A 191,555-nucleotide genomic window follows, 5' to 3' on the forward strand; every position below is an offset into this window, starting at 1 on the left:
GTCCAGCGCCTGCGCTTCGAGCACCCCGAGGTCCGCGCCGTGATCGTCACCGGCGGCCTGGCGAAGGTGTTCTGCGCGGGCGCCAACATCAGGATGCTCGCCCAGTCATCGCACTCCTGGAAGGTGAACTTCTGCAAGTTCACCAACGAGACCCGCAACGGCATCGAGGACGCGACCGCCCACTCCGGCCAGACCTACCTGGCGGCGATCAACGGCACGGCGGCCGGCGGCGGCTTCGAGCTGGCGCTGGCCTGCGACCGGATCATCCTGCTCGACGACGGCTCCACGGCCGTGTCGCTGCCGGAGGTGCCGCTGCTCGCCGTGCTGCCCGGCACCGGGGGCCTGACCCGGCTGGTCGACAAGCGCGGCGTACGCAAGGACCTGGCGGACGTGTTCGCCACCCGCAGCGAGGGCGTGCGCGGCCCGCGCGCGGTGGAATGGGGCCTGGTCGACGAGGCGGTGCCGCGCAGCAGGTTCGAGGAGACGGTCCGGCTGCGCGCCGCCGAGGCCGCCGCCCGCTCCACCCGCCCGCGCGACGTCGCCGGGATCCCGCTGACCCCGCTGGAGCGCGAGGTGAGCGCGGACGCGATCCGCTACCCGAACGTCACCGCGGACCTCGACCGGGCGAACGGGCTGGCCACCATCACGGTGTACGGCCCGCGCCAGGAGAGCGAGTCCTGGCCGCTGGCGGTCACCCGGGAGCTGGACGACCTGATCCTGCGGCTGCGCACCAACGAACTGGAACTCGGCACCTGGGTGATCAGGACCCAGGGCGACGCCGGGCGAGTGCTCGAGGCGTGGCAGGGCGACGAGTGGCCGGCCGACGAGATCCGGCACTACTTCAAGCGCACGCTCAAGCGCCTGGACGTGACCAGCCGCAGCCTGATCGCGCTGATCGAGCCGGGCAGCTGCTTCGCCGGGCCGCTGCTGGAGCTGGCGCTGGCCTGCGACCGCCAGTACATGTTCGACGAGGACGGCACCGCGATCACCCTCACCGAGGCGAACTTCGGCGCGTTCCCCATGGGCAACGGGCTGTCCCGGTTGGCCGCCCGCTTCCTCGACGACCCCGACCACCTCGCCAAGCTGCGGCAGGAGACCGGCCGCGAGCTCGACGCCACCGAGGCGGCCGAGGCGGGCCTGGTCACGTTCGCGCTCGACGACATCGACTGGGCGGACGAGGTACGCATCGCGCTGGAGGAGCGGGCCTCACTGAGCCCGGACGCGTTGACCGCGATGGAGGCCAACCTCCGCTTCGCCGGTCCCGAGACGCTGGAGACCAAGATCTTCGCCCGGCTGACCGCCTGGCAGAACTGGGTGTTCAACCGGCCCAACGCCGCGGGCCCCGAGGGCGCGCTGCGACGTTACGGCACCGGGCAGCGGCCCGCCTTCGACCGGAAGCGAGTGTGACATGTCCATCGATTACGGCGAGCGCATCCCGAACAACGTCAACCTGGCCGAGGACCGGCGGCTGCAGCGGGCGCTGGAGTCGTGGCAGCCCGGGTTCCTGCGGTGGTGGGGCGAGATGGGGCCCGCGCTGCCGACCCAGGACGTCTACCTGCGTACGGCGGTGGCGGTGGGCCGGGAGGGCTGGGCGCACTTCGACCACGTGGCGCTGCCGGACTACCGGTGGGGCATCTTCCTGGCCGAGCGCGACCCCGACCGGCGCATCGCCTTCGGGCAGCATCGGGGGCAGCCGGTCTGGCAGCAGGTGCCCGGCGAGTTCCGCGCCGAGCTGCAGCGGCTGATCGTGGTGCAGGGCGACACTGAACCGGCCAGCGTGGAGCAGCAGCGCCGGCTCGGGCTGACCGCGCCCAGCCTGTACGACCTGCGCAACCTGTTCCAGGTGAACGTCGAGGAAGGCCGGCACCTGTGGGCCATGGTCTACCTGCTGCACGCCTACTTCGGCCGCAGCGGTCGCGACGAGGCCGACGCCCTGCTGCTGCGTAACTCCGGCAGCGAGGACTCCCCGCGCATCCTGGGCGCCTTCAACGAGGAGACCCCGGACTGGCTGTCGTTCTTCATGTTCACCTACTTCACCGACCGCGACGGCAAGTACCAGCTCGGCACGCTGAAGGAGAGCGCGTTCGATCCGCTCAGCCGTACGTGTGAGTTCATGCTGAAGGAGGAGGCCCACCACATGTTCGTCGGCACCACCGGCGTGGACCGGGTGGTGGAGCGCACCGCGACGCTGATGCGCGAGCACGACAGCGACGACATCCAGAAATATGGGGGAATCCCCATTGATGTCATCCAGAAGTACATCAACTTCCACTACAGCGTCAGCCTGGACCTGTTCGGCGGCGAGACCTCCACGAACGTGGCCAACTACTACACCGCCGGGCTCAAGGGCCGCTGGCAGGAGGAACGCCGCAAGGACGACCACCTGCTCACCGAGGCGGCCACCACCGTCCAGCAGGTCGTCGACGGCCGCCTGACCGACGTGCGCCTGCCCGCGCTGACCGCGCTCAACGCCGACCTACGCGGGGAGTACATCGCCGACTGCGCCACCGGCCTGACCAGGTGGAACCGCATCCTGGACGGCGTCGCCACCCTCTACCTGCCGCACGTCGGGTTCAACCGCCAGGTCGGCGCGTTCGCCGGTCATCACGTCACCCCGGACGGCCGCCTCATCGACCGGGCGACCTGGGAGCTCGACCGCGACCGCTGGCTGCCCACCTCCGCCGACAAGGCGTACGTCCACGGTCTGATGCGGCCGGTCTACGAACCCGGCAAGATCGCCGCCTGGCTGGCCCCGCCGCGCAACGGCATCAACGGCCGGCCGCTGGACTACGAGTACGTCCACCTCTGAAACCTCAAGGGTGCGGGCCACGGAAGGCGCGAGGGGGGACCTTGCCGTCATACAACTGGCTGACCGTCACGAAGTGGAAGCCGCGCTTGGACAGCCGCTTCAGCACCTGGGGGATCGCCTGCACGGTGGTCGGCTGGATGTCATGGAAGAGGATGATCGATCCGGGCCGCGCCGGACGGACCGCGGCACGGGTCACATGCGTGCTGTTGCGGTAGAGCCAGTCGAGCGTGTCCACGTCCCACAGCACCAGCGGGTGCGGCGACTGCCTGCGGACGATGCGGTTGAACGAGCCGTACGGCGGGCGGACCAGCGTGGGGGTCACCCCGGTCGCCTTCAGGATCGCCCGGTCGGTCCTGAGCAGGTCCGCCCGCACCCCGGCGGGGGACAGTCTGGTCAGGTCGCGGTGCGACCAGCTGTGGTTCCCGATCTCGTGCCCGGCCCGCATGGCTCTGCGCACCACACCGGGGTGCATGACCACGTTCTGCCCGACGACGAAGAACGTGGCGTGCGCCCGGTAGGCGGCGAGGTACTTCAGCAACCTGTCCGTGTACGGACTCGGGCCGTCGTCGAAGGTGAGCGCCACGCACTTGACCCGGCGGCAGTCGACCGAGCCGTCCGCCGTGTAGCCGGGCAGCGCCAGCCGCTCATCCGGCCGCATGACCTGGGCCTGCGCCCGCCGGCCGAAGTCCGACAGCAGCGGCTCCACCTCGGCGCGCGGCAGCACGGCGTGCGCCTGGCCGACGGCCCCCGCCGCCACCTCACCTTCGTCGAAGGTCACGACCAGGTCGCCGCTCCTGGTGAAGGCCAGGTCGTCGAGCGTCCGGGGGTCCGTGAGCCGCGCCTGCCCGTCGATGTCCGCCAGCGCCTTCTGGGTCAGCGCCTCGAACCTGCTCATGGACGGCGGGTTGATGAGCGAGAGCGCGGGCACCACCTGCCCCTTGGCGCCGTCGTACCAGCGGGACGTCGTCGACTTCCCGTCGCCGGCGCCACCGAGCTGGTAGACGGTGAACCGGACCCCGATCACGTCACCCGAGGCGGCCAGGAAGCCGAACCCGATGTTCAGCTCGGGCGCCTTCACCTCCGACTCGCCGCAGCCGCTCTCGCGCGCCCACTCCAGGAACCCGGCCCGCCGCTCCTCGACGAGGCGGCGCAGCTCGTCCGTCAGCGGCTGCGCACCAGGCACCTGCGGGTACGTGGTCGACCAGACGCACGACTGCTCCTTGCCGCTGTCGCGAACCACCCGCAACCCGTTGATCCACGTCGGCGCGACCGTCGCGACCGGATCATCCGATCGGACGGACGCCTGCCATACCTTGGTCTCCTGTCCGGTCCCCCCGCATGATGTCGATGTCAACGTGACCACCGCCATCGCAGCCATCAACCGCCTCATGTGCACGACCCCCCGTCGTTTCCACCCCTGACCCGGTTCGACTCCTGCTTTCACCCATTTGTTCTCTGTTCGTGGAGCACGGCGTCCTGGATGGCCTACTTCGACGGTAACCCGGGTGGTCAGCTACGTTTGCCCACCATGAGTGACAATCGCATCCCGCCCCCCTTCATCGGCGACGAACGCGCCATGCTCGACAACTGGCTCGAATGGCATCGTGGGACCCTGGCCGTCAAGTGCGCCGGCCTGTCGGCGGAGCAGCTGCGCCTGCGCTCCGCGTCGCCGTCGGGCATGTCGCTGCTCGGCCTGGTCCGCCACATGGCCCACGTGGAGCGGGCGTGGTTCCGGGGCGTGCTGAACGGTGAGGTCGGCCCGAAGCTGTGGGGCAAGGACACCCACCAGGACGCCGACTTCGATGACGTCGACACCGCCTCGGTCGACGAGGCGTTCGCCACCTGGCAGGCCGAGATCGGGTACGCCCGCAAGGTGTCGGCCGGGGTCCCGCTCGACGCCGTGGGCAAGCAGCAGCGCCACGGGCAGGACTGCTCCCACCGGTGGATCCTCGTCCACATGATCGAGGAGTACGCCCGCCACAACGGCCACGCCGACCTGCTGCGCGAGCGCATCGACGGCGTGACCGGCGAATAGCGGTTACTTCACGCTGTCAAGCGTCCGATAGATCGTCTGGTCGAATTCCGCCCGGCAGCCCTCGCCCGCCAGGTCCTGCACCCACAGGCCGACGAAGGCGCCGGTGAAGCCGAACGCGCGGATCTGGCCGTCCACGAACTCGTCGGCGTGCTCGTCGGACAGGATCGTGGCGTCCAGCTCCGCCGGGATGACCTGCCAGCCGTGGCCCACGTCGTACGAGAAGCGCAGGACAGGCCCGTCGAACTCGGCCCGCAGCCCCATGCCGGAGACGGCCTCGGCTGTGCCGCACACGGTCCGCTTGCCCCTGTCGCTGCTGGTGAGCACGAGCCCGTCGGTGGTCAGGGCGAGATAGTGCCAGTTGCGGGAGTTGTAGTAGGCGGTGATCCCGGCGGCCTGGTGGACGCTGCCGGGCTCGAAACGCACGACCGTCTCCAGCGTGGACGTCACGCTGGTGACCCGCCGGGCGACCAGGCTCGGGGTGCGCAGGCCGTACGGTGACTGGCCGCCCTCGATCGTCAGCCGGTCCCCTTCCACGCGCAGCCAGTCGGGCGAGGCGGGCCGCCGCAGCGTGCTCCAGTCGGCGGCGAACGGCTCGTGCAGGCGGGAGTCCGGGTGCGGGTGCGGCGGCAGGTCGGGGGCGGGCACCTCGACGGCGGGCACGCCGCCCGCCACCCTGGGCCAGCCGTCCGTCCACTCCACCCGCTGGATCGCGGTCTCCCTGCCCAGCACGCAGGGCCCGCGCCGGGTGTAGGGCCGGGCCGCCAGGTGCGCGAGGTACCACTCGCCGCCCTGCGTCTCGACCAGGCACCCGTGCCCGGCCTTCTGCAGCTCAAGCGTGGGGTCGTGGCGGGCCGTCAGCATCGGGCCGGCCGGATCCTCCTCGTACGGCCCGGCCAGCTCGCGTGACCTGAGGACCGTGACGCCGTGCTCGTAGCCGGTGCCGCCCTCGGCCACCATCAGGTAGTACCAGCCGTCGATCCGGTACAGGTGCGGCCCCTCGGTCAACTGGCGGTTCGCCAGGATCGTCCGTGGTGCTCCGCCGGCCAGCGGCTGGAGCTCGATGCCCGCGAAGCCGTGGCCCGGACGGGAGTCGAAGACCATGTTCAGCAGCCAGGAACCGCCGTCGTCGTCGTGGAAGAGCGCGGCGTCGAACCCGCGCCCCGGCAGCCTGACCGGGTCCGACCACGGGCCGTCGATCGAGGGCGCGGTGACGAGGTAGTTGGCGATGTCCTTGAAGCCGAGGGCGTAGTTGTCCATCACCCCGTACACCAGGTGGAACAACCCGTCGTGATAGGTCAGGTCGGGCGCCCAGACGCCGCCGGAGTCGGGCACTCCGGACAGGTCGAGCAGCCGCCGCTCGGTGAGCAGGCCGCCGATGGGCCGCCAGTGGACCAGGTCACGCGAGTGGTGGACGCGCACCCCGGGGTACCACTCGAAGGTCGAGGTGGCCAGGTAGTAGTCGTCGCCGACGCGCAGGATCGACGGGTCGGGGTGGAAGCCGGGCAGGACGGGATTGCGGATCACGAGGTCTCCCATAGAAACCGGTCGCCGTGAACATACGGCTGCGTGCCGCATACGTTACATAAGACGCATATGACCTGCACTGTTGAACTTAAGAGGAAGTGCTTCTACCGTAGACAACGGTTTCTATTCAAGGAGGGCCTGGCGGTGATCGCCGTAGACTGCGAGCGTTCCGCGAGACGCCACGCTCGGCCGCACTGCTCCGCCTGAAGACCATGGAAGGCCAGCCTTGTCGCGAAGAGTGACCCCCGAGGACGGCGAGCGCGCCACCATCCGCGACGTCGCCGCCCGGGCGGGCGTGTCGGCGTCCACGGTCTCCCGGGTGATCGCCGGCGACTACCCGGTCGCCCAGTCCACCCGTGTGCGGGTGCTGCGCGCGATGCGCGAGCTCGACTACGTGCTCAACGTGCACGCCAGGGCGCTGTCCGGGGCGAGCACGAAGATGGTGGCGTTCGTGCTCGACGACGTCACCGGGCCCTCCTTCGCCTACGTCGCCAAGGGCGTGGAGCAGCAGGCCACCGCCGAGGGGCGGCTGTGCATGGTCTGCACCACGCACGGCGATCCCTCGCGCGAGCTGGCCGTCGTGGAGGCCATGCGCGAGCAGCGCGCCGACGCGGTCATCCTGGTCGGCGGCGGCTCGCTCGACGACACCTACCGCGAGCGCATGACGCACTTCGCGCACGCGCTGGACAAGGCGGGCTCCCGGCTGGTCCTGTGCGGGCGGCCGTCGCTGGGCGACGACGTGCCCACCACCGTCGTCGAGTACGACAACGAGGGCGGCGCCTACGCCATGACCAGCCACCTGCTGTCGCAGGGCCATCGGCGCATCGTCTACCTCGGCGCGGTCAGCTCGGAGGACGCCAGCACCACCAAGGTCGGCAGGGACCGGGGGTTCACCCGCGCGCACGAGGCGTACGGCGTGCCCTACGACCCCGATCTGGTCGTCCCCACCAGCTTCGACCGCGCGGCGGGCTACGAGGCGACCAAACGGCTGCTGGCCAGGGGGGCCGACTTCACGGCGGTCTTCGCGGCGACCGACATGGTGGCCGTGGGCGTGTTCGCCGCGCTGCGCGAGGCGGGGCTGCGCATTCCCGACGACGTGTCGGTGGCGGGCTACGACGACATCCCGTTCGCCGCCGACCTGGCGCCCGGTCTCACGACGGTGCACATCCCCACCGAGGAGCTGGGCCGCACCGCCGTACGCCTGGCGCTCAACCGACACGAGCCGCAGCACGTGGTGCTCGGCACGCACATCGTGGTCCGGGGGTCGGTCAAGCCGCCGTCGATGCGATAGGAGTCTATTTACTACAATCTAGGTAGGGTATGGTGGTTTTCCCCGACCACCATGAAGGATGTCCCATGCGTTCCGCCGCCGCCCTCACCTTGCTCGCCGTCTCAGGGCTCCTCCTCACGGCCTGCGGCGGCGGTCCCGCCGTCCAGGCGCAGGCCGGAGGGGCACCCGTCTACGGGGGCACGCTGACCTACCTGGAGCATCAGCCGCCGACCTGCCTCTATCTGCCCGCCGCCGGGTTCTATCCGAACGGTGGCGTCCTGAACCAGCTCACCGACAAGCTGACCTGGCAGGACCCCAAGACGCTGAAGATCGAGCCGTGGATCGCCACCAAGTGGGAGGTGAACAAGGACGCGACCGAGTACACCTTCCACCTGCGCGACGGCGTGACGTTCAGCGACGGCAGCCCGCTCGACGCGTCCGCCGTGGCGGCCAACTTCGACGTGTACGGCAAGGGCGACACCGAGCTCAAGCTGCCCCCTGCCGAGTTCGTCAACAACTACGACCGCAGCGAGGTCCTCGACCCCCTGACGGTGCGCTTCCACTTCGACAAGCCGTCGCCCGGCTTCCTCCAGGGCACCTCGGTCATCGGCGCCGGGCTGGTGTCGAAGAAGACGATCTCGCTGCCGTACGAGCAGCAGTGCCAGCTCAAGAACGTCGTCGGATCCGGCCCGTTCACCGTGGCGAACCAGGTCGTGGACAAGGAGATCGACCTGGCCGCCCGCAAGGACTACAACTGGGCGCCGGCGTCGTCGAAGCACCAGGGCCGCGCGTACCTCGACCAGATCAAGATCATCGTGACGCCCGAGGACAACGTGCGGGTGGGCGCGCTCACCTCCGGCCAGGCGGACTACGTCCGCTACGTCCAGGCTTATGACGAGAAAACCGTCAAAGACGCGAATTTCAAGATTTATGCGGAGCCGACCAGAGGCGTGAACAACGGCCTCTACCTGCGGCCCGGCAACAGCATCCTCAGCGACCTGGACGTCCGCAAGGCGCTCCAGGCCGGGACGAACGCCAAGGAGGTGGTCGACACCCTGTTCACCCCGAGCTACCCGGTCGCCACCTCGGTCCTCAGCCACCTCGCCCAGGGGTACGTCGACCTGTCCAAGGAGCTCACCTACGACCCCGCCAAGGCCAACGCGCTGCTCGACAAGGCCGGCTGGGTACGCGGCGCCGACGGCATCCGCGCCAAGGACGGCAAGCAGCTCCAGCTCGGCGTGTTCGTCTCGGGCCCGCAGCCGCTGTCCAAGCAGACCCTCGAACTCGTCGCCCAGCAGTGGACCAAGATCGGCGTGAAGCTGGAGATCCGCCCCGCCGACGCCGGCACCCAGGCCGTCGACATCAAGGACGCGGAGAAGACCGCCATCGCCCACTCGATGGTCGGCCGCGCCGACGAAGACGTGATCAAGAGCCACTTCCACAGCAAGAACCGCGACGTCATCCTGTCCAAGGACGCCAAGCTCGACCGGCTCCTGGAGGAGGAGTCGGCCCTGGCCGACAAGACCGCGCGTGACGCCAAGGTCGGCGAGATCCAGCGCTACGTGGTGGACCAGGGCTACGCGATCCCGCTGTTCGAGGAGCCGCAGGTCTACGGCGCGGCCCCCTACGTGCAGGGTGTCGCCTTCGAGGCGGTGGCCCGGCCCTCGTTCTACTCGGTCTGGCTGTCGAAGCGGTGACCCGATACGTCCTGCGGCGCGTCGGGCAGGCGGTGCTGGTGCTGTGGGCGGCCTTCACGGCCGGCTACGTGCTCCTCTGGCTGCTGCCCGGCGACTCGATCCTGATCAAGTTCCAGAACCCGGAGCTGGGGCTGTCTCCTCAGCAGATCTCCGAGATCCGCGCGTACTACGGCGGCGGCGACCCGCCGCTCGTCGGCTACCTCCACACGCTGCTCGGCTTCCTGCGGGGCGGCTTCGGCTACTCGATCGACACCGGCACGCCGGTGGTCGAGCGGCTGGCCGAGGCGCTGCCGGAGACGGCCAAGCTGGCCACGGCGGGGTTCGCGCTGGCCGTGCTGATCGCCGTGGTGATCGCCTTCGCCGCCGGCTACAGCCGGACGTCCTGGCTGCGCGGGGCGTTGCTGGCGGTGCCGTCGCTGTTCATCTCGGTGCCCGCCTTCTGGCTGGGGATCCTGCTGATCCAGGTGTTCTCCTTCCGGCTCGGGCTGGTGCCGGTGATCGGCGGCAGCCCGGCGCAGCAGCTCCTGCTGCCGGTGCTGACGCTGGCCGTGCCGATCTCGGCGCCGATCGCGCAGGTGCTGGCGCGCGGCATCGACCAGGTCTACACGCAGCCGTTCGTGCCCGTCGTGGCGGCCAAGGGCGCCTCGCGCCGGTGGATCCTGTGGCGGCACGTGGCCCGCAACGCGGTGCTGCCCGCGCTGACCGTCGCCGGCATGACGTTCGGCGAGCTCATCGCCGGGTCGGTCGTCACCGAGACGGTCTTCGGCCGCAACGGCGTCGGACGGCTGACCGAGCAGGCGGTCAACGCGCAGGACACGCCGGTGATGCTGGCCGTCGTGGTGCTCGCGAGCACCGTGTTCGTCCTCGTCAACCTGGCCGTGGACCTGCTGTTCCCGGTGCTCGACCCCCGGCTGAAGGCGGCGGCGTGAAGGTTCTCTCCTGGTTGACGGTCGCCGTCGTCGTGCTCTGGGCCGTCGTGCCCGGCCTGTTCACCGGTTACGACCCGCTGGCCGGGGTGCCGGCCGAGAAGCTGCGCCCGCCGAGCCCCGAGCACCTGTTCGGCACCGACGCCGTGGGCCGCGACCTGTTCGCCCGCGTGGTGCACGGCTCCGTCCACTCCCTGTCGGGGGCGTTCGTCGCCGTCGCCGTCGGCCTGCTCGCGGGCACGCTGCTCGGCCTGCTGGCCGGGTCGGCCGGTGGGCTGCTCGACGACGCCGTCATGCGGGTGGCCGACGTGCTGCTGTCCGTGCCCGGCCTGCTCCTGGCGCTCACGGTGATCATCCTGCTCGGTCCCGGCACGGTCCACGTGGCGATCGCGGTGGGCATCGGGTCCGTCGCCGCGTTCGCCCGGCTCTCGCGCTCGGAGGTCGTACGGGTGCGCCGGTCCGACTACGTGGAGGCCGCGTTCGGCAGCGGCGGCCGGTTCCCGGCCGTGCTCTGGCGGCACGTCCTGCCCAACTCGCTCGGCCCGGTCATCGCGCTCGCCGCCCTGCAGTTCGGGGTGGCGATCCTGGCCATCTCGACACTCGGCTTCCTCGGCTACGGCGCCGAACCGCCCACGCCCGAGTGGGGACTGCTCATCTCGGAGGGCCGCAACTATCTGGCGACCTCCTGGTGGCTGACCACGCTGCCCGGCGTGGTGGTCGTGGCCGTCGTACTGGCCGCGAGCCGGATCAGCCGGTCGATCGGAAGGGACAGGACATGAGCCTGCTGGAGGTACGCGACCTCGCGGTCTCCTACGACGCCAGGCGGGCGGTCGAGGGGATCTCCCTCACGGTCGAGCCCGGCGAGATGGTCGCGGTCGTCGGCGAGTCCGGCTCCGGCAAGACCACCACCGCCCACGCGATCATCGGCCTGCTGCCCCCGAACGCCACCCTCGACGGCGGCCAGATCCTGCTCGGCGGCACCGACCTGGCCACCTGGTCCGACCGCCGGATGGAGTCGATCAGGGGCGCCCAGATCGGCCTGATCCCGCAGGACCCGTCCAACTCCCTCAACCCGGTCAAGACCGTCGGCGCCCAGATCGGCGAGGTCCTGCGCATCCACAGACGCGGCGACCGCCGGACGATCTCCCGCCGCGTCGTGGACCTGCTCACCCGCGTCGGCCTGCCGGACCCGGAGACGCGCGCCCGGCAGTACCCGCACGAGCTGTCCGGCGGGATGCGCCAGCGGGTCCTCATCGCCATCGCGATCGCCCTGGAACCACGGCTCATCATCGCCGACGAACCGACGAGCGCCCTGGACGTCACCGTGCAGCGGCGCATCCTGGACCTCATCGACGGCCTGCGGGCCGAGTTCGGCACGGCGGTGCTCCTGGTCACCCACGACCTGGGCATCGCCGCGGACCGCTCCGACCGCCTGGTCGTCATGAAGGACGGCCGGATCGAGGAACAGGGCCCGTCGGCCCAGGTGCTGTCGGATCCGCAGGCCGCCTACACCGGGCAGCTGCTGCGCGACGCGCCCGCCCTGTCGGTGCGCGAGTTCCGGGCCGTTGCGGAGAGCGTCACGGAAGAGCCCGCGATCGTGGTCCGCGACCTGGTCAAGGAGTTCCGCGTCGGGCGGCGTCCGTTCCGCGCCGTCGACGGGGTGTCCTTCGACGTACGGCCCGGCACCACGCACGCCCTCGTGGGAGAGTCCGGATCGGGCAAGACGACCACGGCCCGCATGGTCGCCCGCTTCGCCGAGCCCACCTCCGGCACCGTGACGATCGCCGGGGCGCGAGCGGGGCGCGACTTCCGGCGCCACGTGCAGCTCGTCTACCAGAACCCCTACGGCTCGCTCGACCCCCGGCAGTCCATCGCCGCGATCGTGGCGGAGCCGCTGCGTAACTTCCGGCTCGGGGACCGCGCCGCCCGCCGTACCAGGGTGCGTGATCTGATGGAACGTGTGGCGCTCCCCGAGAGCCTGCTCGAACGCCGGCCACGAGAGCTGTCCGGCGGGCAGCGGCAGCGTGTCGCCATCGCCCGCGCGCTGGCCGTCGACCCGGCGGTGGTGGTGCTCGACGAGGCGGTCTCCGCGCTCGACGTGACCGTCCAGGCGCAGATCCTGGACCTGCTCGAAGAGCTCCAGCGCGACCTCGGCCTGACCTATCTGTTCATCTCGCACGACCTCGCGGTGGTGCGCCAGATCTCGCACACCGTTTCCGTCATGAACAAGGGACGCACAGTGGAATTCGGAACCACGCAACGGGTCTTCACCGACCCTCAGCACGACTACACCCGCGAACTCCTGGCCGCGATCCCGGAGCCGGTGCGATGAGGCTGGGATTCTTCAGCCGGCTGCTCGACGACGAGCCCGCGGGCGAGCGCTACCGGCTGGCCGCCGAGCAGATCGGGCACGCGGAGTCCTTCGGGTTCGACACGGCGTGGGTGGCGCAGCACCACTTCGACGGCGCCGAGGGCGGGCTGCCCGCGCCGCTGGTCTTCCTGGCCCACGTCGCGGCGCGTACCAGCCGGATCAGGCTCGGCACCGGCATCATCACGCTGCCGCTCGAACACCCGGTGCGGGTGGCCGAGGACACCGCCGTCCTCGACCTGCTGTCCGGCGGCCGGCTCGAAGTGGGCGTCGGCAGCGGTGGCACGCCGTCGTCGTTCGCCGCGTTCGGGAAGGAGAGCGCGCAGCGCTCGGCCATCTACGCCGAGCATCTCGCGGTGCTGGTCGACGCGTGGTCGGGACGCGATCTCGGTGGCGGCAACCGGCTCTACCCGGCGGCGCCGCGGCTGCTGGACGCCGTCTGGGAGGCCACGTTCTCGGTGAGCGGCGGCGCCAGAGCGGGCCGGGCGGGCAACGGGCTGATGCTGTCGCGCACCCAGCCACGCCCCGAGGAGCATCCCGAGGCGACGCTGGCGGAGATCCAGCGGCCCATCGTGGACGCCTACTACGCGAACCTGCCCGCGGACGCCGCCCCCCGGATCGTGGCGTCGCGGACCGCGTTCGTGGCCGACAGCCGGGCCGAGGCGCTGCGTTACGCCGAACGCGGGCTGAGCCGCGCCCGGCTCCCGTTCGAGACCTCCCGCGACCGCATCACCGCCTTCGACGTGCACGTGGGCACCCCGCAGGACGTCATCGACAGCCTCAAGGCCGATCCCACGCTCGACCGGGTCACCGACCTGGTGCTGCAGGTGCACTCGGTCGACCCGCCGCACCCGCTGATCCTCCGCTCCATCGAGCTGCTGGCCACCGAGGTCGCGCCCGCGCTCGGCTGGACACCGGCTCCCTCCACCGAAATGAGCACCACATGATCGACGTGATCGACCACCTGGCCGGGATCGAGCCGGACTCCCCGCTCGATCATCTGCGTGAGCAGCGGCCGGACGCCCGCGAGCACGCCCAGCGGGCCTTCGACGCGCTGCTCACCCCTGACGTGCCCGGCGAGGTCTCGCTGGTCGAGCGGGACGCGGTGGCGGCCTTCGTGACCGGCCTGCACCAGGATCCGCGCACCGCCCGCTTCTACGCCGACCGGCTGGCCGAGCTGGCGCCCGACCTGCTCGGCGCGGTCCGGCTGGAGATCGAGGCCGCGAGCACGACCGGTCCCTACGGCAGTTACCCCGCCGACGGGCCGCTCGCCGCCGAGAGCGACGAGGGCCTGCGCTACCGGGCGCGGGATCCCGAGGCGCTCGGGATCCGGCTGGCCGCCGCGTTCGAGCACGCGCACCTGCTCGTCTTCCGCCCGCGCGAGGCCGATCCGAAGGATCTGCGGGCGCTCGCGGACGCGGACTGGAGCGACACGGGCATCGTGACGCTCTCGCAGCTCGTCGCCTTCCTCAGCTTCCAGATCCGGGTGGTCGCGGGCCTGCGGCTGCTCGGCGCCACCCAGAAGGGAACCACCTCATGACCGGCTTCACCACGGACCAACTGGGCTGGGCGCCGTGGCTGACCCCGCTGACCGAACCCGAGCTGACCGACGCGCACCGGGAGGCCCTGGTCGACGCGGCCCGCGCCGCCTCCCCGTACTTCAGGCTGCTCGCCCGCGACCCGGAGGTCCTGCACGCGCGGACCAAGACCGACAACGACATCTTCTACAACGCCAAGGGCGGGCTGCCGCGCCCGGAGCGCGAGCTGGCGGCGACCGCCACCTCGCGCCGTAACGGGTGCGTCTTCTGCGCCTCCGTGCACGCGCGGTTCGCGGCGCACTACTCCAAGCGGCCCGACGACGTGCGACGACTGCTCGACGAGGGCGTGGCGGCGCCGCAGGACGGGCGGTGGCGGGCGATCATCGACGCGTCGGTGGCGCTCGCGGCCACACCGGTCGAGTTCGGCGCCGAGCACATCGACGCGCTGCGCGCCGCCGGGCTGGACGATCTGGCGATCAGTGACACGATTCACGCGGCGGCCTTCTTCAACTGGGCGAACCGGCTCATGCTCTCGCTAGGAGAGCCCACCAGCGACCGGAAGGCGGACCAGTGACCGATCCGAGAGCCCACCGACGACCGGAGGCAGTCCAGTGACCGATCCCCGCCTCGACCATCTCGTCTACGCCGTGCCGGACCTTCTGCGCGGCGTCGCCGAATTCGCTGAGCGCACCGGGGTCGCCCCGGCGGTCGGGGGCCGCCACCCCGGCGGCACCGCCAACTACCTGGTCGGCTTCGGCGAGACCTCCTACCTGGAGATCGTCGGCCCCGACCCGGAAGCCGACCCCGGACCTCAGCGCCCCTTCTTCGATCTGGCGACCCTCACCGAGCCGCGGCTCATCACCTGGGCCGTACAGCCCGCCGACCTCGACAAGTCCGTACGGCAGGCCCGCGAGCAGGGCTACGACCCCGGCGACGCCGAGCCGCTGTCCCGGCGCACCCCGGACGGCGCTCTGCTGGAGTGGCGGCTCACCAGACGAGACGATCCCGCGCCGGTCCGGCCGGTGCCGTTCCTCATCGACTGGGGCGGCACCACCCATCCCGCGGCGTCGGGGCTGCCCCGGCTGGGCCTGACCGCCTTCGACGCCGTCCACCCGGAGCCCGCCGCGCTCCGCCGCGACCTGAGCGCGCTGGGCGTCGAACTGGACGTCACCGAGGGCCCGGAGATCTCGTTGCGGGCGATCCTCGACACCCCGCTCGGCCCCGTGACCCTGACCTAGGCTTGCATTCCGTTGGCCTGATGGCGGGCTAGCCGCAAGAATGGCGCGATGGCTGACACTACGGAGACCGACTGGGTCTCCAGGTTCGCGGATGAGGTGATCTCCGAGGCGGAGCGTCGCGCCCCGGGCAAACCGATCGTCTGCGCCTCGGGATTGAGCCCGTCCGGGCCGATCCATCTGGGCAATCTGCGGGAGGTCACGACCCCTCACCTCGTCGCCGACGAGATCCGCCGCCGCGGCCACGACTGCGTCCACCTGCTGTCGTGGGACGACTACGACCGCTTCCGCCGGGTGCCCGCGGGCATCGACCCGTCGTGGGCCGAGCACATCGGCAAGCCCCTGACCTCGGTGCCCGCCCCTCCGGGCAGCCCGTACGCGAGCTGGGCCGAGCACTTCAAGGCGCCGATGATCGAGGCGCTGGCCGAGCTCGGCGTCGCCTACACCGGCATCAGCCAGACCGAGCAGTACACCGCCGGCACCTACCGCGAGCAGATCCTGCTCGCCATGCGCGAACGGGAGCGGATCAACGCGGTCCTGGCCCGCTACCGCACAAAGGAGGCCAAGGGGGCCAAAGAGGTCGTCGACTACTACCCCTACAAGCCCTACTGCGAGCTGTGCGAGCGGGATCTCACCACGGTCACCGCCTACGACGACGACAGCACCGAGCTGGCCTACACCTGCGAGTGCGGGTTCGGCGAGACCGTGCGCCTGGCCGAGCACGACCGCGGCAAGCTGGCGTGGAAGGTCGACTGGCCGATGCGCTGGGCGTATGAGGGCGTGGTGTTCGAGCCCTCGGGCGTCGACCATCACTCCCCCGGCTCGGCCTGGGTCGTCGGCGGGCAGATCGTGGGCGAGGTGTTCGGCGGCGAGCGGCCGATCGGCCCGATGTACGCCTTCGTCGGCATCACCGGCATGGCCAAGATGAGCAGCTCCAAGGGTGACGTGCCGACTCCGGCCGACGCCCTGGAGATCATGGAGGCGCCGGTGCTGCGCTGGCTGTACGCGCGGCGCAAGCCATCCCAATCCTTCAAGATCGCCTTCGACCAGGAGATCCAGCGGCTCTACGACGAATGGGACAGCCTCGGCCGCAAGGTCGCCACCGAGACCGCCCAGCCCGCCGAACTGGCCGCCTACGAACGGGCCGTGCGCACGTCCGAGGGCCCGCTGGCCGCCACGCCGCGCCCGGTCCCCTACCGGACCCTCGCCTCCATCGTCGACATCACCACGGGCGACGACGACCAGACGCTGCGCATCCTGCGCGACCTGGACGGCGAGCTCACCTCACTCGACGAGGCCCGCCCCCGGCTCGACCGCGCCCAGCGCTGGATCGACACCCAGGTCCCCGCCGACCAGCGCACCCGCGTACGCGAGTCCCCCGACACCGACCTCCTCGCCACCCTCGACGAGGCCGACCTCGACTCGCTCCGCCTCCTGGTCGACGGCCTCGACGAACACTGGTCACTCGACGGCCTGACCACACTGGTGTACGGCGTCCCAAAGGTGCAGGCCGGCCTAGCCCCCGATGCCAAGGCAACACCGGAACTGAAGACAGCCCAACGCACCTTCTTCGCCCTCCTCTACCGTCTCCTGGTAGGCACCGACACGGGCCCCCGCCTCCCCACTCTGCTCCTGGCAGTGGGCGCCGACCGGGTCAGGAAACTCGTGGGCGTGTGAGTGGCCAAGCCCTGAGGGCGGCCGGGGCCAAGAATGCGCACGTCTCGGCGCCCAGCCCCGTAAACCTCAGGAGCGTGCCCCTGGACAGAGGCCAGCCCCGCGCAGAGGGTGGGGCTGGCCCATGCTGGCCGTAACAGAAAAAAGTCACTTGCGGCCAGCACGCGGGGGACTGGGGCGTTCAGGAGGGAGAACTTCGACAGAGGTCTTGCGGATGTGGTCGTAGACCAGGGAGGTGCGGACGTCGGCGATGTTCCGGTGCCGGGAGACGTGGTCGAGCACGAAGTCGCGCAGGTGCCCCGTGTCGCGCACGGCCACCTGGATGATGAAGTCGTCCCCACCCGACACCACGAAGATCGCCAGCGTCTCCGGCAGCGCGGCCACGTAGTCGCGGAACCCCTCCACCGCCTCGCGGATCTTGGGATGCAGCCGCACGTGGATGAGCGCCTGCACCGGGCGGCCGATGGCGGCCAGGTTGACCTCCGCGTGGAAGCCTTCGATCACGCCGTGGCCGCGCAGTGACCGCACCCGTTCGAGGCAGGTCGAGGGCGCGATGCCGATCCGTTCGGCGAGCTCGCGGTTGGTCTGGCGGCCGTCACGCTGCAGCTCGACGACGATGGCCGTATCAAGTTCGTCCACGCCCACATGTTGCCACGAATCTCCGAATTTTCTTCGGAATCAGGCGCATCGCGTTGTTGGTTTGGCGGGAGACATGCCACCTTTCCCTCATAAGTTCGGAGGAGGAAGGACCACGGATGACCATGCTCGCTGGCTGGATCGACAGCCTCGACCATCGAACCGACCTGCCCACCCGGGAGCTCCCGGTGAAATGGGTGATGGTGATGGACCGCGACCTGCCCCGCGGTCTCCAGGCCAACGCCGCCGCCTGCCTCGCCGCGTCCGTCGGCCGTACGGTGCCCGCCATCCTCGGCTCGGGCGGCACCGACGCCGCCGGCCACCGGCACGCGGGGCTGCCGTGGATCGGCTGCACGGTGCTGGCCGCGCCCGCCGCGATCGTCAACCGGCTGCGGACCGAGGCCGCCGCCGAACCCGAACTGGTCGTCACCGACATGGCGGCCATCGCCCAGCGGACCAACGTCTACGACGAGTACTTGGCCGAACTCGCCCGGACCGAGGAGCCGCCCTACTACGCTGTCAGCCTCCTCGGCCCGCGTGCGACGGTGGAGCGCCTCACCGGACGACTCCCTTTGCTGCGCTGAATGTCCGGACATATTCATACATCAGAGAGCAATGCAAGGGCCTGTCAAGCGGCTTGCATGCGGGAAAGCGCACCTTCAGGGCATGAACAAGCCCTTCGCCGTGAGCGTCACTGTCGTCGTTCCTGCGATGAACGAGGCCGGCAATCTCCCCCACGTCTTCGCGACGCTGCCTACCTGGATCGACGAAGTAGTCCTCGTCGACGGCAACTCGATTGACAACACTGTGGCCGTGGCCAGGCAACTCCGGCCCGACCTGCGCGTCGTCGCGCAGACGGGACGCGGCAAAGGCAACGCCCTCATCGAGGGTTTCACGGCGGCCCGCGGCGACATCATCGTCATGATCGACGCCGATGGGTCGACCGACGGCGGAGAGATCTTCTCCTTCGTCAGCGCACTGGTTCAAGGCGCCGACTTCGCCAAGGGCTCCAGGTACGCCCCCGGCGGTGGCTCCGACGACATCAGCCCGCTCCGGTCGCTCGGCAACAAGGTCCTCACCGGTCTGACGAACCTGCTGTACGGCACCCGCTACACCGACCTGTGCTACGGCTACAACGCGTTCTGGGCCCACCACCTCGACGCGCTGGCACTGGACTGCGACGGTTTCGAGATCGAGACGCTGATGAACGTACGAGCCGCCCAGGCCGGACTCCGCATCCGCGAGGTGCCCAGCCACGAGCACTCCCGCATCCACGGCGAGAGCAACCTGCACGCCGTACGCGACGGCTGGCGCGTACTGAAGACGATCCTCCGCGAGCGCACCCGCGGGGCGATGGCCGCGCAGGCCCAGGTGGCGCTCGCCGAGTGAACGGTGACATTCTCGGATCATGCGTTACATAGTCATCGGAGCAGGGGCAGTCGGCGGCACCATCGGAGCACGGTTGTACCAGGGCGGGCACGAAGTCGTGCTGGTCGCGCGCGGCGCCCACTACGAGGCGCTGAAGAACGGCGGCCTGCGTTTCTTCACCCCCGACTCCAGCGAGACCCTGGACGTGCCCGTGGCCGACGGCCCCGTCCCGACGCGTGACGACGACGTGCTGATCGTGGCCACCAAGTCGCAGGACACGATCAGCGCGCTCGACCCGTGGCCCAAGCACCTGCCGGTGGTGTGCGCCCAGAACGGCGTCGACAACGAGCGGATGGTCCTGCGGAGGTTCGAGCGCGTTTACGGCATGTGCGTGTGGCTGCCCGCGACACACATCGAGCCAGGAACCGTGGCCGCCCACGGCCACCCCTACTCCGGCATGCTGCATGTCGGACGTTATCCACAGGGTGTGGATGAAGTCTCCCGGCAGCTCGTCACCGACCTCAACAAGAGCAGGCTGGCCGGGCTCGACGCGCCCGACGTCATGCGCTGGAAGTACGGCAAGCTGCTCAGCAACCTGGGCAACGCGATCGACGCGCTCTGCGGGCGCGACCCCGGCCTCGAGTCGCTGCACGAGCAGACCAGAGCCGAGGGCACGGCCGTCCTGGAGGAGGCGGGCATCTCCTACCCCACGCCGAGCGAGCAGGCGGAGGTCCGCGGCAACAAGGTGGACCCCCGGCCGATCGACGGCTTCGAACGCGGCGGCGGCTCCTCCTGGCAGAGCCTGGCCAGGTCCGCCGGCTCGATCGAGGCCGACTACCTCAACGGCGAGATCGTGCTGCTCGGCCGCGAGTACGGGATCCCGACCCCGGCCAACGAGGTGCTCCAGCGCGAGGCCAACCGCTACGCCCGCGAGAAGCTGCCGCCCCGCTCGATGCCGGTCGCCGAGCTGACCGCGCTCATCGACGAGCGTTCCGCAGCCGTATCCCGCTGAACTTCAGCGTGCTGGCCGTCACCTCGTTCCAGAACGGCCAGAGGTTGTCCAGCACGCGCAGCTGGATCCCGGCCTCCTCGTGCAGGCCCAACAGATCCGGCACCGGCTCCGCGGGGCCGAGCGGCTTCACCGGCTCCTCGGCCACGAGCGCGTGGCCGTCGTCGCCGATGACGCGGAACGGGCCGGCGGGCAGCCGGTAGGCGTACAGGCTGACGTCCATGAGCGCCTTGAGCCAGCCGTACTCGATGGCGTGCACCCGATCTCCGCAGCCCGCGCCGATGATCCGGTCGGCGTCGGCCGCGGTGGTCGCGGCTCCTTTCCAGGCCATCGCCCGTGGACAAGCCCGCGGGAACCAGTAGTCGGGACAGCGGTCGTAGCCGACCGCCCAGACGTACGGCTCACGCATCGCGGAGGTCGGCGCCACGTGCGGCACGAACAGCTCGATCGTCGGGTCTTCGGAGAAGTGCAGCACCTGGCCGGTCTCGGGTCTCATGAACGCCATGATGGCCGCAAACCCCTATGAGAACGGGGATGGCGCGGCATACTCCGCCCGCGCCTGGGCAGTGGGGACTCGCTCTGACAACAGGGAGTGAGCTGAAATGATCTTGCTGGGTCTACTCCTGGTCCTGCTCGCCGGTGGCGCCATCGCCCTGGTCGCTTCCGAAGAGACCGCCAGGTACATTCTGTTCGGCTACACGTTCGAATTCGATTCCCTCGGCATGTTCATCGCCGGTGCCGTGACCGCGGCGGTGCTGCTGCTGGGCATCTCGATGATCAGCTCCGGCTCTCGCCGGACGGCCACCCGCCGCCGCGAGGCGCGCGTGGCCCGGGCCGAGGCCTCCAGCCGGGTGGCCCGGCTGGAAGAAGAGAAGCGCGAGCTGCAGCGGAAGCTGGAGCGCGAGCACAAGGCTCAGCCCGCACCCCGGCTCGAGCGCGAGCACGAGACTCAGCCCGTGCCGCGGCTCGAGCCCCAGCCCGAGTCGGCCGACCGCCTCGTGGCCGGCGGCGTCGAGGACGGCAGGCGGCGGTAGCGGCGGGCGGCGGCAGCGCCGCTGAACGCGGCCGGCGCGAGGGTGCCAGGGGTCCTCGCGTCGGCCGATGCCAGAAATCCCGATAAAAGTGGGTGTACTGTGCGAGGCGATCTCATCATGCCTCCGGAGGTCGCATGCCCCCCACGCGTGGCCGTCCCATCGCCATCAAGCTCCTCGTCCTGCTGATCGTCCCGCTCACGTCGCTGGTCGGTCTGTGGGCGTTCGCGGCCACCCTGACCGGCGGCGACGGCCTGCGCCTGCTGGCGATCAACGAACTGGTGACGAACCTGGCCGACCCGTCCGAGCAGATCAACGTCGAGCTCCAGAGCGAGCGGCTGGCCTCCATCGAGTTCCTGGTGACCAGGCGCGGCGCCGATCAGCTCGCCAGGCAACGCGTCAGGACCGACGAGGCCGTCGCGGACTTCCGCGGGCGGGCCGCCGAGCAGGACGTCTCGTCCGGGATGGCCAACCAGCTCAGAGCCCTGTACGACCGGCTCGACCAGCTGCCCGGGATCCGGCGCCAGGTCGACGGCGCGAGCCCCACCCCGCTTGACGTGATCGACGGCTACAGCGAGATCGCCGACGCCTCCTTCCGCATGTACGACGCCATGATCCTCATGCCCGACATGGCGCTCTACCGGCAGGCGCGGGCGGTCACCATGCTCGGCGAGGCCAAGGACCTGCTGTCCAGAGAGCGGGCGCTCATCATCGTGCTCCTGGCCAGGGGCAAGGTGAGCACCCTTGAGCGCCGGGAGTTCACCGGCATGGTCGCCACCAGGCGGCTCCTCTACACCCAGGCGCTGTCCCACCTCGACCCCGGACTGCGCGGGCCGTACGAGCGGCTGATCTCCTCGCCCGCCTACCGCGAGTTCCTCGAGGCGGAGGACGCCATCACCGGCCAGGCCACCATGAACGGCCTGCCCGCAACGGCGGCCACCTGGCCCATCGACGCGAGCAACGTGTGGACGGTCGTCGAGCGCGACCAGCTGCAGGCCGTACGGGGGATCACCCAGCGCGTCACACCCGCGGCCGTCAACGTGCTGATCAAGATCGGCGTGGCGGGCGGCGTCGGCCTGATCGCCGTCATCGCCTCCATCCTGCTCTCACTCCGCTTCCGCGGCCGCCTGGTCCGCGAGCTCGCCGGGCTCCGCGACGCGGCCACCGAGCTGGCGGAGGTACGCCTGGTGGCGCTGGTCAAGCGGCTGCGCACGGACGTCGGCGCGCCGACGCCAGACGAGCTGCCCACGCTGGAGGTGAAGGCGGAGACCAGCGAGGTGCGCGACATCGTGCAGGCGTTCAACAACGTGCAGTCCACGGCCGTGGCGACCGCGCTGAGCCAGGCCAGGCTGCGGCACGGCGTCAGCCAGGTCTTCGTCAACCTGGCCAGGCGCAACCAGACCCTGCTGCACCGTCAGCTGCTGCAGCTCGACAGCATGGAACGCGGCGCCGAGGAGCCGGAGACGCTCGAAGACCTGTTCAAGCTCGACCACCTCACGACCCGCATGCGCCGGCACGCCGAGAGCCTCATCATCCTGTCCGACCAGGCGCCGGGGCGCGGCTGGCGCAACCCCGTGCCGATCCACGACGTGCTGCGCGCGGCGGTGGCCGAGGTCGAGGAGTACCCGCGGGTCGAGGTGCTGCAGCCGCCGCCCATCTCCCTGATCGGCGCGGCGGTCACCGACGTCGCTCACCTGATGGCCGAGCTGATCGAGAACGCCACCCTCTTCTCGCCGCCGCAGACCCGGGTGGACCTGCGGACGACGATCACCCCGCACGGGCTGAACGTGGAGATCGAGGACCGCGGTCTCGGCCTGACCAGGGAGGAGCTCGACGAGCTCAACACGCGGCTGGCCGAGATGCCGGAGTTCGACCTGGCGCAGAGCGATCAGCTGGGGTTGTTCGTGGTGGCCAGGCTGGCGGCCAGGAACGGGATCAAGGTCGCGCTCGGCGCCTCGCCGTACGGGGGGCTGACCGCGATCGTCAGCCTCCCCGCCGACCTGCTGGCCGACCTGCCCGTCCCCGCCTGAGCCGAGGCTTTTCAGAGCTCCAGGAACGGGTCGTCGAAGTGCGCGGTGGCGAGCACCGCGCGCTCGGCCCGCAGCCCGCCGAGCACCTCGGCACGCGTGGCGGCCGCCTTCACGGGGTCGTCGTCGTAGACGTAATGAATGCTCGGATCGGCCACTTGCGCCGGATGCAGCACCAGGTCGCCGGTCATCGCCAGCTCGCCGAGCCGGACGATCTGGTGGCCGGGGGTGTGCCCCGCCGCCAGATGGACGTGCACGCCCGGCGCGACCTCGGCGTCGCCGTCGACGACCTGTAGCTGCCCCTTGATCGGGGTGAGGATCTGATCGAGCATCGCGCCTTGGGCCGCGTCGGCCTCGGCCTGCTGCAGAACGTACCTGGCGTTCTCGAACAGCGGCCGGCCCTCGACGACCGCGCCACTGGCGTGGTCGCTGTGCAGGTGGGTGAGGATCACGGTGCCGATCTCGGCCGGATCCACTCCGGCGGCGGCCAGCTCACCGGGCAGGGTCCCGGGCACCGGCGCCCAGCTCGACGCCGGTGAGTCCGCGCCACCGATGCCGGTGTCGACGAGCGTTACCCGGCCCGCCGGATCACGCAGCAGATAGCAGTGAAAGTGCAGGATCCACGGCCCGTCCGCGAGCCCTCCCCCCGGGAACATCTCGGTGAGCGGGCGGCGGATCGTCGGTCCCATGGGACCCACGGCGTCGCAGAGAGGCGTCACCTCGACGCCGGAGATCGTACGCGGCTTGTGTGGCATCCGCCCAGACTAGGCGGCGGCGGCCACGCGCTGGCGCGGGATGTACTCGTTCTCGAGGTCCGCGGCGTAGACGGCGCGGCAGCAGTGCGCGCACCGGTACATGATCGGGCCCTCGTCGAGCTCGTTGTCACACCGCGGGCAAAGGGTGCTCGTCTTCATGGTGATCCCCCCAAGGAGTCGTGTCTCTATGAAAGCCTCATCGGATTGCAGTGGCCCTGCATCTCACTTGACAGGATGCCGGTGCGTTGATGGGCGATCTGTGTCGTCGTGCACACCTGCTGCGGTAATTCGCAGCGCTCCGTGCCGAGAAGAACATTGTTACGCCGCGCTCCGCGCGCCGAGGCGGAAGACGCGAGAACCCCCCGGGAATAGCCCAAGCGGGCTAGGTGTTGTATGGGCCGGAACGTGTGATACGTTGCCAGCGGCGTTGAGCTTCTTCTTGCTCCGCCACTTCCCCCATCGCCCCGCCCGGTGTTCTCGGGCCAGGCTCATTTCTTCACTCGCCGGCTTTTTCGGCGTTGCCCTCGAGGAGGGTTCATCATGTCTGTTCAAACCATTCCCAAACCGCGCGCCGCCGCTCCCACTCGGCAGGTCACCGGCCTGCTCGACATCCGGGAGAAAGGCGCCTTCATCCGCGCGGGGCACCTGCCCGGCCCGGATGACGCCCGCTTGCCGCCCGACCGGGTCAAGCAGTTCGGCCTGCGCCCCGGCGACCACGTCGTCGCCACCGTCGCGGGCGGCAAGCTGATCGAGATCGAGTCCGTCAACGGCACCACCGAGTGGCGGCACCGTCCGCACTTCGCCGACCTGACGCCGATCCATCCCACCGAACGCCTGCGCATCGAGACGGAGTCGCTCAGCACTCGCGTCATCGACCTGTTCGCGCCCATCGGCAAGGGTCAGCGCGGGCTCATCGTGGCCCCGCCCAAGGCCGGCAAGACCATGGTCATGCAGTCGCTCGCGGCGGCCGTCGCGCGCAACCACCCGGAGACGCACCTCATGGTCGTGCTCGTCGGGGAGCGCCCCGAAGAGGTCACGGAGATGCGCGCCTCCATCCAGGGCGAGGTCTTCTACTCGACCTTCGACCATCCCGACCGCGACCACACCGCGATCGCCGAGCTGGCCATCGAGCGCGCCAAGCGCCTCGTGGAGAACGGCCAGGACGTCGTGCTGCTGCTCGACTCGCTGACCCGGCTCGGGCGCGCGTACAACAACCTGGCACCCAGCGGTGGCCGCGTGCTCACCGGTGGCATCGACGCCACGGCTCTCTACCCGCCGAAGCGCTTCTTCGGCTCCGCGCGCAACGTGGAGGGCGGCGGCTCCCTGACGATCCTGGCCACCGTGCTGGTGGACACCGGGTCGCGCATGGACAACAGCCTGTACGAGGAGTTCAAGGGCACCGGGAACATGGAGCTGCACCTGGCCCGTGACCTGGCCGAACGCCGCCTCTTCCCGGCCGTGGACCTGGGCATATCCGGCACCCGCCGCGAGGAGATCCTGCTGCCGGCCGACGAGCGGCAGGTGGTCTGGAAGCTCCGCCGGATGCTCACCGCACTGGACCGGCAGCAGGGACTGGAACTACTGGTCGGCAAGCTCCGCGAGACACCGTCCAACGCGGCCTTCCTGCTCCAGGCCAGCGCCTGACGCGTTTCTCCACGACATACACATTCGGGCGTGACCACCCCGCCCATCTTTCCTTTGGCGCGTCAAGTGCCCAGCGGCCGTGAGAATGGGCGCATGCTGGCTGACATCGTCGAATACCTGGCCTGCCCGGTCTGTGCCCATGAAGTGCGGTTGGCGGGTGACACGCTGCGCTGCGCCGAGGGCCACGCGTTCGACGTGGCCAAGCAGGGCTACGTGAGCCTGCTGGTCGGGTCGCGGACGCCGGGGACGGCCGACAGCGCGGCGATGGTGGCGGCACGGGCCGAGTTCCTGGGGGCCGGACACTACGCTCCGCTCGCCGACGCTCTCGCCGAGAGTGTGCGGTTGCGGATACAGAGTGCCAATGGCCGGGAAGGCGACGCTTTCCGTAGGGATAGGTTCTCGGCACTGCCGGACGCGGCGGCCGAGAAGGCGTACCGTAGTGCCGCAGTGGCTCGCGAGGCGGGGGCGGCGCGGCAGGAGGCCGGCCACGCGGAGGAGCCGGTGATCGTTGATGCCGGAGCCGGGACGGGTTACTACCTGGCGACGGTGCTGAGAGCGGTGGACCGTGGCATCGGGATGGCATTCGACGTGTCCAAACACGCTGTGCGGCGGGCGGCTCGGGCGCACCCGAGGGTGGGGGCCTTCGTGGCCGATGTGTGGCGGCCGTTGCCCATCAGGGATGGGGTGGCCGACATAGTCATCGACGTGTTCGCGCCCCGCAACGGGCCCGAGTTCCGCCGCATTCTGCGGCCCGGCGGCGTGGTGGTCGTCGTGACGCCCGCTCGGGCGCATCTGAGCCCGCTCGTCCAGGAGCTCGGGTTGCTCTCCGTCGACGAGGAGAAGGAACGGCGGCTGGCCAGGAGCCTCGAAGGGTTCGAGGAGGCCGACCGGCGGACGGTCGAGTTCGACCTGGAGCTGGATCCCGGCGAGGTCGCCGGGGTGGTGGGGATGGGGCCGAGCGCGTGGCACACTGAGGCGACCGAGCTGGCCAAGCGGATTTCGAGCTATGTCTCTCGGGAAACCGCGAAAAAGCGAGAAAAAGTGGTGGCTAGGGCTGCGTTCCAACTGTCTATCTTCGAGGCGTCACCACGATCAAGAGCTGTTCCTTGACGGACATCTGGGACTCGTGTTATTGATGGGGCATTTAGTCCGAAATTCCCCCACATTCTCGGAGTATTTCCGCGAGACAGGCGCAATACTGGACGGCAACCCACGCCCGGAGGCGGGGTGAGAGAGGGAGGGGGGCGCGCCGGATGAAGGCCGAGGAACGCTGGCAGGCCAGGTTCCGGGCGTCACGCATGACGTTGCCGTCCTGGGCGCGGCTGGCCCCGAGCCGCTCCATCTACCGCTCCAACGCCACCGGCACCTGGGAGGTCTACGCCTGGGACCGTGCCAGCGGCGCCAACCGCCAGGTGACCGACAGACCCAAGGGCACCGCCCACGCCGCGATCGATCCCACCGGCCAATGGATCTACTGGTTCGCCGACACCGAGGGCGACGAGTTCGGGCTGTGGTGGCGCCAGCCGTTCACCGGCGGCCCCGACGAGCCGGTCGCCCATGACCTCGGCCCCGGCCAGCCGGGCGGGATCGCCCTGTCCACGGCGGGCGTCGCGGCGATCAGCCTGGCCAGTGAGGGTTCGTTCAGGATCCATCTGGTACGTCCCGGCGAGCCCTCCCGCCTGCTCTACGAGCACGCCGAGGCGGCCTGGGTGGCCGACATGTCCCTCGACGGCGCACTTATCGCGATAAATCATGCGGAGTACGGCGACTTCCGTCATCCGGCGCTCCGCGTCGTCCGCCCTAACGGCGAGGCCGTCGCCGAGCTCTACGACGGCCCCGACAAAGGCGTGATCGGCCTCAGGTTCGCCCCGGTGCCGGGCGATCGCCGCATGCTCGCCCTGCACGAACGCCGCCAGCGCCAGGAACCTCTGGTCTGGGACCCGGTGACCGGCGAGCAGCGCGAGATCTGGATGAAGGACTCCGGCGAACTGACCGCCGACTGGTACGACGACGGCCGCGGCCTGCTCATCACCCGCGACAATCGCGCCCGCAGCTACCTGCACCGCTACGACCTCGCGGGCGGCGGCCTGACCCTGCTCGAAACGCCGCACGGCGTGATCGACGAGGCGGGCCCACGGCCCGGCGGCAACGTCGAATATTCGTGGTCCAGCGCCTCCCGCCCGCCGGTGATCCGCTCCAGCAACGGCCAGGTCGTGCTCAACCCCAGCGGCCCCTCGGCGCCGCCGAGCGTCCCGGTCGAGGACCTCGACGTGCCCGGCCCCGGCGGCAGGATCCACGCGCTGGTCTCCCGGCCGGAGACCGGGGCCGCGCCCTACCCCACTGTGTTCCTGCTGCACGGCGGCCCGACGATGCACGACCGCGACGCCTTCTCCCCCGAGGTCGCGGCCTGGGTGGACGCCGGCTTCGCGGTGGTGCGGGTGAACTACCGAGGTTCGACCGGTTACGGCACGGCCTGGCGCGACGCGCTCCACAGCGACGTCGGCCACATCGAGCTGGCCGACGTCGCCGCCGTACGCGAGCATGTCGTCGAGCGCGGCATCGCCGACCCCACCAGGATGCTGCTGGCGGGCACCGCCTGGGGCGGCTACCTCACGCTGCTCGGCCTCGGCACCCAGCCCGAGCTGTGGACGGCCGGCATCGCGGCGGTGCCGATCGCCTGCCACCAGACCTCCTACGAGGACGAGGCCGAGAGCCTGCGCGCCTACCACCGGGCGCTGCTCGGCGGCTCGCCCGACGAGCAGCCCGAGCGCTACGCCGCCAGCTCCCCCATCACCTACGTGGACCGGGTGGAGAGCCCGGTGCTGATCCTGGCCGGCGAGAACGACAATCGGTGCCCGCTGCGGCAGATAGAGAAGTACGTGGCGAAACTGGCCGAGCATGGCCGGGAGCACGAGGTTTACGCCTACGACGCGATCCGCGGCTCCCTGGTCATGTCCGAACGGATCGCGCAAATAGCACTACAGCTTGAATTCGCCCGCAAGCACGTAAACCCACTCTGATAATCGACTTTTTGTAAAGTCGCGTTGTCAACCAGCGTGGAGAAACAGGGTCAGCGGGCCCGGAGGACGACGATCGCCAGGTCGTCCGCGCTCGGCTCAGTGGCGAAGTCGGCCGCCCCCCTGCGGATCCGCTCCGCCACCGCGCGGGCCGACAGCCCGGCGCACTCGGCGAGCAGCTTGGCCAGACCGCCGTCGTCGTCGAGCAGCCGCCCGCCCGAGCGCCGCTCCGTCACCCCGTCGGTGACGGCCAACAGCACGTCGCCGTGGTCGAGATGCAGCGTGTCGGCCTCGAACACCACCTCGTGGAAGACGCCGAGCAACGACTGCGGGGTCGTCACCGTCTCGACCACGCCGCTCGGCTTGAGGCGCAGCGCCTCCGGATGACCGGCCGACACGAGGCGTACTTCCAAACCGGTCGCCACCGGCGTGATGTCGCCGTGCAGCAGGGTGAGGAACCTGGCCCGTTCGCCCTCCTCCAGGATCGCCTGGTTGAGCCGGCCGAGCACGGCCGCCACTCCGTAGCCCTCGCGGGCGAGCAGGCGCAGGGTGTGGCGGGCCAGGCCCGTCACGGCGGCGGCCTCCGGGCCGGTGCCGCACACGTCGCCGATCGCGAACCGCCACGAGTCGTCGCCGGCCTTGAACAGGTCGTAGAAGTCGCCGCCGACCTCGTTGGCCTCGCCGGCGGGCTCGTAGACGACGCCGTAGTCGAGGCCGGGCACCTCGGGCTCGTTCGGCGGCAGCAGGCTGCGCTGGAGCGCCCGGTTGGCCGCGGCCTGCTGCGCGTAGACGCGGGCGTTGTCGGTGGCCAGCGCCGCCCGCCGGCCGATGTCCTCGGCGAACTGGATGACCTCGTCGGTGAAGCGGTCGGGCCGGCCCAGGCACATCATGCCCAGGCCCCGGCCGCGCGCGGTCAGGGGGACCGCGAGCACCTGCGAGTCGGCCAGGTGGACGGTGGAGGTGACCCGGGCGTCGGCGATCATCGCGTCCATGTCGCCGAGTTGCTCGCGCAGCCCGTCGATCCTGGCCTCGTCGGCGTGCCAGAGGTAGACCAGCCGCAGCGGGCCGACAGCGGTGTCAGAGGTGTAGACGGCGCACCAGCTCGCCAGCCGCGGCACCACGATCTGGGCGATGATGGCGGGCACCATGTCGGGGTCGAGAGTGCCCGCGAGCAGGTCACTCGCGTCAGCCAGGAACCCCAGCCAATGCGGCCCCCTGGCGCTCTCCTCCAGCCACTCGGATGCCACTTTGTCCGTGGAGCCGGGTAGCGTGAGTCTTGCCCAATGGACACGAGACTCGCCCGCGAAGGTGATGCCCCACTCCTCTACCCCCACGGACGGAGCCTTCGGGTCGCCCTGCGAGCTGCTCCGCTGTCTCAACTCCACCTGTACGGCGTCGCCGAAATGCTTCCAGATGACTTCGAACGGCTCATCTATCGCCTGTTCGGCCAGGTCAGCGGCGACCTGCTCGGCCACATGCAGCACGCTGCCGACTGCCCACGCGGTCAGGACCTCACGGGTGAACCTCATCGCAGCCGTCACAGCGGTGTCGCCGGGCGCGAACGTGGCGGCCAACACCGCATGGGGAGTACCAGTCATCGCAACGTGCCTACCACACTTCCTGTTGACTTGGGGTAATCCAAGGGACGGGACTAGGAGCTACTCATCGTGACAGACTTGTACCTACTCGCGGTGGCACCCCGGGAGTGAAGGAGGTCCCATGACAACGGCCAAGGCCGCATTGAGCTCTGAGGAGAGGACTTACACCGAGTCGGATCTCGTCCCGATCCTAGAGACCCTGTTCTCCTGGCGAGACGGCGATTTCCGCCGCCGGGTCCCCCATGCCCCGGCCGGCATCCTCAGCGAGGTGCGGCTGCTGCTCAACGAAGTGGCAGACCGTCGCGAACACCTCGCCAACGAGTTGGTGCGCGTACGCAAGGAAGTTGTCAAGGAGGGCCGGTTCGGCGAGCGGCTGACGCCAGGACCGGGAGTCGGCGCCTGGGCGGAGAGCGTCGAGTCGGTCAACATGTTGATCGATGCCCTGGTGAGCCCGGTGAGCGGCGCCGCCGACGTGATCGACGCGGTGGCCAAGGGCGACCTGTCGCGGCGGATCGATCTCGACCGCTCGGCCCGCGGCGAGGTACGCCGCCTGGGCAAGGCGATCAACGGCATGGTCGACCAGCTCGCGCTGTTCAACTCCGAGGTCACCAGGGTGGCCCGGGAGGCCGGCACCGAGGGCCGGCTGGGCGGCGGCGCCAACCTGCGCGGCATGTCCGGTAGCTGGCGCGACCTCACCGAGGCCGTCAACACGATGTCCTCCCGCGTGGCCGCGCAGGTGCGTGACATCGCGGTCGTGACCACCGCCGTGGCCAAGGGCGACCTGAGCCGCAAGGTGACGGTCGACGCCGTGGGCGAGATGTTCGAGCTGAAGAACACCGTCAACACGATGGTGGACCAGCTCTCCGGCTTCGCCGAGGAGGTCACCCGAGTCGCCCGCGAGGTCGGCACTGAAGGCCAGCTCGGCGGCCAGGCGCAGGTGACGGGCGTGTCCGGGGTCTGGAAGGACCTGACCGACAACGTCAACTTCATGGCCAACAACCTCACCAGCCAGGTACGCAGCATCGCGACCGTGGCGACGGCGGTGGCCCAGGGCAACCTGTCGAAGAAGATCACCGTCGACGCGGAGGGCGAGATCCTCCAGCTCAAGGACACCCTCAACACGATGGTCGACCAGCTCTCGTCCTTCGCCGACGAGGTGACCCGCGTGGCGCGCGAGGTCGGCACCGAGGGCAAGCTGGGCGGGCGCGCCGAGGTGAAGGGCGTGTCGGGCGTCTGGAAGGACCTCACCGACAACGTCAACTCGATGGCCTACAACCTCACCTATCAGGTACGCAACATCGCCCAGGTGACGACGGCCGTGGCCAACGGCGACCTCACCCGCAAGATCGACGTGGACGCCCAGGGCGAGATCCTGGAGCTCAAGTCCACCATGAACACGATGGTCGAGCAGCTGTCGTCGTTCGCCTCCGAGGTGACCCGGGTGGCCCGCGAGGTGGGCACCGAGGGACAGCTGGGCGGCCAGGCGCAGGTACGCGGTGTCTCCGGGGTCTGGAAGGACCTCACCGAGAACGTCAACTCGATGGCCAACAACCTGACCTCCCAGGTACGCCAGATCGCGGCGGTCTCGTCCGCGGTGGCCCAGGGCAACCTGTCGAGGAAGATCACCGTCGACGCGCAGGGGGAGATCCTCCAGCTCAAGGACACCCTCAACACGATGGTCGACCAGCTCTCGTCCTTCGCCGACGAGGTGACCCGGGTGGCCCGCGAGGTCGGCACGCAGGGTCAGCTCGGCGGCCAGGCCCGGGTGCAGGGCGTGTCGGGGGTCTGGAAGGACCTCACCGACAACGTCAACTTCATGGCCAACAACCTGACGTACCAGGTGCGCAACATCGCCGAGGTGACCACCGCGGTCGCCAACGGCGACCTCACCCGCAAGATCGACGTGGACGCCCAGGGCGAGATCCTGGCGCTCAAGACGACCATCAACCGGATGGTCGACCAGCTGTCGTCGTTCGCCTCCGAGGTGACCCGGGTCGCCCGCGAGGTGGGCTCGGAAGGCCGGCTGGGCGGCCAGGCGCGGGTCGAGGGCGTGGAGGGCACCTGGAAGCGGCTCACCGAGAGCGTCAACGAGCTGGCCGGCAACCTCACCACCCAGGTACGCGCGATCGCCACCGTGACCAGCGCCGTGGCCAGAGGCGACCTGACCCGCTCGATCGCCGTCGAGGCGCAGGGCGAGCTGGCGGAGCTGAAGGACAACATCAACTCGATGGTGGCCAACCTCCGCGAGACCACCCAGGCCAACCAGGAACAGGACTGGCTCAAGTCCAACCTGGCCCGCATCTCCCGGCTCATGCAGGGCCACCGCGACCTGTTCGAGGTGGCCAAGCTGACGATGAGCGAGCTGACGCCGCTGGTGTCGGCCCGCTACGGCGCCTTCTACGGCGTCGATCCCGAGGGCGAGCACGAGCTGCTGCTGATCGGCGGCTACGGCGTACGCCCCGACCGCGGCCCGCGTCAGCGCTTCGCGGTCGGCGAGGGCATCGTCGGCCAGGCCGCGGCCCAGGGCCGGCACATCGTCCTCGACGACGTGCCGCCGCGGTTCATCACCATCGACAGCGGCCTCAGCCAGTCGACGCCCGCGCAGATCGTCGTACTCCCGATCCTGTTCGAGAACCGCGTCCTGGGCGTGCTGGAGCTGGCCTCGTTCACCCCGTTCGGCGAGGTGCATCTCGACTTCCTGACCCAGCTCGTCGAGACCATCGGCGTCACGATGAACACCATCATCGCCAACTCGCGCACCGAGGACCTGCTGACGGAGTCGCAGCGCCTCACCCGCGAGCTGCAGGAACGCTCTGACGAGCTGCAGCGCCAGCAGGAGGAGCTGCGCAGGTCCAACGCGGAGCTGGAGGACAAGGCGGCGCTGCTGGCCAAGCAGAACCGCGCCATCGAGATCCAGAACTTCCAGATCGAGCAGGCCCGCCGCACGCTGGAGGAGCGCGCCGAGCAGCTGGCCGTGTCCTCGCGCTACAAGTCCGAGTTCCTCGCGAACATGTCCCACGAGCTGCGCACGCCGCTCAACAGCCTGCTCGTGCTGGCCAAGCTGCTGACCGAGAACGCCGAGGGCAACCTGACCTCGCAGCAGGTCGAGTTCGCCAAGACGATCCACGGCGCGGGGTCCGCGCTGCTCCAGCTGATCAACGACATGCTCGACCTGTCCAAGGTCGAGGCGGGCCGGATGGACATCCATCCGATCCAGGTGTCGCTGCCGAAGATGGTCGATCTCCTGGAGGCGGCGTTCGCGCCGCTCGCCCAGGACAAGGGGCTGGCCTTCGCGGTCGAGGTGGACAACGGCGTGCCGCAGGAGCTGCGCGCCGACGAGCAGCGGCTGCAGCAGGTGCTGCGCAACCTGCTGTCCAACGCGGTGAAGTTCACGCCGAAGGGCGAGGTGAAGCTACGGGTCACGCCCGTGCCCGCCGGGGTCGAGTTCGACGACGACACCCTGCACGGCGCCCACGACCTGCTCGCCTTCCAGGTGATCGACACCGGCATCGGCATCGCGCCCGACAAGCGCGAGGTCATCTTCGAGGCGTTCAGGCAGGCCGACGGCACCACCAGCCGCAAGTACGGCGGCACCGGACTGGGCCTGTCGATCTGCCGCAAGATCGCCCTGCTGCTCGGCGGCGAGATCCACGTCGACAGCGAGCTGGGCAAGGGGAGCACGTTCACCCTCTACCTGCCGGCCTCCTACACGGGCCCGCTGGCGGAGGTCGAGAGCGGCATCGAGCGCAGGCAACTGCTCTCCGTGCCGGTCGAGGAGCCGGCGACCGCGCTGCACGAGCCGCCGATCCCGCTCGACCTGCCGCTGCCCGAGCTGATCGAGCCGCCCGCCGAGACCAGCCAGTGGCACGGCGACGACCCGCTCAACGGCGCGAAGATCCTCATCGTCGACGACGACATCCGTAACGTGTTCGCCCTGACCAGCGTTCTCGAACGGCACGGCTCCACAGTCGTCTACGCTGAAAACGGCCGCGAAGGAATCGAGCAGCTCGAACGGAACGAGGACGTCGCTCTCGTGCTGATGGACATCATGATGCCGGAGATGGATGGCTGGGCCACCACCTCGGCCATCAGGCGCATGCCCCAGTTCGCCGATCTCCCGATCATCGCGCTGACCGCCAAGGTCATGCGGGGCGATCGCGAGAAGAGCATCGCCTCGGGCGCCTCCGACTACGTGCCCAAGCCCGTCGACGTCGACCGGCTGCTCGAACGCCTGCGCGGCTGGCTCGGCCGAGGGCGATCCACTGGCGAGTCATCAGCCGAAGGGGCGTGATCGATGCCGGATCGTGCCAAGATCCTCCTGGTCGACGACCGGGAGGAGAATCTGATCGCCCTTGAGGCCATCCTCAGCTCGCTCGACCTGGTGCCCGTACGCGCCAGGTCCGGCGAGGAGGCGCTCAAGGCACTGCTCAACACCGAGTTCGCGCTCATCCTGCTCGACGTACGGATGCCGGGCATGGACGGGTTCGAGACCGCCGCCCACATCAAGCGGCGGGAGCGGACCAGGAACATCCCGATCATCTTCCTCACCGTGGTCGACAGCGCGCCCGACTACGCCTTCCGCGGCTACGCGGCGGGCGCCGTCGACTACCTGACCAAGCCGTTCGACCCGTGGGTGCTGCGGGCCAAGGTGTCGGTCTTCACCGAGCTGTACAACATGAACAAGCGGCTGGCCGAGCAGGCTTCGATGCTGCGCGAGCGGCTGAGCGCCGAGCTGCCGCCGGGCGCGGGCGACCAGTCGGCGATCCTGCCCGAGCTGTCCCGGCGGCTGATGGCGGCGGAGGACGAGCTGGCCAGGGTACGCGAGCTGGCGCGCAAGTCGCCGGACCCGGGGGTGGCGGCCCCGCTCTCCGACCTCGCCGACCGGCTCGCCCACCTCCGCGCCGGCTTCGACGCCCTGTCGTGAATTCGCCTTGTGGATAAGAGGTCGCTCCAGATGTGGCGGTCGTCGCCGCGGCGCGCTCTGCCGTCCGTGCCGGAGCGCTGAGGCCGGGTTGTCGTCGACACGAAAGCCCTGAGGCCGGACGTTTGAGGCGCGCGCTGCCGTCCGTACGGGAACGCTGAGGCCAGGTGTTAGAGGCGCGCGCTGCCGTCCGTACGCTGACGCTGGCGCCAGCCTGCCGTCTGTACGGAAGCCGAGTCCGGCCGCCATGCCGTCCCGACGGGAGGCGCCCCTCCCGTGGATGCCGCGGTCGGTTACAGGGGCCGCTAAACCGTCCGTACGACCGGTTACGGGGGCGCTATGCCCATCCGCACGAGGGCGTTGAGGCCGGGGCGGGGCGCCATTCGCACGAGGCGCTGAGGCCGGTACGGCAATCGCACCGGCCCCTCCAGCCGCGGGGACCCGCCAGGCTGGTGCCTGGCTAGTGCCTGGCGCGCTCCAACGCGTCCCAGAAGCCGCGGCGCAGCGCGTGGCGTACCTCGTCGTGCAGCAGGAAGTCGATCGGCAGCGACGAGCCCTGCAGCAGGCGGGCCTCCAGATCGGAGGGCATCCGTGGCTTGCGCGCCAGCACGGCCTCCAGCCACAGGGCCGGAGCGTCGCGGGCCACGGACTCGCCGAAGTCGTGCCCTTCCCGGTGGGCGGCCTTGACGGCGTCGGACAGCGTGGTGGCCCCGCCCGTGGCGGCCGAGGGCTGCTGGGAGACGGGCGCGGGCTGCGGTCCGGTGTAGGCGCCGAGCTGCGAGGGCTGGTAGGTGCCGTTGGACGGCGAGTTGAACTGCCCGGTCGTCGGCGCCTGCGGCTGCTGCGGGATCGGCCCGGTCACCGGGGCGGCCGACGGCGGGTCGGGCTGGTAGTCGGAGTAGGCGGGCAGCGACGGCTGCGGCGACTGGCGGCGCCCCGCCGACGGCATAATGCCGTTGGCGTTCTGGCGCCCGGAGCCGGCGGAGTGGTTGCCCCCGCTCGACTCGGCGGGCGGCAGCTCCCGCTGCGCGTGGCCGCCGTGGCCGTTGCTGACCGGCTGGTGGTGGCCGTTGGTCACCTCGATGGCGCCGGTCATCAGGTTGACGTAGGGGCGCAGGTGAACGCCGCCCAGCTCGATGAGGTCGTCGCTCTCCTGAGTGAGCGAGCGGGCGACGGCCCAGCCGCCGTCGGTCGCGATGTGCACGACGGTCACCCTGATGCCGAGGTCCTGCGCGTCGCAGACCACCTGGGCCAGGTCCTCGTCACCGCTGACCACGACGGCGTCGCAGATGGCGCTGTTTCGGGCGAGCGTCATCAGATCGCGGTGAACCTGGGCGTCCACGCCTTCGCGCCGTCCTGGACGGATGCGCGAGAGGCGGAGCTTGAGACCGGGGATGTCGGCCAGCACGTCGTGCTCCGGCGTGCGCCGTCCTTCGACGGTCGCCTCGTACCAGTAGCACCGCAGCAGCGGCAGCCCGGTGCGTTCGCGCGAGAGGCTTGACATGAGCTGCAACAGCCCTGGATAGTCCCAGGCCACGGCTTCACGATGGCGGGTCCCATGCACGGCCATCGCGCCGTCGGCCAGCAGATAGCCAGCGTCCACGAACAGCGCGCAGCGATCCACTGACACGGCCCCTTTCCTGGTGGTCCGACCTGAGCAGACTCGTGCACCGTCAGAGCCGGACGCGGCGGCCCTGTCTCAGGGTAATGAAAGCAGGTGATCGCGCGAGGGTTAATCCCGACGATTCGCCCCTGCCCCGACCATACGCCGGTGCATTCGGGCTGACCGTACCAATATGTCGGACTTTGGTCACGACCGGGCACGAACACACACAGCGGCAATCGCGAACAGCACCACATCCTCCCGCGTAGCGATCGCCAGCGCCGGGTCATTGCCGAGTTCGGCACCGAAAGTATCGACATCGACACCGAACGTCATTCCCTTGGCGCCGTTGGACGAGCTGTCGAAAACGTTACCCGCATCACGATCGCCCCCTGCCGGAGTGAGCGCCCCCGAGCCCAGCGAGAGCCGATCCCCGCCGAGATCGGCATCGCCTTCCCAGGTCACCATCTCGATCCGCGCAGGCGAGCTCTTGCGGACCGCTCGCCCCTGCGGGATCCGCGCGCCTGATCCTGCGGAAACCGGCCCGCCCTGAGGGATGTGGGCACCCGACCCCGCGGGAACCGGGCCACCCTGAGGGATCTGAGCGGCCGACGCCCTGAGGACCGGACCGCCTGCGGGCGACCCCGTGGGAAACGGGCCTCCCCGAGGGACCCGCACGGGCGAGGCCATGGCGAACGGGCTTCCCCGAGGGACCCGGGCGGGTGAGCCTGCGGGGACCGGGCCGCCTGTTGGCGAGCTCGTGGGAACCAGGCCGCCTCGCGGCATCCGGGCGGCCGAGCCCGCGGAGACGAGGCCGCCCAGCGGGATCCGCACCTGATCGGCCTCGCCGCCGACGACGGTCGCCGTATCGAGCACGACGGCATGGCTGTACGGTCCTGCGGGATCGGTCACGATCATCACCAGGCTCCATCCGGCGTGCCGCGCGGCCCCCTCCCGCATCGGGAGGTCGGCCGCCCACCACATGCCGTCCCGCCGGGCACTCCCGACCAGCCCGGTCACGTCGGCGAACGCCTGGTACGCGAACCCCGAGGGCAGCTCACTGACCGTCACCTGCTCAGGCCTGATGGACAGGTAACGCCGACGACCCGGCGGTCGCAGGCTGATCGGCCCCGCGCTCTCCCCACCGGCCGACCAGTAGAGACCCGCCCACACGACCCGCCCGCCCGGGGGCCGCCGCAGAGTGGCGCCGCTGGAGGCGTACGTTCCCGCTACCCCGTCCTCATCGACGGCGTCCATGGGCCACAACCCACCGTCCCACCTGTCGCCCTGCCTCTCGCCCTGTCGCTGCCCGACCTCCGCACAGCCGTCGCGCCCCGCCGGGCAGCTCAGCATCGAGTTACCGATCGCCCTGACCGTCACCTTGCCGTCGGCGGCGAACCTGGCGGACGCGCCCACCTGCCGTACCCCGGCCGCGGAGTGCGCTGCGGCCCGCAGGGAGCCGGACGTGATCCGGACGGCGGGACCGGCTCCCTGAGGCGCTTGGGCGGCCACCTGGACGCGCAGGAAGACGGCGGTTTTGCGAGCCGCCTTAAGCGGCCCCCTGACGCACGTCGCGCCCTGCCTGGCCGGACGACAGCTCCAGCCGCCCCTTGTCCCAACGGGCGTGACCACGGCAACCCCGCGACCGTATCCACCTGGCGGCACGGCGCCCGCAGCCACGTCCCGGCCATGGCCGCCCAACCGACCCAGCGCGACACCCGCAGCCACACCCCCGCCGTGGACGGCCGACGACATGACACCCGCAGTCACATCCCCACCGTGGCCGCCCAGCCGCTCCAACGCGACGCCCACCGCCGCACGCCGACCGTAGGTGGCCGACGGCATGGCAGCCGCAGCCGCACCCCGGCCGTAGATGGCCGATGGCACGACGCCCGCAGCCATACCCATGCCATAACCGCGCGACCGCTCCAACGCGACGCCCCCGCCGTAGCCGCCCGGCCGCCGCAGCGCGACGCCCGCAGCCGCACCCCGGGCGTGGTGTCCTGAGGGGATCAGCGTGACGCCTGTGGGCAGGTCTACGGCGGCCTCGATTTCGCGGGTTGGGGCGTTGCCCGAGTTGCGGAGGCGTATCGCGATGATGCCGGGCCGGTCGCGGACCAGTGCGCCGAGTGCGCCGATCGTGGCGTGCAGGCGGGGTCCGTGCGGCCTCTGCCCTGGGGGCGCCGCCGGACGTTCGGGGGCCGGTCGCGTGGGATCTTCGAGCGGCCGTACAGGCGGCGGTCCGGCTGACGCGACGGGCTTGGCGACCGGCCTTCTTACCGGATCCTCGGCCGTGATCAGCGCGAACATGGCAGCGGCCGCCACTGCGGCGGCGGTACCGCTGGCGATCGCCGCCTGCGCGTATGTGGGCACCCGCCGGACCCAGCCGAGGACGCGCCTGGGCACCTGTCCACCCTCGCCGCGCACGCACACCCACCCGAGCAACACCCGCCCGACACGACCAACCAGGCGCTCGGAGACCCGCCCGACCCAACCGGCCACGTTCCCGAAGACCCGCCCTACCCAAGCAACCACGCCCCTGGACGCCCACCCGATCCCACCGACCACGTACTTGGGCCCACGCCCGATCCCACCGAGCACACGCCAGACCCAACCCAGCGGCAACCGCAGGATCCAGCCCAGCCCGTCCGAACCACAGCTCGCGGTTCTCGTCTTGGCCAGTGCCGTCGCGTACCCGGCGAAGACCGGTCCGGCGATCATCGGGCCGATGATGACGCGCAGGCCCCGGTTGACGTCGGTCAGTTCCAGCAGGACGGCGCGGCATTCGGGGCAGTCCTTCACATGTTCGTCCACCGCCTTGGACGCGCGCCTGGCCAGCCCGCCCCTGACGTAGCGGCTCATCGTGAAGAGCACCGGACGGCACGCATGACGGGTCGGAGCGGTCAGGCGGATCCGCAGGTACGCCTGGCGCAAGCCGGCGAGGGCGCGGCGGGTGAGTTCGGTCACGCCGTTGGCCGGTAGGCCGAGCAGGACAGCCACGTCGGCGAGTGGGGAGTGCTCGACCTCGGTGTGCCAGAGCACCGCTCGCCACCGCTCCGGCAGCGACAGGAACGCCTTGGCGATCAGCGACTGCTCCAGGCCGATGAGGGCCGGGTCGACGAAGGGCACATCGGGATCGAAGGTCTCGCCCGCGGGCACCGGGCAGTTCGCCACCCGCGTCCGGTCATGGACGGTGCGCCGCACCACGGTCAGCAGGTACGTCCGGAACCCGGCCTGGGGGCCGCCGCCGCGGCCGACGAGGTCGAGGATCTTGGTGAACGACTCGGCGACCACGTCCTCGACCTCGGCCTCGCCCCTGACGAGCTGGCGGGCCAGCGAGCGCGCGGCGGCTACGTGGCGCTCGTGGAGTTCGTGGTAGGCGGTGGCGTCGCCGGCTCTGACCGCGTGAAGAAGATCTGCATCGCTCAGCGACGGCGATGGCGATGGCGATGGCGATGGCGATTCACCACTCATTGTTACCTCACGATTACCTAAAGTTGCCCTCCCGAGCATTCCGCAGCCGCCGTCATGGTTAAACCGACTGGCCGTCTTTACCTTCCGACCGGACCGGCTCTCGTCCCGGCCAGGACCCTAAGCTTGGTGCCATGACAGATCGCGACAACCTGCTGGCCGAGATCAAGAAGAAGGCCGTCGTGCACGGCAAGGTCGTGCTCTCCTCGGGTCAGGAGGCCGACTTCTACCTCGACCTGCGCCGGATCACGCTCGACGGCGTGGCCGCGCCCCTGGTCGGCAGGGTGATGCTCGACCTGACCAAGGATCTGGAGTTCGACGCCGTGGGCGGGCTGACGCTGGGCGCCGACCCCGTGGCGACCGCGATGATGCACGCCGCCGCGGCGCAGGGGCGGCCGCTCGACGCGTTCGTGGTGCGCAAGGCGCAGAAGGCGCACGGCATGCAGCGCAGGATCGAGGGGCCGGAGGTCAAGGGCCGCCGGGTGCTCGCCGTCGAGGACACCTCCACGACCGGCGCCTCCCCGCTGACGGCCGTCGAGGCGCTGCGCGAGGCGGGCGCCGAGGTGGTCGCGGTGGCCACGATCGTCGAGCGGGGCGCCGCGCCCCGGATGGCCGAGGAGGGGCTCGACTACCGCTCCGCGTTCACGCTCCAGGACCTCGGACTGTGAACGCCTCCCGCGCACCGGCCTTGCCCGGCGCGCGGGCCTTGCCGTTCTCGGTCACCAGGACCGTGGCCGCGTCGGTGAGCACCACGTCGAGTTCGGGCTCGAAGTAGCTGACCTCTTCGCCCCTGCTCATGTCGCGATATTGCAGCACATCGCCGCCTGGTACGCGCACCGTGACGAGGGGGCAGGTGTCGGCCATGCACTCGATGCGGACAGTCGGCACCTGGGCGCTGGCCTGCGGCTGGGCGGCGACGTTCGCGCGCTCGGGCTGCTGCTGTCGCGTGTCGAGCGAGGTGATCAGCGCGCGACCGCCGACGACCAGGAGCGTCACCACGGCCACCGCCGCCAGGACGGCGAGCGCGAGGCGGGCGAGGCCCATCGGATCTGACCTGTGGCGTCCCACAAGGGGGAGCGTACTCGTAGGCGGGGGCGATCTCGATCATTGCCGCTCACCGTCAGGGATCAACCCACGCGGTGGTGCTTACCGTTGGGCTCCGGCACCTGCTTGGCGGCCCTGCGGGTCTTGATCACCTCGACGATGATCGGGATCACCGAGATGAACACGATGAGGAAGACCCCGGGCAGGATGTACTTGTCGATCTTGGTGGGGTCGACCTGGCCGCCGAGGAAGTGGCCGATCAGCAGCATGCTCTCGACCCACACCAGGCCGCCGATGGTGTTCCAGAGGAAGAACGTGCGGGCCGGCATCTCCAGGACGCCGGCGACCGGGTTCATGAACGTGCGGACGATCGGCACGAAGCGGGCGATGATCACCGCTCTGGCCGGACCGAACTTCACGAAGTAGTGCTCGGCCTTCTCCACATATTCTCTCTTGAACAGCCGCGAGTCCGGCTTGTCGAACAACCTCCCGCCGACCTTGGCCCCTATGAGATGCCCGAGCTGGGCGCCCGCCACCGCGCACAGCGGTGTGGCGATCAGCAGCACGGGGAAGGACAGCGGCTCGATGCCGATCCCCTTCGCCGCGGCGGCGGAGCTGAAGATGCCCGCGGCGACGAGCAGCGAGTCACCGGGCAGGAAGAACCCGACGAGCAGGCCCGTCTCGGCGAAGATGATCGCCAGGACGCCGACGGTCGCGAAGGCGCCGAGAATCGTCAGCCACCACGTCGGGTCCAGGAGGTTGGAAAGCCAGTCCACGAGGCGAGCCTACCCGGCATGAACGCTCTTGGCCGCCGCGAGTTGTCTCTACCACGCGGGGTAGCGGACCGGGATACTGGGCTGCGCGAAGCCGTACTTCTCAGGGAGATGAAGCATGCCTATAGCAACCCCAGAGGTCTATGCCGAGATGCTCGACCGCGCGAAGGCGGGCGGATTCGCCTACCCGGCGATCAACGTGACCTCTTCCCAGACGCTCAACGCCGCGCTGCGCGGGTTCGCCGAAGCCGGGAGCGATGGCATCGTCCAGGTGTCGACCGGCGGCGCGGAGTTCCTGTCCGGCGCCACGGTCAAGGACATGGTGGTGGGCGCGACGGCGCTGGCCGAGTACGCCAGGGTGGTCGCCGCCAAATACCCGGTGACGGTCGCGCTGCACACCGACCACTGCCCCAAGGACAAGCTCGACGGCTTCATGCGGCCGTTGATCGACATCTCGCTGGAGCGTGTGGCCAAGGGCCTCGACCCGCTCTTCCAGTCGCACATGTGGGACGGCTCGGCCGTACCCCTGGAGGAGAACCTGGAGATCGCCAAGGAGCTCCTCGACAAGTGCCACCGCGCCAACATCATCATGGAGATGGAGATCGGCGTCGTCGGCGGCGAGGAGGACGGCGTCGTCGGCGAGATGAACGAGAAGCTCTACACCACGCCCGAGGACGCGCTGGCCACGGCCGAGGCCGTGGGGATCGGCGAGCAGGGCCGCTTCCTGCTGGCCGCCACGTTCGGCAACGTGCACGGCGTCTACAAGCCGGGCCACGTCAAGCTGCGGCCCAGCGTGCTGAAGGACATCCAGGAGGCCGTCGGCGGCAAGTACGGCAAGGACAAACCGTTCGACCTGGTCTTCCACGGCGGTTCCGGATCGGCGATGGAGGAAATCCACGAGGCGATCTCCTACGGCGTGGTCAAGATGAACGTCGACACCGACACCCAATACGCCTTCACCAGGCCGATCGCCGATCACATGTTCCGTAACTACGACGGCGTGCTCAAGGTCGACGGCGACGTCGGCAGCAAGAAGGCGTACGACCCGCGCGCCTACGGCAAGTCGGCCGAGGCCGGGATGGCGGCCCGCATCGTCGAGGCGTGTGAGCACCTCAAATCAGCTGGGACCAAGATCTCCTAGCCACGTCGGCGGCTCGGCGGGTATGACTTGTCCTATGGATAACCTTCTCGCCGGGCCGCCCCCGACTCAACTGCCGGACCTGCCCGAGGCCAGGGAGGCGCTCGAAGCCGGCGCCAAGGCCGCCGACGTGGCAGCCCGTTTCCCCGCCTACCCGGCGGCCTGGGCCACGCTCGCGGAGGAGTACTTCGCGCAGGGCCACGCCGTCACCTCCTACGCCTTCGCGCGCACCGGCTACCACCGCGGGCTCGACCAGCTCCGCCGGAGCGGCTGGAAGGGGCACGGTCCCGTCCCCTGGGAGCACGAGCCGAACCGCGGCTTCCTGCGCTGCCTCTACTCGCTCGCCAGGGCCGCTCAGGCGATCGGCGAGAAGGACGAAGCCGAGCGGTGCATGCAGTTCCTCAAGGACAGCAGTGAGGCGGCCTACGACGCGCTTACCAAGAACTAACACTTGGGACGAATAGGCAGACTCGGGTAGTCTCTCTACGCAAGAGCCCCTGTCGCACTTGCGCCAGGGGTTTCGTTTTGTGCTCAGGAGACTGAACCATGCCGGCTGTCGTTCTCGTTGGTGCCCAGTGGGGCGATGAGGGCAAGGGCAAGGCCACCGACCTGCTCGGTGGCGACGTCGATTACGTCGTCCGCTATCAGGGTGGCAACAACGCGGGTCACACCGTGGTCATCGGCGACCAGAAATACGCCCTGCACCTCCTGCCCACCGGAATCCTGTCGCCGCACGTGGTGCCGGTGATCGGCAACGGCGTCGTCATAGACCCCGGAGTGCTGCTCAGCGAGATCGACGGGCTGGCGGCGCGCGGCATCTCCGCGGAGCGCCTGCTGATCTCCGCCGACGCGCACCTGATCATGCCCCACCACAAAGCGCTCGACAAGGTCACCGAGCGCTACCTGGGCAAGGCCAAGATCGGCACCACCGGCCGGGGCATCGGGCCCGCCTACGGCGACAAGATCTACCGGATGGGCGTACGGGTCCAGGACCTGCTCGATCCCGGCATTCTGGCCAAGAAGATCGAGGTCGCGCTGACCGAGAAGAACCAGGTGCTCACCAAGGTCTACAACCGGCGCGGCATCGAGGCCCAGGCCGTCGTGGAGGAGTACCTGGGCTACGCCGAACGCCTCAAGCCGCACATCGCCGACACCTCGCTGGTGTTGAGCCGGGCGCTGGACGAGGGCAAGTTCGTGCTGCTGGAGGGTGGTCAGGGCACGCTGCTCGACATCGACCACGGCACCTACCCGTTCGTCACCTCCTCCTCGCCGACCGCCGGCGGCGCCTGCGCCGGGTCCGGCATCCCGCCGATGCGGCTCACGAAGGTGATCGGCATCCTCAAGGCGTACACCACCCGTGTCGGCTCGGGCCCGTTCCCCACGGAGCTCGAGGACGAGATGGGCGAGTGGCTGCGCCAGACCGGCGGCGAGTACGGCGTGACGACCGGCCGCAACCGGCGCTGCGGCTGGTTCGACGCGGTCATCGCCCGCTACGCGACCCGGATCAACGGGGTCACCGACTTCTTCCTCACCAAGCTGGACGTACTGTCCGGGCTGGAGCGGATCCCGGTGTGCGTGGCCTACGAGGTCGACGGCGAGCGGCACGACGAGATCCCGATGACGCAGACGGACTTCCACCACGCCAAGCCGATCTACGAGGAGCTGCCCGGCTGGCAGGAGGACATCACCGGCGCCAAGACCTTCGACGACCTGCCGCCCAACGCGCAGTCGTACGTGCGGGCGCTGGAGGAGATGAGCGGTGCGCCGATCTCCGCGATCGGTGTCGGCCCCGGCCGCGCCCAGACGCTGGTGATCCGCTCTCTCGTCTGACCTTCCCGGTATCACGGGTACGGCCGGCACCGCGTCGCCGGCCGTACCTCGGGGGTCAGGAATGCTCTCAGGAAGCCGCCAGGACGGCGGCGGTCATCGGTGTGCGGGTCGTCCAGCCGAGGGTCCGGTAGAGGGCCTGACCGGCGGGTGTGGCCACCAGGATGCCCGTCCTGGCGCCGCGGGAGGCGGCGATGTCGGCCAGGGCCGTCATGACCACGCTGCCCAGGCCGCGACGGCGGTGCTCCGGCGCGGTCTCGACCTGGTCCACGACCGCGGTACGCCCCGTGACGGCGATCTGCCCCCGGGCCGCGATCTCGCCCGCCGCCGTGAGCAGGCGGGCCACGGTCACGTCCGACCGGGTGGTGACGGCCAGCGTGTAGCCGTCGGGAGCCGTGGCCCGGCCCCGCGACAGCGGCCCCGTCATCATGAACTCCGGCTCGTCGATCGACCACGCCGGCGTGAGCCAGGGGACGACCGCCTCCGCGGGGGCGCAGAGCTTGAGCCAGGTGCCCGGCGTGCTGATCGTCTCGGCCAGCAACCGCAGGTCGCCGGGATTGGGCGCGGGCAGGATGTGGCGGCTGACGTGGCCGGGCCGGCCGACGTCCACTCGCAGGCCCCACGGCTCCCGTACGGGCAGCGGGGCGTGGCGCGAGACCACCCAGCCGTCGACCCAGGCCCGGACGATTTCCGGCCGGACCGTTTCGAGTGCCTCCATCATGAGCGCCAGCTTATTGCCACAGAGTCGCATTTATCGACCTAATAAATGGCGCGCGTGGCGCGGCGACCTGCGCTTACGCTCCGGCCATGGACATCCGTCGTGCCACCCGGCCCGAGGCCGTCGAGGCGGCCGGCCACCTCTTCGACGCCGCTCCTCTACCGGCGGCCACCGCGAGGTTCCTCGCGGATGAGGGGCACCACCTGCTCATCGCCTACGTGGACGAGACCCCGGCCGGGATGATCACCGGGGTCGAGACCACCCACCCCGACAAGGGGACCGAGATGTTCCTCTACGAGCTCGGCGTGGACGAGCGTTTCCGCGGCCAGGGCATCGCCAGGTCGCTGGTCTCGGCCCTGGAAGGGCTCGCCCGCGAACGCGGCTGCTACGGCATGTGGGTGGCCACCGGTGAGGACAACAAGGCGGCCCAGGCCACGTACGGCGGAGCGGGCGGATCGCCCGAGTGGGACCAGATGGTCTACGTATGGACGTTCTGCCAGGAATAGCCATACTCACCACAAAAGGGGCGCGGCGTGGCACGTCGTGATCGCGGCACGCGGCACGGTAGTGTCCCCGGTGTGCGCGTTGAGATTCACGGTCATCGGGGAGCGAGGGGCCTGTGGCCCGAGAACACGCTTCCCGGGCTGAGCCGCACGATGGAGCTCGGGGTGCACGCGCTCGAGTTCGACGTCGCGCTCACCGCCGATCGGCGCCTCGTGTTGACCCACGACCTCACGGTCTCGGCCGTGACCAGTGCCGACACGCGGCCGATCGCGAAGGACGACCCCCACTTCCCCTATGTCGGCAAGCCGATCAACTCGCTCGGGCTGGCCCAGTTGCGCACGCTCGACGTGGGCGTGCGGCTGCCCCGGCATGCCGACGATCCGTTCGCGCTGACGCAACGGGCGATGCCCGAGACCCGGATGCCCACGCTGGGCGCGGTGCTCGGCCTGGTCAACGCCTACGAGGCCGAGGACGTACGCCTGCACGTCGAGCTCAAGTCCGACCCGACCAGGCCGGAGCTGACGGCCGACCCCGAGGTGTTCACCGAGCTCGTGCTGGAGGAGTTCGACCGGCACCGCAGGCTGGACAACGCGGCGATACTCAGTTTCGACTGGCGGATCATCGGCCACGCCGCCAGGCTGGCGCCGGACACGCGGCGCTTCGCGCTGATCGAGCTCGACACCCTGCACTGGAACGGCCCGCTGGGCGACGACATCCCGGCCGCCGCCCGTGAGGCGGGGGCCACGACGTTGTCACCCGAGCACGTGATGGTCGACGAGGACCTGATGGCCCAGGTGGCCGCGGCAGAGCTGGACGTCGCGGTCTGGACCGTCAACGACAAGGCGCTGGCGGCCCGGATGCTGGACCTGGGGGTGTCGGGGATCGTCACCGACTACCCCGATCGGATGCGCGAGCTGTGGCGGGAGCGCGGGCTGCAGCTGCCCGACCCCGTCGGACCGCTCAGGCGGCCCGTGGGGGTCTGAGGACCTGCCGGGCGGCTAGAGCCAGCCGTTGCGGCGGAAGCCGCGGTGCAGCAGGACGCAGGCGGTGATCATCACGGCGAGCACGGCCGGATAGCCCCATACCTGGTTGGTCTCCGGCATGAAGTCGAAGTTCATGCCGTAGATCCCGGCGATCATCGTGGGCACGGCCATGATGGCCACCCAGGACGAGATCTTGCGCATGTCCTCGTTGGCCAGCGCGTTCGAGCGGGCCAGCGCCGCCTGCAGGATCGAGCTGCACAGCTCGTTCGACGACTCGACCTGCTCGCACACGCGGGAGAGGTGGTCGCCGACGTCGCGGAAGTATTCGCGCATCTCCGACGGGATCACCCGGCGCTGGGGCAGCGCGGCCAGCGGCGCCTGGAGCGGTGTGACCGCCCGCTTCAGCTCCAGCATCTCCCGCTTGAGCTGATAGATGCGGTTGATGTCGCGGGAGCTGACGTCGGCGAAAACGGTCGCCTCGACCTCTTCGAGTTCGAGCTGCATGAGGTCGGCGACCTGGAGGTAGCGGTCGACGACGTGGTCGGCGATGGCGTGCAGCACACCCGCCGGGCCGCGGTCCATCAGCTTGGGCTTGTCTTCGAGCCGCTCGCGCACCTCGGTGAGCGGGCAGTGCCGGCCATGTCGTACGGTCACCACGAAGTCGACGCCGAGGAACACCATGATCTCGCCCGTGGCGATGATCTCACTGGTGGCGGTCAGCTCGTCGTGGTCCAGGTAGGCGATGGACTTGAGCACCATGAACAGGGAGTCGCCGTAGCGCTCGACCTTGGGGCGCTGGTGGGCCTTGACCGCGTCCTCCACGGACAGCGGGTGCAGGCCGAACACACCGGCCAGCCACTCGACCTCGGGGGCGTCGGGCTCGTGCAGGCCGACCCAGACGAACGCCTTGGCGCCGTCGGACTGGCTGTTGTGCTCGCGGACCAGGTCGAGCGACTCCTCGATGCCCGCGGCGTCGACCTTCTTGCCCTTGATGTAGGCGCCGAACTCGACGATGGAGTTAATAGGAGGCACGCAGCTCTCACGTACCGGCTTGGTGAGCTGGCGCGAGACATGCGGCTGTACGGGGTGACGGGTGGTGCGACGGAAAATCGTGGACGAGCGCATGGCAGTCCCTTTCCGCCCGACCTGGCACGCTCCACGCGCGACGAAAAGTCACCTCAATCAAGGAAAAAGCGTGGAGGCACGATCAGGCTGCCGGATTGGAGTGGTCGGGGGCATACAGGGTGTACGTGGGTGAGCACGTACTGCTGGGATCACCAGGTTTCATCCCGGACCACCTCCAATCACAAGAGATGCCACAAAGCCGCCCCAAGTTACCACAGGCGGGATGGACCAGACCGACGATACTCCCTGAGCCGCCGTCAGATCAGGTAGAACTCCACAAAGATTCCCGACTATTCCCACATTTCGCGTGCCCGGGCCGGTCTGTCGCGGGTGCGACGGGAAGCCGTCCGGCCGTCCCTGCCACAATGGGGCGGTGCGCGTTCTAGTCATCGGATCCGGCGGGCGTGAACACGCCCTGTGCCGCTCACTCATGCTCGATCCCCAGGTCACCGAGCTCCACAGCGCCCCCGGCAACGCGGGCACGGCGGAGATCTCGACCACGCATCCGGTCACGGCCACCGACCCCGGCCAGGTGACCGAGCTGGCCGTGCGGCTCGCCGCCGACCTGGTCGTGGTGGGCCCCGAGGCGCCGTTGGTGGCGGGCGTGGCCGACGCGGTGCGCGCCGCGGGCATCGCCTGCTTCGGGCCCTCGGGCGAGGCCGCGATGATCGAGGGCTCCAAGGCGTTCGCCAAGGAGGTCATGACAGCGGCCGACGTCCCCACCGCCAAGGCGCGGGCCTGCGTCACGCCCGAGGAGGCGGCCCAGGCCCTCGACGAGTTCGGTGCCCCCTACGTGGTCAAGGACGACGGGCTGGCCGCGGGCAAGGGCGTGGTCGTCACCGGCGACCGGGAGCAGGCGCTCGCGCACGCGGCGGCGTGCGAGCGGGTGGTGATCGAGGAGTTCCTCGACGGGCCCGAGGTCTCGCTGTTCGCGCTCTGCGACGGCACGACGGCCGTGCCGCTGCAGCCCGCCCAGGACTTCAAGCGCGCCTACGACGGCGACGAAGGGCCCAACACCGGCGGCATGGGCGCCTACACGCCGCTCACCTGGGCGCCGGACGGGCTCACCGAGCAGGTGATGCGCGAGGTCGTCCAGCCCACGATCGCCGAGCTGGCCCGGCGCGGCTGCCCGTTCCAGGGCGTGCTGTACGTGGGCCTGGCCCTGACCGCCAAGGGCCCGAAGGTGATCGAGTTCAACGCGCGCTTCGGCGATCCGGAGACCCAGGTGGTGCTCGACCGCCTGGAGACGCCGCTGGCCGGGCTGCTGGCGGCGTGCGCCGCCGGGCGGCTGAGCGAGCATCCGGCGCCGGTGTTCCGCGAGGGGTCGGCGGTCGCCGTGGTCGTCGCGGCCGAGAACTACCCGGACACCCCGGTGAAGGGCGACGTCATCGAGGGGCTCGAACCCACCGCCGACGCCTACGTCCTCCACGCCGGCACGAGACTGGCCGACGGCAAGGTGCTCTCCGACGGCGGGCGGGTGCTCAACGTGGTCGGCACCGGCCCCGACCAGGAGACGGCCCGCCGCAACGCCTACGAGCTGGTCTCCCGCGTACGCCTGCGCGGCTCGCACCACAGGACGGACATCGCCCGATGAAGCATCTGCACTCCGGTAAGATCCGCGACCTCTACCAGACCGACGACGGCCTCCTGCTGATGGTCGCCTCCGACCGGATATCGGCCTTCGACCACGTGCTGGAGCCCGACATCCCCGACAAGGGGGCCATCCTCACGCAGATGTCCCTGTGGTGGTTCGACCGGCTCGCCGACGTGGTGCCCAACCACATCGCGGGGCCGGGGCCCGACTCCCGCAGCATGCTGTGCAAGCCGCTGTCGATGGTGAGCGTCGAGTGCGTGGCGCGCGGCTACCTGACCGGCTCGGGCCTGATCGACTACCGGCGCGACGGGGCGGTCTCGGGGGTGCGGCTGCCGCCGGGCCTCGAAGAGGGGTCCCGGCTGCCCGAGCCGATCTTCACGCCCTCGACGAAGGCCCCGCTCGGACAGCACGACGAGCCGATCTCCTTCGAGCGGGTCGTCGGCGACGTGGGCGCGGAGACGGCCGAGGCACTCCGCCAGATCACGCTCGCCGTCTACACCCGCGGCGCCGAGATCGCCCGCGAGCGGGGCATCATCCTGGCCGACACCAAGATCGAACTTGGTCGCGACGCCGAGGGCGTACTCACCCTGGGGGACGAGGTCCTCACGCCTGACTCGTCACGATTCTGGCCGGCTGACGGATGGCAACCCGGACGCTCACAACCGTCCTTTGATAAGCAATATGTAAGGGATTGGCTGCTATCGCCCGAATCGGGATGGGACAAAGACTCCGGAACTCCCCCACCTCGCCTTCCGGATAAGGTAGTGGAGCAGACCAGACAGCGTTATCTGGAAGCTTACGAGCGCATCACCGGAGTCCCCTTTAGCGGATGATTCGGCTGGGGCAGGTGTGGTTAGCGGCTACTCTTGGCCGGTCTAGCCAGACCGAGACCTCCGAGGAGCCGCACGAAATGGTCCGTTACCGCGTGCGCGGTGGCAACCCACTGCGTGGAACCGCCTTCATCCAGGGCGCGAAGAACGCCGTGCTGCCCATGATCGGTGCGGCTCTGCTCGCCCCCAACGGCCGCACCGTCCTGCGCAATGTGCCGATCATCGAGGACGTGCGGCGGGCGGTGGAGCTGGCCGAGGCCATCGGCGCCTATGTCGAGCTGCACGAGGCCGAGCGCACGCTGGTGATCGACGCCTCCCGGCTGACCAGCCCGGTGCTGCCCGCTGAGATCGCCAGGCGCTTCCGTGGCTCGGTCCTGTTCACTCCCGCCCTGCTGCACCGCCTGGGCGAGGCGATCGTGGAGGGCGTCGGCGGCTGCAATCTCGGCAGCCGCAACCTCGACTTCCACTACCTGGGCTACAAGCGCCTGGGCGCGGTCGTCGACGAGGGCGAGACGGTCATCCATGTCAAGGCGTCCGGCCTGACCGGCGCGACCCTCTACCTCGACACCCCCTCGCACACCGGCACCGAGAACCTCATCATGGCCGCCGCCCTGGCCAAGGGCATCACCGTGATCGAGAACGCGGCGCTGGAGCCCGAGGTGCTCGACGTCATCGACATGCTCACCAAGATGGGCGCGCGCATCAGCGGCGGCGGCACCGGTTTCATCACCGTCGAGGGCGTCGACGAGCTGCACGCCGTCGAGCACACCGTGATGCCCGACCGGCTCGACGCCGGCGTGTTCGCGATGGGCGCGGCGATCACCGGCGGCGACCTCAGCCTCGTCGGCACCGGCCTCGACCTGGGCGTCGTCCGCTACAAGCTGGAGCAGATGGGCGTCGACTTCGCCCGGCCAGGCGCGGTCCTGCACGTACGGTGCGAGCGGCCGCTGCGGCCGATCAACATCATTACCGACACCTACCCGGGCTTCGCCACCGACCTCCAGTCGCCGATGATGACGGTCGCCGCCCTGGCCGACGGCACCAGCTACATCCACGAGCGCATCTTCGACGGCCGCTTCGCGCTGGCCGGCGAGCTGAACAAGATGGGCGCCGACGTGGAGGTCGAAGGCAGCAGGGCCATCGTCAGGGGCGCGACCCCGCTGAAGGGCACCCGCGTGACGGCGCACGACCTGCGTTCCGGAATCGCGCTGGTGCTCGCCGGACTGGCCGCCGAAGGCGAGACCGTCATCGAGTCCGGTTACCTCATCGACCGCGGGCACGCGCATCTCGCCGAGCGAATGCGGGCACTGGGGGCGGACATTACACAAGAGATTTCCGATCGCTAAAAAGCGTTAGGAATACCTCGTTGAGCTGCTGATATACCTTCTCAGCCAGTCAAGCAGAACGGCTTTCCGGAAAAGTCGGGCGTGACATTATGGTCCCCGCGAGCGATCGTTCCAAAAGAGAGCACTGCAACAGACAGCTGGATGGGACGAACATTGGTCGAGAGGGCCGAAGAAACTCCCCGAGTGTCACGCCCGGGTGCCATGACACCGGACCTCACCATTGGTGTGGTCGGACCCCACGATTTGGTCGAGCGGGTCATGCTGATGGGACACGCTGCTGCGCCACTTCCGTGCCGCCTTGTGGCGGCCGCCTACCGCGATGAGCAGGAGGCGCCCGACAAAGTGACGCGGCTCGGTCCCGGCGTGGACGCATGCCTTTTCGCCAGCCCGGTCCCCTACGACCTGGCCAGGCGCTCAGGCGTGCTGACGATGCCCGCGACCTACGTGCAGCTCGGCGGTGCGGCGCTGGTCGCCGCGCTGGCCAAGGCGGCGCTGGATCCGCGCATCGACCCGCAGCGGGTGAGCATCGACGTGGTCGCCAGGGCCGACGTGGAAGAGGCGTACACAGACCTCGGGATTGCCGCGACAGAAGTGCACAGCCGCGACGAGCCGGGCGCCACCGGCACGATCGCGGCTTACCACGAACGCCTGGCCCGGCAGGGATCCACCACCGGCGCGCTCACGTGCCTGCCGGCGGTCGCCGAACGCCTTCAGGCGTCCGGTGTCCCGGCCATCAGGATCAGGCCGACCTCAGCGGCCGTGCGCACCGCGCTGCACACCGCAGCGCTGCTCGGTGCACACCACCGCCTGGAGGAATCACAGCTCACCGTGGTACTGGTCGAGGTGCCGACGCTACGCGAGCCGGTACGCCGCGCCGCGCCACGTTACTGGCGCGACGAGCTCCGGCTCTCGCTGCACCGGCTGCTCGTCCAGGAGGCGAACCGCATCAACGCCACCGTCTGGCCGATCGACGATCACAGCTATCTGGTCACCGCGACCAGGGGCTCGATCGCCGCCGCGACCGACGGGTTCAGGGTGTTGCCGTTCGCCGCCAGGATCCGCGACGAGCTGGGTCTGGCGGTCGAGGTCGGCGTGGGCATGGGACGCACCACCCACGACGCGGAGTCGCACGCACGGGCGGCGCTGGCGCGTACACAGGCGGGCAAGCAGGCCCAGGGCTTCGCCGTGGACCGCGAGGGCCGAGCGCTCATCCCGGCGCCGCGGATGCCGCCTCAGGGCTCCACCGCGCTCAAACCCAAGGGCGTGGAGGTGCTGGCCCGGCTGGCCGCCAAGCTGGAGGGCGGCGACACCGTGGTGGACGCGGAGGGTGCGGGAAAGATGCTCGGAGTGACGCCGCGTACGGCACGGCGGTTGCTGCGCACGTTGGTCGACGAGGGACTCGCGTGGCCGCTGCCGCCCAACCGTACGCCTCAACCGGGCCGGCCGCGCCAGCTTTACCGCCTCATCGTGGAGAAGCTCGGGCCCCGCTGACCGGCCCCTGATACGGGTCCGCCGTCCCCCCTTCCCCTTTCCTGGGGCGGCGGGCCCCCGACCCGATTTATCCCGCGTTTTTGACGTGGGTGAACTTGGGGTTGACCGCGATCGAAGGGGGTATGTATTGCGTCGCCCCCGATCGACGGGATTCGGACGGGGGCACCAAAATTTCCTCGTTCAGCAGTCGCAGGCGATGCCATTCGCCGGGGCGGTGAGCGGGTCCACGCGGTGGCGGGTGACGCCTGACGCGGTCTCCACCGGGAAGCCTTCCCTGGCCCAATACTCGAAGCCGCCCAGCATTTCCTTGACCTGGTAGCCGAGCTTGGCGAATTCCAGCGCCGCCCGGGTGGCGCCGTTGCAGCCTGGCCCCCAGCAGTACGTCACCACTGACGCGTCCCTGGGGATCGTCGTGGGCGCGCGGGTGGCGATCTCGGCGGTGGGGAGATGGACGGCGCCCTGGATGTGGCCCTGGTCCCAGCTCTCCTTGCTGCGGGAGTCGATCAGGACGATGGCCTGGGTGGCCAGGTCGGTGGCCACGTCGGAGACGTCGGTCTCGAAGGCCAGGCGGGCGGAGTAGTGGGCCACGGCGGCTGCGGTTCCTGACATTTCATCCCCTCGTACGGCGAGCTGATGCGACAGATGTTGCCAGTCGGCCAGGAGGCTAGATAGTGGCGTGAAAGCCCACTATCGTTAACATTCCGCCACCCCCGGAGAGAGGTCCGATACCCGCAGGCGATTTGTCGGGTGCGACCGCTATTGTCAGGGGCTATGACATCGAACGCCCCTGGCCACCGCTCTCCGCTCCTCGTCTGGGGCGCACTGGTCATCGTCTATGTGGTCTGGGGATCGACGTACCTCGGCATCAAGATCACCGTCGAGACCGTGCCGCCGATGCTCAGCGGGGCACTGCGGTTCGTGACGGCGGCGCTGATCCTCGGCGGGGTGCTGATCGCCCGCAAGGGCTGGGCTCCGTTCCGGATGACCCGGGCCCAGTTCGGCGGCGCCGCGCTGGTGGGGCTGCTGCTCCTGACCACGGGCAACGGCATGCTGGCCATAGCGGAGCAGCATGTGTCCAGCGGGCTGGCCGCGCTGCTCGTGGCCTCCGTGCCGCTCTGGCTGGTGGTGTTCCGGATCGTGGTCAGGGACCGGCCGAAGGTGCTGACGCTGGCCGGCGTGCTGGTCGGGTTCGGCGGCGTGGCGGCCCTGTCGCTGAACGGCGGCGGCGGGCCGACGAGCACCACCGGGATCGTGGTGGTGCTGGCGGCGTCGCTGTCGTGGTCGGTCGGGTCGTTCCTGTCGGCCCGGATCCCGATGCCGGCCAACCCGTTCGCGGCCAGCACGATCGAGATGCTGGTCGGTGGAGCCGGGCTGGCCGTCACGGGGACGTCGTTGGGCGAACGGCTCGACATCGCGGCCATCTCCGGGCGATCGCTGACCGCGCTGGTCTACCTGATCCTGGTCGGGTCGCTGGTCGGATTCACCGCCTTCACCTGGCTGCTCGCCAACGCGCCGATCTCGCTGGTGTCGACCTACGCGTACGTGAACCCCGCTGTGGCGGTGGTCCTCGGCGCGCTCATCGTGAACGAGCACGTGAGCTCCCAGATCGTGCTGGGCGGGGTGGTGATCCTGCTGGGCGTCGCCCTCGTGGTGTCCACGGAGCGACGGCCCAAAGCAGCACAACACCCCACGCCGGAAGAGGTCAGGGTCTAGAGGGCGTTGAGGATCGGCACGAGGTATTCCTCCTCGTAGTCGAGGTGCGCCTCGAGCTCGGTCGTGAGCCGGTCCACCTCCGTGAGCACCCGCTCGGCGGCCACCTCCGGCTCGCTGTCCGCCAGGAGCCGCTGGAGCTCGCCGAGGAGCCGGGCGACGGTCCCGTGCTCTTCCCGCAGCCGGTCCATGACCGGGCCGAGCTCGGGATACTGCCCCTCGACCCCCGGGAACATCCGCGCGTCCTCGATGGTGTGATGGTGATGGAGACCCTGGCACAGGGTCAGGCAGTTGATGCGCAACTGCACCCCCAGCCCGCCGGTCCCGGACGCGGCGACCTCCTTGCGGATCAGCCGCAGCTCCCGGCGGAACGCGTCGTGGACCGCCACCAACATGTCACCTCCTCGGCCGGCGTTCGGACCGCCGCCGAGGGGGGTCAGCGCGACCACGGGGATGACCCGGCTCGTCTTCTCCTGGTAGGCGGCCCAGCCCGGATCCATCTCGACCGCACGGGCGAAGGCGCTGTCGCGCTCCTCGCCTTCCAGGACGACCGCCTCCGCCTGGTAGGTGAAGACGCCGTCCTCCACCTTCACCTTCGGCTCGGCGAGCAGGTTGTGGTACCAGGCCGGGTGCCTGGGCGACCCGCCGGCGGAGGCGATGATCAGCATCCGCCCGCCGCCGTCCGGCAGGTAGCCGACGGGGGTGGTGTGGCTGGCTCCGGTGCGGGCGCCTGTGGTCGTCAGCAGGAGCAACCGGGCGCCGTCGAACATGGCGACCTGTCCCTGGTTGGCGCGGAACTCGTCGATGATCTGCTGATTGAAGTCTTGGGGCATGCTCTGCTTGCTCTCCAGATGTGAAAGTGACGGGGTTGGCCATGCGGGGGCGCACGGCACGCCGTACCGGCCTCGGGCGGAGAGCCTCGATGAGCACGCGGAAAGGGGACGGTCAGGCGATCGCCGGACCGTCGGGCAGCACAGGATTTCGCGTGCGGCGGTGATGCGGGGCAGCGGCAGGGGCCGGAGCAGGGGCACCACCGGGCGCGGGGACGACGCGCGGGCGCGCGATCAGATCAGGCGCTGCCTGTGAAGTGAGAAGTCACGACATCATCCCCTACAACCGGTGCCTCCATGCCGCCGGCGTCCTCCGGCCGACGACACGCGACAAGAGGCCCATTAGAGGGCCTAACCGCACAGACTGTCAACTCGCCTTGAAGGCCGCCGCAGCCGCGAGGAACACGTCGTTCGCCTCAGGATCGCCGATCGACACACGGGCGCCCTCACCCGCGAACGGCCGCACCGCCACGCCCTCGGCCGCGCACGCCGCCGCGAAGTCGAGCGTGCGGTCGCCGAGGCGCAGCCAGACGAAGTTGGCCTCGGTCAGAGGAACGGTCCAGCCCTGGGCGATGAGCGACTCGCGGACCCGGGTCCGCTCCTTGACCACCGTGTCGACCCGCTCCAGCAACTCGTCCTCCGCGCGCAGGGAGGCGATCGCGGCGATCTGCGCGAGGTGGTTGACGGCGAACGGGATGATCGTCTTCCGTACGGCCGACGCCACCGCTTCGTGCCCCACCAGGTAACCGACCCGCAGCCCCGCCAGCCCGTACGCCTTGGAGAAGGTCCGCAGGACGCAGACGTTGGGCCGGTCGCGGTAGAGGGTGAGGCCGTCGGGCACGTCCTCATCGCGCACGTACTCGCGGTAGGCCTCGTCCAGCACCACCAGCACGTCGTCGGGCACCCGGTCGAGGAAGGCCAGCAGCTCGGCCTCGCGGATCGCGGTGCTGGTGGGATTGTTGGGATTGCAGACGAGGATCATGCGCGTCCGGTCGTTGATCGCCTCGGCCATGGCGTCCAGGTCGTGGTCCTCACCGGCCAGCGGCACCCTGACGGACTTCACCCCGGCCAGGTCGGCCAGCAGCGGGTAGGCCTCGAACGACCGCCACGCGTAGATCACCTCACCGCCCGGCTCCCCCACGGCCTCGAACAGCTGCTGCGCCACGGTGACGGACCCCGCGCCGAGCGCGATGTGCTCCGCCGGCACCCCGAACCGCTCCGCGATGGCCTCCGTCAACTTGACCGCCCCCGGGTCGGGGTAGCGGTTGACCTGCCGTGCCCCTTCGGCGATCGCCTCGACCACGGACGGCAGCGGGTCGTAGGGCGACTCGTTGGAGGAGAGCTTGTACGAGCGGCCGTCAGCGGAGGTCACGGCCTTGCCCGGCTTGTACGCCGGCATGGTGTCCAGAATCGAACGGAAACGAGGCATGGCCTCACCTTAAAAGAAGCCGCCCGGCAAGACAGCACCGGGAGGTCCGGTCGTCACTCCTTCAGGGAGCGCAGCATCGGGGGGTGGAGGAGTTCGGCGGGGCCGCGGCGGTGGAGTTTGGCCGGGCGGCCGCCGTCGCGGGTGGTGGTGGCGCCGGTCTCCACCAGGAAGCCCTCCGCCTTGGTGACCTTGCGGTGGAAGTTGCGGGGGTCCAGGGGGCGGCCCCAGACGATCTCGTACACGCGCCGCAGGTCCGCCACCGTGAACTCCGGGGGGCAGAAGGCGGCGCCCAGCGAGGTGTATTCCAGCTTCGCCCGGGCCCGCTCGATGCCGTCCTGCATGATGCGGCGGTGGTCGAAGGCCATCACCGACAGGGTGTCGACGGGCTGCCAGCTCATGTGGGCCTTCTCCGAGGCCGGGAGGTCCGGGGCGAGGCCCAGGTAGGCGACGCTGACCACGCGCTGGCGGGGGTCGCGGTCCGGGTAGCCGTACGTCTGGAGCTGCTCCAGGTGCACCGGAGCGCCGGGGAGGCCGGCGCGTTCGTCCAGGATGCGCTGGGCCGCCGCTGGAAGGTCCTCATCGAGCTGGATGAAGCCGCCGGGCAGCGACCAGCGGCGTAGGAAGGGTGGATTGTCCCGGCGCCACACGAGCGCGCTCAGGGCCTGGCAGCGTACGGTGAGCACGACCAGGTCGACGCTGACCGGGATGCTCGGGACCATGGCAGGCACGTTACACGCCGGGCGGTCCGAGGCGTTCGAAGCGCCGATAGCGGTCACGCCACAATGCGGACGTGGAGCGGCTCGGTGGTGGCCTTGCCCGAAGGCAGCTTCACGCCGATCTTGACCCATTCGTCCGGCGGCACCTGGGTCCAGTCGAACGGCACCCAGGCCGTCTGCATGCCTTCCGGCAGGTCCTCCAGCGGGTCCTCGTCCAGCCAGCCCACCGCGGAGACCACCAGTTCCTTCAGCTCGTCCCCGTACTGGACGGTGATCGTGCCGTCCTTGAGGTGGTAGCCGCGCACCTCTATGCCGTCCTGGATGTCGCGGGAGCGCCGGATGGCGTCCACCGCGATCGGCCGCTGCCAGTCCTTGATGATCTCCGTCTCCAGCGAGGGGGAGCCGCAGGTCATGAAATCGCTCCACATGTAGGAGACGATTTTCTGGACGTAGCGGCCGGCCATCGTGACGGCCTGGTCGAGGCGTTCCTTGTCCGTCTTGCCGCGGGTGCCCTGCGGGGCGCACGGTTGGTCGCCCGAGGGCTCGAACGCCTCGACGTTCGCCCAGAGCTGCACGTCGTAGCCCGCCTGGAGCATCTGGTCGCGGGCCACGGACATCTCGCGGTAGTAGTCGCGCGTCGAGCCGTGGTAGGCCGTGCCGTACGTGGTCTCGCCTACGACGGGGCGCAGCCGCTCGTCGACCTCGGTCTCGCGCTGGTCGGGCCAGAACAGGCCGACCTTGCCCGTGCCGCGGCTGTCCTGCGGCGCGATGATGCCCACCCCGGTCTTGGCCAGCGCCACGAACGCCGCGGCCACCTGCTTGGGCGTCTGCCCGAAGGGGACGCGCTTGCGGGCGTCGAGGTAGGGGCTGATAAGGATGGGTTTGCCGGGCAGTTCCTGCTCCACGATCTGGTGCTGCTCGGCGTACACCGTGAGCGTGGGGTTGTCGGCGAGGGTGTCGGCCATCTGCACCTCGAACGGCTGGTAGACGCCGCCGAGCGAGGCGCGGTCGGCGAAGCGCGCGCCATAGTCCTGCAGGATGCGGCGGGTCAGCGTCCTGAGCGTGTCCATGTGCTTCTCGTTGGCCCTGGTCGGCGTCTTGGGGTCGCGCGGCGCGAGCGGCAGCGCCGGGAAGACCTGCACACCGAACTGCTCGCCGAGATCGAGGAGCTGCGTCAGGCTGTCGGTGTCCGAGCCGGCGACGAGGATCATGTCGTACGGCTTGGGCTTGGTGAAGTCACAGGTGGAGTCGTCGGAGCCGCCGTCCATCGGCGTGAGCATGCGGAAGTACACCCGCTTGCCTACGGTGATCTTGCGTTCCATCTGGGGGCAGCGGAACAGGCCGGGCCCGAACGACTCGTCGGTGCGGTAGGCGTACGTGCGGGAGACCCGGTTCTTCGGGTTCACCTTCTGCAGATCGCGTTCGGCCGCGTCACGGCAGCTCAGGCCGTCTTCCACACAGTCCTTGTAGAGCGGGTCGAGCTGGCCGTCCTTGGTCTGCACGCGGCCCTCGTCGTCGGTGGTGCGGAACTGCAGGCCGTAGCCGATCCTGATGACCGTGTCGCCGCCGAGGTTGTGGATGTCCTCCAGCTGGTGGCGCCAGGTACAGCGGTTCGACTTGGGGGTGATCCAGTAGCCGGTGACGGCGTACGGGGCCTTCTCCTTGGTCTCGAACGTTCCACAATCGTCGGTGATCTCGCTCACCTTCGGCGTGGGCTCAGTGCGGGTCGGCGTCGCCTTGACCTGCTGGCTGGCCTTCTTGGGCGGTTCGTCGTTGGGCAGCACGACGATCACCGCCGCGACGGCGGCCAGTATCGCAGCGCCGAGGAGCACGAGGAGCCAGCGCACGTGAGGAACCTACCGCCCTAGTGATCTGCCGAAGATAAACCGCTCGCTAGTTCTTGACGCCGGCCCACGATTCGAGCTGGGCCACGAACCTCTTGGCCGAGTTGGGCCAGTGGTGGTTCGCCCGGGCCGCCGCGTAGCCGCGCGCGCCCTGCGCCCGCCGCTCCCGCACGTCGTCCCTCAGCGTCAGCACGGCCTGCGCCACGGCCTTCGGGTCCTCCCACGGTACGACGACGCCGCTGTCGTACCGCTCGACCAGCTCGACCGCGCGCGGGGACGGCGTCGTGATGACCGGGATGCCGTGGGCCATGTACTCGACGATCTTCGTCGGCATCGAGTGGCGGTAGTTCGGCTCGTCGTGCAGCAGGGAGAGCCCGGCCAGCGCGCCGTCGAGCCGCTTCAGCGCCTCGTCGTTCGGCATGAAGTCGCGCCACTCCAGCAGGCCCTCCGTGACGGCCTGGTTGAGCACCGGACGGCTCTGCGGGTCGGCGTAGCCGATCAGCTCCACCGCCACCCGGTACGGCTGGAGCAACCGGGCCACCTCGACGGCGTCCATCACGCCCCGTGCCCTGGACAGCCAGCCCAGGTACACCACCCGGTCGTCGCCGGGCGGCGTGACCGAGTCGGGCACCCAGGTCTCGTTCGGCACGATCAGGTGGGCGTGCTTGAACCGGCCCGCGTAGGCCGTCTCGGCCAGCAGCAGGTGCAGGTGGCGCTCCGCCATGCTCTCCAGCATCCGGGCGAGGAACCGCATCGGGGGACGCAGCGGCGACGGCAGCCACGGCTTGAGCGAGAGCGTCGCCGGGGTGTCCTCGTGCACGTCCCAGACCACGGGCGGGCGGTTGCGCACGCCCCAGATCGCGAACAGCAGCTCGGGGTCGTGCACCACCACGAGATCGACCTTGCGCCGCATGCGCTTGAACAGCTTGCGGGCGGCCCAGACCGCGGCCACGCGCTTACGCTGCGCGGCCCTGGGCAGATCGACGCCGTTGACCCAGGGACGGGGGACGACCCCGTGGGCGGTGAACGAGGCGGCATACGTGACCTCATGACCGGCATCCACGAGGGCACGAATCTGCCTGTGCAGAATCCTCGCGTCCTCGGGGTTATGCACCACCGTCATGACGAGCACGTGCACTGCGCGCAACCCTCCGTCGCTACAGCCGCTCGACGCGTTCACCCTCGGTGAGAACACCGCGGGTGTCGAGCACGAGCCTGGCCTTCGCCTCGACCATGTCGAGGTCGAACGCGGCGTGCTGCTGCAGCAGCAGCGTCACGTCGGCGTCGACCACGGCCTCGGCCAGATCCTCTTCCCGTGGCACCGGGGTGCCGTCAACTGACCACTCCAGAACATACGGGTCGATGAACGAGAGCTCGGCGCCCAGTTCCAGCAGCGCACGCGCCACCGGCAGGGCCGGGGTCTCCCGATCGTCGGCGATGTCCGGCTTGTAAGTCACGCCGAGCATAACCACCTTGGCGCCATTTACGGCCTTTTTATGCCTGTTGAGCAGACGCTGTACCCGTGCCACCACATAGGACGGCATCCGCTCGTTGATCTCCTGGGCCAGCTCGACGAACCTGAACGGGTAGCCGAGCTTGCGCACCGTGTAGGACAGGTACGACGGGTCGACGGGGATGCAGTGACCGCCGACACCGGGACCGGGCAGGAACTTCTGGAAGCCGAACGGCTTGGTGGCCGCGGCCTCGATCGACTCCCACAGGTCGATCCCGAGCTCGTCGCAGAAGATCGCCATCTCGTTGACGAGGGCGATGTTGACGTGCCGGTAGGTGTTCTCCAGCAGCTTGGCCATCTCGGCCTCGCGAGTGCCGCTGACCGGCACGACCTGCTCGATGAACTGGCCGTAGAACGCCGTCGCGCGGTCGCGGCAGGTGTCCGTGTAGCCCCCGACCACCTTGGGCGTGTTGCGCAGCCCGAACTTGGGGTTGCCCGGGTCGATCCGCTCGGGCGAGAAGGCCAGGTGGAAGTCTTCCCCTGCCACCAGGCCCGAGCCCTCCAGGATCGGGCGGGCCACCTCGTCGGTGGTGCCCGGCCACGTCGTGGACTCGAGCACGACCAGCGTGCCCTTGCTCAGGTTGCGCGCGACCGTACCGGTGGCGCCCTCGACGGAGGACAGGTCCGGGCGGTGGTCCTCGTCCAGCGGGGTGGGCACGCAGATGACGATCGTGTTGCTCCGGGCCAGCACGGATTCGTCGAGTGTGGCGCTGAACCCGTTGGCCAGCATGTGCTCGAGGTCGGCGTCGGTCAGGTCATCGATGTAGGACTGTCCGGCGTTGAGCGCCTCGACCTTGCGGGGGTCGACGTCCACGCCGACGACCCGCAGACCGGCGGCGACCGCCTCCTTGGCAAGAGGCATGCCGACGTAGCCCAGACCGATGACAGCCAAGTCGATTTCTGTCACAGCTGTGCCTTAGGGAGCCGGAAACAACACTTCATGGTCGCAAAGGTTATCTCAAGTCCACCTAGCTCACGCCTAATGCGACCGAACCCGTCAGAACAGACAGCCAATTCCAAGGTCATGATTCGGCAATGGAACGGTAAAGAGCCTGGTAGGTTTCGGCAACGCGACCCCAAGTACGCTTGGCGGCCACCTCGGCCCGGCCCGCCTCACCCATCGCCGCACGCCTGGCCGGGTCCTCCCTGAGGCCGGCGAGCGCCTTGGCCAGCGCGGCCGGATCGCCCGGCGGCACCAGCATCCCGGCGCCGTCAGAACCGACCAGCTCGGACAGCGCGGGCAGGTCGCTGAGCACGACCGGCTTGCCGAGCGCCATCGCCTCGACGGGCTTCAGCGGCGTGACGAGCCTGGTCACCCGCAGGTCCTCGCGCGGGCAGGAGAAGATGTCGATGGCCGCCTGAGCCTGCAGGGCCTCGTCGGGGCCCACCCGTCCCGGCAGGAGCGCGTTCGTCAGCCCCAGCTCCTCGACCAACTCCAGCAGGGCCGGACGCTCGGTACCGTCGCCCACGATGAGCACCCGCACCGGCGAGCCCTCGTCGCGCAGCAGCGCCGCGGCCCGCAGCAGCGTCGCGAACCCCTCGTAGCCCACGATGCTGGACACCGAGCCGACGACGATCTCGTCCCTCGCGATGCCCATCGCCGACCTGAACGTCTCGCCGTCGTAGGAGGCCGTGAGCAGCGAGTCGTCGACCGCGTTGGGTGCCAGGAAGATCCGCTCCCTGGGCACGCCCCGCTCGACGATCTCCGTGGCCATGGTCTCGGCCAGCGTGACGACCGCGTCGGCCTCGCGCATCAGGAACGCCTCGCGCTCGCGCTGGAGCACGTGCCGCTGGCTGCCGATCCGGCCGGGGTCGCGGGAGGCCCAGGTCTCCTCCAGGAAGCCGCGGACCTCGTAGACGAACGGCGTGCCCGTCCGGTCGCGTACGGCGTGCGCGATGGAGCCGTTGCGGTGGTCGGTGGCGGCGTGCAGGACCTGGGGCCGGAGCTCCTTGACGAGCTTGGTGACCCCCTCGGCGCCCCTGATGATCCGCCCCTGGGTCTCGAACGGCATCTCACCGTGCCCGTCGGGCAGCAGCCGGTGGTAGGGGATACCCTCGAGCTCCTCGAACGGCGCCGCGTCGGCGTGCCCCTGCAGCATCGGCCAGCCCCAGCTGGTCACCACGTGCGGATCGAGGCCCTTGGCCTGCTGCGCCGTGACGATGCGGTGCGTACGGACCGTGTAGCCGGCCTGCGTGTACGGCAGGGCGTTGGTGACGCAGTGCAGGACCCGCCCGGCCACCCGGTCCACGACGGCCACCTTGGGGCCAGGCGGGATCGGGTCAGGGCTGATCGCGGCCAGCTCACCCCGGTAGTAGGCGGCCCTGCGCTTGACGAAGGGGTATTTGGTGTGCGCTTCGAGCACGGCCGCGGCCTCGGTGATCCGGCCCTGGTCCCAGTGCTCCTTGGCCTCGTTCCACGGCCCCTTGAGCACCCGCATGCTGAACTTGCGGACCGCGCGCCTGGCCCGGCGGGCGACCGGCCAGGCGACCTTGCCCACGACAGGGCGGAGCGCCGGCGGGAGGGACTCGGCCGCCGCCTGCGCGACGCGCACCGGATCGGCCTTCACCTTCGTCATGACGACGCGGGAGACGATGATCGGATGCTGTACGAAGCCCTTGAGAAGGCCGCCGACACCGGCACGAGCGGACTTGGCGGATACCTTGCCGTTAGGTCTGGGAGAGTCTTCACGACTGGCGTCGGATGCCACGCGGTGACCGTACCATAGGCAGCGTTTTTTCCCTTCCGCTATGAAAGGCGAGGTCAATGAGGGAGAACCCCCTGGTCCTGCACGTTCTGGGCGCCCGTCCCAACTTCGTGAAAGCGGCCCCGGTGGTGCGAGCACTCGGTGAACTCGGCGTGCGGCAGGGCATCATTCACACCGGTCAGCACTACGACGCGCTGATGTCCGACGTGTTCTTCGCCGATCTGGGGCTCCCGGAGCCGGTGGCCAATCTCGGGGTCGGCTCGGGCAGTCACGCGAAGCAGACCGCGGCGCTCCTCGTCGGTCTGGAGGAGGTCGTCCTCGAGCACGATCCCGACCTGGTGGTGGTCTACGGCGACGTGAACTCCACGCTGGCCGCGATCCTGGTCTGCGCCAAGCTGGGGATCCCCACCGCGCACGTCGAGGCGGGCCTGCGCTCGTTCGACCGGGGCATGCCGGAGGAGGTCAACAGGATCGTCACCGACTCCCTGTCGGACCTGCTCTTCGCCACCTCGCCCGACGCGCTGTCGCATCTGGCGGCCGAGGGCGTGCCCGCCGGCAAGGTGCACCTGGTGGGCAACCCCATGATCGACAGCCTCTTCTCCGCGCTGCCCGCACTGGACCCGGCGCCCGTGGTGGCGCGGCTGGACATACCGGCTCGTTATGCCGTGGCGACCCTGCACCGCCCGGCGAACGTGGACACCCCAGAGGCCGCCAAGGAGCTGGTCTCGGCCGTGCTGGACGTCGCCCGCCAGATCCCGATCGTGGTGCCGATCCACCCCAGGGGACGCACCCGGCTGGCCGAGGCGGGCCTGGTCGACGGCCCCTCGGTCAAGGTCATCGAGCCGCTGGGCTACGTGGACTTCCTCTCGCTCGTCCGGGGGGCCGCGCTGGTGGTCACCGACTCGGGCGGCGTGCAGGAGGAGACGACGATGCTGGGCGTGCCGTGCCTGACGGTCCGGCCCAACACCGAGCGGCCGATCACGATCACCCACGGCACGAACCGCCTCGTCACCCCGGCCCTGCTGCCGGCCGCCGCCGGGAAGGCCCTGTCCGACGGGGCCGCGACGCCGTCGGGCGAGCTGCCGCCGCTGTGGGACGGCGCCGCCGGGCCGCGCATCGCCCGCGTCATCTCGGCCTGGCTCAAGGGGGACAACCTGTCGCCGGCCGCACAGGGTGTGCGTTCCGAATAAGCCCCTCATTCCGTACGGTCTCCGCCGTACCATGACATACCTCCGCTAAGCGATAAGGCGTATCTCCATGGCCGAAACCCCCGAAGAGCCCACGTACCAGCGACTCGGTCCGGTGAACTGGCTGCCCGAGGAGCGCAAGCTCATCGAGCGCTACGAGGCGGAGGTCAGGGAGCTGCGCCGCAGGCTGGAGATAGCTGAGGCCAAGGCCGCCTACGCCAACTGGAAGCTGGAGGCCACCCAGGCCAAGCGCACCTTCAAACTGGGCGAGGCGCTGGGTTCGAAGAGCCCGGGCAAGGTGCTGGAGGCGGTCAGGTCCAAGGACCGGGCACCCAAGGCACCGATCCCGGTCACCTTGGCCGTCGCGGCGGCCAACCACCGGCCGCCGCTGGTCGAGGTGCCGACGGTGAAGTGGCCGACCGGGCCGGTGAACCGGCCCGACCTCAAGGTGGCCGTCATCCTGGACGACTTCTCGAGGATGGCGTTCAGGTACGAGTGGGACCAGATCGAGTTCGGGCTCAAGGACTGGCCGGCGATCTTCGCGGAGAAGCGGCCTGACCTGCTGTTCTGCGAGTCGGCCTGGCATGGGAACCAGGGCCGCTGGCGCTACCAGATGACCGGGACGAACGCCCCCAAGGACCCGCTGCGCGATCTCGTGGCGTGGTGCAAGGCCGAAGGGATCCCGACGGTCTTCTGGAACAAGGAGGACCCGCCGAACTTCGAGTTCTTCATCGACACGGCCCGGCTGTTCGACTACGTGTTCACCTGCGACGGTGACATGCTGCCGAAATATCGTGAAACTCTGGGCCACGATCGGGTGGACGTGCTCCAGTTCGCCGCCCAGCCGCGCGTGCACAACCCGATCCAGCAGCGGCAGGGCCGCCTGCACGACGTCGTCTTCGCCGGCATGTACTTCCGCGACAAGCATCCCGAACGCCGTGAGCAGATGGAGACGGTCGTCGACCCGATCCGCGAGCTGGGCCTGCACATCTTCGCCCGCAACGGCGAGGTCGACGAGAAGTACGCCTGGCCGGAGAAGTACCGTCCGCACATCGTGGGCGAGCTGCCCTATGACCAGATGCTCGCGGCCTACCGCATGTACAAGGTCTTCCTCAACGTCAACTCGGTGCTCGACTCGCCCACGATGTGCGCGCGCCGCGTGTTCGAGCTGTCGGCCTGCTCGACGCCGGTCGTCTCGGGCTGGTCCCGGGCGATCGAGGAGACGTTCGGCGAACTGCTGCCGATCGCCCGCGAGCCGGTCGAGTCGTACAACCAGGTGCTGCACCTGATCAACAGCCCGGAGCTGCGGGCCCGGATGGGGCACCTGGCGATGCGCGAGGTGTTCGACAAGCACCTGTTCACGCACCGGGTGGACCAGATACTCCAGTTCCTCGGGCAGCCTGTCACGGCGCGGCCCCGGTCGATCTCCGTGGTGCTGCCGACCAACCGGGCGGCGCAGATCGAGCACGCGATCTCCTCGGTGGCCAAGCAGATCCACCGGCCGCTGCAGCTCGTCATGGTCCTGCACGGCCTGGACATCGACCCGGTGGTGGTGGCCGACAAGGCCCGCATGGCGGGCATCTCCGACGTCGTCGTGCTGCCCGCCTCGGCCGAACTGTCGCTGGGCGCCTGCATGAACCTGGGCATCTCCGCCGCCGACGGCGACCTGATCGCCAAGATGGACGACGACAACCTGTACGGCGAGCACTACCTGTCGGACCTGGTCAGGTCGTTCGACTACACCGACGCGGAACTCGTCGGCAAGGGCGCCCACTACTCCTACTTCGAGGGCCTCAACACCACCATGCTGCGGCTGCCGGGGCTGGAGCACCGCTACTCCTTCCTCGTGCAGGGCGGGACGTTCCTCGGCAAGGCGGACATGTTCCGGTCGTACGGCTTCGCGGACATCACCCGAGGCGAGGACACGCACCTGGTCCGCAGGCTGAAGGAGGACAGCGTCAAGATCTACTCGGCGGACCGGTTCAACTTCGTCTACTGGCGCAGCGCCGACGCCGCCATGCACACCTGGCAAGCCGACCACATCAAGCTAACTCGCAATGCGCAGTTTTCTTTTGTCGGCCGTCCGGACGCTCACGTGCTTATTTGATCTTCTTTTACGGCCGGCCCGGTGGGCCCCACCCGCCGTACGGGGCTGGGGCCTGTCCAGGGGCACGCTTCTCCGGTGGAGCGGGTTTCCCGCCGTGACGTGCGTCTTCTTGGCCGGTGGAGTTGTCGCCGCTCTCCGTCAGACTGGGTAGTCCTTCAGCTTGATGGCGTTCGCTGCCTTCGTCGTCATGTTGTTCAGCAGGCCGATGAACGCCTTCGTTGTAAGGATCTTGTGGGCAGCGTCGCGGAGGGTGATTCCTCTGCTTGTCTTCGGGGCGAAGAAGCTGCCTGCGTTGCCGGCCACGCGTTGGCAGGCTTTGGCGTAGGGGCGGATGGCCGTCTCATACGCGGCGAAGGCCGCTTCGTGGTCGGCGTTCGTGGCCAGTTCGCCGGCCAGGACGTAGGAGGCGATCAGCGACATGCCCGCGCCCATGCCGCCCATCGTGGCGCCGTAGCCGGCGTCTCCCACCAGGGCCACTCGGCCCTTGGTGAAGTGGTCCATGTGGACCATGCTGATCGAGTCGAAATAGAAAGTGCTCGACTCGTCGAGTGCCTTCAGGAGAGTCGGCATCTCCCAGCCCATTCCTGCGAAGGCGTTCGCCACGCACTGCTTCTGACGGGCGACGTCCCTGTAGTGGTAGGTCAGTGGCTTGGAGGCGAAGACGCAGACGACGTTGGCACCTTCCGGGGTGGCGTCCACCAGGGCGCCCCGGCCGGGCTCGCTGTAGAGGACGGCACGGTTCGCGACGCTCGGGTGGTCCGGCGCGGTGTAGAGGGCCACGTAGTAGTCCGAGGACTTGACGTAGTCGTCCTCGGGGCCGAAGGCGAGGCGTCTGACGTTCGAGTGCAGGCCGTCGGCGCCGATCACCAGGTCGTAGGTGCCCTTCCTGCCGCTGTCGAGGGTGATGTCCACGCCGCCCGCGGTCTCGGTGAGTGTGGCGATCGAGTCGTCGAAGATGTACTCGGCGCGGTCCTTGGTCAGGTTGTACAGCAGGCGGCTCAGGTCGCCCCGGGCGATCTCCACCTCGCCGCCGGTGAACGAGGCGGGCAGGGACACCCTTGTTGCGCCGGTGACGTCGATGATGTCCAGGGGGCCGGGGGTGGTCTGCCAGCGGCGGATCTCCTCCAGGATGCCCATCCGCTTCAGCATGGTCATGTGGGCCTCGCCGCGGAAGTCGACCGCCTGGCCGCCCTCGCGCAGGGCCGGGGCGCGCTCCACGACCGTGACCCGGTGGCCGGCGCGGGTCAGCCAGTAGGCGAGCGCGGGGCCCGCCAGGCTGGCGCCGGAGATCAGGATGTTCTTGCTGTTCATGGGGGTGCTCCCTCGTCGTCGGCTTCCGATGACAGGAAGCCTCGGGGAGGGCGCGCACCGCGCACGCACCGTTCACGCACCGGCCCATTGGTGACCGGTCAGGGCGGTGTCATCGGGTGATGCGGGCGAGGTTCTGGTCGGCCAGGCCGGCGAGTTCGAACAGGTCGGCGGGCGCCACCTGCTGCCCGACGACGAGCATGCTCATGATGACCTTGCCGCGCCGGATGACCACCGAGCCGACCTGCGCGGCCCTGCGGCCGCCCGACGCGGTGGTCAGGTAGGCGCGCGACTCGTCGCCCCGCCTGGGCATGTCCAGCGCGCGCGTGCGGTAGGTCACCCGGGTGCCGTGCACGACGGCCCCGTAGGCGGCGCACTGCGCGGGCAGCGGCGCGGGGAAGGCGGACGCGGGCATCGACACCAGCGCCTGGGTGATCGAGCCCCGGTCGGAGGAGAACGCGACCACGGCGGCGGGCGCGCGGCCGACCTCGGGCCTCGCGGCGTCGAGCTGGGCCGCCCCGGCGCACTCGGGCCGGTCGAGCTTGGCCTGGCGAACGGCGTCGAGCCCCTGCTTGGTGGACTTGAGCGAGCCGAACGCCCCGATCTCCGGCCCGTACGCCAGGCTCATGCCCTTGGGGGTGGGCAGCAGGCCGGCCCGGAGCCTGGCCGCGCCGGGCGCGGGCCGGGACGGGGACGGAGCGGCCGACGGGGGCGCGGACGGCATCGGGGGTGCCTCCACGACCTCATCGGCGGCACATCCCGACATGACCATCATGCTCAGACAAAGGATGGAAAAGGCCTTAAGCATGAATTCTCCACCTCACTCAAGCGACTTACCATAAAACGCTAGAGGAAGTGCGGACTAACGAGCTGAGTAACGGCGCTATTCGCGGAATTCAGGGGTTTCGCGAACGACCTCGGAGTTTGCTCCATTGGGTGTGGGTGGCGCGGGTACGGCTTGCTCCGCTGCGGGCCGGTTGAGCAGCGTCCTGGCCAGGCCCAGACCGGCGCCGCCGAGCGTGAGCGCCTTGGCCAGCATCTCCTCCACGCCCTGAGCGCCGTTGAGCACCACCATGTGCTCGACGTTGCCGAACGCCTTGGCGCCCGCCTCGACCACCTCGGGCCAGCGCTCGGCGAGCTGCTGGGCGACGACCGCCTCCTGGTTGCTGGCCAGCGCTTCGGCGCGGGCCTTGATGGCGTCGGCCTGCGCCAGGCCCTTGGCCCGCGCCGCGTCCGCCTCGGCCATGCCACGCAGCCTGGTCGCCTCTGCCTCGGCCTCTCCGCGCAGCCGGATGCTCTCCGCCTCGGCCTGAGCCCGCGACACGGCGGCGCGGCGGTCCGCGTCGGCGAGCGTGACCTGCTCGTAGGCCCGCGCGTCGGCCGGTCTGCGCACCTCTCCTTCCAGGCGCTTCTCCGCGAGCTGCGCCTCCAGCTCGGCGGCCGTCGTCTGCTGGACCACGACCTCCTGGCGCGCGGTGGCGTCGGCGAGCGGCCCGGCCTGCTTCGCCTTGGCCGCGGCCCGATCCATCTCCGCCTGGTAGCCGGCCTGCTGGATCTTGGCCTCACGGATCGCGGCCGACTTCTTGATCTGGGCCTCCTGCTCGGCGGCGTTGGCCTCCTGGTCGCGCTGCGCCTCGGCGGTCCTGGCCAGCGCCGACACGGCGGCGGCGTGCGGGCGGCCGAGGTTGATGATGTAGCCGGTGGCGTCCTCGATCTCCTGGACCTGCATCGAGTCGACGATCAGGCCGAGCTTGCTCATCTCGTCGGAGGAGGAGGTGCGGATCTCGTTGGTGAGCGCGTCGCGGTTGATGATCAGGTCCTCGACCGTGAGGTTGCCGATGATCGAGCGGAGGTGGCCGGAGAAGAGCTGGTGTGTCTTGTCGTCCACGGTCTTCTGCTGATCGAGGAAGCGCCGCGCCGCGTTGGCGATGGAGGCGAAGTCGTCGCCCACCTTGTAGATGACGACCCCGCGTACGTGTACGGGGATGCCCTGCTTGGTCACGCAGTTGACTTCGAGCGCGGAGACCCGGCTGTCGAGCGAGATGCGGCGCGCGGTCTGGAACCCGGGGACGACCAGCGCGCCCTTACCCGTGACGATCTTGAAGCCGAGTGTCTCCCTGCCCCGCGCGCCTAAGCCGGAGATGATGATCGCCTCATTGGGCTCGGCGACGCGCCAGATCAGTTTGAAGGCGACGATGGCGACGAGGACCAGAGCGGCGACGATGCCGGTGGGGATCAAGTCCATGGCTACTCCCAGGAAGAAGTCACTGCCGACCAGACTTCCCGGCTCACCTTTTTGCGATGGTACGCCGGGTTATTCGGTTTTTCCAGAAGATTCCGAGCCGTTCGGGGCCGCGCCGTTGAGCAGCGCCCGGGCCAGGCCGAGCCCGGTGCCGCCGAGGGTGAGCGCCTTGGCGAGCATCTCCTCGACGCCTTGGGCGCCGTTGAGCACGACCATGTGGTCGACGTTGCCGAACGCCTTGGCGCCCGCCTCGACCACCTCGGGCCAGCGCTCGGCGAGTTGCTGGGCGATGACCGCCTCCTGGTTCTCCTTCAACGCCTGCGCCCGCGCGCTGATGGCGTTCGCCTCCGCCAGGCCCTTGGCCTGCGCGGCCTCCGCCTCGGCGAGCCCGAGCGCCTTCGCCGCCTCGGCCTGGGCGAGCCCGCGTGCCTTGGCGGCCTGGGCCTCGGCCTCTCCGGCGACCTTGGTGGCCGCGCCCGCCGCCTCGCCGCGCAGCCGTACGGACTCGGCGTCCGCCGCGGCGGCCTGCTTGACCTGGGAGGCCTGCGCGACGGCGCGCAGCTCGGTCTCCTTGGCCTCCGCCTCGGCCTGGGCGATGCGGGCGTCGCGCTCGGCCTGGGAGAGCGTGACGGTCTCGTAGGCCTTGGCGTCGGCGGGCTTGCGTACCTGCGACTGCAGCCGCTGCTCCGACAGTTGCGCCTCCAGCTCGGCGGCCCTCGTCTCCTGGACGACGACCTCCTGCCTGGCGGTCGCCTCGGACAGGGGGCCCGCCTGCCTGGCCTTGGCCGCCGCCTGGTCGATCTCGGCCTGGTAGCCGGCCTGCTGGATCTTGGATTCGCGTACGGCGGCCGCCTTGCGCGCGGCGGCGACCTGCTCGGCCTCGGTGGCCTCCTGGTCGCGCTGGGCCTCGGCGATGCGGGCCACGGAGGCGACCTTGGCGGCGTGCGGCTTGCCCAGGTTGACGATGTAGCCGGTCTCGTCGTCGATCTCCTGGATCTGCAGCGAGTCGACGATCAGGCCCAGCTTGCTCATCTCGTCGGCGGCCGACGCCCTGGTCTCGCTGGTCAGCCGCTCCCTGTTGAGGATCAGGTCCTCGACGGTCAGGTTGCCGATGATCGAGCGCAGGTGGCCGGTGAACAGCTCGTGGATCGCGCCGGTCATGAAGTCCTGCTGGTCGAGGAAGCGCCGGGCGGCGTTGGCGATCGAGGACAGGTCGTCGCCCACCTTGTAGATCACCACGCCGCGGATGTGCACGGGGATGCCCTGCTGCGTGACACAGGAGACCTGGAGATTGGCCGCTCTGGTGTCCAGGCGCAGCCTCCTGGCCGTCTGGAAGCCGGGCAGCACGGCCGTACCCTTACCGGTAATGATCTTGAAGCCGAGGCTGTCAGGGCCCTCGCCGCGCCTGCGCGCGGCCAGACCGGAGATGATCAGGGCCTCGTTGGGCTCGGCGACCCGCCAGACGGCCTTGAAGAGCAGAATCAGCACGATGACGGCGGCGAGGATGCCACCGCCGAGGACGAAGAGCTCGGGGGACATCGGAGCCTCCCTATACGAGTGCCCGGGCGACGTAGACCGTCCGCGGCGGGAAGTAATCCACCACGATCACGATCGTTCCGACGGGGAACTCCTCATCAGGCACGGTCGGATGAGCGTAGAAAGCCTCGACGCCACCCCTGACCGGCACCATGACCTCGCCGACGAGACCAGGGCCGATCTTGCCTGTGACCCTGCCCTGCTTGCCGACCACCGGACTCCCCCCGTCGTGATATTTCGGACGCTACTCCAAACAGGCATTCGCGGTAATAGGTCACGCAAAATGTTTCTCCAAGCACTGCGCGGGAGGACGCGGCTTTTACCCGGAGTCGTGATGATCAGCGCATGAGTGACATGAACTCGCACTCGGCGCGTGACCTCGGGATGAACCGGCCTATTACCCGCCGCGACTTCTTGGACGGCGTCGCCGTGGTGGCAGGGACGATGGCCCTGGGCGCATCGGCGGGCTGCGGCGCGCCGCGGCCGGGCGGATCGGCCGTCATCGGGTCCCAGGCGCTGCTCGTCCCCCAGGACGTGGGCTCTCCGGCGAGCCTCACCGGCCTCCGGGGCGGCACGCCGGAGGCGCTCAGCGTCCCGCACGCGCTCCGCGACGGCCGCTTCTGGGAGCACGCGGGCTCCCCCGTGCCCACGGGCGAGCACTACGACCTGGTGGTGGTCGGCGGGGGCATCAGCGGGGTGAGCGCGGCCTTCGAGTGGCGCCGGCAGAGCCCGGAGGCCCGCATCCTGATCCTGGACAACCACGACGAGATCGGCGGGCACGCGCGGCGCAACGAGTTCCGTCCCGCCGGGCGCGACGGGGTGCTGGTCGGCTGCGGCGGCTCGCGCTCGATCCGGCTGCCCTCGGTGTGGACGCCCGAGGGCAAGGAGCTGCTCGACCTGCTCGGCGTCAAGCTGGAGAAGCTGGGCGGCTACCTAGACGAGCACCTGTACGCCGGCCTCGGGATGCACCGCAGCGTGATGTGCGACCGGGAGACGTTCCGGGCGGACCATCTCGTCCGTCTCACCCCGGGCGTGGAGCCCAGGCAGTGGGTCCAGCGGCTGCCGGTCGCCGAGCAGGCCAAGAAGGACCTCGTCATGCTGCACGAGAACCCGCCGGACTGGTTCCCCGGGCTGTCGCCGGAGCGGAAGGAGGAGCGGCTGGCGGAGGTGACCTACTCGGACTTCCTGCTGCGGGTCTGCCGGGTGCACCCCGACGTCGAGCTGTTCTTCCGGACCATGCCGAGCGTCGCATGGGGATACGGCACGCAGGCGTTCGGCGCGATCGACGCCTGGGGCAGCGACTATCCGGGGTTCGGCGGTCTGGGGCTGGACGCCGGCAAGCCGTCGCGGTTCAGCTCGCCCAGCCTGAAGAAGGAGTGGAAGGTCGCCGACCGGAACGTCTACCACTTCCCTGAGGGCAACCAGGCGCTGGTCCGCATGATGCTGGGCCGGATGATCCCCGGCTTCGCCGGCTCCACCACCATGGACGGCATCACCACCGCCGCCTTCGACTACGGCCGGCTCGACCTGCCCGCGAACCGGGTCCGCTTCCGGCTGTCGAGCCCCGTCGTCTTCGCGCGCAACAACGGCTCACCCGACACCGCGACCACCGCGACCGTCGGCTACTTCGACGGCCACCGGGTCAGCACGGTCCACGCCGGAGCGGTCGTCCTGGCCTGCTGGAACATGGTCATCCCCTACCTCGTCCCCGAGCTGCCCGAGAACCAGAAGCAGGCGCTGCGCGACGCGGTCAAGATGCCGGTGCTGGACGCCGCGGTACAGCTGCGCGGCTGGGAGGCGTGGCGGCGCCTCGGCATCGACCGCACCCGCTGGACGGGCGCCTACTGGTGCCTGTCGGAGCTCGACCACCCGGTCGGCCTGCCCGGCTACCAGCACCCGAAGGACCCGGGCGAGCCGATCAGCGTGCGCATGCTGGCCGCGCCGTGCCAGTCGGAGCTGGGTCCTGGGCCGGGCGCCGCCGTGGGCCGGCAGGAGCTGCTCAGCACGCCCTACAGCCGGCTGGAGTACTCCATCCGCGACCAGCTCGCCCGGCTGCTCGGCCCCGGTGGCTTCGACCCGGCCACGGACGTCGAGGCGATCACGGTCAACCGCTGGGGCCACGGGTACTCCCCGGAGTACTGCCGCCCGTGGCACTCCTTCTATCCCGACGGCCCGTTCCCCGCCGACACCGCGCGCCGGCGCTTCGGCAGGATCGCGATCGCCAACTGCGACTCCGTGCCGGCCGCCCGCGCCGACGCGGCCATCTCCGCCGCCCATCTGGCCGTCGCGGAGCTGCGGACCTGAGTTACCGATCCAGCGTGTCGAGGCTGGCCTGCCAGAGCCGCTCCGCCAGGCCGGGGTCGGACATCGTGTCCGGGACCCGCTCCGGGGCCTGCTTCGCGAAGTAGCGCCCGGCCCGCTTCTCGCCGTCGGCGTGCGTCGCCAGGTGCACCAGCGTGCGCGCGCCGTACTCGGGCGGCTTGGCGTATCCGGGCACCGCCAGGAACATCCGCATGATCCACGTCTCCGCCGCGAACCCGCTGCGGATCACACCCGGATGGAAACAGGTGGCCGCCACCCCGCGGGCCGCCAGCGCGACGGTGAACAGGGCATTCGCCTGTTTCGTATCGCCGTACTGGAGCCAGCCGTTCCATCGTCGCTGCTCACGCGACAGGTCGGCCGGATCGATCCGGCCGCTTCTGCCTGCCCGCGAAGAAGTGGTGACTACCCTGTCAACCAGATCTGTTAGAGAATGGGTCAGCAGAAAGGGGGCCAGATGGTTGACCTGAATCATCAGTTCGTGACCGTCCACCGTAATCTGGCGCCGCGGACTCATCACGCCCGCGTTGTTGGCCAGCACGGCAATGCGTCCATAACGTTCACGCAGCACCGACGCAAGCCTACGAACGTCGTCAAGCGATGTGTAATCGCAGGTCAAAACATCGGCTTCGGATCCGCTCAGCCCGTCGGCCACGGCTTTGAGCCGAGACTCGTCCCGGCCGACGAGCACCACCCGGTGTCCCCGTCGTGACAGCTCGCCCGCCGCCGCGGCGCCGATGCCGGCACTTGCCCCAGTAATCACGCTAATCAACGCGTTCCTCCCCCTGCGCCGGAAGCATAATCGGTGCTAGTCTCCTGTGCGATCTTCCGGAGGTGTGTTTACACAGAGTGTGGAAATGCCCCTCGACTCCGAGGTTGGGACATGGGCTCGCAAAACCGGTCAATTCGGTTCAAGATCTTCTTATTACTGTTGCTACCCCTCCTGTCTCTGAGTGCGCTCTGGGGCTTTGCCCTCAATCTCACCGTGGGTGACGGTCAAGCCCTCCTAAGAGCCAACACGCTTTATCAGACTATTGGTGTCACCTCCACCGACCTGGGCTTACAGCTCCAAGCCGAGCGGGCCCAATCGGCCGTGGCGGTCACCACCCGTCAACTCACCCAAGAGCTCGGAGCGCAGCGCGCCGGCACCGACAAGTCCGTCGCCCGCTTCCAGAAGTCCGCTGTCGAGGCGGGCGACGCGATCCTGCCCGACCTGCGCGGCTCCCTCGACACCCTCAACGGCGAGCTCAACCGGCTCGGCTCCATCCGCGCCGACATCGACGGCGGCAACAGCTCCCGGCTGACGAGCCTCAACGAGTACAACCGGGTCCTCGACGCCATCTTCCGGCTCTATGACCACCTCATCTCGCTGCCCGATCTGCAGATCTTCCAGCAGGCGTCGTCGCTGCAGGCCATGGGCAACGCCCGGGAGATCATCGCCAGGGAGCACGCGCTCGTCAGCGGCGCGCTCATCGACCACCGGGTGACCGAGCCGGAGCTCACCGAGTTCACCGAATACGTCGCGACCCGCAAGTTCCTCGCCGCCCGTGGCCAGGCCGGGCTCGACACGGCGCTCCGCAAGCCGTACGAGCAGATCTTCGCCGGCGAGGCGTTCAGGGACTTCACGGCGATGGAGACGCGCATCATCGCGACCGGCGCCCCGCCCGCCGACGCCGCGGCTTGGAACGCGACCGTGGACCGGCTCACGGTGCAGCTCGACCGGCTGGGCGTGTCGTCCTCCGAGGTGCTGAGCGGGCGCGCGCTCGACGCGGCCGGCGCGACCATGGTGAAGATCGGCAGCGCGGGCGGTCTCGGGCTGATCGCCGTGCTCGCCTCCATCATCATCTCCGTACGCTTCGGCCGCCGCCTCGCCGGCGAGCTGGCCGCGCTCAGGTCCGCGGCCGTGGAGCTGTCCGACGAGCGGCTGCCCGGCCTCGTCGACCGGTTGAGCCGGGGCGAAGAGGTGAACGTCAAGGAGGAGGCCAAACCGCTCAAGGTCAGCGGTGCCGCCGAGATCGTGGACGTGGCCAAGGCGTTCGGCTCCGTGCAGCGCACCGCCGTACGGGCCGCCGTGAGCCAGGCCGCGATGCGGCGCGGCATCGGCCAGGTGTTCCTCAACCTGGCCAGGCGCAAGCAGGGCCTGCTGCACCGCCAGCTGGCGCTGCTCGACGGCATGCAGCGCCGTACGCACGACCCGGACCGCCTGGAGGAGCTCTTCCGCCTCGACCACCTGACGACGCGCATGCGGCGCCACGCGGAGAGCCTGATCATCCTGTCCGGCGCCGCCCCCGGCCGAGCCTGGCGCAAGCCGGTGCCCGTGGTCGACATCGTCAGGGCGGCCATCGCCGAGGTCGAGGACTACACCAGGGTCACCGTCGAGACCATGCCCGGCAGCGCGCTCGACGGCGCCACCGCCGCCGACCTCACCCACCTGGTCGCCGAGCTGGTCGAGAACGCCACCATCTACTCGCCGCCCACCACCACCGTGGTGGTCCGCGGCGACCTGGTGAGCAACGGCTACGCGATCGAGGTGGAGGACCGGGGCCTCGGGCTGTCGGCCGGCGAGTACGCCGCGTTCAACGCGCTGCTGGCCAACCCGCCGGAGTTCGACCTGGCCGACAGCGACAGGCTGGGCCTGTTCGTGGTGGCCAGGCTGGCCGAACGGCATGGCATCCAGGTGCTGATGCGCCGTTCGCCGTTCGGTGGCACCACCGCGATCGTGCTGGTGCCGCGGAGCCTGGTCAACGACCAGGCCGCACTGACGGCAGGCAGCGATGAGACGCCCGCGCTGCCCAGCCGTACGAAGAAGAAGGCGCTCGCAGTGGTGAACGGCACGCACGCCGGGCTGCCAAGGCGAGTGAAACAGGCCAACCTGGCACCCCAGCTCAAGGCGGACGAGCCGCCGGAGCCGGATCCGGAAGAGAAGACAGAACGCTCTCCCGATGAGGTACGGGACCTGTTCTCCGCCTTCCAGCGGGGAACCCAACGCGCCCGAGAAGAAGCGAATGAAGAGGGGGAGGCATGAGTGTGCCGACGACCAACACCGGTGAGCTGAACTGGCTCCTTGACGACCTGACGACCAGGGTCGCAGCCGTCAGGCAGGCGGTCATCCTGTCGACCGACGGCCTGGCGGTCGGCTACTCCAAAGGGCTGACCCGCGAGGACGCGGAGCATATGTCGGCCGTGGCCGCCGGGTTCCAGAGCCTGGCCCGCGGCACGGGACGGCATTTCGGCGGTGGCGACGTCCGCCAGACCATCGTCGAGATGGAGTCGGCGTTCCTCTTCGTGACGGCGGCCGGGCAGGGCACCTGTCTGGCCGTGCTGGCCGACGCCAACGTGGACGTCGGGCACATCGCGTACGAGATGGCGATGCTCGTCAAGCGGGTGGGCCAGCACATATCCACCAACCCCAGGGCGACATCGTCATGAAGGAACCCCCGCGGTGGCTTGACGAGGACGCGGGGCCGATCGTCCGGCCCTACGCCCTCATACGCGGGCGCACCAGAACCTCCGGAGAGGTGTTCGACCTCATCGCGAGTGTCTCGGTCGTCGGCGACCCGGCGCACCACGACCTCGAACCCGAGCAACAACTCATCCTGCGGGCCGCACGTAACCCGATCTCGGTGGCCGACGTGGCCGTCGAACTCGACCTGCCCGTAGGCGTCGTCCGAGTACTGCTCGGCGACCTGCGTGACCACGGCCTCATCTCGGTGACGTCGCCCTCAGAGACAGGCCCGCGCCCGAATGAGCGCATTCTCAAGGAAGTGATCAATGGACTCCGTGCTCTCTGAGGACCCCGTCGCGCTGAAGATTCTCATCGCCGGGGGGTTCGGCGTGGGCAAGACCACGCTGGTCGGATCGATCAGTGAGATCAGGCCGCTACGCACGGAGGAGGTGCTCTCCGATCGCGGTGTCGGCGTCGACGATCTCGACGGTGTGGAGGCCAAGACCACCACCACCGTCGCGATGGACTTCGGCCGCATCACGATCCGCGAGGGGCTGGTCGTGTACCTGTTCGGCACCCCCGGTCAGGAACGGTTCTGGTTCATGTGGGACGAGCTGTCCTACGGCGCGCTCGGGGCCGTCGTGATCGCCGACACCCGCCGGCTGACCGACTGCTTCCCGTCCGTCGACTACTTCGAGCAGCGCGGCACCCCGTTCGTGGTGGCCGTCAACTGCTTCGACGGCGCCGACCGGCACAGCGTGGACGACGTGCGGATCGCGCTCGACCTGGACGAGGACGTGCCCGTGCTGCTCTGTGACGTACGGCGGCGCACCTCGGCCAAGGAGGTCATGGTCACGCTGGTCGAGCACTCGCTGCGGACGCTGACGTCGGCGAACTAGCAGCGGCTAGAGCGCCCGCAGACCGTCGATCACTTCCCTGAGCAGGCTCTCCGTAGGGGTCGTGGCCTTGGAGAGCGGCGGACGGACCGACACCAGGCCGTAGTCGAGCAGATCTCCGAGCAGGACCCTGGCCACCCCCACGGGCAGGTCCAGCTCGGCGGCGATCTCGGCGACCGGCCTGGTCTGCCCGGTGACGCAGTCGACCAAGCGGCGGTGCCGGGCGCTCAGATCCGCCTTGGCCGGCGGCGGCTGACCGGTCGCCATCACGGTCGCCAGCAGGTCGAGTTCCGCGGGCGAGGAGGGCTTGGTGCGCCCCCTGGTCACCGCGTACGGCCGCACGACAGGTCCGGCCTCCTCGTCAACCCACTCGTCGGGCTCACGGGTCACGATTGGGATCCCCCATCCTGATCGCTGTCCTGCCGCCCGCGCTGCCAGCCGGACTGGAGTGAGGAGAGCAAGGCTCTGGCCTCCTCCGGCGAGCGGCCCGCGGACGAGCGTACTTCCGCCTGCTCAGGGGGCGCCTCCTTGAGCCGCTGCGACAGGTTGGCCTGCCGTACCCGGCGGGGCAGCTGCGATTCCTGGGAGCGCTCAGGGCCCGGCTTGGTCGTCCGCTGCCGGCGCGGGAGCTGGCCGGGGGCCGTCGTGTCCTCGGGCGTCCTGACCACGGAGACGGACACCGACTCCAGCTCGGGTGTCCGCACCGGCGTCGGGAGGGCCTGAATCAGCCCTGTGGGCACCAGGACGATCGCGGTGGTTCCGCCGTAGGGGGAGGGCTTGAGCGTGACCGTGATGCCGTGTCTGGCGGCCAGCATGCCGACCACCGCGAAGCCGAGCCGCTCGGTGTGCGACGCCTCGAACTCGGGCGGGCTCGCCAGTTGCTCGTTGACCGCCTGCCGGGCTTCGGCGGGCATGCCCAGGCCGCGGTCCTCGACCTCGACGGCGAAGCCCCTGCCGACCAGCTCGCCGCGGACCGAGACCTCGTTGCCCGGCGAGGAGAAGGCGGCGGCGTTCTCGATCAGCTCCGCGAACAGGTGCATGAGGTCGGCCACGGCCGCGCCGGAGACCCCGCACTCCGGCATCGGGTAGACGCGGACCCGGGTGTACTCCTCGACCTGCGCGGCGGCGCCGCTCAGCACGTCCTCGACCGGGATGACGCCGCGCCACCTGCGTCCGGCCGAGCCGCCGGAGAGGAGCACCAGGCCCTCGGCGTGGCGGCGCATGCGGGTCGTCAGGTGGTCGATCTTGAACAGCCGCGACAGCGCCTCGGGGTCCTCGGTCTCGCGCTGCATCTCGTCCAGCAGCTTGAGCTGGCGTTGCAGCAGCGACTGGCTGCGCCGGGCCAGGTTACGCAGCGCCTCGGAGACGCCCTGGCGCAACTTGGCCTGCTCGACGGCCGCGTCCACGGCGGTGTACTGGACGCTGTCGAACGCGTTCGCGAGGTCGTCGATCTCGCTCGTCGCGCCGTCGCACATCTTGATGGGCGGCACTTCGGCCTGGATGTCGACGCTCTGCCCCTGCCGCAGCTTCGTCACGACGCCGGGCAGCCTGATCTCGGCCAGGTCGAGGGCCGTACGGCGGAGCGCCGCCAGCTCACGGCTGATCCGCCGGCCCACCCGGACCGAGATGAAGATGGAGAAGGCGACCGCGATGAGGCCGAGGACGCCCGCCACGCCGGCCTGCACGATGATGCTGATGCCCGCCGGCTCCATCCGGGCCAGGAACCGGTCCCCGTTGTCCCAGATGACCTGCGTGTAGTCCTTCAGCACGGGGTCCGCCATGCCGCGCCAGACCGCCGGATCGACCGGCCGGCCCGAGACGTAGCCGTCCAGCGTGCGCTCCATCGCGGCCCAGCGCACGGAGTTGCTGAGCTTCTCGAACGGGACGCGCAGCTCGGTGTCGAGGTTGGCCATCGCCTTGGGGAACAGGTAGGTCCGCGTGCCGTCGATCCTGGCGAGCATGTGCATGTCGGCCATGGACGGCTTGCCGTTCGCCGCGACGATCAACGCGCGCTCGCGGTCCAGCAGCTCGCGTACCTCACTGGCGGCGATCAGGCCCTGCGCCTGCTGAGCCAGCCGGACGTCGGTGGCGAGGGTCAGCGACGGATACATGCGGTGGATCGAGTCGGAGATCGACGAGTACTCGGTGACCAGCCCACCGGGGCTCAGCCTGCGGTTGTCGACCTGCTTCCTGATCTCGGGCAGGCGCTCGACGGTCGCGAAGACCTCCTTCAGCCGCCCCTGCATCTCAGGGGTGAGGGCGGCCTGCGTCTTCTCCGTCAGTCCGTTGTCGCTGAGCCGCTTCTTGACCTCGTCGACCTTGGCGCGCGTGGTGCTCAGCGCGGCCGGGTCGGTGACGTTGCCGGAGATCACCTCGGCGGAGGCGAGGCGCTCCTGCTCGAGGGTGTAGACCAGGAAGTCGGCGTGATTGATGACGCCGTTCCAGATCGTGTCGACCTTCAGGAGGTTCAGAGCCTCACCGGAGGTGGTGCTCGCGGCGAAGCCCCAGAGTCCGACCAGGGATACCAGTGGGAGAACCAGCAGCGTCGAGATCTTGAATCTGATGGATCTGCCAGATGCCATGACGCCCGCTCCCGGATAGAAGATCGCGGGAGACAATAGCACCAATTGCGGCGGTTTTTAAGATCGACTAGCCACAAACTTCGGATATGTCCGGAAATTCACAGGTTGCTCGGCAATTGCTCGGCCCCACGCGAGCCGCACCAACCACGCCGCGAGCACCGCGAGCACCGCCACCTCCGCGCCCAGCAGTAACCGCTCCACCAGCCCGATCATCACCCGCTCGCCGGGCAGGGCCACATAGGTGATCGCCAGCACCCCGAGCCCGCCCGCCAGGGCCAGCCACTCGACGGTCCGCGCGACCGGCTGCCACGCTTCGTGGGCGGCCAGCCGGGGCACCAGCAGGGCCGCCGCGGCGGGCAGGCTGACGAACGCGGCCACCGACACGTAGCGGTGGATCTGCGCGGTCAGGGTCAGGTCGTGGCCGATCGGCGTGGTCGGGATGACCGCGGCGACGATCAGCGCCCCCGACCACACCTGCAGCAGCCGCTCCGGTAGCCCCCGCACCGGTGCGTGCGCCGCTTTCAGCGCCTTCAGCAGAATGAGCGAACCGAGGCCCAGCACCACCATCGCCGCTTCCGTGACGCCCCCGCGGTCGGACACGGCGTATTCGCTGACGGTCACGTTGAGGGGGTTCAGGTCCGGGTCGGGCACCAGCTGCCCGACCACGATCCCGACCACCGCGAACACGATCGACCCGCAGGCGATGATGGGATAGAGCCTCTTTGCGGTCATGTCCCTACTTTCCCGCCCACCGCGCTTGCCCCACATCCGGCGCCGCCCCTGACCCGACCCTGAGGTGATCTCGGGGTTTTTAAGGGTCCTTTTTGTTACGGCAGGCACGGGAGGGCCCATCCGCCGACCGGGGTCGGTGGCCTTCCAGGGGCACGGTCCTCCGCCTCACCGGCCGAGCGCCGTTACGTGCGTCTTGTTGGCCGGGTTCTTCGGTTCACAAGCCCGAAGGGTCTCTGCCTACGCTGATCTCCTCGGCGATTCTGCGGAGTTCGGCCAGGTCGAGGCCGGGGGCCTTGGGCAACTGGCGCATCAAAGCGTCCATCACCACTGGCACTGGCTGGCCGGCCAGGCGGCCGGCGATTCCGTGGACAGCCCTGAAGAGTGCCTCATCCGTGTCGTGCATCCGCTCTCCCTTGTTCGAGGTCCGGGAGAACGGTACGGCGTCTCGGAGACAGTTTCGCGCTACTGCTCCAGCGTGTTCCGGAGCGTGGCGCAGATCTCGGTGAGATGTCCCAGCTGCTCGGGGGTGAGGACGTCGAACAGGCTCCGTCGTACCTCCTCCACGTGGCCGGGCGCGGCGGCGGCCAGCGCGGCGAACCCCTCAGGGGTGAGCACGGCGTAGTTGCCCCGGCGGTCGGAGTCGCAGCGCCGGCGCCGCACCCAGCCGCGCTCCTCCAGCCGGGCGACCGCGTGCGAGAGCCGGCTCTGCGAGCTCTGCGCCCTGGTGGCCAGCTCGCTCATCCGCATCGAGCGCTCGGGCGCCTCTGACAGAGCTACCAAGATCATGTAGTACGTGTGCGGCATGCCCGCGTCACGCTGGAGCTGGCGGTCGAGCGCCTCGTTCACCAACTGGGTCGCGGCCAGGAAGTCACGCCAGGTGCGCTGCTCGTCGTCGTCCAGCCATCGGGTCATGCGGCCATTTTACTTGAACTCTCATATACTTATCGGTAGCCACCGCCGAAAGGGGTTCACCATGCCGGTCCAACGGCTCAACCACGCGGTCCTGTACGTACGCGACGTCGAACGCAGCGTCACCTTCTACCGGGAGGCACTCGGCTTCGAGACCGTCATGGGCATGCCCGGCGCCGCCTTCCTGCAGGCCCCCGGCTCGTCCAACGACCACGACCTGGGACTGTTCCAGATCGGCGCGCAGGCGGGCCCGTCCACGGCCGGCCGGTCCGCCGTCGGCCTCTACCACCTGGCCTGGGAGGTCGACACGCTCGACGAGCTGGAGCGCATCGCGGCCAAGCTGAGCGAGCTCGGCGCGCTGGTGGGGGCCTCCGACCACGCCACGACCAAGGCGCTGTACGCGCACGACCCCGACGGGCTGGAGTTCGAGGTCTCGTGGCTGGTGCCCGCCGCGCTCCTCACCGAGGAGGTGCTCGCCGCGCGCACCGGCATCCGGCCGCTCGACATCGCGGCCGACAAGGAGAGGTACGGCGGGCAGACGCGCGGCGGGGTGGGCGTCTCCATCCCCGCCTGACTGTCTGGCGTCGCATTTCTGGCTGGATGTACCGTGGCCTTATCCCACTCCCGCGCCTTGGAGAAGGGCCATGCCGAGCGATCCTGACCATGTTCTCGACGCCATCGACGGCGTCGTCGACGAATGGGAGACGCTGAGTGCCGACGCGATGCGCTGGGCGCCGCCCGAGAGCAAGACCGAAGATCTGCTCCACGAGGTGACCGAGATCTTCGGTCCGCTGGCGAACGCGCTTACCCAGGCGTTCCGCCCGCTGGGCGACGCCGTGACCCGCGCGCTCGACCACCTGATCGACGACGACGACGAGGAGAGCTGACGATGACTCCCGCACCGGCCCGGCGGGCTTTACCCACCGCTCGGCTCCCTCGTCGGACGGGCCAGGCGAGTTAGGCGGGTCCGGCGAGTTAGGGCGGGTCAGGCGGCCGCGAGGCGCATGGGGCGCAGGGCTCCGGTGAGCTTGGCGAGCTCGGCCAGCATGGCGTCGGCGGCGCCGGTCATCACGTCGTTGGGCTTGACCGTGCCGTTCTCGACGAACTGCGGGTAGAACGCCAGGTTGACGGCCTCGACCACCGGGATCATCTTCAGCGAGCTGACCACCTGGCGCAGGCCGTTGACCGCGCGGGTGCCGCCGGACAGACCGCCATAGCTCACGAAGCCCGCCGCCTTGTGCTGCCACTCCTGGTGCAGGTAGTCGAGGGCGTTCTTGAGCACGGCGTTGAAGCTGTGGTTGTACTCGGGCGTCACGAAGACATAGGCGTCGCCGCGCTCCACGATGGCGCTCCACTCCTTGGTGTGCGCGTGCTCGTACTGCTTGAGCCTGGGGTGGTTCGGCTCGTCCAGCAACGGCAGGCCGACCTCGGCCAGGTCGACCAGCTCGACGTCGAAGTCACCCCCGGCCACGGCCCGCTCGTAGAACCACTCACCGATCGCCCGGCCGGCGCGGCCTGGGCGGGTGCTGGCGATGATCACTTGCAGTACGGGCTTGGACATGTCCTGCTCCTCGGTCTCGAAGGTCTAGCAACTCAACATTATTGAGTAACTACACATTCCTTAGCAAGTTGAGCGGTATGATCTGCCGTGTGAGCCTCCACTCGGTATGCACCCGGTTTCACATCGCCCTGGAGCTGATCGGGGCGCGGTGGTCGGGCGCCCTGCTGCACATGATCTTCAAAGGCAAGCACCGCTACGCCGAGCTCAAAGCGGCCATCCCCGGACTGAACGACACGATGCTCGCCCGGCGCCTGCGGGAGCTGGAGGCGGCCGGGCTCATCGAGCGGCGGGTGCTCGACACGTCGCCGGTCAGGGTCGAATACCACCTGACGGAGATGGGCGAGGAGCTGCGCCCCGTCCTGGACGAGCTGGTCGTCTGGGCGCACAAGTGGATCCCGCTCCCGGAGGACAAGGCCGAGGCCTCCTGAGCCTTCGTCAGGCGGCGCCCAGATGCTCGGCGACGGCCCCGGTGACCGGAATGACCGTGGGCAGCGGCCGGGCGGTGAAATGCGCGGGCTTGTGGGTGCGGAGCAGCAGTTCGCCGCTGCGTTCCCACTGGAAGCCGCGCTTGTTCAGCAGCCCGGCGAAGACCGCTCCGGCCTTCTCGGGATCGCGTTCGGCCAGCCGCCGGATCGGCACCGGCGAAACGTCGTCGCCCCGGAGATAGGCGCTGACCAGCTCGCGATAGGACCGCTTGGCGATCAGGCCGGGGTCCAGGAAGACCTCCTCCAGCATGCCGAAGTCGGCGTAGCAGCCGAGCCCGGCCACCTCGTCGAAGATCAGCGCCACCGTCTCGGCCCCGGTCATCTGCTCGGGCAGGTCCTGCCCGGCCGGTGGGGCGCCGCCCAGCCGGCCCGACTGGTAGGCCAGGTAGCCGCGCATGCGGTCGGCCAGCTCGGCGCCCCGCAGCACGACCAGGTCGCTCCCGAAGTGGCCGATGAAGCACTGGCGCTGCTCGCGCTGCAGCTCCCTGGCCTGGGTCAGCAGCACCGGGTTGCGGAACACCCAGCCGGGATGCTCCAGCGCGATGTGCGCGGCCGTCGACAGGAGCGTCTCGCGCGCGGCGGCCAGGTGCACCGCCGGGGTGCCGCTGATCAGCCAGTCGAGCCCGAGCGGCACCAGCCTGCCCACGACGTACATGCCGGGCCGCAGCTCTCCGAACGCCGCCTCGCCCAGATTGGAGAAGGCCCGGTAGGCCAGTTCGTCCACGAGGTTGAACAGCAGCACGGTCGCCCCGTCGACCACCCGCACCTCGTACACACCCTCGACCACGTCCTTCCATCTCGACAGCAGCTCGACGTCGGACCTTGACAGGTCGGGCCGCTCGCGCAGGAACCGGTCGATGACCGTGTCACCGCCGGTCAGCGGGTGCTGGTGGGCGAAGTAGTCGATCGGCAGGAAGGCCGCGGCCTCGTCGGCGGGCGGGCCGTCGGCGTAGAACCGGTCGAGCACCGCGCCCAGCTCGCGCCCGAACCGGCCGGAGGTGGCAAAGTGGATCAGCTCGGCCTTGAGCTCAACGGCGCGCGCAAGCATGGTCATCATCACTCCTTGTGTCCGAACAGACACTAACCGTCCCTGCCATGGTCGAGACGGCTCTTCCGCGACTTGGGGCCACCACCTGCCACTAACCTGCCTTCTGTGAACGATGCGGCGCCCCTGGCGGGTCTGCGGGTCATCGAGCTGTCGAGCTACATCGCCTCGCCGCTCGGCGGGATGACCCTGGCCCAGCTCGGTGCCGACGTGATCCGGGTCGATCAGCTCGGCGGCGGCCCCGACCTGGGCCGCTGGCCGCTGGCCCCGTCCGGCCGCAGCCTCTACTGGGCCGGCCTGAACAAGGGCAAGCGATCCGTCACCGCCGACCTCCGCTCCCCCGCCGGCCGCGAACTCGTCGCCGCGTTGATCACGACCGCCGGCATCGTGCTCACCAACGCCGCGCCGCGCCCCGGCCTGACCTACGACGACCTGCGCGAGCGGCGACCCGACCTCGTGTACGCCCGGCTGCTCGGCCACCGCGACGGCCGCACCGCCGTGGACTACACGGTCAACGCCTCCCTGGGCTTCCCCGCCATCACCGGCCCTGAGGACCACGACGGGCCGGTCAACCACGCGCTGCCGGCGTGGGACGTCGCCTGCGGGCTCTACCTCGCCGTCGGGCTGCTCGCCGCCGAACGGCACCGCCTGGTCACCGGCCACGGGCAGCGGCTGGAGGTGGCGCTGCACGACGTGGCGCTGGCCACCGCGGGCAACCTCGGCTACCTGGCCGAGGCCCAGCTCTGCGCCACCCCTCGCCCGCGACTGGGCAACCACGTCTTCGGCGACTTCGGCCGCGACTTCGCCACCGCCGACGGGCGGCGGGTCATGGTGCTGGTCCTCACCACGAGACACTGGCGCGACCTGGTGGCGGCGAGCGGCCTGGCGGAGGTGATGGCCGCGCTGGAACGCGCCCTGGGCGCCGACTTCCTGCGCGAAGCCGACCGGTACACCTACCGGGAGACGCTGGGCGGCGTGCTGTCGCCATGGTTCGCCGGGCGTACCGTCGCCTCGCTCGACGGGGCTCTGGGGTCCGTGCTGTGGGCCGAATACCGGGACTTCGGCGAGCTGGTCCAGGACGGCACGCTGCGCGACAGCCCGCTGATGGGCGAGCTCGCCCAGCCCGGCATCGGGCCGCACCTCGCGCCCGGACCGCCCCTGGTCTTCGGCGGGCATCAGCTCCCGCCGCGTCCCGCGCCCGAGTTGGGGCAGCATACGGACGAGGTGCTCGGCGAACTGCTGTCGATGTCCACGACCGAGGTGGCCCGGCTGCGCGCTCAAGGGGTGGTGGGGGAATGACGCTCTCGGATTACCTACGCGACTGGCGGCCTGGCATCGTGACCAGCGAAGACGTCATCTCGCCCGGCCCGGCGGCGGCTCTGGCCGCGGTGCTCGACGCGCCGCCTTCCGGTGAGCCGCTGCCGTTGCCGTGGCAGTGGCTGTACTTCCTGGAGTGGCCCGCGCAGGCTCGGCTGGGCATCGACGGGCATCCGGCCGAGGGGCACTTCCTGCCGCCGATTCCGCATCGGCGGCGGATGTTCGCGGGTGGGCGGATGCGGGCGCGGCGGGGGCTGGAGATGGGGCGGCCCGCCGTACGGACCGCTGAGCTGACGGCCGTCACGCCGAAGGAGGGGCGGTCGGGGGAGATGTTGTTCGTGACGGTGCGCTACGAGTACCGGCAGGGTGGGGAGCTGCGACTGGTCGACGAACAGGACCTGGTCTACCGCTCAGACCCTCCATCGCAGGGGGCCGCCGCTGCCGCTGCCGCCCCGTCGTCGTCGGCGGCGGTCGCCGGTGCTGATGACAATGCCGGGTGGCGGCTTTCGGTGACCGCCACTCCGCCGCTGCTGTTCCGCTTCAGCGCGCTCACCGCCAACGCCCACCGCATCCACTACGACCTGCCCTACTGCACGGACGTCGAGCACTACCCCGGCCTTGTCGTACACGGCCCGCTGCTCGCCGTCCTCATGGCCGAGCTGCCCCGCCGGTACGCCCCGGGCCGCCGAGTCACCGGTCTGACGTACCGCCTGCGCCGCCCCGTCTTCGCGGGCGAGCCGATCGTCATCACCGGCTCGCCGGAGTCGGGACAACTGACCGTCCAGGACGCGGACGGCCGGCTGAGAGCCGAGGCACACTTCACCTGACCCTTCACACCGTTTTGAGCCACCCGCCATCGACGAAGTACGTGCTGCCCACCGAATAACCGGCCCGGTCCGAGCACAGGAAGACGACGAAGTCCGCGACCTCCTCCGGAGTGGCGAACCGCTTGATCGGCGCGTGCTCCCGCGCGACCTCGTCGAGGTGCCCCTGCCAGTCGCCGCCGCTGTCGGCGGTCAGCTGCTTGGCGGTCTTCACCCAGTCGGGAGTGAGGACGAGGCCGGGGTTGACGCAGTTCACCCGGATGTTGTGGTCGATGACCTCCGTCGAGAGCGTCTTGGAGAACATCATCAACGCGGCCTTGGTCACGTTGTAGATCGGCTCGTACCAGAGCGGCTGTACGGCGCAGATCGACGCGTTGTGCAGGATGACCCCGCCACCGCGCCGCCGCATGCCGGGCACGAGCCCGCGGGCCAGCCGGACCGCCGCCATGACGTGCAGGTCCCAGTACGCCTGCCACTTCTCGTCCGGGGCCTCGAGAATGGTCTCGTTGGACCCGGCTCCGGCGTTGTTGATCAGGATGTCCGCGCCCCCGAAGCCCTCCTCAGCCGCCACGATCAGCGCCGTGGTGCCTTCCGCCGTCGCCACGTCGCACGCGACGGGCAGCACCCGTACACCGTGGGCTTCGACGATGCCGCGTGCCTCCTCCTCCAGCCGGTCGGCGGCACGGGCCGCGAGCACGAGATGCGCGCCCTCGGCGGCGAGCCCCCGCGCCACGGCCAGGCCGATCCCGGAGCTGCCACCGGTGATGACGGCGACCTTGTCCCTCAACCCGAGTTCCACGAATCCTCCTCACATGCCCCCTCCATCATCGGGCACCATGGATCTTTCTCCCGGTGCGACACAGGAGGGGTTCGGCATGACGCCACAAACACGGCGGGTCGCCGCGTACGGGGTGTGCATACGGAACGGTCAGGTCCTGCTGGCGCGGTGGATCTCCGCTGATGGCGCGGAGTGGGGATGGACCATGCCCGGCGGCGGATTGGAGCACGGCGAGGACCCTCTTGACGCGATGGTGCGGGAGGTACGGGAGGAGACCGGCTACGAGGTGGTCGCCGAGCGGCTCCTGGGGATCGATTCGCGGCGGCGTTCACTGACCGGGCCCGAGGGCCGCATCGACTTCCAATCGCTGCGGATCGTGTACGCGGCGCGGATCGTCAGCGGTGAGCTGCGCCACGAGGTCGGCGGGACGACGGACCAGGCCGCCTGGTTCGACCTGGACGCGGTAGCCGGCCTGCCCCGGGTCGACCTGATCGACGCCGCCCTGGAACTCCACCGCGACACGCCCCCGACGGGACGCATCGCCCAGACATAGGCGGCTTCAGCGGCCGTTCCGGTGCTCCCACTTGTGCGTCTCCGGATTCCACCGGAGCGCGCCGCGCGGGCCGCTGAGATCGACGTCGCGCAGCGCGGCCAGCGCCTCGTCCGTCGCGTCGGTACGCATGTGCAGGCGCAGGTGGGATTGGGGATCGCTGACCACGATCAACGTACTCTCGGCGGGTTCGCGCCCCCTGCCGAGCCGGCGCGCGAGCTTGCGCAGCTTGCCGCGGACCCCGTCGTAGGTGTCCTCGGCCATGCGGCCGATCAGCGCCTCCACGAACGGGACCAGCGCGGACGCCGTCACGACAGTGGTGACGACCGTCACCCACTCCCCCGCTTCGGGGACAACCGGTCTGGCCCGCCGGATCCTGTCCCGCAGCGCGGCCGCCTCGCCGGAATCGCCGTGGCGTTCGAGGAACGCCGCGAGCCGCTCGCTGTCCCCGTTCCCCTCCAGCACCGACCGGGCTTCGGCCACGCGGCCCCGCCGCTCAAGGAAGTCGGCCAGTGCCCGGTCGGATCCGGCCTCACGGTAGAGCCGCTCCGCGCCCGCCAGGTCGCCCTCGCGCTCCTGCCGCTCGGCGTAGTGCACCGCCGCCAATGCGGAGCCGAGATCGTACGCGTCCCGCATCCAGCGATCGGCCACCTCCTGCGGCCCCTCCTCCTCCGCCAGCGATTCGGCGAGCTGGTAGACCTCACCGCCCGGGTCATCGGACAGCAGACAGAGCTCCAACGCTTCGTCGTCGGCGCCGCGCATCGCCAGCAGGAGGACGAGCCTCGGACTCAGCGACCAGTCGAACCCGTCTTCGGTGGCGCGGCGCAGCCAGATCTCCGCCTCGGGCCGCCGCCGCTGCTCGTCGTAGAGGCGCGCGAGCAGCGAAACCGCCGTACGGTCCCCCGCCTCGGCGGCACGCAGGTAGAGCTGCTCCTGTTCGGCCGGATCCTGGCGGCCACGCCACGCGCCGAGCCTGCGCATGGCCTCGGTGGAACCCGCCGCCACCGCCCGCCGCACCCACGCGTCACCCTCCTCGGCCCGCGGCCCGTGCCGCAAGGCGAGCCACAGACCGATCATCGCCCCCGGGTCGCCGGCTTCGGCTCGTGCGTGCAACGTCTCTTCGTCGGCTGACTCCATAGATCCATCATGGTCGTCCGAACGCTTGACAGTCGCCACGGTCCAGCCGAAAGAATCATGAGATGCGGCGGACATTATGCAAGGCCGCCCTGGTCGGGGCCACGATCGGCGTGTCGGTTAATCTCGTCGGGGACTATTGGCCGCACGAGCCAGCCGATGACTTCGCCGGTTTCGTGGCGATGGCGCTTTCCCCTTTCCCGCTCGGACTACTGCTCGGCTGGGCGACCAAACTGCCGTACTGGCCCCTCGTGGGAGTGCTCGCGCCGTTCACCATGTACGGCCTCACCATGATCGAGCTCCCATTCAGCTGGGGGATACCCGAGGGGAACCTGTTTCGCCTGCTCACCTTCGCCGTCCCTGCCATGATCGGGTTTCTCCTCACGGCATGGCTGTGCGCCCTGGAAAGTTGGGCGGTGGGTGCCGCCATAGCCGGCACGCTCGTTCTCGCCTGCTGGGCCGCGCCACTAGTGGCCGGGGCGATAAGCGCATCGGAACGGACGAGAGACTTCAAGAACTCTGGGGTGCCGCTGGTCGCGCCCGTCATCCCGAACTATCGGCTCGCTTCCGTGGATGAGTGGAGCCTGCCCGAGATGGTCAGCCTCACTTACTATCCGACGGCCGCGGACAACGACGGCCCGGCGATCGCGGCCTATATCCGGCGGGCCACGGACGCCACCCCGAAGGCCGCATGCGCGAATCCGATTCCGAACTCTGGCTGGAAGACGGTCACGCCATGTAAGGAGATATCACCCGGCGTCTGGAGGACGCGCCTGGAGAACGAGTCCACCCTCCTGTTCGCCAGGCATGGCGACGCCTTGGTGCAGGTGGCCGCCAATGACACACCCGAGTCGGCCTTGCTCGCCATACTGCCGACGTTCCGCCCCATCACCGCGGAGGAACTGGCCGCACTCGGGTAAGGCTCACCAGGCGAGGAAGAGTGCCTCGGGAGAGTAGTGGATGAGGGTGGGGGCCATGGTCACGTCGGTGCGGGCCAGGCGCAGGCCGGGGAGTTCGCGGATCAGGATTTCCAGGGTTATCCGCACCTGCTCCTTGGCGAGGTGCGAGCCCGGGCAGCCGTGCGGGCCGTGGCCGAAGGACAGGTGGCGGTAGGCGGGGCGGCTGATGTCGAACTCGTCCGGACGCGCGCTGGCGTCCGCGTCCCGGCCGGCCGAGGCGAAGGAGATGAAGACCACGTCGTTCGGGTGCAGCTCGGTCTCGCTCAGTGTCACGTCGGTGGTGACCGTACGCCGGAAGCCCTGGATCGGCGCCTCGAACCGGGCCGCCTCCTCGATGGCCGCGGGGATGAGCCGCGGCTGCTCGCACAGCAGCGCCCACTGGCGGGGGTCGCGTAGCAGGTGCAGCATGACCGTGCCGAGCAGGGCGGTCGTGGTCAGGTGGCCGGCCAGGAGCAGGTTCTGGACGTTGGACACGATCTCTCTGCGCTGGTCGAGCGTGAGGTCCTCGGATCCGGGTGCCAGGCCGCGGACCATCTCCGTGACCAGGTCGTCACGCGGATCCTTCCTGCGCGCGCGGACGTAGCCGTCGAGCAGGTGCTGCAGGGCCACGATCTCTTTCGCCGCCTCGACCTGCCCCGCCTCCGTCAGCTCGGTGAACACCAGGCTCTCCGCTTGCTGCCCGCCCCGGATCGCGCCGGGGACGTCGGCGGGGTCCAGGCCGAGCAGGTGGCCGATCACGTCGGCGGGCAGCGGCCTGGCGTACGCGTCCATCCACTCGACCTGGCCGTCCCCGGCGAAGGAGCCGATGAGCGCTTCGGCCCGTTCGGTGACGAACGGGAGCGCGGCGGCGACCCTGGCCGGGGACAGTCCTCTGATGAGGGGACGGCGCAGGCGCCGGTGCGCGTCACCGTCGGCGCCGAGCACCGCCTGCATTCCGCCGAGCCCCTTGACCAGTTCCGAGAGCGCGGCCTTGCTGGGCAGGTAGTCGGGCCGCAGCGCACCGGCCGAGGAGAACTGCTCGGGCTTGCTCAGCACCTCGCGTACGTCTTCGCGCCTGCTCACCAGCCAGGCGTCCAGCTCGGGGACGAAGGTAAGCCCACGAGTCCGGCGAGCCTCGGCATAAAGAGGGTACGGATCGCGATAAAAGGCCTGTGGGTTCACGTGCCTATGATCGCCGGTGAGATACCTCCCGAACAGGTCCAAACAGCAGCGTCATGCGACAGCCCTCTTGGGCAACGTGAACCCGAGTGCGAAGGCGAGGACCGCGAAGCCGGCGCTGACTCCCATGGCGTAGGTGGCGCCGTGGGAGAAGGCGATGGCGGCGGCATCGGGACCGCGGGTGGTGAAGTCGAGGTTTCCGAACAGGACGCTGCCGGTCACCGCGATGCCGACCGCGCTACCGATCCGCTGGACGGTGCCGATAACCCCGCTCGCGGCTCCCGCTTCGGCCCGATCCACGGTCGCGACGATGAAGTCGGCATTGGGCGCGATGAACATTCCGCTGCCGACGCCGCCGAGGAGGAGCGGGATCGTCAGGTACCACCCGTGGAGGCTGGTGGGAGCGACGGTCACCAGGACGAGCCAGATGGCGATGATGCCGACGGCGACGAGTCCGAGGCCGACGAGGAGAACGGTACGGCCGAATCGGCTGGCAAGCTGGTCGCTCTGGGAGGCACCGATGATGCTCCCGACGGCGAAGGGCAGCACGACGAGGCCCGACTGCAGGGCGGACGCGCCGAGTCCTGCCTGCCAGAGCAGGGCGACGCTGAAGAAGATGCTGGTGAACGCCGCGAAGTAGACGAAGGCCAGGACGACCCCGCCGGTGAAGGAGGCATGTACGAACAGGTGCGGCGGGACGAGGGGCCTGCCTCCGAGGCGGGCGACCCGGCGCTCCCAGAACGCGAACCCGACGATCAGCGCGACACCGCCGGCCATCGAGAGATAGGTCCACTCCGGCCAGCCCTGGTCCTGGCCTTGGATGAGCGGCACCAGCAGGGCGACGAGGCCGCCGGCGATGAGCACAAGTCCGATCCAGTCGGCCCCCGCGTCCCGGCTTCCCTCGGCCCGCGAAGGCAGCAGCCAGAAGGCGGCGGCGACGGCGACGACACCGATCGGAAGATTGACCTCGAACACCCAACGCCACCCGTCATCGGCTCCGAACGCCTCGATGATGAGGCCGCCGGTGAGAGGGCCGAGGGCGGTGGAGAACCCGATCGTCGCCCCCATGATCGCGAACGCCTTGCCGCGCAGCCGCCCCGGGAACATCAGCTGGATGAGGGCTGTGACGGGCGTGAAGAAGATGCCTCCGGCAAGGCCCTGGACGACGCGGAGAGCGATGAGCTGCACGTCGTTCTGCGCCAGGCCACAGGCCAGGCTCGCGACGGTGAACAAGGCCAGCCCTGCGATAAAAACCCATTTATGGCCGTACCGATCGCCGACCCGGCCGGCGGGGATGAGCGCCAGGCCGTACGCGAGCGCATAGCCGGAGATCACCCACGACAACGTCGATTCCGAGGCGCCGAGGCTGGTGCGGATCGTCGGGATGGAGACGTTGACGATGGTGGTGTCCAGGAGCGCCATGAACACGCCCGCCAAGAGGATCACCAAGGCGAACCAAGTGGCGCGGGAAACGGTTGCCGGTGGCGCAGCCGGCGCACTCTGCTGATTCATGATGTCCCTTTCCGGGCCTGCTCATCGGCGATCAACTCAGGAAGGAGAGACGCCAGCTCCTGATGCCAGGCGATCTCCGCTCGCAATCGGTAGGACCCGTGCTTCATCGACAGCTTTTCGGCGAATGTCAGATGGGAAGCGATCGCCTGAGCGTGCGCTTCATGGTCGGCGAGCCTCGCCTCCAGAGAGCCGATCCGCGCCGCGATCACGACGGGCAGATCCTCCAGGCGATCCGGATCGAGCCGGGTCAAGGCCAGGTCGAACGGGTCGGGTTTGACGACGATCTCGCGCAACGCGTTCATCCGAAGGGTCGAGAGAGTCCTCGAACCGTTCTGGGTGATCCCCCAGACCTGACGCTGCGGGTATGCCCCCTTCCGCTCGACCCGTAGCTCCTCGATCAGTCCCTCGGCCGCGAGGCGCTTGATCGCGCCGTACAGCCCGCCGACGGTGATGTCCGTCCACAGGTCGATGTGCTCCTCCTCGGCGAGGAGCCGCAGTTGGTGTCCGTGCATGGGGCCGCGTTGAGTCAGCGCCCCAAGAATGAAGATCCGAATGGAAGACACGCGACTACTCTTGCATGAGTAGTAGACCTCCGCAAACCACCTCTCACTCCATGTTGGTGTGCCTGTCGCGCATCGCCTCGCGGGTGCCGCCGGTCAACGTCCCGATCTTCAGCACCATCACCTCGAACAGCACGAAAGCCGCGATGGCGGCGCGCGAGGCGCCCACCGGTCCGCGTCACGTGAGAAGCGCGTCTGGCGGTGGCTGCGCACCCTCGCCGACGTGGACGAGGAGGTGCTCGACCACTTCCCGGAAGAACGCGCCCGCTACACCCGGCTGGGTGCGATCGTGCTCAACACGGGCCTCCTCGCGGGGCTTTCGATGCTGGCGGCCTTGACGAAGTTCGTCGACGCAACCGCGCCACCACGGCGTAGCCCCCGGGATACGATCTCGCAGATCGCCGATCAAGCTGCGGGCGACCGGCCTGTTCATTCAGGCCCGTCGTGGATCGCGTCGTTCTTGGCGGGGATCCGCTTGCCGAGGTTGATGAAGAAGAGGACCAAGCCCACGGTCAGCACGATGTGCCCCAGTCCGGCGATGCCGGAGATCGCCGCACTGGTCTCGGCGCCGAGGACCGTCTGGGTGCCGTGGATGAGCATCATGAGGACGGTCAACCCGAGACCCGCGTTGTAAACCCAGAAGGACCAGTTGAAGAGCCTGCTGGCCGACAAGGTGAACAGCTTCTCCAACGCCAGCACGACAAGGAAGAAGAGCATGCCGAGCGCCAGCAGGTGCGTGTGCACGACTCCGAGCTGGCTGTCGCCCGTGAAGTCGTTCAACTTGGTGAGCTCGCGATAGTACAGACCGCTGATCACGCCGAGGATCATGTAGATGTGTGCCGCGTTATAGAGCTTTTTCATGATTTGCAACCTTTGGGGGAGGTGATCAGGACCTGGCGTCGTTCCAGGTCGCACTGTTGAGGAAGTAGGTGTCATAGAGCTCCTGCACCTCGAGCAGGCTCTCCGGCGGCACCTTGCCGTAGGCGATGCGCTCCAGGTGGCGGAAATACTCGAACCGTTCGACGCCCGGGGTGATCACGATGAGGATGTCGGCGTCCTCCCCCGGTGCGGCGGCGAAGGCGTGTGCGAGACCGGGCGGCACGACCACGAGGTCGCCGCGCTCGGCAGTGACGACCTGCTCGCCGGAGAGCAGTTGGGCGGTGCCGTCCAGCACGTAGAACAGTTCGGCGGAGCCGGCGTGGTGGTGCGGTTTGGCGCCGTCCGCGCCGTTCACGAGCGTGACCCGCTGGGTGGAGAGCGCGCCGCCGGTCGAGCTGCTGTCGGCCAGCAGCCGGATGGTGGTGGGGGCCTGGCCGATCACTTCGGCCTCCGCGGAGCGGACGATGACGGACTTGTCGAAGTCCGGCATGATCAGCGACATCTCAGTGACTCCTTCGGTTCAGACCAGGAAGAGCAGGGCGGCGCAGATGAGGACGGCCACGGCCGTGGCGAAGTGGATGCCGTACGCCACCGCCTTGGTGCCGCCGTTGCGCAGGACGATGACGACGTCGGAGAGGGGGATGATGGCGACCACCAGCATGAACCAGGCCTCGGCGCGGGCACCCACGAAGAAGAGCAGGGCCAGGCCGATGAGGCCGTAGACGGCGTCGCGCTGACCCTTGATGGTCAGGTAGGTGGTGCCCCCGTCTTTCTTGGCGGGGACGCCGTAGCCGGCGGCGGCGGCCTGCGGCGCCAGCAGGAACCGCATGCCGATGAAGAGGATGAGCAGGTCGAGCAGGACGGCGAGTCCATAGGCAAGGGGGGTGAGCACTATTTACTCCTGTTTCTAGCGCCGCTAGTTGCAGGAGTGACGCTAACATAGCCGCGACAGAAGCGCTAGCGGTGCTAGAGTTGCGGTCGTATCGAGCACGATCGGTTACGCCCCCAGCATCGAATGCGCTCTCCCTCCGGAACAACGACAGATCCGACAACGCACTATCAACCGCGGCTTAACAATCCAGAGAGCTCCAGACACAACGGAAGCCGATGTGGCTCATACCGGTGTCGATCATCTGCGGCCGGCGAGCGGCGGGCCGGTACCGCAGGCAGTAGGTGTCGGCGCACAGGTACGACCCGCCCTTGATCACCTTGCGCGGGATACGGAACTGGGGCTGAGCCGGGTCGTAGCTCGATTCGACAGCACCGCAGCAGCCCGCGTCAGGATGCCGTTCGGCCCACCAGTCGCAGGTCCATTCCCAGACGTTGCCCGCCATGTCGAACAACCCATAACCGTTCTCCGGAAAGGACCCGACCGGTGCGGTCCCCGACCAACCGGACTCCCCCGTCGAGCGCCATGGGAAGTCGGCTCCGTCCCAGGTGTTGGCCATGATGCGACCACCCGGGCGGGGCTCGTCGCCCCAGGTGAACGGGGCACCGTCGAGGCCGCCGCGTGCGGCGTACTCCCACTGCGCCTCGGTGGGCAGCGCGGCGCCGACCCACCTCGCGTAGGCGGCGGCGTCCTCGTACGCGACATGGACCACCGGATGGTCGAGGCGGTCGTCGACGCTCGACCCGCTCCCCTCCGGAGAGCACCAGCACGCGCCCGGCGTCCACCTCCACCACAGACTGAGCTGCCGGAGGTCGACCGGGCCGCGCGCCGGTACGAACACCATCGACCCGGGCACCAGGTTCTCCGGTGGCGCGCCAGGGAAATCGGCCGGGTCCAGCGGCCGCTCGGCCACGGTGACATAGCCGGTCGCCGCCACGAACGCGGCGAAACGGCGGTTGGTGACGGCGACCGGATCGATGGCGAAGCCGTCGACCCGCACGCTGTGGGCCGGCGCCTCCTCGCGATAGTGGTCGTCGGAGCCCATTGTGAAGACCCCGCCGCTCAGGTGGATCGAGCCGCCGGCCCCGTGAGGGAGCCCCGCGAGCCCGAACGTGCGGGTCAGCCGCGTCCCGCGGCCGCTCATGCGCTGGGCATCCCGGCGCGCAGCTTCTCCATCACCTGGTCGATGCCGAAGCTCGCCGGCGCCTGGCGCTGCGGGAAGTCGGCGAACGTGGAGAGCAGCCGGGCGATGTACGCCTGTGCCGGGACCAGCAGCCACGCATGGTCCAGCACCCAGTCGTAGTAGGTGTTGGAGGTGATGTCGGCGCGCTCGTAAGGGTCGGTGCGCAGGTTGAATATCTTCGGAACCCGCAGCTCGGTGTACGGCTCGGCCCACACGCGCAGCGTTCCGGGGGCGCGCTGCTCCAGGAACACCAGTTTCCAGTGGTGAAACCGCAGCGAGGTGAGGTCGCCGTCGTCGGAGACGTAGAAGAAGTGCTCGCGCGGGCTCTCGCTCACCTCACCGGTGAGGTAGGGGAGCTGGTTGTGGCCGTCCAGATGCACCCGGAAGACCGTGCCACCGAGCTCCGCTCCCGCCTTGAGCCGATCGGCGATGTCCGGCACGCCGGCCGCGGCCAGCAGGGTGACGAACCAGTCGTTGTGGCTGACGATGCCGTTGAGCACGGTGCCCGCCGGGATCCTGCCTGGCCACCGCACCACGCCGGGGACGCGGTAGGCGCCCTCCCAGTTCGAGTTCTTCTCGTTGCGGAACGGCGTCATGGCGCCGTCGGGCCAGGTGTTCATGTGCGGGCCGTTGTCGGTGGAGTACACGACGATCGTGTTCTCAGCGATGCCGAGCTCGTCGAGTACGTCGAGCAGGGCCCCGACGATGTCGTCGTGGTCGAGCATCGTGTCGTGGTACTCCGACTGCCATCGCCCCGCACGGCCTCTGCTCTCCGGCTTGCAGTGCGTACGGAAGTGCATGTGGGTGGAGTTGAACCACACGAAGAACGGGGTGCCGGCCTTGTTCTGGCGGCGGATGAAGTCGATCGCCGCGTCACGGAACTCCTCGTCGCAGGTCTCCATCCGCTTCTTGGTGAGCGGCCCGGTGTCCTCGATGCGCTGGGTGCCGTCCTCGCCGGCCCACGAGCGGATCACCCCGCGCGGCCCGAACCGCTCCCTGAACCCGGGGAACTCCTCCTCGGTCGGGTAGTCGGGCTGCTCGGGCTCCTCCTCGGCGTTGAGGTGATAGAGGTTGCCGAAGAACTCGTCGAACCCGTGCGCCGTGGGCAGATACTCGTCGCGGTCGCCGAGATGGTTCTTGCCGAACTGGCCGGTCGCGTACCCCTGAGCCTTCAACGCGGTGGCGATCGTCGGGTCCTCGGCGCGCAGCCCGATCTCGGCGCCGGGCATGCCCACCTTGGTCAGACCTGTCCGGTAGGGGTTCTGGCCGGTGATGAACGCGGCTCTGCCCGCCGTACAGCTCTGCTCGCCGTAGCAGTCGGTGAACCGCACACCCTCGTCGGCGATCCGGTCGATGTTGGGGGTGCGGTAACCCATCAGCCCATCGGTGTAGCAGCTGAGGTTCGAGATCCCGATGTCATCTCCCCACATGACCAGGATGTTCGGTCGCTCCGACATGCATTCCCCCAGCCGCGACACACGAGCTCCGTTTCACCAGCATCGCCCGCCGGCCGACAGCTCCGGGTCATTGAGCTGCCAAGATTCGAGTCCGGCGCGGCCAAAGTGCTGTTTTATGACTCCCGCATGGCGGTGAAGGCCTCCCGTACACCGGGAAAGACCGGCAGCCGCCGGGTGGCGCCGTCATGGTAGGGATTGGCCCGCAGGACCGCCAGAACGGGCCCGCGGACGCGGGCCAGCGCGATCCGGCAACCGAGTGCGTCCAGGTCGGCCGTGAGCTGGGCCATGGTGTCGGCAGCGGTGGCGTCCACGTAGAACACCGCCTCCGCGTCAAGGATCACGCATCGTGGACGCGGCTCCAGGGCGGTCACCAGGGCCAGGACCCGCTGCCGGATCCGCCCGGCGTTGGCGAAGAACAGCGGTGCGTCGACACGGTAGATGAGGATGTCCGGGTGGGGCGACGCACCGTCGGTGATCTCCTGGGGCGGACGGTCGTCGTCAACGATGGCGAGCAGGGTGTCGTGCGGACGGGCGGCACGGCCGATCAACTGGCTCGCTGAGAGGATCACCGCGATCAGCAGGCCACGCAGCACGCCGAGGCCCAGCACACCGGCCACGGCCACGAGCGCGATCACGCTCTCCGCACGCCAGCCACGCCACAGCCGCAGCAAGCCGGTCACGTCGATGAGCTTGGGCGCCCCCACCATAATGATGGCCGCCAGCACCGCCATCGGCAGCAGCGCGACCAACGGCCCCCCGGTGAACAGCACGAACACGACGATGCCCGCGGTAATGAGCTGAAACAGCTGGGAATGCGCGCCGGCCCCGCGGACGGACATGGTGCTGCTGGTGCTGGCCATCGGCGCGAACCCGCTCAGCAGGCCCGCGGCCAGGCTCGCCGCGCCCAGAGCGGTGGTCTCCCGGTCAAGGGAGATGCCACCGGTTCCCCCATGACGAACGGCGCTGACCGTCTCGACCGAGGCGATCAACGCCATACCCGCCGCAGGCAGCAGCATCGCCCACAGGTCTGCCAGGCTCACCCGAGGCAAGGCGAGCTCGGGCAGGCCACCGACCGCCGGACCGATCACCGCCACGCCCCGACCGGTCAGCCCCGCCGCCGCCGAGATCGCGATCGCCAGCAGGCAGACCACCAGCCCGGCGGGCAGGCGGGGCAGGCAACGCCTGAGCACGACGAGCGCGGCCAGCGCGCCCAAGCCCATCAGCGCGGTCAGCGGCCTGACCTGCTCCAGGTGGGTGAGGACATGCCAGAGCTTGAGCAGCGGATCGGAACCAGGCGTCGCGATGCCCAGCAGCGGTCCCACCTGCCCGGCGAGCATCCCGATACCCACACCGGCCAGGTAGCCGAGCATCACCGGCATGGACAGGAACTCGGCGGCGCCCTGCAACGGCAGTACGGCCGCCAGCAAGCAGCAGACGCCCATCAGGAGTGCCAGAGCCGACGCCAGCGCCACCGCCCGCTCATCGTCGCCGCCCGCCTGCTCCCGCACCACGGCGAAGGTCAGCAGCGCCAGTGCCGACGAGGGCCCCACCACCACGAACCTCGTAGCGGTGAACAGGGCGAACACCGTCGCGGCGCCCAGGGCGGTATAGAGCCCGGTGGTCGGCGGCAGCCCGGCCAGGGCGCCGTACGCCAGTGCTTGCGGCAGCGAGGTCACCGCGGCGACGAAGGCGGCCATGGCATCCGCGCGCACCCAGCGGGCCGAATAGTGGCGCAACTGCCCGATGAGCGGCACCACGTTCACAGCCCGAATCCGACGCGCGTCCATCCGATCATCATGCGATCGGTTCCGGCCGCGGCTCCCCGGACACGCCTGGCCGCCGTCGTAAACCCTCGCCCACGTCAGGTCACCGGCACCCGCGTCTTCAGCCGGCGGACGTGACAATCCGTACGCGGTCGCTGTCGTCGTCGGAGAGGAACGACGCCAGCGCCTGCCCCTGCTCGGCCACGGCGGTGCGGTCAGCTCGCGAGAAAAGGCGCAGCGGGGTGACCATCACAGTGCCCGCCTCGACGGTCCAGGTCGCGGAGACCCGGCCGTCGACCAGGACGACGCGGGCGCCGGCGACCGACAGGTTGCGGTGGGCGTCGTCGATGATCCGGCCGCGGTCGTGGTAACCGAGAAGCGCGTTGTCGAACGCCGGCAGGAACCGTACCGGAGCGGGTGTGTCGGGGTCGGGGCGCGGCGCGTCGGGGAGGTCCAGCAGTTCCCGGCCTCGCTCGTCGCGGAAGCTGACCAGCTCCTCGCGTATCGCGGCCACCGCGGCCGGCAGCCCGGCCAGGCCGCTCCAGGCGCGCAGGTCGGCTGAGGCGGCCGGGCCGAACGCGGCAAGGTAGCGCCGTACCAGCGCTTCACCGACCGGATCGGAGCCGTTCGGGGACGGCGGGTCGATCTCGCGCCCCAGCCAGGAGGAGAGCGGGACGTTGCGTACTCCCCCCCTCGTACGCCACAGCCCGCGCGGCGGCTGCTGCACCATCGGGATCAGGGCGGCGATCAGCATTTCACCCAGTGCCCGCGGTCCCGGCGCCGGCCAGCGATCGGCCAGCGCCCGCGCGAGCTCGGCCATCGAGCGGGGCTCGTTGTCGGCCATCACCGCCCGGCCCGCCGCCGCGAGCTCGTCGAGATCCACCCCGTCGAGCTCGCGGCGGTAGGTCCCGAGCACCCGTTGGCGCAGCATGGCGTCGTGGCGGGCCCGCCAGGCCAGGACGTCGTCGGCGGCGAGCAGGTGGACGGTGCGGCGCATGAGGTGGGTCCGCACCACGTTCCGCCGGATCAGCAGGTCCGAGAGCACCGCCGGGTCGAACGCGCGCAGCCGCGACCAGAGCCCGACGAACGGTTCCTGCGGTTCCTGCGCCTGCAGGCCACACAGGTGCGCGACGGCGTCGAGGACCGGCACATCGGCGTGCTCGAGCAGTAACTGCCGGGCGAGTGTCGCGCGGTTGAGCGCCCGGGTGTCGAGAACGGTCATCGGTTCAGGTGGACTTCTGCCCGTCGAGCGTCTCGCGCAGGATGTCGGCGTGCCCGGCGTGCTGGGAGGTCTCGGCGATGACGTGCATCAGCACCCGGCGTACGCTGCGCACCGCGCCCGGCTCGTGCCAGGGCGCCGCCGGCAGCGGGTGCGCCGCCGACAGGTCGGGGACGGCGGCGACGATCTCCGCGCTGCGGGCGGCGACCTGCTCGTACCGGGCGAGGATCCCGGCCAGCGTGTCACCGGGCAGCATCTGGAACTCCGCCTGGTGGTCGATCGCCCACTGCGGGAACTCGCGTGCGGTGCCGCTCGCGAAGTCGGCCCAGGTGACACCGTCGGGCAGGTCGTAGGACATCGCCGACGGGCCCTCGACCACGAAGCGCAGCCACTGCTCCTCCATGGACGCGACGTGCTTGACCAGCCCGCCCAGGCACAGCTCGCTGACCGTAGGACGCTCCCCGAGTTGCTCGTCGCTGAGCCCGCGGACGGCGTTGGTCAGGGCGGATCGCGCGTCCGCGAGCTGGGCGAGCAGCTCGCTTCGCTCGGCGTCGAGCGTTGCGGGGGACGGGGTGGGAGTGGTCATGGCGTTCGGCCCCTTCGCGTTGTCGTCGTTGACTGGCACACGACAACAGTCGCAGGTGAAGAGGACAGGGTGTGGCCTCTTCTCAGGGCAATATAGGCAGCATGCCGAAGACTTCAGCGCGACTGCTGTCGTTGCTCTCGCTGCTCCAGACGCGCCGGGACTGGCCGGGGGCGCTGCTGGCCGAACGGCTGGACATCAGCCCGCGCACCGTACGCCGTGATGTCGACCGCCTGCGCGACCTCGGCTATCCCATCGTGGCCTTCAAAGGGCCCGACGGTGGATACCGGCTCGAGGCCGGCTCGGAGCTGCCCCCGCTGCTGTTCGACGACGAGCAGGCCATCGCGCTGGCCATCGCGCTCCAGATCGCCACCACCACGGGTGCCGACATCGCGGAAGCCGCGGCCCGCGCGCTGAACACCGTCCGGCAGGTCATGCCCGCCCGGCTGCGCCACCGGATCGACACCCTCCAGGTCATCGCCGTCGAGCGGCCCGGGATGCGACCGGACCCCCAGGTCGAGGGCGGCGTGCTCATGGCACTCAGCGCGGCCGTCCATGCCCGCGAGGTGCTGCGCTTCGACTACACCCCCGTACCTCTACCAGGAGCGGAGAACAACGGCGTGCGGACCCCGCGCCGGGTGGAGCCCCATCACCTCGTCACCTGGGGCGGGCGCTGGTATCTCGTCGCCTGGGACCTCGATCGCGAGGACTGGCGCACCTTCCGTGCCGATCGGATCGCCCCGCGCACCCCGACGGGGCCCCGCTTCACCCCGCGCGAGCTGCCCGGAGGTGACGTGGCCACCTTCGTGGTCAGCAAGTTCTGGAACTCCGACCGCGCCGGCGACTGGCCCTGCCGCGGCGAGGTGATCCTCGACCTACCCGCCGCCGCCGTGTCCCCCTACACCCGCGACGGAATCGTCGAGGAACTCGGCCCGAACCGCTGCCGGCTCGTCCTGAACTCGTGGTCCTGGCTCGGCCTGGCCGCCGCCATCGGCAGGTTCGACGCCGACATCGAGGTCGTCGGCCCGGCCGAGCTCAAGGACGCCTTCGCGCGCCTGGCCCGCCGCTACACCAACGCCACAGTCGAAAGTCGGTAGCGGATCACGGTGTCCAGGCCGGATCCCGGCCGATGACGCCGAGCAGCCGGTCGAACGCCGAGGCGTCGTCCGGCACCGCCACCGGCGGCCCGAAGGCGCCGCGCTGCCTGCCCATCTCCACCATCTGGCCGGTGAAGTCCAGCGCCCGCGCGACGCCCTCGGGCTCCGGCTCGTACCGCTGACCGGTGGCCCTGGCCAGGTCCCAGCCGTGCACGACCATGTCGACCAGGTACATGTGGGCCAGCGTGGTCATCGGCAGGCCCATGGCAGGGCTGGTCCCGTCCCATGCCTCACCCCGCGACCAGGCGGCGAGCGTGCCCTCCGCCCGCTCGGGAAAGTCGCCCACGTAAGGTTCCTGCTCGACCCACGGTCCCTTACGGCCCAGTGACTCGAACAGCTCCGCCACCCACTCCAGGTGGTTGATCAGCTCTTTGACGTCGAACTTCGCGCATGGCGTAGGCGACCCGAACTGGTCCTGCCGCACCGCGCGCACCAATCCAGAGGTGCGTTCGGTGGCGCGCGTCATCAGCGGCATCATGTCGTCCATGGCAGACATGGTGCCCCGCGCCTCTCAGGCGCGGCTTGTAGAAACGCGACAGCGCGGCTGGGTCGACCCGTACGCGGGGCTCAACGCCTTCAATTTCGCGCGCCATGCGCCATCCCCCGAAATTTCGGCGTACGTGGAGCATTTCTGGGTCGTGACCTGGACCGACCTCGCCGAGCCGTACGAACAGCGCATCGTCTCCCACCCCACCGTGAACATGACCATCGCCCAGGACTTCCACCGGATCGCCGGAGTGATCAAGGGCGGGTTCTCCTACACGATGCGGGGTAGCGGCCGCGTGCTCGGCACGCGCTTCCGCCCCGGCGGCTTCCGGCCGCTCCTCGGCGGCCCGGTCTCCGAGCTGACCGACCGCTTCGTGGAGATCGGCGAAATGTACGGCACAGCAGGCGCGACCATGGTCGAGCAGGTCCTGGCCGAACCCGACCCCCGGGCCGCCATCGGGCTCATCGAGAGGTTCCTGCTGAGCCTGGCGCCGGAGCAGGATCCGCTGGTCGAGGAGGTCGCGGCGCTGGTGGCGATGGCGGAGGGCGACGTGTCCATGACCAGGGTCGACGAGCTGGCCACCCTGTCGGGACGGTCTGTGCGGTCGCTGCAGCGGCTGTTCCGGGACTATGTCGGCATCGGCCCCAAGTGGGTGATCCGCCGGTTCCGGCTGCACGAGGCCGCGGAGCGGGTCTCCCAGGGCTTCGACCTCGCCAGGCTGGCCGCCGAACTCGGCTACACCGATCAGGCCCACCTGACCCGCGACTTCACCGCCGCGGTCGGCATGCCACCCGCGGCCTACGCCCGGCGCAGCAGCCAGACCTGACCCACGCGTCACACCGGATGCGTCGGCTGGGTCCCCTCGCCCTCGCCGGCGCTGTCCGCTCGGGCGGGCAGGAGCAGGGCGGTGATGACCACGACCACGGACAGCACCGCGCCGATGATGAAGGCCAGCCGCATGCCGTCGAGGGCGGCGAGCGTCTCCGTGACTCCTTCGGATTTCAGGGCTTCGGCCCGCGCGCTCATCACGGTGATCACAAGCGCGGTGCCGAAGGCCGCGGCGACCTGCTGCAGCGTGCTCAGGATCGAACTGCCGTGGGAGTAGAGCCGCGGAGGGACCGCTCCGAGCCCAAGCGTGAACACCGGGGTGAAGGTCGCGGCCAGACTCGCCATCAGCAGCGCGTGCAGACCGAGCAGTTGCCAGAACGGCATGGTCATCGAGACCTGGGTGAAGCCGGTGAGCGCGAGCATGATCCCGATCGCGCCGGGAATGACCAGAACCCGGCCGCCGAACTGGTCGAACAGACGGCCGACGGTCGGACCGAGCAGCCCCATCGCGAGGCCGCCCGGCATCACGAGGAGCCCGGTCTGCAGGGCGGTGAGCTCGCGGATGTTCTGCAGGTACAGCGGCAACAAGATCATCGAGCCGAGCATCGCCATGAAGGCCACCGACATCATGATCAGCGCGACCGTGTAGGTGCGGTGGCGCAGGGTCCGCAGGTCCAGCAGCGGCACGCCGTGCTTCTGCAACGACAGTTGGCGGACGACGAAGACGGCGATGGCGACCAGACCGACCACCACGATCGTGGCGGCGACCCGGACGTCACCGCCCTCGAACCGGCTGAGCCCATAGACCAGGCCACCGAAACCGACGGCCGCGGTCACCACGCTCAACCAGTCGATGGTGCTGAACTCGGGCTCTCCGACGTTCTTGAGCTGCTTCAGGCCGCGCCATGTGATCAGGGCGGCGATGGGGAGCACCACGGCGAACAGCAGGCGCCAGGACCCGAACTGAAGGATCACCCCTGAGACCGTCGGTCCCATGGCGGGCGCGACCGAGATGGCCAGGGTGACGTTGCCCATCACCCGGCCCCGGTCCTCCTCGGGCACCACCTGCATCAGCGTGGTCATCAGCAGCGGCATCATCACCGCCGTCCCGGACGCCTGGATGATGCGGGCACCCAGCAGCACCTCGAACGACGGCGCGACCGCGGCCAACGCCGTGCCGAGCAGGAACAAGCCCATAGCGGTGGTGTAGGCGTTACGGGTGGACACCCGCTGCAGGAACCATCCGGTGATCGGGATGACAGCGGCCATGGTCAACATGAAGGCGGTCGAGAGCCACTGCGCCGTCTGCTCGGTTATGTGCAGCGCGCCCATCAGCCGCGGGATCGCGTTGATCATGATCGTCTCGTTGAGGATGACCACGAAGGTGGCGAGCACCAGCAGCCGGATCACGGCCGGGGTGCGACCTGGAACGGCGGCCGCGGGCTTGGCGGGTGAGTCGAGCTGAGGGCTGGAGGACACGGTACCTCGATCGGGGGTCGTCGTCGGACATGATGTGGTCATGGCTGGCGAAGTTGTGGTCATGCAAAGTCTGACCGGCACCACCGACAAAACTCATCGCCCCACCCCAGCATTCCGGCTAGTGATACGAAATGTCACCCGGTTTTCCCCGTGAACGGTGCTCTCCAGATCACGCGGAGGAGCGCCGGACAGCTCTATGACCTGGGCGAACAAGCCCCTCTCGGGGGACGCCTGCTCCCACCGGAGCCGCGCATGACCGCGATCCTGGCCTCGGCGCTGGATCGCACCTGGAGGGACGTCCCCGATCCGGCGCGTGGCGAAACCGGGCGTGGCCACCGCCGAAGACCCCCGCAGCCGTTGTGAGGTCGGATATCGGCCCGGCTCGGTGGTCTGGAAGGCTCGTGGGCATGCCAGTTGACGCGGTCGAGGAGTTCGAGCGGCACCGCTCGAAGCTGTTCGGGTTGGCGTATCGGATGCTGGGTTCGGCCGAGGAGGCCGAGGACGTGATCCAGGACGCCTTCCTTCGCTGGCACCACGCGGTGGCTGTCGAGTCGCCGTGGGCGTGGCTGACCAAGGTGACGACCAACCTGTGCGTGAACCGGTTGACGTCGGCGCGTGCTCTTCGGGAAAGCTATGTCGGTTCGTGGCTGCCCGAGCCGGTGCTCACCGCAGACGGCGCCCTGGGGCCGCTGGACAGTGCCGAGCAGCGGGACTTCGTCTCGCTGGCCTTCCTGGTGCTGCTGGAACGGCTCAACCCCATGGAGCGCGCGGTGTTCGTGCTACGTGAGGCCTTCGACTACAGCCATCGACAGGTGGCCGAGGTCATCGATTCCTCCGAGGCGAACTCCCGGCAGCTGTACCGGCGCGCTCGCCGGCGGCTCGCCGACAACCCTGGGAGCGCCGAGCGCCGGGGGGACCGCGCCTACCGCCGCGACCTGGTGGAGGGTTTCCTGGCGGCAGCGCAGGAGGGGGACCTGCCGAGGTTGGAAATGTTGCTGGCCGAGGACGTGACCGTGTGGGTGGACGGTGGCGGCAGGATCAGCGCCGCCAGGCGGCCTGTCTCCGGCGCCAACAAGGTGGCGCGCTACCTCGTAGGAGCGCTGAACACCATCGGTCAGCAGGTGCGGCTGCTGCCCGCGGAGCTCAACGGCGCTCCTGGCCTGCTGGCCTTCGCCGGTGAGGAGTTGATCGGCGCGCTGGTGCCGGAGATGACGAACGGCCTGATCAGCGAGCTTCGTATCATCGCCAACCCCGACAAGCTGCGGTTGTCACGTTCGGCAGGTCTGTCCGGTTCTTTATGGGTGACCTGACAGCCGCGTGAGGCCGAAGCACACTTGGCCGCACGCTCTCCGCGGGGGTTGCCACCCATGACGAACCCGATCCTGGTGACGGGCGGTACCGGCCGGCTCGGCCGTGCGCTCGTTCCACGACTTCTGTCCGCCGGCCATGCCGTACGCGTGCTGAGCCGCAAGCCGTCGTCCGACGAGATGACGTGCCGCGGTGACCTGATCACCGGCGAAGGGCTGGAGGCGGCGGTCGCCGGTGCCGGCACGATCATCCACTGCGCGACCGCCAACGGCCGTGCGGATGAAGACGCCACCCGCAACCTCGTCCGGGCGGCGATGCGAACCGGTCGTCCACACCTGATCTACGTGTCCATCGTCGGCGTCGATCGAGTGGATATTTCCTACTATCGGGCGAAACTGAGGTGTGAGCGGCTGTTAGCAGAGTCCGGGCTGCCGTTGACCATCCAGCGCACGACCCAGTTCCACGAGCTCATCGTCTGGATGTGCACGGTCCAGCGGTGGATGCCGGCGATCGTGATGCCTGCCGGGGTCAGCTTCCAGCCCGTCGACACCGGCGAGGTGGCCGCCCGCCTGGCCGACCTGGCCGGTACGGCGCCGGCGGGCCGGGCGCCGGACATGGGTGGACCTGAGGTGCGCGCCGCGGCCGACCTGGCCCGCGCCTACATCCGCGCGCACTCCAGCCGCCGGCCGGTGGTGTCAGTGCCGCTGCCTGGCGCCGCTATCCGCGGCCTTCGAGAAGGGGGACACCTGGCTCCCGGCCAGGCAGTCGGACGGATCACCTTCGAACAGTTCCTCGCCGCATGAGCACGCGTACGTGGCTCCGTGCAGGCCTGGTCTTCCTCGGCGCCGTACAGTTCGGCGTGGGGTGCTGGGCGTTGTTGCTGCCCCGCTCGTTCTTCGCCATCCCGTGGGTGGGGATGCGCATGCCGTACAACGCGCATCTGATGATGGATTACGGCGCGATGAGCCTGGCCACGTCGGTGGCGCTGGGCGTGAGCGTGTTCATCGTACGGCGGAGCATGGTCCGTACGGCGCTTGCCGTGTACCTGATGTTCGCCGTGCCGCACCTGGCGATCCACCTGCGGCTGCTGCACCATCTGACGCCCGGAGAGCGCGTGCCGTTGCTGGTCGCGCTTTCGGTGGCGGTCATGATCCCGCTGGTGCTGTGGGCGCTCACCTCCAGGCTCGAAGAGACATGAATCCAGCGTCAGGAAGGTAAGGGCTCGCGTGCTGTTTCAGCGTGCGAGCCCTTCGTGGTGACCGGAGTGACTCAGTACCAGATGTAGACGCCGTAGGTCTGGAACGGGTGCCAGGTGCCGTCGAGCTCGCATTTCACGCGGTCCGCGGGCCAGCCGCCATAGGTGACCAGAATGTATGCGTGGCAGGTCACGAAATCGCTGGAGGTGTGAACGCGGTGCCACGATGAGGCGTGGGCCGGAAGGGCTCCGGCCAGGAGCGCGCCGCTGACGACGGCGGCGCCCAGGCCCGCGGTGAGAGCTCTTTTGATTGCCTTCACGCTGGTGTTTCCTCTCTGATGTCCGAGCGGGAACCCTCCCGCCCGGTGATGGTCGTTGAAGTGCCGATGGGTGGGGGTGCGCGTCCGGCGGCCGGGGAGGCCCGTGTTCTACATGGCGTCCTTGACCCTGATCTGGCCGTTGTCGATGACGAACCGCTGGTTGGCGTGATCCATGCAGCGCCACAGGCGGACCTTGTCGCCGTTGTTGCGGGTGTTGCCGACGTCCAGGCACACGGGTTCACCGGCGGCCAAGGTGTCCTGGAGGATGATCTTTCCTCGCCTGACGACCCACTTCTGGTTGGCGTGGTCCAGGCACTGCCACAGGCGGACCCGGGCGTCGTTGGCGCGGGTGTTGCCGGCGTCCAGGCATACCTCCCGGGCGGTGCCGACGGTGTCTTCGACCTTGATTTCGCCGTCTTCGACGACGAACCGCTGGTTGGGGTGATCTATGCAGCGCCACAGCCGGATCTCGGTACCGTCGGCGCGGTCGTTGGTGGCGTCGATGCACACCGGGAATACGGCGTGGTGCTGGGCAACGGCCGCGGCGGGCAGAGCGGTGAGCGCGCTCACGGCGGTGACGACGGCGGCGCCGGCCAGCAGACGGCGGGCGAGCAGCATGGTGCCTCCTGGAAGAAGATCACTTCGACGCGAGAAGCCTCCCGTAACCGAAAGTCAAAGATCAACTACTCTCCGTACGTGTTCGGCCATTTCTGGCCGGAGGGCATACGGGTATCACCGTGGCGGCCATGCTCCGACTGCCACCCGGCATGATTACTTATCGAACGTAATCGACTACCTAGCGTAGCGATCGTTTCGAGGTCGGAGGATCATGCGTCTCCCCCCACGGCATGCACCACTCGCCGCCACCACCACCGCCGTCTCCCACGCCGAAAAAGCGCACGCCCCCACCGCCGGGCCACCACCCGACACCGTGACCGCCTCGCGACCGGAACCGGAAGGAGCCAGGACATGAGTCAGCCGGCGGCGGCCGACGTCATCAAGGTGATGATCGTGGGAGATTCGATCAGTCACGGCAGCAGCGGTGACTGGACATGGCGCTACCGGCTCTACAAGCACCTCCGCCACCATGGGGTCAACCTGGACCTGGTCGGGCCGAAAAACGACCTGGACGCCATCACCACGGCCCAGACCGGCGACGGTGACCGGAGCTACGCCGATCCCGACTTCGACACCGACCACGACGCGCAGTGGGGACGGCCCTACTGCGTGGAGATGAACGAGATCTCCGCCAAGGTCGCCGAGCACCGCCCGAACTACCTGCTGGTGCTGCTCGGCATCAACGACCTGTTCTGGTACGACCATGGGGCGGAGCAGAACGAGGCGAACCTACGCACCTTCATCGGCAACGCCCGCACCGGCAACCCGGCGCTGCGCCTGGTGCTCGGCACCCTGCTGGACACCCACAAGGCCACGCACGACCCCCTCTTCAACGCCCGGGTCTCCGACTTCAACCGGCGGCTGATCCTGGTCGCCAACGACCTGCAGACCCAGCGGTCCCCCATCGTCATCGCCGCCACCCACGCCGAATTCGTCGCCTCCGCCCACACCTGGGACGGCACCCATCCCAACGCCCAAGGCGAACTACGGATCGCCGCCGCCTTCGCCGACACTCTGGCCGGCCAGTTCAAGATCGGCGCCCCCTACCCCCGGCCGTTCCAAACCGTCACCGAGATCCTCCCCACCGCCAAGACCGTCACCTCCTGACGCGCCCGAACCAGCGCCGGCAGGCACCACGAGACGAGCCGGGTAACACCGGCGCCGTCCGGCCGGTGCAGCGCCCGCCGTGGTCACGCCGCACCAGGTTTCGTCGACCACCGCGGTGCTCGCCGACGAGATCACTGTCCGGGTCGCTCTCTAACAGGAGGAACCCATGCCACGCACTCTCGCCACCCTCGGCGCCCTTGCTGCCGCCACCTTGCTCACCCCGACCATCCCCGCCTCGGCCCACGCGGCCACCAACATGGAGATCGTCAACGGCTTCACCCGGACCGTGAAAGAGTCGGCCGGAATCCCCGTGACTTGCCCGCCCAATGAGGTCCTGCTGGGCCGATCACACTCCGCGGACTGGAACGGCAACACCACGTACTACTGCGGCCGTATCTACATCGACAGGCAGCCAGCCCAGGTGAGCGCCCCGATCTGGAGCGATGAGCAGCGGGAAAGCAGCTCGCACTTCGAGGCGCCGGCCGACCACGCTCTGGTCGGCCGTCAACACTCCGGCAACGAGAACGGCCCCACGAGGTACGCGCACGCCTCGCTGACCGTAGGAGGGCAAACCGTGAAACTGGCTTCGTACCGATGGACCCCGGGCCAGAGGGAGAGCCGCAGCTACTCCAAGGCGGGCGAAGACGAGGTCATGACCGGCCGCGAGCACTTCGGGGACGAGAACGCCCAAACTCAGTATCAGTACGCCAGGATCTCTGACAGATAGCACAGCACCCCGGCCGTTCATACGCGACATCTGGACGCGGAAAGCCCTCCAGGATGATCCCGGAGCGCCTTTGAGCAGGTAGCGGCTCACAAAGGCAGACCGGCCGATCGGGTGATGTGCTCATGGACCATGGAACCCCAGCCCGCCAGCCCCGTGAGTCTCGCCCTGACCCGCTGGGCGTCGGCGTGGTCGAGCTCCTCGAAAATGTGCAGCGCGTCGCCCCAGATGAGCCGGGCGGTCTCACCTTCGCCCAGCTTCTGGTGACTGTCACCCAGCCGGGTGAGCGTTCCCGCCACGCTGCACAGATCGCCCTCGTTCCGGAACAGCACCAGGCTCTGCCGGTAGCAGTCGATGGCCTGGCCGTGCTGCTCGAGATGATGATGGATGTGGCCCAGGCTGTCCCAGGTCGCCGCCTGGCCGTGCAGGTCGCCTGTCAGGTACTGCAGGTCGAGCGCCTGCCAGCAGTAGGCGAGGGCCTTGGGATGTTCGCCGAGCAGGGTGTAGTGCCAGCCGACCGCGTTGAGCGCCCGCGCCTGCCCGGCCTGGTGGTCGATCCGCTGGTAGAGCTCGAGCGCCTGCTTGGCGTGGCTGAGCGCCTCCCGGTAGCGTTCCTGCCGTTCGAGCACTCCCGACATGTTCCCGTGCGTGTGCGCGGCGCCGGTGAGGTCGCCCAGGTCGCCGTAGAGCCGGAGCGCCGACTGGAAATGTCCGAGGGCGTCGTCATAGCGGCTCAGCTTGGTGAGGGCCCAGCCGAGGTTCCGGTAGGCGTGCGCCTGTCCGATTTCGTCGCCGGTACGGTGGGCGGCCTCCAGGCCCAGTTCCTGGAGCCCGACCTGCTCACGCCATCGACCCTGCCGATCCAGGAAATCATTCAAGAACCATGCGAGCTGCCATAAATGCGTGTCGAACCCTGAGTGCGCGGCGAGGGAGACGGCCGCCATCAGGACCGGATGCTCGGTCTTGAACCATTCCACGGCCTGCTCGTGGTCGGTCGCCGCCGACAGGACGACTCCGGGCTGGGGCGGCGTCAGGAGCAGCGGGCTCTGATGGACGTTGAGCAGCCGGGCCGAGTGGTCCGCGGTGTGCACATAGTGGTCGAGCAGCCGGTGGAGAGCGGCCTGCCGTTCGGACTCGACCTCGTGGGCGCTCGCGAGCTCGGCGGCGTAGGCACGCAGCAGGTCGTGGAAGGCGTAGCGGCCGTGAGCGTGCTGGGTGATCAGGTGCGTACGCGTCAGCTCGGCCAGCAAGGGACGCGTCTGGGCCAGGGACATGCCCACGAGGCTGGCCGCGGCCGGCGCGGTGATCTCTGGGCCGGGGTGGGAGCCGAGCAGCCGGAACAACCGCGCGGTGTCGGCGGTGAGCGCGTGGTAGGACCACGAGAACACGGTACGGATCTGCGTCATCGGTTCGCCGCCGTCGAAAACGTCCAGGAAGGCGTCGTCGAGTTCGGCGACCAGAACGGACAGCGATACGTCGGGGTTGCTCGCCGCCCGTGACGCTACGATCGCGATGGCCAGGGGAAGCCGCGCGCACCGCCTGATGATCTCCTCCGCCGCGTCGGCCTCGTCGACCACCCGGTTCGCGCCCAGGCGCTTGGCCATCAGCTTGCGGGCGTCCGAGACGGGCAGCAGCTTGAGTGGCAGCGGGTGGGCGCCTTCCATCGCCATGAGGCCGGACAGCTGGCTGCGGCTGGTCACCAGGACCAGGCAGCCCGGCGAATCCGGCAGGAGCGGACGTACCTGCTCGGAGTCACGGGCATTGTCGAGCACGATCAGGACCCGGCGCCCGGCGAGCATGCTCCGGTAGAGGCCGGTCTGGGCGGCCAGGCCGGCCGGCACCCGTTGGGGTGGCACACCCAGCGCCTCCAGGAGGCTCCGCATCGCCTCGGCGGGACTCATCGGCGACCCGGTCGGGTCGAACCCCCGCAGGTTGAGGTACAGCTGGCCGTCCGGGAAACGTTTACTGACATGGTGCGCCCAGTGCACCGCCAAGGCGGTTTTCCCCACTCCGGCCGCTCCCGACAACACGGTGACGACGACCGCGGTGGGCTGCTCGTCGGCGGCGCCCAGGAGCGCGTCGAGCCGCTCCAGCTCGGTGGCGCGTCCGACGAATCCGTAGACGTCCAGCGGCAGCAGGGCGGGCGACAACGAAGCGGGCTCGGGCGAGGCGTTCAGAACTTGCCGGTGCACCTCGCGGAGGTCTTCGCCCGGCTCGATGCCCAGCTCCTCGATCAGTACGCGCCGGACTTCCTGGTAGACCCGCAGGGCCTCGGCCCGCTGGCCGGAGGCGTTCAGCGCCAGCATGAGCTGGCCGTGGAACCGTTCACGCAACGGGTGGCTGGCGACGAGGAAGCGCAGCTCGCCGACGAGCGAGGCGTGCCGGCCCAGCGCGAGCTCGGCGTCGATGCACTCCTCCATCATCTGGCACCAGATGTCCTCCCACACCCGGACGTAGTGCGCCCGCAGCACCTCGGAGTCGATGCCGGTCATCGGCTCGCCCCGCCACAGCGCGAGCGCGTCCCGGAGCAACGCGGACTGCCCCTGCTGATCCGTGCTCGCGGCGGCCTGCGCGGCTCGCTCCCGCAGGCGCTGGACCTGTGCCGTGTCCACCTCGCACCTGTCCACGTCCAGCAGGTAACCACCCGGCTTGGTGAGCAGGACCTGCGAGGTCGCGAGGAGCTTGCGCAGGCGCATGACATGGCTGTGCACGGTCTCGCGTGCCGTCAGGGGCGGCTCGCCGTCCCATAGGCAGTCCACCAGATGTTCGACCGGGACGACCTCGCCGAGGCGGAGCGTGAGCGCCGCGAGGATGATGCGTTGTTTGGCGGACGTGACCGGTATCAGCATGTCCTGGTCGTCACGGATCTCCAGTGGGCCCAGCAGTTTGATCTTCACCGACTGCCCCACCTTTCTGGTGTCATCGAGCTGCCAGCCGGATGCCATAAGCGCATGGCATAATGCTGCATTTTTGCGGATCAATAACACAATGATCAGCCAAACCGGACACGTCAACGGGGTTGGTCAATCAGTGCCACGATTCCTGACAACCGGTGCCAGCGAGCTGCCATCCGCCTGCCAGGCGGCGTCGAGACGATCTCGTTACCAACGAGTAGCGTCTGTGAGGAGCCAAGCTTGCGCAGGTTCACCTTAGCCACCGCGGTGGCGGCGGTATTGCTTCCCCTGCTCGCCGCGCCACCCGCCGCCGCCGACACTGTCGGGGACGCGCCGACGGTCCCCGTCCAGGGGATCGGCCCCGGCCTCTACTTCCCCGACTCCCACACCTACGAGCTCCACGAATCGGACGTGGCGGCGGGCGCGATCGGCCGGCGTCACAACGTGACCGTCATGGACAGTGGCCTGGCCAAGCCGGAGACCGCCCCCGCCTCACGCCCCGAGCTGGGCGTCTTCGGGCCCGGCTGGCAGGCCGAGTTCCTCGGCGGCACGATCGCCCGGAAACTGGAGATCCAGAACGGCGCCGTCGTCGTCACCGAACTGGACGGCAGCACCTCGACCCGCTACGCGCTGACCAGCAGCGTCTCCTTCCCCTCGGGCGGCGGCATCCAGAAGTACGAGGACCCGAACGGCTCCAAGGTCACGGAGACCACCAAGTGGGACGAGGCGGCCGGAGCGCTGCGTACCACGGTCGTGGAGACCATCGCGTCGAACCTGGCCACGGCGGACGAGGGCGACGACGTCTTCGTCAACGCCGCCGGCACCCCGTTCACCGCGGCCGAGCTCAGCCCCACCTACACCTGGAACAGACTGGGCACACTCACGGGCGACAACTGGCGTGTCACCGGTTTCGGGACCAGCGCGTACGGCACGAGCCTGCTGACCTACGACTCCGCCGGACGGATCAGCACCATCAAGGAACCGGCCGTCGACGAGAAGCCGGAAGAGACGGTGACGCTCCACTACGCGACCACCACCACGGCCACCGCCGGCTCGTACGGCGACTACGCCGGCCAGGTCAAGGAGATCACCCTCGTCTCCGGCTCCGACGCGCCGAAGACCGTGGCCAGATTCGACTACAGCCTGTCGGGCTGGCTCCGTTCCACGAGTGACCCCAGCAGCGGCACCCCGGCGGAGACGTACGCCTACGACACGGCCGGCCGCCTGGACCACCTGAACTCGCTCGAACTGGGCAACTGGGACCTGTCCTTCCCGGCGAACAGCGCCTCCCCCACCGTGGCCTCGACCGAGCTCGACCGTCCGAGCGCCACCGACCCCCTGGCCGGTGCTACGGGAGTCGGCGATCCCAACGCCGTCGAACCGCCCGCGTCCGACTTCACCGACCCCGCCGACATCGACGGGACGATGTCCTCCCCCACCAAGTGCGCCACCGTCGAGAACTGGTTGTGGTACACGAAGAAGGGCTGTTCGGCCTGGGCCGCGCACTACGGCTGGCACAACCCGCAGTTCAAGAACACCCCCACCGGATTCCAGGTGGTCGGCATCAACCACGACCACTGCACGAGCTCGCCGGACAAGCCCCGGTACCTGTTCTGGAAGTTCGACTTCCGGGTGCCCTGTGACATGCACGACTACGGCTACGGCCTGATCGGCAACACGTACAAGGGCTACAAGTGGTACATCGACCGGAACAAGAAGTCCAAGGTGGACAACCTGTTCTTCACCACGCTCGTCAAGAAGACCTGCCCCGCGTACTCGAAGGCCTCGCGTGTCGGCTGCCTCCAGCTGGCCGCCATCTATCGGGTCGGGGTGCTGGCCGGTAAGCCGAAGAAGGGTGCGGACGCCACTCGGGGTTCGCGCCCATAGAAGCACCTGACCTATGACCGGATGGCGGGCGGCCGCCATCCGGTCCCTTGGTCAGGAGGGGACCGTCGCCGGTGCGGTGAGTGCCTGCGCGGGTTGGGTGACGGCCAGCTTGCGGGCCAGGCGCAGCCGGTACGCGTCCAGCACCACGGCGACCAGGATCACCAGCCCGGTGATGATCTGCCGTTCGAAGTCGGAGACACCCATGAGCAGCAGCCCGTTGGTGAGCACGCCGAGCAGACATGCCCCGAGGAACGTACCGACCATGGAGCCGCGCCCGCCCAGCAGGCTGGCTCCGCCGATGACCACGGCGGCGATCGCGTTGAGCTCGTAGCCCTGGCCCAGGATAGGGCTGGCGATGTTGAGCCTGGCCATGTACAGGATGGCCGCGATGCCCACGGCGAATCCGGCGATCATGAAGGCGGCGATCTTGATGCGGGAGGTCTTGTGGCCGGACAGGCGGACGGCTTCCTCGTTGTTGCCGGTGGCGTAGATCAGCCGCCCGAAGACGGTGCGCGACAGCACGAACCAGCCGACCCCTGCCAGCAGCAGCGCCACCCAGAACACCGCGGGGATGCCCAGGAGCGTGAGGGTGCCGAAGTCGTTGAGCGCGGCGGGCAGGTTGTAGATGGTGGCCGCGTTGGTGTAGCGCTCGGCGCCACCGCGCGCGATGTTGAGCATGGCCAGGGTGACGATGAACGACGGCACCCGCCACTGTTCTGACACGAACCCGTTGACCCAGCCGACCACGCCGCCGACGAGCACGCTCACCAGGATCGCGCCGACCAGCACCACGGCGGAGCCGGATCCGGCCATCATGGTGCCCGACACGACCGCGCACAGCGCCATCGCCGAGCCGACCGACAGGTCGATGCCGCCGACCAGGATCACGAACGTCATGCCCACGGCGAGCACGGTGTTCAGGGTGATCTGGGTCATGATGTTGCGCAGGTTCTGCTCGGTCGCGAAGTTCGGCGCGGCGATGACGAAGAAGCCCGCGAGCAGCACCAGGGCGACGCCGATGCCGGCCTCGCCGAGCACGAGCCTTTTGATCACTGTGTTTCACCGTTCTTGAGGTAGCCCGAGTAGGCCAGCGTGAGGATGTGCTCGGCGTCGAAGTCCGCCCGGGCGACCTCGCCGGCGATCTTGCCGCGGGAGAAGACCAGGACGCGGTCGCAGATGCCCATCAGCTCCGGCAGGTCCGAGGAGACGACGAGCAGGGCCTTGCCTTCCGCGGCCAGACCGAGCAGCAGCTCGTGGATCTCGTACTTGGCGCCGACGTCGATGCCGCGGGTGGGCTCGTCCACGATCAGGATGTCGGATCCGGCGTTGAGCCACTTGGCCAGCACGACCTTCTGCTGGTTGCCGCCCGACAGGGTGCGCACGTGCTGGTCGACGCCCGCGGAACGCAGGTGCAGGCGCCGCCCGAGGCCCTCGGCGAGCGAGCGTTCCTGGCCGAAGCGCACCAGGAATCCGCGCAGCTTGGCGAGCGTGACGTTGGCGCTGATCGGCAGGTCGAGGACCAGGCCCTGCGACTTGCGGTCCTCGGTGAGCAGGCTGATGCCGTGCCGTACCGCGTCCTGAGGGTGCCGGATGCGCACCTTCTTGCCGTACAGCTCGATATTTTCCGACAAGGCGGGGTCGGCGCCGAAGATCGCGCGCATCGCCTCGGTACGGCCGGAGCCGACCAGCCCGGCGAGGCCCACGACCTCGCCGCGCCGTACCGAGAACGAGAGCGGCCCTTCGAAGCCCGCGACCTTGAGATCGCGCACCTTCAGCGCCACCTCGCCCAGCGCCGTCGGTGGCTTGGCCGGGTACTCCTGCGCCAGGTCGCGCCCCACCATCAACCTGACCAGGTCGGGCGCGGTCACGCCGGCCATCTCGCGGGTCTCGATGCTGCGCCCGTTGCGCAGCACGGTGACCCGGTCGGCCAGCTCCAGCACCTCCTGCAGGTGGTGGGAGATGTAGACGATGGCCACCCCGCGCTCGCGCAACGTCCGCAGGATGCCGAACAGGCGTCCCGCCTCGCGCGAGGTGAGCGTGGCGGTCGGCTCGTCCATGATCAGCAGTCTGCAGTCGGTGGAGATCGCCTTCGCGATCTCCACCAGCTGCATCTGTGCGATGCCGAGCCGCTCGACCAGGGTGTCGGGCGAGACGTCCAGCCCGATCTCGGCCAGCAGCCGCTCGGCGTCCGCGCGCAGCCGCTTCCTGTCGACGACGCCCGCGGTGCGCGGCAGCGCGCGCAGGAACAGGTTCTCCGCCACGGTGAGGTACGGCAGCAGCGCCAGCTCCTGGTGGACCACCGAGATCCCGGCGGCCAGACCGTCGGCCGCACTGGCAGGGGTGTACGGCGCGCCGTCGAAGGTCATCGTGCCGCTGTCCGGCGCGTGGATCCCGGCCAGGGCCTTGACCAGCGTGGACTTGCCCGCGCCGTTCTCCCCCACGAGGGCGTGGATCTCGCCCGCGCGGATGTCAAGGTCGACCCCGTCGAGCGCCATCACACCAGGGAAGCGCTTGACGAGGCCGGTGACGGTCATCATCCGACGTTGTCCTTGGTGATGAGCTTGATCTCGGTCTTCTGCCAGCCGCTGAAGTTCTCGCCGGCGATCATCTTCATGGCGTAGTCGATGCCGTTGGAGGCCTGCTGCGCCCCGTACTGGTCCAGGGTGGACACGACGCTGCCGTCCTTGACGTACTGGGCGATGGCCGGGATGTTGTCGAACGCGGCGACCTTGATCTGGCCCTTCTTGCCCTGCTCCTCGATCGCCTTCAGCGCACCGAGCGCCATGTTGTCGTTGCCGGCCAGCACGCCCTTGATGTTCGGGTGCCCGGTGAGCATGTTGCCGAAGACGGTGTGCGCCTCGTCGGTCTCCCAGTGCGCGGTCTTGGAGTCGACGAGCTTGAGCCCGCCCGCCTTGATCGCGTCCTCGAAGCCGGCCTTGCGCTGGGCGGCGTTGGCCGCGCCGGGGTTGCCCTCCAGGATGACGACCTCGGCGTCCTTGCCGAGGGCCTTGACCAGCTCCATGCCCGACTGCTTGGCACCCTCGCGGTTGTCGGGGCCGACGAAGGGCACCTTGTCGCCGATGCCGGCGGCCTTCATCGCGCCCTCGTCGAGCTGGACGTCGATGTTGACGACCTTCACGCCCGCGTCGACGGCGCGCTTGATCGGCGCGACCAGCGCGCGCGAGTCGGCGGGGGCGATCACGACCGCCTTGGCCTGCTGGGTGACGCACTTCTCGACGGCGGCGACCTGGTTGTCGATGTCGGTCTCGTTCTGGATGCCGACCACGCTGAGCGTGAGGTCGCCGCGCTTGGCGGCGTGCTCCTCGGCGCCCTTCTGCATCTGCTGGAAGAACTCGTTGGCCAGCGACTTCATCACCAGGCAGACGCCCGGCTTCTCACCGGGCTTGGCGGCGGTGGCGGGCGCGGCGGTGGTGCCGCCCTCCTTGCCGCAGGCGGTCAGCGCGAGGGCCAGACCGGCCACGACGACGATCTTCTTGTTCATGTGGTGTTTCTCCTTCAGAAGGGAACGCCCGCTTGGAGGACGACGTTCGCGTACGGCGTCGCCTCGCCGGTCCGCACGACTGCGCGGGCCCGGCCGGTGAGCTCTTTGAGACGGGTGTGAGGAATGCGTTCTGTTCTTGTCAGTACGCCGTCGAGGAAGCCGGGCGGCGACTCCTCGGCGACGTAGGCGGTCTCGACGACGAGCTCGCCGAGCACCGCTTCCAGTACGGGCAGGAAGGCAGGCTCGCCCCTGCGCCAGACGAGGTCGACCGTCTCGACGCCGGGCGGGACGGGCAGGCCGGGGTCGGCCACCACGATGAGGTCGGTGTGTCCCGCCGCGGACAGGATGTGCAGCAGGCGGGGATGCCAGAGGCCGTCATGACGCATGGGCGAACAGCCTTTCCACCTGGTCGCCGGTGGGCATGGCGGTCTGGGCCCCGTGGCCGGTGGTGGCCAGCGCGCCGGCCGCGCAGGCCCGCCGTACCGCCTGGGCGAGGGGCAGGCCGGCCGCGTGGGCGAGCGCGAGTTGCGCGCAGAAGGTGTCCCCCGCGCCGACCGCGTCCACCGCGTGCACCGGGAAGGAGGGCACCTGGCAGACGCCGGAGGCGTCCTGGCCGCGCGCCCCGTGCTCGCCCAGCGTCACCACCGCGGCGCGCGGCCCGAGCGCGAGCAGCGCGGCGGGGTCGGTGCCGCCGCCGCACAGGGCGGCGGCCTCACCCTCGTTGACGATCAGTAGGTCCACCTGGGTGAGCAGCTCTTCAAGACCCTGCGTGTACGGCGCGGCGTTGAGGATCACCGGCACGCCGTGGGCCCTGGCCTGCCGGGCGGCGGCGAGGCAGGCGGCCACCGGGATCTCCAGCTGCAGCAGGAGCGCGTCGGCGCCGGTGAGGTCGAGGTCGGTGAGGCGGAGCAGGCCGTTGGCGCCACTGGCGACAGTGATCATGTTCTCGCCGCCGTCCTCGACGACGATCATCGCCAGCCCGGTGGCGGCGGGCACCTGCCGTACGCCTGAGACGTCCACGCCCTCGCGCGCCACGGCGGCGAGCAGCTCGCCGCCCAGCGCGTCGTCGCCGACCTGGCCCACCAGGCGAACCCGCGCGCCCAGCCGGGCGGCGGCCACCGCCTGGTTGGCGCCCTTGCCTCCGGCGGCCCGCACCGCGGCGGCGCCCGCGACCGTCTCGCCCCGGCCGGGCAGGCGCGTCACCGGGACCGTGAGATCCATGTTGAGGCTGCCGACGACGACCAGCTCCAGCTCACGCATCGTCGACCCCGCCGACCGGGTCGGGGCAGCCACAGGAGCCGCGCCTGATCAGCGTGGCGGACAGGACGACACGCTCGCCTCCCGACGCGTCACCGATCTGTGCCGCCAGCAGCTCCACCGCGCGCCTGCCCAGTACCTCGATCGGCTGGCGCATGGTGGTGAGCGCGGGCACGGTGTAGGAGGAGGCGGCGATGCCGTCGAACGAGCAGAGCGCGACGTCGCCGGGCACGCTCAGCCCCAGCTCGGCGGCGGCGCGTATGACGCCGATCGCCTGCTCGTCGCTGGTCACGAAGAGCGCGGTGGGCCGGCCCTCCTGTGACAGGAGCTGGTGGCCGCCGAGGTAGCCGTGCCGCCGCCCGAACGGGCCGTGGACCAGCGGCATCGAAGCCGGGTCGAGGCCCGCTTCGGTCAGCGCCCGCGACCAGCCGGCGACACGGTCGACGGTCGGATGGATGTTCTTCGGCCCCGCCACGCAGCCGATACGCCGCTGACCGTGCGCGAGCAGGTGGCCGGTCGCCTCGTACGCGCCGCCCTCGTTGTCGAGAAGCAGGTGGCTTGCCGGGGTTTCGTCGAGCTCGCGGTCGAGCACGATGCACGGCACCTTGGAAGCGGCGAGCTGGGACCGCCAGGCGTGCGGGCCGTGGGCAGGAATCAGGATCAACCCATCCACCTGGCGGTCGATCAGGGTCCGCACGTAGGCGGCCTCGCGATCGTCGTCGTCCATCGCGTTGCCGAGCAGCAGCGTCAGGCCGTGCTCGAAGGCGACGTCCTCGATCTCGCGGGCCAGCTCGGCGAAGAAGGGGTTGGCGTTGTCGGGGACGACAAGCCCGATCGTGTGCGTACGGCTGGTGCGCAACGAGCGTGCGACGACGTTCGGCCGGTAGCCGAGCTCGTCGATCGCGCGCAGCACCCGTTCGCGGGTGTGCGGCGCGACATTTCTCGGCCCGTTGTTGAGCACGTAGCTGACGACGGCGTCTGAGGTGCCGGCCAGCCGCGCCACATCGCGGCGTGTGACCACTACGCAAATCCCATCTACTCGTGTTGCTGCAGTATTCGGTCAGGACTTCCGCAGTAGCAACACGAGTTGATGGGACGTTATGAAGGTGTTATCGCAGGGTTTCAGGACGATCACGAAGAGTGGCCTGAGGTTGTGCGCCGCCTGCCGATGTCGCACATCGCATCCTGTCCCGTACGGCAGCGCGCGGAGTCCGCGCAGGTCAGGCGGTTTCGGGGCCTGCGGGGTGGGCGCGGGGCTCCGTGATCGCGGGTCACGTCGGGCCACGCTCACCGCTCTCGTTACGGTCGGCACCGGGCAGGAACCGTGCCGCCTTGAACGTCTGTTATCCGGCGACCGTGGGGGCGCTGCTCCAGGACCCGTACGGGATCACCGTCGGCGCGCGTGAAAAGCAGATGCCGGCGGCGGGATAGATCGCTACCCTCCCGGGGGTGGAGCTTCGAGAAGAGCGGCCGGGCGACGCGGGCGCCGTGCGTCACGTCCATCTGCGAGCCTTCGGCGACCACGGCGGAATGGTGGCCGACCTGGTCGACACCCTGCGCCACGGCATCCGCTCCAGTGGAGGGTGCGCGCTCGTGGCCGAGGTCGCCGGACAGGTCGTCGGGCATGTCATGTTCACCCGCAGCCTGCTCGACGCCCCGCGGCGGCTGATCGACGTACAGGTGCTCAGCCCGCTGGGCGTGCTGCCCGAGCACCACCGGCAGGGCATCGGCTCGGCCCTGGTCCGCGCCGGGCTCGCGACTCTCGCCGAAGGAGAGAGCCCCCTCGTCTTCCTGGAAGGCGACCCCGGCTACTACTCCCGCTTCGGGTTCGCCCCGGGGGCTGAGCTGGGCTTCCGCAAGCCGTCCCTGCGCATACCCGACGCCGCGTTCCAGGTGATCAGGCTTCCGGCGTACGAGCCGTGGATGACGGGGACGCTGGTCTACTCCGAGCCGTTCTGGCGTCACGACGCCGTCGGGCTCCGCGACCTCGACGCCTGACGACGCACCTCCACGACCGGCCTTTCAGACATCATCGCTCTCCCGATTCGACGGCGAGATCAGCGGCCATCCTGGACTAAATATCGCATATCAAGTTATTTCAGGCTATAACTCCGTCCGCGATCTTTATTCGAACCGCAGCAACCATTGCACCTTTGTGACCTATTCGCTGTCGGGCGCCGACTCCAAGTGCTATCAAGGATCCTTGGAGGCCAATGATGGAGCGACTCGTCGAGTTTCAGTTGGACGGCGGAGAGAAGCTACTCGTGGAAGTCCACGACCTGCCCGCATCCGATGGTTCAGCAAAACGCGGATGGGGCTCACGTCCCACGGCACAAGAGGCTGATCGCAGTTTCGAGCAAGCCGTCGAGCGCATAAGCCCAGCCGCCCAAACCATGATAAATCGCCTCCGACTCCTCCCGGACGCGCCCGATGAGATCAACGTCGAGTTCGGACTGGGACTGAGCGCGGAGGCCGGCGCCTTCATCGCGAAGACGAGCGGTTCGGCCAATTTCAAGATCTCGTTGACTTGGCATCGAAGTGAATAAGAACACCTACAAGAATTTCGACATCCTCATCGAACGATACGGCGACTCCTACCGCGCCAGAGTGCTGGACTCACCCAGCGGTCAGGGCGCCGCACATATTTTTCGACTTCCCTTCACCGACGAACAGCTGGAGATACTACTTCTCAGAATAGGACGTCGCCGCGGAATGCGCGGGGCCCCGCCCTCATCAAACGTAGCCGCAATCGAATTCGGTGGCAGCCTCTACTCCGCGGTTTTCCAGGAGCAGGTCCGAGCACACCTCCTCATGAGCCTGCAGAGCACAGAAGAAGAGCAGTCCGGGTTGCGCATCAGGATACGCCTGTCAAACTGTCCGGAGCTTGCCGATCTCCCTTGGGAGTATCTGTACGACTCCGAGCGACGCCGCTTCATCTGCTTGTCGACAAGAACTCCCATGGTGCGATTTCTGGAGCTTCCCGAGCCTAGTCGTGTTCTCTCGGTCACCGGGCCGCTCAGGATGCTCGTGGTCATCTCCAATCCGAACGAACCTGACTTCGACGAACTCGATGTAGAACGAGAGTGGGCAAATCTTGAGGAGGCATTGAGCGCCGTCGTGGAGTCAGGCCACGTCGAAATCGATCGACTCGATCCGCCAACCCTCAGCCGCTTGGATGCCCAGCTACGCCACCGCGACTACCATATTCTCCATTTCATTGGACATGGCCGGTTCAGCCCGCAGGTCGGCTACGGCGAGCTTCTCTTCGAAGATGACAGTCATCGTGGCCTGCCGGTGGGAGCAGCCCAGCTGGCCACCCTCCTCCACGACCACGGCTCTCTCCGCCTTGCCCTGCTCAACGCCTGTGAAGGCGCTCGCACGGGCCATGTCGACCCTCTGGCAGGCGTAGCCCAGACGCTCGTACAACAACGTATCCCAGCGGTAGTGGCCATGCAGTTCGAGATCAGCGACCACGCGGCGATCGCCTTCTCCAAGGTTTTCTACGAGATGCTCGCCGTTGGCGATCCCATTGATACGTGCATCGCCCATGCTCGACGAGCTATATACGCGATTCCCAATCCCGTGGAATGGGCAACACCTGTTCTGTATCTTCGCGCGGGCGACGGTCAGGTCTTCGACGTATCTTCCGCTCCAGAGCGGATACATTCCGATGCCCCACCTCGCAAAGCACCAGCGGCAGAGAGCCCTTGGCGTGCCACCGTATCCACGGAGAAGCGAAGTTCGATGGTACGGGCTACGATCATCAACGTGACGCTGACGAGCGAGTCACACATCATTGTGGTCAGGTGGGGCTGGTCAGACAGTCTTGAGGTTGATGGTCGCATCATCACAAAATCCATGAACGATCTGAATGGCGACCATACGTTCGTGCTGACCGATGGCGATCGAAGATTGGCTGCGGAGCTGACTATCAAGTCGAAGGGGATGCGATACATTGTCCAATCCCTGGTAATCGATGGCCAAAGCCTGTCCTGGTCGGATTGAGGGGCGTGCCTTGAGGCATAGGTGAGGGACCAGAGTGCAACCCGTGGCGCCTGGGATGTCCGCCTCCGAACCACTTGAAGGTGGGAGAAGGAGGAGAACTAGACTTGGTCTTGTCCCCCCTGCCGATGGGTTATGGGGAGGGGGCATGGCCTTTCTGGCCGCCGGCTGGCTGTGGTCGTTCGCGGTCCTGGCCGTCGTCCTGGCGGGCTACATCGCCGTCCAGTTCCGGCGGCCCCGGCATATGGCGCGCTTCACCGACCCGAGGTTGCTCGATCTGCTCGCGCCCTGCCGTCCTGGCTGGTCACGGCATGTCACGGCGGCCGTGTTCGTCGTGCTGATGGCTCTGCTCATCGTGGCCGCGGCGCGCCCGGCCGCCTCCGTTCAGGTTCCCCGCGAGCGGGCCACGATCATCGTGGCCATCGACGTGTCCCTGTCGATGATCGCCACTGACATTCCGCCATCCCGGTTGGCGGCCGCCAAGAGCTCGGCCAAGTCGTTCATCACGAGCCTGCCCGAACGGTTCAACGTCGCCCTGATCTCCTTCGCCCGATCCGCGGCGGTGGTGGTGGCGCCCACCCTCGACCGCACGGCGGCCATCCGGGCGATCGACGCGCTGAAACCCGCCCCCGGAACCGCCATCAGCGAAGCGGTCTTCTCCGGCCTGGAGGCGATCCGCTCCTTCGACCAGAATGCGGCGAGCGATCCACCACCGGCCGCCATCGTGCTGCTGTCCGACGGCGACAACACCTCCGGCCGGGTCGTGCCCGATGCGACCAAGGCCGCCGCCGCGGCCAGAGTGCCGGTCTCCACCATCGCCTTCGGCACGCCCGACGGCACCGTCGAGATCGACGGCCGCCGCCTTGAGGTCCCGCCCAACGAGGAAGCCCTGCGCACCCTGGCCGAAGGCACCGCCGGACACGCCTACAACGCCCGTACGGCCAGCTCGCTGGATGAGGTGTACGAGCGCATCGGCACCTCGCTCGGCACCATGACCAAACAGCAGGAGGTGGGCTACCAGGTGCTGCGCTGGGCCCTGCTCCCCACCTTCGCACTGGCCGCCCTGGCGCTGCTGACTCCGATCAAACTGGCCAGGGCCCGCCCTGCCCGGTGACAGCAACGGACCTTTACGAAAGGGTTCTCCTCCGTCACTCCATCGACTATCGTCGATTATCGATGGATGAGCACATGGGGCCTTTGGCGCGAGCCGCGGCAGAGGAGTACGCGAGTTGGTTCAAGGCGCTGGCCGACGCCACTCGGATCCAGATCGTGTCGTTGCTGGCCCGGCGCCGGACGCCGATGAGCGTGGGCGAGATCGTGGCCGTCTCCGGTGTGGGTCAGTCCACCGTGTCGCACCACCTGAAGATCTTGGCGGAGGTGCGCTTCGTACTGGTGGAGAAGCAGGGCACCTCCAGCCTGTACCGGATCAACGAAGCCTGCGTGAGTTGCTTCCCGACCGCCGCCGACGTGGTCATGGGCAACCCCGTTCCGGCCGCGCCTACCTGTGAGTAAAGGAGACCGCCATGGCGCACGACGAGATCGTGGACCACTACTCCCAGTTGGCCAGGGCCGCGGCCGCCGGCCGGGTCATCACGGACTGCGGTCCGGACGCCTTCGAGAAGGGGTGCTTCGGCGCCGCCGGATACGACGACATCAGCGCGCTGCCCGAGGCGGCGGTACGGGCCAGCCTGGGGTGCGGAAACCCGGTCGCCGTGGCCGAGTTGCGCGCCGGTGAATCCGTCCTGGACCTGGGCTCGGGCGGCGGCATCGACGTGCTGCTATCAGCCCGCCGGGTCGGCCCGCAAGGGAAGGCGTACGGACTGGACGCCAGCCCCGACATGCTCGCGCTGGCCCGCCGTAACGCCGAGCAGGCAGGAGCGCACAACGTGGAGTTCCTGCGCGGCGCCATAGAGGCGATCCCGCTGCCGGATCATGCGGTCGACGCCGTCATCTCCAACTGCGTGATCAACCTGTCCGACGACAAGGCCGCTGTGCTGGCCGAGGCATTCCGGGTGCTCCGGCCGGGCGGCCGGTTCGGGGTGAGCGACGTGATCATCGACAACGCCCTCGACCCCGTCCGGTGCGCAGCGGTGGAGCAGCGGATCGGCTGCGTGGCCGGCGCCCTGACGGTGGATGAGTACCGGCGACTGCTGGCTCGGGCGGGCTTCGTCGGCACCCGCATCACGCTGAGCGCCGATCACAGCGACGGCGTGCATTCGGCCATCGTGCAAGCCGTCAAGCCTGCCAGCGGGCCTGGACTGGAGATTCGGCCGATGCGTGAGGCGGACGCTGGACAGGTGATGGCCATCTATCAGGCCGGGCTGGACACCGGACAGGCCAGCTTCGAGACCATCGCGCCGAACTGGGAAGGTTTCACCACCGGCAAGATGCCACACCTGCGTTATGTGGCCGCCGACACCGAGACGGGCGAGATCGTTGGCTGGGTGGCGGCCTCGGCGGTCTCGGCCAGGCCGGTGTACACGGGCGTCGTGGAGCACAGCGTGTACGTTCACCCGGGCTGCCAGGCGCACGGTATCGGCCGGGCGCTGCTGACGGCGTTCATCGCGGCCAGTGAGGACGCTGGGGTGTGGACCATTCAGTCTGGGATCTTCCCGGAGAACGCCGCCAGTCTGTCGCTGCACCAGGGGCTGGGCTTCCGTGTAGTCGGCACCCGCGAGCGTGTCGGCCGTCATCACGGCATCTGGCGCGATGTGCTCATGGTGGAGCGGCGGAGCACGGTGGCGGGTTGCTGAGGTGCGACCCGGCTGCCAGCGCGGCGAGGTCGCACAGGGGAACCCGGCCAACGCCGTCAACAAGGCCGTGACCTCGCCGTTCACCTCAGGTTCAGCATGGCGTGGCCGAGCTGATATCCATAGACGTCAATATTGATGCCCATGGATGCGTTGAAGATGCTGGACTGTTGCTCGCCGCTCGCGCGCGAGCCGCTCGGCGAGAATCAGGCGTCGGGGCTGGCGCGGGCGTTCAAGGCGCTGGGAGATCCGGTACGCCTACGCATCGTGTCGATCGTGGCCAGCCACCAAGGCGGCGAAGCGTGCGTATGTGACTTGACGGCGAGTTTCGACCTGTCCCAGCCGACGATCAGCCACCATCTCAAGGTGCTCAAGGACGTTGGCCTGCTGACCAGTGAGCGGCGGGCTTCCTGGGTGTACTACCGGGTCGTGCCTGAACGGCTCGCCGAGTTGTCGGCGCTGCTGGCGGCGCCCGCCGAGGTGACCCGGTGAAGCGCAGCCTACTGGCCGAGTTTCTCGGCACCGCGTTGCTGGTGACCGTGGTGGTGGGGTCGGGCATCATGGCCCAGACGCTGTCCCCGCGCGACGTGGGCCTGCAACTGCTGGAGAACTCCACCGCCACCGTCTTCGGCCTGGCCGTGCTCATCGTCGTGCTGGGGCCGGTCTCCGGCGCGCATTTCAACCCGGTGGTGTCGCTGGCCGACTGGTGGCAGGGACGACGTACCGGAGTCGGCCTGTCGATGGGCGAGCTCGGCGGCTACGTCGCCGCCCAGGTGCTCGGCGGGATCGGCGGTGCGGTGCTGGCCAACGCGATGTTCGACAAGTCCGCGATCACCTGGTCGAGCACGCCACGATCGAGTGCGCACCTGTGGCTGGGGGAAGTCGTGGCGACCGCCGGCCTGGTGCTGGTGATCTTCTGCCTGACCAGGTCGGGCCGTACGGCCGTGGCGCCCCTGGCGGTGGGCGGCTATATCGGTGCGGCTTACTGGTTCACCTCCTCCACCAGCTTCGCCAACCCGGCCGTCACCATCGGACGGGCCTTCTCCGACACCTTCGCCGGCATCGCTCCCGCCTCGGTGCCCGGCTTCATCGCCGCCCAACTGGTCGGTGGCGTGATCGGTCTGGTGCTGGTTCACGGCCTGTTCGGCCGCCCTGCGGCGGGAACGGCCGAGCCGGTCATCCCGCATCCGGACGTCCGCTGACGGTCGACGGGCTTGACTGCGGTAATTAGATCAGCAATTATTGACTCAATGAATGCTGACTGGTTTTCCTCGGTGGAGGCGCGAGCGCGGGTGCACGCCGCGCTCGGCGACCCCGGCCGCCTGGCCATCGTGGACCGGCTGCTGCTGGGCGACGCCTCCCCAGGCGAGCTCGGCCAGGCGCTCGGCCTGCCCACCAACCTGCTGGCCCACCACGTCAAGCTGCTGCAGGAGGCGGGCGTGGTCGAACGCCGCCGATCCGAAGGCGACCGCAGGCGCACCTACCTGCGCCTGGTCCCGCGATCCCTGTCCGGCCTGCTGCCGGCCGCGGCCCGGCCCGCTCCGCGCATCGTGTTCGTCTGCACCCACAACTCCGCCCGCTCCCAACTGGCCGCCGCCCTGTGGAGCCGTACCAGCGCCGTGCCCGCAACCTCAGCTGGCACCCAGCCTGCGGCACACGTCCATCCACAGGCGGTTGCCGTGGCCCGCCGGCACGGCCTCGACCTGCAGCGGGCCGAAACCCGCCACATCGAGCGGACAGCGCATCCCGACGACCTGGTGGTGGCCGTCTGCGACGCCGCCCACGAGCAACTCGCCGACATCGACCGGCTGCACTGGTCCATCCCCGACCCGGTCCGCACCGGCAGCGACGAGGCGTTCGAACGCGCCTACACCGATATCGCCGACCGCGTCCAACGGCTGGCGCCCGCCGTGCACCTCCCGCAGGAGTGAGCCATGTCCCAGACCTACCGCCACCCGGACCTGTCCATCGACCAGCAGCACGCCCTGCTCACCGCCGCCCGCCGCCTGGCCGAGGAATTCACCGGCACCTTCGGCACCGAGACCATCGAACGGTTCCTGCACACCAGCTACGACCAGTTCGCCCTGCACGGCAAGATCCCCGACTTCCTGCCGCTGCTCGCCGAGCGCTTCGCCCGCCAGCGCCTGCACGCCTTGGCCCGGGTGGAGGGCCACGGCGACGGGCGGCCCGTCGTGCTGTTCCTGTGCGTGCACAACGCCGGACGCTCCCAGATGGCCATGGGCTTTTTCCAGCACCTGGCCGCAGACCGCGGGGTGGCCTGGTCCGGCGGCTCGGAGTTCGCCAGCGAGATCAACCCTGCGGCGGTGGCGTCCATGGCTGAGCGGGGCATCGACATCTCCCGCGAGTTCCCCAAGCCGTGGACGGAGGAGATCGTCCGCGCCGCCGACGTCGTCGTCACGATGGGCTGCGGCGACGCCTGCCCCGTCTACCCGGGCAGGCGCTACCTGAACTGGGAACTCGACGACCCCGCAGGCAAGAGTGTGGAGGACGTGCGGCCCATCCGCGACGAGATCGAACGCCGCGTCCGCCATCTGCTCGACGACCTCGAAATCCCGGCAGCCTGAAGACCAGCAACAGCGGAAGGAATCACCCCTTGAGCGACAAGCCCAGCGTCCTGTTCGTCTGCGTACACAACGCCGGACGCTCCCAGATGGCCGCCGGATGGCTCACCCACCTGGCCGAGGACCGCATCGAGGTCCGCTCCGCCGGATCAGCGCCCGCCGACCAGATCAACCCCACCGCCGTCGAGGCCATGCGCGAGGTCGGCATCGACATCACCGACCAGCAGCCCAAGATCCTCACCACCGACGCCGTCCAGGCCAGCGATGTGGTCATCACCATGGGCTGCGGCGACGCCTGCCCCATCTTCCCCGGCAAGCGGTACGAGGACTGGAAACTCGACGACCCCGCCGGGCAGGGCATCGAGGCCGTCCGCCCGATCCGCGACGAGATCCGCACCCGCATCGAAAAACTGATCAAGGAACTGGCCTAGCACCGGTGCCGGCAATGCCCTCGCCGTCGACCACCGCCCGCAAACAGGGACGCATGACCGCTGTCGTGTCCCTTGGGCAGTACGACATCCTTTTGCCGACGGCAGATGACGGTGAGAAGCGTGGTGAGCGCGAACCCGCACAAAGGCAGTGCAGCCAGCCGTAGGACACGCTCGACACCTCTGGTGTTCGCGGCAGGTCTCTGGCCGTACAGCTCGCGCCGATGAGGGTGGCGGAGGCCGGGCCGGTCCAGTCGCCGTAGCCGAGCAGGTGCAGGCCGCCAGGCCCGCCTGTCCGCCGCCGATGACCAGGGCATCGACCGCGCACGGAAGTTCGGTCATACGGGGGTGAGTTCCAGCTCAACCGGCTTGCTGGACGCGGGCTGGGTGAGCGGGGCGAAGAGAGCGCCCAGCTTGTTCACGGCCTCGGGGATGATTCGGTAGTAGACCCAGGTGCCCCGGCGTTCGCCGTCGATCAAGCCGGCCGTGCGCAGGACCTTGAGGTGGTGGGAGATCGTGGGGGCGGTCAGGTCGAAGGCGTCGGTGAGGTCGCAGACGCAGGCCTCACCGCCCGCGTGGGAGCCGATCATCGACAGCAGGCGCAGCCGCACGGAGTCGGCGACGGCTTTGAGCATGACCGCGAGCTCGGCGGCGTCGGTCTCCGACAACGGCTCGCGCGCGATCGGTGCGCAGCACTGGCTCGTGACGGCGGTCATGACGGCAACCCCTTATTTCGACATCTATCGAAATCATAGGCGATGGCAGGCGACCAAGGCCAACGCGGCGATCACGCAAGCGGTGGCGACCGCGCCCATCACCCGGACATAGCCGACCGCTTGGGCGAGCGCGACCGTGCCCAGCGGAGCGAGAGCAGGCGACGGCCGTCCGCAGGGGGTATCCGTCTGGCATGTCGAGTCCTGCTCTCAGCCGCAGCAACTGCCGTTGTCACTGGAGGAGCCGACGGTGGCAAGGGGCAGCGCTGTGGCCAGCAGGCCGCCGCTGATCCCCGTGGCCAGGCCGACGCGCTGCTCCTGCGCCTCGGCCAGGTTGGACGAGCACACTCCGGTCTCCGGCAGGTCGAGCTGTACGTCGCGGGCCGCCTCCCAGTCGCCCGCGATGGCCGCGACAACCGAGCGAACCTGCTCGTAGCCGGTGGCCATCAGGAAGGTCGGCGCGCGGCCGTAGCTCTTGACGCCGACTGCGTAGTAGCCGGGCTCGGGATGGGCCAACTCGTCCACGCCATGCGCCGGTACGGTGCCGCAGGAGTGCTGGTTCGGGTCGATCAGCGGAGCCAGCGCTCTGGTGGAGCCGAGGATCGGATCCAGATCCAGGCGCAGCTCGGCGGCGATGGAGTGGTCGGGACGGTAGCCGGTGGCCGAGATGATTCGGTCCACGATGACCGACTGCTCGGCACCGGATGGGTCGCGGCTGATCACCTCGACGCCGTCGGCGGTGGCGTGCACGCGATGGGTGAAGAAGCCGGTCAGGAGCTGGATGCGGCCGGAGGTGACGAAAGCGTGCAGGCGGGTACCGAGCGCGCCGCGGGCCGGCAGCGCGTCGGCGTCGCCGCCGCCGTAGGCGCGACTGGCGTTTCCTGCCCGGATCGCCCAGGTGATCGGGGTGTCGGTGAGTTGGGTGAGGGCGAGCAGGGTGGTGGCAGCCGAGTGGCCGGCGCCGACCACCAGGACGCGCTTGCCCTCGTAGCGGTCGCGGTCGGTGCCCAGGACGTCGGGCAGGGCGTGGTCGATCAGGTCGGCGACGGTCTCCTCGCGGTGGGCGGGCAGGCCGCTGGCGCCCAGCACGTTGGGGCTGGCGTAGGTGCCGGAGGCGTCGATGACCGTACGAGCCTGCAACTCCTGGCCGTTTTCGAGACGGATGAGGAACGGCGCCTGTTCGCGGCCGTTGGTGCGTACGCGGTCGTAGCCGAGGCGGCTGATCGCCGCCACCTTGGCGTTCGTACGGAGGCGCTCGCCCATGAGCTTGGCCAGCGGCGCGAGGTAGTCGTCGATCAGCTCGGTGCCAGTGGGCAGCCATTCGGGGTCGGGCGCGGTCCAGCCGCCGGTCTCCAGCAGGCGGCGGGCGGCGGCGTCGATGTTGTACTGCCACGGACTGAACACCCGGACATGACCCCACTGGGCGACGGACGCGCCCGCCTTCTCTCCCGCTTCCTGGACCAGGAAGTCGATGCCGCGTTCGGCCAGGTGCGCGGCGGCGGCCAGCCCGACCGGGCCCGCGCCGATGACCACGACGGGCAGTTCGTCCGGCCGGGCCGCCTGCACACTCGCTTCGAGCTCAACGACGGTGGGGCCGCAGCATCCGCTCATGAGACTTCTCCTCGCTGGTCGAGCGAGCCCTTCGGACCCGCGCCTGTTTTGAAGATGGTCTAAGTAGACTGCCCCACTGATTAGAGAGAAGTCAAATTAGAGAACCATCGAATCAATCGACACGGCTTCGCGGGTCAAGCGTTCAAACGCGCACACGCCCACGGTTGCGCAGGTGACGGGCCAGGTTGCCGACGACATGGCGGGCATCGGCGCCCACGCCCCGGAGCGTGTTGGATGAGGGCGTGCGCTGCCATTCCAGCCCGAGATGCCCCAGCCCGGCATGGGTGACGGACACGCCTTCGCGCTGGCGCGGTCGGCCGCCCTCCGTCAGTGCGCCGAGGTTGGCCAGGTAGTCAAGACTGGGCCGGTAGCCAGTGGCCAGCAGCACGGCGTCGAGGCGCTCACGTCGGCCATCAGCCCACTCGACATGATCGCCGTCCAGGCGAGTGAACATCGCCCGACGCTCGTACCGCCCCCGACGCAGGGCCTGCCGGTACCGCCCGTCGTCCAGGACCGGAGAGGCAGGCGGAGACTCGGCGCGGGCCAGCGGCAGCCGGTCGAGGCCAGTCAGGCGGAACCAGAAATGCAGATCCCGTCCAAGCGGGCACTGCGGCACGAACCGGATCGGTACACGACTGGCCAGCGTGACGCGGGCGTGGTCGGCCAGTTCGTAGGCGATCTGAATCGCCGAGTTGCCCACCCCGACCACCACCACGTGCTCGCCGGGCAGCGAGGCCGGGGAGCGGTAGTCGGCGGCGTGCAGCACCGTCCCAGCGAAGGTCTCCAGGCCAGGCAGGGCGGGCCGGTGCGGGTGGGCGAACGAGCCGCTGGCGGCAATCAGAGCAGGCGCATCCAGCGTCTCACCGCCGTCCAGCCGAACGGAGAAGCCGCCCCCGTCGGCCGCGTCGATCGCCTCCACCGCGCTGACGAGGGCGCCGGTACGGATCTCGGCGCCACGCCGCGCCAGAGCGTCCGCGTAGCGCTCCAGGTAGGCAACCACCTCATCGCGATGCGGATAGCGCCCACCGTCGCCACCGAAGGGCATGCCGGGCAACGAACTGTAGCGGGCGGGTGAGAACAGTCTCAGGCTGTCGTAATAGTGCGGCCAGGATCCAGCGGGGCGCGCGGAAGCCTCCAGGATCAGCGGTCGCAGGCCCGCCTGTAGAGCGGCGTGCGCCGCCGCCAAGCCTGATTGCCCTCCGCCGACGATGAGCAGGGAAGGGGTGAGAGATGCCATGCTGCGCAATGTACCGCCATTTCATAATATGTCAATATGATGATTTGAAGGGTATGGTCGTCCTGGAGGGATGCGAGATGGCCGAGATCACAACGTGGGCGAGTGAGCCTGTCAACGGCACGGACGATCAGGCATCGGGCTGCGGTCCGGAGGACTCCCGCGCCGCGCCGACACTCAGCCAGGCCGCCCACGACTTCCTCAAGGCGCTGGCCAGCCCGGGGCGGCAGCACATCTTGCTGCTGTTCGCCCGGGGCGCCGAACTGTCGGTCAACCAGGTCGCCGAACGCGCCGGCATCAGCCAGTCCGCCGCCTCCCAGCAACTCGCCCTGCTGCGCCGCGGCGGGATCGTCACCTCCCGGCGCGACGGCAAAGAGGTGCTGTATCGCGGCGACCGCGAAGGCACCGCGCGCATCCTCGCCGACCTTCAGGAGTACCTACGTTTCTGCTGTTAGCCCGCGGCCAGTTCAGGCATCCATGATCCGTCGACCGCGATGCCGGCGGCCGCGGCGATCCGATCGCGGGACTCCAGCAGCCGTGCCCGCAACGCCGCCAGGTCCACGCCGAGCAGCCGACCGTCCCGCTTGACCGCTCTGCCGGCGACGAAGACGCTGTCCACCAGGCCGGGATGGCCGGCAGCGACGATCGTGCCGACGGGGTTGCTGACCGGGAAAACCGAGAGGTCCTCGGCGTCGAGCAGGATCAGGTCGGCGTCCTTGCCGATGGCGATGCTGCCGGTTCGGGCGTCGAGTCCGCACGCGCGGGCGCCGTCCACCGTGGCGAACTCGGCGACGTCCCGCGCTGTGAGGCCACCGTCCAGGCCGCGCTGCGTGGCGAGCGCCGTACGCATGGCAGCGAACATGTCGCCGCCGACGGACGGGCAGTCGTCGATGGACAGCGACGGGCGGATCCCGGCGGCCAGCATGCGGCCGGTCTCGGGCCAGCCCAAGCCCATCTTCAGCTCACCGTCCGGGCTGATCGACACCGAGCAACCCGCATCGGCCATCATCGCCACCTGGTCGTCGGAGACGCCGTTGCAGTGCACGAAGGTCGTGTGGTCGTCGAGCAGCCCGCGGTCACGCATGTCGGCGATCGGGCGCCGGCCACGAGGCCAGCCGGTGGCGCCGTGCACGTGCACGCTCACCCGCAGCCCGAGGTCCCGCGCCAGCGCGACGTCGGTGGCGGTGGTGTCCATCGTGGACAGTTGCGGCCCGCGCAGGCCCAGCATCATGTCGCCGTCGGACAGCTGCGACCGTACACGCGTGATCTCGGATGCGATCGGCTCGTCGGCGACGACGCCCGCGCAGTAGCAGAACACCGAGCGGCCAGGTGCCACGCGCAGCGCCTGGATCGCGGCGTCGGCGTTCTCCGGGCGGTCGGAGCAGTGGAACCAGTCGACCATGGTCGTGACGCCCGAGCTGAGCGCTTCGATCCGGCCGAGCAGGTTGCCCAGGTAGACGTCTTCCGGCGCGTAGTGTCGCCGGAGCGTGCCGTGCATGGCGACGCGGTACTGGTCGAACGTCCAGTCCACGCCGATGCCGCGGAACGCGGTCTGCCAGGTGTGCCGGTGGGTGTCCACGAAACCGGGCATCACGATCTTGCCCGTGGCGTCCACGACCTCGGCGTCGGCCGCGTCGACGGTGACGTCGACCGCGGCGATCCGCCCGTCCTCGATGAGCACGTCGCCCTGCGGGAGATCGCCGACGGCCGGGTCCATGCTTACCACCATGCCGCCACGCAAAAGCGTCCTCACCGAGGGAACACCTCCCCGAATGCCCATTCGCCGGGTTGTCCGGGCCGTGTGCGGCCAATGCTGGATGCCATGGCGTCCTTTCCAAAGAGTTGATACGTCAACTCTAGGAAGGTTGAGTTGACGCGTCAACTTGGCCACTCAGTATGATTCCCGCCATGGCGGAAACCCATACGCTGGAACCCGAGGAGTGGGAGTTCTGGGACACCTGGATGCGCGCGCAGCGCCTACTCGCGCGGGAGCTCGACCGGGGTCTGCAGCGCGACTGCGGCATCTCGAAGGCTGAGTTCAGCGTGCTGGTGACGCTGTGGCAGGCGCCGCTCGGTCGCGAGATGCGCGTCGGCGAGCTCTCCGAGTCGCTCGACTGGGAGAAGAGCCGCGTCTCGCACCTGCTGACGCGCATGGAGAACCGCGGCTTCGTGGAACGGACCCAGAGCGGAGCCGACGGCCGCCGCACTGGGATCGGACTGACCGTCAAAGGCCGCCAGGCCGCGCAGAACGCCATCCTCGTGCACGCCGGCAATGTCCGCCGTTACTTTCTCGACTCGCTCACGCCCGAGCAGGCCGCTGCTATCCGGACCTGGAGCGAGCAGATGATCGACCACATCGAGCCTTACGGCGGCGAGGGTCCCGCTACGAGCCAGGGCGGCGTGGCTGGTCCAAGCTGAATTCCGCCGGGGTGACGGGCTGGTAGTCGTGCAAGAGCCCGATCACCGTGGCACGGCCGACGCTGTCCAAGCCCAAAGCGAGGGTGCGGTGCGGCAGTGCGACCAGTGCTCCACCGGCTCGTCGGCAAATGCACTGTGAACCCGGGCGTGGAAGGCCAGTAGGTCCGCCGTCACCGTCGCTACGAGAAAGAGGAGCGACAGTCGCGATCCGGGTAGAGGTGGTATTCGGGGACGATTACGACCGGTGCATCGGACCCGGACGCACCAGCCTCGGCCCTCGTAGTCTCGGCGGCCTTACCCCCGGCGTCACCTACGCCTACTACGTCGGCAGGACATGCTGAGCAAAGCGCCTCAATAGTTATGGCTGCGGAATTGAGTGAGGGTGTGAGGCTGCCTCACCCCCTCACACCACCGGACATGCGGGCCCGTATCCGGCGGTATGTCAAGCCGTGGTTCTGAAGACAACTCCAAAGCGGCCTGGCCGAGGTTCGCTTCGCTTCGGTACGGTCGTACCCGATAAGGGCACCGGGATCAGCGGCGCACTTCGCCGCGCCCGCTTGGCGCCGTAACCCGAAAAAGCAGTGGCCGCGCGGGCTAGGGGCCACATACGTTCACCTCCATGGTTGACGCAGCTTTCGGGCATCCGCGCCTCGCCGCCATCTACGACCCACTCGATCCGGACCGCAGCGATCTCGACGCGTATCTCGCGATGGCGGAGGAGTTCGGCGCGCGGTCCGTGCTGGACATCGGGTGCGGTACGGGCGTGTTCGCGCTGCTGCTCGCCGAACGCGGGATTACGGTCACCGGGATCGATCCCGCGCGGGCGTCCGTCGACGTAGCGCGCGGCAAGCCGGGCGCGGAGCGGGTGCGCTGGCTCGACGGCGACGCGGGGGACCTGCCGCCGATGCAGATCGACCTGGTGACGATGACCGGGAACGTCGCCCAGGCGATCGCCGATCCTCAGGCATGGCACACGACGCTGCGCGGCGCGTACGAGGCCCTTCGGCCCGGCGGGCGGCTTGTCTTCGAGACGCGCGATCCGGCGCAGCGCGTCTGGGAGGAGTGGGCGCAGTGGACGCGCGAGACCACGTACCGCATGACGGACATCCCGGGCGTCGGCCACGTCGAGACCTGGGCCGAACTGACGGACGTGAGCCTGCCGCTGGTGAGCTTCCGGGGTACGCATGTGTTCGCCGCGGACGGGGACGTACTGACCTCGGAATCGACACTTCGCTTCCGTGAACGTACGGAGATCGAGCGGGACCTGCACGAGCACGGCTTCGTCGTCGAGGACGTACGCGACGCACCCGACCGGCCGGGCAGGGAGTTCGTGTTCGTAGCGCGACGCGATACCGCGGAGCCCGTCCCTCCTGGAATGCCCTAGGGAACATGCGCACGACACAGCGCCGGGGGGTGACGGTACGGAAGGTCTCATCGGGCGCTGTACGCAGAGGGCGCGTACCTGCCGCGTACGAAACCCGAGTTACACGTGGCGGGATAACCTGCTGCCATGTCCGATCCACTGGCGATGCGAGCGTTCTTCGTGCGCTGCAAGGAGAACGTCGACAAGGTCGCATTCACCTTCGCCGACGGACGAGAGTTCCTTGGCTGGGTGGCGGAGGTGACCGATGATGACGTGCTAGTGACATGGGCGCCCAGTCCGATCTACGCCCAGGCGACCGGCGACGGGCACTGGAACCCTGAGGACGAGCGGGTGCCGTTCGCCCTTATCCAAACGGGCTCGGCCGCCAGCTATGACAGCTCCACCCGGCGCTGGGTGAACCACGTCGACTAAGCCGTGAACAGACATGGCATCAGCCAGCCGCTCTCAGGTCAATAGACCTAGCTACAGGGGATGCCGACGGCCATCTTCACCACCGACAGCAACGCGTCATACCACTCGGCGAGTTGCGTGATCCGTAGCCAGTTCGAGATCGTCCAAGGACGTTGTTAGCACCCGCGTCAGCGGAATCAGGCAGGGCGTCGCTTATCACCTCACCACTGGTGACGACGAAACACGCACACGAAAAGGGGACGATCCCCAGTCATCTTGTCTACTTTGAGCGTGTTCACGGTATCAAGCTTCCACCCCTGGGCTTCAACTACCTCGATACCGCGGCCAAGCTTCTCGATCTCACCGGAAACGTTGAGATGCCCGATCTCACTGATGATCTGAGCCGTGAACACCGTACGTCCCTCAGCTGCGGCGTTTCGGGCACTGGCCGCCAAGGCGTCGTTCGTGGCCTGCTTGAAGATCCCCATACCTACTCCCCTCTGCGCTGGATCCCACAAGGGATCATGGAGATGCCCAGTGACTCAGACAGCGCAACTTCCTTCGATGTATTGGACGCGCCTCTCCTCCAGACGGTTGAGAGAGTCCGGCGATTACACGCAACCAACCTTCTGGTCCGAAAATCGGAGAGTTAGTGGCCAGGTGACGGCGGACCCCTGCGTGCTGTGGCGGATCGGGGTCGGTAACCGGCTGGCCGGATCAGGCCCGTTCGAGGATGACTCGATAACCGAGAGCCTCGAGCTGGCGGATGTGATGGCGTTTCCTGCGTTCGGGGCCGAGCCTGTGGTCGTAGAAGTCGGCCCCGAGATCGATGAAGTGGGCGTCGGAATGGGACAGCAGATGCCAGTCAGAATGGAGCGGGATCGTGCGCGGGCTCCCGGCGTCCGACTAATCCACGGCCTCAACCGGACCAAGAAGGCACGACGTCGGCGGGCAACCACTCCCGATTTTCAGCCCGGAACGGGCCTCCCGCCAGGGAGACCGGAGACTAATCCGTAGGGAAGGGCAGGCGCCTGGTGAGCAGAGCTTCGCCCAGGTGAAGCAGTGGATGCTGGTCGGTAGCGCACGGTTACATCTGGCGGCGTTGCTGTACAGCACTCTGCCCAACGTGCTTCAGCGCTGTTGCCACCCGGTTCCGCCGCTGGGGAAGAGCCGCGTCGTCCTTCCAGCTTGTCAGCCGGCAACGGACGGATACCGAGCTGCCGCAAGGTCGTCGGCGAGGTCCCTCGCGGCAAGATCCGTGTTCAGCGCGGTGACCACCGTCTGCGTCAGCGGGTGGAGGGCATAGACGTGCCGCACCGCATCGAGATCCACGGGTACCTCGTAGTAGTCCTCCGCGAACCGCCGGAACGCCTCCGGAGACCGATCGACGAGCCGTGCGAACAGGCCCGCCGCCCCATCGGGATCACTCACACCGTCCGGGCAGTCAATCTCACCCACCCGCCAACAACCATCGCCGACCTCACGCCACAGGCAGGCGGTCACGACCGGCATTCCGTCCTCGTCACAGAACGCAGGCTCCTCCACACAACGGCGGAAGACCTCGGGGACGGAGTCGAGCACGCCCGGCCACGGCCCGTCATTGCCGTACGGGCTCATCACCGCCTCGTGGGCGAAGCCGCGGATGTACGCGCCCGCCGCGGAGAAGACAATGTCGTATTCGTCTCCCGAACCGTTGCGCATCGAGGCCATCTCCTCCCCAGGACTCCAGCTCGCGTCGAAGGAGTGGTAGCGGCTGGACCATTCCGGGCTCAAGATGGCCTCCAGCACCGCCATGGACCGACACAGATCGCGAAGCACCGAGATATCGGGCAGCAGCCGGGCCACATCGTGAGCAGTCATGAACCTCATCCAATCGGATGCCAACGACATCCCCCGTGTCCTTCCGGACGGTATGCGACTACCAGCCTTCAGCAAGAGCGTCGGGTGAGGCCTGGGCCAGCATCGCCAGAGGGCACCTGACGTGTCCGCTTAAAGGGCAGCCACTGCAAGTTGGTCCGGCGTCGGGGCTCGGCCGGTGCGGCTAGAGGTCGCCGACGACCTGTGCAACGGCGTCATCATCATGACTAACACTGAGGAACGCCTCGCACGCCCGCTGAAGGGTTGGTGGAATTGGTGGCGATCCATTACGGGAGGAACGCCGGGTGAGCGCGTCACGTCGAAGATCACATGGAGGCTCCCCCACGAAGGATCAAAATCGCGATCGCCTTGATCCTTTCCCTGGCCCCGGCCGGAACCGTGATGGCGCTGATCACGCTGCTCGCCCACGCGCAGAGCTCACTCACCCTGCCGTACTACGAGGACCCGCGGGAGATCTCGGGAGCGATGTGGCACTCAGCGGCAAGCCAGTCCAGCACGGACATCCGTGACCAGCTACTCGGGCTGGGAATACTCACCGCGGTGGCAACCGCCGCGTTCGGCGTGACCGCATGGAAGGTATGGCGTGGCACACGCCGGCCCACGCTCCTCCTCGCGATGGCCACCGGACTGACCGCCATCTACGTGGCCATGCTCTGGATATTCCTCAAGCAGCCGTCCTCCTTCTTTATCGTGAGCGAAAGCAGGGAACTGACACAGGTCATCGATCTGATTCAGCCCGGCTGGTACGCCCCCCTCCGCGTCGCTCTGCTCGTTGCCGGCACAGTCGCACAAGTACTGGGCCTCGTCCTGCTGACCAGCAGCCACGGAGTGTCATGGTTGGCCAGGCATCAGAAGCAACCCGTCGAGCAGGAATCCCCACCCCTGTGGGCGAGTCCGTCCCGCCAGGCAACCGTGCTGATGTTGCTCACCCCGGCCTTGCTCCTGATCTACGCCGCAGTGAACTATGTTGGCTGCCTGGCCGGTCTGATCAACGAGCGCGGCGAACCAGATCTCCTCCCCGGCGCCTTTCTCCTCGACATGCAGGTCCACGTCCAATATCTTGCGATCCCGGCCATCGCTGTCGTGGTGGGCGGCCTGATCCTGCTGCTCAGTCACGGGCGCGCACGGGCATGGGCCGGCTTGACCGCTGGATTCTTCGGGCTGCCCTACACAGTGGCCCTGGTGGAGTCCGCCCTGCATTACAGCGACACAAGCCTGTTCCACAATTACGTGGCCACGGGGATCGAAACACCCTGGTGGAACCAGCCCGCCGTATCAACCACAGGCATCGTCATTCTCCTCCTGCATTTTGCAAGCCTGGCCCTCCTCTTCCGCGCACCCACCCCCCAGAACAAACAACATAGTTCCGCTTCCAGGTGACATCTGTAAGCGGAGCTTCGGCATGCGCACCGCCGAGAGATAACCAGCGCTTCACCGGACTCCTCGCTTGACGATCAGGAACTCGGAGACACAGGCCAGCATCATCGCCTCGACCACGATCTGCGGATGGACGTTCGCTTCCGACGGTTCCCGACATTGCATGATCGCACCGATCCGCCGCAGTGTTTCCTCGGGCGTGGGAAGACCTGGCGCGTTGGTCTGGCCCCAGAAGCGGGGTAGGCGTCGCGGTACACGGAAACATGGCTGAACGCGCAGTACCGGCCTGACTGTCCCGCCAACGCGCCCTGCCGTATGCGGTGAAACTGCCTGTTGCCGGTCCTCCCGTGAATGCTGGACCGCCGCTGCCGCCACCCGTACACGTGGTGTTTCCGACGGGAATACTGGTCACGAAGAGATTGTCAGAGTTGTCGTTGAACCAGTTGCTCCTCTTCACAGTGCCGCAGGAGCTTCCGGAATATCGCCCCCACTTGCATATGGCATCACCGACCCACTGGACGGGGTCCTCACCATCCACATACGCCTTGTTCCGAGCGTTGTAGTAGAAGGTGCGGGTGAGCGTCAGATTCCCGTGGGTGTACAGCCCAGCCAGCACTGCTTCGTCAAGGTGATCGAGGTGCAGTTGCCTCCGTCGACTGGATAGTTACAGTACGTCCGCGTCGACGCGCCGTTGGCGCAGTGCCCGGCCGTGGCATGGCGTCGCGTCTCGAAATCCCACGTTGCCACCACGTTGAAGTTGGACGCGCAGTTCTGCAGATCACCTCCGCCCCGGACGTGCGATCATTCACTTGCTTGGTGCGCTGCTCGCCGAGTCTCGCGTATTCGGCAATATTCGTATGCGTCTCCGCGGTCCAGTAAGTGCCTCTCATTCGACGATCTCTGGTCGCCGGCGCCCGACACCGGCGGCGGCTCCGGCAACAGGTCAACACGACAGTCGCCGGCTAGGCGGCATTCCAGAAGTTCCGCTTGTAGCCGGCCGGGAGCCAGGGACTGGTCCAGCTGACCGCGACGTTGGCGATGAATGCCCGACTACTGCAGCGCACTGAGTCCGACCGCACCCGCAAGAGCTCACCTGCGCGTTTGTAACGGAGCCTTACTCGTGGGGCAGCAGATAACGCCACGAGAGCGCGCCGTGCTCGCCGGTTGGCATGCGATAGACGTGCCATGATCCGTCACCTGGTATCAACCGGGCGATCGTGCGCGCCTTGTTGCCCTTGTAGTCCTTGCTTCCTGAGCGCGCCTGCGTCTCGGGTGGCAGAGGGACGCCCTCCGGCAAGGGCTTGGCGGGCGTCGCAGGAACCGCGATCTGCTCGCTGGACAGTCGTACACGGTCGGTGGAGTAGTTCCCGCCCTGTGCGGTCACGCGGTCGGCCAAGCGGGCGAGGCGGTCGCGGGCGGTGACGAGCGCGGCGTCATAGCTGGCTGCGGCATGTTCCAGAGATGGAACGTGCACCTCGCGCATCCCGCTGCCGCTGTCGACGCCGAGGACCGTGGTGGGCACGTCATATATCCTCGGCGATCCCGGCCGGGGCGAGGCAGTGGCGGGTTGCCCTGCCAGGTCATGATTGAGGGCCTCGACCAGGGTTTTGACCTCGGCAGGTGGAAGGCGCAGCTCGTGCGCGGCGTCGGCGATGGCCCGGCCGTCGGCGTAGACCGCCAGCATCGGAGGGCGCACGGCTGCGAGGCCGTGAGCCATCAAACCACCCACCCGCAGCCATTCGGCGACAAGGCGCTGCGCGGGTCCGGCTGAGGCTGGCTCAGGGACTGGCCGGCCAGTCTGCTCCAGCCTCGGCATGGTCCCGGTCTTTTGAACTCCTGTGCTGCTACACGCCACAAGCATCAACACCAGGGCGACGACCCAACTCCATCTCATGTCCCTAAAACGATCAGCTTCGGCGCGCGGTTCAGGCGTGGTGTCACGACGCCGTACTCCGAACTTCCGTGGACGTTGCCGCCCTTCACCGATGTGATCAACGAGCCTGGTTACTGGCGGTGAGCAGCATGGCGAGACGCTCGGCTGAGGTGTCCCAGTCGAGCGTTTTGCGTGGTCTGGCGTTCAATCCAGCAGCGACGGCGTCGAGTTGCTCTCGAGTGTGGAATTCGTGCCCCATGGGAAGCACCGGCGGAACAGGCCATTGGTGTTCTCGTTGGAGCCACGCTGCCACGGCTGGCCGGATCGCAGAAGTAGACCGGCATATCCGCAGCGATGGAGAACTCGTGGTGGCGGCCTATCTCGCTGCCCTGATCCAGGTGAGGGAGCGCTTGAGATGGGCGGGGAGCGTCGCGATGGTGTCCAGCAGGACAGCCGTCGTCATTTCACGACACCACGCCTGTGACCAGGCCAAACTTGTCCACCACTCCCGTGGACACAATTCCGTCTCAAGCGTCATCCCTGGTAGAAGCCGCTGCCCGCCCCTTCCTCACCTCTCTCGATACCTCCTGCGGTCGCCTCTTGCCGCACTGGTTTCGGCAGCGAGCGCTGGCCCACCTAAGGGGCGGGTGCTGACCGCTCGATCATGTTCTTCGCCCTCAGGGGATGGATGAGACGACGCTGCGGGCGCCGTGGCCGGGTCTGTCGGGGGTGTGATGGGATCGGGCGAATGGATCACCAGTCGGAAGCCGCGTACATTCGTTCGGTCTGCGTCGAGTTCCTCGGGGAGCACTTGGGATCTCAGTTGGCCGCGCTGGCCAGACCGGGATTTGGTCTCAGCCCGGCCGGCGAGTCCCGTCCGGCGGCGGGACGCAGCCGCCTGGGCGGCGCGGCCCTCCTGGACCCGGGAACGCCGTGGCCATACAGCGATGAACTGCCACTCAGCCTGTACGCCGTGCTCGACACCGACGAACTCGCCCCGTGGCTCGGGGACGAGCTGCCCGTTCGGCCTGGACTGCTCAACTTCTTCCTCGATGATTTCGAGAACTGTCGGGTCATCCCTGCCGACCCGGCCAGTGCCGTTGAGCTCAGGTCGCCCAACGATCAGGCCTTCGCAACCGTCCCGCTGCACGCCAAACCTGGCCTGTCGCTCCCCGACATGTGGTGGGGCGGAGCGCTGGAGGATCTCATCGAGGGCTTCGGGCTCGACCCGGGCCCCGACCTCACAAGCATCTGCGACCCAGAGGAGTCGGTGACCAGCCTGTTCGCCGGAGATGACTCCCCGGGCGGGTATTACCCGGGGGCGATCGATGTCGACCAAGCCTTCGGCTGGCCGCTGTGGATAGCGCCGGGCGACCCGCTCCCGGATCTGCGGGGGGAGTACACCCACCTTCTCCACCTCTCCAGCAACCTCGGCGAGTGGGAATTTCCCAAGGGAGGTTCGCTGAACTTCCTCATCCCGAGGCAGGCGCTTCGCGACGGCGACTACTCACAGGCATTCGTCGCGTTGGACGTTGGTTAGAGGAAACTTTCTTGGAGAGCCGAGAGATAAACTTTTACTGATGCGGCCTCGGCCGCCCCTATATGTTGATAGATGGCTAATGCTGCACTGAGATCAATGATGGCAGCATGGCGTCGGCCGGCGTCTATTTGGCATCGGGCAGCTCCTTCGAGCGCCTGCGCCTCATCCAGAGGGCTGTGCACCTTGCGCGCCAACTGCAAAGCCTGCCTGTATGCGGCAAGAGCTTTCGGCATTTCAGCGGAGTCGAGTAGAAGAGCACCTATACAAGTCAACACTTCAGCCTGACCGTGATCATCGCCAAAATGCCGGAACAGCGCCCGGGACTGCTCCAATAGGTCAGCTGCTGCTGAGTACTCCCCGGACAGATGTCGCGCCTGGCCCAGAAGCCGGAGCGCGTTGGCTTCACCGTGACCGAAATCGAGGGCTTGGTAGATCACCCGGGCCTGCCGTGCCAGATCAGCCGCCTCTTGAAACTTCCCGGTCATGACCCGAACTCGGCCCAGAGCCTGCAGGGCTTCGGCTTCGCCGTGACGGTTCCCAAGGGAGCGATACAAGACCAGAGCCTGCTCCGCCAGGTCAACCGCCTCCAGGTATTTACCTGAAAGACCCCGTACCAGGCTCAAACCCCTTAGCGCATCGGCTTCGCCAGCCCGATTGTCGAGCGCGCGATATAGCACGAGCGTCTGCTCTGCCAGATCGGCTGCCGTTGAGTACTCGCCGAGTAGCTGCCGCATCACCCGCAGATCCGATAGCGTGCCGGCTTCGCTGAGGGGGTCGCCCAGAGCCCGGTACAACGCCAGGGCCTGCTCCGCCAGAGCAGCGGCTGCCTCATATTCTCCATATGCTATGCGCCGGATCAAACCTTGAGCCCGTAGGGCCGCAGCCTCGCCGTGCCGGTTCCCAAGGGAGCGGTTCAAGACCAGAGCCTGCTCCGCCAGGCCAGCCGCCGCCTTGTAGTTCCCAGTCAAACGCCGCGCTCGGCTGAGGGTCAGCAGAGCCATGGCTTCGCGGTGCCGGTTCCCAAGGGAGCGACACAGGGTCAGAGCCTGCTCTGCGAGTTCTTCCGCTACGGAGTAGGCACCCAATTTGAATTGAATTCCAGCCAAATTCTGCAGGGCATCGGCCTGGGCAAGACGGTCACCGGCGTGATGAGCTGCAGAGACAGCCGCCTCATGGAGAGCAGCAGCCTGGTCCCAGGGGCCTTCCTGAGAGAGAAAAGAAGCTACGGCCCCAGCCAGACGAATGACACGGAAGTCTTGGCCGACGATGGCACAATAGTTGGCGCAGGCGAGAAGGTTAGACCGTTCAGTACGCAGCCAGGTCAGCGCCTCATCCCGATTGACCAAGTTCGGCGTGACGTTAGACGTCACGACCGGGACGGTGTTATCGACGCGGCGGTTGTTGATGAGTCGGTCGGCGGTCTCGGCGGTGTTTTGATAGTGGGTCCATAAGCGGGCGAGGCCGCAATCGCGTTCGTCAGGTGGATCCTGGCGTGCAAGGCTCTGAGCGTAGACACGTACAAGATCGTGCATTCGGTGACGACCGAGCGCAGGTTCGTCAATGAGATGGTCGGCATACAACGCGTGGAGATGGCGGCGAGCCTGGGTGAGAGAGATGCCGTCGAGGGCTGCAGCGGCATACGCGTCGAAGTCGGAGCCGGGGTGCAGGCCTAATCGCCGAAAAAGGCGCTGCTGATCCGAGGACAAGGCGCGGTAAGACAGGTCGAAGGCGGCAGTCACCGCACGGTCGCCTGCTTCGAGTTCCCCCAACCGATCCTGAGCAGTGGCGAAGACGTCAGCGAAGGCGACGATGTCCCACGTGGGGTGGTGGGCCAGACGGCCAGCGAGCAGCGCGATAGCTAACGGCAAGTGGCCGCATCGTTCCGCCACATCGGCGACGGCATCGTTCTCGGGCCCTACAGGCGTACGGTGGGCAATGCGAGTAAAGAGCTCAAACGCCTGAACGGGCGGGAGCGTGGCCAGGGCGAGCGACTCAGCACCGTCGAATGCGATTAGACGTCGACGGCTAGTAACCAGCACCAAGCACCCTGCCGCCCCGGGCAACAGTGGTTCCACCTGAGCATGTTCGGCCGCGTCATCCAAGATCAGCAGCACCTTCTTACCGGCTAACCGTCCGCGCCACCGCTGCGCCCGCCCCTCAGTGCTTTCAGGGATCTCACACGGAGGCATACCGGTGCAGGCCAGCAAATCAGCGAGCACGTCATGGGGATCCGCGGGCCGCCGACCCGGGGTGTGGGCATGCAAGTTGACGAATAGCTGCCCGTCCGGGAAAAACTCAGCGAGCAAATGCGCGGCACGATTGACCAGTGCTGTCTTCCCCACTCCCGGCATGCCATCAATGGCATAGACCGCCACCAGGTCAGACGCTCTCGTTGCGGCGGCGATGAGCCATTGCAACTCAGCGTCACGGCCGGTAAAGGTCGCCACATCGCGAGGCAGTGTATACATCGTCGCTGCAGGAGCCGGTACCGGACCCGTGTAGATCGTCTGATCTCGGCCAGCAATCATCTGTCGGGCTCGACCCTCGGCGACTGCTTCGATGTGCACCTGGGCAGGCTCCGGCCTACCGCGCTGCTTGCTCACAGTCCGGTGATGCGCTGGTCTCGGCCGGCGATGAACTGCCGCGACTGGTCGTGAGCATGGGCGGTGATGATCTGTCTCATACGGGACAGTTCGCTGGAGGACAATGCAGGAGTCAAATGCTCATCCAACAGGCGCTGGAGTTCTGGGCCGATGGCCGGGTCCTCATCGAGCATCTGCTGCAGGCGTAGGCGCCAGACCCCGGCCAAGGCCTCCTCGGTCTGAATATCTCCCCGCTCGCGTGCAGCAAGCATTTGGCTCTGAGTCGCTTCTAGCTCAGCTTGCACGGTTTCGGCCCGTTCCGGGTGTACCTTGCGCCACCAGGCCATCACTGCGGTACGGGTTTGCTGCCACGCATCGGTGGCCATCGCGCCCACCAAGGCCGTCGCCGCTGCTAGCACGATCGGATCCATCCAACACCCCTTCGTGGACAAACCCCGAGAGAGCCACTGTAGGCACCTACCTCTCCAGTACTCCAGAAATCGCTTGTACCGCCGCTATTACCCGCAGCCCTCGGACACGGGGAAGAGTTTCTCCGACCCGTATTCCGACAACAGTCTCGCCTTCCGGAACAGGCACCCCTGGTCGTACGCCTGGCTCACCCCCGGCATCCGCCTCAGCCGACGACTCGGGCATGTCCGACACCCTGGTGGCCGAGACGAGCGCCTCGTTGTCCGCGTACGTCTTGACGAAGTCCCGGTACGCCGCCCTCTGGTCTTCGTACACGTACGATTCGAGCCCGGGGATCCGCTCGATGACGGCAATGATCAAATACTCGGCGGCCTGCAGAACTACCCACGTTTCTGCTGTTAGCCGGCTGCTGGAGACCGGAGGCCGCGGCGCCGGGCATCTCGGGCTGAGGTCAGGCGCGCTTGGCCTTGCGCCATGAGCGGTCGTAGAGGGTGGCGCTGTCGAGGGTCGAGGAGCCGCCTTCGTCGCCCAGCGTGGGACCGTCGACCGTTTTGCGGCTGGAGATGAACCGGTGTTTGCCGGTGGAGTCGATTCCCAGATACATGCCGACGTGGTCGAGGGCTGTGCCATCGTCCGTGCTGGCGTCCCAGAACAGCAGGTCGCCCGTCTGCAGGTCAGCGTAGGACGTGGGTTTGGCCGTGCCACCGTCGATCACCGTGATCCCCGGGGCGTTCTCGTCGGCCATTTGCACGGCTCGGCGGGGGAGGGCGGACTTGCTCAGCGTGTCGCCGATGCCCAAGGGGTAGCCACCGCGGTAGCCGAAGACCATTCTGACGAAACCGGAACAGTCCAGCGATTCCTTCTGGCGGGCTTCCGGAGGGTCGATCTTGTCGTCATAGGTCCAGGAGAGGCCGAGGTAGTCGTTGAAGTCGGAGCCCTCTTCCCGGGTGCCGTCCGGGAGTAAGGGCCCGTAGTGAGCGTCGCCCGCGTAGCGCAGGCCATCGCGGACCTGGGCGGGAGCGTCCGCGAGGTACTGCGTGGCGATTTCCAGCAGATCCTCGTCGGTCCTGGTGATGTTGGCCGCCGGCCATGAGGCTGCCCACGGCGCCGAGGGCGACCACGGGCCGGGCAGCAGGCGGACCCAGGCCCGGGTTGAGACGGTCGCCTCGGTCGTCGTCTCGGCGAACTTACGCTGCTCGCCAAAGGTGACGGCGGTTCGCGCGCCTTCCGTCAGGAGAGCGCCGACCCGGCCTTGGCTGTAGTAGAGGTTCTGGCCGGCTTTGCCGGGGGCGTAACCGGTGAAGGACTGGCCCGGCGAACAGGCGGTGGCGTCGGCGAACAGGGCGGTGAAGGAGGCGAACCCTGTCTTCAGGGGGTGGCGGTCCTGCCAGACCGGTGCCCCGGCCAGGGGGTCGGCATGGCGCTGCCACCACATCCGGCCGGACGCGTCGAGCGCGTAGATGACTCCCGCTCCGGCGCCGGACGGGCTGCGGTAATCCTCCCAGCCCTCGCCGGCCACCAGCCCCGTGCCCGTGCCGAAGGCGGTGCCGCCCGCGACCGGGTCGGTGTGGTCGTACCAGCGGACGTGCCCCTTGGTGTTGACGCCGTACAGCGTGCCGTCGCGCCCGGTCATCAGCGTGGTGATCGCCGTCCAGCCCGAACGGATGACCTTGCCGCTGCCCGGCGCCCACTGGGCCTCGCCGGTCATCGGTGAAAGATGGCGGTACCAGTGCAGGTCTCCGGCTTTGTCGAGGGCGTAGATGACCCCGGAGCCAGCCGACACGATGTCCACAAAGTCGCCCCAGCCACGACCGATGACCGTGCCCTCACCGGGAGCCCAGCCGCGCTCTCCAGTCGCCGGCGAAAGGTGGCGGTACCACTTCAGGCCACCCTCGCCGTCGACCGCGTAGATCACGCCGTTGCCGCCGGAGAACACCTTGGTCAGCGTGTTCCAGCCGTAGCCGATCTCGTTGCCGCTGCCGGCGGCCCAGGAATTCTCGCCGGAGGCGCCGGCGCGGTGGCCGTACCAGCGCAGTTTGCCCTCACCATTGATGCCGTACACCGGCACGACCGCCGAGCAGGTCAGGGCGGAGGCGGCCACGGCCGGTCGCGGACTGACCGTGAACAGCAGGGACGCTCCGACGATTCCGGCGGTCAGGACGGCCAGGTGGGTACGGAGCATGTCTGCAACCTTCTTTCGAACGCGTCGACGCCGCCGGACCGATCGTAGGGAAATGATCTCATTCCTCCCAGGGCGATTAGACCTCGCAGACCGCGCTGCGGCAGCCGCACAAGGCGCACCTGATGCTCGTTTGATCACCGCGCGGACTTGCGGGCAGGAAATTCGGACGTCCGTTTGCTAGGCAATTGTGATCACATGTCTTTCGGGACGTTATTGCCCATGCTCGTCCTCGTGGCGGCGGTCACCGTGACGGCCTCTCCCGCCGACCGGTTTTACGGGGTGACTCGCCGAGTACGAGCCACCCCGGGACGGAGCGGGCAGCCGGTCAGCAGGTGGGCTGCTCCAGCCCCCAAAGGCTCACCGCCACCCCCGCACCGATGGCCACGGAGGTTCCGGCGCTCACCGAGTTTGGTGTCGCCGAGGAAGGTCAGCAAGTCCTGCTGGGTGAAGCGGCCGATGGCCGTGCTGTACCAGCGCTGGCCCAGCTTGACGGGTGAGATGTCGGGGGTCATGTTGAGGCCGCCGGTGTAGCGCGGCAGGTTGGTGCCGAGGACACTGCCGGTCGCGGCGACGGTCTGGCCGTAGGCGTCGTAGGAGTGGGCGGCCACGACGGTGCCCGCCGCGTCGACGACCACGGTCACCGAGCCGAGACCGTCCAGGACGTAGGCGTAGGAGCCTGAGGAGTTGACCAGGCCGAGTGGGGTGCCGCGGCCGTCGCGTTCGACGTAGTTGGTGACGGAGCCGTCGCTGTAGAACTGCAGCCACGGCTGTTCGTGCTGGTCGGCCTTGACGTAGACGAGGCTTAACGCAGCAAGATCCCGAGATTGTCCTGACAAACACGAAGGCCCGTTCCAGGCTTTCCCTGATAACGGGCCTTGATGCTGTGTTCGGCCGGAATTACTCGAAACCCCAACCTTCTGATCCGTAGGAAGGGCGGATGCCCCGTCAGCGGCGTCCCGCCTTGGTCAAGCAGTGGATGCTGATCAATGGCACGCGGTCGCGTATGGCGGTGTTGCTGTACGGCGCTGCTGCACAGCACTCTGCCAACGTGCTTCGGCGCTGTTCCAGCCGTTCCAGCCGTTCAGGACGCTGCCCAGAAGTACCAGCCCTGGTCATCGAAGCAGGGATGGGTCTGTGTCCCACCTGCCTGCACACCGTTCCTCCAGTATTCGCATATTCCCTTGGTGGAGTAGGGGCCGTACCAGTGACCTGCCGTCTCCTTGGCCTGTACAGGACTGACGGAGAGCAGTAGAGCCGCGAGGCCGCCGATCGCGGTAATGGCAATTCTTGCGGTGACGTTTGGCTTCATTTCTCCGCTTCCTTTCGTCATTTCATCGTCATACAGCCGACTACGTCAAGCACGGAACCGGTATAGGCGACCACTACTTGCCCAGCAGAGAAGCGACCACCAATTCGGTTCCACGCGATTGAAGACAGACGCATTTTTGGAGGTGCCGACAATTTATTCACCCGCGTGTCATTCACGCTAATGTCCAAGAAGGCTTGGCGCCAGGTAACCAGCAGGACATTCATAGGACATTTCGTCGCTGACAGGAGCTCGATAGAGTCAGACGCACCTGCTCCCCGCAGACGTTGGCCGCCAAGCCCCTGGAGGGCATGGTGCTACTCGCCGCGCAGCAACCGGGCCAGGCTCACGTCCCCGATTCGATGGCCGCCTCCAGCCAGTGAGCGGTCGCCCGGACGCGCGCCACCGCGGCAGGCTCGTCTTCGGTGAACCAATGGTCGCGAAGGCCGGGTGGTACCCGGCCCACCGAGGCCACGAACAGGAAGCACGCCCCGACGAGGTCGAGGAAGTCGCGGCTGCGCTCGATGCGGGGCAGGGCGGGCGTACGCCGCCGTACCTCCTGGCCAGCCTGCTGAGCATGCTCGACCAACGCCCGGTTGCGCTCCGGCACCGTCAACGCGTCCAGGATGAGGCACGCGAGGCCGCCGGTTAACGCAGGACACGTGCGGCTCGCGCTGCGCTGGGCAGGCTGGGTCGCGTCCGAGAAGTGGAGGGCCACCGCCGAGTCCCGCAAACTGGGCAGCACTTGCCATATCGGACACAATCCCGCATCATGCCAGGTGGGCTCAACGCCGCACCAAGACCGGCGGGCCCGAGGGGACCGGGGCTCCAGTGCCGAGAGGAAGGGAGCGGACCGCTACCTGGCAGCACGCCTCGAGGAGACAGCGATGCCTCATCGCCCCGAGTCCCGAGAAGCCGGTATCGGTTCGGAGTCGCCGAACCTCGACTTCGCGGGCACGACCCCGTATGAGGACTACGTCCGCGCGGACGTCCTCACCCACCTCCAGCACCCCCTCTCCGACGATCCCGGAGAGATGGTGTTCCTGGTCACCACCCAGGTTATGGAGCTGTGGTTCACCGTGATCGTCCATGAGTGGGAGACCGCCGGCCGCGCACTGCGCGAGGACCGACTCCCCGTCGCGCTGGACGCACTCAAGCGCAGCGTGCGCGAACTGGAGGCGCTGAACGCCTCCTGGCGGCCGCTGTCGCAGCTCACGCCCACTGAGTTCAACGCGTACCGAGCCGCGCTCGGCGAAGGCTCCGGTTTCCAGTCGGCGATGTACCGGCGGCTGGAGTTCCTGCTCGGCGAGAAGTCGTCGTCCATGCTGGTGCCGCACCGGGGCGCGCCGCGCGTCCACGCGGAACTCGAGAAGGCACTGCACCAGCCTGGCCTGTACGACGAGGTGCTGGGATTCCTTGCACGGCGCGGTCACGCCGTACCGCGGGCCGTCCTGGAAAGGGATCTGTCGCAACGGTACGAGCCCTCCGCTGAGGTCGAGGCGGTGTGGACGGAGATCTACTCCGGTGATCGGGACGCCGACCTGGCACGGCTCGGCGAGGCGCTGACCGACGTCGGCGAGCTGGTGTGGCGCTGGCGTAACGACCATCTCGTGGCGACCCGGCGCGCGATGGGCGCCAAGACCGGAACCGGAGGCTCGGCGGGCGTGGCCTGGCTGGAGAAGCGGGCCGTGAAGAACGTGTTCCCCGAGCTGTGGACGGCGCGCAGCCATGTCTGATCCCACCCAGCCGTCGAATCTCGTGAACTTTTCGGATCTTGCGGAGAAGGCGTCCAAGCTCGACGAGCTGGACGCGCTGCGTACCAAGCGCGCCGAGTTCGTCCTCGACGACGACACCGTCTACCTGGACGGGAACTCGCTGGGCGCGCTGCCGGCCACCGTGCCGGGCCGGGTGGCCGACGTGGTGGCCAGGGAGTGGGGACGGCTACGCATCAGGTCCTGGACGGAGTCCGGGTGGTGGACCGCACCGGAACGGATCGGTGACCGTATCGCCCCGCTGATCGGCGCGGCACCCGGCCAGGTCGTCGTCGGCGACTCCACCAGCGTGAACGTCTTCAAGGCGCTGGTGGGCGCGGTGCGGATGTCCGCTGCGGAACGGGACGAGATCGTTGTCGACGCGACGACGTTCCCCACGGACGGCTACATCGCCGAGTCCGCCGCACGGATGACGGGCCGCCGCCTGGTCGCCGTCGACCCGTCGGAACTGCGCAGCGTGCTCGGTCCACGCACCGCCGTCGCGCTGGTCAACCACGTCGACTACCGCAGCGGGCGGCTCCACGATCTACCGGGTGTGACGGCCGCCGCGCACGCCGAGGGGGCCCTGGTGGTGTGGGACCTGTGCCACAGCGCAGGCGCGCTGCCGGTCGGGCTCGACGCGTACGGCGTCGACCTCGCGGTCGGCTGCACCTACAAGTACCTGAACGGAGGCCCCGGCTCGCCTGCCTATCTCTATGTACGGCGGGACCTGCAGGCCCGCTTCGACTCACCGCTGCCCGGGTGGAACTCTCACCGCGATCCCTTCGGCATGTCACCGCGGTACGAGGCCGCGGACGGTGCGCCGCGGGGCCGGGTGGGCACCCCCGACATCCTCTCGATGCTCGCCCTGGAGGCGGCACTCGAGGTGTGGGACGGAGTGTCGGTCGAGGCGGTACGGGAGAAGAGCCTGGCCCTGACCGACTTCTTCCTGGAGTGCGTCGCGGCGTACCTGCCCGTTGGACGAGTCGAGTCGATCACCCCGGACCGGCACGCCGAGCGGGGCAGCCAGGTCGCACTGCGCTGTGCCGACGCGGGCGAGGTGATGGGTTCGCTGATCGCCCGAGGGGTCGTCGGCGACTTCCGGCATCCGGATGTGCTGCGCTTCGGCTTCACACCGCTCTATGTGTCGTTCGCCGATGTGGAGCGGGCGGCGCGGATCCTGGCGGAGGTAATTTCATCCCCTTGACCGCCTTACCAGTGCTTTTGGAACGAGGCGAAGGGAAAGATCACACCATATGGCCGGAACGGGAGCGGGAGCGCGAGCGGTGTCCGCGGACGCGGACGCCGTCGCGCGGGATGCCGTCGAGAAGGAGTCGGCCTTCTCTCACCCCGCCGTGGAGCCGGACGTCACCGCCTCCTACGGCGAACACCCCGATCAGGTCATCGATTTCTACGCGCCCCGCGCCGGTATCGAGGCGAAGGCGCCTCTGGTCATCGTCCTGCACGGCGGCGCCTGGCGTGCCGCGTACGACAGGCGGCACATCTCTCCCCTCGCGACCTTCCTCGCGCGCCGGGCCTTCGCGGTCGCCTCGGTCGAGTACCGCCGGGGCGGCGCGGAGCCGGGTGCGGCGGGACGCTGGCCGGAGACCTTGGACGATGTGGCCGCCGCCATCGACGCGCTGCCGGGCCTTGTGACGGACGTGCTCCCCCAGGCGGACTCGCGCCGCACGGTCGTGATCGGGCATTCGGCGGGCGGGCAGCTCGCTCTGTGGGCCGCGGCCCGGCACGTGCTGCCGGAGGAGTCGCCCTGGCGGCGCCCCGAACCGTCCGTCGTGGGCGTCGTAGCGCTCGCGCCGATCGCTGACCTGACCAAGGCGCGTGAGCTCGCCGTGTGCTCCGGCGCCGCGCTCCAGTTCCTCGGCGGGCCCGAGCGGTTCGAGGAGCGACGCCTGTCCGCCGATCCCGCGGCGCTGCTGCCCACCGGCGTCCCCACCGCCCTCGTCCAGGGCCGTACCGACGTCGTCGTACCGGCCGAGGTCGCTGAATCCTTCGTGCACGCGGCCGCCAAGGCAGGCCAGACAGTGCGCCTGACGCTGGTGGACGATGCCGGCCACTTCCCGTTGATCGATCCTGCAGCGGACGCCTGCGCCCTGGTCGCAGAGGAGATCACCCGCCTGCTGAACCACCTCTGACCCGGGGGCCTGCCACGACGCGCGACTGGACCGCGCGGATGGCGGTGTCATGGCCTTCTTCCACGTGCGGCCTTCATCGACGGCGAGCGCATCGAGGGCACCAAGAGCGGCCGCAAGCGCATCGTCAGCATCGACGAGCAGACGGCCCAGGTCCTCCGTAACCAACGAAAGATGCAGGCAGAGGACAAGCTGAAGGTCGGCCCTGAGTGGCGAGGCGCCAGCGCGTACGTGTTCACGACCGGCTGGGGCGAGCCGATCCACCCGGACACCGTCAGCTCGCTCTTCCCGATCCTGATCAAGCGCCACAACGCCCACCACCTGAAGAACCCACTACCTCATGCCCGCCTCCACGACCTCCGCCATATCCACGCCACGACCCTGCTCTTGGCGGGTGTCCCTGTACACGTCGTCGCGGCCCGTCTCGGCCACGCAGACCCCTCGATTACTCTGCGGGTCTATGCCCACGTGATCCGCGCAGCGGAAACCTCGGCGGCCGACATCTACGCCCAGGCGATCAACGAGTGAGCGCCCCTCGTTAGCAGCGGTGTTAGCAAGATCCCGAGATCGTCCTGACAAACACGAAGGCCCGTTCCAGGATTTCCCTGGTAACGGGCCTTGATGCTGTGTGCGGCCGGAGGTACTCGAAACCCCAACCTTCTGATCCTAGGGACGGGCAGAAGCCTCATCAGCGTCGGCTCGAGCTGCTCAGGTAGTAGATGCGGGCCGGTGGGGTGCGATCGTGTGAGGCGGTGTTGCTGTACGTGTTGCTGTACAGCCCCCGTCCCACGGCCCCGCCCTCGTAATCTGCGCCAAATGGGCCCCGGACCGCAGATGCCACCGGGCCCGAGGGACGGGAGCAGCGCGGCAGATGGCCGTCCGCTTTATGCCGAACAATGATCGTCTTCAGGCCGAACCGCTCGACCGCACGGACGGCACCTTTGGCGTCATCACGGCGGTATCGGCCACCGTACGCGGTGGCATGCACCTGCGGTGGGCGTCCGTTCCGGAGTCGGTGGATCTGACGGGTGCCGTCACCACCGTGCTGGCCGATGCTCCGGCGAGGTAGCCGCCGGACACGGCGATCGCCGGCTTCGTGTACGACCGGTTCAACGGCTCCTGGGACTGGCGGGGTGCGCAGGGTCTGGCTGCACGGCATGGTCCCGTTCGACGCGGGTCCGTACGAGCAGGCGGCCAGGGTGTTCCGCCAGCACGGCCACCCGGCGGAGGCCGAGCGGCTCCTCATCGAGCGCAAGCGCGCCAGAAGGGCACCCCCGCCGGGCGGCCGCACGCCACGCTCATCTCGCTCGGCCGACGCACCACCTGGTACGACCATCGCGGCGGGATGAATCCAACTTTTACAAGGAGCGATTCAACAAATCCGGGCGCCGCGTTCGTCTGGTTTGTGACGGACGAAGGAAAGGCGAAGGTCAAGTGGAAGACGACTCCCAATTTGCGGAGTTCGTCGCTAAACGCGCCGACGCGTTACTGCGATACGGCTACGCGCTTAGCGGCAATCCCCATGATGCGGCCGACCTGGCCCAGGAGGCGCTGATCAGGCTGCATCGGACGTGGGCGCGGGTGCGCAGGAAGGAGGACCCGGAGAGCTACACCAGGGTGATCATGGCCAGGTTGCATATAAGCGCATGGCGGCGGCGTCGTCGTGAGCAGCTCGCCTGGGCCCTGCTCGATACGCCCCTTCAGGAGGTGCTGCCGTCCGAAGCCGACCAGGAACTGTGGCAGGCGCTCGAAGGACTGCCGCGCAAGCAGCGCGCCGTCATCGTTCTGCGCTTCTTCGAGCGGCTCAGCGACGCGGAGATCGCGGGCATTCTCAAGATCTCCCAAGGGACGGTGCGCAGCCACGCCTCGCTCGGCATGAGCAAGCTGCGTACCGCAGTGGCCCACCTCACGCCCGCCAGAAGGAGCTCCACATGACCAGGAAGCTGGAAGACGACCTGCACAGGGTCATCGGCAGCGCCTCCGAGCGCGCGCCGCACGCCCCGATCGACTTCTCCGCGCGGATCGCCGCCCGTTCCCGGCGACGCCGGACCCGTGGGCAAGCGCTGGTCGCAGCGGTCGCCGTGGTGATCGTCGCGGGTGGGATCGGGCTGGTGGCGCGCGGCACGAGCGACGACAGCGCTCCGATAGCAGTGCGGCCCGCCCAGACGCCGGCATCCTCCAGTACGCTGCCCGATCCCATCGAAAAGGTCTGGCCGGAGGCGGTATGGAAGATCCCGGCCAAGCTCCCCGGAGGCCGGAAGTTCCAGCCGAGGGCCTTCATCGACGATCACACGCTGCTGCTGGAGACATGGGAGAGCTTCGAGAAGGCCGACGCCGTCTACGCGTACGACCTCGACACCGGCCAGACCCGCAAGATCACCGACATCAGCACGCCGAAGGGGGTGTACGCCTCGGGGTATGTGGTCGGCGGGGGCCGAATCGTCTGGCAGACGATCGAAAACATGCGTACCCGCTTCTGGTACGTACCCGTCTCGGGAGGAGAACCCGCCGCCATCGACACCGATCGCGCCGTCGAGGGAAGGGGCGATGAGCTGGCCGTGGTCGGCGACAAGCTGGCGTTCTCGCTGCACGAAGGCGGTGTCTTCACGGTTCCCCTCGGGGGCGGGACCGTGACGCCCGTCGCGGGCGCCGACCGGCATCACATCCTGCGCTGGCCGTGGGTGGGGACTCCGGGCGAGTACACGCCGGACAACGAGCCCAGCTTCGAGGAACTGCTCAACGTTGAGACCGGGCAGACGAGCAAAGCGGTCATCCACCCTGGGGAGCAGAACGTCAGGTGCGGAGTGTTGACCTGCGTCGGCAGGAGACCCGGCCAGTCGCCCTTCTACCGGCTGCGCGACAGCTCGCAGGAGCGGGAGCTACCCGACTCCACACTCGGGCTGGCGTACGACCGCTTCATGACCGTACCCCTGGGCCAGCCCCACGGAGGTCAGGCGTTGCTCGACCTGGCCAGCGGCAAATCGGCCGACCTGGGCCTGCGCTTGAACGCGAAGGGTGAAGGGAGCAGCATCCAACCGGGGCCCACTGGCGATGGGCTGGTGGCCTATGAGCTGAAAGATCAGTATGTGATCATCGACCTCACCAAGATCCGCTGAATCTTGTAGGCGCGTGACAAGCCGTGCCAGCCCTGCGCTCTCACTTACGAGCGACGACCGAGCCCCGCTTACGGCCTCGCTGAACGGCGGGGATAGGCGTGTTGCCGCAGTTCTTGAGCGTCTGGTCGAATGGCGGGAGCAGTCCGCACACGTACGCGGTAGCAGCGCGTCGTGGCTCGATGTGACCCATCAACTCGTTAAGGTGACTACCCAGCCATCAAGGTCTCCAGTGTCGGCCAGCCGTGCCCTGTCCTACCTCGGCTGATGCTTGACACGGCGGCCTCGGTTGATGGTTGACATGATCAATTCGGAGTCGTGCCGGGGCGCGACTCGCGGCAGATGAGTGCTCGTGACCCGCGACAAATCGGATCGCACCACCGGCACTATCATGCGATCGTTGCCGCATGCCTCAACCGATCTTGCGCACTGCCCGCCTGCTGCTGGTCCCACTTGCCGACCGGCATCTCGAGCTGGAAATCCAGCTCGATTCCGATCCGGATGTCCTTCGCTACATCAGCGGCCGGGCGCGATCCAGGGACGAGGTGGTCGCATCCCATTCGCGGAGGATGGCCTTGGCATGCAAGGTGGACGGCTTGGGCTATTGGATGGCGTTTGGGTCTGATGGTGGCGCGCGTGGCTCGACGCCGCCAGCACGTGAGGACGACGGCGAGTTCATCGGGCTCATGATGCTTCCGCCGGCACACGGCCCCGACCAACCCGACGACCCAACCGTCACAGACCTGGGTTACCGTCTCGTCCGTCGGTGCTGGCGGAAAGGCTTGGCGAGCGAGGCATCCCGCGCCTTGCTGCGGCATGCCTTCGACACGGTCGGGCAGAACCGGGTGATCGCGCAGACCATGGCGGTGAACACCGGGTCTCGAGGCGTGATGGAGGCCATCGGGATGCGGTACGTGCGCACGTACTTCCCGCCCTGGGTTGACCCGCTGCCGGGAGCGGACTTGGGTGAGGTCGAGTACGAGATGACCCGCGGGATATGGGAGGCGTGTCTTGGCGCTTGCTGAAGCAGGAATGCGTGGTCAGGGGGTGGAGTTGCAGCCGCTGGACGAGTCCCACGTGCACAGCCTGGTCGAGGCGGCCAGTGACGGAAACCTCTGGGAATTGTTCTTCACGAGCGTTCCCACCCCCGACACCATGGGCGAGACCGTCAGGCGATTCATCGTCGAGCGGTCTGCGGGCACGATGCAGCCCTTCGCCGTGTGCCTTTCCGGCACCGGTCAGGTGGTGGGCGTGACCAGTTTGTGCCACATCGACGCGGCCAACCGCCGCGCCGAGATCGGAGGTCGATGGTTTCGCCAGGCACCGCCCAGTTGTCGTTGTCAGAGCGTCGGATCAGCAGCACCTCGCCGGCATCGTTGGTGACCACGACGTTCACGGACGGGACGAGGCTGTTAGGGGCAGGCGCGCCCAGGTCGTCGTAGTAGTCGATCCGCTGGCTCACGGCCCAGGAGCCTACTCTGGCTGAGGGCCTGTTCTTGGGCTCGTCGCTGTCGTTGCCATGGCCACATGATCCCCGCCAAGCGAGACGTGCTTGGCGAATCGAACACTGGACATGGCTACTGCGGCGCGACTATGGAGCCCTTGCCCGGCTTGGTGGTGATCAGGCCTCGGTCCCTGAGGGCTCCCATGGCCTTCCGTACCGTGACACGGGCAACATCGAACTCCTCCTGAAGCTTCACCTCGGAGATCAAGGTGAGAGAAGGGTAGATCCCGCTTTCGATGCGCTCCGCGACGACATTTGCTATCTGCTCCCACTTGTAGAGCCTCGGGTCCCACTCGATCATAGGACGACTTTAGGTATCTCTGGACCTTCGAGCATATAACAGCCATGCTTAGCAATGGTGTAGACAGGTTAGGACAGGTTAATATAGGCTCTCTGCATGGCGTTGGTGAGGGAAGGTTCAGAGCCCCTCCGGGTGGGGCTCCGCTTGTGCGCTCCGGTGGGCCGCCCCCGTGCGGGCGCACCATGCGGTTCGAGTTGGTTGCTCGCTCGCCAACGCCCATTCATCGACCGTGCTCTTCGGGCGTCGCCAGCCCGACATGGGCACTCGTGCGCTATGAGGGACGGTGAGCCTGTGGCTGCGTTCGGCGATTTTCACAGCATGCATCCCACCTCGCCTCGGCCGGACGCCACATCGGTGGCATGGTCACCCGTCCAGCAGCGCACGGATCGTGTCCGCATCCGGGCCCACACCTGCGAGTGCCTGCCTCTGGTCTTCGAGCACTGCAGGGCCGGCGGACTGGGATTCATACGGCGGCATGACCGGTCCGTCTCCCCGTGGACCGTCGTCGACAGTCCTTGGATGAAGGTCGGTGATGCGGAAACGCTGTGGCAGCGCATCATGCGTGGCGAAGCGAGGTGATGACACGCCGAGGCAGGACGTCTTGAACAGGTCCCGTCGTCTAGTGATCTCGTGCTGACTCCCCGTCGCAACGGTAGATGCCCCGCACCGCGTCGAGCGCATCGCCCCACAGCACGTGCGGATCCGGTCGTAGGTACGCGACATCGTTTGTGGGCCCTCGCAACGGCAGGCGGCCAAACGAGGGTCGGCACCTGTTGTTCATTCATAGGCGGGCCAAGGTCAAGCAAGGTTCTCGCAGGCGAAGCCTGCCCGGGGAGGGCGTCCGAGCGAAGCGAGGCCCTTTAGGGGTCGGGGCTTTGGCCCGACTGGAAGCGACGCCTGAGCCCCGAAAGCGCGAAGCGCCCACAAAGCGAAGCCCGTTGTGCACTGATCCAGGCGCTGACGTACTGCGACATGACCACCGGCCCGGACGGAGTGCATCTCGACGTCGCTGAACGGCTGGCAGAGATTCACTCGCGGTACGGTTCTGGCCACCTGGTGTCCCGCTCCATCGCCGCCTCAACGCCCTGCATCCTCGCTGCGGTCCGAGAGATTGAAAGGCGGATGGCCGAGAAGGCTTAACTCTCTGGATCCCCTGGGTCGCCGAATTCCGTCCGGATCTTGGCGGTGTCGTACTGGCCTCTACTAGGCGACGCGCTGGCCGCGGTGAAGCTCCGGCTCAGCGCCGGCGAAACGGCCGTGCTGGAGGCGCCCTACCGGCCTCGCGAGCCGTTCGGCTACGAGTGGTGATCGTCCGAGGCGCGCGGGCGGCGGAAGATCACGGCCAGGACGCGCAGCACCAGGATGGCGGAGATCCCCAGCAGGTTGTAGCCGATGAGCTGGAACAACGAGGTGTTCGACAGCACCTGCGGACCGCCGTCCGTCCCGAGGAGGATGACCGCCATCACCCCGGCCGTGGCGCCGAGCACCGTCAGGAGCACCTGGTGGAGCAGGCCCGTCACGTAGCTGCGGTCGCGGTCGTCAGCGAGCAGCCGGACGTTCATGGTGAACCTGCCGTGCTCCGCGGCGCTCGCGATGCGCTCGACGCGGCGCGGCAGGCGGCGCAGCATCGGCAGCAGCGCGGCCAGCTCCTGGGTGACGGTCTCCCTGACCGTCTCAGGGCCGACCCGCTCGGCGAGGTAACGGCCCGCGAACGCGCGCGCCTCGCCGATCAGGTCGAACCCGGGGGAGAGCCGTACGAGCGTGCCCTCCAGCGTGGCCAGCGCGCGGAACACAGCGGCGACCTCCGGCGGGATCGACAGCCCGTACGCGGAGACGATCTTGAACAGGTCGGTGAACAGCTGCACGCTGTCCATGCCGGGCGCCAGATGCCTGGCCATGAACTGGCCGAGCGCACGCTCTAACGCGGCCTCGTCGATGTCCTCCGGCCTGGGCACCACCTCCAGCAGCGCGTCGGTGACGCCGAGGGGGTCCTGCCGGTTCATGGCGAGCAGGAAGCGTTGCAGCGCCGAGCGCACCGAGCCGTCGAGCCGGCCGACGGAGCCGAAGTCGAGGAGCCCCAGGGTGCCGTCCTCGAGCAGCATGAGATTGCCGGGATGCGGGTCGGCGTGGAAGACGCCCTCGACGAGGATCTGCCTGAGCAGGCAGTCGAGCAGGTCGCGGGCCAGCCGCGGCCCCTGCTCGGGTGTGGCCGTGGTGACCGGTCTGCCCGACAGGCGGCGCATGACGAGCACGCGTTCGGTGCACATGGCGCTGATCGGGGCGGGGTAGATGACGCCGCCGCCGTCGGAGGCCGCGACGGCCGCCATGTTGGCCGCCTCCACGCGGAAGTCGAGCTCCTCGCGGATGGCGGTCGCGAACCCCTCGGCCAGGTCGCCCAGGCCGAGCGAGCGGCCCCAGCGGGTGCGCGACTCCAGTGTGGCCGCCAGCCGCCTGACGATGTCGAGGTCCTTCGCGACGACCGACTGGATCCCCGGCCGCCGCACCTTGACCACGACGCTCTCGCCGGTGTGCAGGCGGGCGGTGTGGACCTGCCCGATGGAGGCGGCGGCCAGCGGCGTCCTGCCGAACTCGGCGAACACCTCCTCCACCGGCCCGCCCAACTCGGCCCTGAGCACCGGCTCGATATGCTCCCAGGGCGCCGGGGCGACCTGGTCCTGCAGCCGTCCCAGTTCCTCGACGAACTCGGCGGGCAGCAGGTCACGCCGGGTGGACAGGATCTGGCCAAGCTTGACGAACGTGACCCCGCCGTCGTCGAGCGCCTCGCGCAGCGACCTGGCCAGCCGTACCTTGCCCGAACGGTCTTCCAGCCGCTCGCCCCGGCCGCGCAGGTAGGGGCCGAGGCCGTGCCTGATCGCGATCCTGGTGATCTGCGAGTAGCGCCTGGATCGGGAGACGCGCCCGCGGACGGACCTGATCAGCTCCAGCGGCCCCGGAACCGAGCCGGGCGGCACCAGCGCCTCGGCCAGCACGAGGATCACCATGGGGATGAGCACCACGCACATGACGATGAGCAGCAGGAGCCCCAGGGCCGCCGCGGCGGGTGGGTGCTGCGCGTCGACCCCGCCGAGCGAGCCCAGGATCGGCTCCAGCACCGGCCGCGCCAGCCCGAAGGCGGCCAGCGCGGCCAGGAACGTGCGCAGCCTGCCGAACCTGACGTTCAGCAGGCGCTGCGCGGCCGTGGCCAGCACCATGATCGTCAGGAGCGTGAAGACGCCAAGAAGTAGCTGCGTGGCGAGATCCATAGGCGAGGATCATTCCACGGCGACGGCGTCCTGCGCCTCCCGTGCAAGACCCGCCGCGCCTCCCGCTGCCCGGCCAGCGCCGAGATCTACCACCTCATCCGCGCGGGGCTGATCGGCGGCAAGGGCGTGCCCGAGAGCGTCACCGCTCATCCCACGCTGTTCGTCACCCTCACCGCACCCAGCTTTGGAACGGTCCATACACGGCGCGAGCAAACGGCAAGGCCCTACCCTGCCACGCCCGCCGCAACTCCGAAACCTGCCCACACGGGCGCACCATGTCCTGCACAGCCAAGCACAGTCCCGACGACCCCCACCTCGGCGAACCGCTGTGCCCAGACTGCTACGACTACACCGGTTCCGTCCTGTTCAACACCCTGGCGCCACTGCTGTGGAAGCGCTTCGCCGACTCCCTACGCCGCCGCCTGGCCAAGCTCGGCGGCCTGACCCTCAAGGAACTCCGAGAACACCTCACCGTCTCCTTCGCCAAGGTCGCCGAATACCAACGCCGGGGCGTCGTCCACTTCCACGCCGTCATCCGCCTCGACGGCCCCGATGGCCCCGCCGCGTCACCACCTCCCTGGGCAACCACCGACGCCCTGACACAAGCCGTACAACACGCCGCCCAGGTCGTCAGCGCCCTCGTGCCCGCCATCGACGACCAACCCGCCCGCCTCCTCAGATGGGGCAAACAACTCGACATCCGTCCCGTCACACTGAACGGCGACCTCACCCAACAAGCCGTCGCCGGCTACATCGCCAAGTACGCCACCAAGGCGGCCGAATGCGTCGGCACCCTCGACCGCCGCATCAACCCCCTCGACAACCTCGACGCCTACAACCTCCGCGAACATCCAAAACGCCTGATCGCCGAATGTCTCCGCCTCGCCGCCATCGAGGACCTGGCCGACCTCCGCCTCGCCAACTGGGCCCACATGCTCGGCTTCCGCGGCCACTTCTCCACCCGATCCCGCCGCTACTCGACCACCCTCGGCGAACTCCGGGCCGCTCGTGAGCAGCACGCCCGCGACCACGAGATCACCACAGGCCGCCTGCCACTCTTCGAGGAGGACACCGTCCTTGTGATCAGCGAATGGACCTTCGCAGGCAAGGGCTACAGCCTCGGAGATCAAATCATCGCCGCTGCCATAACGAACCCGCCGATCGCGGAGAGCCGCCTATGACCCGGCTACTCCTCACCGTTCCCGAGGCGGCCCAAGCCCTCGCCGTCTCGCGCGGCAAGCTCTACCAACTGCTCGCCACTGGCGCTGGCGACTCCATCCGCATCGACGGCTCCCGCCGCATCCCCGTCTCCGCCCTCATCGACTACATCACGCGCCTGACCAGGAAGGAGATCGCCGTATGACCAAGACCTTCATCGGTATACCGCCGGCTCTGGGCCTTCTCCATGTCGCGGCGTACACAGGTGCCCGGCGCGGCGAGCTTCTCCACCTCCGCTGGTCCGACGTGGACCTCGATGGCAAGCAGCTGGTCATCAGTGGCTCAGCCTCGTTCATCGACGGTGAGCGCATCGAGGGGACTACCAAGAGCGGCAGGAAGCGCATCGTCAGCTTCGACGACGGCACGATCCAGGTACTTCCTAACCAGCACAAGATGCAGGCCGCCGACAAGCTGAAGGTCGGACCGGAATGGCGAGGGGGAGGCGACTACGTGTTCACCACGGGCTGGGGTGAACCAGTACACCCGGACACTGTCAGCTCGCTCTTCCCGATTCTGATCAAGCGCCACAACGAGGTACACCCGAAAGCCCGGCTGCCGCACGCCCGGCGGCAATGACCTCCGCCACATCCATGCGACCACGCTCCTGCTGGCGGGCGTGCCTGTCCATGTCGTCGCGGCCCGCTTCGGCCACGCCGACCCCTCGATCACATTGCGCGTCTACGCTCACGTGATCCGCGCCGCTGAAGCGTCGGCGGCGGACATCTTCGCCCAGGCGATCGGCGAGTAGCGGAGCCACCCGGGAGCCACCGTGTTAGCAAAGGTGTTAGCAAGATCCCGAGATTGTCCTGACAAACACTAAGGCCCGCTCCCAGGAACCCCTGGTAGCGGGCCTTACGCATGTGTGCGGCCGGAGGTACTCGAAACCCCAACCTTCTGATCCGTAGGGAAGGGCGGATACCCTGTCAGCGGCGTCCCACCCTGGTCAAGCAGTGGATGCTGATCGGTAGCACGCGGTCGCGTATGGCGGTGTTGCTGTATGGCGCTGCTGTACAGCACTCTGCTCAACGTGCTTCGGCGCTCGCTGTTGCTGCACGATTCGCAGCTAGGGAAGAGCCGCATCGTCCTTCCGGCTTGTCAGCTGGCAACGAACGGATACCGGGCTGCTGCAAGGGCGTCGGCGAGGTCCTTCGCGGCAAGATCGGCGTTCGGCGCGGTGACCACCGCCTGCGTCAGCGGACGGAGGGCATAGACGTGCCGCACCGCATCGAGATCCACGGGCACCTCGTAGTAGTCCTCCGCGAACCGCCGGAACGCCTCCGGAGACGGATCGACGAGCCGTCCGAACAGGCCCGCCGCCCCATCCGGATCACTCACTCCGTCCGGGTAGTCAATCTCACCCACCCGCCAACGACCATCGCCGACCTCACGCCATAGACAGGCAGTCACGACCGGCATTCCGTCCTCATCGCAGAACGCCGGCTCCTCCACACAATGGCGGAAGACCTCAGGGACGGAATCGAGCACCCCCGGCCACGACCCGTCGTCGCCGTACGGGCTCATCACTGCCTCATGGGCGAAGCCGCGGACATACGCACCCGCCGCAGAGAAGACAATGGAGTACTCATCTCCCGAACCGTCACGCATCGCCGCCATCTCCTCTCCAAGGCCCCAGCCCGCGTCGAAGGAGTGATAGCGGCTGGACCATTCCGGACTCAAGATGGCCTCCAGCACCGCCATGGACCGGCACCGATCACGGAGCACCGGGACATCAAGCAGCAGCCGGGCCACATCATGAGCAGTCATGAGCTCATCCAATCGGATGCCAGCGGCATCCTCTGTGTCCTTCCGAACGGCATGGGACTACCAGCACTTCAGCAAGGGCACCGGCTGAGATCTGGGCCGACGTCACGGGGCGCCTTCTGACCTGCAGTTCGGCCCCTCACCCCTTCTTGCCGTATCCGGCTGTCTCACACCCTCATGTGCCCTGCTTGCGGACGAGCGACTCCCCTGGGGCAAGGCCTGCCCTCGTTGCAGGAACCTGCGCAACCACGAGCGTCCATGATCGGTACGGTCTTGCGAAGACCGATGGTAGCGCCTCGGGCCGCGTCCAGGCGTTTGGCGGCGGCCGGATATGGCGTCAACCAAGCGAATCAATATCAGTCGACCGGCATTCTGTGTACGGCGGGCGGAAGGTTGTGTAGGGTCCGAGCCGTGCACCTTGGCGCGCGTTCGCTCCGGCGCGAGCACCTGGATGACTTCGTCAAGTGCTACGGGCCGGACGAGCCGTGTTCAAACCGGATCGAGTCGGAGCGGTCCCGCCCGTTCAGCTACGAAGAGCTGATCCCTCGGGACAAGGTCAGCCTCGCCATCACCTGGTTGAAGGATCCCTCCCTGGAGAACGCCGATTCCTTGCTGCCTCCCGAGACGGGCATATGCCCCTGCCGCGCACGCTCGTCCCACTCATCGCTAGGAGCCCCGGCGTGGCCGGAGCGATGGCCGACGTTCGTCACGCGTCGTGGTCGCACTGGCGGTGTATGAGGTCCAACACCCGCCTGCAAGCCCTCGACAAAGGAGAGTCATAGCAGTGGGCCCGAACGGCTGGTTAGCTTAAGACGGACACCCGACCCACCTTAGGTCAGGGCCCCGGTCGCGTAGCAGTTGCAACATCGTTAAATGTCCCGAGTGCGGAACTGGGTTAAAATCACTACAGTTACTGTTGCAATTACCTCAACAATAAGGCTAGAGGAGGTCGACCGGTGCTCTCCTCTGTCCCTGTCAATCCAGCTCCGTCAGGCGGTGGCTAGCCATCTATGGCCATAGACGATCAAACTCGGCCTGTAGATGCCCCTCGACCACGGGTCGGGAGGAACGCAGAATTGCGAAGTCCGCTGCGCTACCCTGGAGGCAAACGACAGCTCGTACCATTCTTCGTAGATCTACTGAAGCTGAACGGTAAGTCCCCTTTGGACCTGTTCATCGAACCTTTTGCAGGAGGCGCAGCTGTATCACTCCATCTCCTAGCCGCAGGTCTCGTCGAACGCGTGGTCCTAGCAGACCTAGATCCACTGGTCTACGCCTTCTGGCATCAGGCGTGCTTCAGAACGGAACAACTCGTAGCTGATATCGCAGCCGCAGATGTAACGCTGGCGGAATGGCACAAACTTAGGGCAGCACCAGGAAAGACCCTCCGAGAGAAAGCGTACGCCTGCCTCTTCCTCAACCGAACCAGCTATTCGGGAATCCTGCAGGGTAGAGCTGGGCCCATTGGGGGCCAGAAACAACAAAGCAAGTACAAGATTGACTGTAGATTCTACAAGGATGAGATCATCCACCGCCTCCGTCAGCTTGGGGAGCTTGCCGCTGACGGCCGGATCGCTGCCGTACGCCGTACTGATGTACGGGCCACAGTACGTTGGGTTGAGGAGACGTACTCTCAAACGCAGCGGCTATATTATTTCGACCCGCCTTTCTGGGAGAAAGGCGAACGTCTTTACCGCAAGGCCTTTGGACATGCCGACCACAAGAGGCTGGCCAAGTTGCTCATCGGTTTACAAGCACCTTGGGCACTTTCGTACGACTACCATGAAGAAATCGTCGATCTCTACCGGGCCTCCGTCCAGGCCGGCGGTGGAGGGCACAGCGATCTAGTGCCCGTGGGAAAGCCTCGGCTCCACACCGCCGACCTCCTGTACTGCAACCGGCACGAGAAGCGCGGTGCCACCGAACTGATCATCACGAATCTCGCCGATGTGCCCTCGGAACACGTTAATGCCACCTGAGCGACTCGAAGGTATCTATGATGCCAAGCCTAGTCGCTTGTCAGTCGTCCTTGGCAGGATGGCTAGCAGCACCAGATCCCCGTGTTGGTACGTGTAAGTGTCGCAAGGGAGAACCATGTCAGCGGTCATGCTCGGCTCCGGGGCCGGAGCCGAACAATCTGCACTTATCGAGCTTCTGCGAGAGTCTGTCAAGGTCGGCGGGATCTTCGACTTCGGGTATCGCGAGGCCAGTGTCCTGACCAATGACGAGTGGCTCCATGGCGCACACGGCGTTCCCCAGCACTGTCTACTCCTGGCCTACCCTCGCGGTCTGGACTCTCCAATGCAGGCCGCGAGCGTGATGCCTGAGGATCGAGAGATCATCTTGTTGAGAGTTATTCGCGAGACCTCTCTCCCGAACCAGTCCGATCTCACGCGCCTGCGAGCCGAGGACACAGATCGCACGATCACCAATCACTACCGTGAGGACGGCCAGAGGGATGCTCCTGCCGATGTGTTGACGCGCAACCTTATGCAGCAAGCCGCATTCCGGTGCCGCATCCTGGGAACTTTCGTGGAGGATGAGAAGGGCGATCTCGTCTTCGGTAAAGATGTGGATGCTGTCTATGCTTCAGCGGGATACATCGTCGCAAAACCGCACGGTTCTAGCCTGCAGTTGGTAGTCGACCACGTGGAACTTCCCATGGGAGAGCGCGAGAACGAACAGCAGGGCGATGATGCTGCAAACGCGGACCTACCTGACACCGACGCAACGATCGTCATCGGGAAGCTCCGCTATGCATCCGCTCGTCGGCGAGAGCGAATTGCACGCGTCCAGCAGAGGACGACCGAGGTTGATGTTCGAGTGCGTCCCAAAGACTTCGTTGCGCACAAGACGGCTGTCTTTGGCATGACCCGCGCCGGCAAATCAAACACTATGAAAGTCCTAGCTTCCGCCGTTCATCTCTACGCTCATAAGACCGGAATACCAGTAGGCCAGCTCATTTTCGATCCGGCCGGAGAGTATGCTTACGCGAACCGCCAGGATGGGACAGCACTATCTCAACTAGGCGACAACATCCGCATATACCGCTTGGGAGCCACTAACGCGGATCGCAGCCGCAAGATCCGCCCACTTTCTCTCAACTTCTTCGACGAGAAGCAGCTCAACGGCTGTTGGAGCCTGATCGAGTCATTTTTTGCAGGCGACAATCGAAAATATATACAAAACTTTCTGTCATGCGACCCCACACGCCTCCCCAGCGGAACAGAGGATCGGGGAGACCAAAATCGACTCCGGGCCGTCCAGTCAATGTACTATGCCATTCTCCTTCATGCTGGACTGGAACCACCTCAGGGCTGGACATGCGAACTGCCAACGAACGAAAAAACGCGAGACCTTATCGACCTTCCTGGATCTGACGTAATTCGCGTGAACGCTGACCAGCTAAAGAGGGCAAGCTTAATTATTGCACGGACCGCTGGTGCGGCGTCGGTCAAGAACAAGGGTAATGTCGAAGCCGTAAAGATGTGGATATCCGACTCCTCCATCGGGGGGCACGGCGACCCGAGTATCGACGGCATGGTCGGAATGCTCGCAACAAGTGGGCGAGCCAATGGATATAAGGAACTCCGCGGCATCAGGCCGTATCACGGGTCCGATTCCCGAGCCGACTTCGCGCCCGCTATCTATGCGGATCTCGCACGAGGACGCCTGGTTATTGTCGACCTGTCGCGCGGCTCCGAACAGGTCCTGCAGACCTGTGCCGAGCGCGTGATCAACGAAATCATCAGCCGCGCCTCTCAGCGGTTTCGGGATGGAAAGCCGCCTCGTCCGATGCAGGTCTTCCTCGAAGAGGCACATCGACTGCTAGACCGTGACAAGTTCAATAAGGCAGCCAGCAGTAACGATCCATACGTTCGGCTCGCCAAGGAGGCCGCCAAGTACAAGATTGGGATGATCTACGCGACGCAGGAGGTCTCCAGTGTCGATGAAATGATCCTTTCGAACACTGCTAACTGGGTCTGTGCCTATATGAACAACGCTAGCGAGACAAAGAAGCTAGCTAATTACTATGACTTCAGCGACTTCGCCGACCAGATTCTTACCGCCGACAATCGAGGATTCGTGCGGCTTCGCACTGATTCTTCTCCCTACACTCTTCCCGTCCAAGTCGCCAAGTTCGACCTCGACATGGTTAATAATGTTCGAAAAGAATGCGGCCTTCCCCCTACCGTTGCGAGCACTGATTTCGCCCCTGAAGCCGGAATAGAGGCAGACTCCTATGAGGATTGCCCTGACCCGGATGAAATGTTCGATCAGTTTAATGCTAACCACTCACTGACACTAACCGACCACTCTCTTCCTGCTTCTCTCTTCGACGATGAGGCATACTGATATGCCCTACAGCATCCGACCTCCAGGCGGAGCAATTCGCTACGAGAAGGCCTCCACAATGGGCCATGGGCCTACAGTAGATAATGAACGAATCCGTGAACGACTCGCCCACTACCGTCGACCTGAAATCGGTCTTGACCTTAGCCGAATCAGAGAGCTGGTTGGCTCTGCTGACGACTTGGACCAGCCTGCGACTCCTCAAGTTCGTTACGTTGTCGCCGTTGACGGCTCCAGCCACGAGTACGAAGAAGCCTTCGACAAGTATCCTTCGACACGTGTCCTCTATCTGCAGATCGCTGGCGTTTTTATTGATCTCCAACATATGCAGACACACACAGGCCCATTCGTAAGTCCCAGCCGCATTGCGGAAGCCATGGAGGCTTCAGTAGTCTCCGGCTTCTTGCCAGGCTCTTATCTAGAACACGACCAGCTCAGCGATCCTTTCGAAGCATTCCGGGCCGAGCTGTACGACCTTTTTTCTACTACACAGGTACAAAATAGAAATCTCCTTGATGTTCTCGCGGAGGTGCAGAGATACGGACTCCCTCGAGATTCGGAAGCGGCCCAGCGCGGTGAAATACTTCTGCCGAAGTGCCCGAATCATGGGTGCTCACTGAATGATACGATAACTGCAAGGCGCGCAAGATTGTGTGCGCCCATGAAGAAGCCCGGACGCTGTCCTTCATGTCACAAGATTCTCTGGCCCACGGACACATTTCGCGTCTACGAAGAGTTTCGTCCGGATGCAACCAACGGTGAGGTATTGGGTCGAACTCGTGACATCATCGAGCATTTGGTGCTCGTCGGCGTAGCTTTGAGCTTCGAACAGCTTTATCCTCGACTACTTCCTCAAACGGCGTTTCTCTATGACGGCGACCTTGCAGTCTTCGGGAACAGCGCCCGTATCTTTCGTGGTCTTCTTGGGTGCTGGCAGGCACTATGGGAACGCTGTAGAGAGCGGGGGCAGAGGCCTCCTGTTGTCCTGGGAATCGCGAAAAGTGGCTATCCGGTAGAACATTTCAAAGGTATTCAGCGAAGTGCGTTGACTGAAGAACGTCCGGCCCCTGTCCCGCGACGGTCTTTTATGCGCTTGGATGACCGCTACATGGAAGAGATTCTTCGTGTCCAGAGTCTCACAGAGACCTACTATGGTAGGAAATTCTTCTACCATGCAGCGGATGGACAGCTCCTGGTCATTACAGTTCCTCCGTCTGAAGGCCTGGCCTACACCAAGGGGGAAGACAGCGATTATGATCTTCCTTCAAGATTTCCCACTCTGAAGCGGACTTTCGAAGTCTTGGACCGGATGGGGAGTCGACTGTACGACGATGCAGTGATCCCGGTATCGTTGGCACACAATTGGGCTGCCTACCCGCTCGCCAACGCCGATCGCGTGCTGCGTGTCCTTACTGAGCAGGCGATCGCCAAACGCGAATCGTGATTAGCAAAGCAGCGTCTCCATTAACGAGCCGCAGTGATATAGCTCGTATTTATATTTCAGCGGCTGAGCGTCCAAACCCAGGTAGTTCGCGTAGGATCTTCGCCAAGTCGTTCTGCATAATGACGCACAGCACGTGCATTTCCGGTGGCAAACCGACCCGGAGCGCAGGGCCGCTAGGCCCGAGACATCCGATCGGCGGCGGTGTCAAGCGTGCTCGGTCCGTGGTGGCCGTCGACGCTGCGGTGAGTTGTGATTAGCGAGATTGGGCGTCGACGGCTGCCGCGGTTCGCGGGGGTCTGGGGGCGGTGGAGCCCCCAGGGTCTGTGGTGGGAAAGGCGAAGTGTTCGCTGTAGGGCTGGCGGGTGGTCAGGCAGTGGAACAGGCAGCTGAGGAAGCGGTTGTAGAGGTTGCGCAGTGCGGCGGAGTGTCGATCGCCGTGTTCTTTGCGCCGGTCGTAATGGACACGGGCGCCGGGTGAGGCGGTCAGGCTGGCGAAGGCCCAGATGTAGCCGACGGCGGCCAGGCGGCGGTTCTTGACCCGGCGATGGACGACGGCCCGGCTGCGTCCGCTGGCGCGGGTGATCGGGGCGGCTCCGGCGTAGGCCTTGAGCGCGCGGGCGTCGGCGAAGCGGGTGCGGTCATCGCCGATCTCGGCGAACAGCCGGGCGCCCGTCAGCTCGCCCAGGCCGGGGAAGCTGGTGACGATGTCGTGGTCGGGGTGGTCGCGGAAGGCTGTGACGGTGGCCTGGTGCAGGTCGGCGGCGGCTTGGCAGGCGGCATCGAGAACAGCCAGTAACGCCAGCGCCTGCTGGCCCATCGCCTCCTCGATAAAGGTCGGTTGGCGCAGCTGGTCGACTTGGAAGCCGGCGTGCAGGCGTTCGGCCCAGGCTTGCAGGTGGTAGATGCGGCCGCAGCTCTTCAGCACGGCCCGCAACTCGGCGATGCTGAGCAGGCGCGCCGCGGCGGGTGTGGGGGCGACCTTGAGCACGGCGCGGGCTTCGCGGCAGGTGATGCCGCCTTCCTGTCCGGCGAACAGCGTCAAGAAGGCCGGGTGGTACTCGCGCAGCAGCGAGCGCAGCTCGTTGCCAACCCGGTGGATGCGCCAGACGGCGTCCTGGTGGCCGCGCGCCAGCAGCGCGATGGCCTGGGCCTGATGGCTGTCGGCGGGCAACGACCGGTGCAGTGCCATGTCGGTGCGCAGGATGTTGGCCAGGACGACGGCGTCTTGCCGGTCGGACTTCTTGCGGGAGACCGAGTGCCGGTCGCGGTAGCGCGAGGCGCTGAGCGGGTTGATGGCGAAGACCCGCCGGCCACTCGCGCGGAGCTGGGCGACCAGCAGGCCGCGCGGGGTCTCGATGGCCACCGGAACAGGTGCCTCGGCGCTGTCGCCGGCCTCGGCCAGCAGGGTCAGCAATTCCTCATAGCCCTGAGGTGACTCGGCGATGCGTCGCTGGGCGATCACCGTGCCCGCCTCGTCGACCAGGGCGATGTCGTGGTGTTTCTCAGCCCAGTCGATGCCGCAGTAGACCTTCATGACGTCCCCTCCGTCCGCTGATGCAGCTCACAGAGGCCCTCACCGAGATCATGCGGCGTGCTAATGACAAGACTTGCCCGTCTACCATCCGATGAGCCGTCTACTGACCTCGGCAACCCGCGCAGTCCCGGCCTTGCTGAGAGCTGACAGCCCACGACATGAAGAGGGATACCCCTGCGCGAGCGGCCCTCGATTCCGCTCTACCAGAGGCGGTCACGCCCCGCGGGCCGGTTGGCCAAAAGCGCCGGTCTCGGGCGGAAAGATCTCAAAGATCCTGCACCGGAAGTAGGCATCCCACGCGGCCCCCGGCCGACGGGACGTGACCTGCCCCACCGTCATTAGCACCGGAAGCGGTGCGGCAGGCCTGCAACCTTTGACCTTGTGGTCGGTTCGTTCTGTCGATATGCCGGTACGATCCTCTGCGGGGAATCCGTGAGCTACCGTTACTGCGTTGGTTAAATGTCCAACGAGTGCAGGGCGTTTCTGCTGGACCCAGTGGACATCGCGTGCCGCGCGCGCCTTGCCAGCGCCTTCCGGCCGACCGCTGACCGGACCGGCGAGGAGCATCACCACGTGCCACTGGTAGGTCTCACTGTCGTGCTGGCGCGGGTTAGAGAAGACGCGGACGCTGGCCTCTTCCCCGGTCCCGCGGGTGGCGTACTGAGGCGGGTCTGGCCGATCCTCCATCTTTGCCCATGGACATTGGCGAGTGTTGCGGCGGTGCTGCATGAGAATGCGTCCGGCGCCTCGTCTCCCGTGAACGCTGGAGAGGTCCGCCGTCCGCTAGCAAGCCACCTGATGCACAGCTATGCCCGAACAAAATAATACATATGGGAACAATTGCTACCAGACAGGACTTACCACCTACGGGCATCGGAAGATATCAAGATCTAAATTAGGTCTTCCTTCCCAAGACGTCTCGTCGTGCTCAATGCGCTACCGTGGCTCCATACCCAAGCGGAGGCAAAGCATGGCACAGCGAACAGTTCGCTTCTACGAGATCATCAGTGCACAAAGAGAACGCATGGTGAAGCCTTTCCCCTTCGAGGAGCTAAGGGCAGCGATCTCTGAGCTTCCAGATCATGCGGCGTACGTAAAGATCGCCAGGATGGAGATTCTTGGGTCTACACACGAAGTGTCTCGCGGTGCCGGAGCAAAGCCGGAAGTACCCCTAGTCATCTTGGATCGCATCAACCGGGCTCCGAGCGTTCGCATAGAGCGTCGGCGTAACTACCGTCCGCTTATACTTGAGGACGACGAAACTCTCGCGGAACCAGCCTTTTATTCTATATTCGACAACAATATCCTCGCCATCATGAGAAACGACGGATCCGCGCCAGGCCCCGCTTCCTTTCGAGATTATGTCAATAGGCTCACTAGCGAGCCTATTGAGATATCTTCTCTTGTAGACAGAAATGCGCTGCGAGCACTGCATAACGTCAGAACGCTAACGAAGCTTCACATCGAAGTAGGGCCGGATGTTGTTGCCGAGGTCTTTTCTTCCAGCAGACTCATTGCCGAGCCTCTAGATATTCTTCGGCGCCGTCTAGGAAGTGTAGGCATCGAAGTTTCACTGAAAATGTCTCCCAAAGGGCCAAGCGATACATCGGAACAGGTGCTCCAAGACGTGAGGTCTCTCGTCGAAGGCTCGGGTCTATCTTACGTTGAAAAAGCGCAGATAAACTATCGCAGCCTGGAGGATGGCCGCGCCAAGATGTATGACTTTCTCTCCGAGGCAGTTACGACTTCAGTTGATGTCGACCTCGACGCCCGGACGAACCAGCCTACAGAGCTCTCTGCTGCCCAATCCCTTGCCGACGCCTACGACAAGCTCTACGAGGACATACGCGCAGCTTACCAGGCTGCCACTTTTTGACGGTGCCGTGGCGTAGGCTCCTAGTATGGGTGTATGGCTAAGGAACAGAGCGGTTCAGTGGTGGTGGATAGACGCGCCACTATGCCTCGCGGTTGCGGGCTTTCTGTGGTGGCGTGTCACCCCTGCAAGCGGCGTTGATCTACTTGGCCGTCTTGCATTAGTCGACCGCCGTAGCGTGTACACCGATCTAGTTCAAGTCACCGCTATATTTGCAGCATTCGGTGGAGCAACATTCGCTATCTATTTCGCGCTGAATAGTCCGAAAATTAAGCAAGCCAAGAAGCTCATAGGGTCACACCTGATCCGCATCTGGCTGGCCGCCCTTGCATCACCATGGTTTTGTTCCATAGCAATTGTACTTGCCAAAGTGACAGACAGAGATTCGAAGTCCGGCATGGCGGACTATAATTTCTCGCGGTGGCTCGTTCTCGCTGCAGTTTTTCTCACCATAATACAACTTGCCAGAATGATTTATATCTTTTACCAGCTGGCGATGATCGACGTTGAAGATAGCCTGGTTCGTGAGACGAGTGATCGTGAGATCATGATCAAGCGCGATCATGCCCACTGAATCTGGCCCGCCCAGCGCCATTCGATGGTGCGGCGGGGTGGCCGGGCGGGACCGGCCCGGAGAGGCCGCATGCCCCCCCGGACCGCCCGGCCGCCCGCCGCCCATCGGGCGGCGGCTTGATGACGTGTAGATAAGTTGCTTTCTGTGCTGTCCACAGGTGACTTAGGGCAGTTGGCGGTAGGGCTCGGCGGTGGTCCAAATGCGTTCGAAGCTGGTGAGGTAGGTGACTGCCGGCCCTCGATCGTCAGTGTGGCGTAGGTGCATGACGGGTGCGTTGGCGGCTGGTGTCCCGAAGGCGTGGGCGTTGACGAGAAGCTGATCGTCCGCGCGGTAGATGGAGTTGTAGAGCATCGTGTGGTGAAGCCGGATCTCGACACCTTGAACACCGAGCAGCCCTCGATACAGCGTGAGCGCATTCTTGACCCTGGCTGCCATCACCGTGGCCCCGATTCCTTCATCGGCTCCGCGCGTGGCCACTTCCCGTCCTTCGGGGTCGCCCAGGAGGATGCGAATTTCGACGCCGACCTGGGCGCGGGTGGTGATGATGTCGAGGAGTCCGCGGTCTTCGGCGAGGAAGAGTGCGCTGTAGGCGAGGATGCCGATCTCGTCGTTGGCTCCATTGAAGAGGTTGCGCCAGACGGTCTGAGGGATGGCCCAGCGGTGGGGGTAGATCGCTTGCACGCCGTCGGCGAGTGCTTGGTGACGTGACGCGATCTCGGGCCAGAGGTCAGCTTCGTCGACGTGGAGGAGGTCGGCGACGGCCCATCGGTGGCGTGGGTAGGGGATGCGGCCTTGGAGCCATCGGCTCACGGTCTTGGGGTCGACGGCCAGTGCGGCGGCGACGTCGGTGGTGTTGAGCCGGGCTGTGGCCAGTGCGTAGCGGAGGTTGTCGTTCATGGGACCGGCCTACTCCTCTCGCAAGATGACCCTGCCCTGCGACGTTAACATCAGACGTCCCTAGACGTCCCCGAGTTGCGGTGTTCCCGCCCCCGGCTGCGGGGCGAATCTCGACGCACACGACGAACCCCGTACGGACGTCAGGGAGGACGAGGGTGCAGACGAGCAAGACCATCAAGGAGCGGCAGCGGGCCTACGCGGAGCGGCTGCTGACCGCGCTGGGCGAGCACCTCACCAGTCGGGCTGTCACGACCGTGCTCATTGTCGCGGAGAACGGGCGGCCAGCCTTGGATGTGACCGATAGCCGGTGCCGGATGCGGCGGGTGTTCGTGCACCTGCCGTTCTGCTGGTTCTACTGGGGTGACCAGGACGACGAGCGGGTGTCGTTCCTGCAGATGGACGGCGCCGTGGACCGGATCGAGCGGGCCGTTCGGGAGGGGTGGCGTGAGGGAGAGCAGGGTGAGCTTAGCGTCGATCTGAACAAGATCCTCGATGCCTACCGCGGCTGACCCGGTGGCCACGGGCCGATGGGTGACCGGTGGTCGGGTCTACCCGCAGATCGCCGACCGGCTGCGCGAGTGGATCCGGTCGGGCGACTTCGGGCCGGGCAGTGTGCTGCCCTCTGAGGCGGAGCTGTGCCGGACGTTCGGGGTGGCGCGCAACACGGCACGGCGTGCCTTGGCGGTCCTGGAGGACGAAGGGCTCCTGGTCACCGTCCCGTCCAAGGGCAGGGTGGTGTCTGGGGAGAGTATGGCGGTCCCGTACCGCTATCAGGTGATCGCCGGAGAGCTGCGCGAGCAGATCGAACGCGGTGACTTCGCCCCCGGTGCCGCGCTGCCCAGCGAGGCCGAGCTACGGCGACGCTTCGCGGCCTCGCGCAACACGGTGCGGCAGGCCCTGTCCGTCCTGGAACGCGAAGGGCTGGTCGTAGCCGAGCACGGGCGTGGGCGCTTCGTCCGGCTCTGAATCATCCGGCGCTGAAATGCGAGGGTGGGAAGACGTCCGGGGACGTCTAGGCTCGCCCTCTGGATTCCCGCACGTGCTTGATGCCTATCGTGAACGACGTGGGACATATCGAGTGGGCATACGGCCTGGCCAAAGACCTGCTGCAGACAGCATTGCCCCGGCGCTGGGCGCACACCCAGGCAGTCGCCGACCGGGCCGAGACCCTGGCGCCAATCCTCGGCGCGGACACCGACATCCTGATCACCGCCTGTTTGCTGCATGACATCGGCTACGCCCCCGACCTTGTCGACACCGGCATGCATCAGCTCGACGGCGCCCGCTACCTGCGCGACACGGCCAGGGCCGACGACCGGCTGTGCCGCCTGGTGGCCTACCACTCATGCGCGGACAACGAGGCCCGGCAACGGGACTTGTTCGACGTTCTAGCCAAGGAGTTCGACCAGGAACGGCCCGACCTGGCCAGGGCGCTGACCTACTGCGATATGACCACCGACCCGGACGGCCGGCACCTGGACGTGCGCGACCGACTGGCGGAGATCCACTCCCGCTATGGGGCTGACCATGTCGTGAGCCGGTCGATCACCGCCGCCACCCCGTGCATCGTGTCGTCGGTCCGCGCAGTGGAGGCCGCGCTATCCGATGTAGGGCAGGCCGGTGCCGGATAGGTAGTGCTCGATCCGCATCCGCATCGAGGCTGCCATCGACAACGATGCGACCTCATCGCGGGGCACCCACCGCACCTCACGAGATTCCGTGCTCGGGGTCGGGGAACCGGAGATCGCGCGGCCGGTCAGGACGATGGAGAACTCCTGGCGGGCCTCGCCGTTGGAGGTGTAGAGGATCACGTGTCCGGGATCGGTGTACGTGCCGACCAGGCCGGTGATCTCACACCTGATGCCGGTCTCCTCCAGCGTCTCCCGCACCGCGGCCTGAGGCAGCGACTCGCCCAGGTCGATGGCCCCACCGGGCACAGCCCAGTTGTCGTTGTCGGAGCGCTGGATCATCAACACCTCGCCGCGCTCGTTGGTGACGATGACGTTCACCGACGGGACCAGGCTGTTGGCCGCGGGCGCGTCGGGGTCGTGATGGAAGTCGATCCGGCGGGCCATGCCTCAGGACTCTACCGGCCTGGCCTGCGCCCACACCTTTTCGTAGCTGTCGGCGTAGGTCGCCACCATGTCCCCTCCTGCTACCCGGCGCAGATGCAGGACCGGCGCGTTGCCGGCGCGGGTGCCGTACACGTGCGTGTTGATCAGGTACTCGTCGTCGGCGCGGTAGATCGAGTTGTACAGCACCGTGTGGTGCAACCTGATCTCGACGTTGTCCAGGCCAGTGATCGGCCGATAGAGGACCAGAGCGCTGCGGATCTGCGCGGCCATGCTCTCCCCCACGCCTTCGTCGCTCCCCCGCTGGGCCACCTCGGCACAGTCGGGATCGCCGAGCAGGACGCGCACCTTCACCCCTGCGCGAGCCTTGTCGGCGAACAAGCGCACCATGCCCCCGTCATCGGCGAGAAACAAGCCGCTGTAGACCAGGACGCCGATCTCCTGGGACGCCGCAGAGAACAGCCGTCCCCAGATATCCCGGGGGACGGCCCAGCGGTGCGGATAGATCGCGAGGACCTCACTCTCCGACGCCGCGACGACCTGCTCACGCGTCAGCGCGTCCGGCCACAGGTACGCCTCGTCCACGCCCAGGTACGAAGCCGCGGCAAAGCGGTGCTTTCGGTACGGCTCGCGCCCCTTGGTGACCCACCGCTCGACGGTCTTGGGGGCGACCTCGATCGCCTCGGCCAGATCGGCGATGTGCACGCCTTTCTGCAGAAGGGCCGCACGTAGCCGTTCGTTCGCCATCTCACCCGCTCCGAGGGACGTCCGGGGACCTGGACATCGTAGGCCGGACGTCTTGAACACGTCCCGTTGTGTAGTGATCTCGTCTCGACTCTCCGTCCCAGCGTTAGATGCCCTGCTCCGCGGCATCGTCCGTGGCCCTTGGCGATGGCAGGCGGCCGGACATGGGCTGGCACCTGCTATCCATGCATAGGCGGGCCAAGGTCAAGCAAGGTCGTCGCAGGCGGAGCCTGCCCGGGGAGGGCGTCCGAGCGAAGCGAGGCCCTCCAGGGGTCGGGGCTTTGGCCCGACTGGAAGCAACGCCTGAGCCCCGAAAGCGCGAAGCGCCCAGAAAGCGAAGCCCGTTGTGCGCCGAAGGCGCCCCCAGAAGAACGCCCGGAGCGAAGCGGAGGCCCGCTGTGGAGGGGCGGGCATCAGACGGCCGACCACCGAATCGGGTAACGGGTGGGCGCGAAAAAGGCCCCCCGGATGATCCCGGAGGGCCTTTCAACGTGTGTGCGGCCGGAGGTACTCGAAACCCCAACCTTCTGATCCGTAGTCAGATGCTCTATCCATTGAGCTACGGCCGCTCGCTGCGTAAAACAGCATAGCGGGTCCAGAGCCGTGCCTCGAACCAGAAACCGCCATCACGTTCCAGTAGACCCCACCTTCTTCGGCCAAAGGGTGTAGCTCAGCGGCCAGAGCAGGGCGATCAGCGGCACCTTCAGCATGCCGTACATGAAATCGATCAGTGCGCCCGTGCGGGACGGTTCGTTGACGAGCCAGACCAGGCCGAGCAGAAGAGCGCAGGCGATGGCGTACGCGAGGACCATGCGGAGCCAGAAGCCCCACTCGTAGCGGGCCCGGGCCATGCCGCCCTCGGGTGGTTTCCGGGGAGGTGAGCCGTCGGCGAAGCGGTGGCGGAACTTGGCGTCGGCCCAGCGGATCGTGCTGTGGCCGAAGACGATGGAGTACGCCAGGTACGCGGCCGCCAGGCCGTGCCTCAGGTCGGCCGTGGCGCCGCCGCGCATGTCTATGACGGCTGCCGCCAGGAGGATCACGTCCAGGAGCGGTACGCAGATGAGGAGGGCGGTGCTGAGCCGGCGGCGGTTCCAGAGGTAGCGGCTGGCGAGGCCGAGTCCGAGCAGGAGCCAGAAGCCGACTTCGCAGCCGATCAGGATGGCGACAATCACGCATCCCATCCTTTTCGACTCTTCTGCGTGGCACATCGTCAGTGAAGACGAGCCTGTGGATACATCGAAGTGTTTATCCACAGGCGGACCCACGAAGGAGTTGATCGAGGCCGGATGGTGGTGGGATGGGGGACATGAAACGGGAGGCGTCGTGGGCCGGGCTGGCCTTCGTCGTGGGCCTGCTCCTGATCGTGGGCGGAGCCTACAGTCATCGCGGGGTGGCCGCGGGGTGGCTTGTGGTGCCGTTGGCGTTCGTGTGTTCGGCGGTTGTGGTGCGGACGCGGGCTCCGCTGGTGGGGCTGGGCCTGGGGACTGTGGGGGTTGGTGTTGATCTGTTCTTCGGGCCGTCGTTGCCTACTGTCCTGATCTTTACGGACAACGTGTATGCGGCGGCGTTGTATGGGCCGGCGCGGTTCTCGCGGTGGTTGCTGGGGATCGCCTCTGTGCTGGCGGTGTTGGCCGGGGCCGCGGCGGGGGTCGTGGCACGTGACTGGCGGGCGCTGGCGGTGATCGGGGTTCAGGCGGGGCTCGTGTTGATCACGCCGGTGACCACGGCCATGGTGTTACGCCAGCATCGTGACCAGGCCGTGGCCGAACGCGCCAGGGCCGAGCAGGTGGCGCGGCTGGCCGAGCTCGACCGGCAGGCGGCGATCTCGACGGAGCGTACGCGGATGGCCCGGGAGCTGCATGACATGATCGCCAACCACTTCAGCGCGATCGCCATTCAGTCGACGGGCGCGCTGTCGCGTAGGGATCTGGATGCGGCGGCCGTACGGAAGATCATGGAGTCCGTTCGGGAGAACAGCCTGAAAGGGCTGGCCGAGATGCGGGACATGATCGGGCTGTTGCGGCAGGAAGGGGACGAGCCCGAGGCCACCCGGCCACGGCTGGCCGACGCGGAGCGTCTGGTCGAGCGGTCGCAGCGGGCGGGGATGACGGCTGAGCTACGTGTTGAGGGCGAGGCGCGGGAGCTGTCTCCGGCGGTCGATCTGGCTGGATATCGGATCTTGCAGGAGGCGCTGACCAATGCGCTCAAGCATGGCGGGCGGCCGGTCGCGGTCGAGGTCGTCTATGAGCCGGAGCAGGTGACGGTGGCTGTGGATAACCCTGTGGATGGGCGTACGGCTCGGCTGCCCGGCGCCGGGGCGGGGATCGTCGGGATGAGGGAGCGGGCCGCGCTGGTCGGGGGGTCGTTCGAGGTTGGGGCGGACGGGGGTTCGTGGCGGGTCCGGGCCACGCTGCCCACACCGAGGGACCTTGGGGACAAGGTCCATGAACGCTTGGGCGGTAAGTAAGGGATGACGATCAAGGTGCTGGTCGCGGACGATCATGCGGCCGTCAGGGCGGGGCTGGTGCTGATTCTCGGTGGGGCGCCGGACATCGAAGTCGTCGGGGAGGCCGCCGACGGTGAGCAGGCGGTGGAGTTGGCTCGCGAGACCCGGCCCGACGTGGTGTTGATGGATGTGCGGATGCCGAAGCTCGACGGCATCTCGGCGACCAGGGAGCTCGCCGGGGTGGCCGACGTGTTGATTTTGACGACGTTCGATGTGGATGAGTATGTGTTCGGGGCGTTGCGGGCTGGGGCGGCGGGGTTTCTGGTGAAGAACACCGACGCGGATTCGCTGATCGCGGCGGTGCGGCTGGTGGCCAGGGGTGATGGGCTGATCTCGCCCACGGTCACGCGGCGGTTGATCGCGGCCTTCGCCGAGCAGCCGGTACGCAAGGAGCAGCAGGTGGAGGGGTTGACGCCGCGCGAGCAGGAGGTGCTGGCCTGCGTCGGGCGCGGGCTGTCCAATGCCGAGATCGCCAGGGAGCTCGACATGGCTGAGGCGACCACGAAGACGCATGTGAGCCGGGTGTTGAACAAGCTGGGTCTCAAAAGCCGGGTGCAAGCGGCGATTTATTACTCGGAAGGCCCCCGCTAGTCTGAAGGTCGTGACCATGCCATCGCCGCCCCCGCCTCCTCAGCCACCGCGGCCGACGGGCTTGATCGTTGGCTTGGCGTTCGCCGGGGCCTTTGGCTACTGGGTCCTCAATGTGATCGTCGGACTGATCGCCTTGAGCGCGGAGTCGGCGGTCGCGATCGGGGTGGGCGCGGGGTTCCTGGCTGTGGTCGGGCTCGGTGCGGGGATCGTGCTCGTGGTGCTGCGTAAGCCGTGGACGCTGGGGGTGGGGCTGGGGTTGATGATCGGATGGGCGCTCGCCTCGATCGTCACGGCCGGCTACTGCACGGGGCTGAATCCAGGCATGTACGCATGACCGCACCGCCACCGGATGGCCCCGGCGAGGGGGCGCCACCACTCGGAGGAAACGCCCCGACGCTGGAGGATGGAAGTGACGGAGGGTCGCCCGAGCAAACCGGCAAGTCCAGCGGCAAGTCGATCGGGCTGATCATCGGGCTGGCGTTCGCCGGTCTGGTCGCCTACAGCATCGTCAACGCCATCCTGGGCATCCTGATCTTCATCAGCACCCTCGACCAGAACGGCCCGAACCACCCCATCATCATCTCCTGCACGATCTTCCTCGCCCTCCTCGGCCTGGCCGCCGGAGCGGGTCTCCAGTTCCTGCGCAGACCATGGGCCACCGGCCTGGGCCTGGGGTTCCTGATCGGCTGGGCGCTGTGGTCGATCCTGTCCGCCGGGATCTGCACCGGCATCAGCCCGGACCTGTACACCTGACATGCCCTTCCACGAGACACCTGACATGCCCCTCCACGAGATCTTCGTCGGCCTGGGGGTGCTGGTCGCGTCCGTGGTCTTCGTGCACGAGGCCCGCCGCCGCGGCGCGCTGAACGAGCAGTCGCTGGTGGCCGTGACCGGTGCCCTGGTCGGCGGCGCGATCGGGATGCGACTGGCAGGCTGGCTGGAGACGCTGAACCTGTCCGACCTCTGGCTGTACGGCTCACGGAGCATCCTCGGCGGCTTGACCGGCGCCTACCTAGGCGTACTGATCGCCAAGAGGATCATCGGCTACAAACAGCGCACCGGCGACCTGTTCGCCCCGGCGGTGGCGCTGGGCATGGCGGTCGGCCGGATCGGCTGCCATCTGACCGAGGCGCCGGGCCGGCCGACCGAGCTGCCCTGGGGCGTACACGCTCCCCCGACGACACCCGAGTGCCCCGGCTGCCTGACCGGCCAGGCCATGCACCCGTCGTTCATCTACGAGATCATCTTTCAGCTGGCCGTGTTCGCCGCGTTGCTCTGGGCGCGGAGGCGGCTCACTGAGCCGGGTGAGCTGTTCACGCTGTACCTGGCCGCGTACGCCGTCTTCCGCTTCCTCGTCGAGTTCACCCGCGCCAACGAGACCGGGTGGCTCGATCTCACCAGGCCGCAGTGGTTCCTGATCCCTGGCCTGCTACTGCTCGCCCTGAGACTGCGGTACGGCTGGCGGCGCGGCCACTACGATCCCCTCTTCAAGCGGAAAGTCATGACATGAGCACCGGAATGGGTCTGCGGGGTGACCGCATCCTCAGGTACGTCAACGCGTTCTGTCCCCACTGCCACGGCCAGGACCTGGAGCGGGTCGAACGGCTGAGCGGCTACCTGACCGTCCGCGACGAGCGGGTCTGGCTGGAGCGCGGCTGCCGCGAACACGGCCTCATCAGAACTCTCTACGACGAAGACCCAGAAATCCTGACATATCTCGAGGAATGGACCGCCCCTACAAAGCACCACATGCCGGATATTTCCGGCAACTTCCAGCCGGTCCCCGCCGCCTATCTCCAAGGGCTGCCCGAGATGCAGACCCAGCACACCTGCATCCTGCTCGAAGACATCGCCGAAGCCTGCAACCTACGCTGCCCCACCTGCTTCGCCGACAGCTCCCCCGACCTGACCGGCATCGTTCCCATCACCGACATCCTGGCGAACGTCGACCAGCGCCTGGCCCGCGAGAACGGCCGACTCGACGTCCTCATGCTGAGCGGCGGCGAGCCCACCCTCCACCCCGAGCTGGCCCAGCTGCTCACCGAGCTCCACCAGCGCCCCGTCACCCGCATCCTGATCAACACCAACGGCGTCCTCATCGCCAGGGACGACGCCCTGCTCGACCTCCTCACCGAGCACCGCGAACGGGTGGAGGTCTACCTCCAGTACGACGGCAGCTCGGCCGAGGCGTCCAAACACCACCGGGGCGGCGACCTGCGGCACCTCAAGGCGCAGGCCGTACAACGGCTGTCGGAGCGGGAGATCTTCACCACGTTGGTGATGACCGCCGCGCTCGGCGTCAACGACGGGGAGATCGGCGACGTCGTACGGCTGGCGCTCGACACGCCGTTCGTCGGCGGTGTGTCGTTGCAGCCGCAGTTCGGCTCCGGCAGATCTGGACCGATCGACCCGATGAACCGCCTCACCCACACCGGCGTGCTCAAGCGGCTCGGCCCGCAGACCGACGGCCTGGTGACCTGGCGCGACCTCACCGCGCTGCCCTGCTCCCACCCGCACTGCTGCTCGGTCGGCTACCTGATCCGCGACGACGCGCAGCAGTGGCGTTCACTGGTCGCGCTGATCGGCCACGACCGGCTCAAGGCGAACCTGGGTCTGGTCTCCAACCGCATCGCCGACACCGAGATCCCCCGCGAGCTGCGGCTGGCCGTACAGGAATCGCTGCTCGGACTGCTGTCGGAGCAGTCGTCGCTGTCACACCCGCAGATCGGCGACCTGTGGCGGGACATCTGCGCGAACTGCGACCTCGGCGTGTCCACGCTGCTCACGCTGGCCTCTTCGGCGCTGCCCGGCCGGCGCAAGAGGCTCCGCAAGCTGCTCGGTGAGCGGGTGGTGCGGGTGACGGTAAAGCCGTTCATGGACATCTCGACCATGATCGAGGAGCGGCTCACGCAGTGCTGCGTGCACGTCGGCACCCGGGCCGAGCAGGACCAGTGCGCGCCGTTCTGTGCGGTTCAGGCGTGGCCCCAGCTCTCGGGACAACGACTGTCGGCGGTCGCCACAACCCAGCTCAAGGTGATCAGGTGAAGGATCCGCTCCGGTTGTGCGTGTACGCGACCGTCGCGCTGCTGGCCTGGCTGCTGGGGCCGTGGGCGGTGCTGGGGTTCGCGGTCCTCGGGTTCGCCGGGTACTGGAGGGCGCGCCGGGCCGGGCTGACCCAGAGCAAGTGCGTGCTCAAGGACACCCGGCTCGTACTGGCCTATCTCGGGCTGCTGGCGCTCGTCGCGGCGGCGGCGATCATCAATTCCCTGCGGTGAACCCGTCGGGGATGTACAGGCTGAGCGTCTCGGCGATGCAGGCCGGGCGCCTCTCGCCCTCGATCTCGATCGTCATCTTCAGGTTGGACAGGTAGCCGGCTGGCGTGCCCTTGACGTCGCTCAGCTCGCCCAGCGCCCTGACCCGCGCGCCTACCGGCACCGGCCTGGGGAAACGTACCTTGTTCAGGCCGTAGTTGACGCCCATCTGGATGCCCTCGACGCGCACCAGCTCGAACATGAACGAGGGCAGCAGCGACAGGCTGAGGTAGCCATGCGCGATCGGGCCGCCGAACGGCCCTTCCTTGGCCCGCTCCACGTCGACGTGGATCCACTGGTGGTCGTCGGTCGCGTCGGCGAAAAGATTGACCTGCTCCTGAGTGATCGTGCGCCACTCGGTCGGGCCGAACTTCTCGCCGACGGCCGCCTTGAGTTCCTGTACGTTCGCGAAGGTCCGCATGGCTCCGAACGCTATTGCGCGGGCGGGACGGCTGCCAAGTTGAGCACCCAGTACTTGTCAGGGTTCACCCCCGTCGTGGTGCCCCAGTAGAGGACCGTGCTGGGCTCCGACAAGCTGTTGATGCGGATCCAGACACCGGGCCGCTTGATGCGCGCTACCTTGCCGGTGTTCAGGTCGAAGACGTTCTCGCCTGATGGCAGGAAGCGATCGAGGACGGGGTACGGCCTGGGCCCCCCGATGAATCCACGATCCGGGATCTTGACGAATCCGGTCCCGTTGAGGCGCTGAACGAAAGCAGTGCCACCCTGGCGGCCACGGCACCAGACCCGCCCGCATCGCAAGCCTTTCATCCCATCCTTGATCACAGTCTTGGTGACGGTCCCATCGGCCAAGTTTACGATCTTGGACTGGTTGCGGTCAGCTTCGATGAACACGTTGCCGGCATCTCCCGCCCACGGCCACCTGATCAGGTGCAACCCATCGGTCTCAGGCACGCGATGGGGAGCACCGCCGGTGAACGACTTGCGGTACACGCCGCCCTTCCCCATCGACCAGACGATGCTCTTACCGTCCGTCCCGACGGCGTCGATGTCCGCGGCGGCGCCGGTCAACGTGACGGCCCGCTTGGCCTTGCCGCCGGCCAGCGGGGCCCACCAGAGCTCGCCGGCCAAGGCCCCGTCCTTACGCCCGCTGGTGTACCAGACGACATTCGTGCCATCGGTCGAGACGGCCGCCTGGAAGGGCTGCTTCAGCCCCGGAGTCGTCGGGATCTCTGTCACCACCCGGGACTTCCCGATCTTGGTGTCGTACACCTCGATCTTGCCGGCCTTCTCGGGGGAGGGCCCCGCGCCGAGCAGCACCTCGGTGGCGTTGATGGCGATGATCGGCTGGTAAGGCCAGCCGTCGGCGTTCTTCGCGGGCATCTGGAAGAGCGCCTGCGGCCAGAGCTTCTCGACCGGCGTTCCCGTGGCCTGGGTCTGCGGTCTCGGACTCGGAGTCACGGTGATGGTTTTCTTAGGCTGGGGCGTGGCCGTGGCCTCGGTCCGCGGTCTCGGAGTCAAGGTTATGGTCTTCTCGGGCTGGGGCCTGGTCGTGGTCGACGCGGCGGCCGCCTCTTCTCCGCCCCCGCTGGAGAAGGTCCCCCGGGTGACGACCGTACTCGTGCTCACCACCGCGACCACCGCGACCGCCGCGAGCAGTTGCGCGCGCCGTCTGGTCCGCCGCCGCCTGCGCTCGCCGACCCCGGCGATCAGGTCGAGGTCGGGAGCCTGGTTCGCCGCATCGCGCAGCGCGCCGCTCAGTTCGTTCTCTGTCCTCATGCTCGTCCCCTTTCCAGCACAGCGGGCCGGACCCGGAGCGTGGCGAGCGCCCGGTACACCTGGCTGCGCACAGTTCCCCGTGAGATGCCGAGGATCGCGGCGATCTCCTCATCCGGCAGGTCCTCGTAGTAGCGCAGGACCAGCACAACCCGCTGCTTCCTGGGCAGCGTCGCGAGCTCCTTCCAGAGCTCGCCGAAGGAATGCGTGTCGTGGTAGATGCCTTCGGGGACCTCGTCGGTCAGGTGCTCCCTGCGTCGCCTGCGCCACCAGCTGACGTGCTGGCGGGCCATGGTCGTGCGTACGTACGCCTCAGGGCTGTCCTTGTTGCGGACCCGGCTCCAGTTGTCGCTCAGCTTGAGCAGCGACTCCTGGACCAGATCCGCGGCGTCCTCGGCGTTGCCGGTGAGCACGTAGCCGTATCTGATCAGGGCCGAACCCCTGGCTCGGACGAATTCCTCGAACTCCACATCACCGGGACGCATGAGCCGCCCGCTCTGTTGCAAAGATCTTTACTCGAAACCATCGCGCACGTGTTCGAGTGCGCGCTACAGTTCTCGGTACCGACTCGAACAAGGGTTCGGCCTGGTGGGAGGGGGTGTGTCCGATGACGATACTGGCGACGGCCCCTGCTCGGACACGCCGTAGCGCTTTCTTCCCAAATCTAAGACGGCCGCTATATCCCGCAATAAAGTCCGAGAGCGTGGACCCCGTGCGCAATCCTTACGCCCCCGGAGCCGGACAGCGTCCGCCGGAGCTCGCCGGGCGCGACCGCGAGCTGCAGCAGTTCGAGGTCGTGCTGGAGCGGGTGGCCCGCGGCCGTCCCGAGCGCAGCATGGTCGTCACCGGCCTGCGCGGCGTCGGTAAGACCGTGCTCCTCAACACGTTCAAGTCCATGGCGATGCAGCGACTGTGGGGCACGGGCAAGATCGAGGCCCGGCCCGACCAGTCGATCCGCCGTCCCGTCTCGGCCGCGCTGCACATGGCGATCCGTGAGCTGGCGCCCCGGCATCGCGCGCCGGAGCGCATCGAGCAGTTCCTGGGCGTGCTCAAGGCGTTCGCGATGCGCGACCCGGCCGCCGCCAAGGGCACCTCGCACTGGTCGCCCGGGATCGAGGTGCCGGCCAGCCGGGGCCGCGCCGACTCCGGCGATCTCGAGATCGACCTCACCGAGCTGTTCGTCGACGCCGCGAGCGTGGCCACCGATCTGGGCGTCGGCATCGCGCTGTTCATCGACGAGATGCAGGACGTGCAGCCCGCCGACGTCTCGGCGCTCTGCGCCGCCTGCCACGAGCTGTCGCAGTCCGGCGGGCCGCTGATCGTGGTCGGCGCTGGCCTGCCCCACCTGCCGAGCGTGCTGTCGGCCAGCAAGAGCTACTCCGAGCGGCTCTTCCGCTACGCCCGCATCGACAAGCTCGACCGCGACGCGGCCGACCTCGCGCTGATGCTGCCGGCGCGGGAGGAAGAGGTCGAGTTCACGCAGGACGCCCTCGACGCCCTTTACGAGGCGGCCGACGGTTATCCCTACTTCGTCCAGGCGTACGGGAAGGTCGCCTGGGATCTGGCGCCGCGCAGCCCGATCACCCTCGACGACGTCAAGGTGTCCGCGCCCGAGGCCGAGGAGGAGCTCGCGGTGGGCTTCTTCGGCAGCCGCTACGAGCGGGCCACCCCGGCGGAGCGCGACTACATGCACGCCATGGCGCAGATCGGCGACGAGCCGGTCGCCACCGCCGACGTGGCCGACGCGCTGGGGCGCAAGCCGTCCAGCCTGTCACCCGCCCGCGACAGCCTCATCAAGAAGGGGCTCATCTACAGCGCTGAGCGCGGTCTGATCGCGTTCACCGTGCCGCATTTCGGGAGGTTCCTGCGTGCTCAACCGATCTAGGCGACACCCCTAGTGTCATGCGCCTGAAATTCGCCGGATAAGTTTCTATTCTTGTGGGCATGGCGCATTCGGGACCGCTGGCGTTGGAGATCCATCTGACCGAAGTCGAGCGAGCTCGGCTGGTCGGCATGTCGGC

General features: G+C 68.1%; 185 protein-coding genes, 1 tRNA gene and 4 pseudogenes (1 of these 190 only partly in view). 105 read left to right on the plus strand and 85 right to left on the minus strand.

The window, feature by feature from the left end; genetic code table 11:
* Together boxC and boxB are read left to right on the plus strand one after the other, a co-directional pair.
* A protein-coding gene (gene boxC / locus KME78_RS38690; RefSeq protein ID WP_219534437.1) for a 2,3-epoxybenzoyl-CoA dihydrolase crosses the window boundary here: on the plus strand, window positions 1-1,407 show its 3' portion. It extends 183 nt beyond the left edge of the window; the window shows 1,407 of its 1,590 coding nt (coding positions 184-1,590); its start codon lies beyond the left edge, outside the window; its stop codon occupies window positions 1,405-1,407.
* A 1-nt stretch (window position 1,408) separates the two neighbouring features.
* The gene (boxB, locus tag KME78_RS38695; RefSeq protein WP_219534438.1) at window positions 1,409-2,809 is read left to right on the plus strand and encodes a benzoyl-CoA 2,3-epoxidase subunit BoxB; all 1,401 of its coding nucleotides are present in this window, start codon (window positions 1,409-1,411) and stop codon (window positions 2,807-2,809) included.
* Window positions 2,810-2,813: 4 nt separating this feature from the next.
* Here boxB and KME78_RS65065 read toward each other — a convergent pair whose 3' ends face one another.
* Window positions 2,814-4,163: a polysaccharide deacetylase family protein gene (locus KME78_RS65065; protein ID WP_246652828.1), complete on the minus strand. Its 1,350-nt coding sequence runs from the start codon at window positions 4,161-4,163 to the stop codon at window positions 2,814-2,816.
* A 174-nt stretch (window positions 4,164-4,337) separates the two neighbouring features.
* On the opposite strand from KME78_RS65065, the gene KME78_RS38705 reads away from it, so the two are divergent.
* Complete coding sequence (locus KME78_RS38705) at window positions 4,338-4,844, plus strand: DinB family protein (RefSeq protein WP_219534439.1); 507 nt, start codon at window positions 4,338-4,340, stop codon at window positions 4,842-4,844.
* A gap of 3 nt (window positions 4,845-4,847) precedes the next feature.
* On the opposite strand, the gene KME78_RS38710 is transcribed toward KME78_RS38705, so the two are convergent.
* Window positions 4,848-6,368, minus strand: coding sequence for a glycoside hydrolase family 43 protein (locus tag KME78_RS38710; protein WP_308127295.1), 1,521 nt, complete (start codon window positions 6,366-6,368; stop codon window positions 4,848-4,850).
* Window positions 6,369-6,594: 226 nt separating this feature from the next.
* Between KME78_RS38710 and KME78_RS38715 the strand changes: the two genes are divergently transcribed.
* From KME78_RS38715 to lysS, 10 genes are all read left to right on the plus strand, one after another.
* Window positions 6,595-7,659, plus strand: coding sequence for a LacI family DNA-binding transcriptional regulator (locus KME78_RS38715; RefSeq protein ID WP_219534441.1), 1,065 nt, complete (start codon window positions 6,595-6,597; stop codon window positions 7,657-7,659).
* A gap of 65 nt (window positions 7,660-7,724) precedes the next feature.
* Entirely contained in the window at window positions 7,725-9,335 is a 1,611-nt protein-coding gene (locus KME78_RS38720; protein ID WP_219534442.1) for a TIGR04028 family ABC transporter substrate-binding protein, read from the plus strand.
* Window positions 9,332-10,264 carry an ABC transporter permease gene (locus KME78_RS38725; protein ID WP_219534443.1) on the plus strand — a complete coding sequence of 311 codons (933 nt, stop codon included), beginning with the start codon at window positions 9,332-9,334 and terminating at the stop codon, window positions 10,262-10,264. Before KME78_RS38720 ends, KME78_RS38725 begins: the two co-directional genes overlap by 4 nt.
* Window positions 10,261-11,040: an ABC transporter permease gene (locus KME78_RS38730; RefSeq protein WP_219534444.1), complete on the plus strand. Its 780-nt coding sequence runs from the start codon at window positions 10,261-10,263 to the stop codon at window positions 11,038-11,040. The genes KME78_RS38725 and KME78_RS38730 overlap by 4 nt, the downstream gene beginning before the upstream one ends.
* On the plus strand, window positions 11,037-12,593 hold the full coding sequence (locus tag KME78_RS38735) for a dipeptide ABC transporter ATP-binding protein (protein WP_219534445.1): 1,557 nt from the start codon (window positions 11,037-11,039) through the stop codon (window positions 12,591-12,593). Before KME78_RS38730 ends, KME78_RS38735 begins: the two co-directional genes overlap by 4 nt.
* Window positions 12,590-13,576 carry a putative FMN-dependent luciferase-like monooxygenase gene (locus KME78_RS38740; RefSeq protein WP_219534446.1) on the plus strand — a complete coding sequence of 329 codons (987 nt, stop codon included), beginning with the start codon at window positions 12,590-12,592 and terminating at the stop codon, window positions 13,574-13,576. The genes KME78_RS38735 and KME78_RS38740 overlap by 4 nt, the downstream gene beginning before the upstream one ends.
* Entirely contained in the window at window positions 13,573-14,169 is a 597-nt protein-coding gene (locus KME78_RS65070) for a CMD domain protein (protein ID WP_246652829.1), read from the plus strand. Before KME78_RS38740 ends, KME78_RS65070 begins: the two co-directional genes overlap by 4 nt.
* Window positions 14,166-14,741, plus strand: coding sequence for an alkylhydroperoxidase domain protein (locus KME78_RS65075; RefSeq protein ID WP_246652830.1), 576 nt, complete (start codon window positions 14,166-14,168; stop codon window positions 14,739-14,741). The genes KME78_RS65070 and KME78_RS65075 overlap by 4 nt, the downstream gene beginning before the upstream one ends.
* A 37-nt stretch (window positions 14,742-14,778) precedes the next feature.
* The gene (locus KME78_RS38750) at window positions 14,779-15,405 is read left to right on the plus strand and encodes a VOC family protein (RefSeq protein WP_219534447.1); all 627 of its coding nucleotides are present in this window, start codon (window positions 14,779-14,781) and stop codon (window positions 15,403-15,405) included.
* 48 nt (window positions 15,406-15,453) lie between these two features.
* Window positions 15,454-17,079, plus strand: a complete 1,626-nt coding sequence (gene lysS / locus KME78_RS38755) for a lysine--tRNA ligase (RefSeq protein WP_219534448.1) — start codon at window positions 15,454-15,456, stop codon at window positions 17,077-17,079.
* A gap of 144 nt (window positions 17,080-17,223) precedes the next feature.
* Here the strand turns inward: lysS and KME78_RS67470 are convergent, their stop codons facing one another.
* The gene (locus KME78_RS67470) at window positions 17,224-17,715 is read right to left on the minus strand and encodes an Lrp/AsnC family transcriptional regulator (RefSeq protein WP_308127296.1); all 492 of its coding nucleotides are present in this window, start codon (window positions 17,713-17,715) and stop codon (window positions 17,224-17,226) included.
* Between the two features lie 116 nt (window positions 17,716-17,831).
* Here KME78_RS67470 and KME78_RS38765 point away from each other — a divergent pair, with 116 nt between their 5' ends.
* The 3 genes from KME78_RS38765 to KME78_RS38775 all read left to right on the plus strand — a co-directional run bounded on the left by KME78_RS38765 (window position 17,832) and on the right by KME78_RS38775 (window position 20,092).
* Complete coding sequence (locus KME78_RS38765) at window positions 17,832-18,296, plus strand: DUF2000 domain-containing protein (RefSeq protein ID WP_219534450.1); 465 nt, start codon at window positions 17,832-17,834, stop codon at window positions 18,294-18,296.
* A gap of 82 nt (window positions 18,297-18,378) precedes the next feature.
* On the plus strand, window positions 18,379-19,101 hold the full coding sequence (locus tag KME78_RS38770) for a glycosyltransferase family 2 protein (protein WP_219534451.1): 723 nt from the start codon (window positions 18,379-18,381) through the stop codon (window positions 19,099-19,101).
* Between the two features lie 19 nt (window positions 19,102-19,120).
* On the plus strand, window positions 19,121-20,092 hold the full coding sequence (locus KME78_RS38775) for a ketopantoate reductase family protein (protein WP_219534452.1): 972 nt from the start codon (window positions 19,121-19,123) through the stop codon (window positions 20,090-20,092).
* Here the strand turns inward: KME78_RS38775 and KME78_RS38780 are convergent.
* A complete protein-coding gene (locus KME78_RS38780) occupies window positions 20,058-20,585 on the minus strand; it encodes a DUF6886 family protein (RefSeq protein ID WP_246652831.1) in 528 nt (175 codons plus the stop codon). The two genes, KME78_RS38775 and KME78_RS38780, sit on opposite strands and share 35 nt — an antisense overlap.
* 106 nt (window positions 20,586-20,691) lie before the next feature.
* Between KME78_RS38780 and KME78_RS38785 the strand changes: the two genes are divergently transcribed.
* Window positions 20,692-21,123, plus strand: coding sequence for a hypothetical protein (locus tag KME78_RS38785; RefSeq protein ID WP_219534453.1), 432 nt, complete (start codon window positions 20,692-20,694; stop codon window positions 21,121-21,123).
* A gap of 134 nt (window positions 21,124-21,257) precedes the next feature.
* A complete protein-coding gene (locus tag KME78_RS38790) occupies window positions 21,258-23,150 on the plus strand; it encodes a sensor histidine kinase (protein WP_219534454.1) in 1,893 nt (630 codons plus the stop codon).
* A gap of 11 nt (window positions 23,151-23,161) precedes the next feature.
* Here KME78_RS38790 and KME78_RS38795 read toward each other — a convergent pair whose 3' ends face one another.
* Together KME78_RS38795 and KME78_RS38800 are read right to left on the minus strand one after the other, a co-directional pair.
* Window positions 23,162-23,902, minus strand: coding sequence for an MBL fold metallo-hydrolase (locus tag KME78_RS38795; protein ID WP_246652832.1), 741 nt, complete (start codon window positions 23,900-23,902; stop codon window positions 23,162-23,164).
* Window positions 23,903-23,911: 9 nt separating this feature from the next.
* Window positions 23,912-24,061: a hypothetical protein gene (locus KME78_RS38800; protein ID WP_219534455.1), complete on the minus strand. Its 150-nt coding sequence runs from the start codon at window positions 24,059-24,061 to the stop codon at window positions 23,912-23,914.
* Window positions 24,062-24,442: 381 nt separating this feature from the next.
* Between KME78_RS38800 and rho the strand changes: the two genes are divergently transcribed.
* The 3 genes from rho (at window position 24,443) to KME78_RS38815 (ending at window position 28,566) form a co-directional block, all read left to right on the plus strand.
* Window positions 24,443-25,546: a transcription termination factor Rho gene (gene rho, locus KME78_RS38805; RefSeq protein ID WP_219534456.1), complete on the plus strand. Its 1,104-nt coding sequence runs from the start codon at window positions 24,443-24,445 to the stop codon at window positions 25,544-25,546.
* Window positions 25,547-25,639: 93 nt separating this feature from the next.
* Window positions 25,640-26,656 (plus strand): putative RNA methyltransferase, encoded by a 1,017-nt coding sequence (locus KME78_RS38810; RefSeq protein WP_219534457.1) that lies wholly within the window; start codon window positions 25,640-25,642, stop codon window positions 26,654-26,656.
* 143 nt (window positions 26,657-26,799) lie between these two features.
* Window positions 26,800-28,566 carry a S9 family peptidase gene (locus KME78_RS38815; RefSeq protein ID WP_219534458.1) on the plus strand — a complete coding sequence of 589 codons (1,767 nt, stop codon included), beginning with the start codon at window positions 26,800-26,802 and terminating at the stop codon, window positions 28,564-28,566.
* A gap of 50 nt (window positions 28,567-28,616) precedes the next feature.
* On the opposite strand, the gene KME78_RS38820 is transcribed toward KME78_RS38815, so the two are convergent.
* On the minus strand, window positions 28,617-30,161 hold the full coding sequence (locus KME78_RS38820) for a PP2C family protein-serine/threonine phosphatase (RefSeq protein WP_246652833.1): 1,545 nt from the start codon (window positions 30,159-30,161) through the stop codon (window positions 28,617-28,619).
* A gap of 121 nt (window positions 30,162-30,282) precedes the next feature.
* On the opposite strand from KME78_RS38820, the gene KME78_RS38825 reads away from it, so the two are divergent.
* Window positions 30,283-34,452, plus strand: a complete 4,170-nt coding sequence (locus KME78_RS38825; RefSeq protein WP_219534459.1) for a hybrid sensor histidine kinase/response regulator — start codon at window positions 30,283-30,285, stop codon at window positions 34,450-34,452.
* 3 nt (window positions 34,453-34,455) lie between these two features.
* Window positions 34,456-35,085: a response regulator gene (locus KME78_RS38830; protein WP_219534460.1), complete on the plus strand. Its 630-nt coding sequence runs from the start codon at window positions 34,456-34,458 to the stop codon at window positions 35,083-35,085.
* 457 nt (window positions 35,086-35,542) lie between these two features.
* On the opposite strand, the gene KME78_RS38835 is transcribed toward KME78_RS38830, so the two are convergent.
* Window positions 35,543-36,712: an NYN domain-containing protein gene (locus KME78_RS38835; protein WP_372455034.1), complete on the minus strand. Its 1,170-nt coding sequence runs from the start codon at window positions 36,710-36,712 to the stop codon at window positions 35,543-35,545.
* A gap of 180 nt (window positions 36,713-36,892) precedes the next feature.
* Complete coding sequence (locus tag KME78_RS38840) at window positions 36,893-40,159, minus strand: sigma factor (protein ID WP_219534461.1); 3,267 nt, start codon at window positions 40,157-40,159, stop codon at window positions 36,893-36,895.
* 131 nt (window positions 40,160-40,290) lie between these two features.
* On the opposite strand from KME78_RS38840, the gene pyrE reads away from it, so the two are divergent.
* On the plus strand, window positions 40,291-40,824 hold the full coding sequence (gene pyrE, locus KME78_RS38845; protein ID WP_219534462.1) for an orotate phosphoribosyltransferase: 534 nt from the start codon (window positions 40,291-40,293) through the stop codon (window positions 40,822-40,824).
* Here pyrE and KME78_RS38850 read toward each other — a convergent pair.
* Window positions 40,799-41,200 carry a hypothetical protein gene (locus KME78_RS38850; RefSeq protein ID WP_219534463.1) on the minus strand — a complete coding sequence of 134 codons (402 nt, stop codon included), beginning with the start codon at window positions 41,198-41,200 and terminating at the stop codon, window positions 40,799-40,801. The genes pyrE and KME78_RS38850 overlap by 26 nt on opposite strands.
* 83 nt (window positions 41,201-41,283) lie before the next feature.
* Window positions 41,284-41,976, minus strand: coding sequence for a DedA family protein (locus KME78_RS38855; RefSeq protein ID WP_219534464.1), 693 nt, complete (start codon window positions 41,974-41,976; stop codon window positions 41,284-41,286).
* A gap of 115 nt (window positions 41,977-42,091) precedes the next feature.
* Between KME78_RS38855 and fbaA the strand changes: the two genes are divergently transcribed.
* From fbaA to KME78_RS38870, 3 genes are all read left to right on the plus strand, one after another.
* Complete coding sequence (fbaA, locus tag KME78_RS38860; protein WP_219534465.1) at window positions 42,092-43,114, plus strand: class II fructose-bisphosphate aldolase; 1,023 nt, start codon at window positions 42,092-42,094, stop codon at window positions 43,112-43,114.
* A gap of 34 nt (window positions 43,115-43,148) precedes the next feature.
* Complete coding sequence (locus KME78_RS38865; protein WP_219534466.1) at window positions 43,149-43,559, plus strand: DUF3151 domain-containing protein; 411 nt, start codon at window positions 43,149-43,151, stop codon at window positions 43,557-43,559.
* 98 nt (window positions 43,560-43,657) lie between these two features.
* Complete coding sequence (locus tag KME78_RS38870; RefSeq protein ID WP_219534467.1) at window positions 43,658-44,941, plus strand: adenylosuccinate synthase; 1,284 nt, start codon at window positions 43,658-43,660, stop codon at window positions 44,939-44,941.
* Window positions 44,942-45,008: 67 nt separating this feature from the next.
* On the opposite strand, the gene KME78_RS38875 is transcribed toward KME78_RS38870, so the two are convergent.
* Entirely contained in the window at window positions 45,009-45,659 is a 651-nt protein-coding gene (locus KME78_RS38875) for a GNAT family N-acetyltransferase (protein ID WP_246652834.1), read from the minus strand.
* An 86-nt stretch (window positions 45,660-45,745) separates the two neighbouring features.
* Here KME78_RS38875 and KME78_RS38880 point away from each other — a divergent pair, with 86 nt between their 5' ends.
* The gene (locus tag KME78_RS38880; RefSeq protein ID WP_219534468.1) at window positions 45,746-46,162 is read left to right on the plus strand and encodes a GNAT family N-acetyltransferase; all 417 of its coding nucleotides are present in this window, start codon (window positions 45,746-45,748) and stop codon (window positions 46,160-46,162) included.
* 72 nt (window positions 46,163-46,234) lie between these two features.
* Window positions 46,235-47,143 carry a glycerophosphodiester phosphodiesterase family protein gene (locus tag KME78_RS38885; RefSeq protein WP_219534469.1) on the plus strand — a complete coding sequence of 303 codons (909 nt, stop codon included), beginning with the start codon at window positions 46,235-46,237 and terminating at the stop codon, window positions 47,141-47,143.
* Window positions 47,144-47,158: 15 nt separating this feature from the next.
* Here KME78_RS38885 and corA read toward each other — a convergent pair whose 3' ends face one another.
* Complete coding sequence (gene corA, locus KME78_RS38890) at window positions 47,159-48,268, minus strand: magnesium/cobalt transporter CorA (protein WP_219534470.1); 1,110 nt, start codon at window positions 48,266-48,268, stop codon at window positions 47,159-47,161.
* A gap of 373 nt (window positions 48,269-48,641) precedes the next feature.
* Between corA and purD the strand changes: the two genes are divergently transcribed.
* The 4 genes from purD (at window position 48,642) to KME78_RS38910 (ending at window position 53,529) form a co-directional block, all read left to right on the plus strand.
* Window positions 48,642-49,862: a phosphoribosylamine--glycine ligase gene (gene purD, locus KME78_RS38895; RefSeq protein ID WP_219534471.1), complete on the plus strand. Its 1,221-nt coding sequence runs from the start codon at window positions 48,642-48,644 to the stop codon at window positions 49,860-49,862.
* Window positions 49,859-50,695 (plus strand): phosphoribosylaminoimidazolesuccinocarboxamide synthase, encoded by an 837-nt coding sequence (locus KME78_RS38900; protein ID WP_219534472.1) that lies wholly within the window; start codon window positions 49,859-49,861, stop codon window positions 50,693-50,695. Before purD ends, KME78_RS38900 begins: the two co-directional genes overlap by 4 nt.
* 77 nt (window positions 50,696-50,772) lie before the next feature.
* Entirely contained in the window at window positions 50,773-52,038 is a 1,266-nt protein-coding gene (gene murA / locus KME78_RS38905) for a UDP-N-acetylglucosamine 1-carboxyvinyltransferase (protein WP_219534473.1), read from the plus strand.
* Between the two features lie 201 nt (window positions 52,039-52,239).
* Entirely contained in the window at window positions 52,240-53,529 is a 1,290-nt protein-coding gene (locus KME78_RS38910) for a GTP cyclohydrolase IIa (protein ID WP_214634856.1), read from the plus strand.
* A 180-nt stretch (window positions 53,530-53,709) separates the two neighbouring features.
* Here KME78_RS38910 and KME78_RS38915 read toward each other — a convergent pair whose 3' ends face one another.
* On the minus strand, window positions 53,710-54,138 hold the full coding sequence (locus KME78_RS38915; protein ID WP_219534474.1) for a rhodanese-like domain-containing protein: 429 nt from the start codon (window positions 54,136-54,138) through the stop codon (window positions 53,710-53,712).
* Window positions 54,139-54,300: 162 nt separating this feature from the next.
* On the opposite strand from KME78_RS38915, the gene KME78_RS38920 reads away from it, so the two are divergent.
* Window positions 54,301-55,242 (plus strand): EamA family transporter, encoded by a 942-nt coding sequence (locus KME78_RS38920; RefSeq protein WP_219534475.1) that lies wholly within the window; start codon window positions 54,301-54,303, stop codon window positions 55,240-55,242.
* On the opposite strand, the gene KME78_RS38925 is transcribed toward KME78_RS38920, so the two are convergent.
* The 7 genes from KME78_RS38925 to KME78_RS38955 all read right to left on the minus strand — a co-directional run bounded on the left by KME78_RS38925 (window position 55,239) and on the right by KME78_RS38955 (window position 64,279).
* The gene (locus KME78_RS38925) at window positions 55,239-56,072 is read right to left on the minus strand and encodes a nitroreductase/quinone reductase family protein (RefSeq protein WP_219534476.1); all 834 of its coding nucleotides are present in this window, start codon (window positions 56,070-56,072) and stop codon (window positions 55,239-55,241) included. The two genes, KME78_RS38920 and KME78_RS38925, sit on opposite strands and share 4 nt — an antisense overlap.
* 364 nt (window positions 56,073-56,436) lie before the next feature.
* On the minus strand, window positions 56,437-57,498 hold the full coding sequence (gene hisC / locus KME78_RS38930) for a histidinol-phosphate transaminase (protein WP_219534477.1): 1,062 nt from the start codon (window positions 57,496-57,498) through the stop codon (window positions 56,437-56,439).
* 53 nt (window positions 57,499-57,551) lie between these two features.
* Window positions 57,552-58,217, minus strand: a complete 666-nt coding sequence (locus tag KME78_RS38935; protein WP_219534478.1) for an NUDIX hydrolase — start codon at window positions 58,215-58,217, stop codon at window positions 57,552-57,554.
* 53 nt (window positions 58,218-58,270) lie between these two features.
* Window positions 58,271-60,061: a DUF4434 domain-containing protein gene (locus tag KME78_RS38940; RefSeq protein ID WP_219534479.1), complete on the minus strand. Its 1,791-nt coding sequence runs from the start codon at window positions 60,059-60,061 to the stop codon at window positions 58,271-58,273.
* A 46-nt stretch (window positions 60,062-60,107) separates the two neighbouring features.
* Window positions 60,108-61,196: a glycosyltransferase gene (locus KME78_RS38945; protein ID WP_219534625.1), complete on the minus strand. Its 1,089-nt coding sequence runs from the start codon at window positions 61,194-61,196 to the stop codon at window positions 60,108-60,110.
* A gap of 19 nt (window positions 61,197-61,215) precedes the next feature.
* On the minus strand, window positions 61,216-62,478 hold the full coding sequence (locus tag KME78_RS38950) for a nucleotide sugar dehydrogenase (protein WP_219534480.1): 1,263 nt from the start codon (window positions 62,476-62,478) through the stop codon (window positions 61,216-61,218).
* A gap of 115 nt (window positions 62,479-62,593) precedes the next feature.
* Window positions 62,594-64,279 carry a glycosyltransferase gene (locus KME78_RS38955; RefSeq protein WP_219534481.1) on the minus strand — a complete coding sequence of 562 codons (1,686 nt, stop codon included), beginning with the start codon at window positions 64,277-64,279 and terminating at the stop codon, window positions 62,594-62,596.
* A gap of 56 nt (window positions 64,280-64,335) precedes the next feature.
* Between KME78_RS38955 and wecB the strand changes: the two genes are divergently transcribed.
* Both wecB and KME78_RS38965 read left to right on the plus strand, forming a co-directional pair.
* A complete protein-coding gene (gene wecB, locus KME78_RS38960) occupies window positions 64,336-65,466 on the plus strand; it encodes a non-hydrolyzing UDP-N-acetylglucosamine 2-epimerase (RefSeq protein ID WP_219534482.1) in 1,131 nt (376 codons plus the stop codon).
* Between the two features lie 67 nt (window positions 65,467-65,533).
* On the plus strand, window positions 65,534-67,570 hold the full coding sequence (locus KME78_RS38965; protein ID WP_219534483.1) for a glycosyltransferase family protein: 2,037 nt from the start codon (window positions 65,534-65,536) through the stop codon (window positions 67,568-67,570).
* 138 nt (window positions 67,571-67,708) lie between these two features.
* Here KME78_RS38965 and KME78_RS38970 read toward each other — a convergent pair whose 3' ends face one another.
* The 5 genes from KME78_RS38970 to KME78_RS38990 all read right to left on the minus strand — a co-directional run bounded on the left by KME78_RS38970 (window position 67,709) and on the right by KME78_RS38990 (window position 72,870).
* Complete coding sequence (locus KME78_RS38970) at window positions 67,709-68,881, minus strand: FAD-dependent monooxygenase (RefSeq protein WP_219534484.1); 1,173 nt, start codon at window positions 68,879-68,881, stop codon at window positions 67,709-67,711.
* Window positions 68,882-68,990: 109 nt separating this feature from the next.
* The gene (locus tag KME78_RS38975; RefSeq protein ID WP_219534485.1) at window positions 68,991-69,644 is read right to left on the minus strand and encodes a hypothetical protein; all 654 of its coding nucleotides are present in this window, start codon (window positions 69,642-69,644) and stop codon (window positions 68,991-68,993) included.
* A 117-nt stretch (window positions 69,645-69,761) separates the two neighbouring features.
* On the minus strand, window positions 69,762-71,123 hold the full coding sequence (locus KME78_RS38980; protein WP_219534486.1) for a flotillin family protein: 1,362 nt from the start codon (window positions 71,121-71,123) through the stop codon (window positions 69,762-69,764).
* Between the two features lie 69 nt (window positions 71,124-71,192).
* The gene (locus tag KME78_RS38985; RefSeq protein ID WP_219534487.1) at window positions 71,193-72,659 is read right to left on the minus strand and encodes an SPFH domain-containing protein; all 1,467 of its coding nucleotides are present in this window, start codon (window positions 72,657-72,659) and stop codon (window positions 71,193-71,195) included.
* Window positions 72,660-72,669: 10 nt separating this feature from the next.
* Window positions 72,670-72,870 (minus strand): NfeD C-terminal domain-containing protein, encoded by a 201-nt coding sequence (locus KME78_RS38990; protein ID WP_214634871.1) that lies wholly within the window; start codon window positions 72,868-72,870, stop codon window positions 72,670-72,672.
* Window positions 72,871-73,001: 131 nt separating this feature from the next.
* Between KME78_RS38990 and KME78_RS38995 the strand changes: the two genes are divergently transcribed.
* Window positions 73,002-74,960 carry an NAD(P)-binding protein gene (locus KME78_RS38995; protein ID WP_246652837.1) on the plus strand — a complete coding sequence of 653 codons (1,959 nt, stop codon included), beginning with the start codon at window positions 73,002-73,004 and terminating at the stop codon, window positions 74,958-74,960.
* Window position 74,961: 1 nt separating this feature from the next.
* On the opposite strand, the gene KME78_RS39000 is transcribed toward KME78_RS38995, so the two are convergent.
* A complete protein-coding gene (locus KME78_RS39000) occupies window positions 74,962-75,738 on the minus strand; it encodes an SDR family NAD(P)-dependent oxidoreductase (RefSeq protein ID WP_308127302.1) in 777 nt (258 codons plus the stop codon).
* Between the two features lie 120 nt (window positions 75,739-75,858).
* Between KME78_RS39000 and KME78_RS39005 the strand changes: the two genes are divergently transcribed.
* Genes KME78_RS39005 through KME78_RS39020 form a run of 4 tightly spaced genes read left to right on the plus strand, consistent with a single transcriptional unit; the run spans window position 75,859 to window position 79,319 of the window.
* Window positions 75,859-78,000, plus strand: a complete 2,142-nt coding sequence (locus KME78_RS39005; RefSeq protein ID WP_246652838.1) for a sensor histidine kinase — start codon at window positions 75,859-75,861, stop codon at window positions 77,998-78,000.
* Window positions 77,997-78,404 carry a roadblock/LC7 domain-containing protein gene (locus tag KME78_RS39010; RefSeq protein ID WP_219534490.1) on the plus strand — a complete coding sequence of 136 codons (408 nt, stop codon included), beginning with the start codon at window positions 77,997-77,999 and terminating at the stop codon, window positions 78,402-78,404. The genes KME78_RS39005 and KME78_RS39010 overlap by 4 nt, the downstream gene beginning before the upstream one ends.
* Window positions 78,401-78,766 (plus strand): DUF742 domain-containing protein, encoded by a 366-nt coding sequence (locus KME78_RS39015; protein WP_219534491.1) that lies wholly within the window; start codon window positions 78,401-78,403, stop codon window positions 78,764-78,766. The genes KME78_RS39010 and KME78_RS39015 overlap by 4 nt, the downstream gene beginning before the upstream one ends.
* Complete coding sequence (locus KME78_RS39020) at window positions 78,747-79,319, plus strand: GTP-binding protein (protein ID WP_219534492.1); 573 nt, start codon at window positions 78,747-78,749, stop codon at window positions 79,317-79,319. The genes KME78_RS39015 and KME78_RS39020 overlap by 20 nt, the downstream gene beginning before the upstream one ends.
* Before the next feature lie 6 nt (window positions 79,320-79,325).
* Here KME78_RS39020 and KME78_RS39025 read toward each other — a convergent pair whose 3' ends face one another.
* The 5 genes from KME78_RS39025 to KME78_RS39045 all read right to left on the minus strand — a co-directional run bounded on the left by KME78_RS39025 (window position 79,326) and on the right by KME78_RS39045 (window position 83,542).
* Complete coding sequence (locus KME78_RS39025; RefSeq protein WP_219534493.1) at window positions 79,326-79,706, minus strand: DUF742 domain-containing protein; 381 nt, start codon at window positions 79,704-79,706, stop codon at window positions 79,326-79,328.
* Entirely contained in the window at window positions 79,703-81,898 is a 2,196-nt protein-coding gene (locus KME78_RS39030; protein WP_219534494.1) for a sensor histidine kinase, read from the minus strand. Before KME78_RS39030 ends, KME78_RS39025 begins: the two co-directional genes overlap by 4 nt.
* A 57-nt stretch (window positions 81,899-81,955) precedes the next feature.
* A complete protein-coding gene (locus KME78_RS39035; protein WP_219534495.1) occupies window positions 81,956-82,630 on the minus strand; it encodes a DUF998 domain-containing protein in 675 nt (224 codons plus the stop codon).
* A gap of 214 nt (window positions 82,631-82,844) precedes the next feature.
* A complete protein-coding gene (locus KME78_RS39040; RefSeq protein ID WP_219534496.1) occupies window positions 82,845-83,033 on the minus strand; it encodes a hypothetical protein in 189 nt (62 codons plus the stop codon).
* Window positions 83,034-83,092: 59 nt separating this feature from the next.
* Complete coding sequence (locus KME78_RS39045; protein WP_219534497.1) at window positions 83,093-83,542, minus strand: MarR family winged helix-turn-helix transcriptional regulator; 450 nt, start codon at window positions 83,540-83,542, stop codon at window positions 83,093-83,095.
* 61 nt (window positions 83,543-83,603) lie between these two features.
* Between KME78_RS39045 and KME78_RS39050 the strand changes: the two genes are divergently transcribed.
* Both KME78_RS39050 and KME78_RS39055 read left to right on the plus strand, forming a co-directional pair.
* On the plus strand, window positions 83,604-84,113 hold the full coding sequence (locus KME78_RS39050) for a VOC family protein (RefSeq protein WP_219534498.1): 510 nt from the start codon (window positions 83,604-83,606) through the stop codon (window positions 84,111-84,113).
* 70 nt (window positions 84,114-84,183) lie between these two features.
* Window positions 84,184-84,426: a hypothetical protein gene (locus tag KME78_RS39055; RefSeq protein ID WP_219534499.1), complete on the plus strand. Its 243-nt coding sequence runs from the start codon at window positions 84,184-84,186 to the stop codon at window positions 84,424-84,426.
* Window positions 84,427-84,524: 98 nt separating this feature from the next.
* Here the strand turns inward: KME78_RS39055 and KME78_RS39060 are convergent, their stop codons facing one another.
* The gene (locus KME78_RS39060; protein WP_219534500.1) at window positions 84,525-85,100 is read right to left on the minus strand and encodes an NADPH-dependent FMN reductase; all 576 of its coding nucleotides are present in this window, start codon (window positions 85,098-85,100) and stop codon (window positions 84,525-84,527) included.
* Window positions 85,101-85,189: 89 nt separating this feature from the next.
* On the opposite strand from KME78_RS39060, the gene KME78_RS39065 reads away from it, so the two are divergent.
* The gene (locus KME78_RS39065) at window positions 85,190-85,528 is read left to right on the plus strand and encodes a winged helix-turn-helix transcriptional regulator (protein WP_219534501.1); all 339 of its coding nucleotides are present in this window, start codon (window positions 85,190-85,192) and stop codon (window positions 85,526-85,528) included.
* A gap of 7 nt (window positions 85,529-85,535) precedes the next feature.
* Here the strand turns inward: KME78_RS39065 and KME78_RS39070 are convergent, their stop codons facing one another.
* The gene (locus KME78_RS39070) at window positions 85,536-86,642 is read right to left on the minus strand and encodes a hypothetical protein (protein ID WP_219534502.1); all 1,107 of its coding nucleotides are present in this window, start codon (window positions 86,640-86,642) and stop codon (window positions 85,536-85,538) included.
* Between the two features lie 96 nt (window positions 86,643-86,738).
* Here KME78_RS39070 and KME78_RS39075 point away from each other — a divergent pair, with 96 nt between their 5' ends.
* On the plus strand, window positions 86,739-87,929 hold the full coding sequence (locus KME78_RS39075; protein ID WP_219534503.1) for a CoA transferase: 1,191 nt from the start codon (window positions 86,739-86,741) through the stop codon (window positions 87,927-87,929).
* Entirely contained in the window at window positions 87,926-88,774 is an 849-nt protein-coding gene (locus tag KME78_RS39080; protein WP_219534504.1) for an HTD2 family dehydratase, read from the plus strand. The genes KME78_RS39075 and KME78_RS39080 overlap by 4 nt, the downstream gene beginning before the upstream one ends.
* 4 nt (window positions 88,775-88,778) lie before the next feature.
* On the opposite strand, the gene KME78_RS39085 is transcribed toward KME78_RS39080, so the two are convergent.
* The gene (locus KME78_RS39085) at window positions 88,779-89,570 is read right to left on the minus strand and encodes an SDR family NAD(P)-dependent oxidoreductase (RefSeq protein ID WP_219534505.1); all 792 of its coding nucleotides are present in this window, start codon (window positions 89,568-89,570) and stop codon (window positions 88,779-88,781) included.
* A gap of 76 nt (window positions 89,571-89,646) precedes the next feature.
* Here KME78_RS39085 and KME78_RS39090 point away from each other — a divergent pair, with 76 nt between their 5' ends.
* Window positions 89,647-90,102 carry an NUDIX hydrolase gene (locus tag KME78_RS39090; protein WP_219534506.1) on the plus strand — a complete coding sequence of 152 codons (456 nt, stop codon included), beginning with the start codon at window positions 89,647-89,649 and terminating at the stop codon, window positions 90,100-90,102.
* 6 nt (window positions 90,103-90,108) lie between these two features.
* Here the strand turns inward: KME78_RS39090 and KME78_RS39095 are convergent, their stop codons facing one another.
* Window positions 90,109-91,236 (minus strand): SEL1-like repeat protein, encoded by a 1,128-nt coding sequence (locus KME78_RS39095; protein ID WP_219534507.1) that lies wholly within the window; start codon window positions 91,234-91,236, stop codon window positions 90,109-90,111.
* Between the two features lie 62 nt (window positions 91,237-91,298).
* Between KME78_RS39095 and KME78_RS39100 the strand changes: the two genes are divergently transcribed.
* Window positions 91,299-92,153 (plus strand): hypothetical protein, encoded by an 855-nt coding sequence (locus KME78_RS39100; protein WP_219534508.1) that lies wholly within the window; start codon window positions 91,299-91,301, stop codon window positions 92,151-92,153.
* A gap of 3 nt (window positions 92,154-92,156) precedes the next feature.
* On the opposite strand, the gene KME78_RS67475 is transcribed toward KME78_RS39100, so the two are convergent.
* The 12 genes from KME78_RS67475 to KME78_RS39155 form a co-directional block, all read right to left on the minus strand.
* Complete coding sequence (locus KME78_RS67475; RefSeq protein ID WP_219534509.1) at window positions 92,157-93,353, minus strand: cytochrome P450; 1,197 nt, start codon at window positions 93,351-93,353, stop codon at window positions 92,157-92,159.
* A gap of 51 nt (window positions 93,354-93,404) precedes the next feature.
* Window positions 93,405-94,862 (minus strand): MFS transporter, encoded by a 1,458-nt coding sequence (locus KME78_RS39110; protein WP_281428977.1) that lies wholly within the window; start codon window positions 94,860-94,862, stop codon window positions 93,405-93,407.
* Window positions 94,859-95,425 (minus strand): PadR family transcriptional regulator, encoded by a 567-nt coding sequence (locus KME78_RS39115; RefSeq protein WP_219534511.1) that lies wholly within the window; start codon window positions 95,423-95,425, stop codon window positions 94,859-94,861. Before KME78_RS39115 ends, KME78_RS39110 begins: the two co-directional genes overlap by 4 nt.
* Before the next feature lie 43 nt (window positions 95,426-95,468).
* Window positions 95,469-95,591, minus strand: a complete 123-nt coding sequence (locus KME78_RS66535) for a hypothetical protein (RefSeq protein ID WP_281428978.1) — start codon at window positions 95,589-95,591, stop codon at window positions 95,469-95,471.
* Between the two features lie 260 nt (window positions 95,592-95,851).
* Entirely contained in the window at window positions 95,852-96,283 is a 432-nt protein-coding gene (locus KME78_RS39120) for a DUF2871 domain-containing protein (protein WP_219534512.1), read from the minus strand.
* Window positions 96,284-96,308: 25 nt separating this feature from the next.
* Window positions 96,309-96,803, minus strand: coding sequence for a cupin domain-containing protein (locus tag KME78_RS39125; RefSeq protein WP_219534513.1), 495 nt, complete (start codon window positions 96,801-96,803; stop codon window positions 96,309-96,311).
* Window positions 96,804-96,821: 18 nt separating this feature from the next.
* Entirely contained in the window at window positions 96,822-97,193 is a 372-nt protein-coding gene (locus tag KME78_RS39130) for a DUF4267 domain-containing protein (RefSeq protein WP_219534514.1), read from the minus strand.
* 178 nt (window positions 97,194-97,371) lie between these two features.
* Entirely contained in the window at window positions 97,372-98,334 is a 963-nt protein-coding gene (locus tag KME78_RS39135) for a formylglycine-generating enzyme family protein (RefSeq protein WP_219534515.1), read from the minus strand.
* The gene (locus KME78_RS39140; protein WP_219534516.1) at window positions 98,331-99,830 is read right to left on the minus strand and encodes an arylsulfatase; all 1,500 of its coding nucleotides are present in this window, start codon (window positions 99,828-99,830) and stop codon (window positions 98,331-98,333) included. Before KME78_RS39140 ends, KME78_RS39135 begins: the two co-directional genes overlap by 4 nt.
* A gap of 113 nt (window positions 99,831-99,943) precedes the next feature.
* Window positions 99,944-101,617, minus strand: coding sequence for a SulP family inorganic anion transporter (locus KME78_RS39145; protein WP_219534517.1), 1,674 nt, complete (start codon window positions 101,615-101,617; stop codon window positions 99,944-99,946).
* Between the two features lie 97 nt (window positions 101,618-101,714).
* Window positions 101,715-102,815: a winged helix DNA-binding domain-containing protein gene (locus tag KME78_RS39150; protein WP_219534518.1), complete on the minus strand. Its 1,101-nt coding sequence runs from the start codon at window positions 102,813-102,815 to the stop codon at window positions 101,715-101,717.
* 4 nt (window positions 102,816-102,819) lie between these two features.
* Window positions 102,820-103,437, minus strand: a complete 618-nt coding sequence (locus KME78_RS39155) for a DinB family protein (RefSeq protein ID WP_308127297.1) — start codon at window positions 103,435-103,437, stop codon at window positions 102,820-102,822.
* Window positions 103,438-103,499: 62 nt separating this feature from the next.
* On the opposite strand from KME78_RS39155, the gene KME78_RS39160 reads away from it, so the two are divergent.
* The gene (locus tag KME78_RS39160; protein WP_219534519.1) at window positions 103,500-104,492 is read left to right on the plus strand and encodes a helix-turn-helix transcriptional regulator; all 993 of its coding nucleotides are present in this window, start codon (window positions 103,500-103,502) and stop codon (window positions 104,490-104,492) included.
* Window positions 104,493-104,496: 4 nt separating this feature from the next.
* Here KME78_RS39160 and KME78_RS39165 read toward each other — a convergent pair whose 3' ends face one another.
* Window positions 104,497-105,039, minus strand: coding sequence for a TIGR03086 family metal-binding protein (locus KME78_RS39165; protein WP_219534520.1), 543 nt, complete (start codon window positions 105,037-105,039; stop codon window positions 104,497-104,499).
* On the opposite strand from KME78_RS39165, the gene KME78_RS39170 reads away from it, so the two are divergent.
* Window positions 105,038-105,865, plus strand: coding sequence for a helix-turn-helix domain-containing protein (locus KME78_RS39170; RefSeq protein WP_219534521.1), 828 nt, complete (start codon window positions 105,038-105,040; stop codon window positions 105,863-105,865). The genes KME78_RS39165 and KME78_RS39170 overlap by 2 nt on opposite strands.
* Before the next feature lie 8 nt (window positions 105,866-105,873).
* On the opposite strand, the gene KME78_RS39175 is transcribed toward KME78_RS39170, so the two are convergent.
* Window positions 105,874-107,346, minus strand: a complete 1,473-nt coding sequence (locus tag KME78_RS39175; RefSeq protein WP_308127298.1) for an MDR family MFS transporter — start codon at window positions 107,344-107,346, stop codon at window positions 105,874-105,876.
* Between the two features lie 407 nt (window positions 107,347-107,753).
* On the opposite strand from KME78_RS39175, the gene sigJ reads away from it, so the two are divergent.
* The 3 genes from sigJ to KME78_RS39190 are packed head-to-tail and all read left to right on the plus strand — an operon-like array spanning window position 107,754 to window position 109,852.
* The gene (sigJ, locus tag KME78_RS39180; protein ID WP_219534522.1) at window positions 107,754-108,656 is read left to right on the plus strand and encodes an RNA polymerase sigma factor SigJ; all 903 of its coding nucleotides are present in this window, start codon (window positions 107,754-107,756) and stop codon (window positions 108,654-108,656) included.
* Window positions 108,657-108,713: 57 nt separating this feature from the next.
* Window positions 108,714-109,457 carry an SDR family oxidoreductase gene (locus KME78_RS39185; protein ID WP_219534523.1) on the plus strand — a complete coding sequence of 248 codons (744 nt, stop codon included), beginning with the start codon at window positions 108,714-108,716 and terminating at the stop codon, window positions 109,455-109,457.
* On the plus strand, window positions 109,454-109,852 hold the full coding sequence (locus tag KME78_RS39190; RefSeq protein ID WP_219534524.1) for a hypothetical protein: 399 nt from the start codon (window positions 109,454-109,456) through the stop codon (window positions 109,850-109,852). Before KME78_RS39185 ends, KME78_RS39190 begins: the two co-directional genes overlap by 4 nt.
* Window positions 109,853-109,923: 71 nt before the next feature.
* On the opposite strand, the gene KME78_RS39195 is transcribed toward KME78_RS39190, so the two are convergent.
* Both KME78_RS39195 and KME78_RS39200 read right to left on the minus strand, forming a co-directional pair.
* Complete coding sequence (locus tag KME78_RS39195) at window positions 109,924-110,169, minus strand: hypothetical protein (RefSeq protein ID WP_219534525.1); 246 nt, start codon at window positions 110,167-110,169, stop codon at window positions 109,924-109,926.
* 108 nt (window positions 110,170-110,277) lie between these two features.
* Window positions 110,278-110,787, minus strand: a complete 510-nt coding sequence (locus KME78_RS39200; protein ID WP_219534526.1) for an RICIN domain-containing protein — start codon at window positions 110,785-110,787, stop codon at window positions 110,278-110,280.
* 351 nt (window positions 110,788-111,138) lie between these two features.
* Here KME78_RS39200 and KME78_RS39205 point away from each other — a divergent pair, with 351 nt between their 5' ends.
* Complete coding sequence (locus KME78_RS39205) at window positions 111,139-111,894, plus strand: GDSL-type esterase/lipase family protein (protein WP_219534527.1); 756 nt, start codon at window positions 111,139-111,141, stop codon at window positions 111,892-111,894.
* 166 nt (window positions 111,895-112,060) lie between these two features.
* Window positions 112,061-112,621 carry a hypothetical protein gene (locus tag KME78_RS39210; protein ID WP_219534528.1) on the plus strand — a complete coding sequence of 187 codons (561 nt, stop codon included), beginning with the start codon at window positions 112,061-112,063 and terminating at the stop codon, window positions 112,619-112,621.
* An 86-nt stretch (window positions 112,622-112,707) separates the two neighbouring features.
* On the opposite strand, the gene KME78_RS39215 is transcribed toward KME78_RS39210, so the two are convergent.
* Complete coding sequence (locus tag KME78_RS39215) at window positions 112,708-115,515, minus strand: AfsR/SARP family transcriptional regulator (protein WP_219534529.1); 2,808 nt, start codon at window positions 115,513-115,515, stop codon at window positions 112,708-112,710.
* A 237-nt stretch (window positions 115,516-115,752) separates the two neighbouring features.
* On the opposite strand from KME78_RS39215, the gene KME78_RS39220 reads away from it, so the two are divergent.
* Complete coding sequence (locus tag KME78_RS39220) at window positions 115,753-117,399, plus strand: phospholipase A2 (protein ID WP_219534530.1); 1,647 nt, start codon at window positions 115,753-115,755, stop codon at window positions 117,397-117,399.
* A gap of 51 nt (window positions 117,400-117,450) precedes the next feature.
* On the opposite strand, the gene KME78_RS39225 is transcribed toward KME78_RS39220, so the two are convergent.
* From KME78_RS39225 to KME78_RS39250, 6 genes are read right to left on the minus strand one after another with little or no spacing between them, the layout of a single operon-like run.
* Window positions 117,451-118,452, minus strand: a complete 1,002-nt coding sequence (locus KME78_RS39225; RefSeq protein WP_219534531.1) for an ABC transporter permease — start codon at window positions 118,450-118,452, stop codon at window positions 117,451-117,453.
* Window positions 118,449-119,936 (minus strand): sugar ABC transporter ATP-binding protein, encoded by a 1,488-nt coding sequence (locus KME78_RS39230; protein ID WP_219534532.1) that lies wholly within the window; start codon window positions 119,934-119,936, stop codon window positions 118,449-118,451. The genes KME78_RS39225 and KME78_RS39230 overlap by 4 nt, the downstream gene beginning before the upstream one ends.
* Window positions 119,933-120,901 carry a sugar ABC transporter substrate-binding protein gene (locus KME78_RS39235; protein ID WP_219534533.1) on the minus strand — a complete coding sequence of 323 codons (969 nt, stop codon included), beginning with the start codon at window positions 120,899-120,901 and terminating at the stop codon, window positions 119,933-119,935. Before KME78_RS39235 ends, KME78_RS39230 begins: the two co-directional genes overlap by 4 nt.
* A gap of 14 nt (window positions 120,902-120,915) precedes the next feature.
* Entirely contained in the window at window positions 120,916-121,287 is a 372-nt protein-coding gene (locus KME78_RS39240; RefSeq protein WP_219534534.1) for an RbsD/FucU domain-containing protein, read from the minus strand.
* Window positions 121,277-122,161: a ribokinase gene (locus KME78_RS39245; RefSeq protein WP_219534535.1), complete on the minus strand. Its 885-nt coding sequence runs from the start codon at window positions 122,159-122,161 to the stop codon at window positions 121,277-121,279. The genes KME78_RS39240 and KME78_RS39245 overlap by 11 nt, the downstream gene beginning before the upstream one ends.
* Window positions 122,154-123,179, minus strand: coding sequence for a LacI family DNA-binding transcriptional regulator (locus KME78_RS39250; protein ID WP_219534536.1), 1,026 nt, complete (start codon window positions 123,177-123,179; stop codon window positions 122,154-122,156). Before KME78_RS39250 ends, KME78_RS39245 begins: the two co-directional genes overlap by 8 nt.
* Before the next feature lie 428 nt (window positions 123,180-123,607).
* On the opposite strand from KME78_RS39250, the gene KME78_RS39255 reads away from it, so the two are divergent.
* From KME78_RS39255 to KME78_RS39305, 11 genes are all read left to right on the plus strand, one after another.
* A complete protein-coding gene (locus KME78_RS39255; RefSeq protein WP_219534537.1) occupies window positions 123,608-124,156 on the plus strand; it encodes a GNAT family N-acetyltransferase in 549 nt (182 codons plus the stop codon).
* Window positions 124,157-124,371: 215 nt separating this feature from the next.
* Window positions 124,372-124,704 (plus strand): CU044_2847 family protein, encoded by a 333-nt coding sequence (locus KME78_RS39260; RefSeq protein WP_219534538.1) that lies wholly within the window; start codon window positions 124,372-124,374, stop codon window positions 124,702-124,704.
* Entirely contained in the window at window positions 124,697-126,163 is a 1,467-nt protein-coding gene (locus KME78_RS39265) for a CHAT domain-containing protein (RefSeq protein WP_219534539.1), read from the plus strand. The genes KME78_RS39260 and KME78_RS39265 overlap by 8 nt, the downstream gene beginning before the upstream one ends.
* A gap of 145 nt (window positions 126,164-126,308) precedes the next feature.
* Window positions 126,309-127,274, plus strand: coding sequence for a VWA domain-containing protein (locus KME78_RS39270; protein ID WP_219534540.1), 966 nt, complete (start codon window positions 126,309-126,311; stop codon window positions 127,272-127,274).
* A gap of 74 nt (window positions 127,275-127,348) precedes the next feature.
* Window positions 127,349-127,672: an ArsR/SmtB family transcription factor gene (locus KME78_RS39275; protein ID WP_246652839.1), complete on the plus strand. Its 324-nt coding sequence runs from the start codon at window positions 127,349-127,351 to the stop codon at window positions 127,670-127,672.
* 11 nt (window positions 127,673-127,683) lie between these two features.
* A complete protein-coding gene (locus KME78_RS39280) occupies window positions 127,684-128,913 on the plus strand; it encodes a GNAT family N-acetyltransferase (RefSeq protein ID WP_219534542.1) in 1,230 nt (409 codons plus the stop codon).
* Window positions 128,914-129,054: 141 nt separating this feature from the next.
* Window positions 129,055-129,402: an ArsR/SmtB family transcription factor gene (locus KME78_RS39285; RefSeq protein ID WP_219534543.1), complete on the plus strand. Its 348-nt coding sequence runs from the start codon at window positions 129,055-129,057 to the stop codon at window positions 129,400-129,402.
* Window positions 129,399-130,112 carry an MIP/aquaporin family protein gene (locus tag KME78_RS39290; protein ID WP_219534544.1) on the plus strand — a complete coding sequence of 238 codons (714 nt, stop codon included), beginning with the start codon at window positions 129,399-129,401 and terminating at the stop codon, window positions 130,110-130,112. The genes KME78_RS39285 and KME78_RS39290 overlap by 4 nt, the downstream gene beginning before the upstream one ends.
* Window positions 130,113-130,160: 48 nt before the next feature.
* Window positions 130,161-130,841: an arsenate reductase/protein-tyrosine-phosphatase family protein gene (locus KME78_RS39295; protein ID WP_219534545.1), complete on the plus strand. Its 681-nt coding sequence runs from the start codon at window positions 130,161-130,163 to the stop codon at window positions 130,839-130,841.
* Between the two features lie 3 nt (window positions 130,842-130,844).
* The gene (locus KME78_RS65090) at window positions 130,845-131,495 is read left to right on the plus strand and encodes an arsenate reductase ArsC (protein ID WP_219534546.1); all 651 of its coding nucleotides are present in this window, start codon (window positions 130,845-130,847) and stop codon (window positions 131,493-131,495) included.
* A 29-nt stretch (window positions 131,496-131,524) separates the two neighbouring features.
* A complete protein-coding gene (locus KME78_RS39305; RefSeq protein ID WP_219534547.1) occupies window positions 131,525-131,923 on the plus strand; it encodes an arsenate reductase ArsC in 399 nt (132 codons plus the stop codon).
* 335 nt (window positions 131,924-132,258) lie between these two features.
* On the opposite strand, the gene KME78_RS39310 is transcribed toward KME78_RS39305, so the two are convergent.
* From KME78_RS39310 to KME78_RS39320, 3 genes are all read right to left on the minus strand, one after another.
* Complete coding sequence (locus KME78_RS39310; RefSeq protein ID WP_219534548.1) at window positions 132,259-132,636, minus strand: ArsR/SmtB family transcription factor; 378 nt, start codon at window positions 132,634-132,636, stop codon at window positions 132,259-132,261.
* A gap of 207 nt (window positions 132,637-132,843) precedes the next feature.
* Window positions 132,844-134,244 (minus strand): FAD-dependent oxidoreductase, encoded by a 1,401-nt coding sequence (locus KME78_RS39315; RefSeq protein WP_219534549.1) that lies wholly within the window; start codon window positions 134,242-134,244, stop codon window positions 132,844-132,846.
* A 142-nt stretch (window positions 134,245-134,386) separates the two neighbouring features.
* A complete protein-coding gene (locus KME78_RS39320; RefSeq protein WP_219534550.1) occupies window positions 134,387-135,481 on the minus strand; it encodes a flavin-containing monooxygenase in 1,095 nt (364 codons plus the stop codon).
* Window positions 135,482-135,558: 77 nt separating this feature from the next.
* On the opposite strand from KME78_RS39320, the gene KME78_RS39325 reads away from it, so the two are divergent.
* Window positions 135,559-135,933, plus strand: a complete 375-nt coding sequence (locus tag KME78_RS39325; protein WP_219534551.1) for an ArsR/SmtB family transcription factor — start codon at window positions 135,559-135,561, stop codon at window positions 135,931-135,933.
* On the opposite strand, the gene KME78_RS39330 is transcribed toward KME78_RS39325, so the two are convergent.
* Complete coding sequence (locus KME78_RS39330; protein ID WP_219534552.1) at window positions 135,930-137,231, minus strand: amidohydrolase family protein; 1,302 nt, start codon at window positions 137,229-137,231, stop codon at window positions 135,930-135,932. The two genes, KME78_RS39325 and KME78_RS39330, sit on opposite strands and share 4 nt — an antisense overlap.
* Window positions 137,232-137,386: 155 nt before the next feature.
* Between KME78_RS39330 and KME78_RS39335 the strand changes: the two genes are divergently transcribed.
* From KME78_RS39335 to KME78_RS39350, 4 genes are all read left to right on the plus strand, one after another.
* The gene (locus tag KME78_RS39335; protein ID WP_219534553.1) at window positions 137,387-137,896 is read left to right on the plus strand and encodes a MarR family winged helix-turn-helix transcriptional regulator; all 510 of its coding nucleotides are present in this window, start codon (window positions 137,387-137,389) and stop codon (window positions 137,894-137,896) included.
* Between the two features lie 128 nt (window positions 137,897-138,024).
* A complete protein-coding gene (locus tag KME78_RS68200) occupies window positions 138,025-138,237 on the plus strand; it encodes a DUF6355 family natural product biosynthesis protein (RefSeq protein WP_372455038.1) in 213 nt (70 codons plus the stop codon).
* 278 nt (window positions 138,238-138,515) lie between these two features.
* Window positions 138,516-139,280, plus strand: a complete 765-nt coding sequence (locus tag KME78_RS39345) for a class I SAM-dependent methyltransferase (protein ID WP_219534555.1) — start codon at window positions 138,516-138,518, stop codon at window positions 139,278-139,280.
* A gap of 126 nt (window positions 139,281-139,406) precedes the next feature.
* On the plus strand, window positions 139,407-139,691 hold the full coding sequence (locus tag KME78_RS39350; protein WP_219534556.1) for a hypothetical protein: 285 nt from the start codon (window positions 139,407-139,409) through the stop codon (window positions 139,689-139,691).
* 200 nt (window positions 139,692-139,891) lie between these two features.
* Here KME78_RS39350 and KME78_RS39355 read toward each other — a convergent pair whose 3' ends face one another.
* Window positions 139,892-140,158: a hypothetical protein gene (locus KME78_RS39355; protein ID WP_219534557.1), complete on the minus strand. Its 267-nt coding sequence runs from the start codon at window positions 140,156-140,158 to the stop codon at window positions 139,892-139,894.
* 703 nt (window positions 140,159-140,861) lie between these two features.
* Window positions 140,862-141,515 carry a hypothetical protein gene (locus KME78_RS39360; protein ID WP_308127299.1) on the minus strand — a complete coding sequence of 218 codons (654 nt, stop codon included), beginning with the start codon at window positions 141,513-141,515 and terminating at the stop codon, window positions 140,862-140,864.
* Window positions 141,516-141,857: 342 nt separating this feature from the next.
* Between KME78_RS39360 and KME78_RS39365 the strand changes: the two genes are divergently transcribed.
* Complete coding sequence (locus KME78_RS39365) at window positions 141,858-142,928, plus strand: hypothetical protein (RefSeq protein ID WP_219534559.1); 1,071 nt, start codon at window positions 141,858-141,860, stop codon at window positions 142,926-142,928.
* A gap of 1,111 nt (window positions 142,929-144,039) precedes the next feature.
* Here KME78_RS39365 and KME78_RS39370 read toward each other — a convergent pair.
* Window positions 144,040-144,642 carry a hypothetical protein gene (locus KME78_RS39370; RefSeq protein ID WP_219534560.1) on the minus strand — a complete coding sequence of 201 codons (603 nt, stop codon included), beginning with the start codon at window positions 144,640-144,642 and terminating at the stop codon, window positions 144,040-144,042.
* Between the two features lie 274 nt (window positions 144,643-144,916).
* Window positions 144,917-145,249: pseudogene (locus tag KME78_RS65095) on the minus strand (IS30 family transposase); the annotation flags it as partial.
* A 297-nt stretch (window positions 145,250-145,546) separates the two neighbouring features.
* Between KME78_RS65095 and KME78_RS39375 the strand changes: the two are divergent.
* Window positions 145,547-146,338 carry a DUF1963 domain-containing protein gene (locus tag KME78_RS39375; RefSeq protein WP_246652840.1) on the plus strand — a complete coding sequence of 264 codons (792 nt, stop codon included), beginning with the start codon at window positions 145,547-145,549 and terminating at the stop codon, window positions 146,336-146,338.
* Here KME78_RS39375 and KME78_RS39380 read toward each other — a convergent pair.
* From KME78_RS39380 to KME78_RS39400, 5 genes are all read right to left on the minus strand, one after another.
* On the minus strand, window positions 146,335-148,905 hold the full coding sequence (locus KME78_RS39380) for an ATP-binding protein (protein ID WP_219534562.1): 2,571 nt from the start codon (window positions 148,903-148,905) through the stop codon (window positions 146,335-146,337). The two genes, KME78_RS39375 and KME78_RS39380, sit on opposite strands and share 4 nt — an antisense overlap.
* Window positions 148,906-148,937: 32 nt before the next feature.
* Window positions 148,938-149,351 carry a hypothetical protein gene (locus KME78_RS39385; protein WP_219534563.1) on the minus strand — a complete coding sequence of 138 codons (414 nt, stop codon included), beginning with the start codon at window positions 149,349-149,351 and terminating at the stop codon, window positions 148,938-148,940.
* A gap of 449 nt (window positions 149,352-149,800) precedes the next feature.
* Window positions 149,801-151,531, minus strand: a complete 1,731-nt coding sequence (locus KME78_RS39390; protein ID WP_219534564.1) for a tachylectin-related carbohydrate-binding protein — start codon at window positions 151,529-151,531, stop codon at window positions 149,801-149,803.
* Between the two features lie 272 nt (window positions 151,532-151,803).
* Complete coding sequence (locus KME78_RS39395) at window positions 151,804-152,367, minus strand: hypothetical protein (RefSeq protein WP_219534565.1); 564 nt, start codon at window positions 152,365-152,367, stop codon at window positions 151,804-151,806.
* Window positions 152,368-153,183: 816 nt separating this feature from the next.
* Window positions 153,184-153,582: a DUF6192 family protein gene (locus KME78_RS39400; RefSeq protein WP_219534566.1), complete on the minus strand. Its 399-nt coding sequence runs from the start codon at window positions 153,580-153,582 to the stop codon at window positions 153,184-153,186.
* Window positions 153,583-153,724: 142 nt separating this feature from the next.
* On the opposite strand from KME78_RS39400, the gene KME78_RS39405 reads away from it, so the two are divergent.
* From KME78_RS39405 to KME78_RS68205, 10 genes and pseudogenes are all read left to right on the plus strand, one after another.
* A complete protein-coding gene (locus KME78_RS39405; protein WP_219534567.1) occupies window positions 153,725-154,573 on the plus strand; it encodes a tryptophan 2,3-dioxygenase family protein in 849 nt (282 codons plus the stop codon).
* Window positions 154,566-155,795, plus strand: a complete 1,230-nt coding sequence (gene kynU, locus KME78_RS39410) for a kynureninase (protein ID WP_219534568.1) — start codon at window positions 154,566-154,568, stop codon at window positions 155,793-155,795. The genes KME78_RS39405 and kynU overlap by 8 nt, the downstream gene beginning before the upstream one ends.
* A gap of 79 nt (window positions 155,796-155,874) precedes the next feature.
* Window positions 155,875-156,741 (plus strand): alpha/beta hydrolase family protein, encoded by an 867-nt coding sequence (locus KME78_RS39415; protein WP_219534569.1) that lies wholly within the window; start codon window positions 155,875-155,877, stop codon window positions 156,739-156,741.
* 90 nt (window positions 156,742-156,831) lie between these two features.
* Window positions 156,832-157,266, plus strand: a complete 435-nt coding sequence (locus tag KME78_RS39420; RefSeq protein WP_372455039.1) for a tyrosine-type recombinase/integrase — start codon at window positions 156,832-156,834, stop codon at window positions 157,264-157,266.
* 358 nt (window positions 157,267-157,624) lie between these two features.
* Window positions 157,625-157,807 carry a hypothetical protein gene (locus KME78_RS39425; protein ID WP_219534570.1) on the plus strand — a complete coding sequence of 61 codons (183 nt, stop codon included), beginning with the start codon at window positions 157,625-157,627 and terminating at the stop codon, window positions 157,805-157,807.
* Window positions 157,808-157,871: 64 nt separating this feature from the next.
* Entirely contained in the window at window positions 157,872-158,087 is a 216-nt protein-coding gene (locus KME78_RS39430; RefSeq protein ID WP_219534572.1) for a hypothetical protein, read from the plus strand.
* Window positions 158,088-158,172: 85 nt separating this feature from the next.
* On the plus strand, window positions 158,173-158,673 hold the full coding sequence (locus tag KME78_RS39435) for a SigE family RNA polymerase sigma factor (protein WP_219534574.1): 501 nt from the start codon (window positions 158,173-158,175) through the stop codon (window positions 158,671-158,673).
* Window positions 158,670-159,854 carry a TolB-like translocation protein gene (locus KME78_RS39440; RefSeq protein WP_219534576.1) on the plus strand — a complete coding sequence of 395 codons (1,185 nt, stop codon included), beginning with the start codon at window positions 158,670-158,672 and terminating at the stop codon, window positions 159,852-159,854. The genes KME78_RS39435 and KME78_RS39440 overlap by 4 nt, the downstream gene beginning before the upstream one ends.
* A gap of 404 nt (window positions 159,855-160,258) precedes the next feature.
* Window positions 160,259-160,876 (plus strand): GNAT family N-acetyltransferase, encoded by a 618-nt coding sequence (locus KME78_RS39445; RefSeq protein ID WP_219534578.1) that lies wholly within the window; start codon window positions 160,259-160,261, stop codon window positions 160,874-160,876.
* A gap of 7 nt (window positions 160,877-160,883) precedes the next feature.
* Window positions 160,884-161,102 (plus strand): annotated as a pseudogene (locus KME78_RS68205) (GNAT family N-acetyltransferase); the annotation flags it as partial.
* Window positions 161,103-161,151: 49 nt separating this feature from the next.
* Here the strand turns inward: KME78_RS68205 and KME78_RS65100 are convergent.
* Both KME78_RS65100 and KME78_RS39455 read right to left on the minus strand, forming a co-directional pair.
* Window positions 161,152-161,313: pseudogene (locus KME78_RS65100) on the minus strand (NUDIX hydrolase); the annotation flags it as partial.
* 115 nt (window positions 161,314-161,428) lie between these two features.
* Window positions 161,429-161,656: a GntR family transcriptional regulator gene (locus KME78_RS39455; protein WP_219534582.1), complete on the minus strand. Its 228-nt coding sequence runs from the start codon at window positions 161,654-161,656 to the stop codon at window positions 161,429-161,431.
* 1,185 nt (window positions 161,657-162,841) lie between these two features.
* On the opposite strand from KME78_RS39455, the gene KME78_RS66545 reads away from it, so the two are divergent.
* Window positions 162,842-162,964, plus strand: coding sequence for a hypothetical protein (locus tag KME78_RS66545; protein WP_281428980.1), 123 nt, complete (start codon window positions 162,842-162,844; stop codon window positions 162,962-162,964).
* Here KME78_RS66545 and KME78_RS39460 read toward each other — a convergent pair.
* Window positions 162,952-164,919 (minus strand): ABC1 kinase family protein, encoded by a 1,968-nt coding sequence (locus tag KME78_RS39460; RefSeq protein ID WP_219534584.1) that lies wholly within the window; start codon window positions 164,917-164,919, stop codon window positions 162,952-162,954. The genes KME78_RS66545 and KME78_RS39460 overlap by 13 nt on opposite strands.
* A 30-nt stretch (window positions 164,920-164,949) precedes the next feature.
* Here KME78_RS39460 and KME78_RS39465 point away from each other — a divergent pair.
* The 4 genes and pseudogenes from KME78_RS39465 (at window position 164,950) to KME78_RS66550 (ending at window position 166,885) form a co-directional block, all read left to right on the plus strand.
* Window positions 164,950-166,100, plus strand: a pseudogene (locus tag KME78_RS39465) (replication initiator).
* A complete protein-coding gene (locus tag KME78_RS39470) occupies window positions 166,097-166,282 on the plus strand; it encodes a helix-turn-helix domain-containing protein (protein ID WP_219534586.1) in 186 nt (61 codons plus the stop codon). The pseudogene KME78_RS39465 and the gene KME78_RS39470 overlap by 4 nt, the downstream one beginning before the upstream one ends.
* A complete protein-coding gene (locus KME78_RS39475; protein WP_219534587.1) occupies window positions 166,279-166,713 on the plus strand; it encodes a tyrosine-type recombinase/integrase in 435 nt (144 codons plus the stop codon). Before KME78_RS39470 ends, KME78_RS39475 begins: the two co-directional genes overlap by 4 nt.
* Window positions 166,714-166,723: 10 nt before the next feature.
* Window positions 166,724-166,885: a site-specific integrase gene (locus tag KME78_RS66550; RefSeq protein WP_219534630.1), complete on the plus strand. Its 162-nt coding sequence runs from the start codon at window positions 166,724-166,726 to the stop codon at window positions 166,883-166,885.
* Between the two features lie 347 nt (window positions 166,886-167,232).
* Here the strand turns inward: KME78_RS66550 and KME78_RS39485 are convergent, their stop codons facing one another.
* The gene (locus KME78_RS39485) at window positions 167,233-167,835 is read right to left on the minus strand and encodes a hypothetical protein (RefSeq protein WP_246652843.1); all 603 of its coding nucleotides are present in this window, start codon (window positions 167,833-167,835) and stop codon (window positions 167,233-167,235) included.
* A gap of 1,073 nt (window positions 167,836-168,908) precedes the next feature.
* Here KME78_RS39485 and KME78_RS39490 point away from each other — a divergent pair.
* The 3 genes from KME78_RS39490 to KME78_RS39500 all read left to right on the plus strand — a co-directional run bounded on the left by KME78_RS39490 (window position 168,909) and on the right by KME78_RS39500 (window position 173,695).
* Complete coding sequence (locus tag KME78_RS39490; protein WP_246652844.1) at window positions 168,909-169,877, plus strand: DNA adenine methylase; 969 nt, start codon at window positions 168,909-168,911, stop codon at window positions 169,875-169,877.
* A gap of 115 nt (window positions 169,878-169,992) precedes the next feature.
* Entirely contained in the window at window positions 169,993-172,254 is a 2,262-nt protein-coding gene (locus KME78_RS39495) for an ATP-binding protein (RefSeq protein WP_219534593.1), read from the plus strand.
* A 178-nt stretch (window positions 172,255-172,432) separates the two neighbouring features.
* A complete protein-coding gene (locus KME78_RS39500; protein ID WP_219534594.1) occupies window positions 172,433-173,695 on the plus strand; it encodes a hypothetical protein in 1,263 nt (420 codons plus the stop codon).
* Window positions 173,696-173,948: 253 nt separating this feature from the next.
* Here KME78_RS39500 and KME78_RS39505 read toward each other — a convergent pair whose 3' ends face one another.
* Entirely contained in the window at window positions 173,949-175,229 is a 1,281-nt protein-coding gene (locus KME78_RS39505) for an IS110 family RNA-guided transposase (protein WP_246652845.1), read from the minus strand.
* Window positions 175,230-176,253: 1,024 nt separating this feature from the next.
* Here KME78_RS39505 and KME78_RS39510 point away from each other — a divergent pair.
* Together KME78_RS39510 and KME78_RS39515 are read left to right on the plus strand one after the other, a co-directional pair.
* Window positions 176,254-177,105: a DUF6731 family protein gene (locus KME78_RS39510; RefSeq protein ID WP_219534595.1), complete on the plus strand. Its 852-nt coding sequence runs from the start codon at window positions 176,254-176,256 to the stop codon at window positions 177,103-177,105.
* Between the two features lie 25 nt (window positions 177,106-177,130).
* The gene (locus KME78_RS39515; RefSeq protein WP_219534596.1) at window positions 177,131-177,676 is read left to right on the plus strand and encodes a hypothetical protein; all 546 of its coding nucleotides are present in this window, start codon (window positions 177,131-177,133) and stop codon (window positions 177,674-177,676) included.
* Window positions 177,677-177,838: 162 nt separating this feature from the next.
* Here the strand turns inward: KME78_RS39515 and KME78_RS39520 are convergent, their stop codons facing one another.
* Window positions 177,839-178,573 (minus strand): XRE family transcriptional regulator, encoded by a 735-nt coding sequence (locus tag KME78_RS39520; protein WP_219534597.1) that lies wholly within the window; start codon window positions 178,571-178,573, stop codon window positions 177,839-177,841.
* Between the two features lie 155 nt (window positions 178,574-178,728).
* Between KME78_RS39520 and KME78_RS39525 the strand changes: the two genes are divergently transcribed.
* The 3 genes from KME78_RS39525 to KME78_RS39535 all read left to right on the plus strand — a co-directional run bounded on the left by KME78_RS39525 (window position 178,729) and on the right by KME78_RS39535 (window position 180,204).
* The gene (locus KME78_RS39525) at window positions 178,729-179,082 is read left to right on the plus strand and encodes a hypothetical protein (protein ID WP_219534598.1); all 354 of its coding nucleotides are present in this window, start codon (window positions 178,729-178,731) and stop codon (window positions 179,080-179,082) included.
* Window positions 179,066-179,539 carry a GntR family transcriptional regulator gene (locus KME78_RS39530; RefSeq protein WP_219534599.1) on the plus strand — a complete coding sequence of 158 codons (474 nt, stop codon included), beginning with the start codon at window positions 179,066-179,068 and terminating at the stop codon, window positions 179,537-179,539. Before KME78_RS39525 ends, KME78_RS39530 begins: the two co-directional genes overlap by 17 nt.
* A 98-nt stretch (window positions 179,540-179,637) precedes the next feature.
* A complete protein-coding gene (locus KME78_RS39535) occupies window positions 179,638-180,204 on the plus strand; it encodes an HD domain-containing protein (protein WP_308127301.1) in 567 nt (188 codons plus the stop codon).
* On the opposite strand, the gene KME78_RS39540 is transcribed toward KME78_RS39535, so the two are convergent.
* The 4 genes from KME78_RS39540 to KME78_RS39555 form a co-directional block, all read right to left on the minus strand.
* Window positions 180,172-180,648: an NUDIX hydrolase gene (locus KME78_RS39540; protein WP_219534601.1), complete on the minus strand. Its 477-nt coding sequence runs from the start codon at window positions 180,646-180,648 to the stop codon at window positions 180,172-180,174. The genes KME78_RS39535 and KME78_RS39540 overlap by 33 nt on opposite strands.
* 3 nt (window positions 180,649-180,651) lie before the next feature.
* Window positions 180,652-181,392, minus strand: a complete 741-nt coding sequence (locus tag KME78_RS39545; RefSeq protein ID WP_219534602.1) for a helix-turn-helix domain-containing protein — start codon at window positions 181,390-181,392, stop codon at window positions 180,652-180,654.
* 493 nt (window positions 181,393-181,885) lie between these two features.
* Window positions 181,886-181,958 (minus strand) — tRNA-Arg (locus KME78_RS39550).
* 57 nt (window positions 181,959-182,015) lie between these two features.
* Window positions 182,016-182,561 (minus strand): hypothetical protein, encoded by a 546-nt coding sequence (locus KME78_RS39555; protein WP_219534603.1) that lies wholly within the window; start codon window positions 182,559-182,561, stop codon window positions 182,016-182,018.
* A 125-nt stretch (window positions 182,562-182,686) separates the two neighbouring features.
* On the opposite strand from KME78_RS39555, the gene KME78_RS39560 reads away from it, so the two are divergent.
* The 7 genes from KME78_RS39560 (at window position 182,687) to KME78_RS39590 (ending at window position 187,761) form a co-directional block, all read left to right on the plus strand.
* Complete coding sequence (locus KME78_RS39560; protein WP_219534604.1) at window positions 182,687-183,856, plus strand: sensor histidine kinase; 1,170 nt, start codon at window positions 182,687-182,689, stop codon at window positions 183,854-183,856.
* A 3-nt stretch (window positions 183,857-183,859) separates the two neighbouring features.
* Complete coding sequence (locus tag KME78_RS39565) at window positions 183,860-184,486, plus strand: response regulator (RefSeq protein WP_219534605.1); 627 nt, start codon at window positions 183,860-183,862, stop codon at window positions 184,484-184,486.
* A gap of 112 nt (window positions 184,487-184,598) precedes the next feature.
* Window positions 184,599-184,820: a hypothetical protein gene (locus tag KME78_RS39570; protein ID WP_219534606.1), complete on the plus strand. Its 222-nt coding sequence runs from the start codon at window positions 184,599-184,601 to the stop codon at window positions 184,818-184,820.
* Window positions 184,817-185,239: a hypothetical protein gene (locus KME78_RS39575; protein WP_219534607.1), complete on the plus strand. Its 423-nt coding sequence runs from the start codon at window positions 184,817-184,819 to the stop codon at window positions 185,237-185,239. Before KME78_RS39570 ends, KME78_RS39575 begins: the two co-directional genes overlap by 4 nt.
* A gap of 25 nt (window positions 185,240-185,264) precedes the next feature.
* Window positions 185,265-185,996, plus strand: coding sequence for a prolipoprotein diacylglyceryl transferase (locus tag KME78_RS39580; protein WP_219534608.1), 732 nt, complete (start codon window positions 185,265-185,267; stop codon window positions 185,994-185,996).
* Entirely contained in the window at window positions 185,993-187,531 is a 1,539-nt protein-coding gene (locus KME78_RS39585) for a radical SAM protein (RefSeq protein WP_246652846.1), read from the plus strand. Before KME78_RS39580 ends, KME78_RS39585 begins: the two co-directional genes overlap by 4 nt.
* The gene (locus KME78_RS39590; RefSeq protein ID WP_219534609.1) at window positions 187,528-187,761 is read left to right on the plus strand and encodes a hypothetical protein; all 234 of its coding nucleotides are present in this window, start codon (window positions 187,528-187,530) and stop codon (window positions 187,759-187,761) included. The genes KME78_RS39585 and KME78_RS39590 overlap by 4 nt, the downstream gene beginning before the upstream one ends.
* On the opposite strand, the gene KME78_RS39595 is transcribed toward KME78_RS39590, so the two are convergent.
* The 3 genes from KME78_RS39595 to KME78_RS39605 are packed head-to-tail and all read right to left on the minus strand — an operon-like array spanning window position 187,745 to window position 190,019.
* Window positions 187,745-188,218: a MaoC family dehydratase gene (locus KME78_RS39595; RefSeq protein ID WP_219534610.1), complete on the minus strand. Its 474-nt coding sequence runs from the start codon at window positions 188,216-188,218 to the stop codon at window positions 187,745-187,747. The genes KME78_RS39590 and KME78_RS39595 overlap by 17 nt on opposite strands.
* 11 nt (window positions 188,219-188,229) lie before the next feature.
* The gene (locus KME78_RS39600; protein WP_219534611.1) at window positions 188,230-189,537 is read right to left on the minus strand and encodes a hypothetical protein; all 1,308 of its coding nucleotides are present in this window, start codon (window positions 189,535-189,537) and stop codon (window positions 188,230-188,232) included.
* Window positions 189,534-190,019, minus strand: coding sequence for a SigE family RNA polymerase sigma factor (locus KME78_RS39605; RefSeq protein ID WP_219534612.1), 486 nt, complete (start codon window positions 190,017-190,019; stop codon window positions 189,534-189,536). The genes KME78_RS39600 and KME78_RS39605 overlap by 4 nt, the downstream gene beginning before the upstream one ends.
* A 227-nt stretch (window positions 190,020-190,246) precedes the next feature.
* Between KME78_RS39605 and KME78_RS39610 the strand changes: the two genes are divergently transcribed.
* Complete coding sequence (locus tag KME78_RS39610; RefSeq protein ID WP_443687877.1) at window positions 190,247-191,419, plus strand: DUF8462 domain-containing protein; 1,173 nt, start codon at window positions 190,247-190,249, stop codon at window positions 191,417-191,419.
* Window positions 191,420-191,555: the final 136 nt, after the last annotated feature.

The sequence above is a fragment of the Nonomuraea guangzhouensis genome (genome assembly GCF_019396345.1).
Taxonomy (GTDB): Bacteria; Actinomycetota; Actinomycetes; order Streptosporangiales; family Streptosporangiaceae; genus Nonomuraea; species Nonomuraea guangzhouensis.

Excerpts from the sequence above, each read along its gene's own strand:
- KME78_RS38975 (WP_219534485.1), bottom strand. The coding sequence starts at position 69,644 with ATGTCGGGATGTGCCGCCGATGAGGTCGTGGAGGCACCCCCGATGCCG.
- KME78_RS39445 (WP_219534578.1), top strand. The coding sequence starts at position 160,259 with ATGCCTCAACCGATCTTGCGCACTGCCCGCCTGCTGCTGGTCCCACTT.
- KME78_RS38790 (WP_219534454.1), top strand. The coding sequence starts at position 21,258 with ATGCCCCCCACGCGTGGCCGTCCCATCGCCATCAAGCTCCTCGTCCTG.
- KME78_RS39350 (WP_219534556.1), top strand. The coding sequence starts at position 139,407 with ATGTCCGATCCACTGGCGATGCGAGCGTTCTTCGTGCGCTGCAAGGAG.
- KME78_RS39240 (WP_219534534.1), bottom strand. The coding sequence starts at position 121,287 with ATGCGTCATGACGGCCTCTGGCATCCCCGCCTGCTGCACATCCTGTCC.
- KME78_RS39210 (WP_219534528.1), top strand. The coding sequence starts at position 112,061 with ATGCCACGCACTCTCGCCACCCTCGGCGCCCTTGCTGCCGCCACCTTG.
- KME78_RS38795 (WP_246652832.1), bottom strand. The coding sequence starts at position 23,902 with ATGCCACACAAGCCGCGTACGATCTCCGGCGTCGAGGTGACGCCTCTC.
- KME78_RS39045 (WP_219534497.1), bottom strand. The coding sequence starts at position 83,542 with ATGACCCGATGGCTGGACGACGACGAGCAGCGCACCTGGCGTGACTTC.
- KME78_RS39515 (WP_219534596.1), top strand. The coding sequence starts at position 177,131 with ATGGGTGTATGGCTAAGGAACAGAGCGGTTCAGTGGTGGTGGATAGAC.
- KME78_RS38800 (WP_219534455.1), bottom strand. The coding sequence starts at position 24,061 with ATGAAGACGAGCACCCTTTGCCCGCGGTGTGACAACGAGCTCGACGAG.
- KME78_RS39165 (WP_219534520.1), bottom strand. The coding sequence starts at position 105,039 with ATGGACGACATGATGCCGCTGATGACGCGCGCCACCGAACGCACCTCT.
- KME78_RS39090 (WP_219534506.1), top strand. The coding sequence starts at position 89,647 with ATGACGCCACAAACACGGCGGGTCGCCGCGTACGGGGTGTGCATACGG.
- KME78_RS38825 (WP_219534459.1), top strand. The coding sequence starts at position 30,283 with ATGACAACGGCCAAGGCCGCATTGAGCTCTGAGGAGAGGACTTACACC.
- KME78_RS39485 (WP_246652843.1), bottom strand. The coding sequence starts at position 167,835 with ATGGCGGTGCTGGAGGCCATCTTGAGTCCGGAATGGTCCAGCCGCTAT.
- KME78_RS39390 (WP_219534564.1), bottom strand. The coding sequence starts at position 151,531 with ATGCTCCGTACCCACCTGGCCGTCCTGACCGCCGGAATCGTCGGAGCG.
- hisC (WP_219534477.1), bottom strand. The coding sequence starts at position 57,498 with ATGCCTCGTTTCCGTTCGATTCTGGACACCATGCCGGCGTACAAGCCG.
- KME78_RS39235 (WP_219534533.1), bottom strand. The coding sequence starts at position 120,901 with ATGAACAAGAAGATCGTCGTCGTGGCCGGTCTGGCCCTCGCGCTGACC.
- KME78_RS39060 (WP_219534500.1), bottom strand. The coding sequence starts at position 85,100 with ATGTCCAAGCCCGTACTGCAAGTGATCATCGCCAGCACCCGCCCAGGC.
- KME78_RS39530 (WP_219534599.1), top strand. The coding sequence starts at position 179,066 with ATGCCTACCGCGGCTGACCCGGTGGCCACGGGCCGATGGGTGACCGGT.
- KME78_RS38875 (WP_246652834.1), bottom strand. The coding sequence starts at position 45,659 with ATGATGGAGGCACTCGAAACGGTCCGGCCGGAAATCGTCCGGGCCTGG.
- KME78_RS38820 (WP_246652833.1), bottom strand. The coding sequence starts at position 30,161 with ATGACTGGTACTCCCCATGCGGTGTTGGCCGCCACGTTCGCGCCCGGC.
- corA (WP_219534470.1), bottom strand. The coding sequence starts at position 48,268 with ATGCGCTCGTCCACGATTTTCCGTCGCACCACCCGTCACCCCGTACAG.
- KME78_RS39205 (WP_219534527.1), top strand. The coding sequence starts at position 111,139 with ATGAGTCAGCCGGCGGCGGCCGACGTCATCAAGGTGATGATCGTGGGA.
- murA (WP_219534473.1), top strand. The coding sequence starts at position 50,773 with ATGGTCCGTTACCGCGTGCGCGGTGGCAACCCACTGCGTGGAACCGCC.
- KME78_RS38900 (WP_219534472.1), top strand. The coding sequence starts at position 49,859 with ATGAAGCATCTGCACTCCGGTAAGATCCGCGACCTCTACCAGACCGAC.
- KME78_RS39150 (WP_219534518.1), bottom strand. The coding sequence starts at position 102,815 with ATGACCGTTCTCGACACCCGGGCGCTCAACCGCGCGACACTCGCCCGG.
- KME78_RS39370 (WP_219534560.1), bottom strand. The coding sequence starts at position 144,642 with ATGGCTCACGGCCTCGCAGCCGTGCGCCCTCCGATGCTGGCGGTCTAC.
- KME78_RS39095 (WP_219534507.1), bottom strand. The coding sequence starts at position 91,236 with ATGGAGTCAGCCGACGAAGAGACGTTGCACGCACGAGCCGAAGCCGGC.
- KME78_RS65075 (WP_246652830.1), top strand. The coding sequence starts at position 14,166 with ATGACCGGCTTCACCACGGACCAACTGGGCTGGGCGCCGTGGCTGACC.
- KME78_RS39355 (WP_219534557.1), bottom strand. The coding sequence starts at position 140,158 with ATGGGGATCTTCAAGCAGGCCACGAACGACGCCTTGGCGGCCAGTGCC.
- KME78_RS38935 (WP_219534478.1), bottom strand. The coding sequence starts at position 58,217 with ATGGTCCCGAGCATCCCGGTCAGCGTCGACCTGGTCGTGCTCACCGTA.
- KME78_RS39505 (WP_246652845.1), bottom strand. The coding sequence starts at position 175,229 with ATGAAGGTCTACTGCGGCATCGACTGGGCTGAGAAACACCACGACATC.
- KME78_RS39325 (WP_219534551.1), top strand. The coding sequence starts at position 135,559 with ATGGCCGAGATCACAACGTGGGCGAGTGAGCCTGTCAACGGCACGGAC.
- KME78_RS39575 (WP_219534607.1), top strand. The coding sequence starts at position 184,817 with ATGACCGCACCGCCACCGGATGGCCCCGGCGAGGGGGCGCCACCACTC.
- KME78_RS38840 (WP_219534461.1), bottom strand. The coding sequence starts at position 40,159 with ATGAGTGGTGAATCGCCATCGCCATCGCCATCGCCATCGCCGTCGCTG.
- KME78_RS39455 (WP_219534582.1), bottom strand. The coding sequence starts at position 161,656 with ATGATCGAGTGGGACCCGAGGCTCTACAAGTGGGAGCAGATAGCAAAT.
- KME78_RS39055 (WP_219534499.1), top strand. The coding sequence starts at position 84,184 with ATGCCGAGCGATCCTGACCATGTTCTCGACGCCATCGACGGCGTCGTC.
- kynU (WP_219534568.1), top strand. The coding sequence starts at position 154,566 with ATGTCTGATCCCACCCAGCCGTCGAATCTCGTGAACTTTTCGGATCTT.
- KME78_RS39040 (WP_219534496.1), bottom strand. The coding sequence starts at position 83,033 with ATGCACGACACGGATGAGGCACTCTTCAGGGCTGTCCACGGAATCGCC.
- lysS (WP_219534448.1), top strand. The coding sequence starts at position 15,454 with ATGGCTGACACTACGGAGACCGACTGGGTCTCCAGGTTCGCGGATGAG.
- KME78_RS39495 (WP_219534593.1), top strand. The coding sequence starts at position 169,993 with ATGTCAGCGGTCATGCTCGGCTCCGGGGCCGGAGCCGAACAATCTGCA.
- KME78_RS39375 (WP_246652840.1), top strand. The coding sequence starts at position 145,547 with ATGGATCACCAGTCGGAAGCCGCGTACATTCGTTCGGTCTGCGTCGAG.
- KME78_RS39560 (WP_219534604.1), top strand. The coding sequence starts at position 182,687 with ATGGGGGACATGAAACGGGAGGCGTCGTGGGCCGGGCTGGCCTTCGTC.
- KME78_RS38985 (WP_219534487.1), bottom strand. The coding sequence starts at position 72,659 with ATGTCCCCCGAGCTCTTCGTCCTCGGCGGTGGCATCCTCGCCGCCGTC.
- KME78_RS39010 (WP_219534490.1), top strand. The coding sequence starts at position 77,997 with ATGAGTGTGCCGACGACCAACACCGGTGAGCTGAACTGGCTCCTTGAC.
- KME78_RS39460 (WP_219534584.1), bottom strand. The coding sequence starts at position 164,919 with ATGGATCTCGCCACGCAGCTACTTCTTGGCGTCTTCACGCTCCTGACG.
- KME78_RS38705 (WP_219534439.1), top strand. The coding sequence starts at position 4,338 with ATGAGTGACAATCGCATCCCGCCCCCCTTCATCGGCGACGAACGCGCC.
- KME78_RS39565 (WP_219534605.1), top strand. The coding sequence starts at position 183,860 with ATGACGATCAAGGTGCTGGTCGCGGACGATCATGCGGCCGTCAGGGCG.
- KME78_RS39345 (WP_219534555.1), top strand. The coding sequence starts at position 138,516 with ATGGTTGACGCAGCTTTCGGGCATCCGCGCCTCGCCGCCATCTACGAC.
- KME78_RS39135 (WP_219534515.1), bottom strand. The coding sequence starts at position 98,334 with ATGAGCGGCCGCGGGACGCGGCTGACCCGCACGTTCGGGCTCGCGGGG.
- KME78_RS39020 (WP_219534492.1), top strand. The coding sequence starts at position 78,747 with ATGGACTCCGTGCTCTCTGAGGACCCCGTCGCGCTGAAGATTCTCATC.
- KME78_RS39125 (WP_219534513.1), bottom strand. The coding sequence starts at position 96,803 with ATGTCGCTGATCATGCCGGACTTCGACAAGTCCGTCATCGTCCGCTCC.
- KME78_RS39145 (WP_219534517.1), bottom strand. The coding sequence starts at position 101,617 with ATGGACGCGCGTCGGATTCGGGCTGTGAACGTGGTGCCGCTCATCGGG.
- KME78_RS38810 (WP_219534457.1), top strand. The coding sequence starts at position 25,640 with ATGCTGGCTGACATCGTCGAATACCTGGCCTGCCCGGTCTGTGCCCAT.
- KME78_RS39160 (WP_219534519.1), top strand. The coding sequence starts at position 103,500 with ATGCCGAAGACTTCAGCGCGACTGCTGTCGTTGCTCTCGCTGCTCCAG.
- KME78_RS39015 (WP_219534491.1), top strand. The coding sequence starts at position 78,401 with ATGAAGGAACCCCCGCGGTGGCTTGACGAGGACGCGGGGCCGATCGTC.
- rho (WP_219534456.1), top strand. The coding sequence starts at position 24,443 with ATGTCTGTTCAAACCATTCCCAAACCGCGCGCCGCCGCTCCCACTCGG.
- wecB (WP_219534482.1), top strand. The coding sequence starts at position 64,336 with ATGAGGGAGAACCCCCTGGTCCTGCACGTTCTGGGCGCCCGTCCCAAC.
- KME78_RS38830 (WP_219534460.1), top strand. The coding sequence starts at position 34,456 with ATGCCGGATCGTGCCAAGATCCTCCTGGTCGACGACCGGGAGGAGAAT.
- KME78_RS39170 (WP_219534521.1), top strand. The coding sequence starts at position 105,038 with ATGGCAGACATGGTGCCCCGCGCCTCTCAGGCGCGGCTTGTAGAAACG.
- KME78_RS39270 (WP_219534540.1), top strand. The coding sequence starts at position 126,309 with ATGGCCTTTCTGGCCGCCGGCTGGCTGTGGTCGTTCGCGGTCCTGGCC.
- KME78_RS39315 (WP_219534549.1), bottom strand. The coding sequence starts at position 134,244 with ATGAGCGGATGCTGCGGCCCCACCGTCGTTGAGCTCGAAGCGAGTGTG.
- KME78_RS39280 (WP_219534542.1), top strand. The coding sequence starts at position 127,684 with ATGGCGCACGACGAGATCGTGGACCACTACTCCCAGTTGGCCAGGGCC.
- KME78_RS38915 (WP_219534474.1), bottom strand. The coding sequence starts at position 54,138 with ATGTCAGGAACCGCAGCCGCCGTGGCCCACTACTCCGCCCGCCTGGCC.
- KME78_RS39405 (WP_219534567.1), top strand. The coding sequence starts at position 153,725 with ATGCCTCATCGCCCCGAGTCCCGAGAAGCCGGTATCGGTTCGGAGTCG.
- KME78_RS39070 (WP_219534502.1), bottom strand. The coding sequence starts at position 86,642 with ATGATGACCATGCTTGCGCGCGCCGTTGAGCTCAAGGCCGAGCTGATC.
- KME78_RS39385 (WP_219534563.1), bottom strand. The coding sequence starts at position 149,351 with ATGGATCCGATCGTGCTAGCAGCGGCGACGGCCTTGGTGGGCGCGATG.
- KME78_RS38920 (WP_219534475.1), top strand. The coding sequence starts at position 54,301 with ATGACATCGAACGCCCCTGGCCACCGCTCTCCGCTCCTCGTCTGGGGC.
- KME78_RS39440 (WP_219534576.1), top strand. The coding sequence starts at position 158,670 with ATGACCAGGAAGCTGGAAGACGACCTGCACAGGGTCATCGGCAGCGCC.
- KME78_RS39035 (WP_219534495.1), bottom strand. The coding sequence starts at position 82,630 with ATGACCGCAAAGAGGCTCTATCCCATCATCGCCTGCGGGTCGATCGTG.
- KME78_RS38720 (WP_219534442.1), top strand. The coding sequence starts at position 7,725 with ATGCGTTCCGCCGCCGCCCTCACCTTGCTCGCCGTCTCAGGGCTCCTC.
- KME78_RS39200 (WP_219534526.1), bottom strand. The coding sequence starts at position 110,787 with ATGCTGCTCGCCCGCCGTCTGCTGGCCGGCGCCGCCGTCGTCACCGCC.
- KME78_RS39510 (WP_219534595.1), top strand. The coding sequence starts at position 176,254 with ATGGTGAAGCCTTTCCCCTTCGAGGAGCTAAGGGCAGCGATCTCTGAG.
- KME78_RS39005 (WP_246652838.1), top strand. The coding sequence starts at position 75,859 with ATGGGCTCGCAAAACCGGTCAATTCGGTTCAAGATCTTCTTATTACTG.
- KME78_RS39580 (WP_219534608.1), top strand. The coding sequence starts at position 185,265 with ATGCCCCTCCACGAGATCTTCGTCGGCCTGGGGGTGCTGGTCGCGTCC.
- KME78_RS39230 (WP_219534532.1), bottom strand. The coding sequence starts at position 119,936 with ATGATGACCGTCACCGGCCTCGTCAAGCGCTTCCCTGGTGTGATGGCG.
- KME78_RS39275 (WP_246652839.1), top strand. The coding sequence starts at position 127,349 with ATGGGGCCTTTGGCGCGAGCCGCGGCAGAGGAGTACGCGAGTTGGTTC.
- KME78_RS39140 (WP_219534516.1), bottom strand. The coding sequence starts at position 99,830 with ATGTCGGAGCGACCGAACATCCTGGTCATGTGGGGAGATGACATCGGG.
- KME78_RS39245 (WP_219534535.1), bottom strand. The coding sequence starts at position 122,161 with ATGCGTGAGCTGGAGCTGGTCGTCGTCGGCAGCCTCAACATGGATCTC.
- KME78_RS39605 (WP_219534612.1), bottom strand. The coding sequence starts at position 190,019 with ATGCGTCCCGGTGATGTGGAGTTCGAGGAATTCGTCCGAGCCAGGGGT.
- KME78_RS39585 (WP_246652846.1), top strand. The coding sequence starts at position 185,993 with ATGAGCACCGGAATGGGTCTGCGGGGTGACCGCATCCTCAGGTACGTC.
- KME78_RS38815 (WP_219534458.1), top strand. The coding sequence starts at position 26,800 with ATGAAGGCCGAGGAACGCTGGCAGGCCAGGTTCCGGGCGTCACGCATG.
- KME78_RS39050 (WP_219534498.1), top strand. The coding sequence starts at position 83,604 with ATGCCGGTCCAACGGCTCAACCACGCGGTCCTGTACGTACGCGACGTC.
- KME78_RS39190 (WP_219534524.1), top strand. The coding sequence starts at position 109,454 with ATGAGCACGCGTACGTGGCTCCGTGCAGGCCTGGTCTTCCTCGGCGCC.
- KME78_RS38735 (WP_219534445.1), top strand. The coding sequence starts at position 11,037 with ATGAGCCTGCTGGAGGTACGCGACCTCGCGGTCTCCTACGACGCCAGG.
- KME78_RS38770 (WP_219534451.1), top strand. The coding sequence starts at position 18,379 with ATGAACAAGCCCTTCGCCGTGAGCGTCACTGTCGTCGTTCCTGCGATG.
- KME78_RS39030 (WP_219534494.1), bottom strand. The coding sequence starts at position 81,898 with ATGGCATCTGGCAGATCCATCAGATTCAAGATCTCGACGCTGCTGGTT.
- KME78_RS39490 (WP_246652844.1), top strand. The coding sequence starts at position 168,909 with ATGGCCATAGACGATCAAACTCGGCCTGTAGATGCCCCTCGACCACGG.
- KME78_RS39545 (WP_219534602.1), bottom strand. The coding sequence starts at position 181,392 with ATGGCGAACGAACGGCTACGTGCGGCCCTTCTGCAGAAAGGCGTGCAC.
- KME78_RS39425 (WP_219534570.1), top strand. The coding sequence starts at position 157,625 with ATGCCGAACAATGATCGTCTTCAGGCCGAACCGCTCGACCGCACGGAC.
- KME78_RS68200 (WP_372455038.1), top strand. The coding sequence starts at position 138,025 with ATGCACTGTGAACCCGGGCGTGGAAGGCCAGTAGGTCCGCCGTCACCG.
- KME78_RS38870 (WP_219534467.1), top strand. The coding sequence starts at position 43,658 with ATGCCGGCTGTCGTTCTCGTTGGTGCCCAGTGGGGCGATGAGGGCAAG.
- KME78_RS38865 (WP_219534466.1), top strand. The coding sequence starts at position 43,149 with ATGGATAACCTTCTCGCCGGGCCGCCCCCGACTCAACTGCCGGACCTG.
- KME78_RS39320 (WP_219534550.1), bottom strand. The coding sequence starts at position 135,481 with ATGGCATCTCTCACCCCTTCCCTGCTCATCGTCGGCGGAGGGCAATCA.
- KME78_RS38980 (WP_219534486.1), bottom strand. The coding sequence starts at position 71,123 with ATGGACTTGATCCCCACCGGCATCGTCGCCGCTCTGGTCCTCGTCGCC.
- fbaA (WP_219534465.1), top strand. The coding sequence starts at position 42,092 with ATGCCTATAGCAACCCCAGAGGTCTATGCCGAGATGCTCGACCGCGCG.
- KME78_RS65090 (WP_219534546.1), top strand. The coding sequence starts at position 130,845 with ATGTCCCAGACCTACCGCCACCCGGACCTGTCCATCGACCAGCAGCAC.
- KME78_RS38775 (WP_219534452.1), top strand. The coding sequence starts at position 19,121 with ATGCGTTACATAGTCATCGGAGCAGGGGCAGTCGGCGGCACCATCGGA.
- KME78_RS38970 (WP_219534484.1), bottom strand. The coding sequence starts at position 68,881 with ATGAACAGCAAGAACATCCTGATCTCCGGCGCCAGCCTGGCGGGCCCC.
- KME78_RS39365 (WP_219534559.1), top strand. The coding sequence starts at position 141,858 with ATGGAGGCTCCCCCACGAAGGATCAAAATCGCGATCGCCTTGATCCTT.
- KME78_RS65070 (WP_246652829.1), top strand. The coding sequence starts at position 13,573 with ATGATCGACGTGATCGACCACCTGGCCGGGATCGAGCCGGACTCCCCG.
- KME78_RS38995 (WP_246652837.1), top strand. The coding sequence starts at position 73,002 with ATGAGTGACATGAACTCGCACTCGGCGCGTGACCTCGGGATGAACCGG.
- KME78_RS39335 (WP_219534553.1), top strand. The coding sequence starts at position 137,387 with ATGGCGGAAACCCATACGCTGGAACCCGAGGAGTGGGAGTTCTGGGAC.
- sigJ (WP_219534522.1), top strand. The coding sequence starts at position 107,754 with ATGCCAGTTGACGCGGTCGAGGAGTTCGAGCGGCACCGCTCGAAGCTG.
- KME78_RS39185 (WP_219534523.1), top strand. The coding sequence starts at position 108,714 with ATGACGAACCCGATCCTGGTGACGGGCGGTACCGGCCGGCTCGGCCGT.
- KME78_RS38910 (WP_214634856.1), top strand. The coding sequence starts at position 52,240 with ATGACACCGGACCTCACCATTGGTGTGGTCGGACCCCACGATTTGGTC.
- KME78_RS38880 (WP_219534468.1), top strand. The coding sequence starts at position 45,746 with ATGGACATCCGTCGTGCCACCCGGCCCGAGGCCGTCGAGGCGGCCGGC.
- pyrE (WP_219534462.1), top strand. The coding sequence starts at position 40,291 with ATGACAGATCGCGACAACCTGCTGGCCGAGATCAAGAAGAAGGCCGTC.
- KME78_RS38765 (WP_219534450.1), top strand. The coding sequence starts at position 17,832 with ATGACCATGCTCGCTGGCTGGATCGACAGCCTCGACCATCGAACCGAC.
- KME78_RS39475 (WP_219534587.1), top strand. The coding sequence starts at position 166,279 with ATGACCAAGACCTTCATCGGTATACCGCCGGCTCTGGGCCTTCTCCAT.
- KME78_RS38785 (WP_219534453.1), top strand. The coding sequence starts at position 20,692 with ATGATCTTGCTGGGTCTACTCCTGGTCCTGCTCGCCGGTGGCGCCATC.
- KME78_RS39110 (WP_281428977.1), bottom strand. The coding sequence starts at position 94,862 with ATGAATCAGCAGAGTGCGCCGGCTGCGCCACCGGCAACCGTTTCCCGC.
- KME78_RS38965 (WP_219534483.1), top strand. The coding sequence starts at position 65,534 with ATGGCCGAAACCCCCGAAGAGCCCACGTACCAGCGACTCGGTCCGGTG.
- KME78_RS39520 (WP_219534597.1), bottom strand. The coding sequence starts at position 178,573 with ATGAACGACAACCTCCGCTACGCACTGGCCACAGCCCGGCTCAACACC.
- KME78_RS38780 (WP_246652831.1), bottom strand. The coding sequence starts at position 20,585 with ATGAGACCCGAGACCGGCCAGGTGCTGCACTTCTCCGAAGACCCGACG.
- KME78_RS39295 (WP_219534545.1), top strand. The coding sequence starts at position 130,161 with ATGAATGCTGACTGGTTTTCCTCGGTGGAGGCGCGAGCGCGGGTGCAC.
- KME78_RS39540 (WP_219534601.1), bottom strand. The coding sequence starts at position 180,648 with ATGGCCCGCCGGATCGACTTCCATCACGACCCCGACGCGCCCGCGGCC.
- KME78_RS38740 (WP_219534446.1), top strand. The coding sequence starts at position 12,590 with ATGAGGCTGGGATTCTTCAGCCGGCTGCTCGACGACGAGCCCGCGGGC.
- KME78_RS39470 (WP_219534586.1), top strand. The coding sequence starts at position 166,097 with ATGACCCGGCTACTCCTCACCGTTCCCGAGGCGGCCCAAGCCCTCGCC.
- KME78_RS39285 (WP_219534543.1), top strand. The coding sequence starts at position 129,055 with ATGGATGCGTTGAAGATGCTGGACTGTTGCTCGCCGCTCGCGCGCGAG.
- KME78_RS39100 (WP_219534508.1), top strand. The coding sequence starts at position 91,299 with ATGCGGCGGACATTATGCAAGGCCGCCCTGGTCGGGGCCACGATCGGC.
- KME78_RS39595 (WP_219534610.1), bottom strand. The coding sequence starts at position 188,218 with ATGCGGACCTTCGCGAACGTACAGGAACTCAAGGCGGCCGTCGGCGAG.
- KME78_RS39310 (WP_219534548.1), bottom strand. The coding sequence starts at position 132,636 with ATGACCGCCGTCACGAGCCAGTGCTGCGCACCGATCGCGCGCGAGCCG.
- KME78_RS39120 (WP_219534512.1), bottom strand. The coding sequence starts at position 96,283 with ATGAAAAAGCTCTATAACGCGGCACACATCTACATGATCCTCGGCGTG.
- KME78_RS39600 (WP_219534611.1), bottom strand. The coding sequence starts at position 189,537 with ATGAGGACAGAGAACGAACTGAGCGGCGCGCTGCGCGATGCGGCGAAC.
- KME78_RS39260 (WP_219534538.1), top strand. The coding sequence starts at position 124,372 with ATGATGGAGCGACTCGTCGAGTTTCAGTTGGACGGCGGAGAGAAGCTA.
- KME78_RS38925 (WP_219534476.1), bottom strand. The coding sequence starts at position 56,072 with ATGCCCCAAGACTTCAATCAGCAGATCATCGACGAGTTCCGCGCCAAC.
- KME78_RS38850 (WP_219534463.1), bottom strand. The coding sequence starts at position 41,200 with ATGGGCCTCGCCCGCCTCGCGCTCGCCGTCCTGGCGGCGGTGGCCGTG.
- boxB (WP_219534438.1), top strand. The coding sequence starts at position 1,409 with ATGTCCATCGATTACGGCGAGCGCATCCCGAACAACGTCAACCTGGCC.
- KME78_RS39080 (WP_219534504.1), top strand. The coding sequence starts at position 87,926 with ATGACGCTCTCGGATTACCTACGCGACTGGCGGCCTGGCATCGTGACC.